The organism is Pseudomonas japonica, from assembly GCF_900188455.1.
In the GTDB taxonomy this organism is placed as follows: domain Bacteria; phylum Pseudomonadota; class Gammaproteobacteria; order Pseudomonadales; family Pseudomonadaceae; genus Aquipseudomonas; species Aquipseudomonas japonica.
The window spans coordinates 1-227,447 of sequence record NZ_FZOL01000006.1 but is presented as its reverse complement, the minus strand read 5'-3'; the positions used below and the strand labels follow the sequence as shown (position 1 = coordinate 227,447).

General features: G+C 64.3%; 207 protein-coding genes, 5 tRNA genes, 1 other RNA gene, 1 pseudogene and 1 riboswitch (1 of these 215 running past the window's edge). Of the genes and pseudogenes, 66 read left to right on the top strand and 148 right to left on the bottom strand.

The features are described from left to right. The 6 genes and pseudogenes from CHB99_RS29515 to CHB99_RS10255 all read right to left on the bottom strand — a co-directional run. Positions 1 to 72: pseudogene (locus CHB99_RS29515) on the bottom strand (AbiJ-NTD4 domain-containing protein) (it extends 752 nt beyond the left edge of the window). A gap of 402 nt (positions 73 to 474) precedes the next feature. Next, positions 475 to 571: signal recognition particle sRNA small type (gene ffs, locus CHB99_RS10275), an RNA gene on the bottom strand. Positions 572 to 692: 121 nt separating this feature from the next. After that, the gene (gene ligA / locus CHB99_RS10270; protein ID WP_042123267.1) at positions 693 to 3,050 is read right to left on the bottom strand and encodes an NAD-dependent DNA ligase LigA; all 2,358 of its coding nucleotides are present in this window, start codon (positions 3,048 to 3,050) and stop codon (positions 693 to 695) included. Between the two features lie 310 nt (positions 3,051 to 3,360). Then, positions 3,361 to 4,236, bottom strand: a complete 876-nt coding sequence (gene zipA, locus CHB99_RS10265) for a cell division protein ZipA (RefSeq protein ID WP_042123265.1) — start codon at positions 4,234 to 4,236, stop codon at positions 3,361 to 3,363. A 200-nt stretch (positions 4,237 to 4,436) separates the two neighbouring features. Then, positions 4,437 to 7,925 carry a chromosome segregation protein SMC gene (gene smc, locus CHB99_RS10260; RefSeq protein ID WP_042123263.1) on the bottom strand — a complete coding sequence of 1,163 codons (3,489 nt, stop codon included), beginning with the start codon at positions 7,923 to 7,925 and terminating at the stop codon, positions 4,437 to 4,439. 2 nt (positions 7,926 to 7,927) lie between these two features. Next, positions 7,928 to 8,587: a GntR family transcriptional regulator gene (locus CHB99_RS10255; protein ID WP_042123261.1), complete on the bottom strand. Its 660-nt coding sequence runs from the start codon at positions 8,585 to 8,587 to the stop codon at positions 7,928 to 7,930. 464 nt (positions 8,588 to 9,051) lie between these two features. Here CHB99_RS10255 and xdhA point away from each other — a divergent pair, with 464 nt between their 5' ends. From xdhA to guaD, 4 genes are all read left to right on the top strand, one after another. Next, complete coding sequence (gene xdhA / locus CHB99_RS10250) at positions 9,052 to 10,503, top strand: xanthine dehydrogenase small subunit (RefSeq protein ID WP_042123259.1); 1,452 nt, start codon at positions 9,052 to 9,054, stop codon at positions 10,501 to 10,503. Next, entirely contained in the window at positions 10,496 to 12,895 is a 2,400-nt protein-coding gene (xdhB, locus tag CHB99_RS10245; protein ID WP_042123258.1) for a xanthine dehydrogenase molybdopterin binding subunit, read from the top strand. Before xdhA ends, xdhB begins: the two co-directional genes overlap by 8 nt. A 132-nt stretch (positions 12,896 to 13,027) precedes the next feature. After that, complete coding sequence (gene xdhC, locus CHB99_RS10240) at positions 13,028 to 13,873, top strand: xanthine dehydrogenase accessory protein XdhC (RefSeq protein WP_042123256.1); 846 nt, start codon at positions 13,028 to 13,030, stop codon at positions 13,871 to 13,873. Positions 13,874 to 13,883: 10 nt separating this feature from the next. Beyond that, the gene (guaD, locus tag CHB99_RS10235; protein WP_042123253.1) at positions 13,884 to 15,188 is read left to right on the top strand and encodes a guanine deaminase; all 1,305 of its coding nucleotides are present in this window, start codon (positions 13,884 to 13,886) and stop codon (positions 15,186 to 15,188) included. Here the strand turns inward: guaD and aqpZ are convergent. Next, positions 15,185 to 15,904 (bottom strand): aquaporin Z, encoded by a 720-nt coding sequence (gene aqpZ, locus CHB99_RS10230; protein WP_042123250.1) that lies wholly within the window; start codon positions 15,902 to 15,904, stop codon positions 15,185 to 15,187. The two genes, guaD and aqpZ, sit on opposite strands and share 4 nt — an antisense overlap. 192 nt (positions 15,905 to 16,096) lie before the next feature. Beyond that, on the bottom strand, positions 16,097 to 16,867 hold the full coding sequence (locus CHB99_RS10225; RefSeq protein WP_042123248.1) for a GntR family transcriptional regulator: 771 nt from the start codon (positions 16,865 to 16,867) through the stop codon (positions 16,097 to 16,099). A gap of 418 nt (positions 16,868 to 17,285) precedes the next feature. On the opposite strand from CHB99_RS10225, the gene CHB99_RS10220 reads away from it, so the two are divergent. Next, complete coding sequence (locus CHB99_RS10220; protein ID WP_245655593.1) at positions 17,286 to 18,572, top strand: NCS2 family permease; 1,287 nt, start codon at positions 17,286 to 17,288, stop codon at positions 18,570 to 18,572. A 46-nt stretch (positions 18,573 to 18,618) separates the two neighbouring features. Here the strand turns inward: CHB99_RS10220 and CHB99_RS10215 are convergent, their stop codons facing one another. Beyond that, positions 18,619 to 19,518 (bottom strand): EamA family transporter, encoded by a 900-nt coding sequence (locus tag CHB99_RS10215; protein ID WP_042123244.1) that lies wholly within the window; start codon positions 19,516 to 19,518, stop codon positions 18,619 to 18,621. Positions 19,519 to 19,633: 115 nt separating this feature from the next. On the opposite strand from CHB99_RS10215, the gene CHB99_RS10210 reads away from it, so the two are divergent. Continuing rightward, entirely contained in the window at positions 19,634 to 20,470 is an 837-nt protein-coding gene (locus CHB99_RS10210; protein WP_042123456.1) for an AraC family transcriptional regulator, read from the top strand. A gap of 38 nt (positions 20,471 to 20,508) precedes the next feature. On the opposite strand, the gene uraH is transcribed toward CHB99_RS10210, so the two are convergent. Beyond that, positions 20,509 to 20,862 (bottom strand): hydroxyisourate hydrolase, encoded by a 354-nt coding sequence (gene uraH, locus CHB99_RS10205; protein WP_009396156.1) that lies wholly within the window; start codon positions 20,860 to 20,862, stop codon positions 20,509 to 20,511. Between the two features lie 389 nt (positions 20,863 to 21,251). Between uraH and puuE the strand changes: the two genes are divergently transcribed. The 7 genes from puuE (at position 21,252) to CHB99_RS10170 (ending at position 28,202) form a co-directional block, all read left to right on the top strand. Next, complete coding sequence (gene puuE, locus CHB99_RS10200) at positions 21,252 to 22,181, top strand: allantoinase PuuE (RefSeq protein ID WP_042123242.1); 930 nt, start codon at positions 21,252 to 21,254, stop codon at positions 22,179 to 22,181. Then, a complete protein-coding gene (gene uraD, locus CHB99_RS10195) occupies positions 22,178 to 22,693 on the top strand; it encodes a 2-oxo-4-hydroxy-4-carboxy-5-ureidoimidazoline decarboxylase (RefSeq protein ID WP_042123241.1) in 516 nt (171 codons plus the stop codon). Before puuE ends, uraD begins: the two co-directional genes overlap by 4 nt. 63 nt (positions 22,694 to 22,756) lie before the next feature. Beyond that, positions 22,757 to 23,260 (top strand): ureidoglycolate lyase, encoded by a 504-nt coding sequence (locus CHB99_RS10190; RefSeq protein WP_042123240.1) that lies wholly within the window; start codon positions 22,757 to 22,759, stop codon positions 23,258 to 23,260. A 50-nt stretch (positions 23,261 to 23,310) separates the two neighbouring features. Then, positions 23,311 to 24,675, top strand: a complete 1,365-nt coding sequence (locus CHB99_RS10185; RefSeq protein WP_042123238.1) for a urate hydroxylase PuuD — start codon at positions 23,311 to 23,313, stop codon at positions 24,673 to 24,675. Positions 24,676 to 24,796: 121 nt separating this feature from the next. Beyond that, on the top strand, positions 24,797 to 26,152 hold the full coding sequence (locus CHB99_RS10180; protein ID WP_042123236.1) for a nucleobase:cation symporter-2 family protein: 1,356 nt from the start codon (positions 24,797 to 24,799) through the stop codon (positions 26,150 to 26,152). Between the two features lie 137 nt (positions 26,153 to 26,289). Next, positions 26,290 to 27,075 carry an outer membrane protein OmpK gene (locus CHB99_RS10175; RefSeq protein ID WP_042123235.1) on the top strand — a complete coding sequence of 262 codons (786 nt, stop codon included), beginning with the start codon at positions 26,290 to 26,292 and terminating at the stop codon, positions 27,073 to 27,075. Between the two features lie 356 nt (positions 27,076 to 27,431). Next, positions 27,432 to 28,202 carry an outer membrane protein OmpK gene (locus CHB99_RS10170; protein WP_042123232.1) on the top strand — a complete coding sequence of 257 codons (771 nt, stop codon included), beginning with the start codon at positions 27,432 to 27,434 and terminating at the stop codon, positions 28,200 to 28,202. Between the two features lie 194 nt (positions 28,203 to 28,396). Here CHB99_RS10170 and CHB99_RS10165 read toward each other — a convergent pair whose 3' ends face one another. Both CHB99_RS10165 and CHB99_RS10160 read right to left on the bottom strand, forming a co-directional pair. Then, positions 28,397 to 31,231, bottom strand: coding sequence for an RHS repeat-associated core domain-containing protein (locus CHB99_RS10165; protein ID WP_167335847.1), 2,835 nt, complete (start codon positions 31,229 to 31,231; stop codon positions 28,397 to 28,399). Positions 31,232 to 31,307: 76 nt separating this feature from the next. Then, positions 31,308 to 32,216 (bottom strand): DUF808 domain-containing protein, encoded by a 909-nt coding sequence (locus CHB99_RS10160; protein WP_042123231.1) that lies wholly within the window; start codon positions 32,214 to 32,216, stop codon positions 31,308 to 31,310. 189 nt (positions 32,217 to 32,405) lie between these two features. Between CHB99_RS10160 and CHB99_RS10155 the strand changes: the two genes are divergently transcribed. Then, on the top strand, positions 32,406 to 33,014 hold the full coding sequence (locus CHB99_RS10155; protein ID WP_042123229.1) for a TetR/AcrR family transcriptional regulator: 609 nt from the start codon (positions 32,406 to 32,408) through the stop codon (positions 33,012 to 33,014). A 123-nt stretch (positions 33,015 to 33,137) separates the two neighbouring features. Here CHB99_RS10155 and CHB99_RS10150 read toward each other — a convergent pair whose 3' ends face one another. Next, complete coding sequence (locus tag CHB99_RS10150) at positions 33,138 to 33,578, bottom strand: GlcG/HbpS family heme-binding protein (RefSeq protein ID WP_042123228.1); 441 nt, start codon at positions 33,576 to 33,578, stop codon at positions 33,138 to 33,140. A gap of 246 nt (positions 33,579 to 33,824) precedes the next feature. Here CHB99_RS10150 and gcl point away from each other — a divergent pair, with 246 nt between their 5' ends. The 9 genes from gcl (at position 33,825) to CHB99_RS10105 (ending at position 45,719) form a co-directional block, all read left to right on the top strand. After that, complete coding sequence (gene gcl / locus CHB99_RS10145) at positions 33,825 to 35,600, top strand: glyoxylate carboligase (protein ID WP_042123226.1); 1,776 nt, start codon at positions 33,825 to 33,827, stop codon at positions 35,598 to 35,600. A gap of 57 nt (positions 35,601 to 35,657) precedes the next feature. After that, positions 35,658 to 36,440, top strand: coding sequence for a hydroxypyruvate isomerase (hyi, locus tag CHB99_RS10140; protein WP_042123223.1), 783 nt, complete (start codon positions 35,658 to 35,660; stop codon positions 36,438 to 36,440). A 175-nt stretch (positions 36,441 to 36,615) separates the two neighbouring features. Continuing rightward, positions 36,616 to 37,509, top strand: coding sequence for a 2-hydroxy-3-oxopropionate reductase (locus tag CHB99_RS10135; protein WP_042123214.1), 894 nt, complete (start codon positions 36,616 to 36,618; stop codon positions 37,507 to 37,509). 160 nt (positions 37,510 to 37,669) lie between these two features. Next, on the top strand, positions 37,670 to 38,950 hold the full coding sequence (locus CHB99_RS10130; RefSeq protein ID WP_042123212.1) for a glycerate kinase type-2 family protein: 1,281 nt from the start codon (positions 37,670 to 37,672) through the stop codon (positions 38,948 to 38,950). Further along, entirely contained in the window at positions 38,940 to 40,355 is a 1,416-nt protein-coding gene (pyk, locus tag CHB99_RS10125; protein ID WP_042123210.1) for a pyruvate kinase, read from the top strand. The genes CHB99_RS10130 and pyk overlap by 11 nt, the downstream gene beginning before the upstream one ends. 154 nt (positions 40,356 to 40,509) lie before the next feature. Further along, the gene (locus CHB99_RS10120) at positions 40,510 to 41,361 is read left to right on the top strand and encodes an urea transporter (protein WP_042123208.1); all 852 of its coding nucleotides are present in this window, start codon (positions 40,510 to 40,512) and stop codon (positions 41,359 to 41,361) included. Positions 41,362 to 41,570: 209 nt separating this feature from the next. Next, on the top strand, positions 41,571 to 42,395 hold the full coding sequence (locus tag CHB99_RS10115) for an ion transporter (protein WP_042123207.1): 825 nt from the start codon (positions 41,571 to 41,573) through the stop codon (positions 42,393 to 42,395). 92 nt (positions 42,396 to 42,487) lie between these two features. Then, a complete protein-coding gene (locus tag CHB99_RS10110) occupies positions 42,488 to 43,489 on the top strand; it encodes a sulfate ABC transporter substrate-binding protein (protein ID WP_042123205.1) in 1,002 nt (333 codons plus the stop codon). A gap of 193 nt (positions 43,490 to 43,682) precedes the next feature. Then, entirely contained in the window at positions 43,683 to 45,719 is a 2,037-nt protein-coding gene (locus CHB99_RS10105) for a mechanosensitive ion channel family protein (RefSeq protein ID WP_042123203.1), read from the top strand. A 135-nt stretch (positions 45,720 to 45,854) separates the two neighbouring features. Here CHB99_RS10105 and CHB99_RS10100 read toward each other — a convergent pair whose 3' ends face one another. Continuing rightward, a complete protein-coding gene (locus tag CHB99_RS10100) occupies positions 45,855 to 46,763 on the bottom strand; it encodes a class I SAM-dependent methyltransferase (RefSeq protein ID WP_042123201.1) in 909 nt (302 codons plus the stop codon). Between the two features lie 32 nt (positions 46,764 to 46,795). Continuing rightward, positions 46,796 to 47,698: a DMT family transporter gene (locus tag CHB99_RS10095; protein ID WP_042123199.1), complete on the bottom strand. Its 903-nt coding sequence runs from the start codon at positions 47,696 to 47,698 to the stop codon at positions 46,796 to 46,798. A 137-nt stretch (positions 47,699 to 47,835) separates the two neighbouring features. On the opposite strand from CHB99_RS10095, the gene CHB99_RS10090 reads away from it, so the two are divergent. The 3 genes from CHB99_RS10090 to CHB99_RS10080 all read left to right on the top strand — a co-directional run bounded on the left by CHB99_RS10090 (position 47,836) and on the right by CHB99_RS10080 (position 51,206). Then, positions 47,836 to 48,273 carry an Lrp/AsnC family transcriptional regulator gene (locus CHB99_RS10090; protein ID WP_042123197.1) on the top strand — a complete coding sequence of 146 codons (438 nt, stop codon included), beginning with the start codon at positions 47,836 to 47,838 and terminating at the stop codon, positions 48,271 to 48,273. Between the two features lie 618 nt (positions 48,274 to 48,891). Beyond that, on the top strand, positions 48,892 to 50,421 hold the full coding sequence (locus CHB99_RS10085; RefSeq protein WP_042123195.1) for an NCS1 family nucleobase:cation symporter-1: 1,530 nt from the start codon (positions 48,892 to 48,894) through the stop codon (positions 50,419 to 50,421). 56 nt (positions 50,422 to 50,477) lie between these two features. Next, positions 50,478 to 51,206: an aspartate/glutamate racemase family protein gene (locus CHB99_RS10080; RefSeq protein ID WP_042123193.1), complete on the top strand. Its 729-nt coding sequence runs from the start codon at positions 50,478 to 50,480 to the stop codon at positions 51,204 to 51,206. On the opposite strand, the gene CHB99_RS10075 is transcribed toward CHB99_RS10080, so the two are convergent. After that, on the bottom strand, positions 51,203 to 52,411 hold the full coding sequence (locus CHB99_RS10075; RefSeq protein ID WP_042123191.1) for a D-amino acid dehydrogenase: 1,209 nt from the start codon (positions 52,409 to 52,411) through the stop codon (positions 51,203 to 51,205). The two genes, CHB99_RS10080 and CHB99_RS10075, sit on opposite strands and share 4 nt — an antisense overlap. 192 nt (positions 52,412 to 52,603) lie before the next feature. On the opposite strand from CHB99_RS10075, the gene CHB99_RS10070 reads away from it, so the two are divergent. Next, entirely contained in the window at positions 52,604 to 53,170 is a 567-nt protein-coding gene (locus CHB99_RS10070) for a hypothetical protein (protein ID WP_377697984.1), read from the top strand. 15 nt (positions 53,171 to 53,185) lie between these two features. Beyond that, entirely contained in the window at positions 53,186 to 53,770 is a 585-nt protein-coding gene (locus CHB99_RS10065; protein WP_042123187.1) for a hypothetical protein, read from the top strand. Positions 53,771 to 53,853: 83 nt separating this feature from the next. On the opposite strand, the gene CHB99_RS10060 is transcribed toward CHB99_RS10065, so the two are convergent. Then, a complete protein-coding gene (locus tag CHB99_RS10060; RefSeq protein WP_042123185.1) occupies positions 53,854 to 54,525 on the bottom strand; it encodes a hypothetical protein in 672 nt (223 codons plus the stop codon). A 208-nt stretch (positions 54,526 to 54,733) separates the two neighbouring features. Further along, a complete protein-coding gene (locus tag CHB99_RS10055) occupies positions 54,734 to 55,069 on the bottom strand; it encodes an FKBP-type peptidyl-prolyl cis-trans isomerase (protein ID WP_042123183.1) in 336 nt (111 codons plus the stop codon). A gap of 180 nt (positions 55,070 to 55,249) precedes the next feature. On the opposite strand from CHB99_RS10055, the gene CHB99_RS10050 reads away from it, so the two are divergent. Beyond that, complete coding sequence (locus CHB99_RS10050; protein WP_042123181.1) at positions 55,250 to 55,768, top strand: M15 family metallopeptidase; 519 nt, start codon at positions 55,250 to 55,252, stop codon at positions 55,766 to 55,768. Here CHB99_RS10050 and CHB99_RS10045 read toward each other — a convergent pair. Continuing rightward, a complete protein-coding gene (locus tag CHB99_RS10045; protein ID WP_042123179.1) occupies positions 55,761 to 56,168 on the bottom strand; it encodes a GFA family protein in 408 nt (135 codons plus the stop codon). The genes CHB99_RS10050 and CHB99_RS10045 overlap by 8 nt on opposite strands. A 289-nt stretch (positions 56,169 to 56,457) precedes the next feature. Between CHB99_RS10045 and CHB99_RS10040 the strand changes: the two genes are divergently transcribed. Then, a complete protein-coding gene (locus CHB99_RS10040) occupies positions 56,458 to 57,345 on the top strand; it encodes a hypothetical protein (RefSeq protein WP_042123177.1) in 888 nt (295 codons plus the stop codon). Positions 57,346 to 57,412: 67 nt separating this feature from the next. Here the strand turns inward: CHB99_RS10040 and CHB99_RS10035 are convergent, their stop codons facing one another. The 11 genes from CHB99_RS10035 to ccmA are packed head-to-tail and all read right to left on the bottom strand — an operon-like array spanning position 57,413 to position 65,731. Further along, positions 57,413 to 58,351 carry a 2-hydroxyacid dehydrogenase gene (locus tag CHB99_RS10035; protein WP_042123175.1) on the bottom strand — a complete coding sequence of 313 codons (939 nt, stop codon included), beginning with the start codon at positions 58,349 to 58,351 and terminating at the stop codon, positions 57,413 to 57,415. Between the two features lie 42 nt (positions 58,352 to 58,393). Beyond that, positions 58,394 to 58,804: a hypothetical protein gene (locus CHB99_RS10030; RefSeq protein ID WP_042123173.1), complete on the bottom strand. Its 411-nt coding sequence runs from the start codon at positions 58,802 to 58,804 to the stop codon at positions 58,394 to 58,396. A gap of 10 nt (positions 58,805 to 58,814) precedes the next feature. Further along, a complete protein-coding gene (gene ccmI / locus CHB99_RS10025; protein WP_042123171.1) occupies positions 58,815 to 60,014 on the bottom strand; it encodes a c-type cytochrome biogenesis protein CcmI in 1,200 nt (399 codons plus the stop codon). Beyond that, on the bottom strand, positions 60,007 to 60,483 hold the full coding sequence (locus CHB99_RS10020; RefSeq protein ID WP_042123169.1) for a cytochrome c-type biogenesis protein: 477 nt from the start codon (positions 60,481 to 60,483) through the stop codon (positions 60,007 to 60,009). Before CHB99_RS10020 ends, ccmI begins: the two co-directional genes overlap by 8 nt. Next, on the bottom strand, positions 60,480 to 61,016 hold the full coding sequence (locus CHB99_RS10015; RefSeq protein ID WP_042123167.1) for a DsbE family thiol:disulfide interchange protein: 537 nt from the start codon (positions 61,014 to 61,016) through the stop codon (positions 60,480 to 60,482). Before CHB99_RS10015 ends, CHB99_RS10020 begins: the two co-directional genes overlap by 4 nt. Beyond that, positions 61,013 to 62,986 (bottom strand): heme lyase CcmF/NrfE family subunit, encoded by a 1,974-nt coding sequence (locus CHB99_RS10010; protein ID WP_170946375.1) that lies wholly within the window; start codon positions 62,984 to 62,986, stop codon positions 61,013 to 61,015. The genes CHB99_RS10015 and CHB99_RS10010 overlap by 4 nt, the downstream gene beginning before the upstream one ends. Positions 62,987 to 62,997: 11 nt before the next feature. Continuing rightward, the gene (gene ccmE / locus CHB99_RS10005) at positions 62,998 to 63,450 is read right to left on the bottom strand and encodes a cytochrome c maturation protein CcmE (protein ID WP_042123164.1); all 453 of its coding nucleotides are present in this window, start codon (positions 63,448 to 63,450) and stop codon (positions 62,998 to 63,000) included. Beyond that, positions 63,447 to 63,623 (bottom strand): heme exporter protein CcmD, encoded by a 177-nt coding sequence (gene ccmD / locus CHB99_RS10000; RefSeq protein ID WP_009399925.1) that lies wholly within the window; start codon positions 63,621 to 63,623, stop codon positions 63,447 to 63,449. Before ccmD ends, ccmE begins: the two co-directional genes overlap by 4 nt. Then, positions 63,620 to 64,390, bottom strand: coding sequence for a heme ABC transporter permease (locus CHB99_RS09995; RefSeq protein ID WP_167335846.1), 771 nt, complete (start codon positions 64,388 to 64,390; stop codon positions 63,620 to 63,622). The genes ccmD and CHB99_RS09995 overlap by 4 nt, the downstream gene beginning before the upstream one ends. A gap of 43 nt (positions 64,391 to 64,433) precedes the next feature. Continuing rightward, positions 64,434 to 65,102, bottom strand: coding sequence for a heme exporter protein CcmB (ccmB, locus tag CHB99_RS09990; protein ID WP_042123161.1), 669 nt, complete (start codon positions 65,100 to 65,102; stop codon positions 64,434 to 64,436). Next, entirely contained in the window at positions 65,099 to 65,731 is a 633-nt protein-coding gene (gene ccmA, locus CHB99_RS09985) for a cytochrome c biogenesis heme-transporting ATPase CcmA (protein WP_042123159.1), read from the bottom strand. The genes ccmB and ccmA overlap by 4 nt, the downstream gene beginning before the upstream one ends. 158 nt (positions 65,732 to 65,889) lie before the next feature. On the opposite strand from ccmA, the gene fliK reads away from it, so the two are divergent. Both fliK and CHB99_RS09975 read left to right on the top strand, forming a co-directional pair. Next, complete coding sequence (gene fliK / locus CHB99_RS09980) at positions 65,890 to 67,449, top strand: flagellar hook-length control protein FliK (protein ID WP_042123157.1); 1,560 nt, start codon at positions 65,890 to 65,892, stop codon at positions 67,447 to 67,449. Beyond that, positions 67,446 to 67,784, top strand: a complete 339-nt coding sequence (locus CHB99_RS09975; protein ID WP_042123155.1) for an EscU/YscU/HrcU family type III secretion system export apparatus switch protein — start codon at positions 67,446 to 67,448, stop codon at positions 67,782 to 67,784. Before fliK ends, CHB99_RS09975 begins: the two co-directional genes overlap by 4 nt. A gap of 163 nt (positions 67,785 to 67,947) precedes the next feature. On the opposite strand, the gene CHB99_RS09970 is transcribed toward CHB99_RS09975, so the two are convergent. The 68 genes from CHB99_RS09970 to flgB all read right to left on the bottom strand — a co-directional run bounded on the left by CHB99_RS09970 (position 67,948) and on the right by flgB (position 138,616). Continuing rightward, entirely contained in the window at positions 67,948 to 68,340 is a 393-nt protein-coding gene (locus CHB99_RS09970; protein WP_042123152.1) for a DUF2802 domain-containing protein, read from the bottom strand. 1 nt (position 68,341) lies between these two features. Then, a complete protein-coding gene (locus CHB99_RS09965; RefSeq protein WP_042123150.1) occupies positions 68,342 to 68,821 on the bottom strand; it encodes a chemotaxis protein CheW in 480 nt (159 codons plus the stop codon). Positions 68,822 to 68,888: 67 nt separating this feature from the next. Further along, positions 68,889 to 69,818 carry a CheW domain-containing protein gene (locus CHB99_RS09960; protein WP_042123148.1) on the bottom strand — a complete coding sequence of 310 codons (930 nt, stop codon included), beginning with the start codon at positions 69,816 to 69,818 and terminating at the stop codon, positions 68,889 to 68,891. Then, positions 69,818 to 70,606 carry a ParA family protein gene (locus CHB99_RS09955; protein WP_042123146.1) on the bottom strand — a complete coding sequence of 263 codons (789 nt, stop codon included), beginning with the start codon at positions 70,604 to 70,606 and terminating at the stop codon, positions 69,818 to 69,820. The genes CHB99_RS09960 and CHB99_RS09955 overlap by 1 nt, the downstream gene beginning before the upstream one ends. Positions 70,607 to 70,648: 42 nt before the next feature. Beyond that, a complete protein-coding gene (gene motD, locus CHB99_RS09950) occupies positions 70,649 to 71,539 on the bottom strand; it encodes a flagellar motor protein MotD (protein WP_042123144.1) in 891 nt (296 codons plus the stop codon). 2 nt (positions 71,540 to 71,541) lie between these two features. Then, on the bottom strand, positions 71,542 to 72,282 hold the full coding sequence (locus tag CHB99_RS09945; protein ID WP_042123143.1) for a flagellar motor protein: 741 nt from the start codon (positions 72,280 to 72,282) through the stop codon (positions 71,542 to 71,544). Then, a complete protein-coding gene (locus CHB99_RS09940) occupies positions 72,282 to 73,406 on the bottom strand; it encodes a protein-glutamate methylesterase/protein-glutamine glutaminase (protein ID WP_042123141.1) in 1,125 nt (374 codons plus the stop codon). The genes CHB99_RS09945 and CHB99_RS09940 overlap by 1 nt, the downstream gene beginning before the upstream one ends. Before the next feature lie 45 nt (positions 73,407 to 73,451). Then, entirely contained in the window at positions 73,452 to 75,692 is a 2,241-nt protein-coding gene (locus CHB99_RS09935; protein WP_042123139.1) for a chemotaxis protein CheA, read from the bottom strand. 12 nt (positions 75,693 to 75,704) lie between these two features. Beyond that, the gene (locus CHB99_RS09930; protein ID WP_042123137.1) at positions 75,705 to 76,493 is read right to left on the bottom strand and encodes a protein phosphatase CheZ; all 789 of its coding nucleotides are present in this window, start codon (positions 76,491 to 76,493) and stop codon (positions 75,705 to 75,707) included. A gap of 19 nt (positions 76,494 to 76,512) precedes the next feature. Continuing rightward, positions 76,513 to 76,887: a chemotaxis response regulator CheY gene (locus CHB99_RS09925; protein WP_170946370.1), complete on the bottom strand. Its 375-nt coding sequence runs from the start codon at positions 76,885 to 76,887 to the stop codon at positions 76,513 to 76,515. Positions 76,888 to 76,993: 106 nt separating this feature from the next. Continuing rightward, the gene (fliA, locus tag CHB99_RS09920; protein WP_042123134.1) at positions 76,994 to 77,734 is read right to left on the bottom strand and encodes an RNA polymerase sigma factor FliA; all 741 of its coding nucleotides are present in this window, start codon (positions 77,732 to 77,734) and stop codon (positions 76,994 to 76,996) included. Next, positions 77,731 to 78,564, bottom strand: coding sequence for a flagellar synthesis regulator FleN (gene fleN, locus CHB99_RS09915; protein WP_009399964.1), 834 nt, complete (start codon positions 78,562 to 78,564; stop codon positions 77,731 to 77,733). The genes fliA and fleN overlap by 4 nt, the downstream gene beginning before the upstream one ends. 120 nt (positions 78,565 to 78,684) lie before the next feature. After that, a complete protein-coding gene (flhF, locus tag CHB99_RS09910; RefSeq protein WP_042123131.1) occupies positions 78,685 to 80,001 on the bottom strand; it encodes a flagellar biosynthesis GTPase FlhF in 1,317 nt (438 codons plus the stop codon). An 11-nt stretch (positions 80,002 to 80,012) separates the two neighbouring features. Further along, on the bottom strand, positions 80,013 to 82,142 hold the full coding sequence (flhA, locus tag CHB99_RS09905) for a flagellar biosynthesis protein FlhA (protein WP_042123129.1): 2,130 nt from the start codon (positions 82,140 to 82,142) through the stop codon (positions 80,013 to 80,015). Between the two features lie 578 nt (positions 82,143 to 82,720). Next, a complete protein-coding gene (flhB, locus tag CHB99_RS09900) occupies positions 82,721 to 83,857 on the bottom strand; it encodes a flagellar biosynthesis protein FlhB (RefSeq protein WP_042124656.1) in 1,137 nt (378 codons plus the stop codon). A 2-nt stretch (positions 83,858 to 83,859) separates the two neighbouring features. Then, positions 83,860 to 84,636 (bottom strand): flagellar biosynthetic protein FliR, encoded by a 777-nt coding sequence (fliR, locus tag CHB99_RS09895; protein WP_042124654.1) that lies wholly within the window; start codon positions 84,634 to 84,636, stop codon positions 83,860 to 83,862. Between the two features lie 7 nt (positions 84,637 to 84,643). Continuing rightward, a complete protein-coding gene (gene fliQ / locus CHB99_RS09890; protein ID WP_042124652.1) occupies positions 84,644 to 84,913 on the bottom strand; it encodes a flagellar biosynthesis protein FliQ in 270 nt (89 codons plus the stop codon). Between the two features lie 15 nt (positions 84,914 to 84,928). Then, positions 84,929 to 85,681, bottom strand: a complete 753-nt coding sequence (fliP, locus tag CHB99_RS09885; protein WP_042124650.1) for a flagellar type III secretion system pore protein FliP — start codon at positions 85,679 to 85,681, stop codon at positions 84,929 to 84,931. Further along, the gene (gene fliO, locus CHB99_RS09880) at positions 85,681 to 86,142 is read right to left on the bottom strand and encodes a flagellar biosynthetic protein FliO (RefSeq protein WP_042124648.1); all 462 of its coding nucleotides are present in this window, start codon (positions 86,140 to 86,142) and stop codon (positions 85,681 to 85,683) included. The genes fliP and fliO overlap by 1 nt, the downstream gene beginning before the upstream one ends. Further along, positions 86,143 to 86,613: a flagellar motor switch protein FliN gene (gene fliN / locus CHB99_RS09875; protein ID WP_042124646.1), complete on the bottom strand. Its 471-nt coding sequence runs from the start codon at positions 86,611 to 86,613 to the stop codon at positions 86,143 to 86,145. Positions 86,614 to 86,648: 35 nt separating this feature from the next. Then, a complete protein-coding gene (fliM, locus tag CHB99_RS09870; RefSeq protein WP_042124642.1) occupies positions 86,649 to 87,617 on the bottom strand; it encodes a flagellar motor switch protein FliM in 969 nt (322 codons plus the stop codon). A gap of 9 nt (positions 87,618 to 87,626) precedes the next feature. After that, on the bottom strand, positions 87,627 to 88,127 hold the full coding sequence (fliL, locus tag CHB99_RS09865; RefSeq protein ID WP_042124640.1) for a flagellar basal body-associated protein FliL: 501 nt from the start codon (positions 88,125 to 88,127) through the stop codon (positions 87,627 to 87,629). 219 nt (positions 88,128 to 88,346) lie between these two features. Next, a complete protein-coding gene (locus tag CHB99_RS09860) occupies positions 88,347 to 89,624 on the bottom strand; it encodes a flagellar hook-length control protein FliK (protein WP_042124638.1) in 1,278 nt (425 codons plus the stop codon). A gap of 95 nt (positions 89,625 to 89,719) precedes the next feature. After that, entirely contained in the window at positions 89,720 to 90,067 is a 348-nt protein-coding gene (locus CHB99_RS09855; RefSeq protein WP_042124636.1) for an Hpt domain-containing protein, read from the bottom strand. A 25-nt stretch (positions 90,068 to 90,092) separates the two neighbouring features. Then, a complete protein-coding gene (locus tag CHB99_RS09850) occupies positions 90,093 to 91,796 on the bottom strand; it encodes an ATP-binding SpoIIE family protein phosphatase (protein ID WP_042124634.1) in 1,704 nt (567 codons plus the stop codon). Between the two features lie 8 nt (positions 91,797 to 91,804). Further along, a complete protein-coding gene (locus CHB99_RS09845) occupies positions 91,805 to 92,107 on the bottom strand; it encodes an STAS domain-containing protein (RefSeq protein WP_042124632.1) in 303 nt (100 codons plus the stop codon). Positions 92,108 to 92,201: 94 nt separating this feature from the next. Then, entirely contained in the window at positions 92,202 to 92,654 is a 453-nt protein-coding gene (fliJ, locus tag CHB99_RS09840; protein ID WP_042124630.1) for a flagellar export protein FliJ, read from the bottom strand. A gap of 6 nt (positions 92,655 to 92,660) precedes the next feature. Further along, positions 92,661 to 94,019, bottom strand: a complete 1,359-nt coding sequence (gene fliI / locus CHB99_RS09835; RefSeq protein WP_042124628.1) for a flagellar protein export ATPase FliI — start codon at positions 94,017 to 94,019, stop codon at positions 92,661 to 92,663. After that, positions 94,009 to 94,800 (bottom strand): flagellar assembly protein FliH, encoded by a 792-nt coding sequence (gene fliH, locus CHB99_RS09830; RefSeq protein WP_042124626.1) that lies wholly within the window; start codon positions 94,798 to 94,800, stop codon positions 94,009 to 94,011. The genes fliI and fliH overlap by 11 nt, the downstream gene beginning before the upstream one ends. Before the next feature lie 114 nt (positions 94,801 to 94,914). Then, a complete protein-coding gene (fliG, locus tag CHB99_RS09825; RefSeq protein ID WP_042124624.1) occupies positions 94,915 to 95,934 on the bottom strand; it encodes a flagellar motor switch protein FliG in 1,020 nt (339 codons plus the stop codon). Further along, positions 95,927 to 97,708, bottom strand: coding sequence for a flagellar basal-body MS-ring/collar protein FliF (fliF, locus tag CHB99_RS09820; RefSeq protein WP_042124622.1), 1,782 nt, complete (start codon positions 97,706 to 97,708; stop codon positions 95,927 to 95,929). Before fliF ends, fliG begins: the two co-directional genes overlap by 8 nt. Positions 97,709 to 97,723: 15 nt before the next feature. Further along, positions 97,724 to 98,053, bottom strand: coding sequence for a flagellar hook-basal body complex protein FliE (fliE, locus tag CHB99_RS09815; RefSeq protein ID WP_042124620.1), 330 nt, complete (start codon positions 98,051 to 98,053; stop codon positions 97,724 to 97,726). Positions 98,054 to 98,170: 117 nt separating this feature from the next. Next, positions 98,171 to 99,562 (bottom strand): sigma-54-dependent transcriptional regulator, encoded by a 1,392-nt coding sequence (locus CHB99_RS09810; protein ID WP_042124618.1) that lies wholly within the window; start codon positions 99,560 to 99,562, stop codon positions 98,171 to 98,173. Then, on the bottom strand, positions 99,559 to 100,764 hold the full coding sequence (locus CHB99_RS09805; protein ID WP_042124616.1) for a sensor histidine kinase: 1,206 nt from the start codon (positions 100,762 to 100,764) through the stop codon (positions 99,559 to 99,561). The genes CHB99_RS09810 and CHB99_RS09805 overlap by 4 nt, the downstream gene beginning before the upstream one ends. Positions 100,765 to 100,958: 194 nt before the next feature. Beyond that, positions 100,959 to 102,434, bottom strand: coding sequence for a sigma-54 dependent transcriptional regulator (locus tag CHB99_RS09800; protein ID WP_042124614.1), 1,476 nt, complete (start codon positions 102,432 to 102,434; stop codon positions 100,959 to 100,961). 169 nt (positions 102,435 to 102,603) lie between these two features. Next, a complete protein-coding gene (gene fliT / locus CHB99_RS09795; RefSeq protein WP_042124612.1) occupies positions 102,604 to 102,900 on the bottom strand; it encodes a flagellar protein FliT in 297 nt (98 codons plus the stop codon). Positions 102,901 to 102,924: 24 nt separating this feature from the next. Continuing rightward, complete coding sequence (gene fliS / locus CHB99_RS09790; protein WP_042124610.1) at positions 102,925 to 103,308, bottom strand: flagellar export chaperone FliS; 384 nt, start codon at positions 103,306 to 103,308, stop codon at positions 102,925 to 102,927. Between the two features lie 131 nt (positions 103,309 to 103,439). Further along, positions 103,440 to 104,852 (bottom strand): flagellar filament capping protein FliD, encoded by a 1,413-nt coding sequence (fliD, locus tag CHB99_RS09785; RefSeq protein WP_042124608.1) that lies wholly within the window; start codon positions 104,850 to 104,852, stop codon positions 103,440 to 103,442. 79 nt (positions 104,853 to 104,931) lie between these two features. Then, positions 104,932 to 105,300 (bottom strand): flagellar protein FlaG, encoded by a 369-nt coding sequence (locus CHB99_RS09780; RefSeq protein WP_042124606.1) that lies wholly within the window; start codon positions 105,298 to 105,300, stop codon positions 104,932 to 104,934. 67 nt (positions 105,301 to 105,367) lie between these two features. Beyond that, positions 105,368 to 106,222, bottom strand: coding sequence for a flagellin domain-containing protein (locus CHB99_RS09775; RefSeq protein WP_042124605.1), 855 nt, complete (start codon positions 106,220 to 106,222; stop codon positions 105,368 to 105,370). A gap of 218 nt (positions 106,223 to 106,440) precedes the next feature. Next, the gene (locus CHB99_RS09770; protein ID WP_042124603.1) at positions 106,441 to 106,701 is read right to left on the bottom strand and encodes a hypothetical protein; all 261 of its coding nucleotides are present in this window, start codon (positions 106,699 to 106,701) and stop codon (positions 106,441 to 106,443) included. Continuing rightward, positions 106,698 to 107,987, bottom strand: coding sequence for a motility associated factor glycosyltransferase family protein (locus CHB99_RS09765; protein ID WP_042124601.1), 1,290 nt, complete (start codon positions 107,985 to 107,987; stop codon positions 106,698 to 106,700). The genes CHB99_RS09770 and CHB99_RS09765 overlap by 4 nt, the downstream gene beginning before the upstream one ends. Positions 107,988 to 108,044: 57 nt before the next feature. After that, entirely contained in the window at positions 108,045 to 108,971 is a 927-nt protein-coding gene (locus tag CHB99_RS09760) for a ketoacyl-ACP synthase III (RefSeq protein ID WP_042124599.1), read from the bottom strand. A 247-nt stretch (positions 108,972 to 109,218) separates the two neighbouring features. Further along, a complete protein-coding gene (gene pseI, locus CHB99_RS09755; RefSeq protein WP_042124597.1) occupies positions 109,219 to 110,271 on the bottom strand; it encodes a pseudaminic acid synthase in 1,053 nt (350 codons plus the stop codon). Continuing rightward, on the bottom strand, positions 110,258 to 111,328 hold the full coding sequence (pseG, locus tag CHB99_RS09750; RefSeq protein ID WP_084702703.1) for a UDP-2,4-diacetamido-2,4,6-trideoxy-beta-L-altropyranose hydrolase: 1,071 nt from the start codon (positions 111,326 to 111,328) through the stop codon (positions 110,258 to 110,260). Before pseG ends, pseI begins: the two co-directional genes overlap by 14 nt. Then, positions 111,325 to 112,038 carry a pseudaminic acid cytidylyltransferase gene (gene pseF, locus CHB99_RS09745; protein ID WP_042124595.1) on the bottom strand — a complete coding sequence of 238 codons (714 nt, stop codon included), beginning with the start codon at positions 112,036 to 112,038 and terminating at the stop codon, positions 111,325 to 111,327. The genes pseG and pseF overlap by 4 nt, the downstream gene beginning before the upstream one ends. Beyond that, positions 112,035 to 113,243 (bottom strand): UDP-4-amino-4,6-dideoxy-N-acetyl-beta-L-altrosamine transaminase, encoded by a 1,209-nt coding sequence (gene pseC / locus CHB99_RS09740; protein WP_042124664.1) that lies wholly within the window; start codon positions 113,241 to 113,243, stop codon positions 112,035 to 112,037. The genes pseF and pseC overlap by 4 nt, the downstream gene beginning before the upstream one ends. A 280-nt stretch (positions 113,244 to 113,523) precedes the next feature. Then, on the bottom strand, positions 113,524 to 116,403 hold the full coding sequence (locus tag CHB99_RS09735) for a TIGR00180 family glycosyltransferase (RefSeq protein WP_042124593.1): 2,880 nt from the start codon (positions 116,401 to 116,403) through the stop codon (positions 113,524 to 113,526). Positions 116,404 to 116,505: 102 nt separating this feature from the next. Then, positions 116,506 to 117,237, bottom strand: a complete 732-nt coding sequence (locus tag CHB99_RS09730) for a cephalosporin hydroxylase family protein (protein WP_042124591.1) — start codon at positions 117,235 to 117,237, stop codon at positions 116,506 to 116,508. Positions 117,238 to 117,257: 20 nt separating this feature from the next. Further along, entirely contained in the window at positions 117,258 to 118,331 is a 1,074-nt protein-coding gene (locus CHB99_RS09725) for a class I SAM-dependent methyltransferase (RefSeq protein WP_042124588.1), read from the bottom strand. Then, positions 118,321 to 119,178 carry an NAD-dependent epimerase/dehydratase family protein gene (locus tag CHB99_RS09720; RefSeq protein WP_042124586.1) on the bottom strand — a complete coding sequence of 286 codons (858 nt, stop codon included), beginning with the start codon at positions 119,176 to 119,178 and terminating at the stop codon, positions 118,321 to 118,323. Before CHB99_RS09720 ends, CHB99_RS09725 begins: the two co-directional genes overlap by 11 nt. Then, a complete protein-coding gene (locus tag CHB99_RS09715) occupies positions 119,178 to 120,401 on the bottom strand; it encodes a class I SAM-dependent methyltransferase (protein ID WP_042124584.1) in 1,224 nt (407 codons plus the stop codon). The genes CHB99_RS09720 and CHB99_RS09715 overlap by 1 nt, the downstream gene beginning before the upstream one ends. Continuing rightward, on the bottom strand, positions 120,398 to 120,958 hold the full coding sequence (locus tag CHB99_RS09710; RefSeq protein WP_042124582.1) for a dTDP-4-dehydrorhamnose 3,5-epimerase family protein: 561 nt from the start codon (positions 120,956 to 120,958) through the stop codon (positions 120,398 to 120,400). Before CHB99_RS09710 ends, CHB99_RS09715 begins: the two co-directional genes overlap by 4 nt. Beyond that, a complete protein-coding gene (gene rfbG / locus CHB99_RS09705) occupies positions 120,955 to 122,037 on the bottom strand; it encodes a CDP-glucose 4,6-dehydratase (RefSeq protein ID WP_042124580.1) in 1,083 nt (360 codons plus the stop codon). The genes CHB99_RS09710 and rfbG overlap by 4 nt, the downstream gene beginning before the upstream one ends. Continuing rightward, the gene (rfbF, locus tag CHB99_RS09700) at positions 122,019 to 122,792 is read right to left on the bottom strand and encodes a glucose-1-phosphate cytidylyltransferase (protein ID WP_042124578.1); all 774 of its coding nucleotides are present in this window, start codon (positions 122,790 to 122,792) and stop codon (positions 122,019 to 122,021) included. Before rfbF ends, rfbG begins: the two co-directional genes overlap by 19 nt. Positions 122,793 to 123,098: 306 nt before the next feature. Beyond that, complete coding sequence (locus CHB99_RS09695) at positions 123,099 to 126,683, bottom strand: glycosyltransferase (protein WP_042124576.1); 3,585 nt, start codon at positions 126,681 to 126,683, stop codon at positions 123,099 to 123,101. Between the two features lie 115 nt (positions 126,684 to 126,798). Next, positions 126,799 to 128,373 carry a flagellar hook-associated protein 3 gene (locus CHB99_RS09690; RefSeq protein ID WP_042124574.1) on the bottom strand — a complete coding sequence of 525 codons (1,575 nt, stop codon included), beginning with the start codon at positions 128,371 to 128,373 and terminating at the stop codon, positions 126,799 to 126,801. 13 nt (positions 128,374 to 128,386) lie between these two features. Then, positions 128,387 to 130,438, bottom strand: a complete 2,052-nt coding sequence (flgK, locus tag CHB99_RS09685; protein WP_042124572.1) for a flagellar hook-associated protein FlgK — start codon at positions 130,436 to 130,438, stop codon at positions 128,387 to 128,389. A 10-nt stretch (positions 130,439 to 130,448) separates the two neighbouring features. After that, complete coding sequence (gene flgJ / locus CHB99_RS09680; protein ID WP_042124570.1) at positions 130,449 to 131,642, bottom strand: flagellar assembly peptidoglycan hydrolase FlgJ; 1,194 nt, start codon at positions 131,640 to 131,642, stop codon at positions 130,449 to 130,451. Between the two features lie 12 nt (positions 131,643 to 131,654). Next, positions 131,655 to 132,764, bottom strand: a complete 1,110-nt coding sequence (locus tag CHB99_RS09675; protein WP_042124568.1) for a flagellar basal body P-ring protein FlgI — start codon at positions 132,762 to 132,764, stop codon at positions 131,655 to 131,657. A 12-nt stretch (positions 132,765 to 132,776) separates the two neighbouring features. Continuing rightward, the gene (gene flgH / locus CHB99_RS09670) at positions 132,777 to 133,472 is read right to left on the bottom strand and encodes a flagellar basal body L-ring protein FlgH (RefSeq protein WP_042124566.1); all 696 of its coding nucleotides are present in this window, start codon (positions 133,470 to 133,472) and stop codon (positions 132,777 to 132,779) included. Positions 133,473 to 133,523: 51 nt separating this feature from the next. Next, entirely contained in the window at positions 133,524 to 134,309 is a 786-nt protein-coding gene (gene flgG, locus CHB99_RS09665) for a flagellar basal-body rod protein FlgG (RefSeq protein WP_042124564.1), read from the bottom strand. Positions 134,310 to 134,355: 46 nt separating this feature from the next. Further along, on the bottom strand, positions 134,356 to 135,096 hold the full coding sequence (locus CHB99_RS09660; protein ID WP_042124562.1) for a flagellar basal body rod protein FlgF: 741 nt from the start codon (positions 135,094 to 135,096) through the stop codon (positions 134,356 to 134,358). Positions 135,097 to 135,395: 299 nt separating this feature from the next. Next, positions 135,396 to 135,581, bottom strand: coding sequence for a hypothetical protein (locus tag CHB99_RS09655; protein WP_042124561.1), 186 nt, complete (start codon positions 135,579 to 135,581; stop codon positions 135,396 to 135,398). A gap of 73 nt (positions 135,582 to 135,654) precedes the next feature. Further along, positions 135,655 to 136,986, bottom strand: coding sequence for a flagellar hook protein FlgE (gene flgE / locus CHB99_RS09650; RefSeq protein ID WP_042124559.1), 1,332 nt, complete (start codon positions 136,984 to 136,986; stop codon positions 135,655 to 135,657). A 27-nt stretch (positions 136,987 to 137,013) separates the two neighbouring features. After that, positions 137,014 to 137,745, bottom strand: a complete 732-nt coding sequence (flgD, locus tag CHB99_RS09645; protein WP_042124557.1) for a flagellar hook assembly protein FlgD — start codon at positions 137,743 to 137,745, stop codon at positions 137,014 to 137,016. A gap of 16 nt (positions 137,746 to 137,761) precedes the next feature. Next, positions 137,762 to 138,202 carry a flagellar basal body rod protein FlgC gene (gene flgC, locus CHB99_RS09640; RefSeq protein ID WP_009402938.1) on the bottom strand — a complete coding sequence of 147 codons (441 nt, stop codon included), beginning with the start codon at positions 138,200 to 138,202 and terminating at the stop codon, positions 137,762 to 137,764. A gap of 3 nt (positions 138,203 to 138,205) precedes the next feature. Next, the gene (gene flgB, locus CHB99_RS09635) at positions 138,206 to 138,616 is read right to left on the bottom strand and encodes a flagellar basal body rod protein FlgB (RefSeq protein ID WP_042124554.1); all 411 of its coding nucleotides are present in this window, start codon (positions 138,614 to 138,616) and stop codon (positions 138,206 to 138,208) included. 344 nt (positions 138,617 to 138,960) lie between these two features. Here flgB and CHB99_RS09630 point away from each other — a divergent pair, with 344 nt between their 5' ends. Beyond that, on the top strand, positions 138,961 to 141,555 hold the full coding sequence (locus tag CHB99_RS09630; protein ID WP_042124552.1) for an autotransporter family protein: 2,595 nt from the start codon (positions 138,961 to 138,963) through the stop codon (positions 141,553 to 141,555). A 61-nt stretch (positions 141,556 to 141,616) separates the two neighbouring features. Here the strand turns inward: CHB99_RS09630 and cheR are convergent, their stop codons facing one another. Continuing rightward, positions 141,617 to 142,444, bottom strand: a complete 828-nt coding sequence (cheR, locus tag CHB99_RS09625) for a protein-glutamate O-methyltransferase CheR (RefSeq protein WP_042124550.1) — start codon at positions 142,442 to 142,444, stop codon at positions 141,617 to 141,619. A gap of 56 nt (positions 142,445 to 142,500) precedes the next feature. Beyond that, complete coding sequence (locus CHB99_RS09620) at positions 142,501 to 143,433, bottom strand: chemotaxis protein CheV (RefSeq protein WP_042124548.1); 933 nt, start codon at positions 143,431 to 143,433, stop codon at positions 142,501 to 142,503. A gap of 67 nt (positions 143,434 to 143,500) precedes the next feature. Between CHB99_RS09620 and flgA the strand changes: the two genes are divergently transcribed. From flgA to CHB99_RS09600, 4 genes are all read left to right on the top strand, one after another. After that, on the top strand, positions 143,501 to 144,253 hold the full coding sequence (flgA, locus tag CHB99_RS09615; protein ID WP_042124547.1) for a flagellar basal body P-ring formation chaperone FlgA: 753 nt from the start codon (positions 143,501 to 143,503) through the stop codon (positions 144,251 to 144,253). 179 nt (positions 144,254 to 144,432) lie between these two features. Further along, complete coding sequence (gene flgM / locus CHB99_RS09610; RefSeq protein ID WP_042124545.1) at positions 144,433 to 144,750, top strand: flagellar biosynthesis anti-sigma factor FlgM; 318 nt, start codon at positions 144,433 to 144,435, stop codon at positions 144,748 to 144,750. Positions 144,751 to 144,795: 45 nt separating this feature from the next. Then, positions 144,796 to 145,263, top strand: coding sequence for a flagella synthesis protein FlgN (locus CHB99_RS09605; RefSeq protein WP_042124543.1), 468 nt, complete (start codon positions 144,796 to 144,798; stop codon positions 145,261 to 145,263). A gap of 75 nt (positions 145,264 to 145,338) precedes the next feature. Then, on the top strand, positions 145,339 to 146,082 hold the full coding sequence (locus CHB99_RS09600) for a flagellar brake protein (protein WP_042124541.1): 744 nt from the start codon (positions 145,339 to 145,341) through the stop codon (positions 146,080 to 146,082). A 36-nt stretch (positions 146,083 to 146,118) separates the two neighbouring features. Here the strand turns inward: CHB99_RS09600 and CHB99_RS09595 are convergent, their stop codons facing one another. The 3 genes from CHB99_RS09595 to bkdR form a co-directional block, all read right to left on the bottom strand. After that, entirely contained in the window at positions 146,119 to 147,465 is a 1,347-nt protein-coding gene (locus CHB99_RS09595) for an MFS transporter (protein WP_042124539.1), read from the bottom strand. A 174-nt stretch (positions 147,466 to 147,639) separates the two neighbouring features. Beyond that, positions 147,640 to 148,881, bottom strand: coding sequence for a glutamine synthetase family protein (locus tag CHB99_RS09590; protein ID WP_167335857.1), 1,242 nt, complete (start codon positions 148,879 to 148,881; stop codon positions 147,640 to 147,642). A 344-nt stretch (positions 148,882 to 149,225) separates the two neighbouring features. Next, positions 149,226 to 149,717 (bottom strand): Bkd operon transcriptional regulator BkdR, encoded by a 492-nt coding sequence (gene bkdR / locus CHB99_RS09585; RefSeq protein WP_042124536.1) that lies wholly within the window; start codon positions 149,715 to 149,717, stop codon positions 149,226 to 149,228. 200 nt (positions 149,718 to 149,917) lie between these two features. On the opposite strand from bkdR, the gene CHB99_RS09580 reads away from it, so the two are divergent. From CHB99_RS09580 to lpdA, 4 genes are read left to right on the top strand one after another with little or no spacing between them, the layout of a single operon-like run. Beyond that, the gene (locus CHB99_RS09580; protein WP_042124535.1) at positions 149,918 to 151,150 is read left to right on the top strand and encodes a 3-methyl-2-oxobutanoate dehydrogenase (2-methylpropanoyl-transferring) subunit alpha; all 1,233 of its coding nucleotides are present in this window, start codon (positions 149,918 to 149,920) and stop codon (positions 151,148 to 151,150) included. A 1-nt stretch (position 151,151) separates the two neighbouring features. Continuing rightward, a complete protein-coding gene (locus tag CHB99_RS09575) occupies positions 151,152 to 152,210 on the top strand; it encodes an alpha-ketoacid dehydrogenase subunit beta (RefSeq protein ID WP_042124533.1) in 1,059 nt (352 codons plus the stop codon). Then, positions 152,211 to 153,482: a dihydrolipoamide acetyltransferase family protein gene (locus tag CHB99_RS09570; RefSeq protein WP_042124531.1), complete on the top strand. Its 1,272-nt coding sequence runs from the start codon at positions 152,211 to 152,213 to the stop codon at positions 153,480 to 153,482. A 2-nt stretch (positions 153,483 to 153,484) separates the two neighbouring features. Further along, the gene (lpdA, locus tag CHB99_RS09565; RefSeq protein ID WP_042124530.1) at positions 153,485 to 154,873 is read left to right on the top strand and encodes a dihydrolipoyl dehydrogenase; all 1,389 of its coding nucleotides are present in this window, start codon (positions 153,485 to 153,487) and stop codon (positions 154,871 to 154,873) included. A gap of 58 nt (positions 154,874 to 154,931) precedes the next feature. Here the strand turns inward: lpdA and CHB99_RS09560 are convergent, their stop codons facing one another. Together CHB99_RS09560 and CHB99_RS09555 are read right to left on the bottom strand one after the other, a co-directional pair. Continuing rightward, the gene (locus CHB99_RS09560; RefSeq protein WP_042124528.1) at positions 154,932 to 155,654 is read right to left on the bottom strand and encodes a TylF/MycF/NovP-related O-methyltransferase; all 723 of its coding nucleotides are present in this window, start codon (positions 155,652 to 155,654) and stop codon (positions 154,932 to 154,934) included. Beyond that, a complete protein-coding gene (locus tag CHB99_RS09555; protein ID WP_042124526.1) occupies positions 155,651 to 156,517 on the bottom strand; it encodes a phytanoyl-CoA dioxygenase family protein in 867 nt (288 codons plus the stop codon). Before CHB99_RS09555 ends, CHB99_RS09560 begins: the two co-directional genes overlap by 4 nt. A gap of 332 nt (positions 156,518 to 156,849) precedes the next feature. Between CHB99_RS09555 and CHB99_RS09550 the strand changes: the two genes are divergently transcribed. Continuing rightward, positions 156,850 to 157,467 (top strand): hypothetical protein, encoded by a 618-nt coding sequence (locus CHB99_RS09550; RefSeq protein ID WP_052419425.1) that lies wholly within the window; start codon positions 156,850 to 156,852, stop codon positions 157,465 to 157,467. A gap of 87 nt (positions 157,468 to 157,554) precedes the next feature. Here CHB99_RS09550 and CHB99_RS09545 read toward each other — a convergent pair whose 3' ends face one another. Continuing rightward, positions 157,555 to 158,757, bottom strand: a complete 1,203-nt coding sequence (locus CHB99_RS09545; protein WP_042124524.1) for an NAD(P)/FAD-dependent oxidoreductase — start codon at positions 158,755 to 158,757, stop codon at positions 157,555 to 157,557. A gap of 247 nt (positions 158,758 to 159,004) precedes the next feature. Here CHB99_RS09545 and CHB99_RS09540 point away from each other — a divergent pair, with 247 nt between their 5' ends. Then, positions 159,005 to 159,544 (top strand): RrF2 family transcriptional regulator, encoded by a 540-nt coding sequence (locus tag CHB99_RS09540; protein ID WP_042124523.1) that lies wholly within the window; start codon positions 159,005 to 159,007, stop codon positions 159,542 to 159,544. Here the strand turns inward: CHB99_RS09540 and CHB99_RS09535 are convergent, their stop codons facing one another. Then, positions 159,545 to 160,234 (bottom strand): TraX family protein, encoded by a 690-nt coding sequence (locus CHB99_RS09535; protein WP_042124521.1) that lies wholly within the window; start codon positions 160,232 to 160,234, stop codon positions 159,545 to 159,547. A gap of 243 nt (positions 160,235 to 160,477) precedes the next feature. Here CHB99_RS09535 and CHB99_RS09530 point away from each other — a divergent pair, with 243 nt between their 5' ends. Continuing rightward, positions 160,478 to 161,161, top strand: coding sequence for a response regulator transcription factor (locus CHB99_RS09530; RefSeq protein ID WP_042124519.1), 684 nt, complete (start codon positions 160,478 to 160,480; stop codon positions 161,159 to 161,161). Between the two features lie 44 nt (positions 161,162 to 161,205). Then, a complete protein-coding gene (locus tag CHB99_RS09525) occupies positions 161,206 to 163,188 on the top strand; it encodes a sensor histidine kinase (RefSeq protein WP_167335856.1) in 1,983 nt (660 codons plus the stop codon). Here the strand turns inward: CHB99_RS09525 and CHB99_RS09520 are convergent. The 3 genes from CHB99_RS09520 to CHB99_RS09510 form a co-directional block, all read right to left on the bottom strand. Continuing rightward, positions 163,163 to 165,208, bottom strand: a complete 2,046-nt coding sequence (locus CHB99_RS09520) for a pentapeptide repeat-containing protein (protein WP_042124515.1) — start codon at positions 165,206 to 165,208, stop codon at positions 163,163 to 163,165. The two genes, CHB99_RS09525 and CHB99_RS09520, sit on opposite strands and share 26 nt — an antisense overlap. Positions 165,209 to 165,490: 282 nt before the next feature. Continuing rightward, complete coding sequence (locus CHB99_RS09515) at positions 165,491 to 165,835, bottom strand: hypothetical protein (protein WP_042124512.1); 345 nt, start codon at positions 165,833 to 165,835, stop codon at positions 165,491 to 165,493. Between the two features lie 130 nt (positions 165,836 to 165,965). Further along, a tRNA-Arg gene (locus tag CHB99_RS09510) sits at positions 165,966 to 166,042 on the bottom strand. A 294-nt stretch (positions 166,043 to 166,336) separates the two neighbouring features. Between CHB99_RS09510 and CHB99_RS09505 the strand changes: the two genes are divergently transcribed. Next, the gene (locus CHB99_RS09505) at positions 166,337 to 166,534 is read left to right on the top strand and encodes a hypothetical protein (protein ID WP_141137276.1); all 198 of its coding nucleotides are present in this window, start codon (positions 166,337 to 166,339) and stop codon (positions 166,532 to 166,534) included. Here the strand turns inward: CHB99_RS09505 and phnN are convergent. After that, positions 166,519 to 167,124, bottom strand: coding sequence for a phosphonate metabolism protein/1,5-bisphosphokinase (PRPP-forming) PhnN (gene phnN, locus CHB99_RS09500; RefSeq protein ID WP_042124660.1), 606 nt, complete (start codon positions 167,122 to 167,124; stop codon positions 166,519 to 166,521). The genes CHB99_RS09505 and phnN overlap by 16 nt on opposite strands. Before the next feature lie 342 nt (positions 167,125 to 167,466). Between phnN and CHB99_RS09495 the strand changes: the two genes are divergently transcribed. Continuing rightward, positions 167,467 to 167,793, top strand: coding sequence for an Arc family DNA-binding protein (locus CHB99_RS09495; RefSeq protein WP_003254499.1), 327 nt, complete (start codon positions 167,467 to 167,469; stop codon positions 167,791 to 167,793). Positions 167,794 to 167,918: 125 nt separating this feature from the next. Here CHB99_RS09495 and mgtE read toward each other — a convergent pair whose 3' ends face one another. The 8 genes from mgtE to alaS form a co-directional block, all read right to left on the bottom strand. Beyond that, positions 167,919 to 169,361 carry a magnesium transporter gene (gene mgtE, locus CHB99_RS09490; protein WP_042124508.1) on the bottom strand — a complete coding sequence of 481 codons (1,443 nt, stop codon included), beginning with the start codon at positions 169,359 to 169,361 and terminating at the stop codon, positions 167,919 to 167,921. Positions 169,362 to 169,734: 373 nt separating this feature from the next. Then, positions 169,735 to 169,811: transfer RNA gene (locus CHB99_RS09485), tRNA-Arg, on the bottom strand. A gap of 76 nt (positions 169,812 to 169,887) precedes the next feature. After that, positions 169,888 to 169,964 (bottom strand) — tRNA-Arg (locus tag CHB99_RS09480). A 75-nt stretch (positions 169,965 to 170,039) separates the two neighbouring features. Beyond that, a tRNA-Arg gene (locus tag CHB99_RS09475) sits at positions 170,040 to 170,116 on the bottom strand. Between the two features lie 108 nt (positions 170,117 to 170,224). Then, positions 170,225 to 170,315 (bottom strand) — tRNA-Ser (locus tag CHB99_RS09470). A 72-nt stretch (positions 170,316 to 170,387) separates the two neighbouring features. Further along, positions 170,388 to 170,576, bottom strand: a complete 189-nt coding sequence (gene csrA / locus CHB99_RS09465) for a carbon storage regulator CsrA (protein ID WP_002554426.1) — start codon at positions 170,574 to 170,576, stop codon at positions 170,388 to 170,390. Positions 170,577 to 170,756: 180 nt separating this feature from the next. Further along, positions 170,757 to 171,992, bottom strand: a complete 1,236-nt coding sequence (locus CHB99_RS09460) for an aspartate kinase (RefSeq protein ID WP_042124501.1) — start codon at positions 171,990 to 171,992, stop codon at positions 170,757 to 170,759. A gap of 87 nt (positions 171,993 to 172,079) precedes the next feature. Further along, on the bottom strand, positions 172,080 to 174,704 hold the full coding sequence (gene alaS, locus CHB99_RS09455) for an alanine--tRNA ligase (protein WP_042124499.1): 2,625 nt from the start codon (positions 174,702 to 174,704) through the stop codon (positions 172,080 to 172,082). Between the two features lie 227 nt (positions 174,705 to 174,931). Beyond that, a riboswitch (FMN riboswitch) is annotated at positions 174,932 to 175,085 on the top strand. Between the two features lie 98 nt (positions 175,086 to 175,183). Between alaS and CHB99_RS09450 the strand changes: the two genes are divergently transcribed. Next, positions 175,184 to 175,681, top strand: coding sequence for a 6,7-dimethyl-8-ribityllumazine synthase (locus tag CHB99_RS09450; RefSeq protein ID WP_042124497.1), 498 nt, complete (start codon positions 175,184 to 175,186; stop codon positions 175,679 to 175,681). Between the two features lie 84 nt (positions 175,682 to 175,765). Here CHB99_RS09450 and astE read toward each other — a convergent pair whose 3' ends face one another. The 13 genes from astE to acs all read right to left on the bottom strand — a co-directional run bounded on the left by astE (position 175,766) and on the right by acs (position 190,614). Next, a complete protein-coding gene (gene astE / locus CHB99_RS09445; protein ID WP_042124495.1) occupies positions 175,766 to 176,776 on the bottom strand; it encodes a succinylglutamate desuccinylase in 1,011 nt (336 codons plus the stop codon). A gap of 11 nt (positions 176,777 to 176,787) precedes the next feature. Further along, a complete protein-coding gene (locus CHB99_RS09440; protein WP_042124493.1) occupies positions 176,788 to 177,078 on the bottom strand; it encodes a topoisomerase II in 291 nt (96 codons plus the stop codon). Positions 177,079 to 177,091: 13 nt separating this feature from the next. Beyond that, positions 177,092 to 178,441, bottom strand: a complete 1,350-nt coding sequence (gene astB / locus CHB99_RS09435; protein WP_042124490.1) for an N-succinylarginine dihydrolase — start codon at positions 178,439 to 178,441, stop codon at positions 177,092 to 177,094. Between the two features lie 25 nt (positions 178,442 to 178,466). Beyond that, positions 178,467 to 179,933 carry a succinylglutamate-semialdehyde dehydrogenase gene (astD, locus tag CHB99_RS09430; RefSeq protein WP_170946374.1) on the bottom strand — a complete coding sequence of 489 codons (1,467 nt, stop codon included), beginning with the start codon at positions 179,931 to 179,933 and terminating at the stop codon, positions 178,467 to 178,469. Continuing rightward, positions 179,930 to 180,955: an arginine N-succinyltransferase gene (gene astA / locus CHB99_RS09425; RefSeq protein WP_042124487.1), complete on the bottom strand. Its 1,026-nt coding sequence runs from the start codon at positions 180,953 to 180,955 to the stop codon at positions 179,930 to 179,932. The genes astD and astA overlap by 4 nt, the downstream gene beginning before the upstream one ends. 71 nt (positions 180,956 to 181,026) lie before the next feature. Further along, positions 181,027 to 182,046: an arginine/ornithine succinyltransferase subunit alpha gene (gene aruF / locus CHB99_RS09420; RefSeq protein WP_042124485.1), complete on the bottom strand. Its 1,020-nt coding sequence runs from the start codon at positions 182,044 to 182,046 to the stop codon at positions 181,027 to 181,029. 133 nt (positions 182,047 to 182,179) lie between these two features. Beyond that, a complete protein-coding gene (locus CHB99_RS09415; RefSeq protein WP_042124482.1) occupies positions 182,180 to 183,400 on the bottom strand; it encodes an aspartate aminotransferase family protein in 1,221 nt (406 codons plus the stop codon). Between the two features lie 363 nt (positions 183,401 to 183,763). After that, positions 183,764 to 184,744, bottom strand: a complete 981-nt coding sequence (gene argR, locus CHB99_RS09410) for a transcriptional regulator ArgR (protein WP_042124480.1) — start codon at positions 184,742 to 184,744, stop codon at positions 183,764 to 183,766. A 135-nt stretch (positions 184,745 to 184,879) separates the two neighbouring features. Beyond that, complete coding sequence (locus CHB99_RS09405) at positions 184,880 to 185,644, bottom strand: ABC transporter ATP-binding protein (protein WP_042124478.1); 765 nt, start codon at positions 185,642 to 185,644, stop codon at positions 184,880 to 184,882. A 66-nt stretch (positions 185,645 to 185,710) separates the two neighbouring features. Continuing rightward, the gene (locus tag CHB99_RS09400) at positions 185,711 to 186,409 is read right to left on the bottom strand and encodes an ABC transporter permease (RefSeq protein WP_042124476.1); all 699 of its coding nucleotides are present in this window, start codon (positions 186,407 to 186,409) and stop codon (positions 185,711 to 185,713) included. Further along, the gene (locus CHB99_RS09395) at positions 186,406 to 187,095 is read right to left on the bottom strand and encodes an ABC transporter permease (RefSeq protein ID WP_042124474.1); all 690 of its coding nucleotides are present in this window, start codon (positions 187,093 to 187,095) and stop codon (positions 186,406 to 186,408) included. The genes CHB99_RS09400 and CHB99_RS09395 overlap by 4 nt, the downstream gene beginning before the upstream one ends. An 89-nt stretch (positions 187,096 to 187,184) precedes the next feature. Further along, positions 187,185 to 187,970, bottom strand: a complete 786-nt coding sequence (locus CHB99_RS09390) for an ABC transporter substrate-binding protein (RefSeq protein ID WP_042124471.1) — start codon at positions 187,968 to 187,970, stop codon at positions 187,185 to 187,187. 688 nt (positions 187,971 to 188,658) lie between these two features. After that, positions 188,659 to 190,614, bottom strand: coding sequence for an acetate--CoA ligase (gene acs, locus CHB99_RS09385; RefSeq protein WP_042124469.1), 1,956 nt, complete (start codon positions 190,612 to 190,614; stop codon positions 188,659 to 188,661). A gap of 404 nt (positions 190,615 to 191,018) precedes the next feature. On the opposite strand from acs, the gene CHB99_RS09380 reads away from it, so the two are divergent. Further along, a complete protein-coding gene (locus CHB99_RS09380) occupies positions 191,019 to 191,279 on the top strand; it encodes a DUF2790 domain-containing protein (protein WP_042124467.1) in 261 nt (86 codons plus the stop codon). Positions 191,280 to 191,379: 100 nt separating this feature from the next. Here the strand turns inward: CHB99_RS09380 and CHB99_RS09375 are convergent, their stop codons facing one another. Continuing rightward, positions 191,380 to 192,939, bottom strand: coding sequence for a sigma-54-dependent phenylalanine hydroxylase transcriptional regulator PhhR (locus CHB99_RS09375; RefSeq protein WP_042124465.1), 1,560 nt, complete (start codon positions 192,937 to 192,939; stop codon positions 191,380 to 191,382). 272 nt (positions 192,940 to 193,211) lie between these two features. Between CHB99_RS09375 and phhA the strand changes: the two genes are divergently transcribed. The 4 genes from phhA to CHB99_RS30325 all read left to right on the top strand — a co-directional run bounded on the left by phhA (position 193,212) and on the right by CHB99_RS30325 (position 195,927). Continuing rightward, positions 193,212 to 194,000 (top strand): phenylalanine 4-monooxygenase, encoded by a 789-nt coding sequence (phhA, locus tag CHB99_RS09370; protein ID WP_042124463.1) that lies wholly within the window; start codon positions 193,212 to 193,214, stop codon positions 193,998 to 194,000. A 40-nt stretch (positions 194,001 to 194,040) separates the two neighbouring features. Then, the gene (locus CHB99_RS09365; protein WP_042124462.1) at positions 194,041 to 194,397 is read left to right on the top strand and encodes a 4a-hydroxytetrahydrobiopterin dehydratase; all 357 of its coding nucleotides are present in this window, start codon (positions 194,041 to 194,043) and stop codon (positions 194,395 to 194,397) included. Further along, complete coding sequence (locus CHB99_RS09360) at positions 194,397 to 195,590, top strand: amino acid aminotransferase (protein ID WP_042124460.1); 1,194 nt, start codon at positions 194,397 to 194,399, stop codon at positions 195,588 to 195,590. Before CHB99_RS09365 ends, CHB99_RS09360 begins: the two co-directional genes overlap by 1 nt. Positions 195,591 to 195,795: 205 nt before the next feature. Beyond that, positions 195,796 to 195,927, top strand: a complete 132-nt coding sequence (locus tag CHB99_RS30325) for a hypothetical protein (protein ID WP_281177136.1) — start codon at positions 195,796 to 195,798, stop codon at positions 195,925 to 195,927. 70 nt (positions 195,928 to 195,997) lie between these two features. On the opposite strand, the gene cysC is transcribed toward CHB99_RS30325, so the two are convergent. The 8 genes from cysC to CHB99_RS09320 form a co-directional block, all read right to left on the bottom strand. Then, the gene (cysC, locus tag CHB99_RS09355; protein ID WP_042124458.1) at positions 195,998 to 196,597 is read right to left on the bottom strand and encodes an adenylyl-sulfate kinase; all 600 of its coding nucleotides are present in this window, start codon (positions 196,595 to 196,597) and stop codon (positions 195,998 to 196,000) included. Positions 196,598 to 196,614: 17 nt separating this feature from the next. Beyond that, the gene (gene arfB, locus CHB99_RS09350; protein WP_042124456.1) at positions 196,615 to 197,028 is read right to left on the bottom strand and encodes an alternative ribosome rescue aminoacyl-tRNA hydrolase ArfB; all 414 of its coding nucleotides are present in this window, start codon (positions 197,026 to 197,028) and stop codon (positions 196,615 to 196,617) included. 169 nt (positions 197,029 to 197,197) lie between these two features. Further along, the gene (locus tag CHB99_RS09345) at positions 197,198 to 198,613 is read right to left on the bottom strand and encodes an amino acid permease (RefSeq protein WP_042124455.1); all 1,416 of its coding nucleotides are present in this window, start codon (positions 198,611 to 198,613) and stop codon (positions 197,198 to 197,200) included. A gap of 705 nt (positions 198,614 to 199,318) precedes the next feature. After that, entirely contained in the window at positions 199,319 to 200,377 is a 1,059-nt protein-coding gene (gene rluB / locus CHB99_RS09340) for a 23S rRNA pseudouridine(2605) synthase RluB (protein ID WP_042124453.1), read from the bottom strand. Between the two features lie 147 nt (positions 200,378 to 200,524). Beyond that, positions 200,525 to 201,325: an SMC-Scp complex subunit ScpB gene (gene scpB, locus CHB99_RS09335; protein ID WP_042124451.1), complete on the bottom strand. Its 801-nt coding sequence runs from the start codon at positions 201,323 to 201,325 to the stop codon at positions 200,525 to 200,527. A gap of 14 nt (positions 201,326 to 201,339) precedes the next feature. Next, positions 201,340 to 202,170, bottom strand: a complete 831-nt coding sequence (locus CHB99_RS09330; RefSeq protein ID WP_042124449.1) for a segregation and condensation protein A — start codon at positions 202,168 to 202,170, stop codon at positions 201,340 to 201,342. After that, positions 202,167 to 202,796: an L-threonylcarbamoyladenylate synthase gene (locus CHB99_RS09325; protein WP_089266488.1), complete on the bottom strand. Its 630-nt coding sequence runs from the start codon at positions 202,794 to 202,796 to the stop codon at positions 202,167 to 202,169. The genes CHB99_RS09330 and CHB99_RS09325 overlap by 4 nt, the downstream gene beginning before the upstream one ends. A gap of 13 nt (positions 202,797 to 202,809) precedes the next feature. Continuing rightward, positions 202,810 to 203,673, bottom strand: a complete 864-nt coding sequence (locus tag CHB99_RS09320; RefSeq protein WP_042124444.1) for a PHP domain-containing protein — start codon at positions 203,671 to 203,673, stop codon at positions 202,810 to 202,812. Between the two features lie 67 nt (positions 203,674 to 203,740). On the opposite strand from CHB99_RS09320, the gene CHB99_RS09315 reads away from it, so the two are divergent. The 6 genes from CHB99_RS09315 (at position 203,741) to CHB99_RS09290 (ending at position 207,789) form a co-directional block, all read left to right on the top strand. Then, entirely contained in the window at positions 203,741 to 204,337 is a 597-nt protein-coding gene (locus CHB99_RS09315; RefSeq protein ID WP_042124441.1) for a septation protein A, read from the top strand. A gap of 1 nt (position 204,338) precedes the next feature. Then, positions 204,339 to 204,638: a YciI family protein gene (locus CHB99_RS09310; RefSeq protein ID WP_042124439.1), complete on the top strand. Its 300-nt coding sequence runs from the start codon at positions 204,339 to 204,341 to the stop codon at positions 204,636 to 204,638. 124 nt (positions 204,639 to 204,762) lie between these two features. Continuing rightward, on the top strand, positions 204,763 to 205,155 hold the full coding sequence (locus CHB99_RS09305) for an SH3 domain-containing protein (protein WP_042124437.1): 393 nt from the start codon (positions 204,763 to 204,765) through the stop codon (positions 205,153 to 205,155). Between the two features lie 7 nt (positions 205,156 to 205,162). After that, positions 205,163 to 205,840 carry a response regulator transcription factor gene (locus CHB99_RS09300; protein ID WP_042124435.1) on the top strand — a complete coding sequence of 226 codons (678 nt, stop codon included), beginning with the start codon at positions 205,163 to 205,165 and terminating at the stop codon, positions 205,838 to 205,840. A 125-nt stretch (positions 205,841 to 205,965) separates the two neighbouring features. Next, positions 205,966 to 206,394, top strand: coding sequence for a periplasmic heavy metal sensor (locus CHB99_RS09295; RefSeq protein ID WP_042124433.1), 429 nt, complete (start codon positions 205,966 to 205,968; stop codon positions 206,392 to 206,394). Between the two features lie 60 nt (positions 206,395 to 206,454). Further along, positions 206,455 to 207,789, top strand: a complete 1,335-nt coding sequence (locus tag CHB99_RS09290) for a sensor histidine kinase (protein ID WP_042124431.1) — start codon at positions 206,455 to 206,457, stop codon at positions 207,787 to 207,789. A gap of 112 nt (positions 207,790 to 207,901) precedes the next feature. Here the strand turns inward: CHB99_RS09290 and CHB99_RS09285 are convergent, their stop codons facing one another. Continuing rightward, complete coding sequence (locus CHB99_RS09285) at positions 207,902 to 208,456, bottom strand: nitroreductase family protein (RefSeq protein ID WP_042124428.1); 555 nt, start codon at positions 208,454 to 208,456, stop codon at positions 207,902 to 207,904. A gap of 132 nt (positions 208,457 to 208,588) precedes the next feature. Between CHB99_RS09285 and CHB99_RS09280 the strand changes: the two genes are divergently transcribed. Further along, positions 208,589 to 210,043, top strand: a complete 1,455-nt coding sequence (locus tag CHB99_RS09280) for a TrkH family potassium uptake protein (RefSeq protein ID WP_042124658.1) — start codon at positions 208,589 to 208,591, stop codon at positions 210,041 to 210,043. Here the strand turns inward: CHB99_RS09280 and CHB99_RS09275 are convergent. After that, positions 210,000 to 211,073: an AraC family transcriptional regulator gene (locus tag CHB99_RS09275; protein ID WP_042124426.1), complete on the bottom strand. Its 1,074-nt coding sequence runs from the start codon at positions 211,071 to 211,073 to the stop codon at positions 210,000 to 210,002. The genes CHB99_RS09280 and CHB99_RS09275 overlap by 44 nt on opposite strands. 144 nt (positions 211,074 to 211,217) lie before the next feature. Between CHB99_RS09275 and CHB99_RS09270 the strand changes: the two genes are divergently transcribed. Next, positions 211,218 to 211,529: an Mpo1-like protein gene (locus CHB99_RS09270; RefSeq protein WP_042124425.1), complete on the top strand. Its 312-nt coding sequence runs from the start codon at positions 211,218 to 211,220 to the stop codon at positions 211,527 to 211,529. Between the two features lie 41 nt (positions 211,530 to 211,570). On the opposite strand, the gene CHB99_RS09265 is transcribed toward CHB99_RS09270, so the two are convergent. Next, the gene (locus CHB99_RS09265; RefSeq protein WP_042124423.1) at positions 211,571 to 212,389 is read right to left on the bottom strand and encodes a UDP-2,3-diacylglucosamine diphosphatase; all 819 of its coding nucleotides are present in this window, start codon (positions 212,387 to 212,389) and stop codon (positions 211,571 to 211,573) included. A 131-nt stretch (positions 212,390 to 212,520) separates the two neighbouring features. On the opposite strand from CHB99_RS09265, the gene CHB99_RS09260 reads away from it, so the two are divergent. Together CHB99_RS09260 and CHB99_RS09255 are read left to right on the top strand one after the other, a co-directional pair. Then, positions 212,521 to 213,285, top strand: coding sequence for an AraC family transcriptional regulator (locus tag CHB99_RS09260; protein WP_042124421.1), 765 nt, complete (start codon positions 212,521 to 212,523; stop codon positions 213,283 to 213,285). A gap of 78 nt (positions 213,286 to 213,363) precedes the next feature. Beyond that, positions 213,364 to 214,245, top strand: coding sequence for a DMT family transporter (locus tag CHB99_RS09255; protein ID WP_042124419.1), 882 nt, complete (start codon positions 213,364 to 213,366; stop codon positions 214,243 to 214,245). On the opposite strand, the gene CHB99_RS09250 is transcribed toward CHB99_RS09255, so the two are convergent. After that, on the bottom strand, positions 214,242 to 214,523 hold the full coding sequence (locus CHB99_RS09250) for an Rdx family protein (RefSeq protein ID WP_042124417.1): 282 nt from the start codon (positions 214,521 to 214,523) through the stop codon (positions 214,242 to 214,244). The two genes, CHB99_RS09255 and CHB99_RS09250, sit on opposite strands and share 4 nt — an antisense overlap. 67 nt (positions 214,524 to 214,590) lie before the next feature. On the opposite strand from CHB99_RS09250, the gene CHB99_RS09245 reads away from it, so the two are divergent. Next, positions 214,591 to 216,777 carry a patatin-like phospholipase family protein gene (locus tag CHB99_RS09245; protein ID WP_042124415.1) on the top strand — a complete coding sequence of 729 codons (2,187 nt, stop codon included), beginning with the start codon at positions 214,591 to 214,593 and terminating at the stop codon, positions 216,775 to 216,777. A 33-nt stretch (positions 216,778 to 216,810) separates the two neighbouring features. Here CHB99_RS09245 and CHB99_RS09240 read toward each other — a convergent pair whose 3' ends face one another. Together CHB99_RS09240 and recQ are read right to left on the bottom strand one after the other, a co-directional pair. Beyond that, a complete protein-coding gene (locus tag CHB99_RS09240; protein ID WP_042124413.1) occupies positions 216,811 to 217,251 on the bottom strand; it encodes a MarR family transcriptional regulator in 441 nt (146 codons plus the stop codon). A 114-nt stretch (positions 217,252 to 217,365) separates the two neighbouring features. Then, on the bottom strand, positions 217,366 to 219,501 hold the full coding sequence (recQ, locus tag CHB99_RS09235; protein WP_042124411.1) for a DNA helicase RecQ: 2,136 nt from the start codon (positions 219,499 to 219,501) through the stop codon (positions 217,366 to 217,368). Between the two features lie 244 nt (positions 219,502 to 219,745). On the opposite strand from recQ, the gene CHB99_RS09230 reads away from it, so the two are divergent. Both CHB99_RS09230 and CHB99_RS09225 read left to right on the top strand, forming a co-directional pair. Next, positions 219,746 to 220,333, top strand: coding sequence for a YecA/YgfB family protein (locus CHB99_RS09230; protein ID WP_042124409.1), 588 nt, complete (start codon positions 219,746 to 219,748; stop codon positions 220,331 to 220,333). Next, positions 220,287 to 220,709: a YbaN family protein gene (locus CHB99_RS09225; RefSeq protein ID WP_084702694.1), complete on the top strand. Its 423-nt coding sequence runs from the start codon at positions 220,287 to 220,289 to the stop codon at positions 220,707 to 220,709. Before CHB99_RS09230 ends, CHB99_RS09225 begins: the two co-directional genes overlap by 47 nt. 39 nt (positions 220,710 to 220,748) lie before the next feature. On the opposite strand, the gene CHB99_RS09220 is transcribed toward CHB99_RS09225, so the two are convergent. Then, a partial coding sequence (locus CHB99_RS09220; RefSeq protein WP_089266486.1) for an Ig-like domain-containing protein occupies positions 220,749 to 227,447 on the bottom strand: 6,699 nt, incomplete at its 5' end.

Below are 227,447 nucleotides of genomic sequence, written 5' to 3'. Positions count from 1 at the left end.
CCACAAAGATACGAGTAACTCGCCATCAATACTTTCAGTCTGTGCGACTTTATGAACGGGAGCCAAGCCCATTCGCTGAGAGAAATCCATTGTCACCATGGCACCCCTTCTATGCGTGTAAGGCCAACGAGACCTGTCGATTCACTGCATTGTACACGGTGGCTGATGGCCAGTGCTGACCTGCCACTTCGCTCACGTCGATAGCTGCTCAGCATCCGCACTCAGCTACAAAGCCGAACAACGGCACGTCACTGGCCGGATGTCACAGGTTCATGACTGAGAGGTTACAAACTGAATGGCTTGATAGCGAAGGAACAGACAAATCTGCTATTGATCGGGATTGAGGACCAAGATGAATGGAGGATAGAACGCCCATCACAGCACACCACTCAGGTGTTCTACGGCACTGGTCCACTTCTAGGTTTTTTGAGCGAGAAATCCTTGAGAATTCAAGGATCTATGAAATGGAGGCGGCCCCACCAGCCACACCCCGGCACACAATGTTCCCGCTGTGGCTGCTCCCTTCCGGGCCTGACCAGGTTAACGGGTAATCGTTGCGGGGGGACCGATGGGGCCACCATAACGCAGCTCGTCAGGTGACGAGCCGCGCCATTGTACCGGTCTGAGACAGAGTTACAACCTCTGCGGCGAGAAAAAGTCATCATTTCTCAATGACTTGTCCCGCCACGGCGTCAGACGGCGATGCCCTGCCCTGCGAGGAACTCGACGAAGGCGTCCTCGTCCAGCACGCTGACCCCCAGTTCGTTGGCCTTGGTCAACTTGGAACCGGCACCCGGCCCCGCCACCACACAGTGGGTCTTGCCCGACACGGAACCGGACACTTTCGCACCCAGGCTTTCCAGCTTGTCCTTGGCGATGTCGCGGCTCATACGCTCCAGGGTGCCGGTGAGAACCCAGGTCTGGCCGGCCAGGGGCAGGCCTTCGGCCGTCTTCTTCTCGCTGGTCCAGTGCATGCCGAATTCCAGCAACTGCGCTTCGATGGCCCGAGCCAGGTCGCGGTTGGCTTCGATCAGGAAGAATTCACGCACCGCTTCCGCCTGCTTGGTCGCCAGGGCCTGACGCAGGTCGATGGCGTCGGCGGCGAAGATCTTGTCCAGGCTGTCGAGCTTGGCCACCAGTTTTTCCGCGCCGGTCGGCCCGACCGAGGAAATATCCAGTTTGGCGATCATGCCGGCGAGGGTCGTGCTACGGGCGAATTCGGCCGCCAGCTCGCCTTCGTCCTGCAGCACCATGCCGCAATCCAGCAACTGCTGGATGACCTGGCGGTTGTGCTCGTCCTCGAAGAAGTTGTGGATCTCGTAGGCCACTTCCAGGCCGATGTCCGGCAGGTAGGTGAGCACCTGCGGCAGCGCCTTCATCACCCGCTGCAGCGAACCCAGCGAACGCGCCAGGACCTTGGCCGTCTCCTCGCCCACATCGGGGATGCCCAGGGCGTAGATGAAGCGCGCCAGCCCCGGACGCTTGCTGTCTTCGATGGCGGCCAGCAGCTTGTTGCTGGACACTTCGGCGAAGCCTTCCAGTTCGACTACCTGCTCGTAGGTCAGGCGGTAGAGGTCCGCCGGCGAGGCGATCAGCCCTTCGTCCACCAGCTGTTCGACGCTCTTCTCGCCCAGGCCTTCGATATCCATGGCACGCCGCGAGACGTAGTGGATGATCGCCTGCTTGAGCTGGGCGGCGCAGGCCAGGCGGCCGACGCAGCGGTACACGGCGCCCTCGCTGAGGGTTTCCTTGCCCTTGCTGCGCTTGACCAGTTGGGTGCGCTCGACCTGCGAGCCGCACACCGGGCATTCGGTGGGGATCCGCACCGGGCGCACGGCCTCGGGATCTCGGCGCTCCAGCACGACCTGCATCACCTGCGGGATGACATCGCCAGCGCGGCGGATGATCACGGTGTCGCCGATCATCACGCCCAGGCGGGCGACTTCGTCCATGTTGTGCAGGGTGGCGTTGGCCACGGTGACGCCGGCGACCTTGACCGGCTTGAGCCGCGCCACCGGGGTGACGGCGCCGGTGCGGCCGACCTGGAATTCGACGTCGAGAACTTCGGTCAGCTCTTCCATGGCCGGGAACTTGTGGGCGATGGCCCAGCGCGGCTCGCGGGCGCGGAAGCCCAGCTCGCGCTGCGCGGCCAGGCTGTTGACCTTGAACACCACGCCGTCGATCTCGTAGGGCAGGTCGTTGCGCCGGGCACCGATGTCGCGGTAGTAGGCCAGGCATTCTTCGATGCCGGCGGCGTGCCGGAGCTCGCGGCTGATGGGCATGCCCCAGGCCTTGAGCTGTTCGAGGATGCCGATATGGGTCTCGCCCACCGGCGCCGAGACCTGGCCGATGCCGTAGCAGCAGAACTCCAGCGGACGGCTGGCGGTGATCTTCGAGTCGAGCTGGCGCAGGCTGCCGGCGGCGGCGTTGCGCGGGTTGGCGAAGGTCTTGGCGCCGATCTCGGCCTGGGCCGCGTTGAGTTTGTCGAAGCCGGCCTTGCTCATGAACACTTCACCGCGCACTTCCAGCACATCCGGCCAGCCTTCGCCGTGCAGCTTGAGCGGGACGTTGCGGATGGTGCGGACGTTGACGCTGATGTCCTCGCCAGTGGTGCCGTCGCCGCGGGTGGCGCCCTGCACCAGTTGGCCGTTGCGGTACAGCAGGCTGACGGCGAGGCCGTCGAGCTTGGGCTCGCAGCTGTAGTCCACCGCCTGGCCGCCGCCGAACAGGTCGCCGGCAGGCAGGTCGAGGCCTTCCAGCACCCGGCGGTCGAATTCGCGCAGGTCGGTTTCTTCGAAGGCGTTGCCCAGGCTCAGCATGGGGATTTCATGACGCACCTGGCTGAACGCCGAGAGCGCCGCGCCGCCGACGCGCTGGGTCGGCGAGTCGTCGCTGACCAACTCCGGGTGTTCGGCCTCCAGGGCCTGGAGTTCACGGAACAGGCGGTCGTACTCGGCGTCCGGCACGCTCGGCTCGTCGAGCACGTAGTAGCGGTAGTTGTGCTGGTCGAGTTCGGCACGCAGTTCGAGGATACGGGTTTCGGCATTCATGCTTGGGGTCTCTTGCAATGCAAAAGAGCAGCCGGGCGGATGGCGTCAGTTGGGAGGCCTGCATTCGAGGACAAAGACCCTGGGGCTTGCGCGGGTCTTGTAGGAGCTGGCTTGTCGTGTGACGAACCACTGCGAAAGGACTGCGCAGCGGTCCCAGACCTGACCGCTATCGGGGACCGCTGCGCGGTCCTTTCGCGGTGGTTCGTCACACGACGAGCCCATCCAATTACAGGGTTCGTGCAAGCCAAGAGGCCCCATTGGATTCAACTGACTGGCATCGGCCTGGGCTGCTCTTGCGTATTTCTGGTATTCAGCGCTTCTGGGTCAGGGCGCGGCGCTCGAATTCGACGATGCGCTGACGGTAGTGTTCGATGGTCTGCGCGGTCATTACGCTGCGCTGGTCATCCTTCAACTCGCCATTCAGTTCATGGGCCAGCTTGCGCGCGGCGGCGACCATCACGTCGAAGGCCTGCTTCGGATGACGCGGGCCCGGCAGGCCGAGGAAGAAGCTGACGGCACGGGTGCTGAAGTGGTCGATGTCGTCCAGGTCGAAGACGCCCGGTTTCACCGCGTTGGCCATGGAGAACAGCACTTCGCCGTTGCCGGCCATGCTTTCGTGACGGTGGAAGATGTCCATTTCGCCGAAACGCAGGCCGCTTTCGAGGATGTTCTGCAGCAGGGCCGGGCCCTTGAAGCCACCTTCGTCGCGGGAAATCACGCTGATCACCAGCACTTCCTCGACCGGCGGCAGTTCCTTGCCCTCGGCGGCGGTGCCATAGCCGGTGGTGGTGGTGGCGCGGGTGTTGTCCGCCGGGAAATCGTCGTCGGCATCGCTGAACAGGTCGGGCTCGCGCGGTTCGGCGCTGAGGTTGAGGTCACCCTGCTGCGGCTCGTTGCCGCGCTTGCCACGCTTGTTGTTCTTGCCCGCCTTGGGCTCGCGCGCCGGGGCGCTCATCGACGGCAGGTCGTCTTCGTCGAGTTGCGGCTCCTGGTGCGCATCGAGCACGCGCGACGGGCCAAGCACTTCGGCATTGTTTTCTTCGTCGGGAAGATTGGAGAAACTGCGATCCAGACGGAATTTCAACTTGCCTTTGCCGCCACGCATGCGGCGCCAGCCGTCGAAGAGAATACCGGCTATGACAATGATGCCGATGACGATCAGCCATTCGCGCAGACCGATTTCCATGTAATCCCGTGCCTCTGTAAAAAATGCTGAAAAATAAAAGGGTTAAAACCCTTTAAAACGTGGCGCCAACTCTATGTTCTGACTGACGTTTTACCCACGCGCGAAAAATTGACATTAAGCTAGCACGACCAAAGATAACTTTACACCGTCTGTCACGACTGACAGGGAATTTGCTCTGAGATCGTGCGCTTTTTCCTGTTTCAGGCGTCGACCATGGCCATCGCCTCCTCCACATCCACCGCCACAAGCCGCGAGCAACCTGGCTCGTGCATGGTCACCCCCATCAATTGATCGGCCATTTCCATGGCGATCTTGTTGTGGGTGATATAGATGAACTGAACGGTCTGACTCATCTCTTTCACCAGTCGCGCATATCGGCCGACGTTGGCATCGTCCAGCGGCGCGTCGACTTCGTCGAGCATGCAGAACGGTGCGGGATTCAATTTGAAAATGGCGAATACCAGGGCCAGGGCGGTCAGCGCCTTTTCACCGCCGGAGAGCAAATGAATGGTGCTGTTCTTCTTGCCAGGCGGGCGCGCCATGATCGTCACCCCTGTATCGAGTAAATCTTCGCCCGTCAGTTCCAGATAAGCGCTGCCACCCCCGAAAACTTTCGGGAAAAGTGCCTGTAATCCGGCATTTATCTGATCGAAGGTATCCTTGAAGCGGTTGCGGGTTTCCTTGTCGATCTTGCGAATGACGTTTTCCAGGGTGTCCAGGGCTTCCACCAGGTCGGCGTCCTGGGCATCGAGATAGCGTTTGCGCTCGGACTGCTGCTGGTACTCCTCGATCGCCGCCAGGTTGATCGCGCCCAGGCGCTGGATACGCGCATCGAGGCGCTCCAGCTCGGCCTCGGCCTCCTGCTCGCTGGCCTGCTCGGTGAGGGTGGCGAGCACGCCGTCGAGGTCGTAGCCGTCGGCGTGCAGTTGTTCCTGCAGGGTCTTGCGGCGCACGCTGAGGCCCTGCCATTCCAGGCGGTAGTTTTCCAGCTGGCCGCGCAGCAGCTGCGACTGCTGCTCGGCCTGGCTGCGGCGTTTTTCCGCGTCGCGCAGTTCGCGGTCGGCGTCGTCCATGTGCAGACGCGCCTGGCGCATCTCCTCGTCGACGCTCATGCGTTTTTCCAGCAGCTCTTCCAGCTTCAGGCGCAGCTCTTCCAGCGGGGCCTCGCCCTCCTCCAGATTGAGGCTGAGCTGTTCGCGCTTTTCGGTCAGGCGCTCGGACTGCAGCTCCAGGCGCTCCAGGGCCTGACGGGTGGAATCGTGCTGGGCACGCAGCGAACCCAGACGTACCGCCAGTTGGTGGGCGTGATCCTTGTGCTGACGGGCTTCCTGGCGGATCCGGTCGAGGTTTTCGCGCAGGCCGTCGCGCCGGGCCAACAGCTGTTCACGCTGTTCGGTGTCCTGGGCCATCAATTCCAGCGCTTCCTGCAGGATCAGCCGCGATTCGCCCAGTTGCTCCTGTTCGAGGCCACGCTGTTCGGCGGCTTCGGCCAGTTCGTCTTCGAGGCGCTGGCGCCGCAGGTTCAATTGCTCGGCGCGGGCCTTGCCGGCGGAGAGTCTGGCTTTCAGCTCGCCCTGCTGGCGGGTTTCGTCCTGGGCACGCCGGCGCAGTTGCTCACGGCCGTCTTCCAGGTGGCGCTGCTGCTCGCGCAGATCGCCCAGTTGCTCGTCCAGTTGGGCCAGACGGGCTTGCTGTTCGTCCTGCTCCAAGGCCAGGCGCTCCAGCTCATGGCCACGGGCCAGCACTCCGCCCTGGGCATCGCTGGCGCGGCTGACCCGGAGGAAATGCCGACCGACCCAGTAGCCGTCGCGACTGACCAGGCTTTCGCCATCGGCCAGGCGGTCGCGCTGGGCCAGGGCCTGATCGAGGGTTTCCACCGGTCGCACCAGACCCAGCCAGGGCGCCAGATCCACCCCACCCTCGACCTTGTCCAGCAGGCTGCCAGGCAGCCGCGGCGCACCGGCGGCGACATCCAGCAGGCGCAGTTCGCCCTGGTCGAAGCCGGCGAAGCTGAGCCCGGCGAAGCCATCCACCAGCACCGCCTGCAGGTCGGCGCCCAGCACGGTTTCCACCGCCAGCTCCCAGCCCGGCTCGACCCGCAGGCCCTCGGCCAGACGCGGACGCTGTTCCAGGCCGTGCTCGCGCAACCACTCGCCGGCGCCCTTGCCCGGCTCCAGTGCGGCCTGTTGCAAAGCTTCCAGGGAGGCCAGGCGACCACCGAGGCGTTGCAGTTCACCCTGTGCCTGTTGTTGCGCCTGGGTGGCCTGTTGCAGTTGCTCGCGCAGCGTGTCGAGACGCTCGGCGGCCTGCTGTTCTTCCAGATGCAGGTCGTCCAGGACCTGTTCGCTGCTGGCGACCTGCTCGGCCAGTTCGAGGATCGCCGCGTCTTCCGGGTCGGCGCTGAGCTGCTCGCGCTCCTCGCCCAGCTTGCGTTGACGCTCGGCCAGACGCTCGAGGCTGTGCTCCAGTTGCTGGATCCGCGACTGCTGCACTTCGGCCTGACGCCGTGGCTCGGCGGAACGGGCGTTGAAGCTGTCCCACTGCTCCTGCCAGCCGTGCATGGTGCCTTCCGCCTCTTCGAGGGTGGCCGAAGCTTCCTCGGCGGCGGCCAGGGTCATTTCCTGTTCCGGTTCGAGCATTTGCAGCTCTTCGCCGAGGGTGGCCAGCAAGGTGCGGTCGTGGCCCAGGTGCGACTCGGTTTCCAGGCGCGAGCGCTCGGCTTCCTTGAGATCGTCCTGCAACTGGCGCAGGCGCTGCTGACCGTGCTGGATGCTCTGTTCGATGCGGGCGATATCGCCGCCCACCGAATAGAAGCGGCCCTGCACCTGGTTGAAACGCTCGGACAGCTCGTGATGGCCATCGCGCAGACGCTCGATACTGGCATCGGCGTTGCGCTGCTCGGCCACCAGTGCCTCGAAGGACACCTCCTGATCGCCGATCACGCTTTCCCGCTGGCGCACCTGCTCATCCAGCGCGCGCCAGCGCAGGGCCGCCAGCTGCGCCTTGAGCTGGCGTTCCTCGGCCTTGTATTCCTTGTACTTCTCCGCGGCCTGGGCCTGGCGGTGCAGGCGTTCGAGCTGGCGCTCCAGCTCTTCGCGCAGGTCGGTGAGGCGTTCGAGGTTTTCCTGGGTGCGACGGATGCGGTTCTCGGTTTCGCGACGGCGCTCCTTGTACTTGGAGATGCCCGCGGCTTCCTCGATGAAGTTGCGCAACTCCTCGGGCTTGGCCTCGATCAGCTTGGAGATCATGCCCTGTTCGATGATCGAGTAGCTGCGCGGGCCCAGGCCGGTGCCGAGGAAGATATCGGTGATATCGCGGCGCCGGCACTTGGTGCCGTTGAGGTAGTAGGTGTTCTGCGCGTCCCGGGTGACCTTGCGCCGGATCGAGATCTCGGCGTAGGCGGCGTATTCACCGACCAGGGTGTTGTCGCTGTTGTCGAAGACCAGTTCTATGCTCGCCTGGCTCACCGGCTTGCGGCTGGTGGAACCGTTGAAGATGACATCGGTCATCGACTCGCCGCGCAGGTTCTTCGCCGAGCTTTCGCCCATCACCCAGCGCACGGCGTCGATGATGTTGGACTTGCCGCAGCCGTTGGGCCCGACCACGGCGGCCATGTTGCTGGGGAAATTCACGGTGGTCGGGTCGACGAACGACTTGAACCCCGCCAGGCGGATGCACTTGAGGCGCATGGTCAGTCAGTCACCAGCGCTGACAGCACCAGCTCGCAACTGCGCTGGCAGTACTGGCTGAGCACTTCGCGGATCTGCGCCAGGTCGCGGGCGATCACCGCCTGCAGCAGGCGGGCGAACAGGACGAGGAAATCGTTCATCTGCGCCTTGCGCCGGTCCAGGGCCAGGTAATAGGCACGGCTCATGGCCGGCTGCAGGTTTTCCACCGTTTCCTGCAGATAAGGGTTGTTGGCGAACGGATAGGCGGCGCGCATCACCGCGAAGCTTTCCTCGACGAAGGCGCGGATGTCCTTGCGTTCGCAGGCTTGCGCCAGACGCTGCTGGATGGCCAGGAACGGCGCCAGGTCGGTCGGGTTCTGATAGCCGGTGGCCACGGCGTTGCCGAGCAGGATGTACAGCTCGCCCATCAGGGTGCACAGGCTGCGCACGTTGTGCTCGTTGAGTTCGGTCACATGGGCGCCACGACGAGGCAGGATGGTCACCAGATGACGTCGTTCGAGAATCAGCAAGGCTTCGCGCACCGAACCGCGGCTGACATTCAGCGCCTGGGTGACTTTCTGTTCCTGGATGCGCTCGGCGGGCTTGAGTACCCCACCGATGATCTGTTCGGCCAGGTGATGGGCAATTTGCTCGGAGAGACTGTCCGGCGCCTTGAACGTCATGGTTTTCCTTCGAAATCGGTTAACGGCTAAAAACGCGGAAGTGTACCGCAAATGCCCTGCTGCCAGCATGAAAGGCGCCGTCAACTGCACGAAGGTACCGCTCAGACTAGCCGAATCGTCGGCATGCTGCTTGCAGAGTTCCAGATTGAAAACGCGATAGTCGGGGCGCTGAGGCTGTAGGAGCGTGGCTTGCCCGCGAAAGGACTGCGTAGCGGTCCCTGGCTCCGACAACCTCAATGTGGGACCGCTACGCAGTCCTTTCGCGGGCAAGCCACGCTCCTACAAGAAGTGGCCGCGCCTACGATAGACAGCGTGTTCTCCTACACTGAAAGACAGCACTTCGGAGGTAGTCGCGGAAAATTTCCTGACCTTTGAGTCAGAAAATCATTGACCGGAAAGTCAAGGCTGAATACATTCCGCCTCAGTCCGCTCAACAACAATAATTTCGCTTGTGAGGCCCTTCCGTGATCCAGTTTCTCTTGAACCAGGAGTTGCGCAGTGAGCATGCCCTGGACCCCAACATGACGGTGCTCGAGTATCTGCGCGAGCATCTGGGAAAGACCGGTACCAAGGAGGGCTGCGCCAGTGGTGACTGCGGTGCCTGCTCGGTGGTGGTCGCCGAACTCACCCAGGAAGACGGCAAGGACAGCCTGCGCTACCGCAGCCTGAACTCCTGTCTGACCTTCGTTTCCTCGCTGCACGGCAAGCAGTTGATCAGCGTCGAGGGCCTGAAGCACCAGGGCAAGCTGCACAGCGTGCAGCAGGCACTGGCTGACTGCCATGGCTCGCAATGCGGCTTCTGCACGCCTGGCTTCGTCATGTCGCTGTTCGCCCTGCAGAAGAACAGCGATGCCCCGGACCTGCACAAGGCCCAGGAAGCCCTGGCCGGCAACCTGTGCCGCTGCACCGGCTACCGGCCGATCCTCGCCGCCGCCGACCAGGCGTGCTGCCAGGCCAGGCCCGACCAGTTCGACGCCGCCCAGGCGCAGACCATCGAGCGCCTCAAGGCCATCGCCCCGAGTGAAACCGGCGAGCTGAACAGCGGCGACAAGCGTTGCCTGGTACCCCTGACCGTGGCTGACCTGGCCGACCTCTACGGCTCGCATCCGGAGGCCCGCCTGCTCGCCGGCGGCACCGACCTGGCCCTGGAAGTGACCCAGTTCCACCGCACCCTGCCGGTGATGATCTATGTGGGCAACGTCGCCGAACTGAAGCGTGTCGAGCATTTCGACGACCGCATCGAAATCGGCGCCGCCACTCCGCTGACCGACTGCTACGACGCCCTCAGCGCCGAGTACCCGGACTTCGGCGAGCTGCTGCACCGCTTCGCCTCGCTGCAGATCCGCAACCAGGGCACCCTCGGCGGCAACATCGGCAACGCCTCGCCGATCGGCGACTCGCCGCCCCTGCTGATCGCCCTCGGCGCGCAGATCGTCCTGCGCAAGGGCAACGACACCCGCACCCTGAAGCTGGAAGACTATTTCATCGACTACCGCGTCACCGCCCGCCAGGAAAGCGAGTTCATCGAGCGCATCATCGTGCCGAAAGCCCGCGAGCATTGGGCGTTCCGCGCCTACAAGGTGTCCAAGCGTCTGGACGACGACATTTCCGCGGTGTGCGCGGCGTTCAACCTGCGCATCGAAAACGGTGTGATCGAACAGGCCCGGGTCGCCTTCGGCGGCATGGCGGCGATCCCCAAACGCGCCCATGCCTGCGAAGCCGCGCTGCTCGACAAGCCGTTCAACCAGGCCACCCTGGAAAAGGCCTGCCAGGCCCTGAGCGAGGATTTCACCCCACTCTCGGACTTCCGCGCGAGCAAGGAATACCGCCTGCTGGGCGCGCAGAACCTGCTGCGCAAGTACTTCGTCGAACTGCAAACACCGCACATCGAGACCCGGGTGACCGCTTATGTCTAACCATCATCACGTCGCCAAGAGCCAGGCGGAACTGGCCGAACTGTTCAGCCAGGACCTGACCACCGGCGTCGGTCGCAGCGTCAAGCACGACAGCGCCGACAAACAGGTGTCCGGCGAAGCGGTGTACATCGACGACCGCCTGGAATTCCCCAACCAGTTGCACGTCTACGCGCGCACCGCCGACCGTGCCCACGCGCGCATCCTGCGGGTCGATACCAGCCCGTGCTACGCCTTCGAGGGCGTGCGCATCGCCATCACCCATGAAGACATTCCCGGCCTCAAGGACATCGGCCCGGTGGTCGCCGGCGATCCGCTGCTGGCCATCGACAAGGTGGAGTTCTTCGGCCAGCCGGTGGTCGCCGTGGCCGCTCGCGACCTGGACACCGCGCGCCGCGCGGCGATGGCGGCGATCATCGAGTACGAAGACCTGGAACCGGTGCTCGATGTGGTCGAGGCGTTCCGCAAGAAGCACTTCGTGCTCGACAGCCACACCCACCAGCGCGGCGACTCGGCCAGCGCCCTGGCCAGCGCCCCGCACCGCCTGCAGGGCACCCTGCACATCGGCGGCCAGGAGCACTTCTACCTGGAGACTCAGGTGTCCTCGGTGATGCCCACCGAAGACGGCGGCATGATCGTCTACTGCTCGACGCAGAACCCCACCGAAGTGCAGAAACTGGTGGCCGAAGTGCTCGACGTGCCGATGAACAAGATCGTCCTCGACATGCGCCGCATGGGTGGCGGCTTCGGCGGCAAGGAAACCCAGGCGGCCAGCCCGGCATGCCTGTGCGCGGTGATCGCGCGCCTCACCGGTCAGCCGACCAAGATGCGCCTGCCACGGGTCGAGGACATGACCATGACCGGCAAGCGCCATCCCTTCTACGTCGAATACGACGTCGGCTTCGACGACAGCGGTCGTCTGCACGGGATCGACTTCGATCTGGCCGGCAACTGTGGCTACTCGCCTGACCTGTCCGGCTCCATCGTCGACCGCGCGATGTTCCACTCGGACAACGCCTACTACCTCGGCGACGCCACGGTGCACGGTCACCGCTGCAAGACCAACACCGCGTCGAACACCGCCTACCGCGGCTTCGGCGGGCCGCAGGGCATGGTCGCCATCGAGGAAGTGATGGACCGCATCGCCCGTCACCTGGCGCTCGATCCACTGGCGGTGCGCAAGGCCAACTACTACGGCAAGACCGACCGCAACGTCACCCACTACTACCAGACCGTCGAGCACAACATGCTCGAAGAGATGACCGCCGAGCTGGAAGCCAGCGCCGACTACGCCGAACGCCGCGAGTCGATCCGCCGCTTCAACGCCAACAGCCCGGTCCTCAAGAAAGGTCTGGCGCTGACCCCGGTGAAGTTCGGCATCTCCTTCACCGCGACCTTCCTCAACCAGGCCGGTGCGCTGATCCATATCTACACCGACGGCAGCATCCACCTGAACCATGGCGGCACCGAGATGGGCCAGGGCCTGAACACCAAGGTGGCGCAGGTGGTGGCGCAGGTGTTCCAGGTGGATTTCGAGCGTATCCAGATCACCGCGACCAACACCGACAAGGTGCCCAACACCTCGCCGACCGCGGCGTCCAGCGGTGCCGACCTGAACGGCAAGGCCGCGCAGAACGCCGCCGAGATCATCAAGAAGCGCCTGGTCGAGTTCGCCGCGCGGCAGTACAAGGTCACCGAGGAAGACGTCGAGTTCCGCAACAACCATGTGCGCGTCCGCGACGAGTTCATCACTTTCGAGACGCTGATCCAGCAGGCGTACTTCGCCCAGGTGTCGCTGTCGAGCACCGGTTTCTACCGCACGCCGAAGATCTTCTACGACCGCAACCAGGCCCGTGGCCGGCCGTTCTATTACTACGCCTTCGGCGCGGCGTGCTGCGAGGTGATCGTCGACACCCTGACCGGCGAGTACAAGATGCTCCGTACCGACATCCTGCATGACGTCGGCGCCTCGCTGAACCCGGCCATCGACATCGGCCAGGTCGAGGGCGGTTTCGTCCAGGGCATGGGCTGGCTGACCACCGAGGAACTGGTGTGGAACGCCAAGGGCAAGCTGATGACCAACGGCCCGGCCAGCTACAAGATCCCGGCGGTGGCGGACATGCCGATCGACCTGCGCGTGCGCCTGGTGGAAAACCGCAAGAACCCGGAAGACACGGTGTTCCATTCCAAGGCCGTGGGTGAGCCGCCGTTCATGCTGGGGATCGCCGCCTGGTGCGCGATCAAGGATGCGGTGGCGAGCATGGCCGACTACCGCGAGCAGCCGAACATCGACGCCCCGGCGACGCCGGAGCGGGTGCTGTGGGGCTGCGAGCAGATGAGGAAGGTGGTGGCGGCGCGGGAGGCCTCGGTCGAGGTCGAGGCTGTGACCGAGTAAAGGGCGGGGCTGCTTTGCAGCCCTTCGCAGGCAAGCCAGCTCCTACACACGCACGATTACCCCCGTAGGAGCGTGGCTTGCCCGCGAACGACCGCGAAGCGGTCGCACTGATGACAACCGAGGACCCACATCATGCATCAATGGATCAACGCCCTCGCCGACCTTCAGGCCCAGGGCGAACCCTGTGTCCTGGTGACCATCATCGAAGAGCGCGGCTCGACCCCGCGCAACGCCGGCTCGAAGATGGTGGTCAGTGCCTTCCAGCTGTTCGACACCATCGGCGGCGGCCATCTGGAATACAAGGCCATGCACATCGCCCGCCAGATGCTCGCCGAAGGCCGCGAAGCACCGCACCTGGAGCGCTTCAGCCTGGGCGCCAGCCTCGGCCAGTGCTGCGGCGGCGCCACCGTGCTGTTGTTCGAACCCATGGGCGCGGTGCAGGCACAGATCGCCGTGTTCGGCGCGGGCCATGTCGGCCGCGCTCTGGTACCCTTGCTCGCCGCGCTGCCCTGCCGGGTACGCTGGATCGATTCGCGCGAGCAGGAATTCCCCGAGACCCTCCCCGCCGGGGTCAGCAAGATCGTCAGCGAAGAGCCGGTCGATGAGGTCGACGAACTGCCCCCGGGCAGCTATTGCATCGTCATGACCCACAACCACCAGCTCGACCTGGAACTCACCGCCGCCATCCTCAAGCGCAACGACTTCACCTGGTTCGGCCTGATCGGCTCGAAGACCAAGCGCGCCAAGTTCGAGCACCGCCTGCGCGACCGCGGCTTCGACGCCGAGCGCATGCAACGCATGCGTTGCCCGATGGGCCTGGCCGAGGTCAAGGGCAAGCTGCCGATCGAGATCGCCGTGTCCATCGCCGCCGAGATCATCGCCACCTACAACGCCAGCTTCGGCCAGCACAACCCGGCCGTGAACGCTGAACCCATCGCCCAACTGCTGCCGCCCTCGCGGCGCAGCCACGCCATCTGACGAGACCGTTATGAGCGCAACCCGCAAAGCCTACCGATCCGCCCTCCTGCACAGCATCGCCGACCCCGCCGACGTGGGTGTGGAGAATTCCTTCGAGTATTTCGAGGACGGCCTGCTGGTGGTCGACCAGGGCAAGATCAGCGCCCTGGGCCATGCCAGTGAGCTGCTGCCGAGCCTGCCCGCCGATATCGAGGTGGTGCACTACCAGGACAGCCTGATCACCCCGGGCTTCATCGATACCCATATCCACTTCCCGCAGACCGGCATGATCGGCTCTTACGGCGAGCAACTGCTGGACTGGTTGAACACCTACACCTTCCCCTGCGAGAAGCAGTTCGCCGACAAGGCCCATGCCGACAAGGTGGCGAAGATCTTCATCGAGGAACTGCTGCGCAACGGCACCACCACCGCGCTGGTGTTCGGCAGCGTGCATCCGGAGTCGGTGAACGCCTTCTTCGAGCAAGCCGAACGCCTCGACCTGCGGATGATCGCCGGCAAGGTGATGATGGACCGCAATGCCCCGGACTACCTGACCGACACCGCCGAATCCGGCTACGCCGAGAGCAAGGCGCTGATCGAGCGCTGGCACGGCAAGGGCCGCCTGCACTACGCGGTGACCCCACGCTTCGCCCCGACTAGCACCCCGGAGCAACTGCAGCTGGCCGGGCAACTGCTGGGCGAGTACGACGGCCTGTACATGCACACCCACCTGAGCGAGAACCTCAAGGAAATCGACTGGGTGAAATCGCTGTTCCCCGAGCAGAACGGCTACCTGGACGTGTACGACCACTTCAAGCTGCTCGGCGAGCGCTCGGTATTCGCCCACGGCGTGCACCTGTGCGACGCCGAATGCCAGCGCCTGGCCGAGACCGGCTCGGCCGTGGCGTTCTGCCCGACCTCCAACCTGTTCCTCGGCAGCGGCCTGTTCAACCTGCCCCAGGCCGAGCAGTTCAAGGTCAAGGTCGGCCTGGGCACCGATGTCGGCGCCGGCACCAGCTTCTCGCTGCTCAACACCCTGAACGAAGCGTACAAGGTCATGCAGCTGCAGGGCGCGCGCCTGCATCCGTTCAAGTCGCTTTACCTGGCGACGCTGGGCGGTGCCCGGGCGCTGAGCCTGGATGACCGGATCGGCAGCCTGAAGGCCGGCAACGATGCCGACTTCGTGGTGCTCGACTACAAGGCCACGCCGTTGCTGGATTACCGGTTGCAGCAGTCGAACAGCATCGAGGAGACGCTGTTCGTGCTGACCACCCTGGGGGATGACCGGACCATTCGGCAGACCTTTGCCGCCGGCAACTGCGTACACCAGCGCTAGGTTTTCGCTGCGCCGAACACGCCGCGATACACCGCGCCGCCGATCACCGCTCCGATCAGCGGCGCCACCCAGAACAACCACAGTTGCTGGATCGCCCAACCGCCCACCAACAAGGCCGGCCCGGTGCTGCGCGCCGGGTTGACCGAGGTGTTGGTCACGGGAATGGAGATCAGGTGGATCAGGGTCAGCGCCAGACCGATGGCGATCGGCGCGAAGCCCGCCGGGGCGCGCGGGTCGGTGGCACCCATGATGATCAGGATGAACATCGCGGTCATCACCACTTCACTGGCGAATCCCGCCGCCAACGAATAGCCCTGCGGCGAATGCTCGCCGTAGCCGTTGGACGCCAGCCCCGACGACAGCTCGAAACCGGCCTTGCCGCTGGCAATGAGGTAGATCAGCGCCGCGGCGGCGATGGCGCCGATCACCTGGGCGACGATGTAGGGCAGCAGTTCCCGCGCCGGAAAGCGCCCGCCCACCACCAGCCCCAGCGATACCGCGGGATTGAGATGACAACCGGAGATATGACCGATGGCGAACGCCATGGTCAGGACCGTCAGGCCGAAGGCGATGGACACGCCCACCAGGCCAATGCCGACCATAGTGGTACCGGACGGAAACGACGCCGCCAGCACCGCACTGCCACAACCACCCAACACCAGCCAGAATGTCCCTATCAATTCAGCCACCATGCGTTTGCCAAGGGGCATAGACATCTGTCAGTCCTCAAGAAGCGGTACGCCAATAAGCGCAAGCCCTACTGCCTTGATGAAGGTTTGCGGACCTGTAGCAGAATCAATCTAGCAGAGCGGCAAACGCCCGCCAGCCGGGGCTGCAAACGAAACGGGGCCGTTGCGCTGCCACCTCAATGGTGACAGCGCAACGGCCCCGCTCTGGCGTCGAAGGGATCAGCCCTTGGCCGGTACCGAACTGCCGCGTTTCTTGCTCTGCAGCAGGTGCGAGAACACCGCGTGCAGGTCGTCCGAGGCGCTTTCCTCGTCGAGGTTGAGCTTGCTGTCGATGTGGTCCATGTGATGCATCATCAGGTCCACCGCCTTGGCCGCGTCGCGGGCCTCGATGGCATCGATCAGCTGCATGTGCTCGTCATAGGAGCAGTGCGAACGGTTGCCGCTTTCGTACTGGGCGATGATCAGCGAGGTCTGCGACACCAGGCTGCGCTGGAAGCTGATCAGCGGCGCATTGCCGGCGGCTTCGGCGAGCTTGAGGTGGAATTCGCCGGAGAGACGGATACCGGCGCCACGATCGCCACGGGAGAAGCTGTCGCGCTCTTCGCGGACCATCTCGCGCAGTTCGTTGAGTTGCTCGGCGGTGGCGTGCTGCACGGCGAGCTCGGTGATCGCCCGCTCCACCATGCGCCGCGAGAAGAACACCTGGCGGGCTTCCTCGACGGTCGGGCTGGCGACTACCGCGCCGCGATTGGGCCGCAGCAGGACCACGCTTTCATGGGCCAGACGCGACAGCGCGCGGCGGATGATGGTGCGGCTGACGCCGAAGATCTCGCCCAGTGCTTCCTCACTCAACTTGGTACCCGGTGCCAGCCGTTGTTCGAGGATGGCTTCGAAGATATGCGCGTAGACGATGTCATCCTGGGTGCCGCTGCGGCCACCGGTCTTGCCGGCCCGCGGGGTTTTCTTGAGGGGTTGTAGCTGTTCGTTCATGGGCACTCGCGCACGAAGATTCACCGATCGGACCTCGACTGTAATACCAGCCAGTGGGGCGATGGCAAGTCCTGGGTAGAAAATTAACGGCAGAAGGTATTGCCGCATTGTACACAGCAAACGGCATTTCTGCAGGCACGGTGGTTCGTTATAGCCCCTGCGACCAGGAATGTGCGCACATCTAATAAAACAGTATTTGCATTATTTGTATACAAAAGCATAATCCACCGGCAGCAACCTGACTTTTGAGTCAACTAATCAGGATGCTTCGCCAAACACCTTCCCTCGCAGAGCCCCGAGTGATTAGCGCAGGACCAGCTCTGAAAAAACAAGAAAGACTTGAGGAGTACTCGCTGTGGAAAGCCGCAAATCCGACGCACCTACGCTGGATCTCGCGCCACCGCTCGAAACGAGCTGGATGGAACGGATTTTCAAACTCAAGCAACACGGCACCACCATACGCACCGAAATGATCGCCGGCCTGACGACCTTCATCACCATGGCCTACATCATCTTCGTCAACCCCAACATCATGGCCGATGCCGGCATCGATCACGGTGCGGCCTTCGTCGCCACCTGCATCGCCGCCGCTCTCGGCTGCCTGCTGATGGGACTCTACGCCAACTGGCCGGTCGGGCTGGCACCCGGCATGGGCCTGAACGCCTTCTTCACCTACACCGTGGTCGGGACCATGGGCTACACCTGGGAGGCCGCGCTGGGCGCGGTGTTCGTTTCCGGGGTGCTGTTCATGTTCCTGACCCTTTCCCGCGTGCGCGAATGGCTGCTCAACAGCATCCCGGTCAGCCTTCGTCACGCCATGGGCGCCGGCGTCGGATTGTTTCTCGGACTGATCGGCTTGAAAACCGCGGGCATCGTCGTCGACAGCCCGGCCACCCTGATCAAGCTCGGTCATCTCAACGAGGCCGGTCCGCTGCTGGCGGCAGTGTGCTTCCTGATGATCGCGGTGCTCAGCTACCACCGGGTGTTCGGCGCGATCCTCATCAGCATCATCAGCGTGACCCTGGCCGGCTGGGGCCTGGGCCTGGTGGAATACGGCGGGGTGTTCTCGCTGCCACCGAGCCTGGCGCCGACCTGGATGGCCATGGATGTGGTCGGGGTGTTCAACGTCAGCATGATCGCCGTGGTCCTGGCGTTCCTCTTCGTGCACATGTTCGACACCGCCGGGACCCTGATGGGCGTGGCGCAACGCGCCAACCTGGTGAATGCCGACGGGCGCATCGAAAACCTGTCCCGCGCCCTGAAGGCGGACAGTGCGTCGAGCGTGTTCGGTGCGGTGGTCGGTGTGCCGCCGGTGACCAGCTATGTGGAGAGCGCCGCGGGCGTGGCCGCCGGTGGGCGTACCGGCCTGACCGCGGTGGTGGTGGGTCTGCTGTTCGTCGCGGCGATGTTCTTCGCTCCGCTGGCCGGCATGATTCCGGCGTATGCCACCGCTGGCGCGCTGATCTATGTGGCGATGCTGATGATGGGCAGCATGGCGCATATCGAGTGGGATGAAGCCACCGACAGCATCCCGGCGATCGTCACGGTGATCATGATGCCGCTGACCTTCTCGGTCGCCGATGGCATCGCCATGGGCTTCATCACCTACGTGGTGCTGAAGGCCTTCACCGGCAAGCACAAGGAGATTTCCGCCAGCCTGTGGGTGCTGTGCGCGATCTTCATCGCCAAGTTCATCTTCCTCTGACGGGAAGCGGCGGCAACAGGGAGCCTCACCTTCGGGTGGGGCTTTTTCATTTCAGCCATGGCGGCGAAGATGCCGCCTTGCCCCCCAGCACCGCACGCCCCTTGCGCATGCCGATGGCGAGTGCCGCCAGAATCAGCGCCATGGAAATCCACTCCCACCTGCCCGGCGCCTGATGGACGATGAAGACCGAACAGACGGTTCCAAAGACAGGAATCAGCAGCGACAGAGGCGCCACCTTCGACGCTGGATATTCGCGCAGCAGGAGATTCCATCCCCAATAGCAGAAGTGCGTGGCGGCATAGACCTGAAAGGCCAGTGAGAAAACCGCAACCGCGTTCACCTGGGACGCCAATGTGAAAAACGGCGCCGGGCCATGCAGATACCAGGTCAGCAACAGCAAGGGGATCGGCGGAAAAAGACTGGCCCACACCACGAAGGCAAAGATCTCCTTCACCCGGGAGACCTTGATGATCACGTTGCCGATGCTCCAGGCCAAGGCACTGATCATCACCAGCAGAAAGCCCATCGTCGTAGCGTTTCCCGGACTTCCCATGAGTATTCCGATCAGGCCGAGCGCGGCCAGCGCCATGCCGAGCAACTGCGGCCATGTCAGGGCTTCGCGGAACAACAGGACGCCCCAGCCCAGGGTGAAGAACGCACTGAACTGAATCAGCAGCGACGCGCTGCCGGGTGGCACGCCCATGGCTATTCCCAGATTGATCAGGGCCCACATGGCTACGCCGAAGATCAGTCCATAAGCGGCGAGCCAGCGGATGGCGATGCGAGGACGCTTGACCAGGAAAATCCAGGGAAAGGCCGCAAGCGCAAAGCGAATGGCCGTCAGCAGCAGGGGATCGATTCGGGCAAGGCCCAGTTTGGTGATCGGGAAGTTGGCTCCCCACACGGCCGTGACGCACACGGCGAGAATCAGGTGTTTTCTGTGCATGGGTCTGGCGGTCTTTTCTGCGGTCATGGCGGAGCGCCTTGACGTCCATGCCAATGTGCCTCGACCATGGATGGCCCGCTTTCAATTCAAGGTCAATCAGAGACAGAACCGGGCCATGCACATGACAGCTACCGACATCTACCCAGAGACGCCCTGCGATGTTGTGGTGACCAGAAGGGACTACGCCGATGGCGAGTTGTTTCCAAGCCATAGCCACCGCCGCGGCCAGTTTGCCTACGCCGCCTGTGGCGTCATCACCGTGGAAACCGACAGGGGCAACTGGGCCGTCCCGCCATTGAGAGCGATCTGGGTGCCGGCGGGTCTTCCTCACGCCATGCAGATGCGTGGCCCCGTGACGATGCTCAATACCTATGTGCGTCCACAGGCCGCGCAGCGCGTGGGGCTTCCCCTATCCTGCCAGGTCTTCGGCGTGTCGCCGTTGCTGAAGCAGTTGCTGGCGAGCGCAACCGAAGCCCCCACCCATGCCCCCAGCGAGGAACGCAATGGCCACCTGATGGGGCTGCTGCTGCATGAAATGGCCAGCATGCCGCCGCTGTCGCTCAATGCCCCCCTGCCCGATGAGCCACGCCTTGCGACGGCCTGTCGCGAATTTCTCGCCGCGCCCTCGCTGGGTATCGGGATCGACGACATGGCGCAGCGCGCTGGCATGAGCCGTCGCACGTTCACCCGGCAGTTTCGCCAGCACACGGGCATCAGCTTCCTCGAATGGCGGCAGCAGGCCTGCCTGCTGGCGGCCATTGTCCTGCTGGGCAACGGCGACTCCGTCACACGGGTGGCGATGGAGCTTGGCTACAGCAGTCCCAGCGCCTTCTCGACGGTATTCAAGGGCGTCCTCGGCGAGGTGCCAAGCCAGTACTTTCCGGGGCGTTCAGCGATGAGCCCGCTGAGCGCAGGACAAAAAACGCGGACGAAAAAAAGCCCGCCAGTGTGAGCGGGCCAAGGACCTACGAAGATTCATCTAGCGACCAACTAGCTTCCGCGATAGGTCGAGTAACTGTAAGGCGAGATCAGCAGCGGCACATGGTAGTGATCCTGCTTGTCATTGATGCCGAAGCGCAGCACCACGACGTCAAGAAACGCCGGCTCGGGCAGTTGCACACCACGGGCGCGGTAGTAGTCACCGGCGCTGAACTGCAACTGGTAGACACCGCTGCGGTAGTCGTCACCCTGCAGCAGCGGCGCGTCGACGCGGCCATCGCTGTTGGTCAGGGCAGTGGTCACCAGCTCCAGTTGCTGGCCTTCGACCCGGTACAGCTCGACCTTGATCGAACTGCCAGGGCAGCCATGCGCGGCATCCAGTACATGCGTGGTCAAACGTCCCATTGCTCGCTCGCCTCTTGTTCACTCTATGGGCAGAAAATACCCGCCTGCACCTCGGAGAAACACGGCAGCAAGCGGCTGTGAACGCATTAAGACACTTTCCTGAAAAATTGTACACAATTTTTCTTGCGATTTTCCGATTCAGTTCTACCCGCCCCTGGAAATACGCCATTAGTCGCAAAGCCATGGCCTATATAGACGTCGCCGTCATTAGCTGACCAATAAGGCAGGTTTCTTGCACACCCCTCTATAGACGAAGGGAGAAAGAAAAGGGAAAAAACAGGCTTACAAATCGTAAATAAAGTTGTATACAATCACTCCATCGTCGTGGCCCCACGCAATCTCGCGCACGCCACCACCCTCCGCTTTGACGAACAAGAAGGAAGACTGCAGTGAGCGCTGACTACCCTCGCGACCTGATCGGTTACGGCAATACCCCTCCCCATCCGCACTGGCCGGGGAATGCCCGCGTTGCGCTGTCTTTCGTGCTCAATTACGAAGAAGGTGGCGAGCGCAACATTCTTCACGGCGACAAGGAATCCGAAGCCTTCCTGTCCGAGATGGTCGCTGCCCAGCCACTGCAGGGCGCGCGCAACATGAGCATGGAATCGCTGTACGAATACGGTAGCCGCGCCGGCGTCTGGCGCCTGCTCAAGCTGTTCAAGGATAGCGGCGTGCCGCTGACCGTCTTCGCCGTGGCCATGGCCGCCCAGCGCCACCCGGACGTGATCCGCGCCATGGTCGAGGCCGGCCACGAGATCTGCAGCCACGGCTACCGCTGGATCGACTACCAGTACATGGACGAGGCCCAGGAACGCGAGCACATGCTCGAAGCCATCCGCATCCTCACCGAACTCACCGGCGAACGTCCGCTGGGCTGGTACACCGGCCGCACCGGGCCGAACACCCGCCGCCTGGTCATGGAGGAAGGCGGCTTCCTCTACGACAGCGACACCTACGACGACGACCTGCCCTACTGGGAGCCGAACAACCCGACCGGCAAGCCGCACCTGGTGATCCCCTACACCCTGGACACCAACGACATGCGCTTCACCCAGGTCCAGGGCTTCAACTGCGGCGAGCAGTTCTTCCAGTACCTGAAGGACGCCTTCGACGTGCTCTACGAGGAAGGCGCCGAAGCACCGAAGATGCTCTCCATCGGCCTGCACTGCCGCCTGGTCGGCCGTCCGGCACGCCTGGCCGCGCTCAAGCGCTTCATCGACTACGCCAAGAGCCACGACCAGGTCTGGTTCGCCCGTCGCGTGGACATTGCCCGCCACTGGCACGCCACCCACCCTTTCCAAGCCGAGACCGCGAAATGACCGCTTTCAAGACCCTGACCCCTTCGACCCTGGACCGCGCCGCGTTCGTCGAGGCCTTCGCCGACATCTACGAGCACTCGCCCTGGGTCGCCGAGAAAGCCTACGACCTGGGTCAGCTGGCGGAACTGGATCAGATCGAGAACCTGCACCAGCGCATGAGCGACATCCTCCTCAGCGCCGACCACGCCGCCCAGCTGGCGCTGATCAACGCTCACCCGGACCTCGCCGGCAAGGCCGCGATCCAGGGTGAGCTGACCGAGTCGAGCACCAACGAACAGGCCGGCGCCGGTATCCACCAGTGCACCGCCGAAGAGTTCACCCGCTTCACCGAACTCAACGACGCCTACAAAGCGAAATTCAAGTTCCCGTTCATCATGGCGGTGAAGGGCAGCAACCGGCACCAGATCCTCGCCTCCTTCGAAACCCGCATCCACAACGATGCAGAGACCGAGTTCAAGGAAGCCCTGGCGCAGATCAACCTGATCGCCCTGTTCCGCCTGCTGCAACTGTAAGACCCGCGCCGGTCTGCCGGCGCCCGTAGCCTGACAACAACACAGAATTCAGAGAATAAAAGCATGCGTACTCTTGTGATCGAGCCCCTGACCAAAGAAGCCTTCGCCCAATTCGGTGACGTGATCGAAACCGACGGCAGCGACCACTTCATGATCAACAACGGCTCGACCATGCGCTTCCACAAGCTGGCGACGGTCGAGACCGCGCAGCCGGAAGACAAGGCGATCATCAGCATCTTCCGCGCCGACGCGCTGGACATGCCGCTGACCGTACGCATGCTGGAACGCCATCCGCTGGGCAGCCAGGCTTTCATTCCGCTGCTCGGCAACCCCTTTCTGATCGTGGTCGCGCCGGTTGGCGATGCACCTGTATCAGGTCACGTCCGTGCCTTCATGAGCAATGGCAGGCAGGGCGTCAATTACCATCGCGGCGTCTGGCACCACCCGGTGCTGACGATCGAAAAGCGGGATGACTTCCTGGTGGTTGATCGCAGTGGTTCCGGCAACAACTGCGACGAGCATTTCTTTACCGAGGATGAGCAACTGATCCTCAATCCCCACCAATAAGAGAAGGCTGGCCATCGCCCCCGCGGTGACCGGCACAGAGGTACAAGACTGTGGAAGCACATCTGTTGGAATGGCTGAACCTGAGCGTGCGCTGGGTTCACATGATCACCGGCGTGGCCTGGATCGGCGCGTCGTTCTACTTCGTCTGGCTGGAAAACAACCTGAACCGCGCCAACCCGCGTGACGGGCTGTCGGGCGACCTTTGGGCGATCCACGGTGGCGGTATCTACCACCTGGAGAAATACAAGCTGGCCCCGCCGAAGATGCCGGAGAACCTGCACTGGTTCAAATGGGAAGCCTACTTCACCTGGATGTCCGGGATCGCCCTGCTGTGCCTGGTGTTCTACTGGCAGCCGACGCTGTACCTGCTGAAACCGGGCAGCACCCTGACCGGCTTCGAAGGCGTGACCATCGGTGTCGCCTCGCTGATCGCCGGCTGGTTCATCTACGACTTCCTCTGCGACTCGCCACTGGGCAAGCAACCCGCCCTGCTCGGCCTGGTCCTGTTCGTCCTGATCATCGCGGCGTGCTTCGGCTTCAGCCAGGTGTTCAGCGGTCGTGGCGCGTACCTGCACACCGGCGCGATCATCGGCACCATCATGGTCGGCAACGTGTTCCGCACCATCATGCCGGCGCAGCGCCAGCTGGTGGCCGCGATCGAAGCCAACACCACCCCGGATCCGGTACTGCCGGCCAAGGGTCTGCTGCGCTCGCGTCACAACAACTACTTCACCCTGCCGGTGCTGTTCATCATGATCAGCAACCACTTCCCGAGCACCTACGGCAGCGAATACAACTGGGCGATCCTGGCCGGTATCGCGGTAGCTGCGGTCCTTATCCGCCACTACTTCAACACCCGCCACGACAGCAACAAGTACGCCTGGGCCCTGCCAGTCGGCGCCCTGGCGATGATCTGCCTGGCCTACGTCACCGGTCCGAAGCCGATGCCGACCGCGCCTGAGCAGGCTGCCGCGAAGGTCGAGTACCAGCCGCTGCCGGAAACCGCTCTGGGTGGCAAGACCGCCGCCGAGAAAGCCGAGGAAGAGCAAGCCGCCGCCTGGCAGGCCGCCCAGGCCAAGCCGGCCGAACCTGCCGCGCCTGCCGCTCCCGCCGAAGCGCCAGCCCAGGCGACCGCCGCGGCGCAGGCTGCCGGTGGTGGTTTCGACAAGATCCACAGCGTCATCCAGGAACGTTGCACCGTGTGCCATTCGGCCAAGCCGACCAGCCCGCTGTTCAGCACCGCGCCAGCCGGCGTGATGCTCGATACCCCGCAACAGATCCAGGCCATGGCTCCGCGTATCCAGGCCCAGGCCGTCGCCAGCCAGATCATGCCACTGGGCAACATCACCCAGATGACGGCCGAGGAACGCAAACTGGTCGGTGACTGGATCGCCAAGGGCGCCCCGGTCAACTGATCCGCACCATCGCTTCATCGCTGCAAGCTTCACGCGCATCCCGGGCGGGAACCACGGGCTTTTCCAAGCCCGCCGCCAGGGATCGCGGCTCAAAAAATAACAACAAAACTCGAGGTGCTGCATGTCCGAGTCACGCCAGGCGTACATCCCCGATGCGCCGCCACGACAGCCCCTGCCCCTGCTGCAACTGATCCTCGTCGGTCTGCAGCACGTGCTGCTGATGTACGGAGGCGCTATCGCGGTGCCGCTGATCATCGGTCAGGCTGCCGGACTCTCCCGAGAAGAAATCGCTTTCCTGATCAATGCCGATCTGCTGGTCGCTGGTGTCGCCACCATGGTCCAGTCGTTCGGCATTGGTGCTGTCGGTATCCGCATGCCGGTGATGATGGGCGCCAGTTTCGCCGCCGTCGGCAGCATGGTGGCCATGGCCGGGATGCCTGGTGTCGGCCTGCAGGGCATCTTCGGAGCAACCATCGCCGCCGGTTTCTTCGGCATGCTGATTGCGCCGTTCATGTCCAAGGTGGTGCGCTTCTTCCCGCCACTGGTGACCGGCACGGTCATCACCTCGATCGGCCTGTCGCTGTTCCCGGTAGCGGTCAACTGGGCTGGCGGCGGTGCCAGCGCCGAGACGTTCGGCTCGCCGATCTACCTGGCGGTCGCCGCCCTGGTGCTGCTGACCATCCTCCTGGTCAACCGTTTCATGCGTGGTTTCTGGGTCAACGTGTCGGTGCTGATCGGCATGGGCCTGGGCTACATCCTCGCCGGCTCCATCGGCATGGTCGACCTGTCCGGACTGGACGAAGCGCCGTGGCTGCAGGTCGTCACTCCGCTGCACTTCGGCATGCCGACCTTCAGCCTCGCGCCAATTCTTTCCATGTGCCTGGTGGTGGTGATCATCTTCGTCGAATCCACCGGCATGTTCCTCGCCCTGGGCAAGGTGACCGATCGTGAAGTCACCCCGGGCATGCTTCGTCGCGGCTTGATGTGCGACGCCGGCGCGTCCTTTGTCGCCGGTTTTTTCAACACCTTCACCCACTCCTCGTTCGCCCAGAACATCGGCCTGGTGCAGATGACCGGGGTGCGCTGCCGCTATGTCACCGTGGTCGCCGGCGCCTTCCTGATCCTGCTCAGCCTGCTGCCCAAGGCGGCCTTCCTGATCGCCTCGATTCCGCCGGCGGTGCTGGGCGGTGCGTCGATCGCCATGTTCGGCATGGTCACCGCCACCGGGATCAAGATCCTCCAGGAAGCCGACATCGCCGACCGTCGCAACCAGTTGCTGGTCGCGGTCAGCGTGGGCATGGGCCTGATTCCCGTGGTGCGTCCGGAGTTCTTCGCGCAGATGCCACAGTGGATGGAACCCATCACCCATAGCGGCATCGCCATGGCCACGGTCAGCGCCCTGGTGCTGAACCTGCTGTTCAACATTCTTGGCGGGGCCGAACGCGCCGCGCACAACGAAGCCAGCCACTCGCATTGAGCCTTGGGCGGCGCCCTTGCCGCCCGGTTCCACCCCGAGCAATACGCAGCACCGTCGACCCGTGGGAGCGGGTCGTCCGGGGCGCTTCGCGCCGAAAAAACCGCAACGAACAATAATAATCAGCCGGGAATCACAACATGAAACGCACCACCACTTCCCTTCTCCTGGGCAGCAGCTTGCTGGCGACACTTCCAGCGGTAGCGGGGGATCTGATCCAGTGGCACGGCGAAAGCCTGACCTACTTGTACGGCAAGGACTTCCAGGTCAACCCGTCGATCCAGCAGACGATTACCTTCGAACACGCGAACAAGTGGAAGTACGGCGACACCTTCCTGTTCATCGACAAGATCTTCTACAACGGCCAGGCCGACCGCAACAAAGGCACGACCACCTACTACGGCGAGTTCAGCCCACGCCTGTCGTTCGGCAAGATCTTCGACACGAAGCTCGAATTCGGCCCGATCAAGGACGTTCTCCTGGCCATGACCTACGAGTCCGGCGAAGGCGACAACGAGGCCTATCTGATCGGCCCCGGCTTCGAGCTGGCGATTCCCGGCTTCAACTATTTCAACCTGAACTTCTACCAGCGTAACACCGAGGGCAGCCGCCCGGGTGACCGCGTCTGGCAGATCACCCCGTCCTGGTCCTACACCATCCCCGTGGGCAAGTCCGACATCCTGTTCGACGGCTACATCGACTGGGTGGTGGACAACGACGAGACCCGCCGGGGCACCTACCACGCCAACCTGCAGTTCAACCCACAGGTCAAGTACGACCTGGGCAAGGCCCTGAACTGGGGAGCCAAACAACTGTACGTGGGTATCGAGTACAGCTACTGGAAGGACAAATACGGCATCGAGAACAGCAATCGCCTCGATACCAACCAGAGCGTGACCAGTGCGTTGGTCAAGGTGCATTTCTAAAACTTGATCAATCGCACAGCTTTAGCACCACCTGCTCCAGGAAGGAGCACTTGAGGGTCAGCGCGCAAGCCAGTAATCTGCGCGCCCCCTCGATCGGGGCGGAAGGATTCCGCCCGCGTTTGCTGACCGTTCAGTCAATGATTTCGGGCGGTTGGCAGGCGTAAGGCCAGTACGAAGACCGTTTTTCATCTGTTCAGTAAGACGTCGAGCAGGAGTGCTGCATCCAGCCGGGAAGGTTGGCCCAGCTCTTGCCATGTTGCTGTGGCCAATCGAAAAAACCTGACTTGAAAGACAATAAAACTAACCCGACGACGCCATTACAAGAGCGTCGCAAACGGAAAAAAGGGAGCAACGCGATGCGTTTTACCAAGAGCCTGATTCTCGCCAGCGGTCTGCTGGCTGCCAACGGCGCCATGGCCGGCGACCTGCTGCAATGGCAGAACAACAGCCTGACCTATCTGTGGGGCAAGAATTTCGCCGTCAATCCGGAGATCCAGCAGACCGTCACCTTCGAGCACGCCGATGCCTGGAAGTACGGTGACAACTTCCTGTTCATCGACAAGATCTTCTACAACGGCCAGAAAGACGGGCTCAACGGCCCGAACACCTACTACGGCGAGTTCAGCCCGCGCCTGTCGTTCGGCAAGATCTTCGACCAGAAGCTGGAGTTCGGCCCGGTCAAGGACGTGCTGCTGGCGATGACCTACGAGTTCGGCGAAGGCGATACCGAGTCCTACCTGATCGGTCCTGGCTTCGACCTGGCCATCCCGGGCTTCGACTACTTCCAGCTGAACTTCTACAACCGCCACACCGAAGGCAAGCGCGACGGCGACAACGTCTGGCAGATCACCCCGGTCTGGGCCTACACCATCCCCGTCGGCAACTCCGACATCCTGATCGACGGCTTCATGGACTGGGTGGTGGACAACGACAAGAGCTACCACGCCAACCTGCACTTCAACCCACAGGTCAAGTACGACCTGGGCAAGGCGCTGAACTTCGGTGAGAAGCAGCTCTACGTCGGTTTCGAATACGACTACTGGAGCGACAAGTACGGGATCCAGGACACCCGCTACTTCGACACCAACCAGAACACCGCGAGCTTCCTGGTCAAGGTGCACTTCTAAGCGTCATCCGCCGCCGGATCGCCGGCGGCGGCTTCCAACCCGGGCCTGACTCCCATCAGCCCGGTGGACGATCGCGGCGCCAGCGTCGATTCCCGCTGGCGTCGCGATCCCCCTCCCGGCAACACCTCCCCCGACAATGACCAACGCCACAAGCCAGCGGCATGCAGCGCGTACGCTCGCCAGAACGGCCCCGCTCAACCGATGGACGAGCGCCGTCCGGGACGGACCGCAGTCCACTGGCCCTCGGCATTGATGGCCGGATCGTAGCCGGCGAAAAACAGGCTCGCCAGATCCCGCGTCTGCACCTTGTCCACTGCGGGGACCGCTTTGCGGCCATGGAACGTCTGTGTCGGCAGGCCTTCCTGATCGCGGCGGATCCGCCCTTCGCCCAGCACCGGGCGGATCATCGACGGACCGCTCATGTGCATGGTCAAGCGCCAGCGCGAGAACAGGCCATTGCCGGGCGTGCTGCGCTTGGTGTCCCAGCCCGCGTTCAGACCGCCGAGGTTCTTCTCGGACTGCGGCGAGTACTCGTGCAGCAGGCGATCCAGCAACTCGCGCCCGGTACCCGAGCCAGGCAGCGCGGCCATCACGCTATTGCTGACCTGGGCACCCCGGGTGTGCAGGAAGAAGTCACCGCTGGCGGACGACAGGTCGATGGCCTCCCCCACGGCCACATCGAAATCCATGTAGAGACCGCCATAGGTATAGGTGCTCGCCAGCCGGCCGATATCGCTCGCGGCCGCCGGATTCCTGAACGCACCGTTGCTCTCCCTGGCATACAGACTCCTGATCTGGTGTGCCTGCGGATGCCAATGGGCCAAGTCGTCGAACATCTCGTCCGGCGACCTGACCGTCAGCGAGCCGCCATGGGCGCGGGCCAGATCACGCTCCGCCGGCTGCGGGCTGTCCTCCATGGCCAGCAGGGTCGAGGTGTAGTTGCTCTGCCTGGGCGTCCAGACGTTTACCTGCCAGTCGGGGTTCTGCTCCTTGAACATGAGGGCGTTGTACAGGTTGGCCGACGGAATCGCCGAGCCTGTCCAGAAGAAGTGGGCCTGGGTCGGTATGTCCGGGAGGGGCACCGCCGGTATCGCGTAACCGCCCGCGGCATCGCGCAGGCTCACGGGGTTGTTCAGCACCATCCGGTAGCGGTTCAGCCCGTCCGCCTCGCCCAGCGGGTCGCTGCTGGTCCAGCGCGCCAGCCACGGCGCGTAATAGCGCAGGCCAAAGCAGTACAGGCCGCTGGCATCGCGCTCCTTGCCGCAGTAACGCTGGGTCTTGCGTTCGCCCTGCACCGCACTGCGCGCCGCCCAGACGGCCGTGCCGCCGAACGGGTAGAAGGCTTCGCGACTGAGCAAGGCGCCCTCGCCATCCAGCTCCAGGGCGATCGAACCCAACTGATCGCCAAGGCTGTAGCGCCACTGCTGGTCCGAGACCCGCAGATGCTCATCGACCTGCAGCACCTGGCGGATTTCGCCGCCAACCCGGTGATGCAACTCCAGCCCCGGCAGATAGCGCACCTCGGCCAGCAGGCTGCGGGAGTGCGCCTGGGCCACCGTCACCTTGCGCACCCGATTGCCATCCGCCGCGTACACGTAGTGTTCCCGATCATCGTTGCCGGACCCGCGCAGGACCTGGCGGACTTCAGCCAACTGATTGCGCGGATTCCAGCGCAGCGCGGCGACGCCCTCCAGCCGCAGCAGATTGCCGCAGCCATCGTGGGCGGCGGCGATCTCGGCCTCATCGGGCAGGCTGCCGTCCGCGCGTGCCGGCAGTGCGCGATTGCTGCTGCCCGCCACCGCCATGCGCAGGCCGGCGGCATGCTCGTGGGAGCGCTGCAGCAGGTTGCCGGCGGCGTCGTATTCAAACCGTTGCAGGTAATTGACCAGTCGCGTCGGATCCAGCGGCAAGCCGTGCAGCGGCGGCAATCCGGGGCCGTGGGAGGGCTGATCGACTTCCACGCCGCGAGCCTCGATCAGTTGGCAGAGCGAATCGTAGGCCATGACCTGCTGCGCGGCGACGCGCTGGTTGCGGTAGAAGGTGATCGGCTGCGACAGGTCCTCGATGCTCAGCACATTGCCCTTCGGGTCGTACTCATACCGCAGGTCCTGCAGCGCCGCCTGTCCCGGCAGCCTTGCCAACTGGCGCCGCAGGCGGCCGTCGCGGGGGCAGAAGTCGCGCTCGGTGACCACTCCGTTGCCCGCCGTCTCGCTGATCACCCGGCCCATGGCATCGTGGCGGATCGCATCGCGCACGGTTCGCGGCTGCTCGCTGTCGACCGTTTGCAGGGTCGAACGGCGCAGGGCGCCGGCCTGGTCGAGGATCAGTTCGTGGCGGTTGCCGAGGGCATCGATGCGCAGCAGCGGATCGCCGAGCGGATTGCAGCGGGTCTCGCTGATGTAGCCCGCGCCGGGTTCCAGCAGGGCATCGCGCGCCGCCGCATCGACGGGCCAGTCCGGAGCTTGCGCTTGCTGCAGAAAGCGGCGGCGCTGCAGCCGCAACTGACCGCCCAGCGCATAGTCGTCGAACAGCACCGTACCGGCCGGATCGTCATGGCGCAGCAAGCGGCCGCACTGGTTGCGCAAGGTCAGGTCGGCACCGGCGTACTGCAGGCGCTCGACCACTCGTGAGGACTCGCCGGCGGCCTGTTCATGCAAGGCTATTGCCCGCAGCAGCCCGTCGTACTCGGTGTGAAAGGATGAATCGCGACTGTCCCAGGCCCGACTGGCCGGCCCCGCCTCGGTGAACAGCGCCAGCCGCCAGCCGGCATCGCTGCTGTCGGTCAGCAGGACACGTCCGGAGAGGGAATACAGCGAGGTGCGATTGGCCACGCCAGCGTTGTTCCAGGCCCGCGGATCGCGCGCGGCGACATCGCGGCCCTGGACATCGAATGCATAGGCGGTGATCCGCGCCACCGCCGGCGTCTGCGCCACCGCGCGGCAGTAGGCGACGACCCGTACCTGCGCCCCGCGCGGGTCGCTCACCGACAAGGCGGGCGTGTGCTGATGAAGCTGACGACTCGACGACATGCCTGGCATCCCCCGGTCCTCGGTGGACGCCAGTATGGCCGGATGCGGCCGCGCTGGAACCTGACAAAAATACCAGTCAGCCGCGCAGCGCCTTCCACAGCTTGCCGACGCCGGCGACCACGGCCAGCACCACGGCACCGGCGACCACACCCAGCACGCCGTTGATCAGCGTCGAGGTCAGCGCCCCGCCGTTGTCCGCGCTGAACGCTTCCACGGCATGGTGCAGCGGCGCGATGCCGTGCACGAGAATGCCGCCACCGACCAGGAACATCGCTGCGGTGCCGACCACCGACAAGGTCTTCATCAGGTACGGCGCGGCCCGCAGGATGCCCTGGCCGATGGCCTTGCCGACGCCTTTGGAGGTCTGGGTCAGCCACAGGCCGAGATCGTCCAGCTTGACGATGCCCGCCACCAGGCCATAGACACCGACGGTCATGACCAGGGCGATGCCGGACAGCACGATGATCTGCTGGGTCAGCGGCGCGTCGGCGACGGTGCCGAGGGTGATGGCGATGATTTCCGCGGAGAGAATGAAGTCGGTGCGGATCGCGCCCTTGATCTTGTCCTTCTCGTAGCTCACCAGGTCGACCGCCGGATCGGCCGCCGCAGCCGTCAGCGCGGCATGCTCGGCCTCGGTCTCCTCGGCACTGTGCAGGTACTTGTGCGCCAGCTTCTCGAAGCCCTCGAAGCACAGATAGGCACCGCCGAGCATCAGCAGCGGCGTCACCGCCCAGGGAATGAAGGCGCTGATCAGCAAGGCCGCCGGCACCAGGATCAGCTTGTTGACGAACGAGCCCTTGGCCACCGCCCAGACCACGGGGATTTCCCGCTCGGCGCGCACACCGGAAACCTGCTGCGCGTTGAGCGCCAGGTCGTCTCCCAGAACACCGGCAGTCTTCTTGGCCGCCACCTTGGTCATCACGGAAACGTCATCGAGCAGCGTGGCGATGTCGTCGATCAGTACAAGTAGGCTGCTTCCTGCCATGTTCGGTGGATCTCGTGTAAGAAATGATTTCAGAAGGATAGCCGTTCGCGTCGCGCAGAACACCTTGTATCGCTGCCATCGACGTGGCAAAGGCCTTGCCTTGAGCGGCGCGCGAGGCCGGTGCTACCATGCGCCACCGCCTGCCCGGGCCTGCCACGGAGCGGGCCGAGACCAAGGAACAGCGCCACCATGAGCAGCATTCGCGAGCGCAACAAAGAACTGATTTTGCGCGCGGCCAGTGAAGAATTCGCCGACAAGGGCTTCGCCGCCACCAAGACCAGCGACATCGCGGCCAAGGCCGGCCTGCCCAAGCCCAACGTCTACTACTACTTCAAGTCCAAGGAAAACCTCTACCGCGAGGTGCTCGAAAGCATCATCGAGCCGATCATGCAGGCGTCGACGCCGTTCAATGCCGAGGGTGATCCGGAAGAAGTATTGAGCGCCTATATCCGCTCCAAGGTGCGCATCTCCCGCGATCTGCCGTTCGCCTCCAAGGTGTTCGCCAGCGAGATCATGCATGGTGCGCCGCACCTGAGCCCGCGCCAGGTCGAGCAGTTGAACGGCCAGGCCCGGCACAACATCGCCTGTATCCAGCGCTGGATCGACAAGGGCCAGATCGCTCCGGTGGACCCACATCACCTGATGTTCAACATCTGGGCCGCGACCCAGACCTACGCCGATTTCGACTGGCAGATCTCGGTGGTGACCGGCAAGGCCAAGATGGATGACAGCGACTACGAGGCGGCGGCGCAGACGATCATTCGCCTGGTGCTCAAGGGGTGTGCGCCGGACAACTGATTTTCGACTTCAAGGCCTCATCGCCGGCAACGCCGGCGCCCACAAGGATCGCGCGCACCGCCGAACCCTGTGGGAGCGGGCATTGCCCGCGATGAGGCCAGTACTTACAACACAGGATTCAGATCAGGCCGCCACCCCCGCATCCGCCCGCAATCCCGCCTCCTCGATCGCAGTGATCGCGCACTGCTCGTCGATATCCGACGTATCCCCGCTGATCCCGATCGCCCCCAGCACCACGCCCGCTTCATTGCGAATCAGCACGCCACCCGGCGCCGGCACCACCGGGCTCTGACCCAAGCCATTGAGCGCGGCGAAGAACGCCGGGCGCTGTTGCGCGTCCAGCGCCAGCAGGCGCGAACCCTTGCCCAGGGCGATCGCGCCCCACGCCTTGCCCATCGCCACCTGCGGCCGCAGCAGGCTGGCGCCATCCTCACGTTGCAGGGTCAGCAGGTGACCACCGGCATCCAGCACCACCACAGTCAGCGGCGCGGCGGAGATCTTGCGACCCGCGGCCAGCGCGCCATTCACCAGGCTAACGGCGACTTTCAAGCTCAATGCGTTCATGAAACGGTCCTCTTGATTGTTGGAAGCCCAGGGGGCAAGTGAAAAATTGATAGACCAAATAGAACACAATGGCGAATTTTTTTGTATACAATAATTCGACCTTGATTGCCTGATCCCGCGCAAACCCCATTTTTACGGCATTTCGCCCATAGGCGATGAAAGGGATTGACCAGAGTCGTATCCCGTGAATACACTCTGGCGAAAAGCAGTTTGTATACAATTACAACATCAATGAGGCACAAAGCCATGAGCAAAATGAGAGCAATCGATGCAGCCGTTCTGGTGATGCGCCGCGAAGGTGTGGAAACCGCGTTTGGCATCCCTGGTGCAGCGATCAACCCGCTGTACTCGGCCCTGAAGAAAGTCGGCGGTATCGATCACGTCCTCGCTCGCCACGTTGAAGGCGCCTCGCACATGGCCGAGGGTTACACCCGCACCAAGGCCGGCAACATCGGCGTGTGCATCGGCACCTCGGGCCCTGCCGGCACCGACATGGTCACCGGTCTGTACAGTGCCTCCGCCGACTCCATCCCGATTCTCTGCATCACCGGCCAGGCCCCGCGTGCCCGCCTGCACAAGGAAGACTTCCAGGCCGTCGACATCACCAGCATCGTCAAGCCGGTGACCAAGTGGGCGACCACCGTCCTGGAACCGGGCCAGGTGCCCTACGCCTTCCAGAAAGCCTTCTACGAAATGCGCACCGGCCGCCCTGGCCCCGTGCTGATCGACCTGCCGTTCGACGTGCAGATGGCCGAGATCGAATTCGACATCGATGCCTACGAGCCGCTGCCTGTCACCAAGCCAGCCGCGACCCGCAAGCAAGCGGAAAAAGCCCTGGCCATGCTCAATGACGCCGAGCGTCCGCTGCTGGTCGCCGGTGGCGGCATCATCAACGCCGACGCCAGCGACAAGCTGGTCGAATTCGCCGAGCTGACCGGCGTGCCAGTCGTACCGACCCTGATGGGCTGGGGCACCATCCCTGACGACCACGAACTGATGGTCGGCATGGTCGGCCTGCAGACCTCGCACCGCTACGGCAACGCCACGATGCTGAAATCCGACCTGGTGTTCGGTATCGGCAACCGCTGGGCCAACCGTCACACCGGTTCGGTCGACGTCTACACCGAAGGCCGCAAGTTCGTTCACGTCGACATCGAACCGACCCAGATCGGCCGTGTGTTCACCCCTGACCTGGGCATCGTTTCCGACGCCGGCGCCGCACTGGACGTGTTCCTCGAAGTGGCCCGCGAGTGGAAAGCCGCCGGCAAGCTGAAGTGCCGCGGCGAATGGCTGAAAGACTGCCAGGCGCGCAAGTCGAGCCTGCAGCGCAAGACCAACTTCGACAACGTCCCGGTCAAGCCGCAGCGCGTGTACCAGGAAATGAACGAAGTGTTCGGCAAGGACACCTGCTACGTCAGCACCATCGGTCTGTCGCAGATCGCCGGCGCGCAGTTCCTCCACGTCTACAAGCCACGTCACTGGATCAACTGCGGCCAGGCCGGCCCGCTGGGCTGGACCATTCCGGCAGCCCTCGGCGTGGTCAAGGCCGACCCGACCCGCAAGGTCGTGGCCCTGTCCGGCGACTATGACTTCCAGTTCATGATCGAAGAGCTGGCGGTGGGTGCGCAGTTCAACCTGCCGTATGTCCACGTCCTGGTGAACAACGCCTACCTCGGCCTGATCCGCCAGGCGCAGCGTGGTTTCGAGATGGATTACTGTGTACAACTGGCGTTCGAGAACATCAACGCGCCGGACGTCAACGGTTACGGTGTCGACCACGTCGCCGTGGTCGAAGGCCTGGGTTGCAAGGCCCTGCGCGTGTTCACCCCGGACGAGATCGCCCCTGCCCTGCTCAAGGCCCAGAAGATGGCCGAAGAGTTCCGCGTGCCGGTGGTGGTCGAGGTGATTCTCGAGCGCGTCACCAACATTTCCATGGGTACCGAAATCAACGCGGTCAACGAATTCGAAGACCTGGCCCTGGTCGGCAACGACGCGCCGACCGCGATTTCGCTGCTCGACTGATCGTCCGTGCGGCCCCGCCCTTCGGGTGCGGGGCCCCGACCTAGCAAGGAGAATTCCATGCCACGTTTTGCCGCCAACCTGTCCATGCTGTTCACCGAACAGGACTTCACGGCCCGCTTCAAGGCTGCCGCCGACGCCGGTTTCAGTGGTGTCGAGTACCTTTTCCCGTACGACTACCCGGCGACCGAGATCAAGCAACTGCTCGACGCCCACGGCCTGACCCAGGTGCTGTTCAACCTGCCGGCCGGCGACTGGGCCAAGGGTGACCGCGGCATCGCCTGCGACCCGGCCCGGGTCGAGGAATTCCGCACCGGCGTCGAGCTGGCCATCGCCTACGCCAAGGTCCTGGGCAACACCCAGGTCAACTGCCTGGCCGGTATCCGTCCACAAGGACTGCAGTGCGCCGACGTGCGCAAGACCTTCGTCGACAACCTGAAGTTCGCCGCCGACAAACTGCAGGCCGCGGGCATCAAGCTGGTCATGGAAATGATCAACACCCGCGACATCCCGGGCTTCTACCTGAACACCACCAAACAGGCCCTGGAAATCCAGGCCGAGGTGGGCAGCGACAACCTGTTCCTGCAGTACGACATCTACCACATGCAGATCATGGAAGGTGACCTGGCACGGACCGTGGAAGCCAACCTGGCGAAGATCAACCACATCCAGCTCGCCGACAACCCGGGCCGTCACGAACCGGGCACCGGCGAGATCAACTACCGCTTCCTGTTCGAGCACCTGGACCGCATCGGCTACCAGGGCTGGGTGGGCGCGGAGTACAAGCCGAAGACCACCACCGAGGAAGGTCTGGGCTGGTTGAAGACCCATAACGCGATCTAAAGGCGCTGCACGCTCTGCTCGCCGTAGGAGCGTGGCTTGCCCGCGAAGGACCGCGTTAGCGGTCCCCAACCTTACCGCTATCGGGGACCGCTTTGCGGTCCTTTCGCGGGCAAGCCACGCTCCTACAGGTCCCCAGCAGCAGCCAGCGACACACCAATAAAAGAGGCAATTTCTCATGGCTAAAATCGGTTTCATCGGCACCGGCATCATGGGCCGCCCAATGGCGCAGAACCTGCAGAAAGCAGGTCACAGCCTGTTCCTGACCACCCACCACGACGCGGCTCCCGCCGACCTGATCGCCGCTGGCGCGGTGGCCCTGGCCAACCCGAAGGAAGTGGCCCAGGAAGCCGAATTCATCATCGTCATGGTCCCGGACACCCCGCAGGTCGAAAGCGTCCTGTTCGGTGAGAACGGCGTCGCCGAAGGCGTCGGCCCGAACAAGATCGTGATCGACATGAGCTCGATCTCGCCTACCGCCACCAAGGCCTTCGCCGAGAAGATCAAGGCCACCGGCGCCGCCTACCTCGACGCCCCGGTATCCGGCGGCGAAGTCGGTGCCAAGGCCGCGACCCTGAGCATCATGGTCGGTGGCTGCCCGAAAGCCTTCGAGCGCACCCTGCCGCTGTTCCAGGCCATGGGCAAGAACATCACCCGCGTCGGTGGCAATGGTGACGGCCAGACCGCCAAGGTCGCCAACCAGATCATCGTCGCCCTGAACATCCAGGCCGTCGCCGAAGCCCTGCTGTTCGCCGCCAAGAACGGCGCCGATCCAGCCAAGGTTCGCGAAGCACTGATGGGCGGCTTCGCCTCCTCGAAGATCCTCGAAGTGCACGGCGAGCGCATGATCAAGGGCACCTTCGATCCAGGCTTCCGCATCAGCCTGCACCAGAAGGACCTGAACCTGGCCCTGCAAGGCGCCAAGGAGCTGAACATCAACCTGCCGAACACCTCCAACGCGCAACAGGTGTTCAGCACCTGCGCCGCGATCGGTGGTGCGAACTGGGACCACTCGGCGCTGATCAAGGGCCTGGAACACATGGCCAACTTCTCGATCCGCGACGACAAGTAAGCAAGACCTGCACGCCGCGGAGTGAAGGGCCGCGCATCGTCCCTTTCACTCCTGTGGCTGGCAGTTGCAACCGCGCAACACCGCCCCTGGTTCAGCCTGCACGGAGGCCGTCCCAGGGGCGTTTTTGGTTTTGAAGAACAATAAGATTTGGAGGCCTGAGATGTCGGTCGATCCGCAACAATTTCTCCGCGACCTGTTCGCCACGGCCATCGATGCCGCGCACCCGCGTCAGGTCCTCGAAGCCCACCTGCCCGCCGACCGCAGCGGCCGGGTGATCGTCATCGGCGCCGGCAAGGCCGCCGCGGCCATGGCCGAAGTGGTCGAGCGCGCCTGGCAGGGCGAAGTCCGCGGCCTGGTGGTGACCCGCTACGGCCACGGCGCCAGCTGCTCGAAGATCGAGGTGGTGGAAGCCGCCCACCCCGTCCCCGACGCCGCCGGCCTGGCCGTGGCCAAGCGCGTGCTGGAGATGGTCAGCGACCTGAGCGCCGACGACCGGGTGATCTTCCTGCTGTCCGGCGGTGGCTCGGCCCTGCTGGCCCTGCCCGCCGAAGGCCTGACCCTGGCCGACAAGCAGCAGATCAACAAAGCCCTGCTCAAATCCGGCGCCACCATCGGCGAGATGAACTGCGTGCGCAAGCACCTCTCGGCGATCAAGGGCGGCCGTCTGGCCAAGGCCTGCTGGCCGGCCACCGTGTACACCTATGCGATTTCCGATGTACCGGGCGACCTCGCCACGGTGATCGCTTCCGGCCCGACCGTGGCCGACCCGAGCACCTCCGCCGAAGCCCTGGCGATCTTGAAACGCTACAACATCGACGCGCCGCAGGCGGTGATCGACTGGCTGCACAACCCGGCCTCGGAAACCGTCAAGGCCGATGACCCGGCCCTGGCGCGCAGCCACTTCCAGCTGATCGCGCGGCCCCAGCAGTCGCTCGAAGCCGCGGCGGTGAAGGCCCGGCAAGCCGGCTTCAGCCCGCTGATCCTCGGCGACCTGGAAGGCGAATCGCGGGAAGTGGCCAAGGTCCACGCCGGCATCGCCCGCCAGGTGGTGCTGCACGGCCAGCCGCTGGCGGCGCCCTGCGTGATCCTCTCCGGCGGTGAAACCACGGTCACCGTGCGCGGCAACGGCCGTGGCGGACGCAACGCCGAGTTCCTGCTCAGCCTCACCGAAAACCTCAAGGGCCTGCCGGGCGTGTACGCCCTGGCCGGCGACACCGACGGCATCGACGGCTCGGAAGACAACGCCGGCGCACTCATGACCCCGGACAGCTACGCCCGCGCCCAGGCCCTGGGCCTGTCGGCGTCCGACGAGCTGGACAACAACAACGGCTATGGCTACTTCGCCGCGCTCGACTCGCTGATCGTCACCGAGCCGACCCGGACCAACGTCAACGATTTCCGCGCCATCCTCATTCTTGAGACTGCCCAACATGACGCCTGACAAAAAAGTCAAAATCCTCGCCACCCTCGGCCCCGCGATCAAAGGCATCGACGACGTTCGCGCGCTCGTGGAAGCCGGGGTCAACATCTTCCGCCTCAACTTCAGCCACGGCGAACATGAAGACCACGCCATGCGCTACCAGTGGATCCGCGAGGTCGAAGCCCAGCTCAACTACCCGCTGGGCATCCTCATGGACCTGCAGGGTCCGAAACTGCGGGTCGGTCGCCTGGCCGACGGCAAGGTCATGCTGCAGCGTGGCCAGGCCCTGCGCCTGGACCTCGACGCGACCCCCGGCGACGCCACCCGGGTCAACCTGCCCCATCCGGAAATCATCGCCGCGCTGGAACCCGGCATGGACCTGCTGGTGGATGACGGCCGCCTGCGCCTGCGGGTGACCGCCAAGCACGCCGACGCCATCGACACCACCGTGCTCAACGGCGGCGAGCTGTCCGACCGCAAGGGCGTCAACGTGCCGCAAGCGGTGCTGGACCTGAGCCCGCTGACCGCCAAGGACCGCCGCGACCTGACCTTCGGCCTGGAACTGGGCGTGGACTGGGTGGCGCTGTCGTTCGTCCAGCGTCCCGAGGACATCGCCGAAGCACGCCAGTTGATCGGCGACCGTGCCTTCCTCATGGCCAAGATCGAGAAGCCTTCGGCGGTCACCCAACTGCGCGAGATCGCCGAGCTGAGCGACGCGATCATGGTCGCCCGCGGTGACCTTGGCGTGGAAGTACCGGCCGAGGCCGTGCCGCAGATCCAGAAGGACATCATCGCCACCTGCCGTCAGCTCGGCCGGCCGGTGGTGGTCGCCACGCAGATGCTCGAATCGATGCGCTTCTCCCCGGCGCCGACCCGCGCCGAGGTGACCGACGTCGCCAACGCCGTGGCCGAAGGTGCCGACGCGGTGATGCTGTCGGCGGAAACCGCCTCCGGTGACTACCCGCTCGAAGCCGTGCAGATGATGAGCAAGATCATCCGCCAGGTCGAAGCCGGTCCGGACTACCAGAACCAGCTCGATGTCGGCCGGCCGAAGGCCGAGGCCACCGTCTCCGACGCCATCAGCTGCGCCATCCGCCGCATCTGCGGGATCCTGCCGGTGGCGGTGCTGGTCAACTACAGCGAGTCAGGCAACTCGACCCTGCGCACCTCTCGCGAGCGACCGCGGACACCGATCCTCAACCTGACCCCGAACCTGGTCACCGCGCGGCGCCTGAGCGTGGTCTGGGGCGTGCACTCGGTGGTCAACGACCGTCTGCGCCAGGTCGACGAAGTCTGTTCCACCGCGCTGGAAATCGCCCAGGCCCAGGGCATGGCCAACCGCGGCGATACGCTGCTGATTACCGCCGGTGTGCCTTTTGGCCAGCCGGGATCGACTAATTCGCTGCGGATCGAAACCCTGCTTTGACCCTTTCGCGGGGCAGGCCAGCGGTCATCGCTTCATCCGCGTGAAGCCATGGCCGCCAGCGTGCTCCGCGATCCACAACATAGAAAAGCTGTGCCCTTGACCGTGGGAAAAATTCGCCCAAAGAGGCGACCCACTCCACTTCAGACCTACTGCCATGTACACCAAGAATTTCGTAAACCCGTGCCCCGACTGGGCGACCGCTCTGCTCAACGGTTTCAGTCAGGTGCTGCTGCAGCGTAATCCGCTGTGCGGCCTGTGCTGCCTGCTGGCCATCCTTCTCACCGCGCCGCAGCTGATCGGCGGCGCACTGCTGGGCGCCCTCGCCGGGCTGCTCACGGCGCAGCGCCGCGGCTACAACCGCGGCGACCGCCAGGCCGGGCTGTACAGCTACAACGGCGTGCTGATCGGCGTGCTGTTCAGTTACCTGCTGCCCTGGTCGCCGCTGCTGCTGCCGCTGATCATCGCCGCCGCCGGGCTGAGCAGCATGCTTGTGCATCAGTGGCTCAAGCGTGGCGGGTCGGTATTGCTGCCGGCCTACACCCTGCCCTTCGTGCTGCTGGGCTGGGCGCTGCTGCTGGTGACCGAACCGGCAGCGACCGCCAATGCGCCGGTGCCGGCCAATCCGCTGGACGCGCTGGCGCGGGGTCTGGGGCAGATCTTCCTTCTGGACCAGCCGCTGGCGGGGATGCTGATTGCCCTGGGGCTGCTGCTGTCGGATCGCTATGCGGCGGCCTGGGCCTTCGTCGGCGCGGCCATCGGCGGCAGCGTCGCGCTGCTGGGCGGTGAAGCGACCGCGGCGTACATGGGGCTGTATGGCTTCAATGCCGCGCTCGCCGCGCTGGCCTTCAGCGGTACGCGCGCGCAGCCGTGGAAACCGTTGCTGGCGATCGTCCTGGCGATCGCGGTGCAGCCGTTGTTCAACCTGCTGCCGATTCCGGGGCTGACGGCGCCGTTCATCGTGGCGTGCTGGCTGGTTCGGCTGACAAGACTGGCGCCGGCCCCGTAGGAGCTGGCTTGCCCGCGTAGGAGCTGGCTTGCCTGCGAAAGGACCGCGAAGCGGTCCCGGACCTCAACGCTATTTGGGACCGCTGCGCAGTCCTTTCGCAGGCAAGCCAGCTCCTACAGGTCCTTCACCGGCAAGCCCGCGCCTACTTGTGCAACTGCCGGATATGCCCCTAGGCTTTGCACCACCACCCGCCTGGAACTCCCCACCCCATGGAAAACCCCCAGAGCCTGCGCGAACGGCTCTATGTCATCGTCTTTCAAACCGACACCGTCGCCGGCCGCCGCTTCGACACCATCCTGCTGCTGATCATCCTCGCCAGCCTGGTCACCGTGGTCCTCGACAGCATCGACGAAGTCCACCAGAGCTACGCCGGCCTTCTGGCCGCCATCGAATGGGGCTTCACCGCGGTCTTCCTCATCGAGTACCTGCTGCGCCTGTACTGCTCGCCCAAACCGCTGCGCTACGCCTTCAGCTTCTACGGCCTGGTCGACCTGCTGGCGATCGTCCCGGGGATCATCGCCCTGTACTACAGCGACGCCCAGTACCTGCTGATCATCCGCGTCATACGGATGCTGCGGATCTTCCGCGTGCTCAAGCTCAGCCCCTACCTGAAACAGGCCCACTACCTGCTCGACGCCCTGCGCGGCAGCAAGCAGAAGATCATCGTGTTCCTGGTCAGCGTGTCGACCCTGGTCACCGTGTTCGGCACCCTGATGTACGTGGTCGAAGGCCCGCAACACGGGTTCACCAGCATCCCCAAGGGTATCTACTGGGCCATCGTCACCCTGACCACCGTCGGCTTCGGCGATATCGTGCCGAAGACCCCGCTGGGCCAGGTGATTTCCTCGCTGGTGATGATCACCGGTTACTCGATCATCGCCGTGCCCACCGGGATCTTCACCGCCGAGCTGGCCAACGCCATGCGCGGCGAGCAACTGCGCCACGATTGCCCGGTCTGCCACAAAGGCCATCACGAACATGGCGCGGCCTTCTGCTCGCGTTGCGGCAATGCCCTGTTCAAGAAACTGGAATAAGCAAAGCACCTTTTAATCTTTTTGTGCCTAAGCGGCGATTGGCTATAGTCGCTGGCACAATGCCTTTTACCAATGCCAACAAGGAATGCGCAGTGAAAAAACTCTTCAGTGCCTCGCTTCTCGCCGCGAGCCTGGCCGTGGGCAGTTTCGCCCAGGCCGCACCGGCTCCGCTGCTGAACGTCTCCTATGACGTAATGCGCGACTTCTACAAGGACTACAACGCCGCCTTCCAGAAACACTGGGAAGCCGAGCACAAAGAGAAGATCACTGTGCAGATGTCCTTCGGCGGTTCGAGCAAGCAGGCGCGCTCGGTGATCGACGGCCTGCCGGCCGATGTCATCACCATGAACATGGCCACCGACATCAACGCCCTGGCCGACAACGGCAAGCTGGTCCCGGACAACTGGGTGACGCGCCTGCCGAACAACAGCGCGCCGTTCACCTCGGCCACCGTGTTCATCGTGCGCAAGGGCAACCCGAAAGTGCTGAAGGATTGGCCGGACCTGCTCAAGGATGGCGTGCAGGTCATCGTGCCGAACCCGAAGACCTCGGGTAACGGTCGCTACACCTACCTCTCCGCCTGGGGCTACGTGCTCAAGACCGGCGGCGACGAAGCCAAGGCCAGGGACTTCGTAGGCAAGCTGTTCAAGCAGGCCCCGGTGCTCGATACCGGTGGTCGCGCCGCCACCACCACCTTCATGACCAACCAGATCGGCGACGTGCTGGTGACCTTCGAGAACGAGGCCGAGATGATCGCCCGCGAGTTCGGTCGCGACCAGTTCGAGGTGATCTACCCGAGCGTTTCCGCCGAGGCCGAGCCGCCGGTGAGCGTGGTCGACAAGGTGGTCGACAAGAAAGGCAGCCGCGCCACCGCCGAGGCCTACCTGAAGTACCTGTGGTCGCCTGAAGCCCAGGAAATCGCCGCCGCCAACTACCTGCGTCCGCGCGATCCGGCGGTGCTGGCCAAGTACACCGACCGTTTCCCGAAAGTCGACTTCCTCTCGGTGGAGAAGACCTTCGGTGACTGGCGCACCGTGCAGAAGACCCACTTCAACGATGGCGGGATCTTCGACCAGATCTATACCGGCAAGTAATCTGTAATTGGGGCTGCTTTGCAGCCCTTTCGCGGGCAAGCCACGCTCCTACAGTGATATGCGCTTCCCCGTAGGAGCGTGGCTTGCCCGCGAAAGGACCGCAAAGCGGTCCCCTTTTCCAGCCCCCTCGCAGAAAAACCCGGCCGATCATTGTCTACCCTTTCCGTCACCCCACGGCTGAAAGGAGTACCCCGTGATCCGTACCCTCCTCGCCCTCCTCCTCGCGACCCTGCTGGGTACTTCCGCATTCGCCGCCGGGCCGCTGTCCACCCTCAGCGGGGAAGCGCCGGCCAAGGAGCCGGAACCGGTGGTCCAGGGCGGTCTGCTCGGCGCCCTGGCCAACGGCCTGGACGATGTCTCCGAAGAACTCGACATCGACAACCGCCTAGTCGACGCCTGGCGCCTGCGCGCCGACCGCGCGGCCAGCGAAGCGGGACAGCTGGTCACCCGCCACAGTGCGCAGGACATGCTGCAGATGGCCTGCGACTTCCTGCTCCTCACCGCCACCTGGGCCGCGACGTTCGCCGTGCTCTGCTATCTCGGCCGCCTCGCCACCCGACGCTCGCAGCGCTCTCGCCTGCTGCGCGAACGACCACGGCCGGGCAAGCTGCTCGGCTATCTGCTGCCCTTCACCCTGCCGGCCCTGATCAGCCTGCCCGCCGCCCTGTTCATCAGCCGCCAGCTCGACCCTTCGGTGGGGCGCGCCCTGGGCATGAGCCTGGCCTATGCCACCAGCAGCGGGATCTTCTCCACCTCGATCATCCTCTGCCTGATTACCCTCTTCGACAGCGGGCACAAACGCGCCGCGGTACGCATTCTCCGCGAGGCGGCACCGCGCCCGCTGTTCCTGGTGGGCTTTCTTGCCGCCTGGAGCGACGCCCTGACCAGCCCGCAGATCGCCCGCCAGTTGGGTGGCAACCTGACCAGCAGCACCGCGGTGATCACCGGCCTGCTGGCGACCCTGAGTTTCGCCGTGCTGGTCCTGCGCTCGCGGCGCCCGGTGGCGCACCTGATCCGCAACCGCGACCTCAAGGATCGCCTGCAGCACCGCGCGGTGCAGGACACCCTGCGGATCTTCTCGGCGCTGTGGTACCTGCCGATCCTGATGATGATCCTGGTCTCGGCGATCAACCTGATCGGCGCTGGCGAGGAAAGCCAGCGCGCCCTGCAGAAAGCCCTGCTGACCACCGTGCTGCTGATCGGCACGGTGTTCCTCAGCATCACCCTGCAGCACCTGTTCAAAGCCGGGGTCGCCCATGAACAGCGCCTGCGTCCCTACAAGGAACTGCTCTACAGCCTGGCCCACGCCCTGCTGCGCATCGTCATGGCGGTGGCCTTCATCGAACTGCTGGGGCGCATCTGGGGCTTCTCGGTGCTGGACTTCGCCCTGCGCAATGCCCTCGGCCGGGCGATCAGCGATTCGCTGAGCAGCATCGGCCTGATCCTGCTGGTCACCTGGCTGCTCTGGGTGGTGATCGACACCGCCATCCAGGAGGCCCTGAAACCCACGCCGGGCCGGCGCAATTCGCGCCAGCCGAGCACCCGCGTGCGGACCATCCTGCCGATGCTGCGCAATGCGCTCAAAGTGGTGCTGGTGGTGATCTGCACCATCACCACCATGGCCAACCTGGGCATCAACGTCGCGCCGTTCCTCGCCGGTGCCGGGGTGGTCGGCCTGGCCATCGGCTTCGGTTCGCAGCAACTGGTGCAGGACGTGATCACCGGGCTGTTCATCCTGATCGAGGACACCATCGCCATCGGCGACTGGGTGGTCCTCGATTCCGGGCATGCCGGCACCGTCGAGAGCCTGACCATCCGCACCTTGCGCCTGCGCGACGGCAAGGGCTTCGTGCATTCGGTGCCGTTCGGCCAGATCAAGGCGGTCACCAACCAGTCGCGGCAGTTCGCCTATGCGTTCTTTTCGGTGCAGTTCAGCTATGACTCGGACGTGGACGTGGCGCTCAAGCTGATTCGCGAGGCGGGGCAGTCGATCAGCGAGGACCCGATCCTGCGCCACAACCTGCAGGGGCCGTTGCAGGTGTTCGGGGTGGACAGCATGAACCTCAACGGCATGACCCTGACGGCGCAGTTCAGGACCACCTCGGGCGGGCAGTATGCGGTGAACCGGGCGTTCAACGAGCGGCTGAAGAAGCTGGTGGACCAGACCGAGCAGGTGAGTTTTGCCCAGTACAATCCGGTGCCGCAGCGAGTAGGCGATACCAGCGCCTGACGCCGATCCCCTGTAGGAGCTGGCTTGCCTGCGAAGGACCGCGCTAGCGGTCCCCGATACCAGTGAGGTCCGGGACCGCCCTGCGGTCCTTCGCAGGCAAGCCAGCTCCTACGGGGAGTCGCGCGGACTGTGGGATCAGCGGAAGACCAGCGCCTTGAGCCCACCACCCACTTCCACCTCGGGAAACTCCGGCGGATTCTCCAGCCGCTCGACGAACCTCAACCCCGGCGCCTGCTCCGCCATGCCCTGGATCAGGAACTCCGGCCCGATCCCCGGATCATTCACGCAGGCCAGCACCGTTCCGCCCTCGCTCAACAACTCCGGCAGGCGCCGCAGGATCTTCGCGTAGTCCTGGGTCAGGGCGAAGCTGCCCTTCTGGAAGCTCGGCGGGTCGATGATGATCAGGTCATAAGGCCCGGACTTGCGCACCTTGCCCCAGGACTTGAACAGCTCATGGCCGAGAAAGCCGACCCGGCTCAGGTCGTGCCCGTTGAGCCGGTGATTGTCGCGCCCGCGGGACAGCGCGGCCCTCGACATATCCAGGTTGACCACCTGCTCCGCCCCGCCGGCGATCGCCGCCACGGAGAACCCGCAGGTGTAGGCGAACAGATTGAGCACCCGCCTGCCCGCCGCCTGCTCGCGGACCCAGCGCCGGCCATAGCGCATGTCGAGGAACAGGCCGCTGTTCTGCTTCAGGCCCAGGTCCAGCTGGTAGCGCAGGCCGTCCTCGTCGATCACCTTCGACTCGCAGGGCTGGCCCAGCAGCCAGTGCCCGGGGCTGTCCGGCAGATAGCGGTGCTGGATCAATACCGCCACACCCTCCGGCGCCAGACCGCGAAGCAGGGTTTCCAGCTCGGCCAGTTGCCCTTCGGGCGGCTCGCGGAACAGCGCTACCAGCAACACGCCCTGCAGCCAGTCCACGGTGATCTGCTCCAGCCCCGGCCAGCAGCGCCCGCGGCCGTGGAACAGGCGGCGGGTTTCGCTGGGCGGTGCGTTCAGCGCAGCGCGCAGGTGGTCATGCAAGGTGTCGATGGCAGCGGTCATGGCGGGGTTTCGGCGAGCTAAAGCGGCGCATTCTACGCTTTTGCGTCGCTCGCGCGGACAGCGGATTTGAACCACCAGCCCCGTTGCATGCCAGCAGCCGCCAGCAAGATGGCCGCCACACCCAGCCATTGCAGCACCTCCAGGCGGTGACCGAACGCGGCCCAGTCCACCGCAATCGCCGCGATCGGGTAGATGAACGACAGCGCGCCGGTCAGGGCCGTCGGCAGTTTCTGGATCGCGCCGTACAGCAGCACATACATCAGGCCGGTGTGGACGATACCCAGGGTGACCAGGCTGCCCAGTTCGGTCTGGGTGCTCGGCAGCCCGCCCAGGTTGGCGAACGGCGCCAGCAACAGCACGCCGGTGCACACCTGGATCAGTGCGATCAGGTGCGGCGGCGTGCCACTCAGGCGCTTGATGATCAGCGCCGCGACGGCATACAGAAACGCCGCGCCGAGGGCCAGGGCGATGCCCAGCAGGTAGGCGTCGCCACTTTCGCCCTGGCTGCCATGGGCGCTGACGATGGCCAGCATCCCGGCGAAGGACACCGCCAGCCAGAACAGCTTGGGCACGGTGATCTTCTCGCCGAGGAACAGCGCCGCCAGGCCCACCAGCATGAACGGCTGGACGTTGTACACCGCCGTGCCGATGGCGATGGACGCCCGCGAGTAGGAAGCGAACAGCAGCACCCAGTTGCCGACGATGGCCACGCCGCTGAGCACCGCCAGCAGGAAGGTGGTGCGCGTCAGCAAGCCCGGGCGCAGGAAACCCATGGCAGCGCAGATCAGCAACAGGGTGGCGGCGCCGAACACGCAGCGCCAGAACACCACATCCAGCACCGGTTGCCCGGAAACCAGCACGAACCAGCCAATGGTCCCGGAGATCAGCATGGCACCGATCATTTCCAGCGAACCGCGACGCAGCGAATTGTCCATCACGCACCTCCCAGTAGATGTGACAGAGTATGACGATGGTGCTCCGGGCCGTTCCAGCGGATAAACAAGGCCTGAGCGTTCATTGACCTTTGTTATCAAGGTCATTTTTCAAATTCGCCTGACGAGGCCCGTTGACCATGACCGATGCCATCGACCAACTGCTGCTCAATGCCCTGATGGAGGATTCGCGGCGCTCGCTGAAAGCCCTGGCCAGCCTCACCGGGCTGTCCGCGCCGAGCGTCAGCGAACGCCTGCGCCGCCTGGAGGAACGCAGGGTGCTCAAGGGTTACACCGTGGAGGTGGATGCGCGCAGCTTCGGCTACCAGTTGCAGGCCATCGTGCGGATTCGCCCGTTGCCGGGACAGCTGCATGAAGTGGAGCGGCAGATCATCGCCATTCCCGAGTTCACCGAATGCGACAAGGTGACCGGCGACGACTGCTTCATCGCGCGCCTGCATGTGCGCTCGATGGAACAGCTGGATACCTTGCTGGACAAGCTCAACAGCCATGCCGAGACGAGTACCGCGATCGTCAAGAAGACCCCGGTGAAGCGGCGGCTGCCGCCGATGGATTGAGATGGCAGGCATACCACGATCGGTGTAGGAGCGGATTTATCCGCGATGGCGGACCACGCGATCGGCGGCGAAGCCGTCGTAAACCCTGAGTCCCGGTTTCCTCTGAGACACCCGGGATACAGGGTTTATGGCCGCTTCGCGCCCAATCGCGGCGGTCCGACGTTTCGGTGAATCTCCACACAGTGGAACGGCGCCAACCCAAAAACTGTACACACTCATGTAACTTTAAGTGCCATTTTTGTGTGCAATTTTTCCAAATCACGCCCCATAACGTTACATCCCCCGCCTCAACTAATTTGACCATTCGATCAGCATTCAACGCCTTCAAAAAATAAATCCTGTTTATTCGGTCAATTTATAACTTTTCAATTTCATCAACTTACAAAAAATACAAACAACTTCAACAACATAGCCAAACTCCGGTTGAACTTTCCGTGGCATGGAACTGGCTTACCTCTGCTCGTGCTTTGTATACAGTTTTGTGAAATCCAGAGCACACTAGATCCGCCCACCTGCCGTCGCCGGGTAGCGGAATGCCCCTAACCAATTGGTTCTCGTGGTTTATCGACCAGGCCCCGCCACGCCACGCCACGCCACGAGTATCAGGAGCACGCCGGAATGAGCATGAGTCTCTACAACAAGACTGAACTGGACTTTTCCTCGTCTACCCCCGAACCGTCGACGCAGCCGCAACACCCCGTGACCCTCAGCCCCCGCCTGCACAACCACGACCTCGCCCCGACCAGGGCCGAGGGTCGGCGCTGGGGCCGCTACAGCATCTTCGCCCTGTGGACCAACGATGTGCACAACATCGCCAACTACTCCTTCGCCATGGGGCTCTACGCCATGGGCCTGGGCGGCTGGCAGATCCTCCTGTCGCTGGGGATCGGCGCGGCGCTGGTGTACTTCTTCATGAACCTGTCCGGCTACATGGGACAGAAGACCGGCGTGCCGTTCCCGGTGATGAGCCGGATCGCCTTCGGCATCCACGGCGCGCAGATCCCGGCGCTGATCCGCGCGGTGATCGCCATCGCCTGGTTCGGCATCCAGACCTACCTGGCCTCGGTGGTCCTGCGCGTATTGCTCACCGCCGTCGCCCCGAGCCTCGCCGCCTATGACCAGGACGCCATCCTCGGCCTGTCCAGCCTCGGCTGGGTATGCTTCGTGGCGATCTGGCTGGTGCAACTGGTGATCCTCGCCTACGGCATGGAGATGGTGCGGCGCTACGAGGCCTTCGCCGGCCCGGTGATCCTCCTCACCGTGACCTGCCTGGCCGCGTGGATGTACACCCAGGCCGGCTTCGACATCGCCTGGTCGGTGCGCGAACCGCTGACGGGCGCCGCCATGTGGCACAACATCTTCGCCGGTGGCGCACTGTGGCTGGCGATCTACGGCACCCTGGTGCTGAACTTCTGCGACTTCGCCCGTTCCTCGCCCTGCCGCAAGACCATCCGCTCCGGCAACTTCTGGGGCCTGCCGGTGAACATCCTGGCCTTCGCGGTGATCTCCGTGCTGCTGTGCGGCGCGCAGTTCAGCATCAACGGCCAGATCATCGACAGCCCGACGCAGATCATCGCCAGCATTCCCAACACCTTGTTCCTCGTGCTCGGCTGCCTGGCCTTCCTGATCGTCACCGTGGCGGTGAACATCATGGCCAACTTCGTCGCCCCGGCGTTCGTCCTCAGCAACCTGGCGCCACGCCTGCTCAACTTCCGTCGCGCCGGGATGATCAGCGCCACCCTCGCCGTGCTGATCCTGCCGTGGAACCTCTACAACAGCCCGCTGGTGATCATGTACTTCCTCTCCGGTCTCGGCGCCCTGCTCGGCCCGCTGTACGGGGTGATCATGGTCGACTACTGGCTGGTGCGCCGCGGTCGGGTCAACGTGCCCGAGCTGTACAGCGAAGATCCGAACGGCGCCTACCACTACCGCCGCGGCGTCAACCCGCGGGCGATCGCCGCCTTCATTCCCGCCGCGCTGCTGGCCATCGTCCTGGCCCTGGTGCCCAACTTCGAAACCCTCGCGCCATTCTCCTGGATGATCGGCGCGAGCATCGCCGGCCTGCTCTACCTGCTGATGGCTCCACGCAACCGGCACTACGCCGATGTCAGCGGCGAGTCCATCGCCGTCGACAGCGTCAGCCACTGATCGTCCTTTTTCGGCCCGGGACTGCCGGGCCGTCACTGCCTCTGCGAGAACCCTACATGCGTATCCTGATCGTCAACGTCAACACCACCGAGGCCATCACCCAGGCCATCGCCCGCGAAGCCCAGGCGGTCGCCGCGCCGGGCACCGAGATCATCGGCCTGACCCCCTACTTCGGCGCCGATTCGGTGGAAGGCAATTTCGAAAGCTACCTGGCCGCCATCGCCGTCATGGACCGCGTGCTGGCCTATGACGGTCCCTACGACGCGGTGATCCAGGCCGGCTACGGCGAACACGGCCGCGAAGGACTGCAGGAGCTGTTGAAGGTGCCGGTGGTGGACATCACCGACGCCGCCGCCAGCACCGCCATGTACCTCGGCCACGCCTACTCGGTGGTCACCACCCTCGACCGCACCGTGCCGCTGATCGAGGACCGCCTGAAACTCTCCGGCCTGTACGACCGCTGCGCCTCCGTGCGAGCCAGCGGCATGGCCGTGCTGGAGCTGGAGGAACAACCGGAGCGCGCCCTCGAAGCCATCGTCCGGCAGGCCGAACTGGCGGTGCGCGAGGACAAGGCGGAAGTGATCTGCCTCGGTTGCGGCGGCATGGCCGGCCTCGACGAGCAGATCCGCCAGCGCACCGGCGTGCCGGTGGTGGATGGCGTCAGCGCGGCGGTGAAAATGGCCGAGTCGCTGGTGCAACTGGGGCTGTCGACGTCGAAGAGCCGCACCTACGCCACGCCGCGGACCAAGCGCATCATCGGCTGGCCGGCGCACTTCGGGCGCTAGACGCTGAGCGCGGACGTGCGCCCGGCGATCCGCTCCACCAGCAGTTGCGCGCTGCCGCTGGCGAGGGTGAAACCGAGGGCGCCGTGTCCGAGATTGAGCCAGAGATTCCGGTAGCCGCTGTCTCCCAGCAGCGGCACGCCGGTGGGAGTGGCCGGGCGCATGCCGGCCCACTCCCGCACCTGATGGTGGTCCCCGGCGTCGGGAAACGCCGCTTGCGCCAGCCGTCGCAGACTGGCCAGGCGCAACGGGTCCGGCGTCTCGTCGAAGCCGACGATATCCACCATCGCCGCGACGCGCAGTTGCTGATCGATCCGCGCATAGACCGTCTTGCGGTCATAGTCGGTGATGCTCAGCTGCGGCGCTCGCGGGCCCGCCGGCATGCTCAGGCTGTAGCCCTTGAGCGGATACACCGGCAGATGCAAACCCGGCAGTCCCAATTGCGAGGCGCGGTAGCCGGCGCAGAGGACCAGGTGCTCCACCGGCATGGTCCTGTCGCCCAGTTGCAACGCCTCGACTTTTTCTCCGCGCGGAATGAGTCGGGTCACGGGTTGGCCCAGATGCAACCGGCAACGGCCCGACGCCCGCAGACGCTCGGCCAGGGTCAGGCAGAAGGCGTGGCAGTCGCCGACTTCTTCGCTTGCCGTGAAGATCCCACCGATGAAAACCGACGGATCGAGCGCCGGCTCCAGTGTGCCGAGTTCATAGCCATCGACAATCTGCTGATGCCGAGCGTCGGCACGATCCCGCGCGACAGCGAAACTGTGCCGATCGCGAAAGACAACCAGCTTGCCATTGCGGCGCCAGGCGAAGCCGTCGAGCCCATCTTCCTCGCGCCACTGCTGCAGGGTCTGCTGGCTGTGCAGGGCCAGGCGCAGCAGGCGTGCGGCATTGGTCCGGTTGACCGAGCCACGGCAGGCAACGAGGAAAGCCAGCATCCAGCGCCATTGCGCCAGATCGAGCCGCGGCCGCAGGCGCAGGGGCGAGTCCCCGCGCAGCATCCAGCCCAGCGCCTGCCAGGGCACGCCGGCGTCGGCCAGGGGTGCCACGTAGCGATAGGAGAGCTGTCCGCCATTGGCGAAACTGGCGCCGCTGGCAAGTTGTTCGCGGGCTTCGATCAGGTCGACGTCGAAGCCTTCGCGGACCAGGGCGTAGGCTGTGGAAAGTCCGATGACACCGCCACCGATCACCGTTACTCGCTGGGTCATGTCCGTCATCCGTTTCGCAAGACGCTGTCAGCTTAGAGAGGAGCCCTGCGGGAAAAAAGATATTATTTTGATATCACCCACACTAAAGTTTGCCTCAACGCCGCCGTCATGCTCCTCAGGTTTTTACTCTCACAAGGAAGTCCTGTGCCAAGTACCCTTCTCCGGGCCACCACCCTGGCGGCCCTGCTGGCGATGACCGGTTGCGTGTCCTTCAACGTCACCGGCCCGATCGCGCCCCCTGCCCATCCCGTTACCGCCGCCAGCCCACGCACCGCGCAGATCGCCGATGTGGTGGTGTCCGCACCGGGTCTCGACGAGGCCACGCGCAAGGCCGTCGGTCGAGCGCTGACCACCGAGCTCGACCGCTACGTCGACAGGGCCGGCTACTTCCATGCCATGAGCCGGTATCCCACGCGCCTGGAGGAACAGGACGTGCTGCTCAAGCTCGACATGACCTCGCTCAAGGGACATCGCGCACCGCACCCGGGCTACTTCCCCGGTGCCCTGCTGACCTTGACCCTGTGGATCTGGGTCAATGGCCCGATCTACGTCGACCGCTTCGACCTCGCCGGAGATCTGGTGATCGTCGACCGCAACGGCGTCGAACTGGCCCGCGCCCGGGACCAGATCAAGTTCGAGCACAACGTTGGCCTGTACGGCAGCGACTACTGGACGCCGACCATCATGGGCGGCAAGCAGCTCACGCAACTGGTCGGCGAACTGCTGGACAACGCCACCACGCAACTGGCCAAACGTTAATTCAGGAATCGCCTCATGAACCTCTTCAAACAAGCTCTGTTGCTGGGCGTGGTAATGCTCGGTGGCTGCGTCTCCTACCCTACCGGCGACCTGGCCCCGGTCGGCACCTGGCCGCCGGCCGCCAGCACCCCGGCAGCGAAGCCCAACGCCTACCTGCAAACCACCTCGCTGTACCAGGTCAACGATTCTCCCGCCAGTGCCGCCGGCGGCAAACCGGCCGAGTTGTGGGAACAGGCGATCAGCGAGACCTTCCAGCAGTCCGGTCGCTTCGCCCGGGTCAGCACGCAGAAAGGCGAGTCGGACCTGTACGCCGAATCGACCCTGACCAACCATGAGCAGTTCGTCCCGGTGTCGGCCTTTCTCACCGGTTTCACCCTGTTCCTGATCCCGACCACGGCGAAGAACACCTTCACCCTGGAAACAGTGTTCAAGGACAAGGACGGCAAGGAGATCGGCCGCGTCAGCAAGAGCGAGTCAGTGCGTACCTGGATGCAACTGGTGCTGGTCGTCGGCCTGCCGTTCCAGGCCGACACCCGCGATGTGGTCCGTGCCCTGACCCGCAGCACGCTGGACGAAGCGGTACAACGCAAGCTGCTGTAACGTCGTGAGCCAGCCATCGCCCGGGTCATGACTACGGGCGGTGGCCTCCCTTCAGGCAGCAGGTGTGAGCCGACGGCAGTGGATCAAACCCCAGCCTTCGGACAACTCACCTCTCCCCCATCCAGCCCCTGCTTCACATTCCGGCTCAGCATCGTCGCCTTGCCATCGCGCCAGGTCAGGGTCAGCACGTACAGCGAGTCGAAATCGCTGTTCTCCCAGTCCTTGGTAATCACCCGCTCCTCCCCCAGCGCCTTGCCGGCCACTGCGTTGATCAGATCCGGAAGATAGCCATGGGACCAGGCCGTATACACCGTCGAGTTGCGGTACTTGTTGCTGGTGAGTTCGCGAGCAAGGGCATTGGTGTCATTGGCCCCGTAGTCGATGTTGACCGGCAGGCCGAGCTTGATCGCGCTGGGACTGATGGTCATCAGCGGCCGCAGATAGCTGTAGCTGTCGTCGTTGCTCCCCTCCTCCACCTCGCGGGTCGGATCGGCGGCAAAGACATAGTCGGCCTTGCCGAATTTCTCCGGCAGCAGGGTGGCCAGATCGAGGGCGCGATTCAGTCCCTGGCAGTTCAACTGGCCAAGGCCTTCGCCGGGCTTTTCCGCATGGCGCAGGAAAACCAGGGTCTGGGTGCCATCGACCGGCCTGGCGAAACTGTCGAAGGTAGTGAAGCCGAGCAGCGTGGCACACGCGGCGAGCGCACAGCACAGCAGCGCCTGGCGGCGCGCGAGGAAGGTCACGGAGAACTTCATGAGAAACCCTTGAGAACGAAGACGTGGTGCTGGCCCGTCCAGTGCTGCCCCGCGGCCGTAGCCGCGGGGCATCCCTGTCTGTCGTTCCTTCCGTGGAGTCGGGCGTCCTTAGAGTGCAGCAGGCCCAATTGGTTCTGTCCGTGGGGCGCTTGTCCTTAAGCTGGAAGTGAATCTACCGACCCGGTGTTACCAAATTAAGACGCCGGCCTCAGTCATCGCGAGTCAGCACTTCCAGTACTTCGATCTCGAAATACAGGTCCGAATTCGGCGGAATCGAACCCATCTTGCGCTCGCCATAACCCAGCTGCGCCGGGACGAACAGCTTGCGCTTGCCACCGACCTTCATGCCCATCAGGCCGATGTCCCAGCCCTTGATCACCCGGCCGGTACCGATCACGCACTGGAACGGCTTGCCACGCTGATGGGAGGAGTCAAACACGCTGCCGTCGGCCAGCGTACCGGTGTAGTGGGTCGTGATCAGGGCACCCTTGACCACTTCCTTGCCGTCGCCCAGCTGGACGTCAGTGATCTGCAATTCGCTCATGCTTGGCCTCTTTTCCCGGGATGTGACCTATGTCGCAGCCTTTTCGCAGGAATATCAGTAATTTGCAACAACAGCGCGCTCAGTATCGTGCTGACGCGACGCCGCGCACCCGAAACGCGTCAAAGCAAAGTAATCGCGATCAGCTAGGATCACCCGACACGCGTCGCAAGGAACATAACAATGAACGAGAAAAGCAGGGCGCTATGCGAGGAGCTGGGGATCGGCGAGGAGTTGCTGACTGCCCGTGGCTTCAGTGAATACCCCGAAGCACGAGTGCTGGCCATTGCCGAGATCGACGAGGACGGTCGCCGTTTCGAGCTGGAACCGGAAGCCGCCGCGGCCTGGCGCCAGTTGCGCGCCGCCGCGGCGCGGGACCACGTGGAACTGTGGCTGGTTTCGGCGTTTCGCAGCATCGAATACCAGGCCAGGATCATTCGCTACAAACTGGACAAGCAGCAGAGCCTGGAGCAGATCCTGCAGAGCAGCGCCCCGCCCGGCTGCAGCGAGCACCACACGGGCCGGGCGGTGGACATCAACTCACTGGAAGCGGAATTCGAGCACAGCGCGGCCTTCGAATGGCTGAAGCAGCATGCCGAACGGTTCGGCTTCTACCTGTCCTACCCGCGGGGCAATGCCATGGGCTATCGATACGAGCCCTGGCACTGGTGCTATCGGCCGGCCGCGCAGGCCACTAGCTGAACTGCGCCACCACTTCGGCGCCGGTCATGTTCTGCGTCGGGTTGGAGAAGCAGTAGTACGACGGTTTCTCGTCGATATACACCTGCAGGTTGAAATCCCAGGCGTGCTCGCCGTCCAGCACGCCCACCGGGATGGCGAAGAAATTACCGCCCTTGAGGCGGTAGAACAGATGGCTGCCGCACCTGGCACAGAAACCCCGCTCGGCCCAGGCGGAGGAGTCGAACACCGTCGGCTGGGCACCGCTGAACTGCGGGGCCTGGCTGCTGTGCACGGTGAGCAGCGGGCCGCCGTTCCATTTCCGGCACATGCTGCAATGGCAGGCGCCGACACTGTTGTCGTCGAGGGTGACGCTGAGCTGGATGGCGTTGCACAGGCAACTGCCGTGGTAGGTAGAGGGCATTTCAATAGCTCCTTGTCGAGAACGTTCCAGCAGACTGGCAGGCGATAACCAAGCAAGCGTAGCGAACTTTTCGCGGGATATTCAGCCGCGTGCAGACACCTGCTGGCGACCACTTGCAACTGCCGTCCATACGATCAGAAATCGACTGGTCCCTGATATTTTTGTCAGTTGTTGCCGACGCGGGCTCCTGCCTATATTGACTCCGGCTCGAACTCACCTGTGTTTGACACATCTCCTGCCGCCCACTCGCGACAGTTGGAACTGCTATTTTCCGCGTAGGGAACCTGCCATGAAAAAGTATCTGTTCTTACTGATTTCAGTGCTGCTCGGTGCCTGCACTTCCCTGCCAGACCAGCCTGCGGATACCGGTAGTTCGGTAACCCAGGTGGTGGTCAACGGCCCGGCAACGGCCGCAGCGCTGACCGAGCGTTATCGCAACATCGCGGACAACTGCGGATCAGATAGCATGCCCGCGTTCCTCTGTGCCGGAATAATCCTTCGTGTAACCACCTACGGGGACAACTACGACACTTGGGACCCCAGCCCAACCGCCATTGCCAAGGGAGCCGTATCATTTTCCTTCTTGCGCAAGGACAACAATTTCAGACGCTTCGCCTGGAGCTCGACCACACCCAACGGCTATGTGTTCTATCCAATATTCGGCGCCCCCGCGGACAAGATCGACATCCCGGTTCTGTGCCATTTCCCCATGGATGCCGCGACGGACTACCGCACCACCCAGACAGCCTGCGGCATGTACTCCAACATCGCCTCCAGCGCCCCCTGCGACAAGGTCGGTGTAAAAACCGGAGCCCAGTGGGCAAGCCAGTACCCGCCCGGTACAGCAGGCTTGCATATCTGCGGCTTCAACGTCAGCGACGAGATCAATAACTACGCCGGCCCCAACTTCTACGCCGCACTGGAAGCCAAGCGGCTGAACTCTGCCTACTTCGACCAACAGAACGAACTGGTGCTGAAAGTGTGGAGCGCTGGTCAAGGCAGGGTCCTGCCGATACAGGCATTCTTTTACGCCTTGCCAGACGGACTGGCGGATGCCCGCAAGAACAAACAGCGGTTTCTCAGCAAGACCGGAATCAACCTGCCGATCATCAAGATCACCTTGCCTACGGTACCCAGCGGCGATGCGACCTTCGAATACTTCGCTGCCGACCAATAAAGCTCCCCAATGAAAAACCGGGCCCCGATGATTCGGGCGCCCGGTTTTCGATGGCATGCCTTGACGACTACTGAGTGACCGGAGTCAACACCGGCTCCCCGGCAAAGAACGCCTGCAGGTTCTTCAACACCAGCACGACCATGTCCCGCGCCGCCTCCGGAGTCTGCGCGGCGACGTGCGGGGTCAGCACCACGTTGCCCAGTTGCTTCAGTTCATCCGGCACCGACGGTTCGTCGTCGAACACATCCAGTCCGGCCCCGGCGATCCGCCCTTCGCGCAGCGCCGCGACCATCTCGGCGGTGGACACCACGCTGGCCCGGGCGATATTCACCAGAAAGCCCTGTGGCCCCAGCGCATCCAGCACCTCGCGCCCTACCAGCGCCCGGGTAGTGGCCCCGCCCGGCGTGGCGACGATGAGGAAATCGGACTCGCGCGCCAGCGCCAGCACACTCTCGCAGTACCGATACGGCACGTCGTCACGACGCGAACGGTTGTGATAGCTCACCTGCATGTCGAAACCCAGCGCCCCGCGCCTGGCGATGGCCAGTCCCACCGCGCCCAGGCCGAGAATGCCCAGGCGCTTGCCCGCCAGCGACGGGCTGATCACCCGGTTCCACTGGCCCAGGCGGGTGGTGGCATCGGCCTGGGCGATATCGCGGACCACGGCGAACAGCAAGGCCATGGCGTGATCCGCCACCGCCGAGGCATTGGCGCCGGCGCCATTGGTGACGACGATACCGCGTGCCGCGGCGGCGACCAGGTCGACCTGCTCGTAACCGGCACCGATCACGCAAACCAGGCGCAAGGCCGGCAACGCCGCGATTTCCTCGGCGGTGATGCCCAAAGGCCCACGGGTCAGCACCACGTCGATCTCGGCGGCATGCCGGGCAATGGACTCGGCACGCAGGGTCGGGGTCTTGGCGTAGATCAGGCGGTAACCGTGGTCGTCCAGCAGGGGCAGATAGTCATCGACCGTTTCCACCAGCACCAGTACCGTCTTCGTCATTTCAGCCTCCCGGGCAACAAGCGAGGGGGCATTATGCCGGCATTACTGGCCGAACGCGCGTCCCAGACCGCCTGGCACGCCACTGGAGTCGGTGTCCTGCCACGGGCCTTCGGGATTGGTCGACCAGCTCCAACCGTCGTTCCAGCGGTAGTAGGTGCGCTGACGGTAGAAGGTGTTTTTCTTGCCTTCGAGCACATACACGCCGAGCTTCGGATCCCAGTGGCTGGCGCCCCCGGGTGGCGGGGCGAAGCTGGCGGACGTCCGCGGCATGGGTTTGGGTGTCGGGGTGATGGTGGGCTTGGGCACGCTCGGACCCGGTTTGATCACCGGGCCCGGTCGCGGGGCGGGTTCGATCGGCGGCAGCGTTTCGCGCTCGTGCTGCGGCGGATGCACCGTACATGCGCTCAACCCCAGGGCCAGCGAAATCAGGGTCAGGCGTACGGTGCTGTTCATGGAAACTCTCTTATAGGTCCGGTCGATCGATGGTCAGGTGTTGCGGCGCCCGGGTGTCGCTCGCCAGGGGCGAGCCGCTGCCGACCCATTCGCCCTTGGTGGGCTGGCCGGCACGGGAGATGCGCGCCATCAGTTGGACTTCAGGAAAGCTCGACAGTTTCATGTTGGGCATCATCGCGTCGCTGTCGCTCAGCTCGACCTCGATCGGCAACTGCGCCACGGTGACCCGCTTGGCCGCCAGCGGCATGGGCGGGCCGGAACTGGCACGGGCGAAGATGAACACGGTGTCGTCCGGCTTGACCTTGTCCTTCAGGGCATCGGCCAGTTCGACCCGCACGGTCAGCTTCGCCGCCGACGCCGCCACCGGCGCGGACGCCTTGCCCTGCCCCGCGGCGAGTTTTTCCCTGGCCTTGTCGATGCCGCCGAGCAGCGCGCTGCGCGAGCTGTCGCCTTCCGGCAGTTGCGCCAGCAGACGGTTCCAGTAATCGATGGCTTCCTGGTAACGCTCGCCCTCGAAGGCGGCGATGCCCAGCAGACCGAGGCTGGTGACTTCCTTCGGATCGGCCTTCAGCGCTTCGTCGGTCAGCGCCTGGAACTGCGCGGTCCACTGCTTGTTGTTGGCAAAGTACAGCGCCTGGGCCCACTGGCCGAGCAGCTCAGGGGCACGACCGGCAACGCCCACGGCGCGCTCGAAGGCCTTCGCCGCGTCCGCCGGACGCTCCTGGGCCATATAGGCGCGACCGAGGAAGTACAGGCCCTCGGCGTTGTCCGGCTGGGCGGCGACGGCGCGCTCCAGGCGCGAGGTCATGTCTTCCAGCGACTGTGGCGCCTGGGCGAACTCCTGGGTCAGGGCGACCTTGTCGCTGGCACCGTAATGCAGGTACAGCCCCACCGCCATCAGCGGCACGAGGACGGCGGCAAGGAGCGGCAGGGCCTTGCCCAGCCTCGCGCTGCGCGACTGTTCGGCGTTCTCGGTGTCGGCCAGCAGTTCGCGCGCGGCTTCGTCGCGGCCACGGGCCAGTTGTTCGGCGTTGAGCACGCCCTCCTCGCCCTGGGCCTGCAGTTCGGCAACGCGCTCCTGGTACAGGGCGACGTTGAGGGCGGTACGGTCTTCTTCCTGCTGCGCACGACGGCCACGCAACACCGGAATCAGCAGAAAGCTCAGGGCTACCAGCAACAGCAGGCCTGCAGCGAGCCAGAAATCAGTCATGGTTCTGTTCTTTGTCCAGCAGTTTGGCGAGGCGCTCGCGCTCCTCGGAAGAAAGGTCGGCCGAGCCATTGCCCGCCGGTACCCGGCGCTTGCGCACGATCACCGCCATGACGCCGATACCGCCCAGCAGCAGCGCCGCCGGGCCGAACCAGAGCAGCCAGGTCTTCGCGGTCAGGGCCGGCTTGTAGCGGACGAAATCGCCGTAGCGATCGACCATGAAGTCGACGATCTGCTGATTGCTCTTGCCTTCGCCGAGCATGCGGAAGATTTCCCGACGCAGGTCGGCGGCGATGGGCGCGTTGGAGTCGGCGATGTCCTGGTTCTGGCACTTGGGGCAGCGCAGTTCCTTGGTCAGCTCGCGGTAGCGCTGGCGTTCGGCCTCGTCGGCGAACTGGTAGGTATCGATGGCCGCCCGGGCCACGCCGCACAGGCTCAGGCCGAGCACGGCCGCTGCCAGCCAGCGCTTCATGGCTTGGCCTCGTCGACCAGAGCCTGGTAGACCGGCGCCAGCTTCTCGCGCCAGACGGTCTCGTCGATCACGCCGACGTACTTGTCGCGAATGATGCCCTTGGCGTCGATGAAGAAGGTTTCCGGCGCGCCGTAGACCCCCAGGTCCAGGCCGAGGCTGCCCTGCTCGTCGCGGATGTCCAGCAGATAGGGGTTGTGGAACTCGGCCAGCCACTTCAGGGCGTCGGCATTGACGTCCTTGTAGTTGACCCCGTAGATCACCACGCCCTGCTGGGCCAGCTTGTTCAGCACCGGGTGCTCGACCTTGCACGACACGCACCAGGTCGCCCAGACGTTGACCAGCGCCGGCTTGCCTTTCAGGTCGGCCTCGGTCAGCTGGCGGTCACCCTGAACGTTGGCCAGGGCGAAGGCCGGGAACGGCTTGCCGATCATCGCCGACGGCAATTCGGCCGGGTCGAGGTACAGGCCACGGTAGAGAAACACCGCCACCAGCAGAAATACCGCCAGTGGCAGCACCATGATCCAACGCTTCATGCAGTCGCTCCTTCCAGACCGAGGACATCCCGCACCTTGGTCCTGACCTTGATTCGATAACGGCGATCCAGCGCCGCGAGGAAGCCGCCAAGGCCGGTGAGCAGGCCGCCCAGCCAGATCCAGCGGACGAACGGCTTGACGTGCACCCGTACCGCCCAGGCACCGTTTTCCAGGGGCTCGCCGAGGGCCACGTAGAGGTCGCGGGTGAAACCGGCGTCGATCCCGGCCTCGGTCATCACCGACTGCTGCACGGTGTACAGGCGTTTTTCCGGGTGCAGCACGCTGATTTCGCGACCGTCTTCGAGGATCCGCACGGTGCCCTTGTCGGAAGTGAAGTTGGGCCCTTCGAAGTGCTTGGCGCCTTCGAAGACGAAGTGATAGCCGCCCAGTTCCACCGACTCGCCCGGCGCCATGCGCAGGTCGCGCTCGGCGCTGTTGTTGCTCGACAGCACCACGCCCAGGGCGCAGACCGCCAGGCCCAGGTGGGCAAGGTGCATGCCCCAGTAGCTGCGGTTGAGGCCGCGGAGGCCCTTGAACAGGCCCTTGTGGCGGGTCTTGTCGAAGATGTCGCGCACGCCGCCGAGGACGATCCACGCGGCCAGAGCGAAGGTGGTCAGCACCGGCCAGTCGAAGTCATCCACCAGCAGGCCGCAGATCGGCGCCAGCACCGCGCTGCCCACCAGCACGGGGGTGAGCATACCGGCCAGCCAGCGCCCCGGGGTGTTCTTCCAGCGCACGATCACGCCCACCGCCATGACCACCATCAGCAGCGCCATCAGCGGAATGAACAGGGCATCGAAATACGGCGGGCCGACCGACAGCTTGGCCCCGGTCAGGGCATCCAGCACCAGCGGATAGAGGGTGCCGAGCAGAATCATCGAGGCCGCCACCACCAGCACCAGGTTGTTGCCCAGCAGCAGTGTCTCGCGGGACCACAGGGCAAAGCCGACCTGGCTCTTGACCACCGGCGCGCGCAGGGCGAACAGGGTCAGCGAACCGCCGACCACGGCGAGCAGGAAGAACAGGATGAAGATCCCGCGCTCCGGATCGGAGGCAAAGGCGTGTACCGAGGTCAGCACCCCGGAACGAACCAGGAAGGTGCCCAGCAGGCTCAGGGAGAACGCGGCGATGGCCAGCAGCACCGTCCAGCTCTTGAACACCCCGCGTTTTTCCGTGACCGCCAGCGAGTGGATCAGCGCCGTGCCCACCAGCCAGGGCATGAACGAGGCGTTTTCCACCGGGTCCCAGAACCACCAGCCACCCCAGCCCAGTTCGTAGTACGCCCACCAGGAACCGAGGGTGATGCCGATGCCGAGGAAGGCCCAGGCGACGATGGTCCACGGCCGCGACCAGCGCGCCCAGGCGGCATCGAGCCGACCACCGAGCAGCGCGGCGATGGCGAAGGCGAAGGCCACGGAGAAACCGACGTAGCCCATGTACAGCATCGGCGGGTGGACGATCAGGCCGATGTCCTGCAGCAGCGGATTGAGGTCGCGACCATCGCCGGGCATCTGCGGCAACAGACGCTGGAACGGGTTGGAGGTGACGATCAGGAACGACAGGAAGCCGACGCTGATCATGCCCATCACCGCCAGCACGCGGGCCAGCATGACCTGCGGCAGTTGCCGCGAGAAGATCGACACGGCGAAGGTCCAGCCACCGAGGATCAGCGCCCAGAGCAGCAGCGAGCCCTCGTGGGCGCCCCACACCGCGCTGAACTTGTAGTACCAGGGCAAGGCGCTGTTGGAGTTGCTGGCGACGTAGGCGACCGAGAAGTTGTCGGTCATGAACGCATGGGTCAGGCAGGCGAAGGCGAACGCCAGGAAGGCGAACTGCCCCCAGGCCGCCGGCCGCGCCAGGCTCATCCACAGGCTGTCGCCGCGCCAGGCGCCGAGCAGCGGCACGCTGGCCTGCACGCAGGCGAAACAGATGGCCAGGATCATCGACAACTGGCCGAGTTCGGGAATGATCAGCGAGGCGTTCATTGCGCGGGTGCTCCAGAGGCCGTCTGCCCGCTTTCCTTGAGGGCCTTGGTGACTTCCGGCGGCATGTATTTCTCGTCGTGCTTGGCCAGCACTTCATCGGCCACCACCACACCTTCGCCATTCAGCTTGCCGAGGGCGACGATGCCCTGGCCTTCGCGGAACAGGTCGGGAAGGATGCCGCGGTAGGTGATCGGCACCGACTTGTTGAAATCGGTGACCACGAAACGCACGTCCAGGGAGTCGCTGGAACGCTGCACCGAGCCCTTCTCCACCATGCCGCCGGCGCGGATGCGGGTATCCAGCGGCGCTTCGCCGTTGGCGATCTGGGTCGGGGTGTAGAACAGGTTGATGTTTTCCTGCAGCGCGCTGAGGGCCAGACCGACGGCGACACCGACGCCGGCGAGCAGGCCGAGGATGATGAACAGGCGCTTCTTGCGTTGCGGATTCACTTGGCGTTCTCCCGGCGCAGACGGCGCGCCTCAGCTTGCAGGTAACGCCGGCGCGCCAGCAGGGGCGCGGCGACGTTGATGGCCAGGACCGCCAGGCAGATGCCGTAGGCCGACCAGACATACAGGCCGTGATGGCCCATGGCGAGAAACTCGCCGAAGGATGCGAAGCTCATCGTGCGCCTCCCAGGCTGTTCAGCACTTCTTCGCGGACCCAGCTGGCGCGGGCTTCGCGCTTGAGCACTTCGAGGCGCATGCGCAGCAGCAGCACGGCGCCGAAGAAACAGTAGAAGCCGAGCACCGTGAGCAGCAGCGGCAACCACATCTCCGCCGGCATCGCCGGTTTTTCCGTGAGGGTGAAGGTCGAGCCCTGGTGCAGGGTGTTCCACCACTCCACCGAGTACTTGATGATCGGGATGTTGATCACCCCGACGATGGCCAGCACCGCGCAGGCCTTGGCCGCGCTGTCACGATTGCTGATGGCGTGGCCGAGGGCAATCAGACCGAAGTACAGGAAAAGCAGGATGAGCATGGACGTAAGGCGGGCATCCCAGACCCACCAGCTACCCCAGGTCGGCTTGCCCCAGATGGCCCCGGTGACCAGCGCCACCGCGGTCATCCAGGCGCCGATGGGCGCGGCGCTCTGCAGGGCGACGTCGGCGATCTTCATCTTCCAGACCAGCCCGACCACCCCGCACACCGCGAGCATGACGTAGCAGGACTGCGCCAGCATCGCCGCCGGCACATGGATGTAGATGATCCGGAAGCTGTTGCCCTGCTGGTAATCCTGCGGGGCGAAGGCCAGGCCCCAGACCACGCCACTGCCGATCAGCAGGATCGCGGCGACGGCCAGCCAGGGCAGCAGGCGGCCGCTGATGGTGTAGAACCATTTGGGGGAACCGAGCTTGTGAAACCATGTCCAGCTTATTGCGCTGCTTTTCATCACGGTACATCCAGGGTCTTTGCTGGGCATGGCCCAGACCTCGTTATTCGCCGACGCTGATCTTCAGGCCGGCGGCAATTGCGAAAGGTGCAAGGGTGACTGCCAGGGCGGCCAGGCTGCCGAGCCAGAGCAGGTATCCGGTTGCCGGCATAGCTTGCACTGCTGCTTGTAGCGCGCCACTGCCCAGGATCAACACCGGGATGTATAGCGGCAGAATCAGCAGCGCCAGAAGCAGGCCACCACGTTTCAAACCGACCGTCAGGGCCGCACCCACGGCGCCCAACAGGCTCAGTACCGGAGTACCGAGCAAGAGCGATGCCAGCAGAACCGGCAGGCATTCCACTGGCAATCCGAGCATCACCGCCAGCAGCGGCGACAACAATACCAGTGCCAGCCCGGAAAACATCCAGTGTGCCAGCACCTTTGCCAGTACCAGTAGTGGCAGGGGGTGTGGCGAAAGGACCCACTGTTCGAGTGATCCATCCTCGAAATCACTGCGGAAAAGCCCGTCCAGCGAGAGCAGCACGGATAAAAGTGCGGCTACCCAGACTAATCCTGGAGACAAAATTTGCAACAATTGTGTCTCAGGACCGACCGCAAGTGGAAACAATGCGATGACGATCGCGAAAAACACCAGCGGGTTGGCCAGCTCCGCCGGACGCCGGCACAACAGGCGCGCTTCGCGGCGCAACAACAGGACGAATACACTCATGCCGCCCACTGCCCCAGGTTGAGATCGCGGTAACCGGAGGGCTTGCACTCCAGCGTGTGGTGGGTGGTCAGGACCACCATGCCGCCCTGCTCGCAATGCCGCGCCAGGTGCGCTTCGAGCTGGGCCACGCCCTGCTTGTCGAGGGCGGTGAAGGGCTCATCGAGGATCCACAGCGGCGGGCTGTCCAGGTACAGCCGGGCCAGGGCCACGCGGCGCTGCTGACCGGCGGACAGGGTGTGGCAGGCCACATCCTCGAAACCGCGCAGGCCCACGGCCTCCAGGGCCTGCCAGATCGCCGCGCGGGTCGCCGGGCGGTGCAGGGCGCAGAGCCAGGTGAGGTTTTCTTCGGGGGTGAGCAGGTCCTTGATCCCGGCGGCGTGACCGATCCACACCAGGCTGCGCGCCAGTTCGCTGCCCTGCTCCCGGAGTGGCTTGCCGTCGAGCAGGATCTCGCCGTGGGTCGGCTGCATCAGGCCGGCGAGCAGGCGCAGCAGGCTGGTCTTGCCACTGCCGTTGGGGCCGCTGATCTGCAGCATGTCGCCGGGGCACACGCGCAGTTCGAGGTGTTCGAAGAGCATTCGCCAGTCGCGCTCGCAGGCCAGGCCCACGGCTTGGAGATGAGGAGTCACAGATTCGCCTTGTTGGTTCGGGACTGTCTCAAGTCGGTACGGACCTGGCCGTTATAGAGACAACGGAAACCTGGCCGACCGGTCTGGAAGAAATCGGCCGGCATTATACATGCCATGTCCTACTGTAAAGAGGGCTATTTGAACAGGTCGCAACAGCCATGACAGGCGAAATAAACAGCCTCGGCCCACAGGTCGCCGCCGCCCAACAGGCCCGCGGCGCGGCCATGACCGGAGCGCTGGTGCAGCTGCTGCAGGAACAGCCCGACCTGCTGGCGCCAGGTGAAACGGCCAAGGGTGAAGTAGTCTCGCTGCGCCAGGTCGGCCAGGACATCCAACTTTTGATCAGGCTGCTGCAGCAAAATGGTCGCGAGACCATGGTCGCGACCAGCGCCAACCTGCCCCTGGCCCAGGGCACCCAGGTGCTGGTCAGCCAACCCAGCGCCAACCAGCTCAGCCTCACCCTGCAGCAGGCCATCGCCAGCAATGTCGCCACCCTCACCCGCCTCGATACCCGCGAGCTGCCGCTGGGCACGCTGGTCCAGGGCAAGGTCCTGACCACCCAGTTGCAGGCGCAGGGCGCCGGTCTGCCGCCGCTGTACCGCTCGCTGGTCAGCCTGCTGAATACCGCGCAGGCCGGCGCCACCCTGGCCATCGACTCCCCTCGCCCGCTGCCCCTGGGCAGCCTGCTCAGCGCCCGGGTGATGGGTGACCAGCAACTGAACTTCGTGCCGCTGAGCGGGCGCCAGGACCAGATGGCCATCGCCCAGAACCTCAGCGCCCAGCAGAACCGCCAGGCCTCGCTGCAAGGCCTGCTGAGCGCCATGCAGCGGATTGCCCGCGACGACAGCCAGCCGGCGGACGTGCGCGCCAGTCTCGACAAGCTGCTGGGCAGCCTGCCGGATATCCGCCAGTTCGGCGATGCGCGCCAGGCGGCCCAGGCCCTGGGCAACAGTGGCGCCTTCCTGGAGGCCAAGCTGTTCAACGGCGCCGGCGTGGCGCCGGACATCAAGGCCCAGGTGGTGCGCCTGATCGCCCAGCTGCTGCCGAACGTGCCCGGTGGGGTGCTGTTCACCCAGAACAACGCGGCCGTGGCGCAAGCGCTGCCGGGTATGCTGCGCAGCGCCCTCGGCGCGTTGGGCCAGGTGGCGCCGCGCACGCCGCCGGGGGGCTTCCCGCTACCGACGCGCCTGTTGCAGAGCACCGAAGGCGAGGACGACCTGCAACACCTGCTGCGCCTCGCCGCAGCGGCCATTTCACGGGTGCAGAGCCATCAGCTGGCCAGCCTGGAACAGACCGGCAAGACCCCGGACGGTAACCTGCAGACCACCTGGCAAACGGAAATCCCCCTGCGCACGGGGCCAGAGTTCATGCCAATGCAGGTCAAGGTGCAGCGCGAGGAAACCCCGGAACAGCAGGCCGACCCGGAACGCCAGCGTCGCGACCCGCTGGAGATGCTCTGGCGCATCGACCTGGCCTTCGACCTGCATCCACTGGGTCCCTTGCAGGTCCAGGCGCAGATCAGCAAAGGCGCCCTGTCCAGCCAACTGTGGGCGGAACGCCCAGAGACCGCGGCATTGATCGAGCGCGAGCTGGGCGACCTGCGCGCGCGGCTGGTCGCCCGTGGGGTGAATGTCGGCGAACTGCATTGCCATCAAGGCGTCCCGCCGCAAGGGGCGCGCACGCATCTGGAACAACGCTGGGTGGACGAGAACGCATGACCCGCAAGACACCACCACGCCAGGCCATCGCCCTGAGCTACGACGGCGCCCAGGCCCCTACCCTCACGGCGAAGGGCGATGACGAGCTGGCAGAAGCCATCCTCGCGAGTGCCCGCGAACATGAAGTGCCGATCTACGAGAACGCCGAGCTGGTGCGCCTGCTGGCACGCATGGAGCTGGGGGACAGCATCCCCGAGGCGCTGTACCTGACCATTGCGGAGATCATTGCCTTTGCCTGGCAGTTGAAGGGCAAGGTGCCGGTGGGGTTCTGCGATGAGGGGCCGGTGGAACGGGATATCACGCCGGATCTGAAGCGGTTGCCGGGGCCAAAGTGACCTAGCGACCTGTAGGAGCGTGGCTTGTCGTGTGACGAACCACCGCGAAGGACCGCGCAGCGGTCCCCGATAGCGGTGAGGTCCGGGACCGCTTTGCGGTCCTTCGCGGTGGTTCGTCACACGACAAGCCACGCTCCTACAGAGGCAGCGCAGCCCGCATAGATCAGCCCTTGTGCAACTTGCTCATCAACTCCGCCTCGGCCTGGGTCAAACCGCAGGTCTGGGTCAGTTCGTCGACGCTGGCGCCCATTCCCACCAGCCGCGCCGCCTGGGCGAACGACAGGCTGTTGGGGTCGCGCTGTTCCAGCTGGAGCAGTTTTTCCGGCAACGGCGCGACCGTCGCACGCAACTCGTGCAAGGCCTCACCCATGGACACCGACATGTTCTGGTAATCGTCCAGACGCTTGTGCAGGTCCTTGATGCGCTGATCACGCAGCGCATCGCCTTGGGCCTGCTGCGAGGCCAGCTCGCGCTGGCGCTTGCTGTAGCCGACGAACAGCCAGGCACTCAGCGCCCACAGCAACGCCAGGAATACAACCGCTACCTCCAGGATCAACTCAGATGTTCTCCAGCTCGGACCACTCTTCCTCGGTCATCATCTTGTCCAGCTCGACCAGGATCAGCAGCTCGCCGTTCTTGTTGCACACGCCCTGGATGAACTTGGCCGACTCTTCGTTACCGACGTTCGGCGCGGTTTCCACTTCGGACTGACGCAGGTAGACCACTTCGGCCACGCTGTCGACCAGGATGCCCACCACCTGCTTGTCCGCCTCGATGATGACGATGCGGGTGTTGTCGGTGACATCGCTCGGCACCAGGCCGAAGCGCTGGCGGGTGTCGATCACGGTGACCACGTTGCCGCGCAGGTTGATGATGCCCAGCACGTAGCTCGGCGCGCCCGGTACCGGAGCGATCTCGGTGTAGCGCAGCACTTCCTGGACCTGCATCACGTTGATGCCGTAGGACTCGTTGTCCAGGCGGAAGGTAACCCACTGCAGAATCGGATCTTCAGAACCTTGTCCAGACGTCTTTTTCATTCCCCTAACCCTCAAAAACCGCCGTCGGCGGAGTGCTCAGTGCGATCGCGCCAGTCTGCGCGACCGATCATTTGTTTCCCAGCTGCATCTTCTTGACGGCACCACTGGCGATCAGCTCGGCCAGTTCGGCGACATCCAGCAAGGCGCACATGTGTTCGATCACCGTGCCGGCCAGCCACGGCCGCTGGCCGCGCTGGGAGCGCCACTTGATCTCGCTCGGGTCCAGGCGCAACGAACGGCTGACCTGATGCACCGCCAGCCCCCACTCGTAGCCCTGCACCGAAATCACGTACTGCAGACCATCGCGCAGATCGTCGCGATAACGCTCGGGCATGACCCAGCGCGCGGTATCCAGAACCTTCAGGTTGCCGGCCTGGCACGGCAGGATGCCAAGGAACCATTCCGGCTGGCCGAACAACGGCGTCAACTCCTGGCCGGCCAGCGGGTAGATCGACCCCAGGCAGACCAGCGGCACCGCCAGGGTCAGGCCGGCGACATCGAACAGCAGGCACTCGAAAGGCTCGGAGGCCCATTCCGGGCGGCCATCCACGGTCTTCGGCGGCAGCGGCGGCGCCGGCAGGTGTACGTCCACCAGCGGCTCGACCCGCGGCGGCGCTTCGACCTTGGCCAGCACCGGCTCGACCGGCTTCTCCAGCGCCGGTTCGACGACAGGCGCCACCTTTAGCAGCGGCGACACCACCGGGATACGGATCGGCGCGGGCTCGGCGAAGGTGGTCGGCGCCGTGCGCGCCTCCAGGGTCTCGCGGCGGGCATCGCGGGCCTGCTCTTCGAGCACCGCGGCCTGGAACTCGTTCAGTGCTTCGCTGGTGACCGGCGCCGGCGCCTCGACCAGCGGAACGACCACCGGCACGACAACGGGCGCTGGCGCCGGCGCGAGCACTGGCTCGACGATGTCTTCGGTAGCTTCCTGGAGCAGCCCGTCGAGGTAGGACTGCAGGGCCAGCTGCGGCTTGGTGGCGATCTGCGGACGGTTCATCAAGCCACCTGCGCCACGGATTTCTGGGTCAGCAGGTGCTTGAGCAGCGCCCGGTAGGCGGTCACGCCGCGGCTCTTGGCGTCGTACTGCGACGGCGTGACCCCAGCCCGGCTGGCATCGCGCAGGCGCGTATCGACCGGAATGTAGCCGTGCCAGATGTTCTCCGGGTAGCTGTCGCGCAACACCTTGAGGGTGCCCATCGAGGCCTGGGTGCGGCGATCGAACAGGGTCGGCACGATGTGGTACGGCAACGCCTGGCGACGCGAGCGGTTGACCATGGCCAGGGTGCTGACCATGCGCTCCAGGCCCTTCACCGCGAGGTACTCGGTCTGCACCGGGATCACCAGCTGCTGGCTGGCGGCCAGGGCATTGACCATCAGCACGCCGAGCAGCGGCGGACTGTCGATCAGGGCGTAGTCGAAGTCCTGCCAGAGCTGCGCCAGACTCTTGGCGATCACCAGGCCAAGGCCGTTCTGCCCCGGCGACTGGCGCTCGAGCACGGCCAGCGCGGTGCTGGAGGGCAACAGCGAGATCTTTTCGTTGCTGGTGGGCAGCAGCAGTTGCCCGGGCAGGCCGTCGGGGACCGTGCCCTTGTGCTGGAACAGGTCGAAGCTGCTGTGCTCCAGGGTGTCGGGGTTGTGCCCGAAATAGCTGGTCATCGACCCGTGCGGATCGAGGTCGACGACGACCACGCGCTTGCCGGCGTCGGCCAGCAGGCCTGCCAGAGCGATGGACGTGGTGGTCTTGCCTACGCCACCTTTTTGATTGGCTACTGCCCAGACTCTCATGCGCTGCTTCCTCCCGGTCAGACGGTCGTCAGCCGGGATCGATTAAAAGGTCGACGACGACGGAGTTTTGACGGGATTGCTCCCGGCCGTCGGTGTTACCACAGGCGGTGCAGATTGTGTGCCAGCACGCTTGAGTGCCGCATCCGGCTGCGCATTGGCGGTGCCGGTACCGGTCAGGCTGCGGCGTACATCCAGGTTGCGCGAGATCACCAGCACCACCCGGCGGTTCTTCGCCCGTCCGTCGGCGGTGGTGTTGCTGGCGATCGGCTGGAATTCGCCGTAGCCCACCGAGGCCAGTCGCGCCGGATTGACCCCTTCCATGGCCAGCAGACGGACGATACTCGCCGCCCGCGCCGAAGACAGCTCCCAGTTGGTCGGATACTGCGCGGTGCGGATCGGCTGGTCGTCGGTGAAGCCTTCGACGTGCACCGGGTTGGCGAACGGCTTGATGATGCTCGCCACCTTGTCGATCAGGTTGAACGCGATGTCGCTGGGCATGGCGTCGCCGCTGCCGAACAGCAGCGATGAACTCAGCTCGATCTCGATCCACAGTTCGTTGCCACGCACGGTCATCTGATCGCTCTTGATCAGGTCGCCGAAGGCCTCCATCACCTGGTCGGTGATGCTCTTCAGCGGATCGGCGCTGGACTGGGCGAGACCGGCGTCGGTCTGTTCGCTGTCCTTGATCAGCGGCTGCGCCGGACGCGTGCTGAGCGGACGTTCCTCGCCGATGGGAATCGGCCGGGTGCTGCGCTCGGACTCGCTGAACACGCCGATCAGCGCCTGCGACATGATCTTGTACTTGCCCTCGTTGATCGAGGAGATCGAGTACATCACCACGAAAAAGGCGAACAGCAGGGTGATGAAGTCCGCGTAGGACACCAGCCAGCGTTCGTGATTCTCGTGTTCCTCGACCTTGCGACGACGAGCCATGCTTACTCCATGAAGCCCTGAAGCTTCAGTTCGATCGAGCGCGGGTTCTCGCCTTCGGCGATCGACAACAGGCCTTCCAGGAGCATTTCCCGGTAACGCGACTGGCGCATGACCTGGGCCTTCAGCTTGTTGGCCACCGGCAGCAGGATCAGGTTGGCACTGGCCACGCCGTAGATGGTGGCGACGAAGGCCACGGCGATGCCGTTACCCAGCTGCGACGGGTCGGCCAGGTTGCCCATGACGTGGATCAGGCCCATCACCGCACCGATGATGCCGATGGTCGGCGCATAGCCGCCCATGCTTTCGAAGACCTTGGCGGCCTGGATATCGCGGGCTTCCTGGGTCAGGAAGTCGACTTCGAGAATGCTGCGGATGGCTTCGGGTTCGGCACCGTCCACCAGCAGTTGCAGGCCCTTGCGCGCATACGGATCAGGCTCGGCATCGGCCACGCCTTCCAGGCCGAGCAGGCCTTCCTTGCGCGCGGTGAGGCTCCAGTTGACCACCCGGTCGATGCCGCCGGCGAGATCGACCCGCGGCGGGAAGAGGATCCAGCCGAAGATCTGCAGGGCACGCTTGAACGCGCTGAGCGGCGACTGCAGCAGGGCCGCCGCCAGGGTACCGCCGAGCACGATCAGCGCGGCGGGACCATTGAGCAGCGCACCGACGTGACCGCCTTCGAGCAGGTTGCCGCCAACGATTGCGACGAAGGCGAGAATGATGCCGAGGAGGCTGAGAACATCCATCAGACGCAGGCCTCGACCAGATGGCGACCGATATCGTCGAGGCCGTACACCGCGTCGGCCAGGTTGGCCTTGACGATGGCCATGGGCATGCCGTAGATCACGCAGCTCGCCTCATCCTGGGCCCAGACCTGGCTGCCGCCCTGCTTGAGCAGGCGCGCGCCTTCACGGCCGTCGGCGCCCATGCCGGTCAGCACCACCGCCAGCACCTTGTCGCCGAAGGACTTGGCCGCCGAGCCGAAGGTGATGTCCACGCACGGCTTGTAGTTGAGGCGCTCGTCGCCCGGCAGGATCTTCACCATGCCGCGACCGTCGACCATCATCTGCTTGCCGCCCGGCGCCAGCAGGGCCAGGCCGGGGCGCAGCATGTCGCCGTCCTCGGCTTCCTTGACGCTGATCTTGCACAGCTTGTCGAGACGTTCGGCGAAGGCCTTGGTGAAGGCCGCCGGCATGTGCTGGATCAGCACGATCGGCGCCGGGAAGCCGGCCGGCAGCTGGGTCAGGACCCGTTGCAGGGCAACCGGGCCACCGGTCGAGGTACCGATGGCGAGCAGCTTGTAGGCCTTGCGCTTCGGCGCTGGCGAATGACTGGCGGCAGGCGCCGGTGCCGGAACGGCGCTGCGCGTCGGCAGCGGAGCCGGCGCACGCGCCGAACCGAGCGACGACACCGGGCTGGACGAGGTGGTGCTCACCGCCGGCAGCGAGCTGGAATAGCTGCTGAAACGACGGTTGCTGCGGGAAATGGTGTGGACCTTCTCGCACAGCAGCTGCTTGACCTTGTCCGGGTTGCGCGAGATGTCCTCGAAGTTCTTCGGCAGGTAGTCCACCGCGCCGGCATCCAGCGCATCCAGGGTCACCCGGGCGCCTTCGTGGGTCAGCGAGGAGAACATCAGCACCGGGGTCGGGCAGCGCTGCATGATGTGACGAACCGCGGTGATGCCGTCCATGGTCGGCATCTCGTAGTCCATGGTGATGACGTCGGGCTTGAGCGCCAGTGCCTGGTCGATCGCTTCCTTGCCGTTGGTCGCGGTACCGACGACCTGGATGGTCGGGTCCGCCGAGAGAATTTCCGAGACACGGCGGCGGAAGAAACCGGAATCATCCACCACCAGGACCTTGACTGACATAAACACTCCATTACGGGGCGCGGCCGCGAGGCCGCGCCACCGGGATCAGATTCGCCGTGCGGCGTAACGCTTGAGCATGCTCGGCACGTCGAGAATCAACGCGATGCGCCCGTCACCGGTGATGGTGGCGCCCGACATGCCCGGGGTGCCCTGGAGCATCTTGCCCAGCGGCTTGATGACCACTTCCTCCTGGCCCACCAGCTGGTCGACGACGAAGCCGATCCGCTGGGTGCCCACCGAAAGGATCACCACATGGCCTTCATGCTGCTCTTCATGAGCGGCGGAACTGACCAGCCAGCGCTTGAGGTAGAACAACGGCAGTGCCTTGTCGCGCACGATCACCACTTCCTGGCCGTCGACCACGTTGGTGCGCGACAGGTCGAGGTGGAAGATCTCGTTGACGTTGACCAGCGGGAAAGCGAAGGCCTGGTTGCCCAGCATCACCATCAGGGTCGGCATGATCGCCAGGGTCAGCGGCACCTTGATGACGATCTTCGAACCCTGGCCCTTGGCCGAGTAGATGTTGATCGAGCCGTTGAGCTGGGAAATCTTGGTCTTCACCACGTCCATGCCGACGCCGCGGCCGGACACGTCGGAAATCTCGGTCTTGGTCGAGAAGCCCGGGGCGAAGATCAGGTTGTAGCAGTCCGATTCGCTCAGGCGGTCGGCCGCGTCCTTGTCCATCAGGCCCTTTTCCACGGCCTTGGCGCGCAGGACCGCGGGGTCCATGCCCTTGCCGTCGTCGGAGATGGACAGGAGGATATGGTCGCCCTCCTGCTCCGCCGCCAGGACCACCTTGCCGCCCCGGGACTTGCCCGACGCTTCGCGCTCTTCCGGGGTTTCCACGCCGTGGTCGACGGCGTTGCGCACCAGGTGGACCAGCGGGTCGGCCAGGGCCTCGACGAGGTTCTTGTCGAGGTCGGTTTCTTCGCCGACCAGCTCCAGGTTGATCTCTTTCTTCAGTTGCCGGGCCAGGTCGCGAACCAGGCGCGGGAAGCGCCCGAAGACCTTCTTGATCGGCTGCATGCGGGTCTTCATGACCGCGGTCTGCAGGTCGGCGGTGACCACGTCGAGGTTGGACACGGCCTTGGACATGGCCTCGTCGCCGCTGTTCAGGCCGAGGCGGACCAGGCGGTTACGCACCAGCACCAGTTCGCCGACCATGTTCATGATTTCGTCCAGGCGCGCGGTATCGACGCGCACCGTGGTTTCCGCCTCGCTGGCCGGCGGATGCTTGTCGCCGCCGGCGGCGGCGGGTGCGGCCTGGCGCGCGGGCGCGGCGGCGGCGGGCTTGCTCGCGGCAGCCGGCGCGGGCCGGGCCACCGGTTTGGCGACAGCGGCAGCGGCCGGCGCGGCCGCGGCGACTGGAGCGGCGCTGGGCGCCACGGCATCGGCGGCGAACTTGCCCTTGCCGTGCAGTTGGTCCAGCAGTGCTTCGAATTCGTGTTCGGTGATGTGCTCGCCACCACCCGCGGCAACCGGCGCTTCGCTGACCACGGCGGCCGACTCGACACCAGGCAGGCTGTCGACGACGAAGGAACCCTTGCCGTGCAACTGGTCGAGCAGGGCTTCGAACTCGGCGTCGGTGATTTCGTCGCTCGCTTCGGTGCCCACCTCGGCCACCGGCGCGGCGGCGCTGACGCCCGGCAGGCCGTCGGCGGCGAACTGGCCCTTGCCATGCAACTGGTCGAGCAGGGATTCGAACTCGGCGTCGGTGATTTCGTCGCTGGCGACGTTCTCTTCCTGCGCCTGCGCGGCGTCATGCACGGCGCTCAGCGAGTCGAGCAACTGCTCGAATTCGCTGTCGGTGATGTCGCCGGAGGCACTGGCCACGGGTTCGGGCTCCGCTACGGGCTCCGGCGCGACAGGCGCGGGCGCGGCGGCCGCTTCGGCGCCAGCGGGCTCGGCCAGGCGCGCCAGGGCACCGAGCAGCTCCGGCGTGGCTGGGGTGATGTCGCTACGCTCGCGAACCTGGCCGAACATGCTGTTGACCGTGTCCAGAGCTTCCAGGACCACGTCCATCAGTTCGGCATCGACCCGGCGCTCTCCCTTGCGCAGGATGTCGAAGACGTTCTCGGCGATATGGCAGCACTCCACCAGCTCGTTGAGCTGGAGGAAGCCGGCGCCCCCTTTTACAGTGTGAAAACCGCGAAAGATCGCATTGAGCAGGTCGGAATCGTCCGGACGGCTTTCCAGCTCGACCAGTTGTTCGGACAGTTGCTCAAGAATTTCGCCGGCCTCTACCAGGAAATCCTGCAGGATTTCTTCATCGGCGCCGAAGCTCATCAAACGTGCTCCCTAAAAACCCAGGCTGGACAGCAGATCATCGACATCGTCCTGACCGGACACGACGTCTTCCCGTTTATCGGCATGAATCTGTGGTCCTTCACCCCGAGTCGGATGTTTGTATTGGTCACTCTCGACAAGCATTTGCTGGCGGTCATGCTCGATACCGGCGAAGCGGTCGACCTGACTGGCCATCAACACGAGCTTGAGCAGATTCTTTTCGACTTCAGTGACCAGCGAGGTCACCCGCTTGATCACCTGGCCGGTCAGGTCCTGATAGTCCTGGGCCAGGAGAATGTCGTTGAGGTAACCGCCGACCTTGTGGCTGTCCTCGGCACTGCGTGCGAGAAACCTGTCGACGCGCTGGACCAGCTCGCGAAACTCCGGCGCCGCCACTTCCTTGCGCATGAAGCGCTGCCAGTCGACCTGCAGCGCGCGGGCTTCGTCCCCCAGCTCGTGGAGCACCGGCGTGCCTTGCTCGACCAGGTCCATGGTGCGATTGGCCGCCGCCTCGGTGAGCTTGACCACATAGGCCAGGCGCTCGGTGGCGTCGGTGATCTGGGACATTTCCTCGGCCTGCGGGCCGTTGGTGTCGATCTGGAAACTGACGATCGCACTGTGCAGCTCGCGCGTGAGCTTGCCGACTTCCTGGTACAGGCCGCGGTCACGGGTCTGGTTCAGCTGATGGATCAGTTGCACCGCGTCGCCGAACTGGCCTCGTTCGAGGCTCTCGACCAGCTCCTGGGCATGTTTCTTCAGGGTCGACTCGAAGTCGCCCAAAGATGATTCTTTATGGTCCATAGCGCCCCCGTTGCACGCCTCAGCCGTTGACGCGTTCGAAGATCTTGTCGATTTTCTCTTTCAGCACCTGGGCGGTGAAAGGTTTGACCACATAGCCGTTGACGCCGGCCTGGGCCGCTTCGATGATCTGCTCGCGCTTGGCTTCGGCAGTCACCATCAGCACGGGCAGGTGTTTCAGGCGATCTTCGGCGCGAACCTTGCGCAGCAGGTCGATGCCGGTCATGCCGGGCATGTTCCAGTCGGTGACCAGGAAGTCGAAGTTGCCGGTTTCCAGCATGGGCAGCGCGGTAGTGCCGTCGTCGGCCTCGTGCGTGTTGGTGAAGCCCAGATCACGCAACAGGTTCTTGATGATCCGCCGCATCGTCGAAAAGTCGTCAACGATGAGGATTTTCATTTCTTTGTTCAATTAGACCTCCAAGCAGTCTTTAACGCGCTCAGCGCTGAACGCGCGTTCAATCAATTCCGGCTACCACGTTGTCACGACTGCATCGAACCTGCGTTCAACGCGCCCGCCATTCCCCCAGCCGACTGCGCAGACGGGCCGCGCACTGGCTATGCAACTGGCTGACGCGCGACTCGCTGACCCCCAGGACCTCACCGATTTCCTTGAGGTTCAGCTCTTCGTCGTAGTACAGCGCCAGGACCAGACGCTCGCGTTCCGGCAGGTTGGCGATGGCATCGGCCAGGGCTGCCTGAAAGCGTTCGTCCTCCAGATCGCGCGATGGCTCGAGCTGGGCACTGGCGCCGTCCTCGTGCAGACCTTCATGCTCGCCGTCCTGCAACAGGTCGTCGAAGCTGAACAGGCGACTGCCCAAGGTATCGTTCAAAATCCCGTAGTAATCATCGAGACTCAATTGAAGTTCGGCAGCAACCTCGTGATCTTTAGCGTCACGGCCGGTTTTTGCTTCAATTGCACGAATCGCGTCGCTGACCATGCGGGTATTGCGGTGTACCGAGCGCGGCGCCCAGTCGCCCTTGCGCACTTCGTCGAGCATGGCACCGCGGATGCGGATGCCGGCATAGGTCTCGAAACTGGCGCCCTTGCTCGAATCGTATTTGTTGGCGACTTCGAGCAGACCGATCATCCCGGCCTGGATCAGATCCTCCACCTGCACGCTGGCCGGCAGGCGCGCCAGCAGGTGATAGGCGATCCGCTTGACCAGCGGGGCGTAACGCTCGATCAGTTCATACTGGGCGTCACGGGAGGCCTTGCTGTACATCCGGTAGCCGCTCGCGCTCATAGCACAGGTCCCGCGCTGGTAGGTTGCACCAGACGTTCGACGAAGAACTCCAGGTGTCCGCGCGGGTTGGCGGGCAGCGGCCAGCTATCGACCTTCTGGGCGATCGCCTTGAACGCCAGCGCGCACTTGGAACGCGGGAAGGCTTCATAGACCGCTCGCTGCTTCTGCACCGCCTTGCGCACGCACTCGTCGTAGGGCACCGCACCGACGTATTGTAGGGCGACGTCGAGGAAGCGATCCGTGACCTTGGTCAACTTGGCGAACAGATTGCGCCCTTCCTGCGGGCTTTGCGCCATGTTGGCGAGCACGCGGAAGCGGCTCATGCCGTAGTCGCGGTTGAGCAGCTTGATCAGGGCGTAGGCGTCGGTGATCGAGGTCGGTTCGTCGCAGACCACCAGCAGCACTTCCTGGGCGGCGCGGACGAAACTGACCACCGAGTCACCGATACCCGCGGCGGTGTCGATCACCAGCACGTCGAGGTTGTCGCCGATCTCGCTGAAGGCCTGGATCAGCCCGGCGTGCTGCGCCGGGGCCAGGTGCACCATGCTCTGGGTGCCCGAGGCGGCCGGGACGATGCGCACGCCGCCGGGGCCCTGGAGAAGGACGTCGCGCAGCTCGCAGCGGCCTTCGATGACGTCGGCCAGGGTGCGTTTGGGGGTGAGCCCGAGCAGTACGTCGACATTGGCCAGGCCAAGGTCGGCGTCCAGCAGCATGACGCGACGACCGAGCTCGGCCAGTGCCAGCGAGAGGTTCACCGACACGTTGGTCTTGCCAACGCCACCTTTGCCGCCGGTCACGGCGATCACCTGTACGGGATGCATGCTACCCATATTTGTTCTTTACCTTGTCTTGCTTAGACCGAGGCCACATGACGGGCCGCGCCGGCTACAACCGCGAACTGCCACGCGGACCCTGTGATGCAGGTACTTTGCAACTGATACATATCCACCTCAGCCGACTCGCTTGCCGTCACTGTGGTACAGGTCGGCGAACATGTCGGCCATGGCCTCTTCGCTCGGATCGTCCTGCATCTGCACGCTCACCGCGCGGCTCACCAACTGGTGCCGCCGTGGCAGGTGCAGGTCGTCAGGAATGCGCGGGCCATCGGTGAGATAGGCCACCGGCAATTCGTGACTGATGGCCAGGCTGAGGACTTCGCCCAGGCTGGCGGTTTCATCGAGTTTGGTCAGGATGCAGCCGGCCAGGCCGCAGCGCTTGTAGCTGTGGTAGGCGGCGGTCAGCACCTGCTTCTGGCTGGTGGTGGCCAGGACCAGGTAGTTCTTCGCCTGGATGCCACGCCCGGCCAGGGTTTCCAGTTGCATGCGCAGGGCCGGATCGCTGGCCTGCAGGCCGGCGGTATCGATCAGCACCACGCGCTTGCGCAGCAACGGATCCAGCGCCTGGGCCAGGGACTGGCCCGGATCGACATGGGTCACTGAGACATTGAGGATGCGGCCGAGGGTCTTCAACTGCTCCTGGGCACCGATGCGGAAACTGTCCATGCTCACCAGGGCCAGGTTGTGCGCGCCGTACTTGAGCACGTAGCGCGCGGCCAGCTTGGCCAGGGTGGTGGTCTTGCCCATGCCGGCCGGACCGACCATGGCGATCACCCCGCCCTCCTCGATCGGCTCGGCTTCCGGCACATGGATCATCCGCGCCAGGTGCGCCAGCAACATGCGCCAGGCGTGGCGCGGGTCGACGATGTCCTGGGTGAGGTCGAGCAGGTCGCGGGACAACGGCCCGGACAGACCGATCCGCTGCAGGCGACGCCAGAGGTTGGCCTGGTGCGGCTTGGCCCCCTGCAACTGGTTCCAGGCCAGCGAGCCGAGCTGGACTTCCAGCAGCTCGCGCAGGCCGGACAGCTCGGAGCGCATCGAGTCGAACAGGCGCTGGTCGATGGCCGGGGCCACCGGGGCGGCGACCGGCGCGGGCGCCAGTTCTTCCAGACGTGGCTCGACCAGCGGCTCGGAGGCGGTCAGCGGCAGGCCGGCGAACAGCTGGCGATTGCCGGTGTCGGTATCGTTGCGGCTGCTCAGCTCGGCCTGGGCGGTGGCGATGCGCGACTCGGTCTTGCGCAGCTCGTCCTCCAGCTCGACGTTGGGTACCCGCGGTGCGAGAGCGGACAGCTTGTAGTCCAGCGCAGCCGTCAGCTCGACACCGCCAGCAATCCGTCGGTTGCCGATGATGGCGGCATCAGCCCCCAGCTCATCGCGAACCAGCTTCATGGCCTGACGCATATCGGCGGCGAAAAAACGCTTAACTTGCATAACCCACTACCTCAGCCGTTGGGGCCCACTGTGGCAACGATGGTGACTTGCTTGTTGTCAGGTATTTCCTGATACGCCAAAACATGCAAATTCGGTACAGCCAGGCGACCGAAGCGCGACAGCATTTGCCGGATCGGTCCCGCGACCAGCAGGATGGCCGGCTGACCTTGCATCTCCTGACGCTGGGCAGCCTCGATCAACGAACGCTGAAGCTTTTCAGCCATGCTCGGCTCAAGAAGAACACCGTCTTCCTGACCTTGCCCGGCCCTTTGCAGACTATTGAGCAAAATCTGTTCCAACCTTGGCTCAAGGGTGATCACAGGCAGCTCGGACTCAGTACCGACAATGCTTTGCACGATAGCGCGACACAATCCGACGCGGACCGCGGCAACCAGGGCGGCGGTATCTTGACTCTTGCTCGCATTGTTGGCGATCGACTCGGCGATGCTGCGGATATCCCTGACGGGAACCTGTTCCGCCAGCAGGGCCTGGAGCACTTTCAACAGACCGGAGAGCGACAGCACGCCGGGGACGATCTCTTCCGCCAGTTTCGGCGAGCCCTTGGCCAGCACCGCCAGCAGTTGCTGGACCTCCTCGTGGCCGATCAGCTCGTGGCAGTGCTTGTAGAGAATCTGGTTGAGGTGGGTCGCCACCACGGTACTGGCATCGACCACGGTGTAGCCCAGCGACTGCGCCTGGCTGCGCTGGCCGACATCGATCCACACCGCTTCCAGGCCGAACGCCGGGTCTTGCGCGGCGATGCCGTTGAGGGTGCCGAACACCTGGCCCGGGTTGATCGCCATTTCCCGCTCGGGGAAGATTTCCGCCTCGGCCAGGATCACCCCCATCAGGGTCAGGCGGTAGGTACTTGGCGCCAGGTCGAGGTTGTCACGGATATGCACGGTGGGCATGAGGAAGCCTAGGTCCTGCGACAGCTTCTTGCGCACCCCCTTGATCCGCGCCAGCAGTTGCCCACCCTGGTTGCGGTCCACCAGCGGAATCAGGCGGTAGCCCACTTCCAGGCCGATCATGTCGATCGGGGTGACGTCGTCCCAGCCCAGCTCCTTGGTCTCGGCGGCGCGTTGCGGCGACGGCAGCAGGTCCTGCTGGCGCTGGAGCTCCTGGGCGGCCTTGGCCTTGCCCTGGTTCTGTTTCTTCCACACCAGGTAGGCGCCACCGGCGGCCAGCAGGCCGAGGCTGAGGAAGGCAACGTGCGGCATGCCCGGGACCAGGCCCATGACGATCATCAGCGCCGCGGAGACCGCCAGCGCCTTCGGCGAGTCGAACATCTGCCGGTTGATCTGCTTGCCCATGTCTTCCGAGCCGGACGCCCGGGTGACCATGATCGCCGCCGCGGTGGACAGCAGCAGCGATGGCAATTGCGCCACCAAACCGTCACCGATGGTCAGCAGGGCGTAGACCCGACCGGCGTCGCCGAAGGTCATGCCGTGCTGGGCCATGCCGATGGCCATGCCGCCGATCAGGTTGATGAAGAGAATCAGCAGGCCGGCGATGGCGTCACCACGGACGAACTTGCTGGCACCGTCCATGGAGCCGTAGAACTCGGCCTCCTGGGCCACCTCGGCGCGACGGGCCTTGGCCTGGTCCTGGTTGATCAGGCCGGCGTTGAGGTCGGCGTCGATGGCCATCTGCTTGCCGGGCATGGCGTCGAGGGTGAAACGCGCGCTCACCTCGGAGATCCGCCCGGCACCCTTGGTCACCACGACGAAGTTGATGATCATCAGGATGGCGAAGACGACGATACCGACCACGTAGTTGCCGCCGATGACCACGTCACCGAAGGCCTGGATCACCTTACCGGCGGCGCCGTGGCCGTCGTGACCGTGGAGCAGGACCACCCGCGTCGAGGCGACGTTCAGCGCCAGGCGCAACAGCGTGGCCACCAGCAGGATGGTCGGGAAGGCGGCGAAGTCCAGCGGCCGCAGGGCGTACACGCAGACCAGCAGGACCACGATGGACAGGGCGATGTTGAAGGTGAAGAACACGTCGAGCAGGAACGGCGGGATCGGCAACATCATCATTGCCAGCATCACCAGCAACAGCACCGGCACGCCAAGGTTGCCCCGGCCCAGGCTGGTGAGGTTGCTGCGCGCGCTATTGATCAACTGAGAGCGATCCACCGGTCTTCCTCTTCAAGCAAACTTTTGACGCCACACGGACGTGTGGCGCTGCCTTTGCAAGAAGCTTTCCAACTTTTTTCGGACAGGGGATTGCGCCGGGCTTGAGGGCCTCATCGCTGCATGGGTATCTACACATCTTTGACGGCCTGGCGGGAAACCGCATGAAGGCCGCCAGGTGCCTGTCTTGAGTCTTGCAGCGCCCTCAAGATCGAGCGCCGCCCGCGCGGCGCATCGCGGGCAAGGCCCGCTCCCACATCGGTTGCAACGTACCTATGCCTGACAGGCCATGGTTGCCCGCCTTGTTGATACGACGCGATACCGTGTCGAGCCCAACAGCCTCCCCGCGATGCATCGCCGAAAAAACAAAGGCTGACAACTCAAATCCGACAGGCCATGGCACGTTGCAAAAGATGTGGGAGCGGGCCTTGCCCGCGATGCGCCGCGCGGGCGGCGCTCGATCTCAAGGGCACTGCCCCCGTCACGACGAGCACTTGGCGGCCTTGATACGGTTCCCCGCCAAGCCGTCAAAGATGTGTAGATACCCATGCAGCGATGAGGCCCTCAAGACCAATGAAAGATCAGGAATCCCGCCGCAGATCCGGCGGAATCGGCAGGTCCTGGAGCGGCTCCGGCGCCTTGCCCTTGCCCGCCTGGTACTGGCGGATCTGGTAGACATAGGCCAGCACCTGCGCCACCGCCAGGTACAAGCCGGCGGGAATCTCCTCCTCCAGCTCCGTGGAGTAGTAGATCGAGCGCGCCAGCGCCGGCGACTCCAGCAACTGGATATTGTGCTCGACCGCGATCTCGCGAATCTTCAGGGCGATGAAATCCGTACCCTTGGCCAGCAGCAGCGGCGCCGCCCCCTTCTCCGGGTCGTACTTCAACGCCACCGCATAGTGGGTCGGGTTGGTGATGATCACATCGGCCTCGGGCACCGCGGCCATCATCCGCCGCTGCGAGATCTCGCGCTGGACCTGACGGATACGCTGCTTGACCTCCGGTTTACCCTCGGTGTCCTTGTATTCGTCACGCACCTCCTGCTTGGTCATCATCAGCTTCTGCTTGGCCTGATAGAGCTGGATCGGCACGTCCACCGCAGCGATGATCAGCAGCCCGCACGCCATCCACAAGGCGCTCCATGCCACCACCTGGACGCTGTGGATGATCGCCTGGTCCAGCGGCTCGTTGGCGATCGCCAGCAGGTCGTCGCGATCGGCCGACAACACCGCCAGGGCCACCAGCAGGATCACGAAGAACTTGGCCAGGGCCTTGAGCAACTCGGCCAGCGAGTGCATGGAGAACATCCGCTTGATCCCCGCCAGCGGGTTCATCCGGCTGAACTTGGGCGCCAGGGTGCCCGCGGCGAACAGCCAGCCGCCCAGCGCAATCGGCCCGATCAGCGCCGCCAGCAGCAGCACCAGCAGCACCGGCTGGGTGGCAAGGATGGCCAGCTTGCCCGAGGACAGCAGGAAGATCCCCATGTAGCGCTCGTCCATCAGCACTTCCCGCGACAGGCTGAAGTTGCTGCGCATGATCTCCATCAGCGCGCCGGCCAGGAAGCCGCCGAAACTCAGCAGGCCAAGCGCCCCGGCGAGCATCACCGCGACGGTGTTGAGCTCCTTGGAACGGGCGATCTCGCCCTTCTCGCGGGCGTCGTTCTTGCGTTTTTCCGTGGGGTCTTCTGTCTTGTCCTGACCGCTCTCGCTCTCTGCCATGCTCAGCGCGCCCGTGCCAGTTCACGCAGCCATTGCAGCGCTTCGGACGCCAACGACTGGTAGTGGGAAAGAATATCGGCCAGGCCGATCCAGAAGATGCCCATGCCCAGCACCAGGGTCATGGGGAAACCGATGGAGAAGATGTTCAGTTGCGGCGCGGCGCGGGTCATCACGCCGAAGGCGATATTGACCACCAGCAGCGCGGTGATCGCCGGCAGCACCAGCAGCAGCGCCGCACCCAGCACCCAGCCCAGGCGCCCGGCCAGGTCCCAGAAGTGATTGACCATCAGGCCGCTGCCCACCGGCAAGGTGGTGAAGCTCTCGCTGAGCACCTCGAACACCACCAGGTGGCCGTTCATCGCCAGGAACAGCAAGGTCACCAGCATGGTCAGGAACTGGCTGATCACCGTAGTGTTGACGCCGTTGGCCGGATCGACCATGGAAGCGAAGGCCAGACCCATCTGGATCGCGACGATCTGTCCGGCGATGACGAACGTCTGGAACAGCAACTGCAGGGACAGGCCGAACAAGGCGCCGATGATGATCTGCTCGCCGATCAGCAGCAATGCGCTGAGGTCCAGCGCCTCGACCGGTGGCATGGCCGGCAGCCCGGGGGCGATCACCACGGTGATGGCCACGGCGAAATACAGGCGGATGCGCTGCGGCACCAGCGAGGTGCCGAACACCGGCATGGTCATCAGCACCGCCGCCACACGGAACAGCGGCAGCATGAAGCTGGCCACCCATGTGGAGATCTGCGTGTCGGTCAGTTCGAGCATGCCGCGCTCAGCCGATCAGCTGCGGGATGCTGCCGTACAACGACAGGATGTACTCCATGAACTTCTGCACCAGCCACGGCCCGGCGACGATCAGGGTGACCAGCATCACCAGCAGGCGCGGCAGGAAGCTCAGGGTCTGTTCGTTGATCTGCGTGGCGGCCTGGAACATCGCCACCAGCAGGCCCACCAGCAGGCTCGGGATCACCAGCACGGCGACCATCAGGGTGGTCAGCCACAGGGCATCGCGGAACAGGTCGACGGCGACTTCTGGGGTCATGTAGGTCTCCCGGGGCTATACGCCGCCGAAACTGCCGGCGAGCGTGCCGATGATCAACGCCCAGCCGTCCACCAGGACGAACAGCATGATCTTGAACGGCAGGGAAATGATCAGCGGCGACAGCATCATCATGCCCATGGCCATCAGCACACTGGCCACCACCAGGTCGATGATCAGGAACGGGATGAAGATCATGAAGCCGATCTGGAACGCGGTCTTCAGCTCCGAGGTGACGAACGCCGGGACCAGGATGGTCAGCGGCGCCTGGTCGGGCCCGGCGATGTCGGTACGCTTGGACAGGCGCATGAACAGGTCGAGGTCGCTCTGCCGGGTCTGCGCCAGCATGAAGTCCTTCAGCGGCACCTGGGCCTTGTCCAGCGCCTGCTGCGCGTTCAGGGTCTCGGCCAGGTACGGCTGCAGGGCGTCCTTGTTCACCCGGTCGAACACCGGCGCCATGATGAACATGGTCAGAAACAGCGCCAGGCCGATGAGGATCTGGTTCGACGGGGTCTGCTGCAGCCCCAGGGCCTGACGCAGGATCGAGAAGACGATGATGATCCGGGTGAAGCTGGTCATGAGGATGACGAACGCCGGGATGAAGCTCAGCGCGGTCATGATCAGCAGGATCTGCAGGCTGACCGAATACTCCTGCTGGCCGTTCGCCCCGTTGGACAGGGTGATCGCCGGGATCGACAGCGGGTCGGCGGCCAGCGCCAGCGGCGCCGCGAGCAGCAACAGCAGCGTCAACAGTGTTCGCAATGCAGCCATCACGGCTTGTCCTTCTGGTCCTTGCCCAGCAGCTCCATCAGGCGCTGGGCGAATTCCGGCGTGGCCGGGCGGGTGCTGGCCGGCGCCGCGACGGGCTGGGTCATGACATGCAGGGCGGTCAGGCTGCCAGGGGTGTGGCCGACGAGGATCTGTTCGTTGCCGACCTGCACCAGCAGCAGGCGGTCACGGGGACCGACCTGGCGACTGCCGACCACCTGGATCACCTGGTTGGCGTTGGGCGCGGCGTTCTGCACGCGGCGCAGCAACCAGGCGAGGAAGAAGATCAGCCCCAGGACCAGCAGCAGGCCGAAGACCAGCTGGGTCAGCTGACCGGCCACGCTGCCGGAGGTCGCCGGCGCCGCCACGCTGGCCGCGGGCGTCGCGCCGACCTGCGCCGACAGGGCCAGGGGCAGCCAGCACACGCTGGCCGCGGCCACCAGCAGGGAAAGGAAGCGCTTCACTCAGCGCAGCTTCTTGATACGTTCGCTCGGGCTGATCACGTCGGTCAGGCGGATGCCGAACTTCTCGTTGACCACCACCACTTCGCCATGGGCGATCAGCGTGCCGTTGACCAGCACGTCCAGCGGCTCGCCGGCCAGGCGGTCGAGTTCGATCACCGAGCCCTGGTTGAGCTGCAGCAGGTTGCGGATGCTGATTTCGGTGCTGCCCACTTCCATGGAGATGTTCACCGGAATGTCCAGGATCACGTCCAGGTTCGGGCCTTCCAGGCTGACCTGGTCGCTGGGCCGCGGCGAGCTGCCGAACTCTTCCATCGGCAGACGATTGGCGCCACCGGAGGAGGCACCGTTGCCGCCCGCCATCAACGCGTCGATATCGGACTGGCCGCCATCGCCGGTTTCGCTCAGGGCTGCCGCCCATTCATCGGCCAGGGCCTGCTCTTCCAGGGAAGTAATGTCGTTTTCGTTCGCCATGTTGTCCTCGACGGGCACTCAATTCGGTTAAAGGGTTAGCGGCGCTCGACCGGCGACTGGATCTGCAGGGACAGGGTGCCCTTGTGCGAGCCCAGCCTGGCCTTGAACGCCGGCACGCCGTTGGCGCGCAGAATCAGGTCTTCCGGCAGTTCCACGGGAATCACGTCGCCCGGCTGCATGTGCAGGATGTCGCGCAGCTTGAGCTGGCGGCGGGCCACAGTGGCGCTGAGCGGCACGCTGACGTCCAGCACGTCTTCGCGCAGGGCCTTGACCCAGCGCTCGTCCTGGTCGTCCAGGTCGGACTGGAAACCGGCATCGAGCATTTCCCGCACCGGCTCGATCATCGAGTACGGCATGGTCACGTGCAGGTCGCCGCCACCGCCGTCGAGTTCGATGTGGAAGGTCGAGACCACCACCGCCTCGCTGGGGCCGACGATGTTTGCCATGGCCGGGTTGACCTCGGAGTTTATGTACTCGAAGTTGACCGGCATGATCGCCTGCCAGGCTTCCTTGAGGTCGACGAAGGCCTGGTCGAGGACCATACGCACCACGCGCAGCTCGGTCGGGGTGAATTCGCGCCCCTCGATCTTGGCGTGACGACCGTCGCCGCCGAAGAAGTTGTCCACCAGCTTGAACACCAGCTTGGCGTCGAGGATGAACAGCGAGGTACCGCGCAGCGGCTTGATCTTCACCAGGTTGAGGCTGGTCGGCACGTACAGCGAGTGCACGTATTCGCCGAACTTCATCACCTGCACCCCGCCCACCGCCACGTCGGCGGAGCGCCGCAGCAGGTTGAACATGCTGACGCGGGTGTAGCGGGCGAAACGCTCGTTGATCATTTCCAGGGTCGGCATGCGACCCCGGACGATGCGGTCCTGACTGGTCAGGTCATAGCTCTTGACGCTGCCGGGATCGGCACTGGCTTCGGTTTGCACCAGGCCATCGTCGACCCCGTGCAAGAGGGCATCGATCTCATCCTGGGACAGCAGGTCCTGCACGGCCATTTTCGGCTCCTACTGCAATACGAAATTGGTGAACAGCAACTGGTCGACGACCAGCTTGCCGACTTCCTTCTGCGCCACTTCCTGGACACTGGCGGTGGCCTTCTGGCGCAGCATTTCCTGGCCGACCGGGGTCGCCAGCGACTCGAACGGCTGTCCGGAGAAGAGCATCACCAGGTTGTTGCGAATCACCGGCATGTGCACTTTCAGGGCGTCCAGGGCGGCCTGGTCACGCGCCTGCATGGTGATGCTCACCTGCATGTAGCGCTGGCGGCCGTTCTGGTTGAAGTTGACCACGAAGGCCGGCGACATCGATTCGTAGATGGCCGGTTGCTTGACGTTGGCCGCCGCCGCCGCGGGCTCGGCCGCCGGCTTGCTGTCGGACTTGTGCAGGAAAAACCAGGTCGCGCCCACCGACAGACCGATGGCCAGCAGCAGGGCCAGCACCAACAGCAGGATCAGCTTGAGTTTGCCTTTAACGGCGGGGTCTTTGACTGCTTCGCTCTTCGCCATGCCAATAATCCGTCACTCACAGGAGGTTTGTTCCACTATGGCGAGTGGGCGAGCAAGTGTTATGCCAGTTCTTGCAGGGACTTCCGTAGGAGCTGGCTTGCCTGCGAAAGGAGCGCGCAGCGGTCCCAACGGGTTCCGCCAACACGACCCGGGGACCGCTTTGCGGTCCTTTCGCAGTGGTTCGTCACACGACAAGCCAGCTCCTACGGAGTCAGCGGATCAGACCACGTAGTCGACCGTGCTGTTGCCAATGACGGTTTCCACCGCAGCGGCAGCGGCGATATCGCTCTCCCCGCCCTCGGCGTTGCGCCGCCCGGCAACGCCGCTCATCTTCGGCGAGTCATCCTGGTTGCCGTTGTGCTGCTGGCGCGACTGGTCGGCGACGTTCACGTCCGGCTGCGCCAGTCCCTGCTGGCTGAACAGCTCGCGCAAGCGCGGCACCTGGCTTTCGAGGCTGTCGCGCACGCCGGCATGGCCGCTGGCGAAGGTGATCTGCGTGGTGTCGGCACTCATGTTCACGCGGATATCGAGGCGCCCCAGCTCCTTCGGCTCCAGCTGGATATCGGCGGACTTGAGGTTCTGGCTGGACAGGTACATGACCCGGTTGACCAGGCCTTCGCTCCAGCCGCTCTGGTTCATCGCCAGCGGTTGGTGCAGCGGCGCGGGCGCCACGGCATTGGCGGTCTTGGCGGTGACGGCCTGGGTCAGGTTGGCGAGGCGGTTGGCGAAGTCGTCGACACGGGTATCGCTGCTGGCGCGCTTGGTGTCCTTGAGACCGTCGTCGATCAGGCTGGCGAAGGCCTTGTCACCGCCTTCGCTCTGCCCGGCCTCGGCGTCAGTTCCTTCGAGCATCTGCGCCAGTGGATTGACAGCGGGCTGCTGGCCCTGCGCGGTTTCCGTGGTGGCGGCCTTGGCGTGGGTAGAGGTGGCACCCTGGGCCTGGGCGTTCTGCTCCAGGGCCAGGCGTAGCACTGGCAGATCGGCCAGCGGATCGCTGTCCGGGTCGAAGGCTTGTTCCTCACTGGCCGGCGGCGTCACCAGCGCTGCCTGCTGGCTGGCGGCCTGGAGCACCGGCGCCACCGCTTCGGCCTGCGCCTGCAGCAGTTGCGCGCCCTCTGGTGCGTCGGTCAATTGCCCCGCGACCAGATTGGCATCGAGGGACTGGCTGTCGGTCCCGACGTCGGCATCCTGATCGGCGTTCGCCGCCTGGACATCGCCCTCGTCAGGCAATTCATTGCCGCCATCGGCAACCTTGCCGCCTTCCGGGCCATCCGCCTTGCCGTTGTTTGCCGCCGGTTTGTCGACTCCGTCACGATCCCGCGCCGGCGCTTCGATCTTGTTGTCGGTCTTGTCCCGGGACTGCTTCGCGTACACCTGGGAAAAGTCCGACCCCTTGTCGTTGAGGCCCTGCGGGGCTTTGTCCAGGGCGCTGCTCTGGGTGCGCGCGGTCTTCGCGGCAACGCCGGATTGCAGCAAGGTGTTTGATGCGACGGGCATGAAAAAGGTCTCCGCTACAGAAGCTCGTCATCACGAATAGCGAAGCCTACGCAAAAGTCGCGCCAGGTTTCGACCCGGCGCGATGTTCAGGGATCTCAGCCGACCAGGACGCGCTCGCGTTCGGCCCGATAGAGCTGGCGTACCGCGCTGAACTCGCGGTCGATCTGGTTGATCAGGTTCTCGATGCCATACGGCGACCCCTCCTTGAGCCGCTCCTCCACTTGCCGGCACAAGTCGGCCAGGCCGATCGCACCCATATTGCTGCTGCTGCCCTTGAAGCTGTGCGCCACCAGCATCAGTTCGTCGACGGTGCGGGCCTTGAAAAGCTGGCGCAGACGGTCTTCGGAATCCTCGAGGAAGGTTTCCAGCAGGTTCAGGTACTCACCTTCCATGACTTCCTGAAGGTCACTCAACACCTTGCGGTCAACATGAATATCGGACACGTGCTCACTCCTTGATCAAGGCGGATTATGCCAGAGCGCCCCAGGCAAACTCCACGCGCGCCCGGCGTCCACCGTCAGTCCATTCGGCATGCCGGCTCAAGCGGCGTACCAGGTTCAGGCCACGTCCGCACAGGCGCTGCTCGACGAGCGGCGGTGCCTGTACCTTACCCACGTCGAAACCATCACCGCTGTCTTCGACTTCGATAATCAGACGCCCTCCTCCTCCCCGAGGTTCCACCTGCAGGTGAAGACGGATATGGCCACTGTCCAGCGCCAGCAGGCGCCGGTTGCGTTCTTCATAATAGGCGGCAAAACCGTGGGCATCACGCTTGAGCGCCGAGTCCAGGCCGAGCACGCCGTGCTCCAGGGCGTTGGCATAGAGTTCGTTGAGCACACTGTACAAGGCCCCGCTCTGCGCGCGCAGACCATGCACCTCCTGAAGCAGTTGCATCAACCAGGGCAACGGGTTGAATCGCTTGAGCGTCCGTGCGCGAAACTCGAACGACGCCGACCAGTCCAGCGGACTCGACTGGCCGCTGTCGGAATACACCAGCGGCGGCGGCACCAGATGCTCCGGGGGCACCACGGTGACTTCCAGCATGCTCACGTCATCCCGCGAGCGCCCACGAAAGCGCTCCAGGGCCGCCAACACGTCCTCGAACAGGTTTTCCGGCTGGCGATTGTCGGCGAATACCTGCTGCAGGCGAGCGACACCGAACAACTGGTCATTGTCGTCGCAGGTCTCCACCACCCCGTCGGACAACAGGAACAGGCGATCACCCAGGGCCAGTGGCTGGACCTCGGTACTCTCGTCGAACTGCGCGGGCGGCAACACCCCCAGGGGCAAATGCCGGGAAACCATGGGAACGGGAGCGCCGCCGGCGGCGGGCAGCAGGTAGCCATCGGGCATGCCGCCGTTCCACACCTCGACCACGCGCCGCTCGAAACTCAGGTTGAGCAGCAGCGCGCAGCAGAACATGTCGACGGGAAGGATGCGCTTGAGCTTGGCATTCATCTCGCGCAGGGTCTCGCTCAGACCATAGCCCTTGGCGGTCATGCCGTAGAACACCTCGGCCAGCGGCATGGCCCCCACCGCCGCCGGCAGGCCATGGCCGGTGAAATCACCGAGCAGCACATGCATCTCGCCAGTGGGGGTGAACGCGGCCAGCAGCAGGTCGCCATTGAACAGCGCATAGGGCGACTGCAGGTAGCGGATGTTCGAGGCACTCAGGCAGCCACCGTGCGCCACCTGGTCGAAGACCGCCTTGGCCACCCGTTGCTCGTTGAGCAGATGGTCATGGTGCCGGGCGATTTCGTTGCGCTGCTCCAACACCGTGGCCTGCAGACGGCGCAGGCGGTCCATGGCCCTGATTTTCGCCGCCAGCACCGCCGGGCTGTAGGGCTTGGCGAGGAAATCGTCGCCGCCCGCCTCCAGGCAGCGCACCAGCGCCTCGTCTTCGGTCAGGGAGGTCAGGAAGATGATCGGCACCAGCTCCTCGCCCGCCAGCGCCTTGATTTGTCGCGCCGCCTCGAAGCCGTCCATCACCGGCATCACCGCATCGAGCAGGACCAGTTGCGGGCGCTGCTCGGCGAACAGCGCCACCGCCAGCTTGCCGTTCTCGGCGGTCAGGACGCGGTGCCCCTGCTTGCGCACGATGGTCGCCAGGAGCAGACGGTCTGTCGCACCGTCCTCGACAATCAGGACCGTCAGGGCTCGCGGGTCGTTCATGAGATCGCTCAACTGATTTCGAAGAGTCTTTCGAAATTGGAGATCGCCAGGATCTTGCGCACGTCGGAATTGGTATTGATCACGCTGATCTGCGCCTGATCACCACCGGCGTGGTCACGCAACATCAGCAACATGCCCAGCGCCGAGCTGTCCAGGTAGGTCGCATCTTTCAGGTCGACCACCACGGAATCGGGCTTGTTCGTGCGTTCGTAGGACTCCCGGAATTCCTGATGCCTACCGAAGTCGAAACGACCCTTGATCCGGATCGTCAGCTTTTTCCCATCCTGAGAAACTTCTGTATCAACGGCCATGTCAGCGCTTCCTTCGAAGATCGCGGGTGCGGATCCTTACAGGTGTAGCAGTCGGCCAGCAGACCGGCAAGGCCCGCCGATCAACGCTCGATGCTCAGTATTGAGGGTGACGCGGCAGGCGCTGGGACAGCTCGTCGAGCAGCTTCTGCTCGCGCTTGTCTTCGAGCAGGCGAGCCTCCTCGATGTAGCGCTGCACCAGCTTGCGCAGGCCCTCGACCCGGGCATAGGCCTGCTGCCAGGTGCCACGGGCGCTATCGAGGTTGTTCTGGTGCCAGGTCAGGCTCTGGTGCTGCTGGGCCACCGCGGTGTCGAGCTGACCAAGGAAGCGCTGGAAACCCACCAGCCACTTGCCGGAAACACCCTGGCTGCCACGCTGCACCCATTGCTGCGAGTAGTCGGCGCGGAACTGGTCGAGTTCGGCGAGCTTGGCCTGGGCCAGGTTGACCTGCTGCTGGAAGTGACCGAGACGCTGCGCGGCCTTGCGCTCGGCATCCTCGGCCATCTCCACCACCGGGGCCAGGCGGGCGGCGCGACTGGGCTGGGCCATGCGCTATCAGCCCGGCGCGAGGGGGGTGAAGACCCCCGCCAGTTGCTCGCGGCTCTGCTCCTGGCTGACGTTCTCGTTCAGCCCCTGGCGCAGGAATCCCACGAGTCGCGGCTGCAGGGCGATGGCCAGGTCGGTTTCCTTGTCGCCGCCGGCGACATAGGCCCCCACGCTGATCAGGTCACGACTCTGCGACAGACGCGACCACAGCTGCTTGAACTGCTGGGCCTGGGTCATCTGCTCGGGGCTGACCACCTGCGGCATGACCCGGCTGATGGACGCCTCGATGTCGATGGCCGGGTAATGCCCTTCCTCGGCCAGGCGCCGCGACAGGACGATGTGGCCGTCGAGCACGCCGCGCGCCGAGTCGGCGATCGGGTCCTGCTGGTCGTCGCCCTCGGAGAGCACGGTATAGAAAGCGGTGATCGAGCCCCCGCCGGCCTCGCCGTTACCGGCCCGCTCCACCAGCTTGGGCAGCCTGGCGAACACCGAAGGCGGATAACCCTTGGTCGCCGGCGGTTCGCCGATGGCCAGGGCGATTTCCCGCTGGGCCTGGGCGAAACGGGTCAGCGAGTCCATCAGCAACAGGACGTTCTTGCCCTTGTCGCGGAAATACTCGGCGATCCGCGTGCAGTACATCGCCGCGCGCAGACGCATCAGCGGCGCATCGTCCGCCGGCGAGGCGACCACCACCGAGCGCTTGAGGCCTTCGGTGCCGAGAATGTGCTCGATGAATTCCTTCACCTCGCGCCCCCGTTCGCCGATCAGCCCGACCACGATGATGTCGGCCTCGGTGAAGCGGGTCATCATGCCCAGCAACACCGACTTGCCCACACCGGTACCGGCGAACAGGCCCAGGCGCTGGCCGCGGCCCACGGTGAGCAGGCCGTTGATGCTGCGGATGCCGACGTCCAGCGGCTGACTGATGGGATCGCGGTTCAGCGGGTTGATGGTCGGACCGTCCATCGGCACCCAGTCCTCGGCCTTCATCCCGCCCTTGCCGTCCAGCGCGCGACCGGCACCGTCCAGCACGCGGCCGAGCATGCTCATGCCCATGGGCAGGCGACCGCTGTCATCCAGCGGCACCACCCGCGCGCCCGGGGCAATACCGGCGACACTGCCGACCGGCATGAGGAAGATCTTGCCACCCGCGAAGCCCATGACTTCGGCTTCGACCTCGACCGGGTGATAACTGTCGTCGTTGATCACCTTGCAGCGACTGCCGACCGCGGCGCGCAGGCCTTCGGCTTCGAGGGTGAGACCGACCATGCGCAGCAGGCGCCCTTCCACCACGGGTTGGCCAGGCAGGCGCACGGCTTCGGCGTAGCTGCCGAGGCGCTTGGCGAAACTGGTGCGGTCAAGGCGCATCGCTGGTTTCCGCTTCCTCGACCGCGACACCCTGCCTGTCCCGCAGGTCGATATGCAGGTCCGGCGTCGCCGGGTGCAGGCTCTGGTCGTGCAACTGGTCGAACAGTTGCTGGATGGCTTTCTCGGTACGGGTTTCCACCGTCGCATCGATACGGCTGTGGGCGGTTTCGATCCAGCAGCCACCGGGCTGCAGGCTGTCATCTTCAAGCAGGCGCCAGTTTTCCTCGTGGCGCTCGCGCAGGGCCTTGGCCAGGGCGAAATCCTGGGGGTTGATATGGATACGGATGTTCTCCGCGCCCATGGGCAGCAGCTTGAGGGCTTCGCGCAGGACATGGGTGACCTGGCTGGAATCGGTCTTCAGTTCGCGACCGATCACCTCCCGGGCTATATGGCTGACCAGGTGCACCAGTTGCTTCTCGATCTGCGCGTCCTGCTCGGCGATGGGTTCGAGCAGATGGCCCATCAACTGTTCCAGGCTTTCCAGGCGGGCCTTCAGGGCCACCTCGGCTTCCTGACGGACCTTGAGCTGGGTGCTGTGGAAGCCTTCGCGCTCACCGGTGGCGAAGCCTTCGTTGTAGGCCTCCTGGCGAATGCTTTCGAGCTCTTCGAGGGTCAGCGGCTGCACTTCCTCCAGCGGCACTTCCTCGACGATCTCCTCGGGTTCCGGCTCAGGTTCCGGCTCGGGTTCGGGTTCCGGGTCGAAACTGGGCAGCGCCCAGCGGTCGAATCCCTCGAGGTCGCGGGCGCGGATCAGTTCACTCAAATGCTCGTTGGTCGACATGATTCCATGCGCTCAAAAGTCGGGTTGCGGATGATCGGGCCCAGGCTGTCCCGCACCGCGGGCTGCCTGGCCAAGCCTGGCCGGCACCGCTCCCGGAGGAGCGGCGCCGACACGTCAGATCATCTCTTCGGCACCTTTGCCGCCCAGCACGATTTCGCCGGCTTCGGCCATGCGGCGGGCGATGGTGAGGATTTCCTTCTGCGCGGTTTCCACGTCGCTGACACGGACCGGGCCCTTGGCCTCGAGGTCGTCGCGCAGCAGCTCGGAAGCCCGCTTGGACATGTTCTTGAAGATCTTGTCCTTGACCTTCTCGTCGGCACCCTTGAGCGACACCACCAGGACGTCGGAGGACACCTCGCGCAGCAGCGCCTGGATACCGCGATCGTCGACGTCGGCCAGGTTGTTGAAGACGAACATGAGGTCTTCGATCTGCTCGGACAGGTCGCCGTCGATATCGCGGATCGCGTCCATGAGCTGGCCTTCCACCGAACTGTCGAGGAAGTTCATGATGTCCGCGGCGCGCTTGATACCGCCCAGGGTGGTGCGCGCGGCATTGGAGTTGCCGGAGAACTGCTTCTCGAGGATCTGGTTGAGTTCCTTCAGCGCCGCCGGCTGCACGGTGTTCAGCGACGACACGCGAAGGATGATGTCGAGGCGCACCTTGTGGTCGAAGTTGCCCAGCACCTCGCCGGCCTGGTCGGGGTCGAGGTAGGCCACGACGATCGCCTGGATCTGCGGGTGCTCGTAGCGAATGACGTCGGCGACCGCGCGCGGCTCCATCCACTTCAGGCTGTCCAGGCCGCTGGTGTTGCCGCCCAGGAGAATGCGGTCGATCAGGCCGTTGGCCTTGTCCTCGCCAAGGGCCTGGGTGAGCATCTTGCGGATGTAGCCATCGGAGCCGACACCCAGGCTGGTCTGGTCGCCGACGATCTCGACGAACTCGCTCATGACCTGCTCGACCTGCTCGCGATGGACGTTACCCATCTGCGCCATGGCCACGCCCACCCGCTGGACCTCTTTCGGCCCCATGTGCCGCAATACCTGCGCGGCGTCGGTCTCGCCCAGCGACAGCAGCAGGATGGCTGCCTTGTCGACGCGGGTGAGCTTGGAAGTCAGGGCTCGATTGTCACTCATCGGCGTTGATCCACTCTTTCACGACCTGGGCCACGCGACCCGGGTCTTCTGCCACCAGACTCTTGATAGCGTTGAGCTGGGCGTCGTAGCCCTCGCTCGGACTAGGCAAGAGGATGCTTTGCGGACCACCCAGGCTCACGCGGTCGTTGGCCAGTTCGCCATCCAGACCGATCATGCTGCCCAGCTCCATGTCGCTGTCGCTGCTCGATTGCTTGCCGCCACCGGTGATGTTGTTGAGCACCGGACGCAGGACCCCGAACACCAGCACGAGGATGAACAACACGCCGAGCACCTGCTTGACGATGTCCCAGAACCACGGCTGCGAGTAGAACGGAATCTCGGCGATGGCCTCGCCACGGTCGGCGGCGAACGGCACGTTGATCACGCTGACGCTGTCGCCACGACTGGCGTCGAAGCCCACCGCGTCCTGCACCAGGCGGGTGAAACGCGCCAGGTCCTCGGCACTCCACGGCACGGTGGTGGTGTTGCCGTTGGCCGGATCGATCTTGACCTGATCGTCCACCACCACCGCGACCGACAGGCGGGTCAGGCGACCCTGCTGCTGACGGGTATGGCTGATGGAACGGTCCAGTTCGAAGTTCTTGGTCGACTGCTGACGCTTGTCCGCCGGATACGGCGCGAGCATCGGCTGGCCGGTGGCCGGATCCATGACCTGCTGGCCGTTGGCGTCGAGCAGCGGCTGACCGGGCTGGATCGCCGCGGCTGCGCCGGCGGCGCCGCCACCGGTGGTCTGCGGCGCGGAGGCCGGGCCCGGCGGCTGGTTGCTCAGCGCCCCTGGCACGCCTTGCGGGCCCGAGCTGCTGGAGCGCTGCTCGCTGACCGACTGCTCGCTGCGCAGCGCCGGCTGGTCCGGGTTGAACTGTTCGGCGGTGGACTCGACGGCGCTGAAATCGACGTCGGCGGAGACTTCGGCCTTGTAGCGGTCGTTGCCCAGCACCGGCTGCAGGATGTTGTGCACCCGCTGGGTCATCAGGCCTTCCATGCGCCGGGAGTAGTCGAACTGCTTGCCGGCGACGGTGAGCTCGGTGTTTTCCAGCTGGCTGGAGAGCAGGTTGCCCTTCTGGTCGACCACCGTGACCTGGGACTTGTCCAGTTCCGGCACGCTGGTCGCCACCAGGTTGACGATGGCCATGACCTGACCGGCTTCCAGGGCACGGCCCGGATACAGCTCGACCAGCACCGAGGCGCTCGGCTTGCGCTCGTCGCGCACGAACACCGAGCTTTTCGGGATCGCCAGGTGCACGCGGGCGCCCTTGACGTTGCTCAGGGCGGAGATGGTCCGCGCCAGCTCGCCTTCGAGGCCGCGACGGTAGCGGGTGGCTTCCATGAACTGACTGGTGCCGAGGCCCTGTTCCTTGTCGAGGATCTCGAAACCGACATTGCCGTCGCTCGGCGCCACGCCGGCGGCGGCGAGCTTCAGGCGCGCACGGGAGATGTCGTCGGCCTTGACCAGCAGTGCACCGGAATTGGGCTCGACGTTGTAGGGAATGTCCGCGGCGGCCAGGGTTTCCATGACCTGCTTGGTGTCCATGCCGTTGAGGCTGCCATACAGCGGACGGTAGTCCGGCTGCTGCGACCAGAGGACCACGGCGAAACCGATGGCGACGCTGGCGGCCAGGCCGACCAGCAGGCCGATCTGCCGCAGCATGGGCATCTGCGAAAGGTTTTCCAGGAACGACATGCCGAACAGCGGCGGTTTGGGCGCTGGCGGGGTGCCCTTGGCGGGCACGTTATCGACGACTGCATCGGCCATGAATCAAATCCCGCCTTAAACCGGCATCTGCATGATGTCTTGATACGACTGGACCAGCTTGTTGCGCACCTGGGTCAGCGCCTGGAACGACACGCTGGCCTTCTGCGAAGCGATCATCACGTCGGTCAGGTCGACGCCGCTCTTGCCGATCTCGAAGGCATTGGCCAGTTGCGAGGAGGCCTGCTGGGTGTCGTTGACCTTGTTGATGGCCTGACCCAGCATGTCGGCGAAACTGCTCTGCCCCAGTTCGGCGGGCGACTGCACGGCCTTCGGCGCCGACATGGCTTCCGCCTGCATGGCGCGCATGTCCAGCATCAACCGATTGAATTCAACACCTTGGCTCATGAACTTCTCTCTCCGACGGCCCGCAGATTTTTGACACTCACGCAGCGGATGAACAGGACTTAGCAACAAGAGTGCCAGCTAGGCCCGACGATTTTGCAAAACGATGACCAGCCATCCTCAAAGCCCCGTGGCGTAAAGGCTCGCCTCGACATCCATGCCCGCGTCGCGCATCTGCGCCAGTTTGTAGCGCAGGGTCCGCGGACTGATGCCCAGGCGCTCGGCGGCTTCCTTGCGGCGGCCGCGCTCGGCGCGAAGGGTGTCGATGATCATCTGGAATTCATGCCGGCGCAAGTCGTCACCCAACCCGCCCGGCTCCTGGTTTTCCGCCACCGACGCCGGCGCCGGCTGCGGCGCGGGGCGTGGCGCCAGTACCGGCAGCACGCCGGCCAGGCAGAAGTCCGCCGCGGCGATCAGGCCACCCTGCTGCAGGATCAGCGCCCGCTGGAGGGCGTTGTCCAGTTCGCGCACGTTGCCAGGCCACGGATAGCCCTGCAGGCAGGCCTTGGCTTCCTCGGAGAGCCTGACAGGCGCGTGCTTCATTTTATTGACGTGGCGCAAGAGCAGACGCTCGGCCAATGGCAGAATATCGGCGCTCCGTTCTCTCAACGGACGCCACGCCAGCGGGAATACCGACAGGCGATAGAACAGGTCCTCGCGGAAGCGTCCCGCCGCCACCTCCCCCGCCAGGTCGCGGTTGGTGGTGGCGACCACACGGATATCCAGGGCAATCGGCTTGCGCCCGCCAACCCGCTCCACTTCGCGCTCCTGCAGCACGCGCAGGAGCTTGGCCTGCAGCGCCAGCGGCATCTCGGAAATCTCGTCCAGCAGCAGCGTGCCGCCATCGGCCTGTTCGAACTTGCCCGCCTGCGCCGCGATGGCGCCGGTGAACGAACCCTTCTCATGGCCGAACAGGGTGGCCTCGAGCATGTTGTCGGGAATCGCCGCGCAGTTGATCGCCACGAATGGCTGGCTGGCCCGCGGCGATTGCTGATGGATGTAGCGCGCCAGCACTTCCTTGCCGGTCCCCGACTCGCCGGAAATCAGCACGGTGGACTCGCTGCGCGCGACCCGCGCGGCCAGCTCCAGCAATTGCGCGCTGGCCGGCTCGCAGGCGACCGGGCCTTCGGCATCGACAGCGCTGGCGGCGCCGAGGGCGTGGCGGGCAACCAGGTCGAGCAAGGCACGGGGTTCGAAGGGTTTGACCAGGTAGTCCGCGGCGCCCTGGCGCATGGCATCCACCGCCCGCTCCACCGCCGCATGGGCGGTCATCAGCAGCACCGGCAATTGCGGTTGCACGGAGCGCAGGCGGGCGAGCAACTGATGGCCGTCCATGCCCGGCATGTTGACGTCGCTGACCACCAGGCTGAAGCCCTCGGCGCCGACCATCTCCAGGGCCTCTTCCGCGGAACCGGCGGCACGCCAGGCGAAACCACCCAGTTCCAGGGTGTCACCCAGGGCCTGGCGCAGGGAGCGGTCGTCCTCGACCAGGAGCACCTTGATCACGCTCATGCCGCACCCTCCAGCGCCGCGCCGATCAGCGGCAGGCTGACCACGGCGCAGGTGCCACGCCCCTTGCGCGAACGCAGGTGCAACTCGCCCTGATGAGCCCGTGCAACCGCCTTGACCACCGCCAGGCCGAGGCCGGTACCGGTCGATTTGGTGGTGAGGAAGGGTTCGCCCAGGCGCTGCAGCAGATCACCGTCGATACCCGAACCGGCGTCACTGACGCACAGGCGCAGGCTGTTGCCGCGCCGGTAGAGATGAACCTTCAGGCGGGCGCAACCCTCGCTGGCCTGCAGGGCATTTTCGATCAGGTTGAGCAGCGCGCCGACCAGGGTGTCACGGTTGCACAACAGCTCACCCAGGTGGCTATCGCACTGCCAGCGCACCGCGTGACCGTGCACCTGGGTCTGCGCCGCCTGCTGCAGCGCCTGGAACAGCGCTTTCGGGGTCAACCGGTCGGTCATCGGCAGTTCGCCGCGGGCGAACACCAGCATGTCGCGCACCTGGTGCTCCAGTTCGTGCAGGCGCTCCTTGAGATTGCCGGCGAAACGCTGCCGGGTGTCCAGCGGCAGGTCCTGCTCGGCCAGGTGACTGGCGTAGAGCAAGGCCGCCGACAGCGGCGTGCGGATCTGGTGGGCAAGCGAGGCGACCATGCGCCCGAGGGTCGACAGCCGCTCGTGACGGGCGAGCTGATCCTGCAGATGGCGGGTTTCGGTCAGGTCGTTGAGCAGCACCAGCTGGCCCGGCTCGGCGTCCAGCGAACGGGTGGCGATGGACAGACGGCGGCCGTCCCGCAGGGAGATTTCATGACCGTCGTCTTCGCGCGGAGCGAAGCTGCGGGCGATCACCTGACGCCACAACTCCCCCACCAGCGGTTCGCCAAGCAGCTCGCACGCCGCCGGATTGGCTTCATGCACCAAGCCATGGCCATCGATGACGATCACGCCGCCGGGCAGCAGGTCCAGCAGGTTCTGCAGGCGATTGGCCAGACGCTCCTTTTCCGCCAGCTCGGCCATGCGCTGGGCACTGACCACCGCCAGCTCGCCCTTGAGCTCGGTGACCCGCGCTTCGAGCAGGTCGTAGGACTGGCTGAGTTGGGTGGACATCTGGTCGAACAGGGCAAACGCCTGCTCGAGACCGACGCGACTCTGCTGCTCGGCAGCTTCCGCGCGTTGCGGCTCAAGGGAAGAAGTGGCGGCGTGGGGCATCGTGCTCTCTCGCATGGCTTACCGTCATAAAACGGTATGTTGAGGGCGATATAGCAATAGCCATGCCGGAAACTTTTCCGTCATATCGGACGATCAGCGGGAAATATCGAGCAAAGCCCGCAGGCACGGGCCTTAACCGCACAAACAGAAAGGTTTATGAGCGGCCGACGAAAACGGCGAGCGATGAACAGGCGTCAATCCTCCGCCTGTTCGTCTCCGTCGCGACGGCTCATGCCGTACTTGCGCATCTTTTCCACCAGCGTGGTACGACGAATCCGCAGGCGCTCCGCGGCGCGCGCGACGATACCGTTGGCATCGTCCAGTGCCTGCTGGATCAGACCCTGCTCCAGACTGCCGAGATAATCCTTCAGGTCCAGGCCTTCCGGCGGCAGCATGGCGCTGGTGGGGAAGCTCGGCGAGTGGCCGTTGATCGCCACCCGCTCTTCCAGATCGTTGCGCAGGCTGTCGACCAACTGCTCGTCTTCGTCATCGACGTAGCGGAATTTCTTCGGCAGTTCGGCAACGCCGATCACGCCATAGGGATGCATGATCGCCATGCGCTCCACCAGGTTGGCCAGCTCGCGGACGTTGCCCGGCCAGCCATGACGGCACAGCGACATGATCGCCGCCGAGTTGAAACGGATCGAGCCGCGCTTCTCGTGCTCCATCCGCGAAATCAGCTCGTTCATCAGCAGCGGGATGTCCTCCACGCGCTCGCGCAGCGGGGCCATCTCGATGGGGAAGACATTGAGGCGGTAGTACAGGTCCTCGCGGAACGAACCGACCTCGATCATGCTTTCGAGGTTCTTGTGGGTCGCGGCGATGATGCGCACGTCGATGCTCTGGGTCTTGTTGCTGCCGACCCGCTCGAACGTCCGCTCCTGCAGGACGCGCAGCAGCTTGACCTGCATCGGCAGCGGCATGTCGCCGATTTCGTCGAGGAACAGGGTGCCACCGTTGGCCAGCTCGAAACGCCCGGCGCGGCTGGTGATCGCCCCGGTGAAGGCGCCCTTCTCGTGACCGAACAGCTCGCTTTCCAGCAACTCGGCGGGAATCGCCCCGCAGTTGACCGGCACGAACGGCGCTTCGCGGCGCTTGGAGTGATAGTGCAGATTGCGCGCGACCACTTCCTTGCCGGTACCCGACTCGCCGAGGATCAACACGCTGGCGTCGGTATCGGCCACCTGCTGCATCATCTGCCGCACATGCTGGATCGCCCGACTGGTGCCGACCAGGCTGCGGAACAGGTTCGGCTCGCGCTGGCGACCACGCTCACGCGCCTGGTCGTACATCTCGCGATAGACCTGGGCACGGTGCAGCGAATCGAGCAGGTTGCTGTAGCTCGGCGGCATTTCGAGGTTGGAGAGGACGCGACGGCGCAGCTCTTCCGGCAACTCCAGCGAAGAAAGTTCGCCTAAAAGCAAAACCGGAAGGAACTCATCCCAGGCAGCCACTGTCCTAAGCAAGCCCAGAAGGCTGGCCGGAGCATTCACGGTCCCGACAAGCACACAGAGAACTTCACGACTGGACGACAATGACTCGACAACCTGCTCCCAGTCATGGCTGGAGCACGGCAGATTTTCTTCCCCAAGAAAATTCAACACCACCGCCAGGTCACGGCGGCGAGCACCATCGTCATCGATCAGGAGAATTTTGGTTTCACGCCACATGCAATAGCAACTTCCCTAGTCAACTCGAGACCCTTCGAAGGGCATGCTCGACATCATTCCGACTGAACGGTCAGTGTTCCGACGTCTGAAATTAGAAAACAGCCACTAGTTAAGTCAAAAAACCTTTCACAGTCAAATTTATGGCGCGTAACTGATTTTCGATCAACCGTCAGCGGTACAGATGGTATACCTTTGTCGCCTGCTGTGCCTGCTTGATCTTTGACATCTCGTCGGCAATCGCCTGACGCTCTTCCGTCGCCACGTCGATCAACTGCCGATAGACCCCGAGCAGGTCCTGGAGATTGTCCCGCAGGGCTTCCTCGTCGACCACTTCCGCGCTCATCACCTCGTCCATGCAGACACGGCAAGCCTGGTCCAGCTCACCCACCGCCTCCCAGTCGCGCTTGGCCAATGCACCGACCAGCGCCTCCCGGGTTTCCTCGATTCGCTTGAGCACAGCACTCATCACGATACCCTCTATCGCAACTGGTTATTGTGGGGCGACCGCGTCCCAGCCTTCCTTGACCGTGGTCAACAGATCGCTCACTTCGTCGAGCGCGGCGATATCGTTCTTCAGGTTGGCGTCGGTCAGACGGCGGGTCATGTAGAGATAGAGGTTGTCCAGACGCTCCAGCTCCGACGTCATGTTGTCGCGATCCAGGCCTTCGCGCAGACCACCGATGATACCGATGGCCTTGCCGATGGCGATGCCCTTGCCTGCGATGTCCCTGCGCTCGAGGGAGCCCTTGGCCTGGGCGATACGGTCCAGACCACCTTCCATCAGCATCTGCACCAAACGGTGCGGGCTGGCTTCGGACGTCTGCGCCTGTGCACTGATTTTCTGATACTGCCGAAGGGCCAACATCGGATTCATTGCGTGTACCTCACCAAAACTCGATTGTCTCTATGACAGGGCTATCGGCGCCGCGTCAAAAAACTTTAGGGAAAAAGCAAAAAGCCCGACATGCCGCTGTGGCACTGCCGGGCTTTTGGCGGGATGACGGATCAGGAGTTCTTCTGCCGCGCCGACATCGCGTCGAAGATGGACGTGATGTTATCGCGCTGGGCATTGAGCCTGCCGACCAGGGTATCCATCGTGTTGTACTTCTTGGTCAGCGAGGTGGTCATCGCCGCGATCCGGGCATCCAGGTTCGACTGCTGCAGCGACAGCTTCTTCTTGGCACCCTCCAGGATCTTCGAGCGGTCGGCCAGCAGACCGTCGGTCGCGGTGAACGGTTCAAGGGCCTTGGTCATGCGATTGGCAAGACCCGTTTCACCAGAGAACATGCCCTGGATCTGACCGCCCAGCTTCTGGGTGTCGATCGCCGCGGTGAACTTGGTGCTGTCGAACTCCAGCAGACCGGTGCTCTGCACGGTGTTGATACCGAGCTGCGACAGCACCTTCAAGGTGCCATTGCCACTGGCATTGGGAACCACCAGCTCGTTGCGCAGCGCCGAGAGCATGCCGCGAACCATGGAGTCACCCGCCAGCGCAGGTGCGGTCCCCATCGTACCGTCCGCATTCTTCGGCGTCTGGCTCATGCCGTTGATGGTGTTCACCAGGGCGTTGTAGGCATCGACGAAGCCCTGCACCGACTTCTTCAGGCCGTCGTTGTTGGTCCCCACGGTCACCGTGGTCGCGGTGGTCGGCGTGGCGCTTTTGGCGACCAGCTCGAAGGTCAGGCCGCTGACGGCATTGTCGATCTTGTTCGACTTGCTGGTCAGGTCCATGCCGTCCACGGAGAACGAGGCATCCTGCGCCTTCGCCGAAATGAACCCGGCCCCCGCCCCCGAAATCTGGGTCGTGCCGTTGATCGCCAGTTCGCTGATACCGCTGACGGAGATGTCCGAACCCGCACCGGTGGTGGTCGAGGTCAGGACCAGGCGCGAACCGGTACCATCGTTGATGATGTTGGCGGTGATGCCCTTGGCGGTGAGCGAGCCGTTGATCGAGTCGCGTACCGACTGCAGGGTGGCACCGGCACCGATCTCGACGTTGTAGTTGGTGCCATTCTGCGACACCACCAGGGTGCCCTGGCTGATCGCATCGCTGCTGTTGGCGAAACGCTGGCTGGCTACCTTGGACGCCGTCGCCAGTTCTTTGACGATGACGCTGTAGCTGCCATTCACCGCCGTGGCACCGGCCGTAGCCTTGACGGTCTTGTCGTCGGACGTGGTCGCCGAGTAGGCGATGAACTGCGGCGTGGTCGAGCTGCCAAGCTTCTCCAGCGCGGTCTTGTAGGTCGCCAGGGCGCTCTTCAGGCTGCCGATGGCGGAAATCGACGCGGTATTGGCCTTGGTCTGCCGATCGAGCTGGTTCTGCTTGGGCGTTTTCTCGGCGTTAACCAGGGCTTTGACGATCGCGGTGGTATCCAGACCACTGCCCAGACCGAGGGCCGGTAGAATTGGACTTGCCATTGTTCTCTCCTTGTTGGTTCACGCCAAACGCTTGACCATCACTGCACGAACCAGGGATGTATCAATTTTCGTACCGCTTTCAGACTTTCTCGTTGAAAAGCAGGCTGTTGACGTCTTGCAGGCTCTTTGCGAGTTCCAGCGCGGTTTCGGACGGAATCTGCCGAATCACTTCGCCGCTGTCACGGGCAACCACCTTGACGACAACCGTTCCGGTGGAATCATCCATCGAAAATTCCAGGTTGCGCTGCAACGACTGGACGTAATCCTGTAGCGCTTTCACCGCCGACTGCAGATCGGATGCGGGGCGCTCTTCGCTTTTTTCCACCGCCGCGAGGGCCGGCTTGTTGTTGACCTTGTCGGACGCACCCTGTTCAGCGCTTTTATCCTGCTGGGCCGCAGCTGCCGCTGGAGCCGGGTAAGACGCGTTCAATCTGACGCTCATGTCCATCGCCCATCACCTCCAAAGTAAAAAGCGAGGGAATGCTCGCGCACCCCCTCGCTCTTCATCGTAGCTATTACTGAAGCAGTTTCAGTACAGCGGATGGCAGTTGGTTGGCCTGGGCCAGAACTGCGGTGGACGCTTGCTGCAGGGTCTGCTGCTTGGTCAGCTGAGCGGTTTCCGCGGCGAAGTCGGTGTCCTGAACGCGACCCAGAGCCGAAGCCGAGTTCTCGTTCATGCTCTGCAGGTTGTTGATGGTGCTCTGGAAGCGGTTCTGGATAGCACCCAGCTCCGATTTCTTGTCGTCAACTTTCTGCAGGGCGGCGTCGATGGCGGTGATCGCGCCGTCAACAGCGGTGTGAACTGCGGAGTCGGAAGTACCGGAGATCGCCAGGGCGCCGGTACCAACAGCCAGGGCGGTAGCCGCGAAGCTGGAGGTCATCGAAACGCTCAGGATCTGGCTGGTACCAGTCATCGCACCGACCTGGAACTCCATGGTGCCAGCGGAACCGTTCAGCAGTTGCTTGCTGGTGCCGTAGGTGGTGGAGGTGGCGATACGGGTGATTTCGTCAGACTTGGCCGCGAACTCTTTGTTCAGCGCCGCACGTTCAGTGGTGCCGTTCGAGTCGTTACGTGCTTGCAGAGCCAGCTCACGCATACGCTGCAGGATGTTGGTGATTTCCGACAGAGCGCCTTCAGCGGTCTGGGTGATCGAGTTACCGTCGTTGGCGTTCTTGATCGCAACGGTGGTGCCGGTGACCATGGTCTGCAGCTTGTTGGCGATCTGCTGACCAGCGGCGTCGTCTTTGGCGCTGTTGATGCGCAGGCCGGACGACAGACGGGTCATCGAGTTGCTCAGAGCGTCGGAAGCTTTGTTCAGGTTCTTCTGCACGCCCAGCGAAGTGGTGTTGGTGTTAACGGTTAATGCCATGACGAATTCCTCGTTGGATGGATACTGCGGCTTCCGGCCCTGGCATCCGCCGGGTGTGGCCTAGAGAACCTTCGTAATGTTTATCGTCGGCTTGGCGGGTTGCTTTAGGGGTTTTTCGAAAAAAAATGCCATCACACCGCCACCCCTTGTAAATCAGGCACTTGCCGGTAATGGCCAGCAGCGCAAACGGTCAGCGGGGTGTGACGGGCATCACGCTTTCAGACGGAAACTGCCTGCTCGATCAAATTCACCAGTTCGTACTCCAGACTGTCGGCCAGGTCGATCCAGTCCTGGCGCTGCTGGGCCGCCAGCAGTTGTCCGAACAGCGTCGCGAACTGCGCCTGCACGGCCGGCGGGGCCTCGGCGAACTGGCGCGCGGCGATCTCCAGCGGCTCGACCATCGCTACCGCCGCCTCGACATCGCGCCCCAGGCGGAACAGGCCGGCGCAGCGGCGCAGGTGTTGCTGCACAGCGCTCATTGGCAGAACTCCCCATCGAACACCGTGCCGGCGATCGCGGCGCCGGCACGACTGGTATTGAAGAACGCCACCTGTGGATGGCGGGCGATGAAGCGCTCCAGCTCGATCAGATAGCCACGGAAGTTGAGTTGGGTACGCACCCGCTGGCCATGGCCGTCGAGCACCCAGTGCCGGGCCATCGATACCTGCGGGCCGAGTACGCCGTCGTCCCAGCCGGTGTGGGTGCGGTTGCCGGGAAAGGCGAAATCGGCACCGAACAGGGTGATGCGGCTGATCCCCATCTTCACCGCCAGGTCCGCCGCCGGATGAATGACGCTGCCACCGACGAACAGGTGCCCCCGCGGCAGCGCTTCGCGCACCCGGTCGTACAGCGCGCTGTCGGAGTAGCCGGCATAGCGCGGACCACGCCAGCCCGCCACGGTCTCGACATCGAGCATCGGCATGTAGACCAGCGCGGTGCTCGCCGAAGCCTCTGGCGGCAGGTGATGCAGGCGAATCTTGTGATCGACGCTGACCACGATGTCCGGCGTGACACCCGCCGCCAGCAGTGGCTTGTAGGCCGTGTCGACGGCAATGAACAGCGGCCGTCGCGCCTGCTCGCGAATGTGCTTCAAGGCCGGCAGGTGGCCTTGCAGGGTCGGCCCGGTGGCGATCACGAAGGCGCTCTCCCCGACCCGGCTGCCGAACAGCTGCGCCACATCGCGGTCGGCGCGCAGCAACGGCAGGCTGCGCTCCAGCAGTTCGACCAGATGCGGGTCGGCCACATCGAAGTGGGTGTTGTTGAAGGTCAGGTGGGTTTCGCTGATCAGGCGATCGCGGATCTTCGCGTTGAAGTCGTCGGCCAGGACCAGCTCCGCCGGCAGGGCGAAATACGGCAGGGCGATTTCCGCGCTGTCGCCGGCATAGTCGAGCTCGATGCGCGGATCGGCCAGCCACTGGCGCTGGTCGAGCAGGTGCAGGACCAGGGCGAACAGCGCGCCGTTGAGCACATGAACGTGCAGACGCTGCAGCCCGGGACGCTCCAGGAGGATCGCCTGCAGGTCGCCCAGGCCGCTGCCATAGACATGCAGCACGGCACTGTCGGGCAGGCTCGCGGCCTGGAAACGCGCCTCGGCGACGCGATCATGGCGACTGCTCAGCTGGATGCCGTCGATGCTCAGGGTCGACCCCTGCCCTTCGACCAGCACTGCGTTGATGCGCTCGCTGTCCTCGCGCGCGATGCGTTCGAACAGCGCCGGCCAGCGTTCCTGGAGAATTCGGGCGTTGTGCTGGAAAAACTCGCTCATCGATGAGCATCCCTTTGCCTGCGAAACGCCCGAGATTACCTCGGCGAAGACTTCAGGTCACGGCCGATGAAGAATCGCCGAACCCCACGACAGGCCAACGCCGAAACCGCTGATCGCGACGCGCTTCCAGGTGGTGTCCAGGGCGTGCTTTTCCAGCAGCAGCGGGATGCTCGACGACACGGTATTGCCGGTCTCGACCATATCCTTGACGAACTTCTCCGGCTTGTCCTCGAAGCGGCGCGCCACGGCATCGACGATGGCCGCGCTGCCCTGGTGAATGCAGAAGGCATCGATATCGTCCGCGGCCAACTGCGACTGTTCGAGCAGTTCGTGCAGATGCGCCGGGACCTTGAGCAGGGCGAAGTTGAACACCTGACGGCCATTCATGAAGAACACGCCGTCGGTCACCTTGAGGTGCGGCGCGCCGGAACCGTCGGTGCCGAACGCCGACTTGCCGAGGGCCCAGACCGGATCCTCACCCATCCAGGTGGCGGTGGCGGCGTCACCGAACAGCATGACGGTATTGCGATCTTCCGGGTCGACGATCTTCGAGTACGGATCGGCGGTGACCAGCAGACCGTTCTTCAGGCCCGCGGCCTCCATGAAGCCCTTCAGCGCGTAGATGCCGTAGACGTAACCGGAGCACCCCAGGGAAATGTCGAAGGCCGCGACATGCGTCGGCAGGCCGAGCTTGTCCTGGACGATGGCCGCGGTGTGCGGCAGGCCTTCGGCGTCACCGTTCTGGGTGACGACGATCAGGGCGTCGATGGCATCGCGCGACAGCGCGGGGTTGGCGGCGAACAGCGCGTTGACCGCCTCGACGCAGAGGTCCGAGGTTTCCTGCTCGTCGCCTTTGCGCGGCAGGAAGGCCGAGCCGATCTTGCCGAGGATGAACTCTTCATCCTTGCCGAACTTGGCGCCTTGTGCGTAGTTGTCCAGGCCGGCGGCCGGAACGTAGCTCGCAATGCTTTTTATGCCAATCATCATGGCTTCCCAATGAAAAACTGCTGAAGATCACCGCTCGCATGATTCGAGAGGCGCCAGAAAACAGGGATTCCCACCGCCCGCTGAACTGGGCGGCAGTGGAAATGGCGGTGACACGGCCCGCCACTTCCATCAACGATAGAGACACAGATGTCCGTTCTGACCGATAGGTCACGGATTTTCCCAGACAATGGCATATTTTCCTAGGGCGCGCCCAGTCAGAGCGCGCGCCAGAGAGGCGCGAGCCCTATTCGACGAGCGACCAGTCGAGTGCCGTGCCGCGTTTCAGCGGCTGCCGGGCCTTGCGCCCGAGCAGGGAATCCAGATGTTTGGGCGCAAGACCCAGCCCCGGGCGAATGGCGCGCACGTTGCTGCGGTCGAACGCCTCGCCGGCAGCCATGTCGCGGACCACGTAGAGCGAGCGGCGGAAGCGTTTCGAGGCCTGTTCGGCCTGGCTGGCACCGTAGTTGACCTGGCCCAGGGCCAGCCAGGCGCGCTCGGTTTCCTGCACCAGCCCGGCCATTTCCGCCGGTTCCAGGGAAAACGCCGCATCCACGCCGCCCTCGGCACGATCCAGGGTGAAATGTTTTTCCACCACACTGGCCCCCAGCGCCACGGCCGCCACCGCGCCACCGACGCCGAGGGTGTGATCGGACAGGCCGACCTCGCAGCCGAACAGTTCGCGCAGGTGCGGAATGGTTCGCACGTTGCTGTTTTCCGGACTGGCCGGATAGGTGCTGGTGCATTTGAGCAGGACCAGGTCGCGACAGCCGGCCTCGCGCGCGGCGCGCACGGTTTCGTCCAGTTCGGCGAGGCTGGCCATGCCGGTGGAGATGATCATCGGCTTGCCGGTGGCGGCCACCTTGCGGATCAGCGGCAGGTCGGTGTTCTCGAAACTGGCGATCTTGTAGGCCGGAACGTCGAGGCTTTCGAGGAAGTCCACGGCGGTTTCGTCGAACGGCGTGGAGAAGGCCAGCATGCCCAGCTCGCGGGCGCGCCGGAAAATCGGCTCGTGCCAATCCCATGGCGTATGCGCCTTCTGGTACAGCTCGTACAACGACGAACCGGCCCACAGGCTGCTGGGGTCTTCGATGAAGAACTCGCCGTGGCGCAGGTCCAGGGTCATGGTATCGGCGGTATAGGTCTGCAGTTTCAGCGCATGGGCCCCGGCTTTCGCCGCCGCCTCGACGATCTGCAGCGCACGCTCCAGGGACTGGTTGTGGTTGCCGCTCATCTCGGCGATCACCAGGGGCGCGACCTCGACGCCGACGCGGCGCTGGCCGATGTCAAAACTGCTCATCTTGCGAATCCTTCAATACCCGTTCGAAATGGCACTCGGCCTGTAAGTGATCGGTGAGCAAGGCCACCGCGACCCGGCGCGCGCCCAGGCCATCGACCAGTTGCCGACTGCGCGCGGCGAATTGTTGACGCAGCGGCGCATTGTCCAGCAGCACGGTGATGGCCTGGCGCAGCCCGTCCACCGTGGCCTGCCCGGCATCGCCCAGATACCGATGCACGCCCGCCCGGGCCAGGGCCTGGGCATTGGCCACCTGGTTGTCGGCGACGCTGACGCACAGGCTCGGCAGGCCCATGGCCGCGCGCTCCCAGGTCGTCCCGCCGCCAGCGCCGATGAACAGCGTGGCGGCGCCCATGCGCTCGGCCAGGTCGTCGACGAAGGCCAGCAGTTGCCAGCCAGGCTGCTGCTCGACCAAGGCACGCAGCGCCGCCAGGTCGGCACTGGCCTGGCCGGCGATGCACTGCACCGCGACCCGCTCGATGCCGGCCAGGGCCCGCAGGGTTTTCAGGGTCATGCCGGCCTGGTCGAAACCGCCGAAGCTGACCAGCACGCGCCGGGCCGTCTCGGCCGTCGCCTCGCGTTCGCGCCGAAACGCCGGGCGCAGCAAGGCGTAGCGCGGCCCGGCGAGCAGATGGCAGGTGCCGGGCAGCAGCGCCTGGTAGAGCGCGGCGCTGGCGGTGAAGTTCTGATCCAGCAGCAGGTCGCAGGCGTGGGGGCGATCGGCCAGGTCGTCGATCGCCATGATCCGCCGCGCCCATTGGCGCGCCGCGGTTTCCCAGGTTGCATCGAGCTGGTAGTGGTCGACGACGATCCAGTCGAAAAACGCCCCTTGCGGCAACACCGCGCGCAGCGCCAGCATCTCGTCCGCCGTGTCCGGCGACAGGGCGAAGACCTCATGCCCCGCCGCGGCGATACGCGCCATCTGGTGCCCGACCAGTTCCCGGCAGGCAAAGGCCACTTTCGCCCCGCAGGCCACCAGCTCCGCCGCCAGGGTCAGGCAGCGGGCGACATGGCCGATGCCCAGCGAACTGCCAGCATCCACGCGAAACAGCAGGTTCAATCGTCCAGTTCCCCGGCGTCGCGCAGCACGCGGTACAGGTATTCGGCGCGCACCCAGTCGTCCTCGGTGTCGATGTCCTGGACCAGGTGCCGCGGCACCATCACCGGCAGGCTGCGCTCGGAAAACAGCGGCTCGCCACGCACCCAGGCCTCGCTGCGTCCCCAGTAGAACTGGGCGGCATCCTGGTAGGCATGGGGCAGGTCCTGCGAGCGGGTGTCGCGGTACTGCGGATACAGCGGCGTCAGGGCGCCGTCGTCGGTCAGGGTCAGCGCCCGCTGTACCGGGAAGCCGACGCTGCAGACGGAAAACGCGTAGTCCTTGCGCGGATGCGCCATCAGGGTCTCGTAGCCCGCGCGCAGGTAGCGCTTCTGCAGCAGCGGCGCGGTGGCATACACGCAGCACGCCAGTTCGGCCCAGTAGCCCTGCTCTTCCAGGACGCGCAAGGCGTGCAGGATCACCGCGAGGGTACTGGCATGGTCGTCGGCGAGGTTCGCCGGGCGCATGAACGGCACCTCGGCACCCAGCTCGCGGGCCACGTCGGCGATCAGCGGATCGTCGGTACTGACCACCACCCGCTCGAACAGGCCGCTGCCCAGCGCGGCGCGGATCGAATAGGCCATGATCGGCTCGCCCTGGAACAGCTTGCGGTTCTTGCCGGGGATCCGCTTGCTGTCGCCGCGCGCCGGGATGATCGCCACCGCGCCGCTCATGCCCGGACCTCCGACAACAGCCCGGCGAGCACCGCCACCACGCGATCCTGCTGGGCCTCGCTGAGGTCCGGATACAACGGCAGGGTGATGGCCTGGCGGTAGTAGCGCTCCGCCTCGGGGAAGTCGCCGGGGGCGAAGCCGAGGTCGCGGTAGTACGGCTGCAGGTGAATCGGGATGTAGTGCAGGTTGACGTTGATGCCCGCCTCGCGCAGGCCGTCGAACACCGCACGATGATGGCCCTCGAGGTGCTCATGCAGGCGCACCACGTAGAGATGCCAGGCCGAATGCGCATCGGCCTGCGCCGTCGGCAACTGCAGCGGCAGGCCGGCCAACAGGCGCTGGTAGCGCGCCGCCAGTTGGCGGCGGCGCTCGAGGAAGGCGTCGAGCCGGCGCAACTGCGACAGGCCGAGGGCGGCCTGGATGTCGCACATGCGGTAATTGAAGCCCAGTTCGGTCTGCTGGTAGTACCAGTCGCCATGGGTGGCTTCGCTCATCCGCGCCGGATCGCGGGTGATACCGTGGCTGCGCAGGCCGCGCAGGTGCCGGGCCAGTTCGGGATCGTTGCACAGGACCATGCCGCCTTCGCCGCTGGTGATGATCTTCACCGGGTGGAAGCTGAACACCGTCATGTCGGCATGACGACCGCAGCCCACCGGCTCGCCGGCATAGTCGGCGCCAAAGGCATGGGCGGCATCCTCGATCACGCGGAACCCGTATTCACGGGCCAGGCGGGCGATCTCGGCCATGTCGCAGCTCTGTCCGGAGAACGCCACCGCAACCAGCACCCTGGGCAGACGCCCCGCGTCGCGGGCCAGCTCCAGCTTGCGCGCCAGGGCACGGACGTCGAGGTTCCAGGTCAGCGGGTCGATATCGACGAAATCCACCGCGGCGCCACAGTAGCGCGCGCAGTTGGCCGAGGCGACGAAACTGTTGGGACTGGTCCACAGCCAGTCGCCGGCGCCGAGCCCGGCGGCCAGGCAGGCCAGGTGCAGGCCGGCGGTGGCATTGCTGACCGCCACCGCATGAGCGGCGCGGCAGCGTTCGGCCACCGCCAGCTCGAAACGCTCCAGGGTCGGACCCTGGGTCAGCCAGTCGGAACGCAGCACCTCGACCACGGCATCGATATCGGCCTGATCGACGTTCTGCCGGCCATAGGGAATGTTCGTGGCCGGTTCGACCGGCAGGCACCTCTCGGCCAGCGGCATCCGGCTGACGCTCGCCGACGGCAATGGCGCGGCCAGGCTGCCGGCCAGTTCCACCGACGCGCCGGACAGCGTGCGGCCGAACGCGCCGATGACGCTGGAAGTAAAGAGGGACTTGTCGTCGAACATGCCTGAATCCTGGCAGGGTCGCCGCCCCGGGGGATGGGGCGACGACCGGAACTCGCAGTGGGCGGAGGGCGGAAAACCAACGTTTTTCTGACCTCTGCCCTGTTTACCCAAGCGCGAAGCAAGAGTCAGGCCACTCCCTGGCCATCGCGCCGTTTCAGCCGATCAGGGCTTTCCAGTCGAACGCGGCGTTGGCCGGCGTCAGGCTGCGGTCGTGGGCAGCGCTGTGCCACAGGCCACTCCACTTCTGGCGCAGGGCGGCGAGCGCCACGGCATCGTCCGGCAGCAGGCCCGGATGGATCACCTGGACCTGTGGCGTCCACACGGTCAACAGACCGGCATCGGCGACTTTCAGGCACAGGTCGACATCGGCATAGCTGTCGGCGAAGGCCTCTTCGTCCAGCCCGCCGAGGGCACGGAACACTTCGCTGCGCACCATCAGGCAAGCCGCCGAAACCGCCGGGTAGTTCTGTTCCACCCCGGCCTGGCCGAGGTAGCCGGTTTCACCCTTGGCCAGGCCGACATGCGCCGCCCGCACGCCGTCGGCGCCGAGCATCAGGCCGCCCTGGGTGACCTTGCCGTGCTCGTCCACCAGCTTGGCGCCGACCACACCGACTTCCGGACGCTGCGCCTGGTTGAGCAGCAGCTCCAGCCAGTTGGCGTTGACCACCTCGGCATCGGCGGCCAGCAGCACCAGGTATTCACCACCGACTTCGGCGCTGGCGGCGTTGATCAGTGCCGCGCCACTCAGACGCTGCGGGCTTTGCAGCACGCGCACGCGTCCGCCGAGCTTCTGCAGTTGCTCCAGCCATTGCAGATGCTGCGGCGACTGACTGGCGTTGTCGGCGATCAGCACCTCGTAACGCATGTAGCGGGTGCGCTGGAGGATGCTTTCCAGACAGCGCTGCAGGGCCTGCTGGTTGTCCTCGCTGCGCAGGATGATCGATACCTGCGGCCGCTCCAGATGGCGGTAGTCGACGCGCAGGGCACCCGGCTGCGCCGAACTGACCTGAGCCTTGTAGCCACGTCCGGACAGGTGCCGGGCCAGAGCCTGACGGGCATGCTCGTTGTGCTTGAGTTCCGGGGCGGGGCTGATCAGCAGTGGCTCGTCGAGGTGGGCCAGGCCGTTCAGGCCACCTTTCTCGATCAGGCGCAGGAGCAGTTCGTATTCCAGCGCATCGCTGAATTCGCTGGCGAAGCCGCCTGCCTCCAGCAGCACCTCGCGGCGCACCAGCCAGTGCCGCGCCATCAGCACCGGCAGGCTCTGCAGCAAGTCGAGGTTGATCCCCGGGCGCAGCACCTCGCGCCAGGCACCGCCACCCAGTTGCTGGATCTCGTCCACCGCCACCGCACGGCAGTCCGGCGCGTCGAGCAACTCCAGGCCGGCACGCAGCAGACCGGTGCTGGTGAACTCGTCACCCGCCTCGGCCAGCATCAGCCAGTCGCAGGACATCTGCCGGGCGATCTGGTTGATCTTGTCGACATAGTCGTCCTTGCTCACCCGCACGAAGTGCAGGGTCTGCTGCAGGGTGGTCATCGCCGGCAGCGCGCCGGTGGTGAACACGACGATGCGGAACGAGCGGCTGACCCCGCCGAGCAGGCTGTCGAAGGTCGCCTGCAATTTGGCTTCGTCGTGCTCCAGGTTGAGCAGGAGAATGCCGATCTGCGGACCACCCTGATGCTGCCCGAGGTGCGCGCTGACGGCTTCGCGCACGCTCTGCTCGGGCTGGCGCGTCTCCAGCCAGTCGAGCAGGCGCCCGGAGGGCTGGGCACTGAGCAGCGCGCGACCGCCATCGCTGGCCACCGCTTCCAGGCGCCGTGCCCAGCCGCGCAGCTTGTCGGCTTCCTCGGTTTCGCCGTTGTCGTGCAGCAGTTCGGCGAGGTGCCTGACCACCTTCAGGTTGTACGGCGCGATCTCCAGCGCGTGGCGGGCACGCACGATGCGGCTGTGCGCGTGGTCGTCGCCGCGCTCGGCGAGCAGACGCTCCTGCTGCAGCCACAGCGGCTCCAGTTTTTCCTGTTGCAGGCGCCCGGCGGGCATGGCGTGGAGGAGGAATTCGATCTCGTCCAGCCGCTCGAAGAAGGCCTGGTTGTAGAACGGCAGGTCGACGTACTGGGTCGGCAGGAACGAGCGGGTCGGTGCCTCGCCCGGGCCGTTGACGACGGACGAGAAGATCGCCTCGATGGTCAGCGAGCGCCCGCCCGCCAGGCCCTCGTACGTCAGCGCGAAGCTCTGCCGGGCAAAGGCGCGCAGTTGCTCGCGCTCACCCTTGAGCGGCGTGTCCAGGCCAGCCAGGACCTCGGTGAACTCCTCGCGGCTGGCCACCGAGACCGGGTCCGGCAGGGCCAGGGCGTAGGTGACCTCGGTGTTGTGCTCGGAGGCACCGTAGTTGGCCTCGCGCAGCGCGTAGGGAATCGGCAGCAGGCGCGCCTTGGCGCTGGCCAGGAGGAACCAGACATGGCTGATCTCCAGCCATTCGAAGCGCAGTTTCGGCGGAATCTGCGCGATCCAGTCCTGCAGCAGCGCGGTGCGGGTCACCGCATAGAACGGCGGGATGAAGGCGTACAGGTAATCGAGGATGCGCTGGCGCGGATCGTCGCTGGCGTAGTCTTCCTGGCCGAGCTTCTTGTCGCGGCGGTAGTAGTTGATGTGCCCGGCTTCGGCCAGGTACATCATGCTGTAGCCCTGGCAGATACCGTAGTCCGGGTGGGCCTCGAGGAAGTCCAGCGACTCGGCGATGGCCTGCGGCAGGATGAAATCGTCATCCGCCACCATGGCCATGTACGGCGTGGTCACCAGGCCCAGGCCGTACTGGATCTTGGCCTGGAAGCCCTGGTAGTCGAACTGTGGCAGGTGGCGGTAGTCGACCCGCGGGAAGCGCTCGGCGACACCGGCGGCAGGCTCGGGGGAGGAATCCAGGACCAGCAGGGTCCCCGGAAAGTCCTTGTAGTACTGCAGGGCGCGACGCAGGAAGCCCGGGCGCTTGTGGGTCAGCATGACCAGGGTGAACTGGGTATTCAGGATAGGGCTAGGCATGTCGGTACCTGACGGGAAATCGGCGGTGATCTTCAGGGCCTCATCGCGGGCAACGCCCGCTCCTACAGATCAGGTGGCGATGAGGCCATCAAATGAACGGCTTCAGCGCACCCGGCGCAGATAGCCATCCGGGGCGACGCTGATCAGCAGCTTGTCCTGCATCTGCTGGTCGATCTCGAAGTCGCTGTTTTCCTTCAGGTAGGCCCAGACCGCGGTCTTCGGGTTGTCCCCCGGCCCCCACGGACGGTCCGGGAAGAACTCCGCCGGCATGTCCTCGACCACGGTGTCCATCACCACGCAGTAGCTGCCCAGCGCCACCAGCGGCGCATAGGCGCGCAGCTCTTCGAGGACGTGCTCATGGGTGTGGTTGGAGTCCAGCACGAGGATGACCTTCTTGCCTTCGGCGATCGCGCGCACCTGCTCGACCACGGCCGGATCGATGCTCGAACCCTCGATCATCGAGATGCGCTTGGCCATCTGATGGCTTTCGATGGCGTCGCGGTTGTGCGGACGGATGTCCAGATCGATGCCCAGCACCTCGCCATGTCCCTGCAGCTCCAGCAGCGAGGCGTAGTAGATGATCGAACCGCCGTGGGCGATGCCGCACTCGATGATCAGGTCCGGCTTGACCCGCCAGATGATCTCCTGCATCGCCAGCATGTCCTGGGGCAGCTGGATGATCGGCCGGCCCATCCAGGAGAAGTGGTAGCTGTACTTGTGCTTGGCCGACTCGTTGAAGAAGTCCCGGGCCAGGCCCTTGAGCTGCTCGTCCTGGCCCTGGGCGTGGATGCCGGCTGCGCATTCGGCTTCGAAGGCTTTGATAACGTCGGTCATGGTGCTGTCTCTCTGGGAAGTCATTGAAATGCGGCGCTGTCGACGGCGTGGTAGACGAAGCGGTCGGCGGTCATGCGGCGGATTTCTTCGAGGTAGTTGGAATTCATCACGAACAGGTTGGCGCCGTCGGGCAAGGCGGCCATGGCCTCCTGCGGCGACGATACGCGCGCGCCGCTGAGCGGCAGGTAGCGGCCCTGTTTGGCCGGATTGATGTCGACCACCTGGTCGACCGCCACCCCGGCGCGCTGCAGGAACAGCGAATAGATCACGCCCTTGGACGAGGCGCCCCAGATCGCCGAGCCCTTGTCGGCATCGCTGCGGACGATGGCCACCGCGCGCTCCAGGCTGGCACTGAAGTCGTCGGGCAGGCGCAGCGGTTCACCTCCACCAGCGTCCGGACGACGGAGGCTGGCGAGGTCGGCGACCACGTACAGGTACTGCCCGCCGAACAGGCGGCCGCCTTCCAGCACGCGACCGAACAGACGCTGCAGGTCGGCGAGGCGGAAGTAGTTGACGTGCTCGTAGAACAGGTCGAACCAGGCCTTGTGCTCGATGATCCAGTCCAGGCACGGCACTTCGATGTAGATCAGGCCGCTGTCGCCATTGGCCCGGGCGATCTCGTGGAGGAAGCTCACCGGGTCGGCGATGTGCTCCAGCACATGACGCAGGACGATGGCCTCGGCGCGCAGGTCCAGCGCGGGGGTGAACGGCGCCTTGATCACGTCGGCGTTGTCGCCTTCGTAGGCCGGGTCGATACCGGTCACGGCGTAGCCGCGCTCGCGCAGCAGCTCAAGGAAGTACCCCTTGCCGCACCCGACTTCGATCAGGCTGCGTCCCGTGAAATGACGGGCGACGATGGCCTCGACATCGTTCAGGTGGCGCTGGAACTGCGCGGAATGGGCCTGCTCGTTCTGGTAGTCGCTGTCGTAGTTGAGCTTGTCGGCATCGAAGGCGTCGTTGAAGACCAGGCCGGTGCGGCTGTCCTGCACCAGACGCATGTCGGCGCTGGCACTGGCGCGGGCGCTGGCGGCATCGGCGAAGGTGCGGTTCTGCAGCACCGGCAGGGCGCTGGCGCGGTACAGCTCATGCTTCATGTTGTGCTCCCAGCAAGGCACGCAGGCGCCGGGCATCGCCCCAGAAGGCCATGGGCTCGTGCGTCGGGTAAGGGTAGTGACCGAGGTTCAAGGCAATGCGCGCGTCGCGCGCGGCGCAGTGGCGCTCCACCAGGCCGCGGACCGACACCGGCTGGCCACTGCAGACATTGACCACACCACTGAAATCGCGGCGCAGCAGCAGATCCGCGAGGTGGGCGGTGGCCGTCTCGATCGGCAGGAAATCGCGCAGCTGCTCGCCCGCGGACATGTCGAAACGCGCCTGCCCGGCATCGATCGCCCGGTCCAGTGCCGCCAGCAGGCTGTTGGGGTTCTGCCCCGGGCCGTACAGGTAGAACAGTCGCGCCCATTGCAGGGTGAACGGCTGCTGCTGGCGCAGGGTATCGAGGAACAGGCGCAGGCTGTGCTTGGCCAGGCCGTAGGCATTGCCCGGACGGCATTCCAGCTCTTCAGCCAGCGGGCCGCTCTGCAGGCCGTATTCGAAGCAGGTGCCGGTGACCTGCACCTGCCCTACCCCGGCCTCGACCGCGCGCTTGATGAAGCCGTAGTCGGCCATCAGGTTGTGTTCGAGGTGAAACAGGCCCTGGTAATTCGGCAGCCCCGGCCAGGCCAGATGGACCAGCGCATCGACCCCCTCGCACAGGGCGGCGACGTCGGTGTCCGCACTGTGGATATCGGCGCCGACGAACTCGACCTGGTCGAACCAGGGCTGCGCCCGTGCCGGCTCTTCGCGCCGGGCCACGGCGCGGACCTGGCAGCCGCGCTCCAGCAAGGCGGCGACAAGGTGCTGGCCAACGAAACCGCTGGCACCGGTGAGCAATACCTTCATCACAGGACGGTCAACTCCGGCACGGCGATGACGAAGCGGCCGCCCCATTCACGCACCAGCGCCTGCTGTTCGCTGACCTCCTTGAGCAGGTTCCACGGCAACACCAGCACGTAGTCCGGCTGCTCGATGGCCAGGCGCTCCGGTGCCACCACCGGAATGCGACTGCCCGGAAGGAACTTGCCCTGCTTGTGCGGGTTGGCGTCGGCGACCCAGGCCAGCAGGTCGGCACGTACCCCGGCGTAGTTGAGCAGGGTGTTGCCCTTGGCCGCGGCGCCGTAGCCGACCACGCGCTTGCCCTCCGCCTTCGCCTGGAGCAGGAAGCGCAGCAGCTGGTGCTTGATGCGTTCGGCGGCGGGCGCCAGGGTCGCGTAGAAGTCCGCGCTGGTCACGCCGACCTTGTCTTCCGTTTCCAGCAGTGCCCGCACCGCCGGCAAGACGGCCTGCGGACCGCCCGCGCGCTGCACGAAGACCCGCAGCGAACCGCCATGGGTCGGCAGTTCCTCGACGTCGAAGATCTCCAGGCCATTGCGCTGGCACAGGGTGCGCACGGCGGTCAGCGACAGGTAGGAATAGTGCTCGTGGTACAGGGTGTCGAACTGGTGCTCGGCCATCAGGCTGAGCAGGTGCGGAAACTCGAAGGTGGCGACGCCCGCCGGCTTGAGCAGGGTGGCGAAACCGCGAAGGAAATCGTTGATGTCCGGCACATGCGCCAGCACGTTGTTGGCCGCCATCAGGTCGGCGGCCCAGCCCTCTTCCACCAGCGCTCGCGCGCTCGCTTCGCCGAAGAACAGCTCGCGGATCTCCAGACCTTTTTCCCGCGCCGCCTGGGCCGTGCTGCGGGTCGGTTCGACACCGAGGCAGGGAATGCCGCGGGCGGCGACGTATTGCAGCAGGTAGCCGTCGTTGGCGGCGATCTCCACCACGCGACTGTGTTCAGCGAGGTCGAAACGCGCGCTCATGTCCTCGACGTACTGGCGGGCGTGGGCCAGCCAGGAAGTGGAGTAGGAACTGAAATAGGCGTAGTCGGCATCGAACAGCGCGTCGGCGCGGGTGTAGTCCTCGGTCTGCACCAGCCAGCACTGCTGGCAGACGCCGACTTTCAGCGGCACCCAGGCCTCGGCCTGGGCCAGCTGTTCGGCGCGCAGGTAGGCGTTGGAAGGCGGCGCGGTGCCCAGGTCGATCAGCGGCAGGCTCAACGCTGCGCCACAGCCACGGCAATTCATGCGGACACTCCGGTGAAATGATGATCCAGCCAGGGATGGGCTTCATCCCGGGCCGACAGATTCTTGACAGGCAGCGGCCAGTCGATCGCCAGGCGCGGGTCGTGCACCGACAGCCCGCCCTCGCGGCCCGGCGCGTAGTCGGCGCTGTGCAGGTAGAGCAGTTCGGCTTCGTCGCCCAGGACCTGGAAGCCGTGGGCGAAACCGGCGGGGATCAGCAGGCTGCGGCCGTCGCCGGCTTCGAGGCGTTCGGCGTGCCAGCGCAGGAAGGTCGGCGAGCCCTGGCGCAGGTCCACCGCCACATCCCACACCGCGCCGCGCAGGCAGGTGATCAGCTTGGCTTCCGGCTGGTCGCCCTGCTGGTAGTGCAGGCCACGCACGGAGCCTTCGCCGACGGTGCGCGAATGGTTGATCTGGCGGATATGGAACGGCGTGCCGAGCCCGGTCAGGCTGCCTTCGCAGAACAGCCGGGCGAACTGCCCGCGGGCGTCGCCGTGGCGCTTGTGCTGGACGCTGAACAGGCCTGCCAGCGGCAGCGCCTGCAGTTGCAGGTCGCTCACGACAGCTCCGCGTACAGGTTGAGCTGGTCGAGGGTCACCGCGCGCAGGTCGCCGCCGCGCTTCCAGGCCAGGTGCCATTGCAGGGTGTGCTCCAGGCACTCGCGCAACGACCAGCGCGTACGCCAGCCGAGCAACTGGCGCGCGCGGCCGCTGTCCAGGCGCAGCACGCCGGCCTCATGCAGCTCGCTCGGCTCGACGCGGATCCCCGGCGAATCCGGCCACTGCCGGGACAGGTGGGCGACCACTTCGCCGACACTGCACATGTCGCCTTCGTTGGGGCCGAAGTTCCACGCCCCGGAGAATTCCGGACCCTGGGTGTACAGCCGATGGGCCAGCAGCAGGTAGCCGGCCAGCGGCTCCAGGGCGTGCTGCCACGGGCGTACCGCCTGTGGATAACGCAAGGTCACCGGGTGCCCGGCATCCCAGGCCTTGAGCACATCGGGAATCAGCCGTTCGGCGGCGAAGTCGCCACCGCCGAGGACGTTGCCGGCGCGCGCGGTGGCCAGGGCCAGGCCGTGCTCGGCATGCTTGTCCGGCGGGAAGAAGGAGGCCGTGTAGGACTGCGCCAGCAGCTCGCAGCAGGCCTTGCTGCTGCTGTACGGATCGTGCCCGCCCAGCGCCTCGTTCTCGCGGTAGGGCCATGGCCATTCCTGGTTGGCGTAGACCTTGTCGGTGGTGACCAGCACCACCGAACGCACGCCGCCGACCTGACGGATCGCTTCGAGCAGGTTGAGGGTGCCCATGACGTTGCTGGAATAGGTACCCAGCGGATCGCGATAGGCCTCGCGCACCAGCGGTTGCGCGGCCAGGTGCAGGACGATCTCCGGCTGCGCCTCGGCCACCACTTCGAGCAGCGCGCCGAGGTCACGCAGGTCGCCACGGGCGTCCTTGATCTCGCGCCCGACCGCGGCCAGTTCGTAGAGGTTGGGGCCCGGCAGAGGATCGAGGGCGAAGCCGGTGACTTCGGCGCCCAGTTCACGCAGCCACAATGCCAGCCAGCTGCCCTTGAAACCGGTGTGGCCGGTCAGCAGGACGCGCTTGCCCTGCCAGAAATCGCTGTTCAAGCCCACTGTTTCCATGGGGCCTCCCCGCTCTGCCAGAGGTGTTCGAGATGGTTCTTGTCGCGCAGGGTGTCCATCGGATGCCAGAAGCCGTCGTGCTGGAAAGCCTGCAACTGGTCTTCGGCGGCCAGCTGCGCGAGGGGTTCGGATTCCCAGGAGGTGTGGTCGTCGCTGACGTAGGGCAGCACTTTTGGCGAAAGGACGAAGAAGCCGCCGTTGATCCAGCCGCCGTCACCGCGTGGCTTCTCGATGAAGCCGCGCACGGCGTCGCCGTCGCGCTGCAGCGCGCCGTAGCGTCCGGGCGGCTGTACCGCGGTGACGGTGGCGAGCTTGCCGTGGCTCAGGTGGAAATCCACCAGGGCACCGATGTTCAGGTCGGAAACGCCATCGCCGTAGGTGAAGCAGAAGGCCTTCTCGTCTTCCACGTAGCGCGCGGCGCGGCGCAGGCGGCCACCGGTCATGGTTTCCTCACCGGTGTCGATCAGGGTCACGCGCCATGGCTCGCTGTAGTTCTGGTGCACGTCCATGCGGTTGGCGCGCATGTCGAAGGTGACGTCGGAGGTGTGCAGGAAGTAGTTGGCGAAGAAATCCTTGATCGCGTAGCCCTTGTAGCCGAGGCAGATCACGAAGTCGTGGATACCGTGGGCCGAGTACTGCTTCATGATGTGCCAGAGAATTGGCTTGCCGCCGATCTCGATCATCGGCTTCGGCTTGAGGTGCGACTCTTCGCTGATGCGAGTGCCCAGTCCACCGGCCAGTATTACTGCCTTCATGTCCTTCCCTCTCGTACGTCACAGGGCCCGCGCGCGGCGGGCCGTCCGGATAAATCGCGCAGGCGCGGGATTTATGGCGATGGGAGGGGGACTTGCAGGAAACGCGCCAGATTGTTCAGGTTGCTTGCCTGTAGGAGCTGGCTTGTCGTGTGACGAACCACTGCGATGGACCGCGCAGCGGTCCCGGTTCCCGATCCGAAGTCGCATAGAGATCGTTGGCCTGAATGTAGATCAGGAACCGGGACCGCTACGCGGTCCATCGCAGGCAAGCCAGCTCCTACAGGATCGTGGGCAGCTTCGAGAAATTCAGCTCGGCATCCAGCCGTCATACCAGACCTGCACATGCTCCGGCCGCAGCACATAGTTGCGCATCACCTCGTCATGCAACTGGTCACCCATGCGGTAGCTGGCCTCGGGGTCGGCCAGGTGCATGCGGATCGCTTCCAGCCATTCCTCGGTGGAGTTGCTCTTGACCCGGGTGCAGGGCAGGTAGCCGCGGTAGGCCGCGGTGTCGGTGACGATCACCGGATAGCCGCAGGCCCCGTACTCCAGCAGACGCAGGTTGCTCTTGCAGTCGTTGAAGATGTGGAACTCCAGCGGCGCCAGGGCCAGGTCCAGGTTGAGGCTGGACAGCTTGGCCGGATAGGCGCCAAGACCCACCGGCGGATGGAACTCGTGGATGTAAGGGCGCAGCGCCGGCGGGCACATGCCGAAGAAGACCCACTCGACGTCGTTGGCCAGGGTCTTGATCACGTCGGCGATCACTTCCAGGTCGCCGGTATGGCTGGTGCCACCGCCCCACCCTACCCGTGGCTTGCTCGATGTGCGGCGCTGGGCCCGACGCCCGACCCACAGTTCCTCGGCGAGCATGTTGGGCAGCACGCGGATGTCGTGGTGGGTATCGCTCAGGGCATCGGCCAGCGGCTCGGTGGACACCACCAGGCGATCACAGCGGGCAATGCCACGGCGCAGCGAGCCCTCGAGGTCGCGCGGGGTGTGCTTGAGGTGGCCGTTCTTCTTCGGCACCTTGATCACGTAGTCGTCCAGCTCGTAGATGACGAAGCCCTTGGAGTAGGTCTTCAGGCGTTCGATTTCCTTGATGAAGCCCTCGGTGTAGCGGCCCTGGAGGATCGCTACGTCCGGCGCGGAACGCGCCAGCTCGACGTTGCTGGGGATCTCGAAATACTGCTGCTGGGTAACCCAGCCCGCCGCTTCCAGCTCGGTCAGCGGCTTGATCACCCGGTAATGCCCCACCGCACTCTTGTTCATCGGCAAGGCCAGGATGTGCGGCAGCGAACGCCCGACGAAGGGCAGCCAGCCGTCCTTGAGCCCAGGCTCCAGGCGGAATGCCGACTCCTTGAGGGCCAGGTTGACGTTGTAGGCCGGATCGCGGGCGATCACCGGCATCCAGGCCTGCTGGAAGTTTTCGTGCTGCCGCACCAGGACTGTCTGCCGCTGTGCTTCCTGCTCCGCATCCAGTGCCGGACCGGGCGGACGATCCAGGACCAGGCGCGCCCGTGGCGTCCACACGCAGAGGTAACCGGCCTGACGCATGCGCAGCCCCAGGTCGACGTCGCTGAACGCGGCGCTGAAGTCTTCCTCGTTCAACCCGCCCAGTTCGAGGAACAGCTGCTTGCGCACCAGCAGGCAGTCGGCGCCGAGGGCGGAATAGTTCTGCGCCACCTGCAAACGCTGCATGTAACCGCCGGTCTCGGTCATCTCGCCGACGAACGGCGAATACACCGCGCCGCGCAGACCAAGAATGCCGCCCGCGTTGACCACCAGCCCGTGGGCATTGCACAGCTCGGCGCCGACCATGCCGACTTCCGCGCGTTGACCATGGGCGACCAGTTCGTCCAGCCAGTCGGCCTCGGTGACCACCGTGCAGGGATCGAGCAGCAGCAGGTAGTCGCCTCGAGCGTGTTGCGCCGCCAGGTTGATCTGCCGCGGGAACGAGGTTTGTTCCTCCAGCGACAGCACGCGCAAGCGATCGCCCATCTGCGCCATGGCCGCCAGCCAGGCCCGGGACGCCTCGCCCTCGCTGGCGTTGTCGATCACCAGGATTTCGTAATGGGGATACGCGGTGCGACCCAGCACACTTTCCAGGCAACGCTCCAGCGCCGCCACCTGATCACGGAAGCTGACCACCAGGGTCACCAGCGGCTGCGTCGCATGCAGGTAGCGGATCTGGTTGATCGCCGCGCCCGCCTCGTTGCGCAGGTGGTAGTCCACGCCCAGGCGGCGCAGGTGCGCGTCCAGCACCCGCGGGTTTTCCGCGATCACCCTGGCCGAGGAAACCCAGGCGGCAAAGCCGGGCGCGCACTCCACCAGCACCTCGGGGATATGCTCGATGGCCTGCGGGCCATGGCTTTCCAGCAGGCGCCAGAGCAGGTCATGGGGCGCCAGTTCCTGGTAACCGCTGGCGAAACCACCCGCCGCCAGGCAAGCCGTGCGGGAGAAGGCCAGTACCCGCCCGGTGAAGGGGTAGGCACGCTGCAGGTCGAGGTTGAAGTCCGGCTTGAATACCGGCTCGCTCGACGCCTCGTCGCTCAGGCCGCCTTCGTCACCGTAGACGCAGGCGATCTCCGCCAGGCGCACGGCGCGTTCGGCCAGCAGCATCAGGCTGAACTCGCTGAGGCGGTCGCCGGCACGCACCAGCCAGAACCAGTCGATGCCTTCCAGCTCGGGCAGCAGTTCGTTGAGCTGCCGCGCCCAGTCGCCTTGCAGCGCCCGGCTGATCAGGCCTTCGTCGAGACTGCCCGGCAGCTTGCCCGCCGCCAGCAGCAGGGTCGTCGCGGCGCCATAGCATTGACGACCGATGCTCTCCAGGGTGCGCTGGCGCGCCTGGCTGTCGCCCTCCTCGTCGATCACCACCACGGCGATCCGCGGTTGCCAGTCCCAGTGCTCGCTCAGGCGCATCAGGCGGCGCAGGACCAGCGGGTCCTGGCGGCAGCCGAGCCACTTGCCGTAGAGGTCGGCGAAGGTGTCGCTGTCATCGCCCACCTGGGATTCCTGGATCGCCTGCAGGCTCCGCAGGACGTGGACCAGGAACAGGTTTTCCCAGACCCGCGCAGCGCGGCTGCCATCCACCGGCAGCACATGGATGCGCACCCAGCCGGAGAAGGTCTCGGTGGCCGGCGGGCGCGCGGCGAACATGTTGCGCAGCCACTGCAGCTCGGTGGCGCGGGCGCTCTGCAGGTCGGCCTGACGGCGCAGCTGCTGCGGATGGACGCGCTCGATGCAGTGCACCTGGGCGGTGACCGCCAGGTTGCCGCGACGCAGCAGACAGACGAACAGGGCGAAATCGATATGGGCGTGGAAGCCCGCCTCGACCAGCGCCGGCAACAACTCGCCGAGGTCCCTGGCACGCATCAATGTGTTGCTGAAACCGCCGATGAAGTTGAGCGGGTTGCTCTCGAAGAAATCCAGCAGGTCGTTGCCGTGATAGACCGTGTCGCCCCAGGTGAACCAGCTGTTCTCCAGACGCTGGGACAGGGCGAAATCATCGCCGTCGACCAGGTTGCGGCGGGTGACGACCAGGCTGACGTCCTCGTTGGCGAGGAACAATTGCATCTCGCTGTCGATGCAGCCCGCCAGCAGACGGTCGTCATCGCAGAGAAAGCGCACGTAGTCGCCCCGGGCCAGTTCCAGCCCGGCCAGCAGGTTGCGCGGCAGGCCCAGCGGCTGCGCATTGCGCTGGTAGTACAAGGGGCAACGGGACAGCGGTTCGAGTTCGTCGACGATCGCCTTGATCTCGTCGTCGCGACCTTCGTCGCAGACGATGACTTCGAGGTTTTCGTAGTTCTGGGCCAAGGCACTGACCAGCGTCGCACGGAAGAAACGCGCACTGTTGGCGGGAATGACGAGACTGACAAGAGGCGCTGGATTCACGACGAAGACTCTCGGCCGGAGACTGCTCTCGGGTGAATCGGAACAGCCTGGAGCGTGGGGAATGGCGGATGGAACCGCCGCGCGTCAGTGGGACGACGCGGCGGGAAACGCGGTATTACAGACGGTTGAACAGGCTCAGCTGGCTGATCTTGCTGAAGGCCATCTGCGACGCCTGGAGCATGGTCTGCTGCAGGGTCAGGCGGGTCATCACCTCGGCCGGATCCGAGTCGCGGATCGACGACTGGGTGGTGGAGTTGGCAATGCTCAGGCTTTCGTTGGCCAGTTCCTGCAGGTCCAGGGCCTTGCCACGGGCACCGATGGAGGTGACGGTGTAGGCCAGCTGGTTCTGTCCGCTGCTGATGTTGGAGATGGCGGCATCGAGGTCTTCGCGCAGTTGCTGCTGACCGGCGACGCTGCCGTCGATCGGCTTCTCCAGCGCCTGGCGCAGTTGGCTGACGGTATCCAGCACGCTTTGCGTCTGATGCTTGTTGACCTGCACGGTGTACTGGTCAGTGGCGCCAGGCGCACCGCTGAAGGTGAACTGCACACCGGCCGCGGTGGCGGTCGGCGGCGTACCGGAAACGGTACCGTTGGCCACCGGACGGCTGTCAGGTCCCAGCGGCTGGGCATACAGCTCGAAATCGGTGGCGCTGGTGAACTTGATCACCGCGCCGCCGGACGGAAAGGCCTTGGCGTACTTGTCGGCGTCGACCACCTGGGTCGAACTGACCTGGGTGCTGGAGCCGTTGCCCGGACTGCGGATGCCGGTGATGGTGTCCGGCTTGCTTTGCAGGGTGAAGCTATGGCCGGCGACCACCGCGTCGGGGTTGGTGTCGCCCGGCTGCAGGTTGATGTTCAGGCGCAGATCGACGCCGCGGAAGGTGACCGAACTGCCACCGATGGTACCCGGGTCGAAGGTGCCGGAGTTGGTCGCTTCGGTGGTGACGTCGTTGCCGGCGCCGTCGGTGATCTTGAACTGGGTGCTGCTGAGCAGGGTCACGGTATACGGCTGGCCGCTGCGGAACTGGTCGTTGTAGCCCACGGCACTGGACATCTGCCCGTCGGTCAGGCGCACGCGGCCGTCATCCGGGGTCGGCGCGGTCAGGGTGGTCTGCGTGCGGTTGGTGTTCAGCGCCTGCTGGAACGCCGTGGCGCCGCTGTTGCCGGCCGCCATGGTGAGCATGTCGCCGACCTGCAGTTGCAGCTCGCCCTCGTCACCCATGTAGGCGTAGGTACCATCGGCGTTGCGCGCGAACGGCTGGGTATCGCCCCGGGACCCGGAGAACAGGTACTGGCCGTTTTCGTCACGGGTGTTCATCAGGCTCAGCAACTGCTCTTCGAGCTTGCCCAGCTCGGTGGCGGTGGCCTTGCGCTCGGTGTCGGTGAAGGTCGCGTTGCCCGCGCCGAGGGCCAGCTCGTTGACCCGCTGCAGCAGGGTGTTGATCGAGTTCAGCGTGGTTTCGGCCTGACTCAGACTGTTGCGCACCGAGGTGGTGTTGGTGGCGTACTGCTCCAGCATCGAGCTCTGGTGGTCGAGCTGCAGCAGGCGCGCGGCACCCACCGGATCGTCGGCGGCGGTGCGCACGCGGATCAGGTCGCTGGCTTCCTCGCCGCTCTTGACCACGTTGGAGTAGTTGCGCTGGTAGTTGGCCGCGCTGGATTCGTAGTACTGGGAGGTGGAAATACGCATGGTCTACGACTCCTTAAAGCGCACTGATCAGCGTGTTGAAGACTTCCTGCGCCGCCTTGATGATCTGCGACGAAGCGGTGTAGTACTGCTGGTACTTGACCAGGTTGCCGGCCTCTTCATCCAGCTGCACGCCGGACAGGGAGTCGCGCGAAGCCTTGGCCTGGGTCAGGATGGCCCCGGTCGCCGAGCTGTCCATCTTGGCCTGCTGGGTCTTGGCACCGACGCTTTCCACCAGCTTGCCGTAGGCATCGGTGAGGCTGACGCCCTTGGTCGCGCTGCCGACGTCGACAGTTTGCTTGTTCTGCAGCTCCAGCAGGCTCAGGCCGTTGCGGTTGTCCGAGGACGAGGCGCCGGTCAGGGCGATGCTGTAGCTGTCACCCTTCTTCGGCGCGCCGCTGACATCCATCTGCACGGCGATGGTCTTCTGCACGCCACTGCCGTCGAGCACCGGCGCACCGCTGGCGTCCACCATCGGGATGTTCAACTGCAGGGTGTTGCCCTGGCCGGGAATGAAGGTACCGGGCGCACCGATCGGGTCACCCTTGGCGTTGACCATCTGGTAGGTCTGCGGGGTCACGTTTTCGTCACCGAAGACCAGGCGTACCGGTGTCGAATGCTTGATGCCGTTCTGCAGTTCCAGACGCTGGGCCGGATCGGCGATGTCGAGGACCGATTTCAGCACCGGCTGACTGATCACGCCGGTACCGGTGTTGCTGCCGCCCGCGGTGGCGCTCAGCGGAGCGGCCATGGCCAGCTTCTTCGAGTCGGTCATGACCACGTCGAGGTTGGCCGCGCCGTTGCGGGTCGGAGTGATCTTGAAGCTGTCGCCGGCGCTGAGCGCCCCACCCCTGAGGTTGAGGCTGAAACCGTCGATCACCGGCTGCGGCGTGGTGTTGAGGTCGAAGCTGCCCATGCTGGTGTTGTCCGGCAGCTTGCGCACGGTGTAGCTGGTGGCGCTGGTGAAGGTCACCTGGTAGTCGCTGGTGCTCAGCAGACTGGTGTCCTTGATCACCACGTCGAGGTTGCCGGAGCCGGCGCTGTTGCCGCTCATGGCGAGGCTGCGCCCGGCCATCGACAGCGCACTGTTGATGTCGTTGAACAGGGCCGCGCCGAACTCGCCGTTCTTGTCGATGCCCTGGGCCAGCTGGGAGTTGACCTTGTCGGCCATGACCAGGGCCAGGCGGCCGATCTCGTTCTGCGCCGGGATCAGGGTGTCCTTGCGATAGCGCAGCAGGCCACCGATCTCGCCACCGGTGAGGGAGTTGGTCACGTCCACGGTGGAGTTGTTGTAACCCAGCTTGATCGATACCTGGCTCGGGTCGGTGGTGCTGGTGACCACGCTCAGGGCATTGACGCTGGTGCCCAGGACCAGCGACTGGCCGTTGGCCAGGGTGACGTCGATATTGCCGTTGCGGTTGGTGGTCTGTACCCCGACCAGCTCGTTCAACTGGCGAATGGTTTCATCCCGCTGGTCCATCAGGTCGTTGGGCTGGCCGTTGATCGCGGCGACCTTGGCGATCTGTTCGTTGAGCGAGGCAACGGTCTTGGCCAGGTTGTTGACCTGTTCGGTCATCGACTTGAGGTTGCCGTTGATATTGCTGTTCTGTTCCTTGAACTGCGCGCTGATGGTGTTGAAGCGGTTGGCCAGCGATTCGGCGTTGGTCAGCAGCAGCTGGCGCGAGGCATCGTCATTGGGCTTGGCGGAAAGGCCCTGGAGCGCGCTGAAGAAGCTCTTCAGGGCACCGGTGACACCGGTGTTGGCATCCGACAGCAGGTTGTCCACCGAGGTGATCTGCTTCAGGTACGCGGCGGCATCGCTGTTCAGCGAGGTGCTGGCCTGCAACTGGTTGTCGAGAAAGGCGTTGTACACCCGGCGCACGTCGGCCAGGGTGGTACCGGAGCCAATGTAGACCTGGCCATAGCGGATCGAACCGGTCGTGGTCTGGACGTTCTGCTGGCGCGAATAGCCGGCCACGTCGGCATTGGCAATGTTGTTACCTGTGGTATGCAGGCCCGACTGAGCGGCCCCAAGTCCCGACATCCCGATGCTGATCAAACTCGCCATGGTTCAAACCTTATAGTTTCGTCGTTGGGCTGAGCGCCGCGTAGCTTTCGTACGACTTCATCTGTTTTGCGATCTGCGAGATCTTGCTGGCGTAGGCCGGGTCGGTCGCGTACCCGGCTTTCTGCAGCTCTCGCACGAATTGTTCTGGGTTATCGGCAGCCTTCACCGCATCTTGATAGCGCGCGTTGTTCTGCAGCAGGCTGACCAGGTCGTGGAAGCTGTCCTGGTACGAGTCGTAGGAACGGAACGCCGCGGTTTCCTTGACGAACTTGCCATCGCGGAACTCGCTGGTGATCGCCCGCGCCGAATCGCCCTGCCAGTTGCCACTGGCCTTGATGCCGAACAGGTTGTGACTGCTGCCGCCGTCGGCGGCGCGCATGACCGACTTGCCCCAGCCGGTTTCCAGCGCGGCCTGGGCCACCAGATAGCGGGGATCGATGCCGATGCGCTTCGCCGCCTGCTCGGCCATCGGCAGCATGGTGGCGACGAAGTCGTCGCTGGAGTCGAAGGCCTTCTTCGCCGGTGCCAGTGGTGGCTGGGCCACGGCACGGCCGTAGATGCGCATGGACGAACCCGGCGCGGCGAAGGTCTGCGCCGGTTCCCAGTCGCCCTTGACCACCGCGTCGGTCATGGCCGTGGTCCGCCCCGGAATCGCGGCGTTGTTGGTGGTGGCCGCCGTCGGCACGATACCGGCCAGCAGGCGATCGGTGAGCTTGCCCGGCAGCGCCAGGCGCCGCGAGTTGAGCGCGGCGACATCGTTGCGCGTGCCAGTCGAGTCGTCGCCGCTGCGCACCGGCTCGGCCACCTTGCTCGCCCACAGCGCGCGCTGCTGGGTATCGACCCGCGGGAACGGGCTGGTGTTCGGGGCGCTGGCCTTCTGCTTGGACAACTGGCGCATCAGCACGTCCTGCAGGCCGATGCCACCGCCCTCGCGGGACAGGCTCACCGCCAGCTGCTGGTCGTACATCGACTGGTACTGCTTGGTGGTCTCGGTGTTGAGCGGGTTGTCCTTGGCCAGCACGTCGGTGGCCGAACGCACCGACTTGAGCATTTCGTTGAGGAACAGCGACTCGAACTCCTGGGCCACCTTGCGCAGGTTGCCCTCGCTGTCACGGTCGCCGACCTTCAGCGAATTGAGGCGATTGAGGTCGGTATAGGCACCGCTGTCGGCGGTGCTGAACGTCGTGCTTTTCGGCATGTCCATGGGCGCGCGTCCTCAGATCACGATCAGGTCGGCCTGCAACGCACCGGCCTGCTTCAGGGCTTCGAGGATGGCCATCAGGTCACTGGGCGCGGCGCCCACCTGATTGACGGCACGGACGATCTCGTCGAGCGTGGTGCCCGGACCGAACTTGAACATCGGCTTGGCTTCCTGCTCGGCGTTGACCCGCGAACGCGGAACCACGGCGGTCTGGCCATTGGAGAAGGCGCCGGGCTGGCTGACGATCGGGTCTTCGGTGATGGTCACGGTGAGGCTGCCGTGGGTCACGGCCGCCGGCGACACCTTGACGTTCTGGCCGATGACGATGGTCCCGGTGCGCGAGTTGATGATGACCTTGGCCACCGCCTGGCCCGGATCGATCTCGAGGTTTTCCAGGATCGACAGGTAGTCGACCCGCTGGCCCGGATCGAGCGGCGCGGTCACCCGCACCGAACCGCCATCGACGGCCTGGGCGACCCCCGGGCCGAGCAGTTCGTTGACCTTGTCGACGATGCGCTTGGCGGTGGTGAAGTCCGGACGGTTGAGGTTCAGGGTCAGGCTGTTGCCCTGGTTGAACCCACTGGGCACGGCGCGCTCGACGCTGGCACCGCCGGGAATCCGCCCGGCCGACGGAACGTTGACGGTGATCTTCGAACCGTCGCGACCCTCGGCGTCGAAACCGCCGACCACCAGGTTGCCCTGGGCGATGGCGTAGACGTTGCCGTCAATACCCTTGAGCGGCGTCATCAACAGGCTGCCGCCACGCAGGCTCTTGGAGTTGCCGATGGACGACACGGTGATGTCGACCACCTGCCCCGGCTTGGCGAACGGCGGCAGGTCGGCGTGCACCGACACCGCGGCGACGTTCTTCAACTGCACGTTGCCCGAGCCCGCCGGCACCTTGATGCCGAACTGCGAGAGCATGTTGTTGAAGGTCTGCAGGGTGAACGGCGTCTGGGTGGTCTGGTCACCCGTGCCGTTCAGCCCCACCACCAGGCCATAGCCGATCAGTTGGTTGGAGCGCACGCCGGAAATGCTGGCGATGTCCTTCAGGCGCTCGGCCTGGGCACTGAATGCCGAGGCCAGCAGGAGGGTCGCCGCGACGAGTTGCTTGAAGTTGAACATGGACGGCCGGACCTAGAACGGGAAAAGCGGGCTGAGGAAGAAACGGTCGAACCAGCCCGGCTGACTGGCGTCGGCGAAGGCTCCGGTGCCCGAATAGGTGATGCGCGCATCCGCCACCCGGGTCGACGGCACGGTGTTGTCGGTGGAGATGTCGTCCGCCCGCACCAGGCCGGCGATGCGCACCAGCTCGTCACCGGTGTTCAGGGTCATCCACTTCTCGCCGCGCACGGCGATGATGCCGTTGGGCAGCACGTCGGCCACGGTCACCGTGATCGAGCCGGTCAGGGTGTTGCCCTGGGCCGCCTTGCTGTCGCCCTTGGTCGCCCGCTCGCCGCTGTAGCCAGCGCTGAGACTCAGGTCGTTGCCGCCGATCGGGTTGTTGGTGGTCAGGCTCGAACCGAACAGCGAGGTCAGGCCGATGTTGGCGTTGCTGTCCTTGGCCACCTGCGAGCCCGCGTTCTTGCTCGCCTGGGTGCGCTCGTTGAGGGTGATGGTGATGATGTCACCGACCCGGAACGCCTTGCGGTCGCCGTACATGTTCTGCTCGAACCCCGCCTGGTAGATCGAGCCGTTGTTGGCGGCCGCCGGCAGGGGCGTACGCGGCAATACCGGCGCGTAGTACGGATCGTTGGGCTTGGGCGTCGGCGCGACGCAACCTGCCAGCAACACCACCCCCCCCAGGGCGAAAACGGACAACAAACGGCTCATGACTCTGACCTCACGGTGTAACGGATGGCGCGGGAGTACCTGAAGGTTCAATTACAGGTTCTGGGTAACGTACGAGAGCATCTGGTCGGCGGTGGAAATCACCTTGGAGTTCATCTCGTAGGCGCGCTGGGTGGTGATCATGTTGACCAGTTCTTCCACGGTGCTGACGTTGGAGTTCTCCAGGGTCTGCTGCATGGTGGTACCGAAGCCGTTCAGGCCCGGGGTGCCGATCTGCGGCGCGCCGCTGGCGGCGGTTTCCAGGAACAGGTTGCCACCCATGGACTGCAGGCCGGCCGGGTTGATGAAGTCGGCGGTCTGGATGTTGCCGATGATCTGCGCGGCCGGGTTGCCGGCGGTGGTGATCGACACGGTGCCGTCCTGGCCGACGGTGAAGGTCTGCGCGTCCGGCGGCACGACGATGGCCGGCTCCAGGGCGAAGCCGTTGGCGGTGACGATCTGGCCATCGGAGTTCAGGTGGAAGGTGCCGTCACGGGTGTAGGAAACGGTGCCGTCCGGCTGCAGGACCTGGAAGAAACCACGACCGTTGACCGCCATGTCCAGCGGGTTTTCGGTGGTCTGCAGGCTGCCGGTCATGAAGTTCTTCTGGGTGCCGACGATGCGCACACCGGTACCTACCTGCAGACCCGACGGCAGCTCGCTGTCCTGGGTCGACTGGGCGCCCGGCTGGCGTTTCACCTGGTAGAGCAGGTCCTGGAATTCGGCGCGATCGCGCTTGAAGCCGGTGGTCGAAACGTTGGCCAGGTTGTTGGAAATGACGGTCAGGTTGGTGTCCTGGGCGGACAGACCGGTTTTACTGACCCAAAGAGCCGGAAGCATGCTGTTCTCCTCGTACGCCTGTTTTACGGCGCAACGCCTGTGTCAATTAGCTGATTTGCAAAACCCGAGCCATGGCTTCGTCGCCTTCCTTGGCCGTGTTCATCATCTTTACGTGCAATTCGAATTGCCGGGCCAGGGCCAGCACCGAGGTCATCTCTTCCACCGCGTTGACGTTGCTGGCCTCGAGGAAACCGGACACCACCTGCACATTGGCATCGGCGTCGGCAGGCTGGCCACTCTTGGTGTGGATCAGGCCATCGAGGCCCTTGGTCATGTTCTTCAGGTCGGGGTTGACCAGCTTGATGCGATCGACCTCGGCCATCACCCGCGGGCCTTCGCCCATGGCGCGAATGCTGATGGTGCCGTCCTGGCCGACTTCGACCTTCTGCTCCGGCGGCACGGCGATCGGACCACCGTTGCCCATCACCGGCATGCCGTTGCCGGCGCGCAGCACGCCGACCGCGTCAATGTTCAGGCTGGCGGTGCGCACGTAGGCTTCGCTGCCGTCGGGGGCCTGGACGGCGATGAAACCGTCGCCACCCACGGCGATATCCAGGTCACGGCCGGTTTCCTGCAGCGCACCCGGGGTGAAGTCGGTCGCCGGGCGCTCGGTCATGGCATAGGCCCGCGCCGGAAAGCTGTCACCGAATACCGGCATCGAGCGCGCCTGTTCGAGGTCGCGCTGGAAACCACTGGTGGAAATGTTCGCCAGGTTGTTGGCGTGGGCCTTCTGCGCCAGCGCGTTCTGGCTGGCGCCGGTCATGGCCACGTAAAGCATCTTGTCCACAGTCATCCTCCGCTGCGCTGGCGAACACTTGCCGTTCACCGCTGCTGTCGTGCGATGAAAGCAATTTTCGATCCAGTTTTTGAACAGCCGGGAAAAGGCCCGTGTTTTCGGGACTTTGCCGGTTTTTGGGAAGGCTGTAGCAGAGGGAGAAGACAAATTATCGGCGCTGGCTTTGCCGGTGGCGGCAAGATCCCGCCCTTTCGTCTGCCTTTCGGGCCTCATCGCGGGCAACGCCCGCTCCCACAAGGTCCGCGGCGACTCCAAAGCCCGCGATGAGACCCGGAAGAACACCCAAGAGATCAGGGCCGGCAGCCGGCATTGTTGAACGGCCCGGCAAAGCGCTTCCAGCCTTCCCCCGGCGAATGCTGCGAGCACACCAGACGCCCGTCGGCCTGGCTTTCCCAGCGAAACCATGGCGCCATGGCCGCCGCAGCCTGGCCCGTCAGCACCGCTCCGAGCAACAACCCGACCATCAGTCGCTTCATTTTTCACCTCACTCAAACGACAAGCCCCCACCCGAAACGGGAAGGGGCTCGCTTTCACACTACCCGGCCAGCATCAGGTCATCTGGATGATGGTCTGCATGATGGAGCTCTGGGTGGAAATGGTCTTGGCGTTGGCCTGGTAGTTGGACTGCGCCTTGACCAGCTCGACCAGTTCCTGGGTCAGGTTGACGTTGGACTGCTCCAGGGAGTTGGACGAGATCGAACCCAGGGTGCCGGTTTTCGGCGTGTCGATGCCCGGGCTACCCGAGGCGAAGGTCTGCTTCCAGCGGGTACCGCCCTGCTGCTCCAGGCCCTGCTCGTTGGCGAAGCTGGCGATCGCCACCTGGCCGATGGCACGGGACTGCTGGTTGCTGAAGCTGGCGAACATTACGCCGCTGGAGTCGATGCTCAGGCTGGACAGCAGACCGGTGGCATAACCGTCCTGGGTTGGCGGCAGACGCGCGGTATCGGTGTTGTAGGAGGTGGTCGAGCTCATGTCCAGACGCACACCGGCGGGATTGGCGGCGGAGCCGTTGGAACCCCAGGTACCGGTCGTGGCGTTGTAGGTCGCCGGAATCCAGCCCTTCACGGTGAAGACGTTGTTGACCACGGAGAAGCTGTCGTCCGGCGCCACCGAGCCGGTCATGGTATTGATGCTGCCGTCGGACTTGAAGGTCATGGTACCCACCAGCGGCGTGGTGCTGGCCGGGTTCTGCGGGTTGCGCCCGTCGATCAGGGAGTACATGGTCCAGGTGTTCTGGTCGGTCTTGCGATAGTACTGCTCCAGGGTGTGCTTGTTGCCCTGGGTATCGTAGATCTCGGTCGAGAACTTCTTGGTGTAGGTGGTTTCGTCGGTCGGCACGAAGGTCGGCCCCGGTGGCGTCGCGGTCGGCAACGCAATCGGAGTGGCCTCGGAGTTCAGGTTGATCCCCTGGCTGACCAGGCTGGTGGCCTTCGGCGGCTGCGACAGGGTATCGATCTTGAGGTCGGTCAGGCTGGACGTCAGGATCTTGCCGTTTTCGTCGGCGGCGTAGCCCTGCAGGCGCAGGCCGTCGGAGGTGACGACATAGCTGTCCTTGCTGGTCTGGAAAGCGCCGGCGCGGGTGTAGCTGAGCGAGCCGTTGTCGCTGAGCACGAAGAAGCCCTGGCCCTGGATCGCCATATCCAGCACGTTGCCGGTGTTGTTCACGTCACCCTGGCCGAACTGCTGGGAAATCGCCGCCAGACTCACGCCGTTGCCGACGGTCTTGCTGCCCACGCCCAGCTTGCTCGCCGAGTACACGTCCTGGAATTCCGCACGGGACGACTTGAAGCCGTTGGTGGCAACGTTGGCGATGTTGTTGCCGGTCACGTCCAGTTGCTTGTTTGCCGCATAGAGACCGCTAAGGCCGATATTGAAGGACATCTTTCACTCCTGTGCCGTTAGCCGGCTCTATATACCGATGGTTTGCACTTTGGACAGCGCGACGCTGCCCTGACCGGCGAGATTGAGCATCATCTCGCCCCCTGTCTGACTGATGGTGACGCTGCTCACCGTGGCGGGCAGCAAGGTGTACATTTCCGCCTCCTTGCCATCGACCTTGGTGGTGGCCTTAAACGTATAGGTACCTGGCGACATCACCTCGCCCTTCTCGTTCTTGCCGTCCCAGACGAAGGACGCGTTGCCGGCCTTCTGCTCACCCAGCTGCAGGGTGCGCACGACGTTGCCGTCCTTGTCCTTGATGGTCACGGCGGCGCTGCTCACCGACTGCGGCACGACCACCGAACCGGTCATGCTCTTGGTGGTGTCGACCATCGCCTTGTCGGTCTGGGCGATCACCGAGCGACCGACCAGCGACGAGGCCTGCAGGGCCTGGGACGATTTGTAGTTGCCGGAAATCGCGGTGACCGACTCGTTCAGCGTGGTGATGCCTTCGAGGCTGCTGAATTGCGCCAACTGGGCGACGAACTCGCTGTTGTCCTGCGGATCCAGCGGGTTCTGGTGCTGCATCTGGGTTACCAGCAACTGCAGGAACGCATCCTTGCCCAGCGTATTGCCACCGGTCTTGCTGTTGGTGGACGACGCGACACTGGTCTGGTCGGTGGTGGAGGTTTTCTTGACCCCGGACGCCTTGATGACATCGTTGAGGTTCGTTCCGGAGGTCGTATCGTTGACGCTGGCCATTGGCTCGGTCCCTCAATCACTGACCCAGGGTCAGTACTTTCTGCATCATGGTCTTGGCCGTGTTCATCAACTCGGCGTTGGTCTGGAACGAGCGGCTGGCCGAGATCATGTCGGCCATTTCCTCGACCACGTTGACGTTCGGGTAGTAGACGTAGCCGTCCTTGTTCGCCGCCGGGTGGTTCGGCTCGTAGCGCGCTTCGAGGTTGCTCTGGTCCTCGACTACGCCGAGCACCTGCACGCCCTGCCCGGCCGCGTCCTGATCCTGGAACAGCGACTGACTGCCGTTCTGCGCCTGCTGGAAGGTGGTGGCGAACACCGGGTGACGAGCGCGGTAGGTCTGGTCGATGCTCGACGAGACGGTCTCGGCGTTGGCGATGTTCGAGGCGACGGTGTTCAGACGGGTGGTCTGGGCACTCATGCCGCTACCGGCGATGTTGAAAACACTGGCGAGGGACATGAATTACTCTCCGCGCAGGGCCGACACCAGCCCTTTGAATTTACTGTTGAGCAGCGTGAAGCTGGCCTGGAAACCCACGGCGTTCTCGGCGTAGTTCGACTGTTCGAGCTGCGCGTCGACGGTGTTCTGGTCGATCGAAGGCTGCATCGGCGTGCGGTATTGCAGCGACTCGTCGCTGAGGGTCACGCCCTCGGCATCGATATGCCGGGAATTGGTCCGATCGAGGGCGAAATGGCCGCCCTGCTGGGTCTTCTCGGTTTCGGCGGCGAGCACCTTGGAGAAATCCATGTCCCGCGCCTTGTAGTTCGGCGTGTCGGCGTTGGCGATGTTGTTGGCCAGCACCTCGGCGCGCTGGGCGCGGAAGCCCAGGGCCTTTTCGTGGATACCGAGCGCTTTGTCGAAGCTGATGCTCATGTCGGGGAAACCTTCGAAGGTTGACCGGATGGTTCGTTGGCGGAGAGGCAGCAAGTCCCATGCCAAAAAAGGAAACCCCAGTAAAACCGGGGTTTTCACAGTTTTGCCGGGGGCGGCAATGCCAGAAAAGCGGCAATGGATTTCCGCTGGGTGCCGACAATGGTGGCGAAAAGCGGCAATGGGCCACGGAAAGCCGGCGCCAGAAGCATGTCATTTTGATGACTAGTTCTATACCATCCAGTCCGCTCGTTGCGTGGCACTTGGCCATTACCACCAACCAGGCTTGGCCACGCAAAGGACGCACCGTGACTTCTACGACGTTTAAGGACTGAACCGTGGCTTCCATGCTATTTCGCAAGACCCTCCTCGCCCTGGCGGTTACCACTACCACCGTCCCTGCCTATGCCCAGACCGTGCAACTGACCAATGCCGGCTTCAAGAGCGAAAACCAGACCTACAGCGAAAACCTGGAGATCTCCGGCAGCTACAGCGGCAGCGGCAATGACGACCCTATCGAGCTGCATGGCAGTCATGTGCAGAAGGACCTGATCCTCAACGCCACCATCAACAGCACCGGCAATTTCGCCGGCGGCGTGGACATGGACGTCTACGAGGCTCCGGGCAACTGGATCAACAACCGCATCGACGGCAACCTGATCAACAAGGGCAGCATCAGCGCGGTCGGCGGCGGCGCCAATGCCCTGCGCATCGACCCGGCGATCATCGGCGGCAACGTGATCAACGAAGGCCTGCTGTCGGCCAAGGGTGAGCCGCTGGAAGATGACGGCGGCGTGGATATCGCCACCGGTATCGACATGAGTGGTTCGACCACCATAAAGGGCGACCTGGTCAATGCCACCAGCGGCAAGATCGTTGTCGAAGGTGAGGATGCCACCGGGATCTACCTGACCGGCGGGGAAATCGTCGGCAAGGTCATCAACAACGGGCTGATCCAGGCAAGCGGCGAGGATGCCGTCGGACTGGAAGTCTCGGGCGGCTTCAATGGCCCCAACTATGACCGCACCGACCTGCGCGGCATCGAGAACCACGGCACCATCATTGCCACCGGAGCGGACGCCAACGGCATTCGCATCGAGAACGCCAGCTTCACCTATGCGATCGACCACATCGTCAATACCGGTACCATCCAGGCCACCGATGCAGCGATTCACGTGGGCCGCTTCGACATCGATGACAACTCCGGCTTCCCCCTGCGCATCGTCAACAGTGGCACACTGATTTCCGCCGACGAAGCCGTCGATGCCGCCGATGCCAATGGCCGGGTCTGGCTGCGCCTGCTGGACGGCAGCAAGGTGACCGGCAACCTGATCGGCCTGCATGACGTCTATATCACCGGCAATGTCGAATTCACCGGCACCGATACCCAGGCCGACGGTGCGAACATCCGCCTGTACAACGAATACAGTTCGGTCGACATCGGCAGCACTGCATTCGGCCCCACCCGGTTCAACTTGCTGTCCCCTCACACCAGCATCGATGGCCGGGTCTATGTCGCCAACGACGCATCGCTGATCCTGAATCTCTCCAGCGCCACCAAGCCTGATACTGCGGTACTCAGCGTTTCCGGCACGCTTCAGTTCGACAAGGATTCGCAGATTCAGCTGGCCGCGCAAGGCAGTGATTTCTCCGCGAACGGCACCACCTACAAGCTGATCGAGGCGGGACAGATCGAAGTCCTGAAGGACGATCACATCACGCTGGACCCGAACGGCAAACTCAATCTGAGCAGCACCTCCGCCCTGCTCAACATCGACAGCTATACGCTGGCAAACAACACCCTGGTCGCCACCGTCACCGGCAAGGGCAAGGAAGAAGTCCAGGAAATCGTCATCGGCAACGGTGGCTCGGCCAACGGTCAGAAAGCCGTGGGCAGCCTGGTCAGCGACAGCGTGATCAAACGCATCCGCGAACAGAATCCCAACGACCCGCTGCTGCAGACCCTGCTCAACACCAACGAAGCCGACCTGACCCGCATCGCCGAACAACTGGCCCCGGAAACCAACGGCGGCGCGACCCAGGCCGCGACCACCAGCCAGCATCTGGTCAGCAACGCTACCGGCAACCGCACCAGCGGCCTGCGCGGCGCCTCGTCCGGCGACGCCTTCAAGGAAGCCGGCGTCTGGGTGCAGAGCCTGTACAGCGACGCCACCCAGGACCTGCGTGACGGCGTGGCCGGCTACAACGCCCACAGCCGCGGCATCGCGGTGGGCGCCGATGGCAAGCTGAACGACAACCTGACCCTGGGCCTGGCCTACAGCTTCATCAACACCGACGTGAACGGCAAGAGCGGCAACAAGACCGAAGTCGACAGCCAAGCCTTCACCCTCTACGGCGGCTATGAGCTGGGCAACTACTTCGTCGATGGCAGCCTGACCTATGGCTTCAACGATAACGACAGCAAGCGTCATATCGCTGGCACCCTGGCGAAGGCCGATTACGACAGCGACCTGCTCGGCCTGAACCTGGTCGGTGGCTACACCTGGAAGATCAATCCGCAGGTCCTGGTCGAGCCGCGCCTGGCCGCGCGCTACAGCCTGGTGAACATCGATGGTTATCGCGAGAAGGGCTCCTCCGCCGCGCTGAAAGTCGAAGACCAGCGCTACGAAGCCATCGAACTGGGCGCGGGCGTGCGTGTCGCCGGCAGCTTCAACCTCGGTGCCGGCACCCTGGAACCGCAGGTCAAGCTGATGGCCTGGCACGACTTCGCCGCCGACCAGGCCAGCAGCACCTCGACCTTCCTGCTGGGCAGCACGCCGTTCGTCACCACCGGCGCCAAGGCCGTGCGCAACAGCTACGAAGCCGGTATCGGTACCGACTACAAGCTGGGCGCGGTAACCCTGGGCGTGAACTACGACTACATCGGCAAATCGGGCTTCGATGCCGATGTGTTCTCGGCGAAGGTGCGTTACGACTTCTGATGAACGCCTGAAATGAAAAAGCCCCCGATCGCGAGATCGGGGGCTTTTTTGTGCTCTGGACTTATTTGGCCTGGTAGATGATCCCCGGACTGCACTGAACCATCTGGTAGTGATCCGGCAAGCCGTTCAGCGCCTCGGAAGCCCCGAGGAACAGATAGCCGCCCGGCTTCAGCGTGGCGTGGATGCGAGTCAGGATGTCCTTCTTCACCTGCGCCGAGAAGTAGATCAGCACGTTGCGGCAGAACACGATGTCGAACTTGCCGAGGGCGGCATAGCTGTCGAGCAGGTTGAAGGAACGGAATTCCACACGACTGCGAATCGGCGCCTTGATCGCCCAGCGCCCCGGCCCCTTGGGGTCGAAGTAGCGCTGCAGACGCTCCTGGGACAGACCGCGGGCAATCGCCAGGCTGTCGTATTCACCGGTCTTGCAGTTGGCCAGCATCGAGCCGGACAGATCGGTGGCGACGATCTGCGCCCCCATCTTCAACTGGCCGACGTTGCTGCGTTCGAACTCGTCGAGGCTCATCGAGATCGAGTACGGCTCCTGGCCGGACGAACAGGCCGCCGACCAGATGCGCAGGCGCTGGCCCGGATTGTTGCGGGTCAGCTCGGGGATGACCTTGTTCTTCAGCACCTCGAACGGATAGGTATCGCGAAACCAGAGGGTCTCGTTGGTGGTCATGGCATCGACCACCTGCTCGCGCAAACCGCTGCGCGGCTGGCTCTGGATACGCTGCACCAGTTCGGTGAGCGTCTTGATCCCCTGCTGTTCCATCAGCTTGTTGAGACGGCTGGAGACCAGGTACTGCTTATTTTCGCCCAGCAGGATGCCACAGGCTTTTTCCAGGAAGACCCGGAACTGTTCGAAATCCAAATTACCCGTAGACAATGGTGCCGCCTCTTAAATCGTGTGCAACGCCAGGGACCGAAGCCCCCGGCCATTCGTTAGTGTGTGGCATTGATCCGGTCGACCACCCGCTGCGCCAGGTCGTCCGGCCTGAACTTGGCGAGGAAGTCGTCGGCGCCGACCTTCTTCACCATCGCCTGGTTGAACACCCCGGACAGCGAAGTATGCAGGATGATGTGCAGGTTTTGCATGCGCGGGTCGTTGCGGATCTCCGCGGTCAGCGTGTAACCGTCCATCTCCGGCATCTCGATGTCCGAGATCATCATCAGGAATTCCTCTTCCGGACGCTTGCCCTCGTCGACCAGGTTCCTCAGGTAGTCCAGCGCCTGACGACCATCGTTGAGCGCGACCACCTCCACCCCGACGGTCTGCAGGCAGCGACTGACCTGCTTGCGCGCCACCGACGAGTCGTCGACGGTGAGCACCCGCAAGGACACCGCCTTGCTGTGCACCTCGGCATTGACCACGCCGGTGGAGACCGCTTCGGAAGCCGGCGCCACTTCGGCGAGGATCTTCTCGACGTCGATGATCTCGACCATCTTGTTGTCGACCCGGGTCACCGCCGTGAGGTAGTGATCGCGACCGGTCCCCTTGGGTGGCGGATGGATCTCTTCCCAGTTCATGTTGACGATGCGTTCGACCGAATGCACCAGGAACCCCTGAGTCTTGGTGTTGTACTCGGTAATGATGACGAAACTCTTGCTCGGGTCCTGATTTTCCAGGGGAGGCAGACCCGTGGCCATCGCCAGATCCAGGATCGGGATGGTCGCCCCACGAATATTCGCGACACCGCGCACGACCCGGCTGGCCTTGGGCAGAAGCGTCAGGCTCGGGCATTGCAGCACTTCCCGAACCTTGAACACGTTGATCCCGTACAACTGATCCCCGCGCAGGCGGAACAGCAGCAGTTCGAGACGATTCTGTCCCACCAGTTGCGTGCGCTGGTTCACCGAATCCATAACACCAGCCATGCCAGACTCCTCAACCGAAGCTTGGGGCAGCGCACCCGGTCGGCACGCGCCTTGCTTTTTAACTTTTATGAATACGAAAACGACATTTTTCCGACGCCTGCACCGCCATCTGCCCGGCTTCCTTGCTGCGCTGTGCCTGTTGACTCCCGGCGCTCGAACTCTGGCTGACGCGTTCACCTTGCCTGAACAGCTTATCGGTGTCACCCAGGGGTTTCTTGAGTTCACTGTCGAAGACTATTTGCAGAAGACCCATACCGAGGGCCGCTACGAGATCCAGGTGAACAACCTCGACCCACGCCTGCGCATGCCGTTGTGCAGCGAACAGCTCGGTGCCAGCCTGGAAAGCCCGGCCCAGCCCCTGGGTCGGGTCACCGTGCGGGTGCGCTGCGATGGTAGCGCGCCCTGGACCGTGTTCGTGCCGGCCCAGGTCAAGCTGTACCGCGATGTGGTGGTGGTCAGCCGTCCGCTCAAGCGCGAGGCGGTGGTGGACGAACTGGACGTTTCCCTGCGCGAACGCGATGTCGGCCTGCTCAACCAGGGCTTCCTGTCCAGCGTCGATCAGGCGATCGGGCAGAAAGTCGTCCGACCAATGGTCATCGACCAGGTCATCACCCCGGTTCATCTGGAACAGGCGGAAGTGATCCGCAAGGGTGACCAGGTGGTCATCACCGCCCGCAGCGGCACCCTGGCGGTGCGCATGCCCGGCGAGGCGCTGAGCAAGGGCGGCATGAGCGAACAGATCCGGGTGCGCAATCTCAACTCCAAACGGGTGGTCAAGGCCCGGGTCACCGGGCCCGGTCAGGTGGAGGTCTCCATGTGACCTTGTGACGCAGAGCACCGCCCGGCCGATCGAGGCTGGCGATCAGGCAGCGCATTTTCTAGACTGTGCGCATTACGGGTTGATGGCGATGCCGCGAATCCATTCATTCGCGCCTAAAGTTTTCTTCGGGTTGGCCGAGAAAAGGGCAAGCGTCCAAATTCCCGAGAGGTTTTCTGATCATGGTCATCGACTTCAGTCGTTTGAATAACTCCCCGTCAGTGACGGGCGGCCTGCGCACTGGCACCAGCCAGGACACTGCCGCCGGTAACCGCGCAGGCCAGTCCGAAGCGGTCGGCAACACTGCCCAGAGCGGGGAAACCGTACACCTCAGCCATGAGGCCCAGCAGTTGCAACAGGTCAGCGACAAGCTGCGCGACCAGCCTATCGTCAACAGCGACCGCGTGGCCGCGTTGAAACAGGCCATCGCCGACGGCAGCTACCAGGTCGACGCCAACCGCGTCGCCAGCAAACTGCTCAATTTCGAAGCCCAGCGCTAGCCTTCGGCGCGCTGACTTCAAGGACGCCAAAACCCAGAGCCAGCCATGCACGACACGACCCTGCTGCAACTGATCGAAGAAGATATCGGCCCGGCGGAACAACTGCTCCAGCTGCTGCGGGACGAATATGTCGCCCTGCACGGCCGGGACATGCCGACGCTGGAAAACATCCTGGCCTACAAGCAATCGCTGGTAGTGCTGCTTGATCAGCATGGGCGTCGGCGCAGTGAACTGCTTGCCAGCATCGGCCTGACCCCGGACCGCGCCGGTGTCGAGGTCCTGGCCAGCCAGTCGCACCTCGGTCCGCAACTGCTGCAACAGCTCGACGTGCTGGGCAACCTGCTCAACGAGTGCAAGTCGGTCAACGAGCGCAACGGCGAATCCATCGTGCTGCAGCAGGCCACCACGGCCAACCAGATCAGAATTCTCAATGGCGGTGAAGCCCCTTCGCTCTACGACAGCCGGGGTTCCACCTCGCCGCTCTCCAAGCCTCGTGCGCTCAGCCAGGCGTGACCCTCTATCAAGGCACACCGCATGCTGGCAGAATGCCCGCTGAGTGTGCCGTTTTTGCCTGGAGATTCATCAACCGTGTTCAATGACGTAGAAGCTCCGCAGCCTCCGAAGGTGTTCACCACGCCTCTGGAGATCGCCGCCAATTTGCGGCTGCTGCAAGAGAGCCATGATCCACTGATCATTACCTTCCATGAGCGCAGCCAGCGTTTCCAGAGTTACGTGGTCGAAGTCGATCGCGACAACAACGTCCTGGCCCTGGATGAAATGATCCCTCGCGACGGCGAGCGTTATCTGGAAAATGGCGAACCCTTCCGTGTCGAAGGCTTCCACGACGGCGTGCGGATCGCCTGGGAATGCAGTCAGCCGCTGACCATCGACTCTTCCGGCGAGGTCCGCTGCTACCGCGGCACGCTGCCCAGCGAAGTCACCTATCACCAGCGCCGCAATGCCTTCCGCGCAGCGCTGAAGCTGTCGCAACTGGTCGATGTCGTGCTCGACGGTGAAAAACTCAAGGGTGCCGGCACCATTCGCGGCAAATTGCTGGATATCTCCGCCACCGGCTGCAAGCTGCGCTTCGACGGTGATATCGAAGAACGCCTGCAATTGGGCCAGGTCTACGAGAAGTTCGCCGCCAGCGCGCCGCTCGGCCTGACCAACATGTCCGTCGAACTGCGCCACCTGCATTTCGAGGAGCGCCTGGGCGCCACCTTCGCCGGTGTACGCTTCCACAACCTCAATGGCCAGATGCAGCGCAAGATCGAGAGTTTCGTCTATCAGCTGCAGCGCGAAGCGCGGCGCTTCGACAAAGACGACTATTGACATGAATCGGGGAGCGCAAGGCGCTCCCCGATTCGTTCAGACCTGGCTCGGCTTGACCGGCGCCTGCCCTTCCCCTTCCCTGACGTCCGCCTTCTCGTCCTCCTCTTCGGTGTCTTCGGCCGCCACCGGCGTCTGCATCTGTTCCTGCACCACCTGTTCGTCGACCCGCGGGTCGAGGGCCGCGGCAAGCGGCGAACTGGCCGCCGGCATCGCCACGTGGGACAGCGGCGCATCCACCACCTGATGCAACCCGGTCACCGCTTTCGGGCGGATACGCCAGACCAGGACCAGCGCGAAGAAGCTGAAGAAGGCATAGAGCATCTGGTCGCCGAAGGCCTTCATCAGCACACCGGCCGCCAGCGGGCCGATACTCGCGCCGACGCCGTAGGTCACCAGCAACATGGCGGTCAGCGAAACCCGCCGCTCGCTTTCGACATGGTCGTTGGAGAACGCCACCGCCAGCGGATACAGGCAGAACTGCAGCAGCGACACGAGGAAACCGGCGACGAACAGCACCAGCATCGGCACCCCGGGCAGGATCGCCAGCGGCAACGAGGCCACCGCCAGGCCGATGGCCACGCTGCGGATCAGCACTGCCCGGTCGTAGCGGTCGGACAGCCAGCCCAGCGGCCACTGCACCAGGAGGCCGGCGAAGATGCACACCCCCATGAAAATACCTACCTGCTCGGTACTCAGGCCCTGTTTCGACGCATACAGCGGCGCCAGGCCATAGAAGGAGCCGACGATCAGCCCGGAGCCCAGCACCGTGCTCAACGACTGTGGCACCCGCTTGATGAAGAAGCGCGGCTCCATCGGCGCCGGCCGCAGCGGTGCCGGGTGAATGCGCCGGGTCAGCGCCACCGGCACCAGGCAAAGGGCGAAGCACATGGCGACCAGCATCAGCAATTCCGGACCGAGCTGCGGATGCACCACCAGGATCAACTGACCGAGCACCAGGCCGAGGTAGGAAGCGATCATGTAGCCGCTGAACACCGCGCCGCGCTGCTTGGCGTCGGCCTGCTCGTTGAGCCAGCTCTCGATGACCATGTACTGGCACATCATGCCGAGGCCGACGATCACCCGCAGGAACAGCCAGGCCGGGAGGAAACTGACCAGGCCATGACCCAGTACCGCCGCACCGACGATCCCGGCGCAGGTAGCGTAGGCCCGGATATGGCCGACCCGGGCGATCAGCCGGTGACCGATCTTGCCGCCCAGGGCCAGGCCGAAATAGTTGGCCGCCATCAGGGCACCGACCCACAGGCTGTCGACCTGGTCGGCACTCAGGCGCAGGGCCAGGTAGGTACTCAACAGGCCGGAGCCGATCAGCATCATCAAAGCAGCGAAATACAACGCGCGAAAAGACTTCCAGATAGTGCGCATCAGCGTCCCGAACGGCCTCTTGAGCAGGTGGAAAAACTGCCTGAAAGCATAAGTGATTATTTCCGCCGAGCGGTCGGACAGGCATAAAAAAACAGGCGCCCGATGCGACATGGATGCCGCGATCGGACGCCTGTCCAGTCAACTTCCGACCCGCATGGGCCGGGGTGTATTCAATCAGGCCTGAGCGGCCAGCACGCGACGTTCCCACGGGGTGATTTCATCGAAGAAGCTGGTCAGCTCCTGGGTCTTGGTCGCGAGATAACCGTCGATGAATTCGCGCCCGAACAACTCGCGGGCCAGCTCGCTGCGCTTCAGGCGCTCGAGCGCGGCATGCAGGGTGCACGGCAGGGACAAGTGGTCCGGGACCTCGAATTCACCCTGGATCGCCGGGGCCGGTTGCAGGCCCTTCTCGATGCCGTGCAGGCCGGCGGCGAGGCTGGCCGCGATGGCCAGGTAAGGGTTGGCGTCGGCCCCCGGCAGACGGTTTTCCACCCGTCGCGCCACCGGCGAACTGGCCGGGATGCGCAGGCCGGCGGCGCGATTGTCCTCGGACCAGCAGGCATTGTTCGGCGACGCATAGGGATGGCACAGGCGCTGGTAGGAGTTGACGTTGGGCGCGAACAGCGCGGTGAAATCCGCCATGCACGCCTGCTGCCCGCCGATGAAGTGGAAGAAGGTATCGGTCGGCTTGCCATCGGCATCGCTGAACACGTTACGCCCACTGCCGATTTCCACCACGCTCTGGTGGATATGCATCGAGCTGCCCGGCGTTTTCGCCAGTGGCTTGGCCATGCACACCACGTTCAGGCCGTGCTTGAGCGCGACTTCCTTGAGCAGGTGCTTGAACAGGAAGGTCTGGTCGGCCAGCAGCAGCGGATCGCCATGCAGCAGGTTGATCTCGAACTGGCTGACGCCCATCTCGTGCATGAAGGTGTCGCGCGGCAGGCCCAGCGCCGCCATGCAGCGGTAGACCTCCTGGAAGAACGGGCGCAGGCCGTTGTTGGAACTGATGCTGAACGCCGAATGACCGTCCTCGCGTCGCCCGTCCAGGCCGACAGGCGGCTGGAACGGCTGGGTCGGATCGGGGTTGGCGGCGAACACGAAGAACTCCAGTTCGGTCGCCACGACCGGGGCCAGGCCACGGGCGGCGTAACGGGCGATCACCGCCTTGAGCTGACCGCGGGTCGACAGGCCGGAGCTCGCGCCGCTCAGCTCATCCGCGTCGCAGATTGCCAGGGCCCGGGGCTCGGCGCTCCAGGGCAGGCGATGGATCTGCGCCGGATCGGCGACCAGTGCCAGGTCACCGTCGTCACCGCCGTAGAAGCGCGCCGGCGGGTAGCCACCCATGATGCACTGCAACAGCACCCCACGGGCCAGTTGCAGCCGACGGCCTTCGAGAAAGCCTTCGGCAGTCATTACCTTGCCGCGCGGCACGCCATTGAGATCAGGCGTAACGCACTCGATTTCATCAATGCCCGTCAAACGCTCTTCCAGGGAGCGCTGAACATTGGTCGTCATGACTCTGTCCTTGTTGTTTTCGCATGCCGGAAACGGCGACCCCACAACATAGGCAGCAGGCGTTCGAAATATCAAGCATATAAGTGGCCAACTGATCGTGATTTTCTACACCCAGTGAATTGCGCACCCCCTCCGTCGTAGGAGCGTGGCTTGCCCGCGAAGGACCGCGCAGCGGTCCCAATAGCGGTGAGGTCCGGGACCGCTGCGCGGTCCTTCGCGGGCAAGCCACGCTCCTACGAGGGTTATCGAACATCGCGCAGCGTCAACCCATTGGCCGGCAACGGCAGCGCGGTCTTGTACCTGACCTGCTTGAGGGCAAAGCTCGACCGGATGTTCGCCACCCCCGGCAGGCGCGTCAGGTAATCGAGAAACCGCTCCAGCGCCTGGATGCTCGGCAACAGCACCCGCAGCAGATAGTCCGGGTCGCCGGTCATCAGGTAGCACTCCATCACCTCCGGGCGCTCGGCGATCTCCTCCTCGAAGCGGTGCAGCGACTGCTCCACCTGCTTCTCCAGGCTGACATGGATGAACACATTGACGTCCAGCCCCAGCACCTCGGGCGCAAGCAGGGTCACCTGCTGGCGGATCACCCCACACTCCTCCAGGGCCTTGACCCGATTGAAACAGGGGGTCGGCGACAGATTCACCGAGCGGGCCAGCTCGGCATTGGTGACCCGGGCATTTTCCTGAAGGCTGTTGAGAATGCCGATGTCAGTACGATCCAGTTTCCGCATGAGATAAATTTCCCTGCCTTTTGTTCTTTTACAGAATATTTATCCGCCCGCCCTCGCAAAGGCAACGAACATCAGAAAAATATTCTTTCGACGGCGGAATATCATGTAGGCAAGACTGACTCTCTGGTCACGAGCCGGAGTTCAGTAGCTACCGCTTCAAAGCTCAACAAAAACACAAGACAGAGCGAGCGTAAAAAAGCATGAACGAGTACGCCCCCCTGCGTCTGCATGTGCCCGAGCCTACCGGCCGGCCAGGCTGCCAGACAGATTTTTCCTACCTGCGTCTGAACGATGCCGGTCAGGTCCGTAAACCCGCCATCGATGTCGAACCCGCCGAAACCGCTGACCTGGCCTACAGCCTGATCCGCGTACTCGACGGCGAAGGCAATGCCGTCGGCCCCTGGGCCGCGGACATCGACCCGCAGGTCCTGCGCCAGGGCATGCGCGCGATGATGAAGACGCGCCAGTTCGACAGCCGCATGGTGGTCGCCCAGCGCCAGAAGAAAATGTCCTTCTACATGCAGAGCCTCGGCGAGGAAGCCATCGGCAGCGCCCAGGCGCTGGCCCTGAACCGCACCGACATGTGCTTCCCGACCTACCGCCAGCAGAGCATCCTGATGGCCCGGGACGTGTCGCTGACCGAGATGATCTGCCAACTGCTGTCCAACGAGCGCGATCCGCTCAAGGGTCGCCAGCTGCCGATCATGTATTCGGTGCGCGAAGCCGGTTTCTTCACCATCAGCGGCAACCTCGCCACCCAGTTCGTCCAGGCCGTCGGCTGGGCCATGGCCTCGGCGATCAAGGGCGATACCAAGATCGCTTCGGCGTGGATCGGCGACGGCGCCACCGCCGAATCCGATTTCCACACCGCCCTCACCTTCGCCCACGTCTACCGCGCCCCGGTGATCCTCAACGTGGTCAACAACCAGTGGGCGATCTCCACCTTCCAGGCCATCGCCGGTGGCGAGTCGACCACCTTCGCCGGTCGCGGCGTCGGCTGCGGCATCGCCTCGCTGCGGGTCGACGGCAACGACTTCGTCGCTGTCTACGCCGCCTCGCGCTGGGCCGCCGAACGCGCCCGCCGCGGCTTCGGCCCGACCCTGATCGAGTGGGTCACCTACCGCGCAGGTCCGCACTCCACCTCCGACGACCCGTCCAAGTACCGTCCGGCCGACGACTGGATTCACTTCCCCCTGGGCGACCCGATCGTGCGCCTGAAGCAGCACCTGATCGCCAGCGGCCACTGGTCCGAGGAAGAACACCAGGCGGTCAGCGCCGAGCTGGACGCCGAAATCATCGCCGCGCAGAAGGAAGCCGAGCAGTACGGCACCCTCTCCGGCGGCCAGATGCCGAGCCCGGCCTCGATGTTCGAGGACGTCTACAAGGAAATGCCGGAGCACCTGCGCCGGCAGCGCCAGGAACTGGGGATCTGACATGAACGATCACAACACCTCCATCCAAGTGGAAACCGCCATGTCGACCACCACCATGACCATGATCCAGGCCCTGCGCTCGGCCATGGACGTGATGCTCGAACGCGACGACAACGTCGTGATCTACGGCCAGGACGTCGGCTACTTCGGCGGCGTGTTCCGCTGCACCGAAGGCCTGCAGACCAAGTACGGCAAATCCCGCGTGTTCGACGCACCGATCTCGGAAAGCGGCATCGTCGGCACCGCCGTCGGCATGGGCGCCTACGGCCTGCGCCCGGTCGTGGAAATCCAGTTCGCCGACTACTTCTACCCGGCCTCGGACCAGATCGTTTCGGAGATGGCCCGCCTGCGCTATCGCTCCGCCGGCGAGTTCGTCGCTCCGCTGACCCTGCGCATGCCCTGCGGCGGCGGCATCTACGGCGGCCAGACCCACAGCCAGAGCCCGGAAGCGATGTTCACCCAGGTCTGCGGCCTGCGCACGGTGATGCCGTCCAACCCCTACGACGCCAAGGGGCTGCTGATTGCTTCGATCGAAAACGATGACCCGGTGATCTTCCTCGAGCCCAAGCGCCTGTACAACGGCCCGTTCGACGGCCACCACGACCGTCCGGTGACGCCATGGTCGAAACACCCGGCCAGCGCCGTGCCGGACGGCTACTACACGGTGCCGCTGGACAAGGCGGCGATCACCCGCCCGGGCAACGATGTCACCGTGCTGACCTACGGCACCACTGTCTATGTCTCCCAGGTCGCCGCCGAGGAAACCGGCGTCGACGCCGAGGTCATCGACCTGCGCAGCCTGTGGCCACTGGACCTGGAGACCATCGTCGAGTCGGTGAAGAAGACCGGCCGCTGCGTGGTCGTGCATGAAGCCACCCGTACCTGCGGCTTCGGCGCCGAGCTGGTGTCGCTGGTCCAGGAGCACTGCTTCCACCACCTGGAAGCCCCGATCGAGCGCGTCACCGGTTGGGACACCCCCTACCCGCACGCGCAGGAGTGGGCTTACTTCCCCGGCCCTTCGCGGGTCGGTGCGGCATTGAAACGGGTCATGGAGGTCTGAATGGGCACGCACGTCATCAAGATGCCGGACATTGGCGAAGGCATCGCGCAGGTTGAACTGGTGGAATGGTTCGTCAAGGTCGGCGACACCATCACCGAAGATCAGGTCGTGGCCGATGTCATGACCGACAAGGCCACGGTGGAAATCCCCTCGCCGGTGTCCGGCAAGGTGCTCGCCCTGGGCGGCCAGCCCGGCGAAGTCATGGCGGTGGGCAGCGAACTGATCCGCATCGAAGTGGAAGGCGCCGGCAACCATCAGGAAAGCACCGGCAAGGCGGCACCTGCGGTCGCCGCGCCCGAGCCGAAAGCCGCCGTGGTCGAGGCACCGGCCGCCAAACCGGCACCGGTCGCCGCGCCCGTCAGCAGCCATGAAGCAGCGCCGATCGTACCCCGTGGCGCCAACGAAAAGCCCCTGGCCTCCCCCGCCGTGCGCAAGCGCGCCTGGGACGCCGGCATCGAGCTGCGCTACGTGCATGGCAGCGGCCCTGCCGGGCGCATCCTGCACGAAGACCTCGATGCCTTCCTGACCCAGCCGACCCGCGGCCAGGCGGCTCCGAGCGGCTATGCCAAGCGCCAGGACAGCGAGCAGATCCCGGTGATCGGCCTGCGCCGCAAGATCGCCCAACGCATGCAGGACGCCAAGCGCCGCGTCGCGCACTTCAGCTACGTCGAGGAAATCGACGTCACCGCCCTGGAAGAACTGCGCCAGCACCTCAACGGCAAGTTCGGCGAGAGCCGCGGCAAGCTGACCCTGCTGCCGTTCCTGGTCCGCGCCATGGTCGTGGCGCTGCGCGACTTCCCGCAGATCAACGCCACCTACGACGACGAAGGCCAGGTCATCACCCGCCACGGCGCGGTGCATGTCGGCATCGCCACCCAGGGCGACAACGGCCTGATGGTCCCGGTGCTGCGCCATGCCGAAGCCGGCAGCCTGTGGAGCAACGCCAGCGAGATCTCGCGCCTGGCCAACGCCGCGCGCAACAACAAGGCTAGCCGCGACGAACTCAGCGGCTCGACCATCACCCTGACCAGCCTCGGCGCCCTCGGCGGCATCGTCAGCACGCCAGTGGTCAACACCCCTGAAGTGGCCATCGTCGGGGTCAATCGCATGGTCGAGCGGCCGATGGTGATCAACGGCCAGATCGTCGTGCGCAAGATGATGAACCTGTCCAGCTCCTTCGATCACCGGGTGGTCGACGGCATGGACGCCGCGCAATTCATCCAGGCCGTGCGCGGCCTGCTCGAACAACCCGCCAGCCTGTTCGTGGAGTGAGCATGCAGACTCTGGACACTACCCTACTCATCATCGGCGGCGGCCCCGGCGGCTACGTCGCCGCGATCCGCGCCGGACAACTGGGCATCCCCACCGTCCTCGTGGAAGGCCAGGCCCTCGGCGGCACCTGCCTGAACATCGGCTGCATTCCGTCGAAAGCGCTGATCCATGTGGCCGAGCAGTTCCATCAGACCGAAGCGCATGCGCACAAGTCGAACATCGGCATCAAGGTCGCCGCGCCGAGCCTGGACATCACCCAGAGCGTGGCCTGGAAGGACGGCATCGTCGATCGCCTGACCACGGGCGTCGCCGCCCTGCTGAAGAAGAACGACGTCAAGGTCATCCACGGCTGGGCCAAGGTCATCGACGGCAAGCTGGTGGAGATCGACGGCCAGGACCTGCGCATCCGCTGCGAGCACCTGCTGCTCGCCACCGGTTCCAGCAGTGTCGAACTGCCGATGCTGCCCCTGGGCGGCGCGGTGATTTCGTCCACCGAGGCGCTGTCGCCAAGCACGCTGCCCAAGCGCCTGACCGTGGTCGGCGGCGGCTATATCGGCCTGGAGCTGGGCATCGTCTACCGCAAGCTGGGGGTCGAGGTCAGCGTGGTCGAGGCTCGCGAACGCATCCTGCCGACCTATGACTCCGAACTGACCCAGCCAGTGGCCGAGTCGCTGAAGAAGCTCGGGGTCAAGCTGTACCTGGGGCACAGCGTCGAAGGCTTCGATGCGGCGGACAAACGCCTGCGCGTGCGCACTCCGGACGGCGGCGAACTGGCCCTGGACACCGACCAGGTGCTGGTGGCCGTGGGCCGGCGTCCACGCACCAAGGGCTTCAACCTCGAAGCCCTGGCACTGAAGATGAACGGCGCCGCCGTCGCCATCGACGAGCGCTGCCAGACCAGCATGCGCAATGTCTGGGCGATCGGCGACGTGGCCGGCGAACCGATGCTGGCGCACCGGGCCATGGCCCAGGGCGAGATGGTCGCCGAGCTGATCGCCGGCAAGCAGCGCGTCTTCGAACCCACGGCCATCGCCGCAGTGTGCTTCACCGATCCGGAGATCGTGGTGGCGGGCAAGACGCCGGAGACGGCGAAGGAAGAAGGGCTGGATTGCCTGGTGGCGCAGTTCCCGTTCGCCGCCAACGGGCGGGCCATGACCCTGGAATCGAAGAGCGGCTTCGTGCGGGTGGTGGCTCGGCGTGACAATCACCTGATCGTCGGCTGGCAGGCGGTGGGGGTTGGCGTCTCCGAACTGTCCACGGCGTTCGCCCAGTCACTGGAGATGGGTGCGCGCCTGGAAGATGTGGCCGGGACCATCCATGCCCATCCGACCCTGGGTGAAGCGGTGCAGGAAGCGGCGCTGCGGGCGTTGGGGCATGCGTTGCATATCTGAAGCATGAAACAAAGAAGGCCGCTCATTGAGCGGCCTTCTTTTTTGTCCGGTAAACCGATCAGACGCGGAAGTAACCCACCGACGAATCGAACGGCAGGCGCTTCAGCTCGACCTTGTTCAGGTCCAGTACATCGCGCAGGGCGGCGGTTTCGCCGGGGAAGTTGCGGTAGGCGACTTCGTCCAGGACCACGATGGCGCCTTTCGGCATGTACGGCAGGAAGGTTTCCAGGGCGACCTTGGTCGAGGAGTACAGGTCGGTGTCGAGGATCAGCATCGCCACCACCAGGTCCGGACGGGTCTTGACGAAGGCCGGCACGGTTTCGAGGATGTCGCCCTTGACGATCTCGCAGCGCGGAATGCGGTTGACCGGACGGATCAGGTCGTTGGCCTCGATCATGTCCTGGATCAGGGTCTCGTCGGTGTCGGAGAACATGCTCTCGTTGATGTCGCTCGGGTCTTCCTTCTCATCGATGCTGGCGAAGCCCTGGAAGGTGTCGAAGCCGATGATCGACCGGTTGATCGCGTACGGCTCGAGAATCATCGACAGCTGCATGTACAGCATCAACGAATTGCCCTTGTACACGCCGCATTCGACGATGGCGCCCGGAATGTCCTGGACCATCTTGAACAGCTCGATGCGCGACAGCGCCGCGGTCACGGCGATGCGGTTGGCGAAGACGAAGGGGGCGTCAGCCACGTACTGGGCATCGACGCGGCTCAGCACGCTGGCACGCTTTTCGTTGTACTCGACCTCGGCAGCAGTCAGACGACGCTTGGTCATGGATTAACTCCCTGGAATTGCGAAAAGTCGCTGGCATGGAAAAGGTCTTTGAAGCCGGCTTCGACGTCGAAACAGCCGTTGTCGACGTTGCGCGCGCCGCGCTTCTGGATCAGGTCCTGCAGGTGGATCAGACGGAAGTCCACGCTGAAACGGATCCTGTCGGTATGGTTGGCCACGGTACCGTGCAGGTGCGCGCCGGAAAAGGTGATGATCTCGCCGCTGTTGCCGGCGATGCGGATCTCCGAGGAGGTGTCGATCTCTTCCAGAGGCACCGGATGCACGCGGCTTTCCTGGGTGATGTTGTCCTTGGCCTTGAGCCGCTGGTTGTTGATCCAGTCGGTCAGGCTCCAGCTGTGGGACGAGTTCTGTACCGGCCGATCGAAATAGGCCGGGTTGATCATCATGGTCTGCTCGGGCTCGATGCTGTAGATCGGCATCCAGGTGTTGAGCTGGCAATCGACGCTGCCGTACCAGGTGTCGCGGTGCGGCTTGTAGGCATAGCTGACACCGGCGTGCAGGTAGTCGTAGTTCGGCACCACGCGCACCCGCGGCACGTCGAAGATGTAGTCGTCGGGGTCGGCGCCCACTTCGAGGATGAAGTCGCGGATCAGGGCCTTGGCCTGCGGGCCGTTGGTGAACTTGCGCTTGAGCCGGGTGACGTGCTCGACGAAGGTCTCCACCGGCATCTTCTTGTGCAGCGAAACATGGTCGGTTTCGCCGTCGAAGGCCTCGGTGATGCTGTGCCGGGCCAGCGCGCACAGCTCGTGGGCGCTGCGCAGGTTGGTATCGAGGAAGATATCGCCCGCGTAGACGCGCTCGCGGAACGCCGGCTTCTTCTGCAACTGGTTGATGTAAAGATTCATACGCCTCTTCCTCATAAAGACCGGTGCCCGCGACCTGCGCGGGCCATGAATTGAAGTGGACGCAAGGCGACGCCACCCTGCCCGTCCGGCAGGGAACTCCAACCGCATGGGACACCGGGTCATGGCCCGGCTCTCGTGTTCGGGTGATCGGCACCGCGTGCGCAAACTTTAATGCCGCTCGCCTTGCCGCCAGCGGCAAAGGGCTTCCCACAGGAGGCAAACGCAGGCCGTGCGGAAAGGCTGAAAGCCCCGGCTCTACTGGGCTCGCCTCATCTGGCACAGCTATTGCCCTGTAAGCGGGACCCGTATCCCAAACCAAGGAGAGTGATCCCGTGAGCATCATCAATGGCCATGGCTGGCAAAACATTGCGGTCAGTCAACATCGCACGCTGGCGGCCGTCCCCGGTGCCGACGCGCAAGCCTACCAGTCCGAGACCGCGACGGCCTCGGCGGTATCCACCGTGGCCAGCGCCAGCGCGACGGGCGGTGCCTCGAACTCGACCTACCAGGATGCCAAGGACGCCCAGGACGAGGCGTTCGCCAAGCTCAAGGTGGTTCTGCAGAACTCCGGCTCCACGGAGTCCAGCGACACCAGCAGCCTGAGCGAGTCCGACAGTACGGTGAAAACCACCAGCGCGGCGCAGGAGTTCCGCGACTACATGGCGCTCTCCCCCGAAGAGAAGATTCGCCTGAAGATGCTCAACGAGCTGGGGTTGACCGAGGAAGACTACGAAGCGCTGCCGCCGGAGAAGAAGGACGCGATCGACAAGCAGATTGCCCAGCGCATGAAGGAAGAAAGCGAGATGAAGTCGATGGCCGCCGTGGAACCGCAGATGCAGGCGGCGGTGGCGGCGCAGACGCTGATCAAGCCAATCAGCGAGGTGGAGGCGACGGACCCGGCGCAGCTGCGCAAGGACAGGGAAAATCAGGAAGATCCGCTGAACGTCTGATGTCCATTGGGCCTGCGCTGCAGGCCTTCGCGGTGGTTCGTCACACGACAAGCCACCGCGAAGGGCCGCACAGCGGCCCCAGAGGTATCACGCAATCGGAATCAACGGATCCGCCGCCGCCAACGCCACCGCCCGCTCGGCCACCGGCGGATAGATCCACACCGTGTTGATCTGCGTCTTCAGTTGCTTGGCTTCTTCGCGCACCAGTTTCACCTGGCGATCCCAGCCCTCGGTGTACACCGCGCCCCAGGCGCCAAGGTCGAGGCAGGTGACGTACTTCGGCTGGCTGTAGGCGATCGGCTCGACCCCGAGCAACTGCGCCGCGACGTTGTTACCGGCATAGCGGCCGAGCATGATCGCGTGCTGGCAGGTCATCAGCACATGGTTGCCCAGGTCATCGCTGGCCGCATGCGCGGTATCGCCGCTGGCGTAGATGTCCTCCTGGCCGATCACCTTGAGATTGCCGTCCACCTTCAGCCGCCCCAGGCGATCACGTTCGCCGGGAATCTGCGCGGTCAGGTCGCTGGCCTTGACTCCGGTGGTCCAGATCACCGTGGCGGCGGCGATGCGCTGGCCATCGGCGAGGGTCACGCCCTCGGCATCCACCGCCTCCACCGACGACTTCAACTGCCATTGCACGCCCAGCTCGGCGCTGGCCGCGGCGATGGATTCGGCGATCTCGGCGCCCATGGAGGTGCCGATGGCCTCGCCGCGGTCGACGATCACCACGTTCACCTCGGCATCCTCACCCAGCACCGCACGCAGGCGCGCCGGCATTTCCATCGCGGTTTCGATACCGGTGAACCCTCCCCCGGCGACCACCACCGTATTGCGCGCCGCCGTGTGCGGACGCCGGGCCAGCGCGTTCAGGTGCTCTTCGAGGCGCACGGCTTCTTCCAGTTGATCGACATCGAAGGCGTGCTCGGCCACGCCGGCCATGTCCGGCCGCGCCAGCCCGCTACCGGTGGCCAGCACCAGCTTGTCGAACCGGCTGATCGCAACATCGCCCCGGGCGTCGCGGTATTCGACCTGCTTGCCGGCAACGTCGATGCGTTGCGCCACACCCTGGATGAAGCGCACGCCCACCGCGTCGAACAGTGCACCCAGCGGCGCGGCCAGCTTCGCCGCGTCGGCTTCGTAGAAGCGCGGCCGGATGCGCAACTCGGCCTGGGGTGCGAGCACGCTGACCTGGATATCCGAGCGCCCTTGCCGGTCCAGCAGGCGGACGGCGCTCAGGGCGCTCCACAGACCGCCGAAACCGGCGCCGAGAATGAGGATGTGCTGCGTCATGGTGTTGCTCCGTAGTGAGGAAGGCGTGCTTCAATAACTGCGACTTTATTAGTCGTAGTTTTAAAAAACAAGCCGCCGTTCATCGACCGCCCCGTCGGCGCGCCCCAAAAACCCATTGAACACCCGTGAATTCAAGGCTAATGGCGCCAGCAAAAAATTTTCGCACAGCGCTGCGGCGACCACCGGCTTTGCCCGAGACAGCAATTCGCTGCTAGTATTTGCGACCAGTTCAGTCGGAGATAAGCGGATGTCGCTTTACAGCGCGGGAGTGGAATACGGCATTCACTGCCTGATATTCCTGGTCGGTGACGGCGGTGAAAGCCGCGATGCCAGCGTGCGCGACCTGGCCGAGTTGCAGGGGGTGCCGCAGGACTACCTGGCGAAGATCTTCACCAAGCTGGCCAAGGCGCGCCTGGTGGCCGCCACCGAAGGCGTGCGCGGCGGCTTCCGCCTGGCCCGTCCCGCCGACGAAATCACCCTGCTGGACATCGTCACCGCCATCGACGGGCGCAAGTCGATCTTCGACTGCCGCGAAATCCGCGGGCGCTGCGCGCTGTTCGACGGCGAGCCGCCAGGCTGGGCCATCGAGGGTCCGTGCGCGGTGCATGCGGCGATGATCACCGCGCAGAAGCGCATGGAAGAGGCCCTGGCCCAGCAGACCGTGCTGGATCTGGCGCGCAAGGTCGGGCGCAAGGCCCCCAGCGGTTTTTCCGCACAGGTCGGCGACTGGATGAGCGGACGCCGGGAGAAGAAAGGCACGGGCGACATTCCGCTGACCGAGGTCTGATCAGAGGCTCGCCAGCTTGATCAGCGCCAGATGCAGCGGATAGAACCACCAGGCCCAGCGCCCCACCGGCGCGACCCGCGCCGGCCATTCGCGGCGCAGTAGCTCCAGCCCCAGCGGCACGCTGAGAAACGCCACCGCCATGACCAGCAGCGAAATCCCCTGCAGCGGATGCTGCGACAACCAACTGTTGGTGAGATTGCCCGCCACCGCGAACACCCCGCCCAACCAGAACAGACGCCCATCCCGCAGCGCTACGAGCAAGGCCGCGGGCAGCAGGACGCCGGGCAGGCCGTACATCAGCCATTCATGACCCAGCGTCGCCACGAACGCCGCCGCCAGCGCCAGCACAGCGGCCGTGCGGGTGCGCAGTTGCACGCCCCAGGCGACCAGCAGCCCCAGGCCCAGGGTCGGCATTACATTGAGCGTCTGCGAGCCGTTGTCGAGCCAGCGGTAGGCCAGCTCCGAGAGCAGTGAAAAGCCGAGGAAACCGTACAGATAGCCGACCTTCAGCGTCTTCGAGCGGGCCACGTTGGCGGCCATCGCCAGGCAGAAGAACGGAAACGCCAGGCGCCCGCTGACGAACAGCCAGTCCTGATCCGGCCAGAGATAACGCAGGTGGTCGCCGACCATGGTCACGATCGCCAGCCACTTCAGCAGGTCGAGGGATGTCGAGCGGGACGCGGTGTTCATCGACACGGGTCGCTGCGGCAAGTGACCGGTGTGTTCGGTTCACGGTTCATGAGGTTGTCCTGTTTCGTCCAGTCGTTGCGTCGAGCCAGATTCTGTGTTCCCGGGCAAACCTGCAAGTGATCCGCGCCCTGCCCGGGAGGACCATGGTTCACCCCTTGCTGACTTCCCGATAAACTGCGCGACTGCCCGGCACGCCCGCCGACACTCCATTCACGCCGTTGCGGCTGGTGCCGAACCCGACAGATGCTCGAACTCATCCTGCTTGAAGACGAACCCGCGATCGCCGGGGAGCTGGCCGAATTTCTCGGCGACTGCGGCTACGTGGTGACGCTGGTGCACGACCTGGCCGGCTTTGCCCGTGCATTCGACGCGCGGCGCCATCACCTCGCGGTGCTCGATCTGGGCTTGCCGGACGGCGATGGCCTGGACCTGATCCAGGGCCTGCGCGAACAGGGCTGCGCCCTGGGCATCGTCGCCTTCACCGCACGCGGTACCAGCAGCCAGAAAGTGCAGGGATTCCATGCCGGTGCCGACCATTACCTGAGCAAGGGCTGCGACCTGGACGAACTCGCGGCGGTGCTGTGCGCCCTGGTCCGTCGCCTGGACCTGGGGCAGCAGAGCGCCGCCTGGCGCCTCGACACCCGGCCACGGGAGCTGACCGCCCCCAACCGGCAGGTACTGCGCCTGTCCAATCAGGACACGCTGGTGCTGCATCGCCTGATGACGGACGCCTGCGCCACGGTCAGCCGCCGGCAGATCGTTGAAGCGCTGGGGGAAGACTGGCTCAGCTATGATCTGCGTCGCCTCGATACCCAGATTCGCCGCCTGCGCCGCAACGCGGAGCAGGCGACCGGCCTGGAGCTGCCGCTCAAGACGCTGCGCAACAATGGCTACTGCTTCTACGAGCAGGTGCTGATCACCGAGTGAGGCAACCTGCCTGACCGCCCATTTTCCTGCTGATGGCTCCCACGATGCGTCGATCGTTGCTCTGGCTGTTCTGCCTGCTTCTGGTAGCGTTGCGCGCTCCGGCCGCGCCGTTGCCGCTGGACAACGACAGCCAGGTCGCGAGCGGCTTTCTCGAACGTCTCGACGACCCCGACGAGCGCCTGGATGCCACCGCCGCCCTGGCGTCGCCCGACTGGCAGGCACTGCCGCGCTCCCTGAGCGCAGGCTTCGTTTCCGGGGTGGTCTGGCTGCGCCTGCAAGTCCGCAGCGGGCCCGACTCACCCTCGCGATGGATGCTGATACTGAGCAACTCCCTGCTCGATGAGGCGACCCTGTTCGACATGAGCACCAGCCCACCCCGCGCCCTGTCCGGCGGCGAGGCACTGGGACGCCAGCACTGGGCGGTGGACTACCGCTCACCGGCATTCCCCCTGGTCCTGCAGCCCGAGCAGCCACGCACCCTGCTGCTGCGCCTGAAAAGCAAGAATGCGCTGTCGGTGAACGTACGCCTCATGCCCAGCGATCGTCTCGCCCACAGCATGGCCATGGAATACCTGGGGTTCGGCCTGTACTTCGGCATCTGCCTGGTCCTGATCGTTTTCCACAGCGCCTTCTGGCGCATGACCCAGGCCCCCGAGAGCGGCTGGTACCTGGCCTATGTCAGCTTCTGCGTGATCGTGGAACTCCTGACCCTGGGCCTGCCCCAGCAGACGCTCGCCCTGCCCATGGGCATCAGCGACACGCTGCTGGGTTGCGCCCTGGGCCTGAGCCTGCCGGTGGGCATGATCTTCACCCTGCGCCAACTGCGCTTGCCTGGTCATGCACGGCTGCAGCGCGGCCTGGTCCGGGCCAGCCTGGTGATCGGCACGACCTCGGCCCTGCTGGTGCTGAGCGACCACTACCGGATCGGCGCCCCCCTGCACCAGATCACCGTACTGCTGAGCATCCCGTTCTTCATCGGCCTGGCCCTGTGGTCGATGGCCCACGGGCATCGACCGGCACGCGCCTTCCTGCTGCTGTTCGGCATCTACTACGTCGGCATCGCCATCAGCTTCCTGCGCAACCTCGGCTTTCTGCCGGCGACCTTTTTCACCGACAACGCCGTGGCCCTCGGCGCGCTGCTGCACATGCTGCTGATGAGCCTGCGCATCATCCATCACTACCGCTGGCTGCAACGCCAGACCCGCCGCGCCGAGACTGCCTTCAATACCTTGATCCAGCAGCAGAACGTCGAGCTGGAACGGGAGATCGGCGTGCGCACTCAGGCCCTGCGCGAAGCGCTGCACCACGAACAGCAGATGCGCGAGGAGCAACGCGACTTCGTGGCCATGGTTTCCCATGAGTTCCGCACGCCATTGGCGATCATCGGCACCTCCGCGCAGCAGATGATCCGCAACCTGGCGGCATCGCCAGAACGCAACGAACAGCGCTGCCGCACGATCCACCAGTCCTCGAAGCGCCTGATGGCGCTGGTCGACGACTATCTGCAGCACGACCGCATCGAGGAGCACGCAACGCAAGCGCGCTGTGCCGAACATGACCTGGGCGAGCTGCTCGACGGCTGCCTGGAAGATTTCCCGCCCGGCCGCATCCGCCTCTTGCAGCACGGCGCGCGGCGCACCCTGGTCTGCGACTTCGGCCTGCTGCGAGTGGCACTGCGCAACCTGCTGGCCAACGCCGATCGGCATGCGCCGGCGGCGTGCCCGATTCTCCTGGAAATCGCCGAAAGCGCCGATGGCGTGCGCATCCGCGTCCTCAACGACGGCGCGGAAATTCCCGCCGACCAGGCTCCCCTGCTGTTCCACAAGTACGTCCGCGGCAGTCAGGCGCAGCACTTGTCGGGGGTCGGGCTGGGCCTGTACCTGGTCAAACGCATCGCCGAACTGCACGGCGGCAGCCTGGTCCTGGAAAGCCGCGGCGAGCAGCGTCTCATCTGTTTCTGCCTGGAGCTGCCACAGCCGGCGGACTGCACCGACGCCGGGATCAGGACAAGCGTGGCATCGCCGTGAAAAACGCTTCGCAGTCGAGGATGCCGGCGCTCACGGCCTCCTTCAGGTAACCGGCCGGCCCGATGCTGTGCTCGGACATCGCCTCCGCCAGCTGGCCGGTGGCGTTGAACGCCACCCCGGACGGATACATCGGCCAGTCGCGCATCAGCAGCGGCCCCATGCCGAACACCTGTACCCAATGCCCGCGCCGGGCCAGGCGAAAACGCGAATAGCCGAACGGACCGACGATGCCCGCGCTGGTCGACGGCCGCACTTGCGGGTCTTCGCTCGCGCGGATGCTCGCCGTCGCCGACAAGCCATACCCGAACGCCTGGAACTCGGCGATCAACAGAACATCGGGATGCTCTCGTTCCAGGCTGGACGACACCGACCAGGGCAGGACGAACAACGCGTCCGTATCCCCCTCGCCATCGAACACCTGCAGTTGCCCGTCGATCTCGCGCACCGTGTAGACCCGAGAGTCGCCAGGCTTGGCAACGTCGCGATCGTCGACCGACCAGAAGCGCCCCAGTTCCAGGCCCGGTGCGGCGCCCAGCGGATAGCCGGCCATCGCGAAGCGCGGGGCCATCACGGCGAGGCCGGCGGGGCCGAGGTCATCCCATACCGACGGCGGCAAGGTGAACAGCGGTACCCCCTGCTCCAGCGACACGCTGGCATTGATCAGCCGGGCATCCACCAGCGTGCTGCCGCTGAAATCGACGCCCTGGATCTGCGCACCTTCCAGGGAAAATGCCCGCGCGCCGCCGTCCGCCTGGAGGGCGCAACCAGCGATCCGCGCATCGACCAGGACACTGCCGCTCAGGTCGGCACCACTGAGAAATGCCCCGGACAGGTCGAGCGACACCAGCAGGCTGTTGCTCAATGCCGCCTCGTCGAGGTCGGCGTGATCGAGCGTGGCCTGCTCGCCACACCACTGCACGGCGCGCAGATCGACACCACCGAGATGGGCCCCGGAGGCGCGGGCATTGGTGCAGATGGCCTTGTACAGAACCGCCGGGCGCACGTTTGGGTCGATCTGGAAGACATCGATCGCGGTGGCTGTGCCGAGCAGCAGATAGCCTTCGTTGCGCTCGCCGAGTTGCCAGCGCCGCCCCGGCACCAGCGTGCGCATCACAAGCCCCGGCGGCAACGCTATACCGCTGTCAAGGAAGGCCGCCAGCAAGGTCTCGTCTGCCTGGCCGCTGCCCATATTGTCGGCATGGCTCAGGGGCAGGCTGAACAACCGCACCTTGGCATCCAGCTGCGCCTGATGCAGGTCGGCGTCGGAAAAGTTGGCGGCGGTGAAGTTGGCATTGCCGCCGCGGATATGCTTCAGCGAACAGCGTTTCAGGCTCGCCTTCAGCGCGAAGACATCCCTCAGATCGGCACCGTCCAGCACCGCGTCGTCGAATGACACCCCGTCGAGCCGCGCCCCGCGGAAATCAGCGGCGGTCAGCGTGCAAGCGGAAAAGTCCGCGCCGCGCAGGCTGGCGCCGGTAAAGCGCGCGCCGGTGAAATCCACCGCCGCGACACTCGCGCCGTCCAGCACGACATGGGTCAGGTCCACGCCGCGCCCTTGCTTGCTGGCTGTAAGCATGGCCAGCGAGGGCGTGACGAGCGTCGGTTCGAACCGCGATTCGGCGGCGCTCTCTCGATCGATGGTCAACAGCGCCTGCGACGCTTGCGGGCAGAACACCACGGGCAGCCAGTTGCCCTCGACCAGCACCTCCCAGGCCTGCCCCGGACGCTCGCCCGTCAAGCGCAGGGTCGCGGCCGCGGCCAGGGCGTTGTTCAGGGTCAGGTTACCCGTCGTGGGGTCGATGCCGATCCAGCGCTGGTCGATCTGCAGACGAGCGCTGCCGTCAGGCGATTGGTAAACGCTGACGAGCGCCGCCTCGGCCTCGGCGAGCATGGCGGGAAAAGAGCGGCGCTCGTGCTCGCTGTGCTGCCGTTCGAGAACGGCCAGGCCTGCCTTGCGGCCCTGCGTCGGCGAAGTGAAGGAGAACTTGCCCAGGAACACACCCGGCGCCAGCGCGCTCACAGGTACACCTTGGCCATGGGGTACAAGCCGCCTGACTGGACAGGCCGCCGATCGAAATGCAGATGCTTCATTGCCATCTCCTGAGGGGTGAATACCTTCCTGAGCAATGGGCAATCCGTCGTGAAACATCCACTGGGGCGATTCAAGACCGCTCGAGGCGGTTACATCGGCAACGGCGCCAATGCGCGGCGCCAAAATAAACAGTGGCGCTGCGTTCTGTCTGCAATCGGTTTCTGAGGAAATCTGAGTGCCGGCCCGTGGCTGGCACGGCTCTCAGGACAACTAGCGCCTGCCGAGGTGCTGACGCGCCTGCTCGTGGCGAATGCAGCCGTCGTAGTAGGTCTTCTTCACCGATGCCGGCTGCAGACGACTGCGACTGGCGTAGGTCTGCTCAGTGATGCCGAGGGCCATTTTCGGCATCCAGGCGCGGGGGTATTTTCGTGCCTTGAGATTTTCCCGGGCTCGCCACAGGGTCGTTCCGGACAGCTTCGAGTGCTGGGCTGAGCGGGCAATGTCCGAGCCCCATCGGCACATCTCGATCTGCTGCTTGTTCAAGCCCTTGGCCTGCGCCGAAGGCGCCATGGAGATCAGCGCCAGCATCGCCAGCGCCACATAGTTGAATCGCATCTGGAAAACGTCTCTCTATCCATGAAGCGAAAAATGCTATGTGAAAACAGTGACTTGAAAGGGCCAGCATGCGGCGAGCGAGATGCGACGATGCCTGAAAGGGGCTGTTGAATGCGGGACAAGGGAGAGATGGTGTCCCAGGGCAGGTTCGAACTGCCAACCTTCCCCTTAGGAGGGGGATGCTCTATCCAATTGAGCTACTGAGACACGAAGCCCGGGCGAACGCCACACGGCAGAAGGCGTGCATGTTAACCAGCGGGAGGCCATTTGTCATGCCAAGGATCGGGCTTTTTGCCTGCCACGCTCCCCCCTGGACGCCCGTCGTTCGTGCATTTTGCAATACAGCATAAAGCCATCATTGCAGGATGCACGGAAACCATCTTTTCATAACGATCTAATTAATTGATTTATAAGGGTTTAATTAAGAAACATGGCTGGCACGGCACATGCTGGGAAAGAGACAACGGAATGCCCTCGATCCCACAGCCCGGAACCACAACCATGACTCACGCCCTGCTCGCACTCAACGCCCTGGCCCTCGCCACCGTGATTGGCATGAGCATGCTGCCCAAGGCGACGCCGGTTCATTCCCTCGACTACAGAACCTCAATGCCGGCTCATCCCGCCGTACTGGGCCAAGTACCGGAACAACGCCAGCAGCAGATCCCGCTACGCGAACACGATCACTTCTCGCTGTGAGCCACCAATCCCGCTTCATGCAACAGAGCCAGCAGCCGCTGCACGGCCTCATCCAGCGTGGTTGAGTTGTCCAGAGAGCGGACATCGTCCCCGAGGTCTGCAGGCACCAGGCGATTGCGCGCCAGCCGCTCCTCGATCTCTTGCGCACTTTCCCGGCCACGTCCCAGCAGTCGAGCGCGCAGGGCATCGGGGGTGACGCTCAGGAGAACCGGCACCAGGTCAGGGTAGCGTTCGCGCACCACTGGCAAATGCGCGCGGGAGCCATTGACCAATACCCAGTGCCCTTGCGCCAGCCACTCATCGATCTCCAGCGAAATACCGTAGCTCAGGCCGTTGGCCTGCCAGTCCAGGGCGAAGCCTCCCGCCTCGCGCAACACGGCAAAATACTGCGGGGTCACGCTGTGCGCCGCCTCCCCCACCGCTTCGGCGGAACGGGTTATCACCCGACGGGCGATCCTCACCCCCAGCGCCTGAAGCGCAGGGCGCGCCTGGTCGATCACACTGTCCTTGCCAGAACCGGAAGGCCCCATCAGGTAGATCAGTCTGCCGGTGGCATGTAACGGGCTCTCGCCCCTTGCGTCATGCTGCATAGCCACTATGCTCATAGATAGGAAAAGCCCCGGAATTTTAGGCGCTTTCCGTTACCTTTTTGTCTGTTGTGGATAAGAGTCAAAAAGGTGACTGAATCGGAAAAGAGGGTGAATCAAAACTTTTCAAACCAGTGCTCATTTCTGATAATTGGTACTGGCAAAAAGCCTCTACTCGGTTCAATATTTGTCACAGAATTGACGCCAAGGAACCGGCGATAATGAGGCATCATTGCGACCTCATTCACAATTCAGGTTGAACATTTGACCGCAACGGTGGTCGTAGTCTCCATCGCGCGGCCAATTTTCAAGAACCGCTTCCCCTGAACTAAACCGGTCAATTATATGCGCCCAATGAAACAGGCTATCTACTCAAGCCGCACCGCAGACAAATTCGTCGTCCGCCTGCCCGACGGAATGCGTGAGCGCATTGCCGAGGTTGCGCGTAACCACCACCGCAGCATGAACTCCGAGATCATTGCCCGCCTGGAACAGAGCCTTATCCAGGAAGGCGCACTGGGCGACGAGCTGAGCATGCGCCTGGACAGCCCGGAACTGTCCCTGCATGAGCGCGAGCTGCTGCAACGCTTCCGCCAACTGTCCCATCGCCAGCAAAATGCTCTGGTTGCCCTGATCGCCCATGACGTTGAAATGGCCGCGGACGCTTCCTGACCCCTCTTTTTCCTGAACTCGTTTCAGAACAGAACGCCCGATGCCCTGCATCGGGCGTTCTGCTTTGTGGCACCCACAAAAAAGCCAGCGCGAAGCTGGCTCTCTTGTTTTGGCGGAAGACCGAACTACAGCAGGAACAGCGTGGCCAGACCCAGGAAGATGAAGAAGCCGCCACTGTCGGTCACCGCGGTGATCATCACGCTGGACCCCATGGCCGGGTCGCGGCCGAGGCGCGTCAGGGTCATCGGGATGAACACCCCCATGAACGCCGCCAGGAGCAGGTTCAGCGTCATCGCCGCGGTCATCACCACCCCCAGTGACCAACTGCCATACAGCAGGAAGGCCACCACGCCGATCACCCCGCCCCAGATCAGGCCATTGAGCAACGCAACCGCCAGTTCCTTGCGCATCAGACGCGTGGTATTGCCAGGACTGACCTGATCCAGCGCCATCGCGCGAACGATCATGGTAATGGTCTGGTTACCGGAGTTGCCGCCGATACCCGCCACGATCGGCATCAGCGCCGCCAGGGCGACCAGCTTCTCGATCGACCCTTCGAACAGGCCAATTACCCGCGAGGCGACAAAGGCGGTGATCAGGTTGATCGCCAGCCATGCCCAGCGGTTACGCAGAGAGCGCCAGACCGAGGCGAAGATGTCTTCTTCCTCGCGCAGACCGGCCATGTTCAAGACTTCGCTTTCGCTCTCTTCACGAATCAGGTCGACCATCTCGTCGATGGTCAGACGGCCGATCAGGCGGTCGTTCTTGTCCACCACCGGGGCGGAGACCAGGTCATAACGCTCGAAGGCCTGGGCAGCGTCGTAAGCATCCTCTTCCGGGTGGAAGCTGACCGGGTCGTCGGCCATCACCTCGGCTACCTGCTTGTCCGGGTCGTTGACCAGCAGACGCTTGATCGGCAGCACACCCTTGAGAATGCCGTCGTAGTCGACGACGAACAGCTTGTCGGTATGACCTGGCAGCTCCTTGAGCCGGCGCAGGTAACGCAGAACCACTTCCAGGCTGACATCTTCGCGAATGGTGACCATCTCGAAGTCCATCAGCGCGCCGACCTGCTCCTCATCATAGCTCAGCGCCGAGCGCACGCGCTCGCGTTGCTGGGCATCGAGGGTTTCCATCAGTTCGTGGACGACGTCGCGAGGCAGCTCGGGGGCCAGGTCGGCCAGTTCGTCGGCGTCCATTTCCTTGGCGGCGGCGAGCAGCTCGTGATCGTCCATGTCGGCGATCAGGGTCTCTCGGACCGAGTCGGACACTTCGAGAAGGATATCGCCGTCGCGCTCGGCCTTGACCAACTGCCATACGGTCAAGCGGTCATCCAGTGGCAGTGCTTCGAGAATATGGGCGACGTCGGCGGAGTGCAGGTCATCGAGCTTGCGCTGCAGCTCGACCAGGTTCTGCCGGTGAACCAGATTTTCCACGCGGTCGTTGTGCGCACCTTCCTGACGATGAGTCAGGTCTTCGACCACACGCTGCCGATGCAGCAGCTCGACCACCTGTGCCAGGCGGTCCTGCAGGCTTTCCTGCGTTTTTTTTGCTTCGATTTCAGTCATAGGCGAACTCCACTCCCAGCAGCGGAGCACGCCGGGAGGATCAATCAGTCAAATCGTGATTGGCAAAACAGGCTTTTAAGTAACTACTGGGTAAGTCCATGGTGGTATTCCACAAGCCCCGGCGGGGCTGACGGGCGCAATCATACACCGCTTGCGCTGCCAGGGGCTGAAAATATCGGTGAAAACAATCGTTTGCGAACGTTACACAGGCAAACTGCCGTATCCATCAATGCGACGGCCAGCGCCCGGAAAAGAGCACATGCGCCTTTGAAAAACTAGCACGCGCAGTCGATGTCTGAATGACAATTCATTTATCGGGATCAACGAATCGCAGAAAAAAAAAGCCCGCCATGAAGGCGGGCTTTTCATCTTATGGTGCACTCGACAGGATTCGAACCTGTGACCGCTCGGTTCGTAGCCGAGTACTCTATCCAGCTGAGCTACGAGTGCAAGGTTGGCGCTTGATGAACCAGATCACCTCTGGTGTATCCGAAACAACTTCCAGAGGAAACGGCTTCTTGGATTATGGTGCACTCGACAGGATTCGAACCTGTGACCGCTCGGTTCGTAGCCGAGTACTCTATCCAGCTGAGCTACGAGTGCAGGGTTGGTACTTGATGGACCAGATCACCTCTGGTTGAAACCGAAGCAACTTTCAATGAAACTTGCTTCTTCGTATGGTGCACTCGACAGGATTCGAACCTGTGACCGCTCGGTTCGTAGCCGAGTACTCTATCCAGCTGAGCTACGAGTGCATTTGAAGCCGCGCATTATAGTTCGCTAAATCGTTTTGGCAATCACTTTTTCGTTTATTTTCAACTACTTAGTGATTCATGCCAGATTACAGCGCCCTACATGAATAATGGCGGAGAAGGGGGGATTCGAACCCCCGATACCCTTGTGAGGTATACTCCCTTAGCAGGGGAGCGCCTTCGGCCACTCGGCCACCTCTCCGCAACACGGGGCGTATAATAACCAGACCCTTCCCCGTTTGCAAACTCTTTTTTGAAAAAAAAACGATAAAAATTAATGGCTTGGTTCTTCGTCCTTCTCTTTCTTGATCCGAAGGTAGATTTCTTCACGGTGTACGGCCACTTCCTTGGGGGCGTTCACACCGATGCGCACCTGGTTTCCTTTGACGCCGAGCACGGTCACGGTGATTTCGCCATCGCCAATGATCAGGCTTTCGGCACACCGACGAGTCAGAATCAGCATACGTTTTTCCTCACGGGATTCAGTTCAGGGACAACAGTCTGTAAATAAAGGAGGCTTGCGACCCGCAACCAGGACGGTTGTCGAGCTGTAACTCAGTATTGACCAGCATGACCGATATGGCGGGCGCCGCAGCGGTCGAATAAAGAAGGGTGCGGCAGACCGCACCCCAGGGGACAACGCTTACTCGCCCTGACGGGCCGGAGCGTCCAGCTCGAAGGCGGTATGCAGAGCGCGTACAGCCAGTTCCAGGTATTTCTCTTCGATGACCACGGAGACCTTGATCTCGGAGGTGGAGATCATCTGGATGTTGATGCTCTCCTTGGCCAGGGCTTCGAACATGCGGCTCGCCACGCCCGCGTGAGAGCGCATGCCGACACCGACGATCGAGACCTTGGCGATCTTGGTGTCGCCGATCACTTCACGGGCGCCGATTTCGCTGGCGGTGTTTTCCAGCACCTGCTGCGCCTTGGCGTAGTCGTTGCGGTGCACGGTGAAGGTGAAGTCGGTGGTGTTATCGTGCGAAACGTTCTGCACGATCATGTCGACTTCGATGTTCGCGGCGCTGATCGGGCCGAGGATCTTGAAAGCCACGCCCGGGGTGTCCGGTACGCCACGGATGGTCAGCTTGGCTTCATCGCGGTTGAAGGCGATGCCGGAAATGATCGGCTGTTCCATGGATTCCTCTTCATCAATGGTAATGAGGGTACCCGGACCCTCCTGGAAGCTGTGCAGCACGCGCAGCGGAACGTTGTACTTGCCGGCGAACTCGACGGCACGGATCTGCAGGACCTTGGAACCGAGGCTGGCCATTTCCAGCATCTCTTCGAAGGTGATCTTGTCCAGGCGCTGGGCCTGGGACACCACGCGCGGGTCGGTGGTGTAGACACCGTCCACATCAGTGTAGATCTGGCACTCGTCGGCCTTCAGGGCCGCCGCCAGGGCCACGCCAGTGGTGTCGGAGCCACCGCGACCGAGGGTGGTGATGTTGCCTTGCTCGTCGACGCCCTGGAAACCCGCGACCACGACCACGCGGCCGGCCTTGAGGTCGCCACGGATCTTCTGGTCGTCGATTTGCAGGATGCGCGCCTTGTTGTGCGCGCTGTCGGTGAGGATCCGCACCTGGTTGCCGGTGTAGGACACCGCCGGAATACCACGCTTGATCAGCGCCATGGCGAGCAAGGCGATGGTCACCTGCTCGCCGGTGGAGACGATCACATCCAGTTCACGCGGAACCGGCTGATCGCTGATCTGCTTGGCAAGGTCGATCAGGCGGTTGGTTTCGCCGCTCATCGCCGACAGCACAACCACCAGGTCATCGCCAGCTTCGCGGAATTTCTTGACCTTTTCGGCAACCTGCTCGATTCGCTCGATTGTGCCGACCGAGGTACCGCCAAATTTCTGTACGATCAACGCCATTTCAAAGCCGCCTCAGCCCGTGAAGGGCACCCAATAAACAAAACACAACGCCGACGGCCCGTCACTAGACGACGGGCCGTCGGCGCCTCAGACACCCTGCTCTACGAAAGGCACGGTCAGGGCCAGTGCACCGTCCAGCGCCGCGGCGTCCACGCCACCGCCTTGCGCCATGTCCGGACGACCACCGCCCTTGCCGCCCACCGCCGCAGCGGCTTGCTTCATCAAATCCCCGGCTTTGAGTTGACCGGTGAGGTCCTTGGTCACGCCAGCGACCAGTACGACCTTCTCTTCGTGGACACTGCCGAGCAGGATCACTGCGCGGCCGAGCTTGTTCTTCAATTGATCGACCAGGGCCAGCAGGGCCTTGCCGTCCTGACCATCGAGACGCGCGGCCAGCACCTTGACGCCCTTGACGTCCACGGCGCTGTTGGCCAGGTCGTCACCGGCGGCACTGGCGGCCTTGGCCTGCAACTGCTCCAGTTGCTTTTCCAGCTGGCGGTTGCGTTCGAGCACCGCCGACAGCTTGTCGATCAGGTTGTCGCGACTGCCTTTGACCAGTTGCGCGGCTTCCTTCAGCTGCTCTTCGGCAGCGTTCAGGTAAGCCAGGGCAGCCGCGCCGGTGACCGCTTCGATACGACGCACACCGGATGCCACGCCACCTTCGCTGACGATCTTGAGCAGGCCGATATCACCGGTGCGCTTGGCGTGGATACCGCCGCACAGCTCGACCGAGAAGTCGCCACCCATGCTCAGCACGCGCACGCTGTCGCCGTACTTCTCGCCGAACAGCGCCATGGCGCCCTTCTGCTTCGCGGTGTCGATATCGGTCTCTTCGGTCCGAACCTCGGAGTTCTTGCGCACTTCGCGGTTGACGATCTCTTCCAGGGCCTTGATCTGCTCTGGCTTGACCGCTTCCGGGTGGCTGAAGTCGAAGCGCAGGCGCTGGCTGTTCACCAACGAGCCTTTCTGTTGTACGTGCTCACCGAGCACCTGACGCAGCGCGGCATGCAGCAGGTGGGTGGCGGAGTGGTTGAGCGAGGTGGCGTGCTGCACGTCGGCATCGACCTTGGCCTCGACCTGGGCACCGACGCTCAGGTTGCCGCTGGCGATCACGCCGTGGTGCAGGAAGGCACCACCGGTCTTGGTGGTGTCGCGCACGTCGAAGCGCGCGGCGCCGGCCTGCAGGTAGCCGGTGTCGCCGATCTGGCCGCCGGATTCGGCGTAGAACGGCGTGCGATCGAGGATGACCACGCCCTCCTCGCCTTCACCCAGTTGCTCGACGGACTGGCCGTCCTTGTACAGGGCGACGATCCTGGCGCTGCCTTCGGTGGTGCTGTAGCCGGTGAACTCGGTGTCCATGTCGACCTTGACCAGGCTGTTGTAGTCCAGGCCGAAAGCGCTGGCGGAACGGGCGCGCTCGCGTTGCGCTTCCATTTCACGCTCGAAGCCGGCTTCGTCGATGCTCAGCTCGCGCTCGCGGGCGATGTCGGCGGTCAGGTCCATCGGGAAGCCGTAGGTGTCGTACAGCTTGAACACCACTTCGCCCGGGATGACGTTGCCTTGCAGGTCGACCAGGTCCTGTTCGAGGATCTTCAGGCCCTGCTCCAGGGTCTTGGCGAACTGCTCTTCCTCGGTTTTCAGCACGCGCTCGATGTGCGCCTGCTGGGCCTTCAGCTCAGGGAAGGCTTCGCCCATCTCGGCCACCAGGGCGGCGACGATCTGATAGAAGAAGCTGCCCTTGGCACCCAGCTTGTTGCCGTGACGGCAGGCGCGGCGAATGATGCGGCGCAGCACGTAGCCACGACCTTCGTTGGACGGCACCACGCCGTCGGCGATCAGGAAGCCGCAGGAACGGATGTGGTCAGCCACCACTTTCAGCGAAGGCTGGCCTTCGTCGGTGCAGCCGATGGCCTTGGCCGAAGCGACCAGCAGGCTCTGGAACAGGTCGATCTCGTAGTTCGAGTGCACGTGCTGCAGCACCGCGCTGATCCGCTCCAGGCCCATGCCGGTGTCCACCGACGGCGCTGGCAGCGGGTGCAGAACGCCGTCCGCGGTGCGGTTGAACTGCATGAAGACGTTGTTCCAGATCTCGATGTAGCGATCGCCGTCTTCTTCCGGCGAGCCGGGCGGGCCACCCCAGATGTCGGCACCGTGGTCGTAGAAGATCTCGGTGCACGGGCCGCACGGACCGGTGTCGCCCATGGTCCAGAAGTTGTCGGAGGCGTACGGCGCGCCCTTGTTGTCGCCGATGCGGACCATGCGCTCGGCCGGCACGCCGACTTCCTTGGTCCAGATGTCGTAGGCTTCGTCATCGGTCGCGTAGACGGTGACCCAGAGCTTTTCCTTCGGCAGGTTCAGCCACTTTTCCGAAGTCAGGAAGGTCCAGGCGAAGGTGATGGCGTCACGCTTGAAGTAGTCGCCGAAACTGAAGTTGCCCAGCATCTCGAAGAAGGTGTGGTGACGCGCGGTGTAGCCGACGTTTTCCAGGTCGTTGTGCTTGCCGCCGGCACGCACGCACTTCTGGCTGCTCACGGCACGGGTGTAGGCGCGCTTTTCCTGGCCGAGGAAGCAGTCCTTGAACTGGTTCATGCCGGCGTTGGTGAACAGCAGGGTCGGGTCGTTGCCCGGAATCAGGGAGCTGGAGGCGACTCGGGTGTGTCCCTGCTCTTCGAAGAATCGAAGGAAGGCTTCACGGATTTCTGCGCTTTTCATAGGTTCTTCCACGGAAACGGCGGCCTGAGGCAAAAGTGCGCGTCAAATGACGAAAACGACGGCAAAGGGCCGCATTATAGCTAGCCTGACTGGCAGGTGTAGTGGCTTTTATACGCTGCTGACACGCATTCAGGATGAAATGCATGTTAATCGGGTCTATTTAGTTAGCAGGCTATACGTTCCGTCGGAAACTATGTTACAAAAAGCGCCGCCATCACCCGTGATGGCAACGTTCTCAGGGCGGGGTGCAATTCCCCACCGGCGGTAATTGCGCGCAATGCGCATAGCCCGCGAGCGCTTGCAGGCACGCGCCTGCAAGGTCAGCAGACCCGGTGTGATTCCGGGGCCGACGGTCACAGTCCGGATAAAGAGAGAACGGGATAGGCACTGTTGTGTCCGTTCGTCCGCAACAAGTCCGCGGCGACCCATCCCCTTCGATCCAGTTGCCCTGTTTCTCATGCAAACAGGAGTCCGTTTCAATGCAAGCAACCCCAATCGGCCACGGCAACGAGCGCATCGCTTTCGTACAAGCCTGCTGGCACAAGGATATTGTCGATCAGAGCAAGAAAGGTTTCGTCGAGGAGATGGCCAAGCATGGCTATCAGGCCGGTGATATTGATTTCTTCGAGGTCGGTGGCGCATTCGAGATCCCGCTGCACGCCAAGCTGCTGGCCCGTGGCGGCCGCTACGGCGCCATCGTCGCCGCCGGCCTGGTGGTGGATGGCGGCCTGTACCGTCATGAGTTCGTCGCCCAGGCGGTGATCAATGGGCTGATGCAGGTGCAGCTGGAAACCGAAGTACCGGTGTTCTCGGTGGTACTGACCCCGCATCACTTCCATGCCGGTGACGAGCACCAGAAGTTCTTCTACGAGCATTTCGTGCTGAAGGGCCAGGAGGCGGCGAATACCTGTGCCGATACGCTGCTGAAACTGCGCGCGTTGCGGCGCAATGAAGTGCCGCAGAAAGTGGCGGTCTGACAGAGTGATCCTGGGGGACCGCTTTGCGGTCCCTTCGCGGGCAAGCCACGCTCCTACGGGGGATGTGCGGCTGCAAAGCAGTCCCTAAACGCCCAAGCCCTCAGTCGAGGCCGGGACGATCAGGATCCCCGCCCGCAGCCCGTTCTTCACCTTGGGATTGGGGAAGATGATCCGCGCCCCCTCCTCCTCGACGATCCAGCGCGTATCCGCCAGATCCTCCGCCAGCAGGTAACCGCGGGACAACTCCGAGAAGTTCTCGATATCCGCCGGCAGGTGCAGGTGGAAAGCGTCGCTGTGCTTGATGATTTCGCGGGCGACGCTGAACAGTTGCAGGCCGTCGAGTTCACCTGCGTGTTCCGGCTCGGTGCCCTCGATGATCTGGATCAGCCGCGCTTCCAGACGCTCCAGGTTGACCTGCTGGTTCTGCCCGAACGGCCGCGCCTTGCCCAGCTCCAGGGTGAAGGACTCGGCCTCCAGCTTTTCGTAGGTGTAGGCGGTGAAGGTGATCGAGGTCTTGCTCTGCAGCAGTACCGCTTCCATGCCGGCGGCACGCAGGCGGGCCAGTTCGCGACGGGAATGCTGGCGCCCCTCTTTATAAGGGTAGAGCGCGAACTGCTCGATCTTCGACCCGCGAATGGCGGTGTGCAGGTCGTAATGCAGCCGGGTGCGCCCCGGCACGCTGAAGAAGGTCGCTGCCAGATGCTCCAGGTCGCCGGCGCGCAAGGCTTCCGAACCGCTGGTCAACTCATGACGGCCATTGAACAGGCGATTGACGTCCTGCTCGAGGTAACGCTCGCCGCGACGGATCGCCTCGGGATTGCCGAACAGGAACAGGATCCGCGCCCGTGGCTGGACTTCGCCCTTGGCGATGCGCCCCAGCAGGTCATCGAGCAGCTCGATCGGCGCGGTTTCGTTGCCATGGATACCCGCGGACAGAAGAATGTCCAGGCCGCTGTCCCGCGCTTCCGGCGGACGGACTTCCAGCGCGCCCTCGGCCAACCAGCGCAAACGCACGCCTTGAACTGTCGTCTGGGTCTTCTCGGCCGGTTCGCGACCGGCCAGGGTCAGATCAAGGAGTTTGCCGAGGGCGAGCATGGTGTCGTTCCTTAGTGATGATGTCCGCAATCGGGACCGTGGACGTGATCGTCATCGTCGCCGGCGTCCGCCGGCTCCATTTCCAGTTGCAGGCTGACCAGGTTGGTCGCCAGCGGGCGCAGCAGCAGGTTGGCGTATTCGGTGTCGCCTTCCTCGACGTCGACGCCGATCAGCAACTGACCGCGACCGTCCTGCTGGATCCACACTTCCTTGCCCTGCCAGATCACCGCAAAGCGGCTGCTGGACACTTCACGCTGGTTACCATCTTCGTCTTCAAGGATCAGTTGCAGGGCGTCGGACATGTTCGGGTCTCTTTCAGGGGTTGAGTTGGAACGGATAGACCGAGCCCAGCTTGAGGATCCGGGTCAGTTCATCCAGCGCCGTGCGGCACTCCACCAGCAGCTGCGGATCGGCCAGGTCGCTTTCGCTCAGGCGATCGCGGTAGTGCCGGTCGACCCACTGGGTCAGGGTGTCGTACAGCGAGGCGGTCATGATAACCCCTGGATTGACCGCCGCCAGTTCCGTTTCGTTCAGCGCCACGCGCAAGCGCAGGCAAGCCGGGCCACCGCCGTTCTGCATGCTCTGCTTGAGGTCGAACACACGCACCTCGGCAATGGTGCCGCCCTGGCTGGTCAGGCCGTTCAGGTAGGTCCAGACCCGCTCGTTGTTGCGGCATTCTTCCGGCACGATCAACAGCATGGAACCGTCGTCGCGGGACAGCAGCTGGCTGTTGAACAGGTAGGAACGCACGGCGTCCTCCACCGAAACCTGGGCCCGCGGTACGCAGACGGCCTTGAAGTTGCCGCCACGCCGGGCCAGCTTGTCCTTCAGTTCGGCCAGGACCCGTTCGGTCTCCAGGAAAGCGTCTTCGTGATAGAACAGCACCTCGCCGTTACCCACCGCGATCACATCGTTGTGGAACACGCCCTGATCGATCACCGCCGGATTCTGCTGAGCATAGACCACGCCATCGTCCGTCAGACCGTGCAGACGAGCCACGGCCTGCGAGGCTTCCAGGGTCTGCCGCGCCGGGTATTTCTGCGGCGCCGGATAACGGGTGTCGAAGGCACTGCGACCGAACACGAAGAACTCCACGCCCGGCTCGCCGTAGGCACGGCAGAAGCGCGTGTGGTTGGCCGCGCCTTCGTCGCCGAACTGCGCCACCGCCGGCAGCGCGGCGTGGTGGGCGAAGCGCTGCTGGTCGGCGAACATCGCCTGCAGCACACGGCTGGTGGTCGGGTGCTCGATGCTGCGGTGGTACTTGCAGTTGAGGTTGGCGGCGGTGAAATGCACGCGGCCGTCGGCGGTATCGGCACTCGGGCTGACCGTGGCGGCGTTGGCCACCCACATGCTCGATGCCGAGCAACTGGCGACCAGCAGCGGCATGGCGTCCTTCGCCGCACGCTGGATCACTTCGGCATCGCTGCCGCTGAAGCCCAGGCGACGCAGCGCGGCCACATCCGGACGCTCCTGCGGCGCCAGCACACCCTGCTGGAAGCCCATGTCGGCCAGGGCCTTCATCTTCGCCAGGCCCTGACGCGCCGCTTCGCGCGGGTTGGAGCCCTGCTGGCTGTTGCTCTGCGAGGCTACGTTGCCGTAGGACAGGCCACCGTAGTTGTGGGTTGGTCCGACCAGCCCGTCAAAATTCACTTCAAACGATTTCATCGGTCAAGGCTCCGTGAACCTGTTGTTATAGGGCGACGCCGGGCGTCAGCGTGGCGGGCAGGACCAGGCTCGCTGTCTCCAGCGAGGCCACCGGGTAGGCGCAGTAATCCGCCGCGTAATAGGCGCTGGCGCGGTGGTTGCCGCTGGCACCGACGCCACCGAACGGCGCGCTGCTGGCGGCGCCGGTCAGTTGCTTGTTCCAGTTGACGATACCGGCGCGGCTTTCCAGCCAGAACTGCTGGTAGCGCGCATGGGAGTCCGACAACAGGCCGGCGGCGAGGCCGTACTGGGTGTCGTTGGCTTCGGCGATGGCCGCCGGGAAATCGGCGTAGCGGATCACCTGCAGCAGCGGCCCGAAGAATTCTTCATCGGGGCGTCCGGCCACCGCGGTGACATCGAGGATGCCCGGAGTCAGCAGCGCGGCACTGGCCTGCGGCTGGGTCATCTCCAGCAGCGCGCTGGCACCGTTGGCCAGCAGATGGGCCTGGGCGTCCATCAGCGCCTTGGCGGCAGCCAGAGACACGACCGAGCCCATGAAGGGTGGTGGCTGCTGGTCGAAGGCGCCCACGGAAATGTTCTTGCTGACCTCCACCAGCCGCGCCAGCAGCGAATCGCCCCAGGCACCTTGCGGCACCAGCAGGCGCCGCGCGCAGGTGCAGCGCTGGCCGGCGGAGATGAAGGCGGACTGGATGATGGTGTAGACCGCGGCGTCGAGGTCCTTGACCTCGTCCACCACCAGCGGGTTGTTGCCACCCATTTCCAGGGCCAGGATCTTGTCCGGGCGCCCGGAGAACTGTTGATGCAGCAGGTTGCCGGTACGGCTGGAACCCGTGAAGAACAGGCCGTCGATGCCCGGGTTGGCAGCCAGGGCCACGCCGGTTTCCCGCGCGCCCTGCACCAAGTTGAGCACGCCCGCCGGCAGACCGGCGTCGATCCAGCACTTGACGGTCAGCTCGGCAACCTTGGGGGTCAGCTCGCTGGGCTTGAACACCACCGCGTTACCCGCCAGCAGTGCCGGGACGATATGGCCGTTGGGCAGGTGACCGGGGAAGTTGTACGGACCGAACACCGCCACCACACCATGGGGCTTGTGCCGCAGCACGGCGGTGGCATCGGCCAGCGGGCCGCTCTTCTCGCCGGTACGCTCGCGGTAGCTCTGTACCGAGATGGCGACCTTGTTGACCATACTGGTCACTTCGGTGGCAGCTTCCCACAGCGGCTTGCCGGTTTCCTCACCGATGCAGTGGGCCAACGCGTCGGTATTGGCCTTCAGTTGCGCGGCGAAGGCTTCCAGCACGGCGATACGCATGTCCAGCGACTGCCGCGCCCAACCCGGAAATGCCTGGCGTGCGGCGGCGACGGCCTGCTCGACCTGTACCGTGTTGGCACCACGGCCTTCCCAGATCACCGCTTGGGTCACCGGATTCAGGGATTGCAGGGCATCACCCTGGCCGGCCAGCCATTGGCCTGCGATGTAGTGAGTGGTCATTATTTGGCCTCCCGGGCAGCGGACAGCGGAACGGCGCGCACCTGGTCGCCGGCGCTCAGGCGCAGGCGCTTGGCGGTCTGCGGATCGACCACCAGGGTGCCGGCCGCCAGGCGTGCCGGCGCCGCGGCGATGCGGCAGTCTTCGCGCTTGCGGTTGTGAATGATGTAGGCCGGGGCGTCATCGCCCGGCGTGCCGACGGCCAGGACCAGGTTCTGGCTGTCCTGTACCGCGCGAATCTTGCGGGTTTCGCATTCGATGGCCGGACCCGCGTCGAAGATGTCGACGTAGCCCTGGTAGCTGAAGCCCTCGCTCTTGAGCATCGCCAGCGCCGGTTCGGTGTCGTTGTGGACACGCCCGATGACGTTGCGCGCCGCTTCCGAGAGGAAGCAGGTGTACAGCGGGAACTTCGGCATCAGCTCGGCGATGAAGGCCTTGTTGCCGACGCCGGTGAGGTAGTCGGCCTGGCTGAACTCCATCTTGAAGAAGTGCCGGCCCAGGCTTTCCCAGAACGGCGAACGGCCCTGCTCGTCGGACATGCCGCGCATCTCGGCGATGATCTTGTTGCCGAACAGGTCGGGGAACTCGGCGATGAACAGCATCCGCGCCTTGGACAACAGGCGGCCGTTGAGACCGGTGCGGCTGTCGGCCCGCAGGAACAGCGAGCACAGCTCGGAGTTGCCGGTCAGGTCGTTGGCCAGGAACAGGGTCGGGATTTCCCGGTAGATCTTCAGTTCCTGGGAGGCACTGACGGTCAGGCCTACACGGTAGTTGTACCAGGGCTCGCGCAGGCCGACGGCGCCGGCGATGGCGGAAATGCCGACGACCACACCGTCGTCGTTCTCCAGCACGAACAGGTAGTCCGCGTCGCCGCGCTCGGCTTCGCCGCGAAAGGTCTTCTCGGCCCAGCCGACCCGGTGGGCCAGGCGTTCCTCGTTGGCCGGCAAGGTGGTCAGGCCGGTGCCGGTGCTGCGCGCCAGCTCGATCAGCGCTGGAAGGTCGCTGCTGCGTACGGGACGAACAATCATGCTATCTCCTCGGGCGGATGCCTGACGGCATCCGCAAAAATCGGCCGAACTCTTGTTATCAAGCCGCAGTATCAAACCGCGACCAGGCGCACGCTGGCGCCTTCGCCAACGCCCAGCGCCTCGACGGCTTCCTGGCTCAGGTGAACGGGCTTGCCCGGCACCCAGTCCAGTTCCAGAAGTACCGCGCGGTAATCCTGCAACTGGCCGTTGGACACCAGGTACTGACGGCCGCCCTTGCTCGGTTGCTCCTGCAGCCTGACCGGTACGACCCGGCTCTGGGCGATCGAACGGATGCCGGAAACCCGCGCATGCAGGGTCGGGCCGCCGTCGAAAATATCGATGTAGTGATCGGTCTCGAAGCCTTCGCGCATGAGGATGTCGAAGGTGATCTGCGCTCGCGGATGCACCTGGCCCATGGCTTCCTGCGCGGCGTCCGGCAGCAGCGGCACGTAGATCGGGTAGTGCGGCATCAGCTCGGCGAGGAAGGTACGGCTCTTCAGGCCGCACAGGCGTTCCGCCTCGGCGTAGTTGAGATCGAAGAAGTTGCGCCCGATGGCGTCCCAGAACGGCGAATCGCCGCTCTCGTCGCTGTAGCCGACGATCTCGGTGACCACCGACTCGGCGAAACGCTCGGGGTGGGCGGCCATGAACAGCAGGCGGCCGCGGGAGTTCAACTCGGCCCAGCCGCTGTTCACCAGCTCCGGCAGCACATAGAAACTGGTCAGCAGGCTGTTGCCGGTGAGGTCATGGCACTGCGAGAGCACATGGATCTTGTTGTGGATCTTCAGCTCGCGGGACGCATGCACGAAGGTTTCGTTGCGGAAGCTGTAGAACGGCTCGGAATAGCCGGCGGAAGCGACGATGGCCGAACAACCGACCAGCTTGCCGGTGCTCAGGTCTTCGAGCACGAAGAAATAGCTCTCCTCGCCGTTGAAACTGACTTCGGCGGCGAACGAAGTTTCCGAGGCGGCGATCTTGTCGCTCAGGCGACCGGCATCATCCGGCAGGGACGTGACACCAATGGGACTGTCCGCAGCCAGACGCTGTACTTCATCCAGGTCAGCCATTTGCGCGGGGCGCATCACCAGCATGGTGTCACTCCTTTCGGGTCTACGGGCCGACATCCGTCGGCGCAAAAAAAGCGGCGTGTGCGCAACGGGCACAGGCCACGGGAAATCGGTTCGCTGGCCGGAGGCCGGCCAGCGACGGTCCTGCGGGGGCGGATCAGGCCTGGGTCAGCTTGGCGGCGGCGCGCTCGAAGCGGTCCAGACCTTCGTCGATGTCGGCATCCTCGACCACCAGGCTCGGGGCGAAACGCACCACATCCGGGCCGGCCTGGAGGACCATCAGGCCTTCCTGCTCGGCGGCGTTGAACACGTCCTTGGCCTTGCCTTTCCACTGTTCGGTCAGCACGCAACCGATCAGCAGGCCCATGCCGCGAACCTGGCTGAACAGGTCGTACTTCTTGCCGATCTGTTCCAGCCGCGCCTTGAAGCGCTCGTGCTTGGCCTTGACGCCGGCCAGCACTTCAGGAGTGTTGACGATGTCCAGCACGGCGTTGGCGACGGCGCAGGCCAGCGGGTTGCCGCCGTAGGTGGTGCCGTGGGTGCCGACGGCCAGGTGCTTGGCCAGGTCGCTGGTGGTGAGGATCGCGCCGATCGGGAAACCGCCGCCCAGGCTCTTGGCGCTGGAGAGGATGTCCGGGGTCACGCCGTAGTGCTGGTAGGCATAGAGGTGGCCGGTACGGCCGACGCCGGTCTGCACTTCGTCGAAGATCAGCAGCGCGTTGTGCTGGTCGCACAGGGCGCGGGCGCCTTCCAGGTAGGCCTTGTCGGCCGGGACCACACCGCTCTCGCCCTGGATCGGCTCGATCACCACGGCGCAGGTCTTGTCGGAGATCTGTGCTTTCAGCGCTTCCAGGTCGTTGTACGGCACATGGCTGATACCGGTGATCTTCGGCCCGAAGCCATCGGAGTACTTCGGCTGGCCGCCGACGCTCACGGTGAACAGGGTACGACCGTGGAAGCTGTTGACGGTGGCGATGATCTCGTTCTTCTCCGGACCGAAGCGGTCGTGAGCAACGCGACGGGCCAGCTTGAACGCAGCCTCGTTGGCCTCGGCGCCGGAGTTGCAGAAGAACGCACGGTCGGCGAAGGTCGCGTCGACCAGCTTGCGGGCCAGTTGCAGCGCCGGCTCGTTGGTGAAGACGTTGGACACATGCCACAGCTTGTTGGCCTGCTCGGTCAGCGCGCTGACCAGTGCCGGGTGGGCATGCCCCAGGACGTTAACGGCGATGCCGCCGGCGAAATCGATCAGCTCGCGGCCCGACTGGTCCCAGACTCGGGATCCGGCGCCACGCACGGGAATGAAGGCGGCTGGCGCATAGTTGGGAACCATTACCTGGTCGAAATCGGCGCGTTGCACCGGAGCTTGCTCAACGGACATCGGAGTCTCCTGAAGAGGAACGCCTGCCTGGAACTGGCGAGCGATGGGGGGATTGTAAGGAGAGATGAACGCCTGGCCTTGCCGCCAAGCGACAACTTCTTATAGCGCCAAACCCTGTTTTGCCAAGGCTTTCGGCAATGCGACAAATAGGGTCGCAAAGGCGCAGTTTAAACGGAGCGAGGGGTTGGCGGGGAGAATCTAAGGGTTTGGGAAGGAAGGAAATTCGCACTGCCTGACCGCCGGGTCACCAGCCATGAAAACTCTGTAGGTGCTGGCTTGTCGTGCGACGAAACTGAGGCCTGGGACCGCTGCGCGGTCCTTCGCGGGCAAGCCTCGCTCCTACGAGGAGGCCGCGCCGCAAGATCAGCCGCGCTCGGCGGGCACGGAAGACAATTCGAACGGCGAGCTGCTGCGCCGCTGGTTGCGATCTTCCCGCGGCGTCGCGCCGAAGAAGTTGCGGTAGGCACTGGAGAAATGCGGGCCGGAAGAGAAGCCGCAGGACAGCCCGATCTGGATGATCGACTTGCTGGTCTGCATCAGCATCTGCCGCGCCTTGTTCAGGCGCAGCTCCAGGTAGTACTGGCTCGGCACCCGGTTCAGGTACTGCTTGAAGATCCGCTCCAGCTGCCGGCGCGAGACACAGACATGCTGGGCGATCTCGTCGGTGGTCAGCGGCTCTTCGATATTGGCTTCCATCAGCAGCACGGCCTGGGTCAGCTTCGGATGACTGGAGCCAAGGCGATTCTGCAGCGGAATGCGCTGGCGCTCGCCGCCCTCGCGGATGCGTTCGACCACCAACTCCTCGGACACCGCCCCCGCCAGCTCGGCACCGTGGTCCCGCGCCAGTACCGCCAACAGCAGGTCGACCACCGACATGCCGCCGCAGGCGGTCAGGCGATCGCGGTCCCAGTCGAACAGATGGCTGGTGGCGATGACCTTGGGGAAGCGCTCGGCGAAATCATCCTGCCAGCGCCAGTGCACCGCGGCCCGGTAGCCGTCCAGCAGTCCCAGTTGCGCCAGCGGATAAACCCCCGCCGACAACCCGCCAACCACGCAACCGGAACGCACCAGTTGCTTGAGCGCCGCGCCCAGCGCCGCGCCGACCGCCAGCGGCGGCTCATCGGCGAGCAGGAACAGCTTCTGGCAATTTTCCAGACGCCCTGTCCACGGCTCGCCCGGCAAGCGCCAGTCACCCTCGACCGGCGCCTCGGCCTGGAGGAATACCAGCTCATAGGCCACTTCCGGGTGGACCTTCTGCGCTACCCGCAATACCTCTTCCGCAAGCGCCAGGGTCAGAGCCTTGGTGCTGGGCCAGATGAGAAAACCGATTCGCTGGGTGGTCATGGGGTGTAGTCCGAAACCTGAAGTGAGTCTGCTGCCCGTCAGGGTAGACGAGCCGAGTGATGCGTGGTGCACGCTGCGCGGGCGGCGCAGCATGACCTATTTTGGTGCAAAGCGGCAGCCTTGAAGCATGCCGACTTATTTCAGGCTGCCGGAGAGGAACTGCTGCAGACGCTCCGACTGCGGATTGACCAGCACTTCGCGCGGGTTGCCAGCCTCTTCCACCAGCCCCTTGTGGAGGAACACCAGCTGGTTGGAAACCTCGCGGGCGAAGCCCATCTCGTGGGTCACCACCACCATGGTGCGGCCTTCCTGGGCCAGCGACTGCATGACCTTGAGCACGTCACCCACCAGTTCCGGGTCCAGAGCCGAGGTCGGCTCGTCGAACAGCATCACTTCCGGCTCCATCGCCAGCGCCCGGGCGATCGCCACGCGCTGCTGCTCGCCACCGGACATGTGCCCCGGGTAAGCGTCCTTGCGGTGCGCGACGCCGACCTTGGCCAGGTAGTGCTCGGCCTTTTCCAGGGCTTCCTTCTTGCTCACCCCGAGCACATGCACCGGGGCCTCGATGATGTTTTCCAGGGCGGTCATGTGCGACCACAGATTGAAGTGCTGGAACACCATCGACAGGCGCGAGCGCATGCGCTGCAACTGCTTGGGATCGGCGGCCTTGAGCGCGCCGTCCTTGTTCGGCACCAGCTTGAGCTCTTCGTTGTTCAGCAGGATCTTGCCGGCGTGCGGCTGCTCCAGCAGGTTGATGCAGCGCAGGAAAGTACTTTTGCCCGAACCGCTGGAGCCGATGATGCTGATCACGTCGCCGGCCTTGGCGGCCAGGGAGACGCCCTTGAGCACTTCATGGCTGCCGTAGCGTTTATGCAGATCCTGGATTTCGAGTTTGTACATGCTGTCGGTTCTCACATAGCGTTCGGTCGCGGGCACAGGCCCAGGGCGATAAATTGGCCGCGGGCATCAGCCCTTGCGCGGCGCCAGGTAGCCGAGCCAGCGGCGTTCGGCAAGCTTGAACAGGCGGACCAGGATGAAGGTCATGCACAGGTAGAACACGCCGGCGGTGATGTAGGCCTCGAACGGCAGGTAGTACTGGGCGTTGACGGTTCGCGCGGCACCGGTGATGTCGATCAGGGTCACGATGGACGCCAGGCTGGTGGTCTGCAGCATCATGATCACTTCGTTGCTGTACTGCGGCAGGGCGCGACGCAGGGCCGACGGCAACAGAATGCGGCGGTACATCTTGTAGCGCGACATGCCCACCGCCTTGGCCGCCTCGATCTCGCCATGGGGCGTGGCCTTGAGGCTGCCGGCGATGATTTCCGCGGTGTAGGCACTGGTATTGATGGCAAACGCCATGCAGGCACAGAAGGTCGCGCTGGACAGCCACGGCCAGAGGAAGCTGTCGCGCACCACCTGGAACTGGGCCAGACCGTAGTAGATCAGGAACAGCTGGACCAGCATCGGCGTACCGCGGATCACGTAGGTGTAGAGCCAGGCGACGAAGTTCACCAGCGGCTGTTTCGAGACCCGCATCAGACCCAGCGGGATCGCGCTCAGCAGGCCGAAGAACAGGGAGATCGCCAGCAGTTTGAGCGTGGTCAGCAGGCCGCCGACGTACAGCGGCAGCGCCTCCCAGATGACGTTGTAGTCGAAGATCATAGTTCAGCCGCCTTTACGCCTACCGAGTAGCGTTTTTCCAGGTAACGCAGGGCCAGCAGCGAGACACTGGTGATCACCAGGTACAGTGCGGCCACCGCCAGGAAGAAGGTGAAAGGCTCGCGGGTGGCGTCGGCCGCCTGCTTGGCCTTGAACATCATGTCCTGCAGGCCCACCACCGAAATCAGCGCGGTCGCCTTGGTCAGTACCAGCCAGTTGTTGGTGAAACCGGGAATCGCCAGGCGGATCATCTGCGGCACCAGCACCCGGAAGAAGATCTGCAGGTTGCTCATGCCGTAGGCCATCCCGGCCTCGGCCTGGCCTTTCGGGATCGCCATGAAGGCGCCACGGAAGGTTTCCGACAGGTAGGCACCGAAGATGAAGCCCAGGGTGCCGATACCCGCGACCAGCGGATTGAGGTCGATGTAATCGTCGTAGCCCAGCAGCGGCGCGACGCGGTTGAGGATGTCCTGGCCGCCGTAGAAGATCAGCAGGATCAGTACCAGATCGGGAATGCCGCGGATCACCGTGGCATACAGATCGCCCAGCCATGCCAGCCAGCGCACCGGCGACAGGCGCAGGGCCACACCGATCAGGCCGAGCACGATGGCCAGGGCCATGGACGACAAGGCGAGCTGTAGCGTCAGCCACGCTCCATCGAGGATGACTGCCCCGTAGCCTTTCAACATGATGAGGTCCTCGACCTTAGGGATGAAAAAATGGTGCAAGCCTCAGCGCTTCTGCTGCTTGCACCATTGAGCAGGTGACACGGCGTCGGTCAGTTGCTTTCCGGGCCGTAGATATCGAAGTTGAAGTACTTGTCCTGGATTGCCTTGTACTTGCCGTTGGCGCGGATCGCGGCGATCGCGGCGTTGATGCGCTCCAGGTTGGCGGTGTCGCCCTTGCGCACGGCGATGCCGATACCGTCACCGAAGTATTTCGCATCGGTGAACGCAGGACCGACGAAAGCGTAGCCCTTGCCGGCATCGGTCTTCAGGAAACCGTCTTCCAGCAGGGTGGCATCCGCCACGGAGCCGTCCAGACGACCGGCGGTGATGTCCAGGTAGATTTCGTTCTGGGTGCCGTAAGGAACGATGACCGCGCCTTTCGGAGCCAGGACTTCCTTGGCGAAACGGTCGTGGATCGAACCGCGCTGGACGCCGATCTTCTTGCCTTGCAGTTCGGCCAGGCTGTCGCTGACGGTGGCGCCTTCCTTCATCACCAGGCGAGCCGGGGTCAGGTAGTAGCGCTTGGTGAAGTCGACGGACTTCTTGCGGTCCTCGGTGATCGACATGGACGACAGGATCGCGTCGATCTTGCGTACCTTCAGTGCCGGGATCAGGCCATCGAACTCCTGCTCGACCCACTGGCACTTGACCTTCATCTCTTCGCACAGGGCGTTGCCGATGTCGTAGTCGAAACCGACGATGCTGCCGTCCGGTGCTTTCGAAGCGAAAGGTGGGTAGGCGGCCTCGATACCGATTTTCAGCGGTTTCTCGTCAGCCAGCGATACCAGGGAAAACACGGATAGCGCGAGGGCGCCAAGCAGTGCGAGTTTCTTCATCTGGGAACTCCATTGGTGAAGGGCGATACCAGGCAGTTCGACTGCCCGCTATGCAAATGGGTACAACGCAGAGCCGCGCAGGGCCGGACCACCGGTCAGGTGCCACGAGCGAGTGATTGGCATTTTAACGACAGCTCGGAAGCCGATATTTCTTCAATGCGACAAGTAGTTACAGAAGCGCAGGAAGAGCGGCCGAGCGATATTGACAGGTATGGGGAAATATGCAAAAGCGAAAAACAAATAACCTGTAACCAAAGCAATAACCGGGCCCATTATTGGCAAAGCCTTGTAATCCGGCAAGCCCAGCCATTCGAGTGTCGGAAAACCTGAACGTACACGCACCAGAATAGAACATCACCGTTTCCATAGACCCCGTTTTCGTACGAACTCGGTGACAGGACGGTTACCGATGAAAGTCGAAGTAACAAAAAACCCAAGGCCCCGTAGGCAGATTGCCTACGGGGCCTTGGGTTTTTTACTCACAGGCAGGACGCGGACCCTGTAGGAGCTGGCTTGTCGTGTGACGAACCACTGCGAAGGACTGCGCAGCAGTCCCGGTTCCCGATCTCCAGCCAGGCCAATAGGGTCTCTACCTGGCTCTGGATCAGGAACCGGGACCGCTTTGCGGTCCTTCGCAGTGGTTCGTCACACGACAAGCCAGCTCCTACAACGGGAATGCGTCAAGTCTTCAAGCCACGCTCATGGTCTTGTGCGTCTCGACCAGGTGCGCGACCACGCTTGGATCAGCCAGGGTCGAGATATCACCCAGAGCGTCGTACTCGGCCGTGGCGATCTTGCGCAGGATGCGGCGCATGATCTTGCCCGAACGGGTCTTCGGCAGGCCCGGGGCCCACTGGATGACATCCGGCGAGGCGATCGGACCGATCTCCTTGCGCACCCAGTTCTTCAGCTCCAGACGCAGCGCCTCGCTCGGCTCCTCGCCGCCGTTGAGGGTGACGTAGACGTAGATGCCCTGCCCCTTGATGTCGTGCGGCACACCGACCACCGCCGCCTCGGCGACTTTCGGGTGGGCCACCATGGCGCTCTCGATCTCGGCGGTCCCCATGCGGTGGCCGGAGACGTTGAGCACGTCGTCGACGCGACCGGTGATCCAGTAGTAGCCATCCTCGTCGCGACGGGCACCGTCACCGGTGAAGTACATGCCGCGGAACGTCTTGAAGTAGGTGTCGACGAAGCGGTCGTGGTCGCCGTACAGCGAACGCGCCTGACCCGGCCAGGAATCGAGGATCACCAGGTTGCCCTCGGCGGCGCCTTCGATCAGGTTGCCCAGGTTGTCCACCAGCGCCGGCACCACACCGAAGAACGGACGGGTCGCGGAACCCGGCTTCAGCGCGGTGGCGCCTGGCAGTGGGCTGATCAGCACGCCACCGGTTTCGGTCTGCCACCAGGTGTCGACGATCGGGCAGCGCTCCTTGCCGACGGTCTGGTAGTACCAGTTCCAGGCTTCCGGGTTGATCGGCTCGCCCACCGAGCCCAGCAGGCGCAGGCTGGAGCCATCGGCACCGGCCACCGCGGCCTGACCTTCGGCCATCATGGCGCGGATCGCGGTAGGCGCGGTGTAGAGGATGTTGACCTTGTGCTTGTCGACGATCTTCGACACCCGGGTGATGTCCGGATAGTTCGGCACGCCTTCGAACAGCAGGGTGGTGGCGCCGTTGGCCAGCGGACCGTAGACGATGTAGCTGTGGCCGGTGACCCAGCCGACGTCGGCGGTGCACCAGTAGACTTCGCCCGGACGGTAGTCGAACACCCGCTCATGGGTCATGGCGGCGTAGACCAGGTAGCCGCCGGTGGTGTGCAGCACACCCTTCGGCTTGCCGGTGGAACCGGAGGTGTAGAGGATGAACAGCGCTTCCTCGGCCCCCATTTCCTTCGGCGCGCAGACGCTGCCGGCGACTTTCATCAGGTCTTCGTACCAGATGTCGCGATGCGGGTTCCACTTGATGTCGGAACCGGTGCGCTTGCACACGATGACCTTCTGGATGCTGTTGGTTTCCGGGTTGGTCAAGGCGTCGTCGACGTTGGCCTTCAGCGGGGTACGACGGCCGCCACGCAGACCCTCGTCGGCGGTGATCACCACCTTGGATTTGCAGTCGATGATCCGCCCGGCCAGGGCCTCCGGAGAGAAGCCGCCGAAGACCACGGAGTGGATCGCACCGATACGGGCACAGGCCAGCATGGCGACCACGGCCTCGGGGATCATCGGCATGTAGATGGTCACCACGTCGCCACGGTGCACGTCCTGGCCACGCAGGGCGTTGGCGAACTTGCAGACCTGCTCGTGCAGTTCGCGGTAGGTGATGTTGCGGTGCTCGGAAGGATCGTCGCCTTCCCAGATGATTGCGACCTGGTCGCCGCGCTCTGCCAGATGACGGTCAAGGCAGTTGTAGGACACGTTCAGGGTGCCATCAGCAAACCACTTGATGTCGACGTGGTGGTCGTCGAACGAGGTCTGCTTGACCTTGGTGAAAGGCTTGATCCAGTCGAGGCGCTGAGCCTGCTCACGCCAGAAGCCGTCCGGGTTGATCACCGACTTCTGATACATCGCCTTGTAGGTGGCCTCATCGGTCAGGGTATTCGCCGCAACCTCGGGACGAACAGGGTACAGGGAAGCCGCACTCATCTTTTTTACCTCGGTGTAATAGTTGTTTTTGTATGACCTCGTTTTAACTGTACCAGAGCCGTCCGGGCCATTCGACGTTGGTAGTAACGCCACGGTCTTTTCGCCTCACCCCCTGCTGCAGCCGCTCTAGAACGGCAGTCCCGGAACTAATCCGGGGCGCCGGGATTTTTTCTCGCGGTGATTGTTACGGATTCCGCCAACAGTGTTTATCAAAACATCGACTGTTTCAGTCCGAGGTCACCCCCTAGAATTCACCTGGCCAGCAACGGCAACGAGATTAACTTCAGGTAACAGCCCCCACGAAGGCGCGTTAATCCCGAGATAACTTTCCGCTTCTACTTTGCTGCACCGTAGCGCCACAAGCGCTACGCCCCCTTATTCGACCTTGAACAGGTGATCTTAAGATGAAAGCTTTACTGGTTTTGGTACTCGGTAGTGTTTGCGGCGTGGCCATGGCCGATGACCTCGCAAATAATGGCGCCGAGCAGATTCCGGTTGAACAGTACAGTTATTCGCAACACCTGGATATCGCCAAAGTCATTTCCATGAGCGAGATCCCGAATGTCTGCGAAGTGGTTCCGGCCCGCATGACGTATGAGGATTCCCAAGGCCAGAAGCATATCCTCGAATACCGTGTGATGGGTAACGGCTGCTCCAACGGCTAACTTGCTTCCCGTGGCTGTCGCGCCTCTTCGATTTTTCCAGAGGCGCCACGCCCTAATAATATTTCCTTAATAAACCCGCCGCACCGCGCAACTTCCCAACTTATTCCAGCGGCTTGCCAATTGCGTAATCACGCAACTTGTTGGCGATGGTCGTATGCGATACTCCCAGTCTTTTCCCCAATGCCCGACTGGTTGGAAACTCGCTCTGCAAAGATTCCAGCACCGCCTTTTCGAATCGCCCGACAATCTGCGCCAGATCGCCTTCCAGGGAAAACTCTCCGAGCGGTTGTCGCGCGCCGTAGTCCGGCAAACGGATATGTTCCGGCTTGACCACCCCGCCCTCGCACAACGACACCGCCTGGAACAGCACGTTTTCCAGTTGCCGCACGTTGCCCGGCCAGTGGTACTGGCTCAAACGCTCCAGCGCCGTCGGCGCCAGGCGTGGCAGCGGGCAGCCGATCTGGCGACTGGCCTGATCGAGGAAATGCTCGACCAGCGGCGGCAAACCGTCGAGGCATTCGCGCAGCGGCGGGATATGCAGCGACAGCACGTTGAGCCGGTGGTACAGGTCCTGGCGGAATTCGCCACGGGCGCAGAGCTCGGACAGATCGACCTGGGTCGCGCAGATCACCCGCACATCCAGGTACACCTCCTCGTCGCTGCCGACCCGCCGGAAGCAGCCATCCTGAAGAAAACGCAGGAGCTTGACCTGCAGGCGCGGGCTCATCTCGTCGACGCCATCGAGGAACAACGTGCCTCCGGCGGTCAGTTCCAGCAGCCCCAGCTTGCCCTCGGCCCGGGCGCCTTCGAAGGCACCGGGGCCGTAGCCGAACAGCTCGGTCTCGGCCATGGATTCCGGCAGACCGGCGCAGTTCAGCGCCATCAGCGGCGCCTGGCCGCGCGGACTGGCCAGGTGACAGGCGCGGGCCAGCAATTCCTTGCCGGTGCCGGTCTCGCCTTCGATCAGCAGCGGCGCATCCAGTGGCGCCATGCGCCGCGCCTCGCGGACCACCGCGGCCATCACCCGCGAACTCTGGAAGATGCTGTCGAAGCCGCGCAATTCCTGCTTGCGCACGTTGTAGATGCGCTCGCCGATGCGGTCGGCGCGATGCAGGGTCAGCACGGCGCCGGCCAGGGCCTCGCTGTCGTCGTGCTCGGATTGCAGCGGGGCGATATCGGCGAGGAACACGTCGTTCTTGATCTTGACCCGCAGGCCATTGATCCGCGCCTTGTTGGCGCGCACCAGTTCCGGCAGGTCGAAATCCTCGGCGTAGCGCGACAGCGGCATGCCCGGCACCTCGTCCACGCGCACGCCAAGCAACTGCGCCGCGGCGCGGTTGGCGGCGACGATGGAACCGCCCATGTCGATCGACAGCACCGGAAACTCCAGGGCACCGAGCAGCGCGTTCAGCTCCATGTGCCGGCGCTCGCTGGGCATCAGGCCGACCCGCTTGACCCCGAACACCCCGGTGATCGCCTCGAACTTCGGACGCAGCGCCTGGAACTGCAGGTTGATCAGGTTCGGACAGTGCAGATAGATGGCATTGCCATGCTCGCCGCCCACCTCGCCCCGGGCGACGTTGATGCCGTACTCCACCAGCAGGTTGAGGATGTCCCGGAGGATGCCGATGCGGTTCTGGCAATGCACTTTGATACGCATGAAATGTCCTACATACAGAGGAATGCGGCGAATTTTCTGTGGGTACGCCGGAAATTCTGTAAATAATACGTTACAAAAACCGCCTTTCCCAGCCATCGCCGGTGGCGGATTCAGGCGATCCCGCCAATTCCGTAAAACCTGCGTTACAGAAACCGCCTGCCGCGCCGCCGTTCAGCCCCGTCCATGGGCTGCAAATCCGACGGCCAGCGGCTATCTCTAAGGGCATGGCGCAAGCCGCACACAACAATAAAAGCCCTCAGCAGGAGAGCAGCATGAAACAGACGCAGTACGTGGCCCGTGAGCCCGATGCGCAGGGTTTTATCGATTACCCGCCGCAGGAGCATGCGGTGTGGAATACCCTGATCACCCGTCAGTTGAAGGTGATCGAGGGTCGCGCGTGCCAGGAATACCTGGACGGCATCGAACAGCTGAACCTGCCCCACGACCGCATTCCGCAGCTCTCGGAAATCAACGCGGTGCTGGGCGCCACCACCGGCTGGCAGGTTGCCCGGGTGCCGGCGCTGATCCCCTTCCAGACCTTTTTCGAACTGCTGGCCAGCAAGCGCTTTCCGGTCGCCACCTTCATCCGTACCGAGGAAGAACTCGACTACCTGCAGGAACCGGACATCTTCCACGAGATCTTCGGCCACTGCCCGCTGCTGACCAACCCGTGGTTCGCCGAATTCACCCACACCTACGGCAAGCTCGGCCTGGCCGCGACCAAGGAACAGCGCGTGTACCTCGCCCGCCTGTACTGGATGACCATCGAATTCGGCCTGATCGATACCCCGCAGGGCCGCAGGATCTATGGCGGCGGCATCCTGTCCTCGCCGAAGGAGACCGTCTACAGTCTTTCCGACGTGCCGGAACATCAGCCGTTCGATCCGCTGGAAGCCATGCGCACCCCGTATCGCATCGACATCCTGCAACCGGTGTATTTCGCCCTGCCGAACCTCAAGCGCCTGTTCGACCTGGCCCACGAAGACATCATGGGCATGGTCCAGCACGCCATGCAGCTCGGCCTGCACGCGCCGAAGTTTCCACCCAAGGCGGCCGCCTGAGCCGCCCTGCACACCTATAACAATCGACTGGAAGAAATCTATGACCGCCTTGTCCCAAGCCCACTGCGAAGCCTGCCGCGCCGATGCGCCACAAGTCAGCGACGACGAACTGCCGGAACTGCTGCGCATGATTCCTGACTGGAACATCGAAGTCCGCGATTCGATCATGCAGCTGGAGAAGGTCTACCTGTTCAAGAACTTCGCCCATGCCCTGGCCTTCACCAACGCCGTCGGCGCCATCTCCGAAGCCGAAGGCCATCACCCGGGCCTGCTGACCGAATGGGGCAAGGTCACCGTGACCTGGTGGAGCCACTCGATCAAAGGCCTGCACCGCAACGACTTCATCATGGCCGCGCGCACCGACGAGGTCGCCAAGACCGCCGAAGGCCGCAAGTGATGCATTTCCAGGCCATCACCCGGGTACCGGGCGACCCGATCCTCGGGCTGATGGAGGCTTACGCCAAGGATGCCAATCCGGCGAAGTTCGACCTGGGTGTCGGCGTGTTCAAGGACGCCCAGGGCCTGACCCCGGTACCCGCGGCGGTCAAGCAGGCGGAACAGCGCCTGGTCGAGCGTCAGTTGAGCAAAAGCTATGTCGGCGGTCATGGCGATGTCGCCTTCGGCCGTCTGCTCTGCGAGCTGGTCCTGGGCGAGCACTCGCCCTTGCTCGGCGAACAGCGCGCTGGCGCGACCCAGACACCTGGCGGCACCGGCGCCCTGCGCCTGGCTGCCGAGTTCGCCAGGCAGTGCCTGCCCGGCCGCGGCATCTGGCTGAGCAACCCGACCTGGCCGATCCACGAAACCCTGTTCGCCAGTGCCGGGCTCAAGGTCAACCATTACCCCTATGTCGGCGCGGACAACCGCCTCGATGTTCCCGGCCTGCTCGCCGCACTGGAACAGGCGCCGCAGGGCGATATCGTCCTGTTGCACGCCTGCTGCCACAACCCGACCGGTTTCGACCTGACGCAGGACGACTGGCGCGCGGTACTGGACGTGGTCAAGCGGCGCTCACTGCTGCCGTTGATCGACTTCGCCTACCAGGGCTTCGGCGACGGACTGGAAGAAGATGCCTGGGCGGTGCGGCTGTTCGCCGCCGAACTGCCCGAACTGCTGATCACCAGTTCGTGCTCGAAGAACTTCGGCCTGTACCGCGAACGCACCGGCGCCCTGCTGGTGTGCGGCGCGGATGCGCAAAAGCTGCTGGATGTACGCAGCCAGCTGGCGTTCATCGCGCGCAATCTGTGGTCGACGCCACCGGATCATGGCGCGGCGGTGGTGGCGGAGATTCTCGGCGACCCGGCGTTGAAGCGCCTGTGGATCGAAGAGGTCGAGACCATGCGCCAGCGGATCGCGCGATTGCGCTGCGGGCTGGTGCAGGCCCTGGCACCGCACGGATTGAGCGAGCGCTTCGCGCATATCGCCGAGCAGCACGGGATGTTCTCCTATACCGGGTTGTCGCCGGAGCAGGTCAAGGCGCTGCGGGAACGGCACAGTGTGTACATGGTCGGTACCGGCCGGGCCAATGTGGCCGGGGCGGACGAAAGCCGTCTGGATGTGCTCGCGGCAGCCATTGCCGACGTCTGCCGGTAACGGCTGACGACCCCCATCGCTGGCGGCGTTCCGCTTGCCGGCGATGGGGCCAGTAAGGTCCCCCCTGATGTTGTAAATTTCCTACCAGTCAGCAGGAAAAACTCAATCTGTCATCCAGACTGCTGTATCCTGCCCCCGGCTTCACCGGAGCCACGCGTACTGTGTGCGTGAACTTCCCACCTACGACCTTGCGAGGAACGACGAGATGCACGAAATCCCGAATCTTCCCTTCCCAAGCCTGAACTACGTCGAGCAGAAGCCGGCCCCCCACAACGCCGAACCCGCCCAGTCGGCGGAACCCCAAGGCGATGAAAACCCGAGCGCCGACCAGGAATAAAACGCGCGAAACAGGACGTGTGAAAACCTCGGTTACCGGGGGACCACCTCACCAACCGGTTTTCACACGCTCAAGAAGCCCCCGCCCCACGCACCCGCGCCAGCAACTGCTCCAGACAATCCTCCAGCGCCACTTCGGCGGTATTCAGCGCCAGCTCCGGCTGCAGCGGTGACTCGTAGGGATCGTCCACCCCGGTAAAACCACTCAGCACCCCGGCCCGCGCCTTGCGGTACAGCCCCTTGGGATCGCGCTCCTCGCAGACGTGCAACGGCGCACTGACGTGAATCTCGTGAAACCGCTCCGCACCGATGATCCGCCGCGCCGTCTCGCGATCACGCTGATAAGGCGAGATGAACGCCGCCATCACCACCAGCCCGGCCTCGTTCATCAAGCGCGCCACCTCGGCGACCCGGCGGATGTTCTCGGCGCGGCTGCGCGCGTCGAAACCCAGGTCGCTGCACAGTCCGTGACGGATATTGTCGCCATCCAGCACGCAGCAGCCGACACCCTGCCCGATCAGCAGGCGCTCCAGTTCGAACGCCAGGGTGCTCTTGCCCGAGCCGCTGAGCCCGGTGAACCACAGGGTCAGCGGTCGCTGGCCGTTGGCATTGCGCCGGACGGCCGGCTCGAGGGCGGTGGGGTGCCAGGTCAGATTCCGTTCACGGGCCATGGGTGTCCTTGTGCGTATCAGTAGTTGATCTTGCCGCGCCCCGCCTTGATCGCCCCGCGCTTGCTCTTGGTATCGAGGCGGCGGGTCTTGGAGCCCAGGGTCGGCTTGGTCGGGCGGCGTTTCTTTTCCACCTTCACCGCGGCCAGGATCAGCTCGCGCAGGCGCTCCAGGGCGTCGGCGCGGTTCTGTTCCTGGGTGCGATATTGCTGGGCCTTGATGATGATCACCCCGTCGCGGGTGATGCGGCTGTCGCTGAGCTGGAGCAGGCGCTCCTTGTAGAACGGCGGCAGCGACGAGGCCTGCGTGTCGAAACGCAGGTGCACGGCGCTGGAAACCTTGTTGACGTTCTGCCCACCGGCGCCTTGCGCGCGAATGGCGTTCAACTCGATTTCTTCGTCGGGGATGTGCACTGCGTTGGAGAGGACCAGCATGGGAAACGCCTGGGGTGTGATAGGCGTCAGGATACTCCGAGTTGCCAGTATTGGGGCCGCTTTGCGGCCCTTTCGCGGGCAAGCCACGCTCCTACCGGGAAATTACGCGCGCACATCCGGCGGATTTTGCGCGCCCAACCCTGTAGGAGCTGGCTTGCCTGCGAAGGACTTACTTGACCGCCGGACTCACCACGACAGGCGCTCCGGCCCGCTTGCCCTTGATCAAGTAGCACACCCACATCACCCCCAGCCACACCGGAATCGCATACACCGACTCGCGGATACCCGGGATCATCAGCATGATGCCGAGGATCAGCACCACGAACGCCAGGCAGATGTAGTTGCCATACGGGTACCACAGCGACTTGAACAGCGGCTTCTGACCGGTGCGGTCCAGGTGCTGGCGGAACTTCAGGTGCGAGTAGCTGATCATCGCCCAGTTGATCACCAGGGTTGCCACCACCAGCGACATCAGCAGTTCGAGTGCGTTGTGCGGCATGAAGTAATTGAGCAGCACCGCCACCAGGGTCACCGCCGCCGAGACCAGGATCGAACGCACCGGCACACCGCGCTTGTCGATCTTCGCCAGGCCGGCCGGGGCATCACCCTGCTCAGCCATGCCATAGAGCATCCGCGCATTGCAGTAGGTACCGCTGTTGTAGACCGACAGTGCCGCGGTCAGAACCACGAAGTTGAGCAGGTGTGCCGCGGTGTTGCTGCCCAGCATCGAGAACACCTGGACGAACGGGCTGCCGCTGTAGGAGCCGCCGGCCGCGTCGATATTAGCCACCAGGCTGTTCCACGGGGTCAGCGACAGCAGGACCACCAGGGCGCCGATGTAGAAAATCAGGATGCGGTAGATCACCTGGTTGATGGCTTTCGGGATCACGGTCTTCGGCTTGTCGGCCTCGGCCGCGGTGAAACCGAGCATTTCCAGGCCGCCGAAGGAGAACATGATGAACGCCAGGGCCATGACCAGGCCGTTGATGCCATTCGGGAAGAAACCGCCGTGCTCCCACAGGTTGCTCACCGAAGCGTCAGGGCCGCCGCTGCCGCTGACCAGCAGGTAGCTGCCCAGCCCGATCATGCCGACGATGGCCAGGACCTTGATGATGGCAAACCAGAACTCAGCCTCGCCGAACACCTTGACGTTGGCCAGGTTGATCGCGTTGATCAGGATGAAGAACGCCGCCGCCGTGGCCCAGGTCGGGACTTCCGGCCACCAGAAATGGATGTACTTGCCGACCGCGGTCAGCTCCGACATGCCCACCAGGATGTACAGCATCCAGCAGTTCCAGCCCGACAGGAAACCGGCGAAACCGCCCCAGTACTTGTGCGCGAAATGACTGAAGGAACCGGCCACCGGCTCTTCGACGATCATTTCACCGAGCTGGCGCATGATCATGAAGGCGATGAAGCCGCAGATGGCGTAACCGAGAATCATCGACGGACCCGCCGATTTCATCACGCCGGCCGAGCCGAGGAACAGGCCGGTGCCGATGGCACCGCCAAGGGCGATCAACTGGATATGGCGATTTTTCAGGCCGCGCTTGAGCTCACCTGAATGCGGAGTTTGTCCACTCATGAACGAAGTCACCTGTTGTTTTTATCTGTGACGGGATCGGACCCACCACGCTCGTGGCGCGGCGGAATTGGCAAGGGGTGGTTACCTTGGGGCGCGAGCCTGGGCTGTTCGCTCCGGGCAGGGCCCCGGAATGTCAGCCTGGCATCGGCCAGGGTGCGCGGTACGCAAGAAGGTCACAGGTAAAACGCGGCGCACTGTATACCCTTGCATTGACGCAGGGGTCAACACACCGCGTAACGTTCTGATAACGGCACGCAGCGTTCCGACGGGAGAAATGAAACCTGGGGGAGTGAATGGCGTACATCGCGCCCTCCGTTTTTGTTCTGTCTTCTGCCCCGCTTCGTGGCGGGTCAGGCACTTGGCTGTGGGCGCCATGACACCCGGTTTACAGGGGTTGCGGCAAGGTATTGACGTGAGCGTAAAGAGGCTTGGCGGGGGATTTTCGGCAAGGAATGTTTACAGCTTGGGGAGACTCTTGAATCGACCGGATAAGCGGGGCGGCCCAGTAACAAAATATTTACAAGCTGGTCGAAAATATTTCCAGAAGGACAGTTTTTGCATAAGCCGACAGGGCCTCATCGCGGGCAACGCCCGCTCCCACAAGGTTCGGCGTTGTACAAAAGGCCCGTGATGAGGCCCTCAAGCCCGCCACATTTCCAGCAGGCACAAAAAAGCCAACCCGAAGGTTGGCTTCTTGCACATCACTCACTCGCTGCGCGGTTTGCCCCGCCCGTTGCCCGGGCCAGGACGCTTGCCTGCCCCGGTCGGCGCCGGTTTGCGGCGCACGTCACTCGGACGCTCTGCCACGGTGCTGCGCCCCTTGCGCGGTGCTTCGTCGCGCGACTGACGGGCCGGACGCTCGTCGGCATCGCGAGCCGGACGCAGGGTACGCACGCGCTCGCCACGACCGATCGGCTTGCTCGATTTGCGCTGCATGCGCTCCAGCTTTTCCTTGGTCTTGGCGTTCATCTGCGGCATCGCTACCGGCGTCAGCCCCACCTCGGCGGCGAGAATGTCGATTTCGCCTTGGCTCATTTCGCGCCAGCGCCCCATCGGCAGGTCGGAATTGAGGAACACCGGACCGAAACGCACGCGCTTCAGGCGGCTCACCACCAACCCCTGGGACTCCCACAGGCGCCGGACTTCGCGGTTGCGCCCTTCCATCACCACGCAGTGATACCAGTGGTTGAAACCTTCGCCACCCGGTGCCTGCTGGATATCGGTGAAACGCGCCGGACCGTCCTCGAGGACCACGCCTTCCTTCAGGCGCGCGATCATGTCTTCGTCGACTTCGCCCCGCACGCGCACGGCGTACTCACGGTCCATCTCGAAGGACGGGTGCATCAGGCGGTTGGCCAGTTCACCGTCGGTGGTGAACAGCAACAGGCCGGTGGTGTTGATGTCGAGGCGGCCGACGTTGATCCAGCGGCCTTCCTTCGGCCGCGGCAGGCGGTCGAACACGGTCGGACGGCCTTCCGGATCGTCACGGGTGCAGATCTCGCCGTCGGGCTTGTTGTACATGATGACGCGGCGCACGCTCTCGGCGCTTTCCTCGCGCTTGATCAGGCGACCATCGACGGAAATCGCGTCGTGCAGGTCGACCCGCTGGCCGAGGGTCGCGGCAACGCCGTTGACCTTGATCCGGCCTTCGCCGATCCAGGCCTCGACGTCGCGGCGCGAGCCGACGCCAATGCGCGCGAGTACTTTTTGCAGTTTTTCGCCGGCCGGACGTGGCGGGCTGTCTTGCAGGTCCTGTTCACTCATCTGGGCACCTCCCGGTGTAGGAAATCGAATCTGGGTTTCTGGCATGGATGCCAAAAAGGCCGCGAATCATACGCTGATCGCGGCGCAAACGCATCAGAGCGTAGACCGATTTCCCACATCGCGCCGGCCTTTGCGCCGGGTGGCGCCTCAGTCCCCTGGCGTTCGCGCTTCGGCCTCGGCGGAATCGGTCGCGGAGTCGGTTTCTTCCTCGGCATCCGGAAGGTCGCGCAGGAGATCGTCGAAGTCCGTCTTGAGGCCTTCTTCCATGGCATCCAGCTCGACCAGCAGGCTGCGGAAACTGGTTTCTTCCGCTGGCGGCTGGTCGTCCGGGTCGGCGCTGGCGTCGGCCAGGGCCTGCAGATGTGCAGGTACCGGCAGGTCGTCGAGGTCCACCGGCGCCATCGGCGACGGCTCCATTTCCCGCAGTTCGGCCAGCGACGGCAGCTCGTCGAGACTCTTCAGGTTGAAGTGGTCGAGGAAAGCCTTGGTGGTGGCGAACATCGCCGGGCGCCCGGGTACCTCGCGGTAGCCGACGATACGCACCCACTCGCGCTCCAGCAGGGTCTTGATGATGTTGCTGTTGACCGCCACGCCGCGCACATCCTCGATCTCGCCGCGGGTGATGGGCTGGCGATAGGCGATCAGCGCCAGGGTTTCCAGGAGGGCGCGGGAATAACGCTGCGGACGCTCCTCCCACAGGCGGCCGACCCAGGGCGCATAGTCCTCGCGGATCTGCAGGCGGTAGCCCGAAGCCACTTCCTTGAGTTCAAAAGCCCGCCCCTCGCAGGATTCGCGAAGGATCTCCAGGGCTTCCTTGAATACCGGGGATTCGGGGCGCTCGGCCTCCTCGAAGAGTTCGAACAGCCGTTCCAGTGATTGCGGTTTGCCAGAGGCCAGGAGGAAGGCTTCCAGCAGGGGCGCCAGGTCATGGGGGTCAGTCAGGTTCATTGCGTTGCTCGTGGTTACTCTGCCCGGGCCCGGACGTGGATCGGCGCAAAGGCCTCATTCTGCACCAGTTCGACCAGTTGTTCCTTGACCAACTCGAGAACGGCCATGAAGGTCACCACCACCCCGAGCCGCCCCTCCTGCGCCGAGAACAGCTCGACGAAAGGCACGAAGCCAGCGCCGCGCAGGCGCTCCAGCACTTCGCTCATGCGTTCGCGGGTGGACAACGCCTCGCGGCTGACCTGGTGGCTTTCGAACAGGTCGCTGCGCCGCAGCACCTCGGCCATGGACATCAGCACTTCTTCCAGGATCACATCCGGCAACAGCTTGCGCGCCTTGGCGTGGGGCGCGTCGAGACGCGGCACGATGACATCGCGGCCGACCCGGCTGAGCCCGTCGATATCCTCGGCGGCGGCCTTGAAGCGTTCGTACTCCTGCAGGCGACGGATCAACTCGGCGCGCGGGTCGTCTTCTTCTTCCTCGGCGCTCTCGCTGCGCGGCAGGAGCATGCGCGACTTGATCTCGGCGAGCATGGCCGCCATCACCAGGTACTCGGCGGCCAGCTCCAGGCGCACGGTCTTCATCAGCTCGACGTAGCCCATGTACTGGCGGGTGATTTCCGCCACCTGGATGTCGAGGATGTCGACGTTCTGCTTGCGAATCAGGTACAGCAGCAGGTCCAGCGGCCCCTCGAAGGCTTCGAGAAACACCTCCAGGGCGTCCGGCGGGATGTACAGGTCCACCGGCATTTCGGTCATGGCCTGGCCGTAGACCATCACCAGCGGCAGTTCCTGCTGGGCGCCGGCCTGGGGATCGACCGGCGCATCCACGGTTTCCACCGCGCTCACGCTTCGACCATGAAGGGCGTCGGATCGCCGCAGCCTACCCGCACCACCTCCGGCTCGCCTTCGGCCAGGTTGATCACGGTGGAGGCCTTGAGGCCACCGAAGCCACCATCGATGATCAGGTCGACGTGATGTTCCAGGACCTGGCGCATCTCGTAGGGATCGGTCATCGGCTCGTCATCGCCGGGCATGATCAGGCTGACGCTCATCAGCGGCTCGCCCAGCTCTTCGAGCAGGGCCAGGGCGATCGGGTGATCCGGCACGCGCAGGCCGATGGTGCGGCGCTTGTCGTGCAGGAGCAGGCGCGGCACTTCGCGGGTGGCGTTGAGGATGAAGGTGTAGGGCCCGGGCACATGGGCCTTGAGCAGGCGGAAGGCAACGGTATCGATCTTGGCGAACAGCCCCAGTTGCGACATGTCGCAGCAGATCAGGGTGAAATTGTGGTTCTTGTCCAGCTGACGCAGGCGGCGCACCCGCTCGATGGCAGCCTTGTCGCCGATCTGGCAACCCATGGCGTAGGAGGAATCGGTGGGAAACACCACCACCCCGCCCTTGCGGATGATCTCCACCGCCTGTTTTATCAGGCGCGGCTGGGGATTCTCCGGATGTATCTGGAAAAATTGACTCACGTTGTCTTCCTGTTCAGACGTCCGCGGATGGCTGCTCATGTTTGAATCGACGCCAAAGAGGCGGCAGATCCTCCGGCAGGGGCCGGTAGACACCGATTTCGGACCAGGTGCCCGGGCCATGGAAGTCACTGCCAGCGCTGGCCAGCAGGCCAAATTCACGGGTCAGGATGGACAAGGTGCCGACCTGTTCCGCCGGCTGCATGCCATTGACGACTTCCAGCGCCTGGCCCCCCGCTTGAATATAGTCGGCAATCAGCCGTCGGCGCTTGCTGCGAGTCAGTTCGTAGTGCATGGGATGGGCCAGGCTGACCCAGGCACCGGACTTGCGCAGGGTCTCGACGGTGTCGTCGAGGGTCGGCCAGTGCAGTTTCACATCGCCCAGCTTGCCGGCACCGAGCCACTTGCGAAACGCCTCGGCGCGGTCCTTGACGTAGCCGGCGCTGATCAGGAAATCGGCGAAATGCGGGCGCGCCGGGGCATTGCCACTGTCGCCCAGGGCCTGCTGGATCGCCCGTGCGCCTTCCAGCGCGCCAGGCATGCCCTTGGCCGCCAGGCGCCGGGAGATTTCCTCGGCGCGCAGCCAGCGCCCGCGGTGCAGCGACTCGACCGCCGCCAGCAGTGGCGGCGCATCCAGCGGGAAGCCGTAGCCGAGTACATGGATGGTGATGCCCGACCAGGTGCACGACAACTCGATGCCGCTGATCCACTGCATGCCGCGCTCGTGCATGGCTTGCCGGGCTTCGAGCTGGCCTTCGAGGGTATCGTGGTCGGTGAGTGCCATGGTCCGTACGCCCTGTTCATAGGCGCGGGCAACCAGTTCGGTGGGGGTCAGCGAGCCGTCCGACGCGGTGCTGTGGCAGTGCAGATCAACATTCATGGGGTGAAGCTTTTCCTCTCATTGAGGTTTGTTATTATGCCGGGACATCCCGCTCCTGGCTGCCACTGTGAAACAATTCATCGATTTCATCCCGCTCCTGCTGTTCTTCATCGTCTACAAGATCGAGCCGCGCCTCGTCGAGGTCGCCGGCCAGAGCTTCAATCTGGGCGGCATCTACAGTGCCACGGCGGTGCTGATCATCAGCTCGCTGGCGGTCTACGGCGCCCTGTTCATTCGGCAGCGCCGCCTGGAAAAAGGTCAGTTGCTGACCCTGGTGGCGTGCCTGGTGTTCGGCGGCCTGACCCTGGCCTTCCACAGCGAAACCTTCCTGAAATGGAAGGCACCGGTGGTCAACTGGCTGTTCGCCGTGGCCTTCCTCGGCAGTCATTTCGTCGGCGACAAGGTGCTGATCAAGCGCATCATGGGCCACGCCCTGAGCCTCCCGGACGCCGTCTGGACCCGTCTGAACCTGGCCTGGATCGCGTTCTTCCTGATCTGCGGCGCGGCCAACCTGTTCGTCGCCTTCACCTTCCAGGACATCTGGGTCGACTTCAAGGTATTCGGCAGCCTGGGCATGACCGTGCTGTTCCTGGTCGGCCAGGGCGTCTACCTGTCCCGCCACCTGCACGACAGCGATCCCACCACTCCCAAACCCGAGGAATGACATGCTCTACGCCATCATCGCCACCGATGTCGCCAACTCGCTGGAAAGCCGCCTGGCCGCCCGTCCGGCGCATCTGGAGCGCCTGCAGCAGTTGAAGGCCGAAGGCCGCATCGTGCTGGCCGGCCCGCATCCGGCCATCGACAGCAACGATCCAGGCGCCGCCGGCTTCAGCGGCAGCCTGATCGTCGCCGAGTTCGAGTCGCTGCAGGCAGCAAAGGCCTGGGCCGATGCCGACCCGTACATCGCCGCCGGCGTCTACGACAACGTCATCGTCAAGCCCTTCAAGCAAGTCCTGCCGTGATCCCGACGACGCGCCGGCCAGCGCCGGCGCGTCGCCTGCCGCTTTTAATCCGCGCCATTGCTCATTATTCTCATCGCGCTGCCGACAACTTCCTGAACATTCGTCTTGAATTACAGGAGTTACGATGCGTCAAGGTCCGTTGTCCCTGCTGCTGTGCCTGTTGCTGCTGAGCCCGCTCGCCCAGGCCGAGGAATCCACCCCGCTGTCGCTCAGCGCCGGCGCCCAGATCACCGAACTGCAACAGCGTCTGCAGGACAGCGAACGCCAGCGCGAAGCCCTGGCCCAGCAACTGCAGAACGCCGACAACGAACGCGAAAGCGCGCAATTGAGCCGTCTGCGCCAGGAGAACCAACGCCTGAAGATGGCCCTCAAGGAAGCCCAGGCCAGCGTCAGCCCGCGACTGCTGAGCGATCAGCAGCAATGGTTCGTGACGGGTGGCGCGGTTGCCCTGGTCGCCCTGCTCTGCGGTATCTTTGCCAGCGGCAGCCACAGAAGGCGCAAGCAATGGTTGAATTGAGTGAGAAATGAGCGAGCTGCTACTGATTGACGATGACCAGGAACTCTGCGAACTCCTCGCCCACTGGTTGGGCCAGGAGGGGTTCCAGGTGCGTGCCTGCCACGATGGCCAGAGTGCCCGCAAGGCCCTGGCCGAGCAGCCTCCGGCAGCGGTGGTGCTGGATGTGATGCTGCCCGACGGCAGCGGTCTGGAACTGCTCAAGCAGTTGCGCGGCGAACACGCCGAGTTGCCGGTGCTGATGCTGTCGGCCCGCGGCGAGCCGCTGGACCGCATCCTCGGCCTCGAACTGGGCGCCGACGACTACCTGGCCAAGCCCTGCGATCCCCGCGAACTGACCGCCCGCCTGCGCGCCGTGCTGCGCCGCAGCCACGCCCCGGCGGCGCCGAGCCAGATGGAAATCGGCGACCTGCATTTCAGTCCGGCCCGCGGCGTGGTCGCGATCGACGAACGCGAACTGAGCCTGACCCTCTCGGAAAGCCGCATCCTCGAAGCCCTGCTGCGCCAGCCCGGCGAGCCCCTGGAAAAGCAGGAACTGGCGCAGATCGCCCTCGGCCGCAAGCTGACCCTGTACGACCGCAGCCTGGACATGCACGTCAGCAACCTGCGCAAGAAGATCGGCCCGCACCCGGATGGCCGCCCGCGCATCGTCGCGCTGCGCAGCCGCGGCTACTACTACAGCCTGTAAGCGCTGTGTCAGCGACGGATGCGCCGGTCTTTACCCAGGCTTTACCGTTGCCTGACCGCCGCTGACCTTGATCTCCCTAAACTGGCCACATCCGGTAATGACCGGCCTCAGAAAGGAGATACACCATGCGCAAGACCCTGATCGCCCTGATGCTCGCCGCCGCCCTGCCCACCGTTGCCCTGGCCATGCCGGAAGGTGGCCATGGCCCTGACCACGGCCCGCGCTTCGAGCACCATCGCGGTGACGCGCCTTTCGCCAAACTGGACCTGAGCCGCGAGCAGCGCCAGCAGATCCGCACGCTGATGGGCCAGGAAATGAAGGACCGTCGCGAAGTCACCCAGCGCTACCTGGACAAACTGCCGGCCGCCGAGCAGAAAGCCATGAAGGACGAGCTCAAGGCCAAGCAGGACAAGACCCAGGCCGACATTCGCGCCCTGCTCAAGCCTGAACAGCAGAAACAGTTCGACGAGTTGAAGAAGCAACGCGAAGAACGCCGCGCCGAATGGCAGGAGTTCCAGACCTGGAAAGCCGAACACGGCAAGAAGGCCCAATAATCCATGACCCCGCCCGGTCTGCTTGCGCAGGCCGGGCTTTGCTCATTCGAGGAAATGCACTTGCGCTCACTGTTCTGGCGTGTCCTGGCCAGTTTCTGGCTTGCCATCGCCCTGGTCGCCGGGCTGTCGATCCTGCTCGGGCACATGCTCAACCAGGACACCTGGATCCTCAGCCGCCACCCGGGCCTCAACACCCTGGCGAAGAACTGGAGCGAACGCTACGAGAAACTGGGGCCGGAACAGGCCCAGCGGTACCTGGAGCAGCGCAAGCGCCGTTATCACATCGATACCCAGGTCCTCAACGAAGCCGGCGAAGCCGTGGTACCGGGCACCTTCCCGCGCCGCGCGGCGGTGTTCGAAGAACGCCGGGGCAATGACCACCGGCCACTGCCCTGGCGCCGCCTGACCGAGGAATACACCAGCGCCGACAGCGGCGAGACCTACCTGCTGATCTACCGCATTCCCCATCCCGAACTGGACGCCTGGCACCGCGACAGCCTGATCTGGCCGCTCAGCGCACTGGGCATCGCCCTGGTGGTGCTGACCCTGTTCAGCCTGCTGGTGACCCTGTCCATCACCCGTCCGCTGAGTCGCCTGCGCGGCGCGGTACACGACCTCGGACAGACCACCTACCAGCAGAACAGCCTGGCGCGACTGGCCAGCCGGCGCGACGAGTTCGGCGTCCTGGCCAACGACTTCAACCGCATGGGCTCGCGCCTGCAGAGCCTGATCGGCAGCCAGCGCCAATTGCTGCGCGACGTCTCCCACGAGCTGCGCTCGCCGCTGGCCCGCCTGCGCATCGCCCTGGCCCTGGCCGAACGTTCCGAACCGGAAAAGCGCGACACCTACTGGCCACGCCTGACCCGCGAATGCGACCGCCTGGAAGCCCTGATCAGCGAGATCCTGGTCCTGGCCCGGGTCGATGCCGAGCAGGCCCATGCCGAGCCGGTGGACGTCAACGCGGTGCTGGCCGGCGTGTGCAAGGATGCGCAACTGAGCGCACCGGAGCAGCTTGTCCGCCTGCGCGAAACCCCGGGCCTGAGCCTGCTCGGCTGGCCCACGCTGCTGGAACGGGCGCTGGACAACCTGCTGCGCAACGCCCTGCGCTTCAACCCCGAAGGGCAGCCGATCGAGGTGACGGCGGAGCGCGATGGCGAACGGATCCTGCTCAGCGTGCGCGATCACGGGCCGGGGGTGGCCGCCGAACACCTGGAGCAGTTGGGCGAACCCTTCTTCCGTGCGCCGGGGCAGACCTCAGCGGGCCACGGCCTGGGCCTGGCCATCGCGCGCAAGGCGGTGGAGCGGCATGGCGGGAGTCTGCAGTTGGCCAATCATCCGGAAGGTGGCTTCGTGGCGACGCTGGTGTTGCCGGCTCAAGGCACTGCCAGCGCCTGATGTGGAAACCTTGAGAACCTTGTCGCGGGCAACGCCCGCTCCCACAGGGTTCGGCGTTGCCCGCGATACCTGTAGGAGCGGGCGTTGCCCGCGATGAGGCCCCACCGGTCAGTCAGCCCCAGGCGCTGACGAAATCCTCGGTCTTCAGCACCGGCGCCGTGCGCGGCTCGCTGATCGGCGTACCGAGGTAGAGGAAGGCGATCAGTTCCTCACCCTCCTCCAGCCCCAGCCCCTTGGCCACATGCGCCGAATAGGCCATGTCCCCGGTGCGCCACACCGCGCCGATGCCCTGGGCATGGGCCGCGATCAGGATGCCATGGGCCGCGCAGCCCGCCGCCAGCAGTTGCTCGGAGACCGGCACCTTGAAATGCTCGCGGGTCCGGGCGATCACCAACACCAGCAACGGTGCGCGCATCGGCATGGCGCGCGCCTTGTCCAGCGCGGCCTGGTCGGCGTCGCCCTTCTGCGCCACCGCCTCGGCGAACAGCTCACCCAGCTTGACCCGCGCCTCGCCTTCGACGGTGAGGAAGCGCCACGGTCGCAGTTGACCATGATCCGGCGCGCGCAGGGCCGCCTGGAACAAGCCCTCGCGCTGCGCGGCGTTGGGCGCGGGCTCGGTCAGGCGCGGAACGGAAACACGGTTGAGCAAAGCGTCGAGAGCCTCCATCGGCTACCCTCCAGTGGAAAAAATGGACCCTCATTCTAGTGCCCGACCACGCAAACGCCACTGCGACGTTTACTTAAAAAGGACCACAGGTAGAATGGCGCCCTTCCGTTTCGAGTCAGGGCTGAGTACATGGTGGCGTTGCCGACCTTAAGGATCATCGGTTTCATTATCGGCATCTTCCTGATCACCCTGGCGATCAGCATGACCGTCCCCATGGCGACGCTGGTCATCTTCGAGCGCACCGGCGACATGCCGTCGTTCCTCTGGTCGAGCCTGATCACCTTCGTCGCCGGCCTCGCCCTGGTCGTGCCGGGGCGTCCGGCCCACGTGCACCTGCGCCCGCGGGACATGTACCTGCTGACGGTGAGCAGCTGGCTGGTGGTGTGCATCTTCGCCGCCCTGCCGTTTCTCCTGACCCAGCACATCAGCTACACCGACGCCTTCTTCGAAAGCATGTCCGGCATCACTGCCACCGGCGCCACCGTGCTCAGCGGCCTGGACGACATGTCGCCGGGCATCCTCATGTGGCGCTCGCTGCTGCACTGGCTCGGCGGTATCGGCTTCATCGGCATGGCGGTAGCGATCCTGCCGCTGCTGCGCATCGGTGGCATGCGCCTGTTCCAGACCGAATCCTCGGACCGCTCGGAAAAGGTCATGCCGCGCTCGCACATGGTGGCCAAGTCGATCGTCCTGGTGTACATCGCCATCACCATCGTCGGCAGCCTGGCCTTCTGGTGGGCGGGGATGAGCGTGTTCGACGCGATCAACCACGCCATGTCGGCGATTTCCACCGGCGGTTTCTCCACCTCGGACCTGTCCCTGGCCAAGTGGGACCAGCCGGCGGTGCACTGGGTCGCGGTGGTGGTGATGATCCTCGGCAGCGTGCCCTTCACCCTGTACGTCGCGACCCTGCGCGGCAACCGCAAGGCGCTGATCAGGGACCAGCAGGTCCAGGGCCTGCTCCTGTTGCTGGTGGTGACCTGGATCGTGCTCGGCACCTGGTACTGGGCCACCACCAAGCTGCACTGGCTCGACGCCCTGCGCCACGTCGCCCTGAACGTCACCTCGGTGGTCACCACCACCGGCTTCGCCCTCGGCGACTACAGCCTGTGGGGCAACTTCTCGCTGATGCTGTTCTTCTACCTGGGCTTCATCGGCGGCTGCTCCGGCTCCACCGCCGGCGGCATCAAGATCTTCCGCTTCCAGGTCGCCTACATCCTGCTCAAGGCCTCGCTGAACCAGCTGATCCACCCGCGCGCGGTGATCAAGCAGAAGTACAACGGTCACCGTCTCGACGAAGAGATCGTCCGTTCGATCCTGACCTTCTCGTTCTTCTTCGCCATCACCATCTGCGGGATCGCCCTGCTGCTGTCGCTGCTCGGGGTCGACTGGATGACCGCCCTGACCGGCGCCGCCAGTACCGTGTCCGGCGTCGGCCCGGGCCTGGGCGAGACCATCGGCCCGGCGGGCAACTTCGCGACACTGCCGGACGCGGCCAAGTGGATCCTGGCGGGCGGCATGCTGCTCGGTCGCCTGGAGATCATCACCGTACTGGTTCTGTGCATGCCGGCGTTCTGGCGTCACTGAGGGCTTCGGCCTCGCCCTGGTTCAGGCCATGGCGCCGGGCACGGTACTCGCCCGGCGTGACATCGAACCAGCGGCGAAAGGCGCGGAAGAAATTGCTCGGATCGGCGAACCCCAGCAGATAGGCGGTTTCCAGCAAGGTCATGCCGGGTTGGGCGAGATACTGCTCGGCCAGTTCGCGACGAGTGTCGTCGAGCAACGCCTGGAAACTGGTGCCCTCCTCCTGCAGGCGGCGCTGCAAGGTGCGCTGGGACAGGTGCAACGCCTGGGCCACCAGCTCGCGCTTGGGCTCGCCTTGCGGCAACACCCGGCACAGGACCTGCCGCGCGCGATGGGTGACGCGGCTTTCCGAGAAACGCGCCAGATATTCCCCCGCGAAACGATCGTGCAACCGCGCCATGGCCTCGTTGGCCGTGGGCAGGGGCGACTGCAGGTCGACGGGATCGAAGATGATCGCGTCATAGGACGCGCTGAAGGTCAGGGGTGAGTGGAAGGCGGTCCTGTACGGCTCGATATCCTCGGGTTGCGGCCCCTGGATCAGCACCCGGCGTGGCTGGATCGTGCGCCCGCTGAGCCAGCTGCACAGCGACAGAGCGCAGGCCAGCGATGCCTCCGAGCTGTGCCGGGTCGGCGGCAGGTGATCGCCGTGCACGGTCAGGATCAGCGCATGCCCTTCCGGACCGAGCAGGAAACTCAGGTCGGAGCTTTCGGCGATGATCCGCTGGTAGCGCACCAGGCGCTCGAAGCCTTCGGCCAGGGTACGGCTGGACATCAGCGCATAGCCGACCACATGAAACGACGCCGGCCTGACCACCCGGGACATGTTCAGGCCGATGGCGCGATTGCCGGACAGGTCCTCGGCGAGTTGCCAGAGGCGGGTCATGGAATCCTGGGTGAAGCGGGCATCGGGGTCGCTGAGCGCGGCGAAGTCCAGGCCGAGCTTGTTGAAGAGGGCCGGACAGTCCAGTCCTTCCAGTTCGAGAGCCTTGACAATCCCCGAGGCCCAGCTTGCTGACGTGGTTCTCTCGCTCATGGCTGGCTCTGGTTTGGGTAAGACGCAAGGATACTAAAGTGGCGCCTATTGTCACTTGCTGATACAGCTACTGACTCTAGACTCGGTTCAGGCTCCACGCCGTACGATTCAGAAAACAGACAATAACAAGGAGGCACCTCACCCGTGGCAAGTCCTCGACAGTTCGACAGCTTTGCGCAGTTCTACCCGTACTACCTCAACGAACACGCCAATCCGGCCTGCCGTCGCCTGCACTTCGTCGGCACCACCCTGGTGATCGCCCTGCTCGCCTACACCATCGCCAGCGGCCAATGGCTATTGCTGCTGGCGGTGCCATTCGCGGGATATGGATTTGCCTGGATCGGGCATTTCTTCTTCGAGAAGAACCGGCCGGCTACCTTCAGCCATCCGTTCTACAGCTTGCTGGGGGATTTCGTGATGTACCGCGACATGTTGCGGGGGAAGGTCAGCTTCTGAAGCTGACCTGGCGGGGCGCCGAACCGCAGCGATGAGGCCCGTCAGCCTTGCACGGACTCGGCGACCCGCGCCTCCTCCTGCACCTGCCGCGCCTGGTCATCCGCCAGCCGATACAGCTCGATATGGCCGTCCCAGTGCTCGATCAGCGCCGTGCAGGACTCCACCCAATCCCCGCAATTGAGGTAATCCACCTCCCCTACCTTGCGGATCTCGGCATGGTGGATATGCCCGCACACCACCCCGTGGAAGCCCTGCTTCACGCACTCGTGGGCGATCGCCTCCTCGAAGTCGCTGATGAAGTTCACCGCGGTCTTGACCTTGTGCTTCAGGTACGCCGACAGCGACCAATAGCCGTAGCCATAGCGCGCGCGCCAGTAGTTGAGCCAGCGGTTGAGCGTAAGGGTGAATTCGTAGGCCGAATCGCCGAGGAACGCCAGCCAGCGGTGATAGCGGGTGATGACGTCGAACTGGTCGCCGTGGATCACCAGCAGGCGACGGCCGTCGAGGGTAAGGTGCTCGGCCTGGTCCACCAGGTGGATGTTGCCGAGGATCAGCTTGGAGTAACGGCGCAGGAATTCGTCGTGGTTGCCGGTGACGTAGATCACTTCGGTGCCGCGCTTGCTCATGGTCAGCAGGCGGCGGATCACGTTGGTGTGGGCCTGCGGCCAGTACATGCCGCCGCGCAGCTTCCAGCCGTCGATGATGTCGCCGACCAGGTAGATGCGGTCGGCGTGGTAGCGCTTGAGAAACTGCGACAGGTGTTCGGCCTGGCAATCCCGGGTGCCCAGGTGCACGTCGGAAATCCACAAGGTGCGCACGCGCTGCTTGCGCGTGGGCTTGATCGACGCGGCACTGTTCATGGGCTGGCTCCGGCGGGCTTTCGGCGAGCTTGCCAAGCCGCGGTGAATCGCCCATGACAGCCATGCGGCAATCCCATGACAAGCGCCAGGGCGTACACTGTGTGCCTTTACCCCTCTGCGGACACAGCACGATGAGCGGCGGTTCGATCCTTTCCCTGCGCCACTACCGCGACGACCTGATCGCCCACGCCCACGAACACCCGCAGTTGGTCTTCGGTCTGCGCGGGCGCCTGGATTTCGAGGTGGAAGGACGCGGTGGACGCATCGAGCGCCAGGACCTCATGGTGATCCCGGCCGGCGCCCATCACACCTGCGGCAGCGATGCCGGCAGCCACTGCCTGGTCCTCGATGTGCCCGCCGACAACTGGCTGGCGCAGAGCCTGGGTGAGCGCAGCGCCGCGTGCCAGCGCCTGCTCGAACGCCCCGGCCCCTTGCTGCTGGACAGCCGCCAGCAGCAACTGGTGGACTGGCTGGCGCACAGTCCGGTCGGCGACCCGCTGATCGCCCGCCAGGGCGCGGTGCTCCTGCTCGCCAGCCTGAACAGCGCCAGCGCGGTGCCGCTGGCGCAACGGCAACTGCCCTACGCGGCCTTCGATACGCATATCGAGCAGTACGCCGCCTATCCGCTGCAGGTCGCTGACCTGGCGCGTCTCGCCGGCCTGTCCAGCGCTCGCCTGCACGCGCGCTTCATGGCCGAGCGCGGCATCACGCCCATGGACTACATCCGCCAGCGCCGCCTGCTGCGCGCTCGGCAACTGCTGCAAGGCAGCACACTGCCTATCGGCGAGATCGCCAGCCGGGTCGGCTACAGTTCCCAGAGCGCCTTCGCCGCCGCCATGCTCAAGGCCTTCGGTCGCAGCCCCGGCGCGCTGCGCCGCGAGTCCGGCGACAACTGACGCGAGGATCGCGACAGACAGCGCCGCGCCAGGCGCCTTAGACTGGCCGCGCTGTTTCCCGACTCATCAAGGACTGTCATGAACCACCGCACCGCCCTCGGCGCCCTGCATATCGGCGCGCTGTTCTTCGGCCTGACCGGCGTCTTCGGCAAGCTCGCCAGCGCCTCGCCCGCGATCATCGTGTTCGGCCGTGCCGCCTTCGCCGTGCTTGCCCTCGGTCTGTTCGCCCGTCTCGCCGGACCGGGCTGGACACCTCTGCAAGGCAGGGACTGGCGGCGCCTGGCGCTGGGCGGCGTGCTGCTGGCCGGGCACTGGGTGAGCTTCTTCATCGCGGTGAAGGTCGCCGGCGTGGCCATCGCAACGCTTGGGTTCGCCAGTTTCCCGGCCTTTACCGTGCTGCTCGAAGGCCTGCTGTTCCGGGAGCGGATCCGCGCGAACGAACTGCTTCTGGTGGGCCTGGTCAGCACCGGCCTGGTGCTGGTCACACCGGCGTTCGACCTGGCCAGCGAGGCCACTGGCGGCCTGCTCTGGTCGCTGCTGTCCGGACTGCTGTTTTCCCTGCTGTCACTGACCAACCGCGCCGGCTCCGGCAGGATTCCGGCAGTGCAGGCAGCCATGTGCCAGAACCTGGTGGTCGCCTTGTGCCTGGTGCCCTTCGCCGCGCCGATGTTGGGCCAGGTAGCACCGCTGGACTGGCTGTGGATAGGCCTGCTCGGGGTGTTCTGCACCGGTGTCGCGCACAGCCTGTTCGTCGCCGCGCTGGGCGTGATCAAGGCGCGCACCGCCGCGGTGGTGTTCGCCATGGAGCCGATCTACGGGATCGCCGTCGCCTGGATGCTCTTCGCCGAAACGCCGACGCCACGCATGCTGGTCGGTGGCGCGCTGATCATCTTCGCCATCGTCATCTCCAGTCGCCTTGCCGCCAGCAGCGAGACGCGCAAGGCGGCCGCCGAGCATTAACGATCGTTGTGGCCCAGATCGCGCTGCGGATCGATCCGGTCACGCACCCGCTGCTTGAGCACCTTGGCTTCCGGGAAGCCGCCATCGGCCTTGCGCTCCCAGATCTGCACGCCGTCGCAGGTGATGCGGAAATTGCCCCCGGTGGCGGGCTCCAGCGCCACCCTGGCGAGGTCATCGCTGAAGGTGCTGAGCAGTTCCTGGGCAAGCCAGGCGGCACGCAGCAGCCATTGGCACTGGGTGCAGTAGGTGATGACGATTTCCGGCTTCGACGCGCTCACGGCAACAACCTCAAACAAAATGTGTGGCGCTTATACTAGCGGTTTGCCCCTGGTTCCGAGAATCACGATGCGCCGTCTGTTGTTGAGCCTGCTTCTGGCCGTTGTGCCGTTTTCCCTGTTCGCCGCCGAGGCCGCCCGGCCCAAGGTCGGCCTGGTCCTGTCCGGCGGCGCCGCCCGCGGCCTGGCCCATATCGGCGTGCTCAAGGCCCTGGAGGAACAGGGCGTGAAGATCGACGCGATCGCCGGTACCAGCATGGGCGCGGTGATCGGCGGACTCTATGCCTCCGGCTACAAGGTCGAGGAGCTGGAAAAACTGGCGCGCAGCATCGACTGGCAGCAGGCCCTGTCCGACGCCCCGCCGCGCAAGGACATCCCGTTCCGGCGCAAGCAGGACGACCGCGACTTCCTGGTCAAGCAGAAGATCAGTTTCCGCGATGACGGCAGTCTCGGCCTGCCGCTGGGGGTGATCCAGGGGCAGAACCTGGCGCTGTTGCTGGAAAGCCTGCTGGCACATACCAGCGATACCCGGGATTTCGACAAGTTGCCGATCCCGTTCCGTGCCGTCGCCACCGATATCGCCAGCGGCGAGAAAGTGGTGTTCAACCGCGGTCACCTGCCCCAGGTGATCCGCGCCAGCATGTCGATCCCGGCGGTATTCGCCCCGGTGGAACTGGACGGCCGGCTGCTGGTGGACGGCGGTATGGTCGACAACATTCCGCTGGATATCGTCCGTGAGATGGGGGTCGACGTGGCCATCGTCGTCGATATCGGCACGCCGCTGCGCAATCGCAAGCAACTGGGCACGGTGGTCGATGTGCTCAACCAGTCCATCACCCTGATGACCCGACGCAACTCCGAGGAACAACTGGCGGCGCTGCGGCGCGAGGATATCCTGATCCAGCCGCCGCTGGCCAGCATCAGTGCCACTGACTTCGGCCGTGCCGAGGAAATGATGGAGGCCGGCTATCGCGCCACCCGCATCCTCGATAACCGCCTCGTCGCCCTGCGCCCGCCCGAAGGCGACCTCCAGCTGGCGGTGGCGCGCTCACCCGACCAGCGCACGCCGCTGATCACCGCGATCCGCATCGAGAACGACTCCAAGGTCAGCGACGACGTGATCCGCTACTACATCCGCCAGCCCGTCGGCGAGCCACTGGACCTGGGTCGCCTGCAGACCGACATGGGCACCCTGTATGGCCTGGACTATTTCGACCGGGTGCAGTACCGCGTGGTGCACAAGGGCAAGGAGCACAGCCTGGTGATCAACGCCCGCGGCCGTACTGGCGGCACCGACTACCTGCGCCTGGGCCTGAACCTGTCGGATGACATGCGCGGCGACAGTGCCTTCAACCTCGGTGCGAGCTATCGGGTCAACGGCATCAATCAGCTCGGCGCGGAATGGCTGACGCGGGCGCAGATCGGTGACCTGCAGGAGCTGTACAGTGAGTTCTACCAGCCGCTGGACGCCGGCTCGCGCTACTTCATCGCGCCGTTCCTCAACCTTGGCTCACAGAACATCGAAGCGACCCTGGACAACGACCCCGTCGCCGAATACCGCCTGGAACGCTACGGTTTCGGCCTCAACGTCGGTCGGCAGATCGGCACCAGCGGCGAAGTGCGCCTTGGCGTCGGCCAGGCCTGGGGCCAGGCCGAGGTGCGAGTCGGCGATCAGGACCTGCCCAAGGTCAGCTTCAACGAAGGCTTCTACGAGTTGAAGTACTCGTTCGACACCCTGGACAACGTCTACTTTCCCCACGGTGGCGAAGACATCCGCCTGACCCTGCGCCAGTTCGAGCCGGACCTGGGTTCGGACCAGCGCTATCGGCAGTGGGATCTCAAGCTGGACAAGGCGCTGAGCAGTGGCCCGGACACCTTCGTCCTGGGCGGACGCTACGGACGCACACTGGACGATGCCGAGGTGGTGATCTCGAGCATGGTGATGGGCGGCGCACGGCAGTTGTCGGGGTTCCGCCAGAACTCGCTGTCGGGACAGAACCTGAGCCTGGCGCGGGTGGTGTATTACCGGCGGCTGACGCCACGGGCCTATCTGCCGCTGGATTTCCCGTTGTACCTGGGCGGGTCGCTGGAACGCGGACGGGTGTGGAACAACGACAACGAATTCGACAGTGGCTACATCAATGCCGCGAGCATCTTCCTCGGCTTCGATACGCCCTTGGGGCCGTTGAGTTTCAGTTATGGATTCAACAGCGAGGATCAGAAGGCGGTGTATCTGAATCTCGGGCAGACCTTCTGAACGTATTCGGGGCCGCTTTGCGGCCCCGCTACATCAGACCTTGGACTTTTCCAGATTGGCCAGGATCCGGGTGTGAACCCGCATGCACACCGCCAGATCGTCCTCGTCCACCCCGGTGAACAACTCCACCCGCAGCGCATTGGCGATGGTTTCGATCTGGTCGATCAACGGCTTGGCCGGCGGGCACAGGACGATCTTCTTGGCTCGGCGGTCTTCCACCACCGCCTGGCGTTTCACCAGCCCCTGGGACTCCAGGCTGTCGAGCAAACGCGCCAGGGTCGGCCCTTCGACACCAACGCTCTGGGCCAGCTCGCGCTGGGTCGGGGCTTCATCGAAACGGGCGAGGTGCAGCAGCACCAGCCAACGGGCCTGGGACAGGTTCAGGCCCGCCAGGCGGCGGTCCAGCTCGGCACGCCAGCCCCGGGACATATGGGCCAGTTGCATGCCGAAGCGGTGTTGATCGGTCAGGGACATGAAAAACTCTTATTCAGAACTAATTATTAGTCAGCTAACCATGTCCATTGCGCTTAGGCAAGATCCATCTGGACGGCGTTCCAGAGCAAACGTAAGAAATCGTGACAACCCCGATCACATCTCGAATTCGGCCGCCAGCGCGGCGCGCACGCAGTAGAGCACCCCTTCCGGCACCCGCGCGCCGAACAGCGGGCTGATTTCCGCCACCGGCGGCAGTTCGCCTTCACCATCGAGGAACGCGTCCTGCACTTCCGCCAGCAGGTCCTGTGGCAGATCCAGGGCCTGTTCCAGCGACAGTTCCTGACGCCCGATGGCCTCGGCCAGCAGGCTGTAGACGTTCTTTTCGCTGCATTTCAGTTGTCCGGCGATCTGCGCCGGGGTCATGCCGGCGCGGGCCAGGCTGACCAGTTCGTGACGCAGGTCGGTGACCACCGGCGGCGCCTCGGCACCGCCGCCAAGCACTTCGAGGAACGCCTCGCCGTAGCGCTCCAGCTTGCGCGCGCCGACACCGCTGACCCGGGCCATCTCGGCCAGACTGGTAGGCTGGCTGCGAAGCATTTCCAGCAGGGTCGAATCGGGGAAGATGACGTAAGGCGGTACGCCGTGCTCCTCGGCCAGCTTGCGCCGCAGGGTGCGCAGCGCCTCCCACTGCTCGCGCTCGTCGCCGCGCACCAGCTGACTGGCCGGGCTGCCGCCACTGCTGCTGCCCTTGCTGCTGGTCTGCGGCTTGAGGTCACGGCGCAGTTCCAGGGTCACTTCGCCACGCAGCAAAGGCCGGCAGGTGTCGGACAGCCGCAGACCGCCATAGCCGTCGAGGTCGACATCCACCAGGCCGCGAGCCACCAACTGGCGGAACAGCGAGCGCCACTCGCTCTCGGAACGGCTTTTGCCGACGCCGTACACGGACAGTTTCTCGTGACCGAAATTGCGCACCTTCTCGTTGTCCTTGCCCAGCAGCACATCCACCAGGTGGCCGACGCCATAGCGCTGGCCGGTGCGGTAGATCGCCGACAGGGCCTGGCGCGCCGCTTCGGTGGCATCCCAGGTCTGCACGCCGTCGACGCAGTTGTCGCAGTGCCCGCACGGCTGCGGCAGTTCTTCGTCGAAGTAGCGCAGCAGGGCCTGGCGGCGGCAGCGGGTTTCCTCGCAGAGGGCGAGCATGGCGTCGAGCTTGTGCTGCTCGATGCGCTTGTGTCGCTCATCACCTTCGGAGTTCTGCAGCATCTGCTTGAGCATCACCATGTCCTGCAGGCCGTAGGCCATCCAGGCATCGGCGGGCAGGCCGTCACGGCCGGCGCGACCGGTTTCCTGGTAATAGGCCTCCAGCGACTTGGGCAGGTCGAGGTGGGCGACGAAACGCACGTTGGGCTTGTCGATGCCCATGCCGAAGGCGATGGTCGCGACCATGATCAGCCCTTCCTCGTTGAGGAAGCGGCGCTGGTTGGCCGCCCGGGTCTCGGCGGGCAGGCCGGCGTGGTACGGCAAGGCCGGGAAACCCTGGTCGCAGAGGAACGCGGCGACTTCGTCGACCTTCTTGCGCGACAGGCAATAGACGATCCCGGCGTTGCCACGGCGCTCGCCGAGGAACGCCAGCAACTGCTTGCGCGGCTGCTCCTTGGGCACGATGCGGTAGAAAATGTTCGGCCGGTCGAAGCTGGAGAGGAAGCGTTCGGCATTGTCCAGGTGCAGGCGGTTGACGATCTCTTCACGGGTGCGCATGTCCGCGGTGGCGGTCAGGGCAATGCGCGGCACCTGGGGGAAAAGCTCGGCCAACTGGCCCAGTTGCAGGTATTCGGGACGGAAATCGTGGCCCCATTGCGACACGCAGTGGGCCTCGTCGATGGCGAACAGGGCGATGTCGAGCTCGCGCAGGAAATCCAGCATGCGCGGCTGGACCAGGCGTTCAGGGGCCAGGTAGAGCATTTTCAGCTCGCCGCGCCGGATGCGCCCGGCCAGCTCGCGCTGCTGCTCGGAGCTCATGGTCGAGTTCAGCGAGGCGGCGGCCACGCCCAGCTCGTCGAGGGTCGCCACCTGGTCTTCCATCAGCGCGATCAGCGGCGAAACCACCACCGCCAGGCCATCGCGCAGCAGCGCCGGAACCTGGAAACACAGGGACTTGCCGCCACCGGTGGGCATCAGCACCAGCGCGTCGCCGCCCTTGGCCACGCGTTCGATGATCGCCCCCTGGCGACCGCGGAAGCTGTCGTAGCCGAAGATATCGCGGAGAACGCGCTGAGCCTGTTCGAGCATAACCACTCCAAAAATCGTGAACCCATCCCGGCCCCACAGGCTGGATGAAAACCGTCCGCAGCTCACGTGAAAAAACGCAAGCGGCTTTTACCGGGGGAAATCCCCGCCCCGGCGGAAAAAAGCCGGCAGTATACCCGAGCCCCCGCCCGTGCAGGACGACCGCACGATAGACAGTCATCCTTTGCCTTGCGGGGGCCGCTAAATGCTAGAATTCAACATCGTTCCGTTTCCAAGGTAGCCCCTAATGTCCTTCGCTGAGCAATTGACCCGCCTGCAAGCCTTCCTCGACGCCGACGAGCTGCATGAAGAGGCGTTGGACTACGTTGCCGCCCACGGCTACCTGACCGCGCTGTCGATCTGCGCCGAAGAGGTACCGGAGCGCGAATGGATCGACGCCCTGTTCTCCGAGGAGCCGCACTATTCCAGCGACGCCCAGCGCGCCGAGATCGAAGCCACCCTGATCCAGCTCAAGGCGCATATCGCCCGCCAACTGGCCAGCGACGAAGAGTTCGAGCTGCCCTGCGACCTCGACCTGGGCGAGGAACCGGACGATTCCGACCTGCGCGGCTGGTGCATCGGCTTCATGGAAGGCGTGTTCCTGCGCGAGGAAGCCTGGTTCGAAAGCGCCGAGGAAGAAGTCAGCGAGATGCTCCTGCCGATCATGGTCGGTTCCGGCCTGTTCGACGAACAGCCTGAATTCGCCGATATCGCCAGCGACGCCAACCTGATGGACGACATGATCGTGCAGATTCCGGAAGCGCTGACCGCGCTGTACCTGCTGTGCCATGCGCCAGACGAGAAACCGGCTCTGCTCAAACCCCGCCACCACTGAGTTCGCGGCCGTGCGCTACCTGCTGCTGGCCGCCGGCTGGCTCAGTGTCGCGTTGGGGGTGATTGGCATCTTCCTTCCGGTATTGCCAACCACCCCTTTTCTATTGCTCGCCGCCGCCTGTTTCGCCCGCAGTTCGCCGCGTTTCCATGACTGGCTGGTGAATCATCCACGGCTGGGGCCGTGGATTCGCGATTACCTCAGTGGCGAGGGGATTCCCCTCAAGGGCAAGGTCTACGCCATCGGACTGATGTGGGCGAGCATCAGCCTGTCCTGTTACCTGGTGCCTTCGCCCTGGGCACGGGGGTTCATGCTGACCAGCGCGGTGCTGGTATCGATTTATATCCTGCGACAGAAAACCCTGCAGCGGCCGGGCTGAGCCCTATGGCTGGGGCCGCGTTGCGGCCCCATTGAATCCTTACACCGTATCCACCTTCAACGATTGGTCATTCAACATCCCGTTGATGATGGTCGCGGTATCCGCCCCCGCCGCGATCACCCCGCCCGCGCCCGCCGTCACCCCGTAATGCTGGGCCAGGTCGACCCCCGCCAGGTCGATGGTCTGGGTTGGCGCAGCACCGGCCACCGAGCTCACCTCGATGGTCGACACCACGCTGGCGCCACTGCCGGTCACCTTGAAGTGCAGGTAATCGTCCAGCGACGCGCTGGTGGCGTTCTCGCCCTGCAGCAGTTGCGATAGGTCCAGCCGGTCGGTCCCCGGAGTGAAGTCGGTGACCACGTCATGCCCGTTGTCACCCAGTTGCCAGAGGAAGGTATCGGCCCCCGGACCGCCCGTCAGGGTGTCGTCGCCGCGCCCGCCAATCAGCACATCGTCCCCGCCTCCACCGTTCAGGATGTCATTGCCCAGCCCGCTCTGCAGCACGTTGGCGTTACCGTCGCCGGTCAGGGTGTCGTTGTAGTCCGAACCGATCAGGTTCTCGATCGACACCAGGGTGTCCAGCCCGGCACCCCCGGTATTCTGCTGGGCCGCGATGGACAGGTTCACCGTCACCCCGCTGGTGGCACTGGCATAGCTAGCGGTGTCGATACCGCTGCCACCGTCGAGCAGGTCGTTACCAGGCCCGCCGATCAACAGATCATTGCCGTTGCCGCCATACAGCGAGTCATTGCCGTCCCCACCGACCAGCACATCGTTGCCATCGCCGGCGTTGAGGGTGTCGTTGCCGCTGCCGCCGAGCAGGGTGTCGGCGTTCACGGTACCGGTCAGGGTCGAACTGTCCTGGTAGTTGATGTCCACCGCGCCGGTCGCCGTACCGCCATGCCCGTCGGTGACGGTGTAGCTGCCGTTGTACTGCGGTGTGCTGTTGGCCGCTCCGGCGTAATCGATGGTCATGGTCAACTGGTAGTTTTCCGCGTTGTTGGCGCTACCACCGCCGCTGCTGTTGGTCAGGTTGACCACATGGATGCTGTAGACCCCGTCATGACTGGCGACGAAGGAACTGCCGTCGGCAATCGTCTGATAATTGCCGGTATCGTCCTTCCATTCCATCAGCACATTGCCAACCGGACGATCATGATCTAGCTTCAGGCTCTCGCCCTGTTTCAAGGTCACCGTGATCAGGTCTTCGTCGTTGGGGTTGGCCGACGTCACCGAGCCCAGATAACCGGCGACGATCACCGCCGCGGTCGTGGAGGACGCGGTACCGGTAAAGGTACTGCGGGTAATGTCCTTCACCTGGTTCGGCAGACTGTTGCCGGTGCCGTTGAAGACAACCGTCGGCGTGCTGTTGCCCACCGTGAAGTCGGCACCCCGTGCCGCCCAGCCGGTATTGAAGGTGATCGGCGACGCGTTCAGGCGATCGTTGTGGGCATCCGTATCGTTGGCCACCAGGGCTTCGGCCGGTACCGTGATATTGGCGGAAAGGATATTGGTGATGACATGATCGGCCCCCGCCACTGGTGCGGTGTTGGTGTAGATGTTGACCACCAGGCTGGCATTGCTCAGGTCACCGTCGTTGTCACTGACCACGAAGCCGATGTTTTCCACCCGACTGGTACCGTTGTCCTTCGGCGGTGTGTAGGTGAAATCGCCAGTGTCCATGTCCACCACGATCGAACCGCCAATCAGGGTTTTCACGGTGATGCTGTTGGTCGAGGTATCGAACGTGCCACGGTCGGTACCGCCACTGGCAGCGTAGGACCCTTGGTTGGAATTGCCCTTCGGATCGTAGGTGTAGGTCGTGCCGTCGATCACCAGCGATTTGATGAAACCACCATCGGCGCCGAAGGTGCCACCACTCATCAGGCTGCCGGTGACCGGCGCGCCTTGCACTGTGCCGGAGAGCACCGAGTTCAGCTGGTTGAGATCGGTGACCACGGTAGCATTGGTGTCGGTGTGAGTGCTGCCGTCGTATGCCAGCGGATTGAGGTTGCCAGCATTGACCCCACTGCCTAGGCCAATGGCGTAGGACTTGATCCCGTTACTATCCAGGAAGTTGGTCCAGGTGGTTTCCCTGGTGCCAGAGATGGCGTGCCCCGACGTAGGCTCACCGTCCGAGAAGAAGTAGGTGATGTTCTGTGCACCGGTGATTTTTCCTGCAGTGCTGAACGCGGTCTGCGCCTGGGTCGTCGCCGAGTCGTAGTAGGTGGAGCCACTGGCGCTGAGGCCGTTGACGATGGTCTTGGCCTGAGCGACCGAGACCCACACCGCCGATTGTCCGGTGGCGCCACTGGAGAAGGTGACGATCTGTACCTTCACATCGCCCAGATCATCGTACTTGTCGAGCAATGCGCTGATCGCCTGCTTGGCCAGTTGCAGTCGGGTCAATCCCGGTACACCGGAGTCATCGTTCATGCTGCCGGACACGTCGATCACCAGCAGCAGGTTGGAGTCCACCTGCCCTGGCGTGACCGACCGGGTCGCGCCCACGGCCGTGGGTACGTCATCGACGATATTGATCTGGATGGTGCTGGTGGTGAAGTTGCCAAGGGCATCCGTCGCCTTGTAGGTGAAGGACTCGCTCATCACATTGGCGCCGTCGTTGGTACCACCCGGTGTCTTCGGCGCCGAGGTCAGGGTGTATTTGTAGGAGCCGTCCGCGAGCAACTGGATCTGGCCATAGGACCCAGTCGCGCTTCCGACCAGGCTGTAGGTGATCGCCCCGGAGCCGCCCGATACCGATCCCACCAATGTCCCTGAACCGGTTTCCCCGGTATTGCCCGGCTCGCTGCCAACGACGGTCCCGGCGGCAAGATCCTGGCCGTCCTTGCTCAAGTCCAGAGCCTTTTCGTACACCGTGATGTCTTGATCCTGACCCGCAATCAGCGAGCAGTCCTTCACATTGACGGTCAGCGTGGTGGTGCTTTCGTCGCCGTCCGCATCGCGGATGGTGTAGGTGAACACATCCTGGGCACCCGCCGCGGCCACCGCGTTGGGATTGGCGTGGTACACCGCATTGCCCGCGGCATCCAGGGTCAGGGTGCCGTAGGTGCCAACGACATTGGTGTTCAGCGAACCGATCGCCGAGGTCGAGGTATTGCCGCCGGCGCGCACGCCCACCACCACATTGCTCCCCGGATCGTCAGCGCCCTTGGTGTCATTGCCAAGGACATTGCCCGTCACCGTATCGCCCTCGGTCACCGTGACCGAGTCCGCACGCGCGGTCGGCACGTCATCGATGATATTCACGTCCAGCGTGCCGCTGTTGGTGCTGCCATCGGTGTCGGTCGCGGTGACGGTGAAGCTTTCGGTCAGGCTGTTGATTCCTCCGGCATTCGCATGGGCTTCGTTATCCAACAGGGTGTAGCTGTAGGACACAACACCCGTGCTTGGGTTGTAGCCGGTGACCTTCAGCGTATTGCCCAACGGTGTGGTCAGGGTTTGTGGGAACGTCGTCACCACTCCGCCGCTGATCACGTTGATGCCACCCACGCTCAGGGTCTGCAGGCCATCCGGAGCGGTCACCGTGAACGTCCCGGACTGGGTCAGCGCACCGGCGTTCGGGGCGCTGCCATCGCTCAGGTTCTTCTCGTAGACCGACAGTTCGCCACCCGGGACACCGAGGCCATTGAGGGTGACCGGGTCGTTGAGGTTCTTGATGTTCAGCACCAGGTTGGCGGTGCTGGTATCTCCGTCGGCGTCTTTCAGGGTGTAGGTGAATGTCTCGGTACCTGTGCCGCCACCGTGCAGATTGAAGAAATCCGTATCCGCAGGGTTCAGGGTGTAGGTATAGGAACCATCCGCCGCCAGGGCCAGGGTGCCGTAGGTGCCCACGAAGGTGCCTGCGGTGATCGGTCCGACGACACGGTCAGCGCCTTGCACATCGTTGGTCAGTACGTTGCCGGTCAGCACCGTGGCCGCTTCGGTCGCCACCGAGGCATTACTGTCCGCCACCGCCGTTGGTACGTCGTCGACGATATTCACGTCCAGCGTGCCGCTGTTGGTGCTGCCGTCGGTATCGGTCGCGGTGACGGTGAAGCTTTCGGTCAGGCTGTTGATTCCTCCGGCATTCGCATGGGCTTCGTTGTCCAGCAGGGTGTAGCTGTAGGAGACCACACCGGTGCTCGCGTTGTAGCCGGTGACGGTCAGCGTGTTGCCCAAGGGCGTGGTCAGGACTTGTGGGAACGTCGCCACCACCCCGCCGCTGATCACGTTGATGCCACCCACGCTCAGCGTTTGCAGACCATCCGGTGCGGTCACCGTGAAGGTACCGGACTGGGTCAGCGCACCTGCGTTCGGAGCGCTGCCATCACTCAGGTTCTTCTCGTAGACCGACAGTTCACCACCCGCGACATTGAGGCCATTGAGGGTGACCGGGTCGTTGAGGTTCTTGATATCCAGCACCAGGTTGGCGGTGCTGGTATCTCCGTCGGCGTCTTTCAGGGTGTAGGTGAATGTCTCGGTACCCGTGCCGCCACCGTGCAGATTGAAGAAGTCCGTATCCGCAGGGTTCAGGGTGTAGGTGTAGGAACCATCCGCCGCCAGGACCAGGGTGCCGTAGGTGCCCACGAAGGTGCCTGCGGTGATCGGTCCGACGACACGGTCAGCGCCTTGCACATCGTTGGTCAGTACGTTGCCGGTCAGCACCGTGGCCGCTTCGGTCGCCACCGAGGCGTTGCTGTCCGCCACCGCCGTCGGCACGTCGTCGACGATATTCACGTCGAGGCTGCCACTGTTGGTGCTGCCGTCGGTATCGGTCGCGGTGACCGTGAAGCTTTCGGTCAGGCTATTGATTCCGCCGGCATTCGCATGGGCTTCGTTGTCCAGCAACGTGTAGCTGTAGGAGACCACCCCGGTGCTCGCGTTGTAGCCGATGACGGTCAGCGTGTTGCCCAAGGGCGTAGTCAGGACTTGTGGGAACGTTGCCACCACCCCGCCGCTGATCACGTTGATGCCACCCACGCTCAGCGTTTGCAGACCATCCGGTGCGGTCACCGTGAAGGTACCGGACTGGGTCAGCGCGCCAGCATTCGGGGCGCTGCCATCGCTCAGGTTCTTCTCGTAGACCGACAGTTCGCCACCCGCGACATTGAGGCCATTGAGGGTGACCGGGTCGTTGAGGTTGGTGATGTTCAGCACCAGGTTGGCGGTGCTGGTATCTCCATCGGCATCGGTCAGGGTGTAGGCAAACGTCTCGATGCCCGTGCCACCGCCGTGCAGGTTGAAGAAGTCTGGATCGGCCGGATTCAGGGTGTAGGTGTAGGAGCCGTCTGCTGCCAGAACCAGGGTGCCGTAGGTGCCCACGAAGGTGCCAGCGGTGATCGGTCCGACGATACGGTCAGCGCCTTGCACATCGTTGGTCAGTACGTTGCCGGTCAGCACCGTGGCCGCTTCGGTCGCCACCGAGGCATTGCTGTCCGCCACCGCCGTCGGCACGTCGTCGACGATATTCACGTCGAGGCTACCGCTGGTGGTGCTGCCGTCGGTATCGGTCGCGGTGACCGTGAAGCTTTCGGTCAGGCTGTTGATTCCGCCAGCATTTGCATGGGCTTCGTTGTCCAGCAACGTGTAGCTGTAGGAGACCACGCCCGTGCTCGCGTTGTAGCCGGTGACAGTCAGCGTGTTGCCCAAGGGCGTGGTCAGGACTTGTGGGAACGTCGCCACCACCCCACCGCTGATCACATTGATGCCACCCACGCTCAGGGTCTGCAGGCCGTCCGATGCGGTCACAGTGAAGGTACCGCTCTGGGTCAGGGCACTGGCATTCGGAGCGCTACCTTCGCCAAGGTTCTTCTCGTAGACCGACAACTCTCCGCCCGCGGTATCGAGGCCCGTGAGGGTAATCGAGTCATCGAGGTTCTTGATGTTCAGCACCAGGTTCGCCGTGCTGGTATCCCCATCGGCATCGGTCAGGGTGTAGGCGAATGTCTCCGTACCCGTACCACCGCCATGCAGGTTGAAGAAGTCCGGATCGGCCGGGTTCAGGGTGTAGGTGTAGGAACCATCCGCCGCCAGGACCAGAGTCCCGTAGGTACCCACGAAAGTACCGGCGGTGATCGGTCCGACGACTCGGTCAGCACCTTGTACATCGTTGGTCAGGACATTGCCGGTCAGCACCGTGGCCGCTTCGGTCGCCACCGAGGCATTGCTGTCCGCTACCGCCGTTGGCACGTCATCGACAACATTCACGTCGAGACTGCCGCTGGTGGTGCTACCGTCGGTATCCGTCGCAGTGACCGTGAAGCTTTCGGTCAGGCTGTTGACTCCGCCGGCATTCGCATGGGCTTCGTTATCCAGCAGGGTGTAGCTGTAGGACACCACCCCGGTGCTCGGGTTATAGCCAGTGACTGTCAGCGTGTTGCCCAAGGGTGTAGTCACACTTTGTGGGAAGGTGGCTGCCACACCGCCAGAAATGACACTGATGCCCCCAACACTGAGGGTCTGCAGACCATCCGGAGCGCTGACGCTGAACGACCCTGTCTGGGTCAAAGCACCCGCGTCCGGGCTGCTGCCATCGCCCAGGTTCTTCTCGTAGACACTCAGCTCTCCACCGCTGGCATCCAGCCCGGTCAACACTACCGGATCGTTGAGATTGGTGATATTCAGCACCAGGTTGGCGGTACTGGTATCCCCATCCGCATCAGTCAGGGTGTAGGCAAACGTCTCGATGCCCGTACCGCCACCGTGCAGATTGAAGAAGTCCGGATCGGCCGGATT

Excerpts from the sequence above, each read along its gene's own strand:
- CHB99_RS09310 (WP_042124439.1), top strand. The coding sequence starts at position 204,339 with ATGCTCTACGCCATCATCGCCACCGATGTCGCCAACTCGCTGGAAAGC.
- CHB99_RS09285 (WP_042124428.1), bottom strand. The coding sequence starts at position 208,456 with ATGGAGGCTCTCGACGCTTTGCTCAACCGTGTTTCCGTTCCGCGCCTG.
- CHB99_RS09415 (WP_042124482.1), bottom strand. The coding sequence starts at position 183,400 with ATGTCCGTTGAGCAAGCTCCGGTGCAACGCGCCGATTTCGACCAGGTA.
- CHB99_RS09405 (WP_042124478.1), bottom strand. The coding sequence starts at position 185,644 with ATGTACAAACTCGAAATCCAGGATCTGCATAAACGCTACGGCAGCCAT.
- flgA (WP_042124547.1), top strand. The coding sequence starts at position 143,501 with ATGAATACGAAAACGACATTTTTCCGACGCCTGCACCGCCATCTGCCC.
- CHB99_RS09810 (WP_042124618.1), bottom strand. The coding sequence starts at position 99,562 with ATGAGCGTGATCAAGGTGCTCCTGGTCGAGGACGACCGCTCCCTGCGC.
- CHB99_RS10210 (WP_042123456.1), top strand. The coding sequence starts at position 19,634 with ATGCACATGACAGCTACCGACATCTACCCAGAGACGCCCTGCGATGTT.
- CHB99_RS09720 (WP_042124586.1), bottom strand. The coding sequence starts at position 119,178 with ATGAAGGTATTGCTCACCGGTGCCAGCGGTTTCGTTGGCCAGCACCTT.
- fliK (WP_042123157.1), top strand. The coding sequence starts at position 65,890 with ATGACAGGCGAAATAAACAGCCTCGGCCCACAGGTCGCCGCCGCCCAA.
- xdhB (WP_042123258.1), top strand. The coding sequence starts at position 10,496 with ATGTCTAACCATCATCACGTCGCCAAGAGCCAGGCGGAACTGGCCGAA.
- ccmB (WP_042123161.1), bottom strand. The coding sequence starts at position 65,102 with ATGAGTGTATTCGTCCTGTTGTTGCGCCGCGAAGCGCGCCTGTTGTGC.
- CHB99_RS10075 (WP_042123191.1), bottom strand. The coding sequence starts at position 52,411 with ATGACCCAGCGAGTAACGGTGATCGGTGGCGGTGTCATCGGACTTTCC.
- CHB99_RS09375 (WP_042124465.1), bottom strand. The coding sequence starts at position 192,939 with ATGCGTATCAAAGTGCATTGCCAGAACCGCATCGGCATCCTCCGGGAC.
- CHB99_RS10215 (WP_042123244.1), bottom strand. The coding sequence starts at position 19,518 with ATGCACAGAAAACACCTGATTCTCGCCGTGTGCGTCACGGCCGTGTGG.
- CHB99_RS09555 (WP_042124526.1), bottom strand. The coding sequence starts at position 156,517 with ATGAATCTTTACATCAACCAGTTGCAGAAGAAGCCGGCGTTCCGCGAG.
- recQ (WP_042124411.1), bottom strand. The coding sequence starts at position 219,501 with ATGCTCGAACAGGCTCAGCGCGTTCTCCGCGATATCTTCGGCTACGAC.
- CHB99_RS09940 (WP_042123141.1), bottom strand. The coding sequence starts at position 73,406 with ATGTCAGTCAAGGTCCTGGTGGTGGATGATTCCGGTTTCTTCCGCCGC.
- CHB99_RS09275 (WP_042124426.1), bottom strand. The coding sequence starts at position 211,073 with ATGAGCGAGAGAACCACGTCAGCAAGCTGGGCCTCGGGGATTGTCAAG.
- CHB99_RS09230 (WP_042124409.1), top strand. The coding sequence starts at position 219,746 with ATGTCCTTCGCTGAGCAATTGACCCGCCTGCAAGCCTTCCTCGACGCC.
- rfbF (WP_042124578.1), bottom strand. The coding sequence starts at position 122,792 with ATGAAGGCAGTAATACTGGCCGGTGGACTGGGCACTCGCATCAGCGAA.
- CHB99_RS10040 (WP_042123177.1), top strand. The coding sequence starts at position 56,458 with ATGAAAAAGTATCTGTTCTTACTGATTTCAGTGCTGCTCGGTGCCTGC.
- CHB99_RS09225 (WP_084702694.1), top strand. The coding sequence starts at position 220,287 with ATGCGCCAGACGAGAAACCGGCTCTGCTCAAACCCCGCCACCACTGAG.
- CHB99_RS10115 (WP_042123207.1), top strand. The coding sequence starts at position 41,571 with ATGGAAAACCCCCAGAGCCTGCGCGAACGGCTCTATGTCATCGTCTTT.
- pseI (WP_042124597.1), bottom strand. The coding sequence starts at position 110,271 with ATGAGCAGTTTTGACATCGGCCAGCGCCGCGTCGGCGTCGAGGTCGCG.
- CHB99_RS09240 (WP_042124413.1), bottom strand. The coding sequence starts at position 217,251 with ATGTCCCTGACCGATCAACACCGCTTCGGCATGCAACTGGCCCATATG.
- CHB99_RS09860 (WP_042124638.1), bottom strand. The coding sequence starts at position 89,624 with ATGCCCGTCGCATCAAACACCTTGCTGCAATCCGGCGTTGCCGCGAAG.
- mgtE (WP_042124508.1), bottom strand. The coding sequence starts at position 169,361 with ATGACTGAAATCGAAGCAAAAAAAACGCAGGAAAGCCTGCAGGACCGC.
- CHB99_RS10220 (WP_245655593.1), top strand. The coding sequence starts at position 17,286 with ATGGAACGGATTTTCAAACTCAAGCAACACGGCACCACCATACGCACC.
- gcl (WP_042123226.1), top strand. The coding sequence starts at position 33,825 with ATGAGCAAAATGAGAGCAATCGATGCAGCCGTTCTGGTGATGCGCCGC.
- fliN (WP_042124646.1), bottom strand. The coding sequence starts at position 86,613 with ATGGCGAACGAAAACGACATTACTTCCCTGGAAGAGCAGGCCCTGGCC.
- CHB99_RS09590 (WP_167335857.1), bottom strand. The coding sequence starts at position 148,881 with ATGACTGCCGAAGGCTTTCTCGAAGGCCGTCGGCTGCAACTGGCCCGT.
- CHB99_RS09850 (WP_042124634.1), bottom strand. The coding sequence starts at position 91,796 with ATGAACGACCCGCGAGCCCTGACGGTCCTGATTGTCGAGGACGGTGCG.
- CHB99_RS10180 (WP_042123236.1), top strand. The coding sequence starts at position 24,797 with ATGTCCGAGTCACGCCAGGCGTACATCCCCGATGCGCCGCCACGACAG.
- CHB99_RS10255 (WP_042123261.1), bottom strand. The coding sequence starts at position 8,587 with ATGACGTTCAAGGCGCCGGACAGTCTCTCCGAGCAAATTGCCCATCAC.
- CHB99_RS10150 (WP_042123228.1), bottom strand. The coding sequence starts at position 33,578 with ATGAACGCATTGAGCTTGAAAGTCGCCGTTAGCCTGGTGAATGGCGCG.
- CHB99_RS09395 (WP_042124474.1), bottom strand. The coding sequence starts at position 187,095 with ATGTTGAAAGGCTACGGGGCAGTCATCCTCGATGGAGCGTGGCTGACG.
- CHB99_RS09715 (WP_042124584.1), bottom strand. The coding sequence starts at position 120,401 with ATGAATTGCCGTGGCTGTGGCGCAGCGTTGAGCCTGCCGCTGATCGAC.
- CHB99_RS09450 (WP_042124497.1), top strand. The coding sequence starts at position 175,184 with ATGCAAGCAACCCCAATCGGCCACGGCAACGAGCGCATCGCTTTCGTA.
- CHB99_RS10015 (WP_042123167.1), bottom strand. The coding sequence starts at position 61,016 with ATGAAGCGTTGGATCATGGTGCTGCCACTGGCGGTATTTCTGCTGGTG.
- fliR (WP_042124654.1), bottom strand. The coding sequence starts at position 84,636 with ATGCTCGAACTGACCGACACGCAGATCTCCACATGGGTGGCCAGCTTC.
- arfB (WP_042124456.1), bottom strand. The coding sequence starts at position 197,028 with ATGCTGGTCCTCTCCAACGCAGTGCACATCCCCGACGAAGAAATCGAG.
- flgM (WP_042124545.1), top strand. The coding sequence starts at position 144,433 with ATGGTCATCGACTTCAGTCGTTTGAATAACTCCCCGTCAGTGACGGGC.
- CHB99_RS09975 (WP_042123155.1), top strand. The coding sequence starts at position 67,446 with ATGACCCGCAAGACACCACCACGCCAGGCCATCGCCCTGAGCTACGAC.
- pseC (WP_042124664.1), bottom strand. The coding sequence starts at position 113,243 with ATGCCGCTGGCCGAGAGGTGCCTGCCGGTCGAACCGGCCACGAACATT.
- fliG (WP_042124624.1), bottom strand. The coding sequence starts at position 95,934 with ATGAGTGACAATCGAGCCCTGACTTCCAAGCTCACCCGCGTCGACAAG.
- CHB99_RS09735 (WP_042124593.1), bottom strand. The coding sequence starts at position 116,403 with ATGCCTAGCCCTATCCTGAATACCCAGTTCACCCTGGTCATGCTGACC.
- ccmD (WP_009399925.1), bottom strand. The coding sequence starts at position 63,623 with ATGAGCTTCGCATCCTTCGGCGAGTTTCTCGCCATGGGCCATCACGGC.
- fliE (WP_042124620.1), bottom strand. The coding sequence starts at position 98,053 with ATGAGCCAAGGTGTTGAATTCAATCGGTTGATGCTGGACATGCGCGCC.
- phhA (WP_042124463.1), top strand. The coding sequence starts at position 193,212 with ATGAAACAGACGCAGTACGTGGCCCGTGAGCCCGATGCGCAGGGTTTT.
- CHB99_RS09390 (WP_042124471.1), bottom strand. The coding sequence starts at position 187,970 with ATGAAGAAACTCGCACTGCTTGGCGCCCTCGCGCTATCCGTGTTTTCC.
- CHB99_RS09690 (WP_042124574.1), bottom strand. The coding sequence starts at position 128,373 with ATGCGTATTTCCACCTCCCAGTACTACGAATCCAGCGCGGCCAACTAC.
- CHB99_RS10055 (WP_042123183.1), bottom strand. The coding sequence starts at position 55,069 with ATGAGCGAATTGCAGATCACTGACGTCCAGCTGGGCGACGGCAAGGAA.
- CHB99_RS09320 (WP_042124444.1), bottom strand. The coding sequence starts at position 203,673 with ATGAATGTTGATCTGCACTGCCACAGCACCGCGTCGGACGGCTCGCTG.
- CHB99_RS09265 (WP_042124423.1), bottom strand. The coding sequence starts at position 212,389 with ATGAACAGTGCCGCGTCGATCAAGCCCACGCGCAAGCAGCGCGTGCGC.
- aruF (WP_042124485.1), bottom strand. The coding sequence starts at position 182,046 with ATGCTGGTGATGCGCCCCGCGCAAATGGCTGACCTGGATGAAGTACAG.
- CHB99_RS10030 (WP_042123173.1), bottom strand. The coding sequence starts at position 58,804 with ATGAACAGCACCGTACGCCTGACCCTGATTTCGCTGGCCCTGGGGTTG.
- CHB99_RS10100 (WP_042123201.1), bottom strand. The coding sequence starts at position 46,763 with ATGACCGCTGCCATCGACACCTTGCATGACCACCTGCGCGCTGCGCTG.
- CHB99_RS09955 (WP_042123146.1), bottom strand. The coding sequence starts at position 70,606 with ATGAGAGTCTGGGCAGTAGCCAATCAAAAAGGTGGCGTAGGCAAGACC.
- CHB99_RS09800 (WP_042124614.1), bottom strand. The coding sequence starts at position 102,434 with ATGTGGCGTGAAACCAAAATTCTCCTGATCGATGACGATGGTGCTCGC.
- CHB99_RS10170 (WP_042123232.1), top strand. The coding sequence starts at position 27,432 with ATGCGTTTTACCAAGAGCCTGATTCTCGCCAGCGGTCTGCTGGCTGCC.
- CHB99_RS09380 (WP_042124467.1), top strand. The coding sequence starts at position 191,019 with ATGAAAGCTTTACTGGTTTTGGTACTCGGTAGTGTTTGCGGCGTGGCC.
- CHB99_RS09630 (WP_042124552.1), top strand. The coding sequence starts at position 138,961 with ATGCTATTTCGCAAGACCCTCCTCGCCCTGGCGGTTACCACTACCACC.
- astA (WP_042124487.1), bottom strand. The coding sequence starts at position 180,955 with ATGATTGTTCGTCCCGTACGCAGCAGCGACCTTCCAGCGCTGATCGAG.
- CHB99_RS09930 (WP_042123137.1), bottom strand. The coding sequence starts at position 76,493 with ATGGACCATAAAGAATCATCTTTGGGCGACTTCGAGTCGACCCTGAAG.
- CHB99_RS10160 (WP_042123231.1), bottom strand. The coding sequence starts at position 32,216 with ATGGCAGGAAGCAGCCTACTTGTACTGATCGACGACATCGCCACGCTG.
- CHB99_RS10135 (WP_042123214.1), top strand. The coding sequence starts at position 36,616 with ATGGCTAAAATCGGTTTCATCGGCACCGGCATCATGGGCCGCCCAATG.
- CHB99_RS09575 (WP_042124533.1), top strand. The coding sequence starts at position 151,152 with ATGAACGATCACAACACCTCCATCCAAGTGGAAACCGCCATGTCGACC.
- pseF (WP_042124595.1), bottom strand. The coding sequence starts at position 112,038 with ATGAGCGGCGCGGTGGCGATCATCCCGGCGCGCGGCGACAGCAAGCGG.
- acs (WP_042124469.1), bottom strand. The coding sequence starts at position 190,614 with ATGAGTGCGGCTTCCCTGTACCCTGTTCGTCCCGAGGTTGCGGCGAAT.
- lpdA (WP_042124530.1), top strand. The coding sequence starts at position 153,485 with ATGCAGACTCTGGACACTACCCTACTCATCATCGGCGGCGGCCCCGGC.
- CHB99_RS09515 (WP_042124512.1), bottom strand. The coding sequence starts at position 165,835 with ATGCGATTCAACTATGTGGCGCTGGCGATGCTGGCGCTGATCTCCATG.
- astE (WP_042124495.1), bottom strand. The coding sequence starts at position 176,776 with ATGCTCGCCCTCGGCAAACTCCTTGATCTGACCCTGGCCGGTCGCGAA.
- CHB99_RS09770 (WP_042124603.1), bottom strand. The coding sequence starts at position 106,701 with ATGAGCGCTGTGCAGCAACACCTGCGCCGCTGCGCCGGCCTGTTCCGC.
- flgJ (WP_042124570.1), bottom strand. The coding sequence starts at position 131,642 with ATGGACATGCCGAAAAGCACGACGTTCAGCACCGCCGACAGCGGTGCC.
- CHB99_RS09725 (WP_042124588.1), bottom strand. The coding sequence starts at position 118,331 with ATGAAGCATGAGCTGTACCGCGCCAGCGCCCTGCCGGTGCTGCAGAAC.
- CHB99_RS09305 (WP_042124437.1), top strand. The coding sequence starts at position 204,763 with ATGCGTCAAGGTCCGTTGTCCCTGCTGCTGTGCCTGTTGCTGCTGAGC.
- guaD (WP_042123253.1), top strand. The coding sequence starts at position 13,884 with ATGAGCGCAACCCGCAAAGCCTACCGATCCGCCCTCCTGCACAGCATC.
- fliP (WP_042124650.1), bottom strand. The coding sequence starts at position 85,681 with ATGGCTGCATTGCGAACACTGTTGACGCTGCTGTTGCTGCTCGCGGCG.
- fliA (WP_042123134.1), bottom strand. The coding sequence starts at position 77,734 with ATGAGCGCGAGCGGCTACCGGATGTACAGCAAGGCCTCCCGTGACGCC.
- motD (WP_042123144.1), bottom strand. The coding sequence starts at position 71,539 with ATGGCTCGTCGTCGCAAGGTCGAGGAACACGAGAATCACGAACGCTGG.
- CHB99_RS09505 (WP_141137276.1), top strand. The coding sequence starts at position 166,337 with ATGACTCACGCCCTGCTCGCACTCAACGCCCTGGCCCTCGCCACCGTG.
- CHB99_RS09400 (WP_042124476.1), bottom strand. The coding sequence starts at position 186,409 with ATGATCTTCGACTACAACGTCATCTGGGAGGCGCTGCCGCTGTACGTC.
- ligA (WP_042123267.1), bottom strand. The coding sequence starts at position 3,050 with ATGAATGCCGAAACCCGTATCCTCGAACTGCGTGCCGAACTCGACCAG.
- fleN (WP_009399964.1), bottom strand. The coding sequence starts at position 78,564 with ATGGGTAGCATGCATCCCGTACAGGTGATCGCCGTGACCGGCGGCAAA.
- xdhC (WP_042123256.1), top strand. The coding sequence starts at position 13,028 with ATGCATCAATGGATCAACGCCCTCGCCGACCTTCAGGCCCAGGGCGAA.
- CHB99_RS10120 (WP_042123208.1), top strand. The coding sequence starts at position 40,510 with ATGTACACCAAGAATTTCGTAAACCCGTGCCCCGACTGGGCGACCGCT.
- CHB99_RS10050 (WP_042123181.1), top strand. The coding sequence starts at position 55,250 with ATGAACGAGAAAAGCAGGGCGCTATGCGAGGAGCTGGGGATCGGCGAG.
- flgD (WP_042124557.1), bottom strand. The coding sequence starts at position 137,745 with ATGGCCAGCGTCAACGATACGACCTCCGGAACGAACCTCAACGATGTC.
- flgB (WP_042124554.1), bottom strand. The coding sequence starts at position 138,616 with ATGAGCATCAGCTTCGACAAAGCGCTCGGTATCCACGAAAAGGCCCTG.
- fliT (WP_042124612.1), bottom strand. The coding sequence starts at position 102,900 with ATGAGTGCTGTGCTCAAGCGAATCGAGGAAACCCGGGAGGCGCTGGTC.
- fliH (WP_042124626.1), bottom strand. The coding sequence starts at position 94,800 with ATGTCGACCAACGAGCATTTGAGTGAACTGATCCGCGCCCGCGACCTC.
- CHB99_RS09580 (WP_042124535.1), top strand. The coding sequence starts at position 149,918 with ATGAACGAGTACGCCCCCCTGCGTCTGCATGTGCCCGAGCCTACCGGC.
- CHB99_RS09925 (WP_170946370.1), bottom strand. The coding sequence starts at position 76,887 with ATGAAAATCCTCATCGTTGACGACTTTTCGACGATGCGGCGGATCATC.
- CHB99_RS09945 (WP_042123143.1), bottom strand. The coding sequence starts at position 72,282 with ATGGATGTTCTCAGCCTCCTCGGCATCATTCTCGCCTTCGTCGCAATC.
- rfbG (WP_042124580.1), bottom strand. The coding sequence starts at position 122,037 with ATGGAAACAGTGGGCTTGAACAGCGATTTCTGGCAGGGCAAGCGCGTC.
- CHB99_RS10095 (WP_042123199.1), bottom strand. The coding sequence starts at position 47,698 with ATGGACAATTCGCTGCGTCGCGGTTCGCTGGAAATGATCGGTGCCATG.
- hyi (WP_042123223.1), top strand. The coding sequence starts at position 35,658 with ATGCCACGTTTTGCCGCCAACCTGTCCATGCTGTTCACCGAACAGGAC.
- rluB (WP_042124453.1), bottom strand. The coding sequence starts at position 200,377 with ATGAGTGAACAGGACCTGCAAGACAGCCCGCCACGTCCGGCCGGCGAA.
- fliF (WP_042124622.1), bottom strand. The coding sequence starts at position 97,708 with ATGGCCGATGCAGTCGTCGATAACGTGCCCGCCAAGGGCACCCCGCCA.
- CHB99_RS09440 (WP_042124493.1), bottom strand. The coding sequence starts at position 177,078 with ATGTCCGACGCCCTGCAACTGATCCTTGAAGACGAAGATGGTAACCAG.
- fliQ (WP_042124652.1), bottom strand. The coding sequence starts at position 84,913 with ATGACCCCAGAAGTCGCCGTCGACCTGTTCCGCGATGCCCTGTGGCTG.
- flgE (WP_042124559.1), bottom strand. The coding sequence starts at position 136,986 with ATGTCCTTCAATATCGGCCTTAGCGGTCTCTATGCGGCAAACAAGCAA.
- fliD (WP_042124608.1), bottom strand. The coding sequence starts at position 104,852 with ATGGCAAGTCCAATTCTACCGGCCCTCGGTCTGGGCAGTGGTCTGGAT.
- flhF (WP_042123131.1), bottom strand. The coding sequence starts at position 80,001 with ATGCAAGTTAAGCGTTTTTTCGCCGCCGATATGCGTCAGGCCATGAAG.
- CHB99_RS10035 (WP_042123175.1), bottom strand. The coding sequence starts at position 58,351 with ATGACGAAGACGGTACTGGTGCTGGTGGAAACGGTCGATGACTATCTG.
- CHB99_RS09655 (WP_042124561.1), bottom strand. The coding sequence starts at position 135,581 with ATGAAGCGACTGATGGTCGGGTTGTTGCTCGGAGCGGTGCTGACGGGC.
- CHB99_RS09775 (WP_042124605.1), bottom strand. The coding sequence starts at position 106,222 with ATGGCATTAACCGTTAACACCAACACCACTTCGCTGGGCGTGCAGAAG.
- CHB99_RS09845 (WP_042124632.1), bottom strand. The coding sequence starts at position 92,107 with ATGGCCGTTGATACAGAAGTTTCTCAGGATGGGAAAAAGCTGACGATC.
- fliJ (WP_042124630.1), bottom strand. The coding sequence starts at position 92,654 with ATGGCCCAGCCCAGTCGCGCCGCCCGCCTGGCCCCGGTGGTGGAGATG.
- CHB99_RS10080 (WP_042123193.1), top strand. The coding sequence starts at position 50,478 with ATGCGTATCCTGATCGTCAACGTCAACACCACCGAGGCCATCACCCAG.
- flgH (WP_042124566.1), bottom strand. The coding sequence starts at position 133,472 with ATGAGCCGTTTGTTGTCCGTTTTCGCCCTGGGGGGGGTGGTGTTGCTG.
- CHB99_RS10070 (WP_377697984.1), top strand. The coding sequence starts at position 52,604 with ATGACCGGTTGCGTGTCCTTCAACGTCACCGGCCCGATCGCGCCCCCT.
- CHB99_RS09260 (WP_042124421.1), top strand. The coding sequence starts at position 212,521 with ATGAGCGGCGGTTCGATCCTTTCCCTGCGCCACTACCGCGACGACCTG.
- CHB99_RS09300 (WP_042124435.1), top strand. The coding sequence starts at position 205,163 with ATGAGCGAGCTGCTACTGATTGACGATGACCAGGAACTCTGCGAACTC.
- bkdR (WP_042124536.1), bottom strand. The coding sequence starts at position 149,717 with ATGCGGAAACTGGATCGTACTGACATCGGCATTCTCAACAGCCTTCAG.
- CHB99_RS09780 (WP_042124606.1), bottom strand. The coding sequence starts at position 105,300 with ATGGACATGAGCGTCAGATTGAACGCGTCTTACCCGGCTCCAGCGGCA.
- uraH (WP_009396156.1), bottom strand. The coding sequence starts at position 20,862 with ATGGGACGTTTGACCACGCATGTACTGGATGCCGCGCATGGCTGCCCT.
- CHB99_RS10020 (WP_042123169.1), bottom strand. The coding sequence starts at position 60,483 with ATGAAGCGCTGGCTGGCAGCGGCCGTGCTCGGCCTGAGCCTGTGCGGC.
- phnN (WP_042124660.1), bottom strand. The coding sequence starts at position 167,124 with ATGCAGCATGACGCAAGGGGCGAGAGCCCGTTACATGCCACCGGCAGA.
- astB (WP_042124490.1), bottom strand. The coding sequence starts at position 178,441 with ATGAAATCGTTTGAAGTGAATTTTGACGGGCTGGTCGGACCAACCCAC.
- CHB99_RS09570 (WP_042124531.1), top strand. The coding sequence starts at position 152,211 with ATGGGCACGCACGTCATCAAGATGCCGGACATTGGCGAAGGCATCGCG.
- aqpZ (WP_042123250.1), bottom strand. The coding sequence starts at position 15,904 with ATGTCTATGCCCCTTGGCAAACGCATGGTGGCTGAATTGATAGGGACA.
- fliS (WP_042124610.1), bottom strand. The coding sequence starts at position 103,308 with ATGAATCCGATGTTGGCCCTTCGGCAGTATCAGAAAATCAGTGCACAG.
- CHB99_RS09360 (WP_042124460.1), top strand. The coding sequence starts at position 194,397 with ATGCATTTCCAGGCCATCACCCGGGTACCGGGCGACCCGATCCTCGGG.
- CHB99_RS09495 (WP_003254499.1), top strand. The coding sequence starts at position 167,467 with ATGCGCCCAATGAAACAGGCTATCTACTCAAGCCGCACCGCAGACAAA.
- CHB99_RS09960 (WP_042123148.1), bottom strand. The coding sequence starts at position 69,818 with ATGAACCGTCCGCAGATCGCCACCAAGCCGCAGCTGGCCCTGCAGTCC.
- fliI (WP_042124628.1), bottom strand. The coding sequence starts at position 94,019 with ATGCGCCTTGACCGCACCAGTTTCGCCAAGCGCCTCGGCAGCTACGCC.
- CHB99_RS09620 (WP_042124548.1), bottom strand. The coding sequence starts at position 143,433 with ATGGCTGGTGTTATGGATTCGGTGAACCAGCGCACGCAACTGGTGGGA.
- flgK (WP_042124572.1), bottom strand. The coding sequence starts at position 130,438 with ATGGCGAGTTTGATCAGCATCGGGATGTCGGGACTTGGGGCCGCTCAG.
- flgG (WP_042124564.1), bottom strand. The coding sequence starts at position 134,309 with ATGCTTCCGGCTCTTTGGGTCAGTAAAACCGGTCTGTCCGCCCAGGAC.
- CHB99_RS09935 (WP_042123139.1), bottom strand. The coding sequence starts at position 75,692 with ATGAGCTTCGGCGCCGATGAAGAAATCCTGCAGGATTTCCTGGTAGAG.
- CHB99_RS10045 (WP_042123179.1), bottom strand. The coding sequence starts at position 56,168 with ATGCCCTCTACCTACCACGGCAGTTGCCTGTGCAACGCCATCCAGCTC.
- CHB99_RS09765 (WP_042124601.1), bottom strand. The coding sequence starts at position 107,987 with ATGAGCGAGTTTTTCCAGCACAACGCCCGAATTCTCCAGGAACGCTGG.
- ccmI (WP_042123171.1), bottom strand. The coding sequence starts at position 60,014 with ATGACTGATTTCTGGCTCGCTGCAGGCCTGCTGTTGCTGGTAGCCCTG.
- CHB99_RS09545 (WP_042124524.1), bottom strand. The coding sequence starts at position 158,757 with ATGACGCAGCACATCCTCATTCTCGGCGCCGGTTTCGGCGGTCTGTGG.
- uraD (WP_042123241.1), top strand. The coding sequence starts at position 22,178 with ATGACCGCTTTCAAGACCCTGACCCCTTCGACCCTGGACCGCGCCGCG.
- CHB99_RS09245 (WP_042124415.1), top strand. The coding sequence starts at position 214,591 with ATGCGCCGTCTGTTGTTGAGCCTGCTTCTGGCCGTTGTGCCGTTTTCC.
- flhB (WP_042124656.1), bottom strand. The coding sequence starts at position 83,857 with ATGGCAGAGAGCGAGAGCGGTCAGGACAAGACAGAAGACCCCACGGAA.
- CHB99_RS09760 (WP_042124599.1), bottom strand. The coding sequence starts at position 108,971 with ATGATTGGCATAAAAAGCATTGCGAGCTACGTTCCGGCCGCCGGCCTG.
- CHB99_RS09295 (WP_042124433.1), top strand. The coding sequence starts at position 205,966 with ATGCGCAAGACCCTGATCGCCCTGATGCTCGCCGCCGCCCTGCCCACC.
- CHB99_RS09595 (WP_042124539.1), bottom strand. The coding sequence starts at position 147,465 with ATGCGCACTATCTGGAAGTCTTTTCGCGCGTTGTATTTCGCTGCTTTG.
- CHB99_RS09675 (WP_042124568.1), bottom strand. The coding sequence starts at position 132,764 with ATGTTCAACTTCAAGCAACTCGTCGCGGCGACCCTCCTGCTGGCCTCG.
- CHB99_RS09535 (WP_042124521.1), bottom strand. The coding sequence starts at position 160,234 with ATGAACACCGCGTCCCGCTCGACATCCCTCGACCTGCTGAAGTGGCTG.
- CHB99_RS10130 (WP_042123212.1), top strand. The coding sequence starts at position 37,670 with ATGTCGGTCGATCCGCAACAATTTCTCCGCGACCTGTTCGCCACGGCC.
- CHB99_RS09365 (WP_042124462.1), top strand. The coding sequence starts at position 194,041 with ATGACCGCCTTGTCCCAAGCCCACTGCGAAGCCTGCCGCGCCGATGCG.
- CHB99_RS09965 (WP_042123150.1), bottom strand. The coding sequence starts at position 68,821 with ATGAAAAAGACGTCTGGACAAGGTTCTGAAGATCCGATTCTGCAGTGG.
- CHB99_RS09560 (WP_042124528.1), bottom strand. The coding sequence starts at position 155,654 with ATGACCAAGCGTCGTCTGACTGCTGCCGAGGTCGAGTACAACGAAAAG.
- pyk (WP_042123210.1), top strand. The coding sequence starts at position 38,940 with ATGACGCCTGACAAAAAAGTCAAAATCCTCGCCACCCTCGGCCCCGCG.
- CHB99_RS09605 (WP_042124543.1), top strand. The coding sequence starts at position 144,796 with ATGCACGACACGACCCTGCTGCAACTGATCGAAGAAGATATCGGCCCG.
- scpB (WP_042124451.1), bottom strand. The coding sequence starts at position 201,325 with ATGAACCTGACTGACCCCCATGACCTGGCGCCCCTGCTGGAAGCCTTC.
- CHB99_RS09525 (WP_167335856.1), top strand. The coding sequence starts at position 161,206 with ATGCGTCGATCGTTGCTCTGGCTGTTCTGCCTGCTTCTGGTAGCGTTG.
- CHB99_RS10065 (WP_042123187.1), top strand. The coding sequence starts at position 53,186 with ATGAACCTCTTCAAACAAGCTCTGTTGCTGGGCGTGGTAATGCTCGGT.
- fliM (WP_042124642.1), bottom strand. The coding sequence starts at position 87,617 with ATGGCCGTGCAGGACCTGCTGTCCCAGGATGAGATCGATGCCCTCTTG.
- smc (WP_042123263.1), bottom strand. The coding sequence starts at position 7,925 with ATGCGCCTCAAGTGCATCCGCCTGGCGGGGTTCAAGTCGTTCGTCGAC.
- CHB99_RS30325 (WP_281177136.1), top strand. The coding sequence starts at position 195,796 with ATGCACGAAATCCCGAATCTTCCCTTCCCAAGCCTGAACTACGTCGAG.
- CHB99_RS10155 (WP_042123229.1), top strand. The coding sequence starts at position 32,406 with ATGAGCAGCATTCGCGAGCGCAACAAAGAACTGATTTTGCGCGCGGCC.
- CHB99_RS09540 (WP_042124523.1), top strand. The coding sequence starts at position 159,005 with ATGTCGCTTTACAGCGCGGGAGTGGAATACGGCATTCACTGCCTGATA.
- csrA (WP_002554426.1), bottom strand. The coding sequence starts at position 170,576 with ATGCTGATTCTGACTCGTCGGTGTGCCGAAAGCCTGATCATTGGCGAT.
- argR (WP_042124480.1), bottom strand. The coding sequence starts at position 184,744 with ATGACCACCCAGCGAATCGGTTTTCTCATCTGGCCCAGCACCAAGGCT.
- CHB99_RS10165 (WP_167335847.1), bottom strand. The coding sequence starts at position 31,231 with ATGTCGTCGAGTCGTCAGCTTCATCAGCACACGCCCGCCTTGTCGGTG.
- CHB99_RS10085 (WP_042123195.1), top strand. The coding sequence starts at position 48,892 with ATGAGCATGAGTCTCTACAACAAGACTGAACTGGACTTTTCCTCGTCT.
- fliL (WP_042124640.1), bottom strand. The coding sequence starts at position 88,127 with ATGGCGAAGAGCGAAGCAGTCAAAGACCCCGCCGTTAAAGGCAAACTC.
- CHB99_RS10060 (WP_042123185.1), bottom strand. The coding sequence starts at position 54,525 with ATGAAGTTCTCCGTGACCTTCCTCGCGCGCCGCCAGGCGCTGCTGTGC.
- CHB99_RS09255 (WP_042124419.1), top strand. The coding sequence starts at position 213,364 with ATGAACCACCGCACCGCCCTCGGCGCCCTGCATATCGGCGCGCTGTTC.
- zipA (WP_042123265.1), bottom strand. The coding sequence starts at position 4,236 with ATGGAAATCGGTCTGCGCGAATGGCTGATCGTCATCGGCATCATTGTC.
- CHB99_RS09530 (WP_042124519.1), top strand. The coding sequence starts at position 160,478 with ATGCTCGAACTCATCCTGCTTGAAGACGAACCCGCGATCGCCGGGGAG.
- CHB99_RS09345 (WP_042124455.1), bottom strand. The coding sequence starts at position 198,613 with ATGAGTGGACAAACTCCGCATTCAGGTGAGCTCAAGCGCGGCCTGAAA.
- CHB99_RS10175 (WP_042123235.1), top strand. The coding sequence starts at position 26,290 with ATGAAACGCACCACCACTTCCCTTCTCCTGGGCAGCAGCTTGCTGGCG.
- CHB99_RS10090 (WP_042123197.1), top strand. The coding sequence starts at position 47,836 with ATGACCGATGCCATCGACCAACTGCTGCTCAATGCCCTGATGGAGGAT.
- CHB99_RS10190 (WP_042123240.1), top strand. The coding sequence starts at position 22,757 with ATGCGTACTCTTGTGATCGAGCCCCTGACCAAAGAAGCCTTCGCCCAA.
- cysC (WP_042124458.1), bottom strand. The coding sequence starts at position 196,597 with ATGGCCCGTGAACGGAATCTGACCTGGCACCCCACCGCCCTCGAGCCG.
- CHB99_RS09460 (WP_042124501.1), bottom strand. The coding sequence starts at position 171,992 with ATGGCGTTGATCGTACAGAAATTTGGCGGTACCTCGGTCGGCACAATC.
- CHB99_RS10225 (WP_042123248.1), bottom strand. The coding sequence starts at position 16,867 with ATGAACGAACAGCTACAACCCCTCAAGAAAACCCCGCGGGCCGGCAAG.
- alaS (WP_042124499.1), bottom strand. The coding sequence starts at position 174,704 with ATGAAAAGCGCAGAAATCCGTGAAGCCTTCCTTCGATTCTTCGAAGAG.
- flgC (WP_009402938.1), bottom strand. The coding sequence starts at position 138,202 with ATGTCCCTCGCCAGTGTTTTCAACATCGCCGGTAGCGGCATGAGTGCC.
- CHB99_RS09995 (WP_167335846.1), bottom strand. The coding sequence starts at position 64,390 with ATGAAAAGCAGCGCAATAAGCTGGACATGGTTTCACAAGCTCGGTTCC.
- CHB99_RS09730 (WP_042124591.1), bottom strand. The coding sequence starts at position 117,237 with ATGACCGACGTTATCAAAGCCTTCGAAGCCGAATGCGCAGCCGGCATC.
- CHB99_RS09805 (WP_042124616.1), bottom strand. The coding sequence starts at position 100,764 with ATGCCCCACGCCGCCACTTCTTCCCTTGAGCCGCAACGCGCGGAAGCT.